The organism is Phyllobacterium sp. K27 (genome assembly GCF_054796155.1).
This window is the reverse complement of sequence record NZ_CM139240.1, coordinates 2,288,529-2,515,657: the sequence shown is the minus strand read 5'-3', so window position 1 is coordinate 2,515,657 and position 227,129 is coordinate 2,288,529. Positions and strand designations below refer to the sequence as shown.

Below are 227,129 nucleotides of genomic sequence, written 5' to 3'. Positions count from 1 at the left end.
CACATTTAAGAGTTTGTTACAATTGCCCGTCATTTTATTCTAATATTGTCAATAAAGGAACTGTTCCTTGAGAATTCGTTCATTCCACGAATGGTTTTTATCAAACAGAATGGTCGCCCGCAACTGAGAAGCTTCTTCGATCGTAACGGACAAGACCGACTTTACTTCCGTATGATCTGCGACTGCGTTGACTGGCCTTTTCTCCGGCTCAAGAATATCGAAGCGAACGGTCACTTTGTTTGGCAGCAACGCGCCGCGCCAGCGTCTGGGTCTGAAAGCCGATACCGGCGTGAGAGCAAGAAGGCGCGCATCAAGCGGCAGGATTGGGCCTTGGGCGGAGAGATTATAAGCTGTCGAGCCCGCAGGTGTCGCAACCATGACACCATCACAAATCAACTCTTCCAGCCGAATTTGATCGTCGACACTAATGCGAATCTTCGCAGCTTGGTATGATTGACGCAGCAGGGAGACTTCATTGAGAGCGAAGGCTGTGACAGTTCCTTCCTCTACCGATTCCGCTACCATCTTCAGCGGTCTGATCGTCTCGGACTGCGCGACCTCAATTCGATCTTTCAGGCCGGCGTTGCTGAACTCGTTCATCAGGAAGCCAACGGACCCACGATTCATGCCGTAGATCATCTTTCCTTGGTTCATATAATGCTGCAACGTCTGCAACATGAAACCATCGCCACCAAGAGCGACGATCACATCGGCATCTCGGGCATCGGACTGGCCGTAGATTTCGATGAGTTCCTGTGCGGCCTCATCCGAATCCGGTGTGCCGGAGGAAAGAAAAGCAAATGTTTCAATTTTCCGGGTCATGACGGCCTGCGAATGTGAAGAACAAGGCCTATCGCCTAGCACGCTAGGCTTGATCTGGCAAAACGCGAACGCGACATTGGTAAAGAAAATACTTGTCGCGACTCGGCTTCAGAGTGCCGATCGGTTGGGATATGCGGTTCATGACGAAGGCCGCTATGGGCTAAGACATGCACCTTACAGGAAGATCGCCAGCTTCCTCTGGCTCATAACGCGCAAATATTAGATGAAAAGGTGGTGCCCCCAGAGAGACTCGAACTCCCGACCCTCTGATTACAAATCAGATGCTCTACCAACTGAGCTATAAGGGCAGCGGCGTTCGATTAGCACAAAGCTCCCAAGTGTAAAACGGAAAAAGTGGTTTATACGAAATAATTTTGTAGAAAGCCCGAAAACAAAGCTGATGCTGCCAATTCAGGTATGATCAGAAGGGCAATCTATCCAGGGCGCGCCTCTCAAATCAATCGTTTGCCTCATAACGTTGACGTAAACGTTATCTGTAGTTCATGTTGTCCGGGGCGAGGAGGTTTCAACATGGCTTATGATGCGGATGCAATTGTCATCGGAGCGGGTCTGGCAGGACTTGTAGTAGCAACTGAGCTTGCGGATGCAGGCAAGAGGGTCATTATTGTCGACCAGGAACCCGAGCAGACCTTGGGTGGACAGGCATGGCGGTCTTTCGGTGGTCTGTTTTTTGTCAACAGTCCCGAACAGCGGCGCTTGCGAATCAAAGATTCGCACGAGTTGGCATGGCAAGACTGGATGGGCTCAGCTGGGTTTGACCGCGAGGAGGATCATTGGCCGCGCAAATGGGCTGAGGCCTATGTGGATTTTGCTGCGGGTGAGAAACGTTCGTGGCTCTATGCGCAGGGTATGCGCTGGTTTCCCATCGTTGGCTGGGCAGAACGTGGCGGTTCGCTGGCCACAGGTCACGGAAATTCCGTGCCACGTTTTCATATTACATGGGGAACCGGGCTGGGTGTTGTCGAGCCATTTGTCAGGCGGGCCCGTGAAGCCGAGCAAAAAGGTCTGCTAAGCTTCCGTTTTCGTCACAGGGTGACGTCGCTTGGCACAAATGGTGGCATCATCGACAGTGTTGAGGGCGAAGTGCTGGCGCCAAGCAATGTCAAACGCAGCGAGCCAAGCTCGCGCGTGGTCAGCGGTACTTTTGCCCTGCGTGCACAGGCAATCATTGTTTGTAGTGGAGGAATCGGAGCCAATCATGACCTTGTACGTAAAAACTGGCCCAAACGCTTGGGTGAGGCGCCGAAACGTCTAATTAGCGGAGTGCCGGATCACGTTGACGGGTTGATGCTAGGCATAGCTGAGCAAAGCGGCGCGCATCTGATCAATGGCGATCGCATGTGGCACTATGTCGAAGGTGTGCATAATTGGGACCCAATCTGGTCCAAACATGCTATCCGCATTTTACCAGGTCCATCATCTTTGTGGTTCGATGCGCATGGAAACCGTTTGCCGGCACCATGCCTTCCGGGTTTCGACACGTTGGCCACACTGAGCCACATCATGAAAACAGGACATGATTATTCCTGGTTCATACTGAACGAGACCATCGTAAAAAAAGAATTTACCCTGTCGGGTTCGGAACAGAATCCTGACTTCACAAGCAAGAGCTGGCGACAGGTATTGAAGCGTGCCATCGGAGGTATTCCCGCACCCGTCAAATCCTTCCTCGACAAGGGCGAAGACTTCATCGTTGAAAACAATTTGACTGACCTTGTGCGGCGAATGAACGCCCTGAGCGGGGATAATTTGATCGATGAGCAGAAGCTTCAGGCGCAAATTGCCGCGCGCGACCGGGAGGTGGACAATGCCTATACCAAGGACGCGCAAATCACTGCGATCAGGGGGGCACGCAATTATATCGGCGACAAGCTTGTTCGAGTCGTACCTCCACACAAGATTCTCGATCCCAAACATGGGCGTCTGATTGCCGTAAGGCTTAACATCCTGACGCGTAAGTCTTTGGGCGGCATTGAAACTGATCTGAGTGCGCGAGTGCTAAAACAAGGTGGAGAGCCGTTAACAGGTGTTTATGCGGCAGGCGAGGCGGCTGGCTTCGGCGGTGGAGGGGTTCACGGATACAATTCGCTTGAAGGAACTTTCCTTGGCGGTTGCATATTCTCCGGCCGGATTGCTGGTCGGGCTGCCGCCAAGGCTGTTTAGGTTAAGCGAGTGCCGGTCGTAGCGACTTCACCGCGTCAGATAGCGTTGCGCTGCATAAAGTGAGATTGCCGCAGCATTGGATACGTTCAATGACTTGATAGCGCCGGGCATATCAAGACGGGCGAGGTGGGTCACTGTCTCGCGTGTCTTTTGACGCAGACCCTTACCCTCTGCGCCGAGCACCAGCGCGATTCGTCCTGGCTTCATCGTTTTTTCGAGTTCCAGCGGACCTTCCGAATCAAGCCCTATCGTTGTGAAGCCAGTTTCGTGCAGCTCAGTGATGGCATCGGCAAGATTGCGGACTTCAATATGCGCAATGAGTTCAAGTGCGCCGGAAGCAGCCTTTGCAAGGACGCCTGATTCCTGCGGACTATGGCGTGCAGTCGTGATAACTGCGCCAGCACCGAAGGCAACTGCGGAACGCATGATAGCGCCGACATTGTGCGGATCTGTGACCTGATCGAGAATCAGCAACAGTTGACTGTCCTGAAGCGCTTTCAGAGATTGTGCTTTTAAAGGCTTTGCTTCGATCATTACGCCCTGATGGACAGCATCAGAGCCGGTTTCCTTGTCGATAGCGCGTGGCTCAACAATTTCAATGTCGAACGGCAGGGCATCCGGGTCGGCGATTTCCAGACGATCGAGCGCATTCTTCGTAACCAGCATGCGTTTGATCTGGCGAGCAGGATTGTCCAGCGCTGCACGGACTGTATGCAGGCCATAGAGCCGGATCAGGCCTTCGGGCGCTTGTGTGCCAGCTACTTGCGGGCGCGAAGCGCGGTCAGCCTGCTGTGGCGTTCCCCCGGCCTTCTGGTCGCGGAATTGACGACGCAGTGTCGCATAGTGTGAATCTTTTTGCGTATGGGTGGGTTTTTGTGTGCTCATGGCGCGACCATATACTCTTTCAACTGGTTCAGCGATACGACTAATCGTCGAATTTATTGGCTTGGAGAGAATGAATGGCCTAATTCGTCAGGCAATTTCCACAACTCATTCATTTTCTGCCAGTAAGTGTTGACACCACGTAACCTAGTCGGCATAAGGCCCTCCGCAAGCAACAGCCTGACGAACTGTCTGGCAGGTGTTTGCAAAGTGCCAAATGGCGCGGTTCCATCGGCAGTGACCGGAGGAGTGCCCGAGTGGTTAAAGGGGACGGACTGTAAATCCGTTAGCTTGGCTTACGTTGGTTCGAATCCAACCTCCTCCACCACTGCCGGAACCGCCCGCCTGGCGCATAACCCCAAGACAATTTGGTCTTGGCAGCCATGCGCCAATTAAGTGTTGTGCGGGTATAGCTCAGTGGTAGAGCAGCAGCCTTCCAAGCTGAATATGCGGGTTCGATTCCCGCTACCCGCTCCAGTTTCGATAGAGAGCACCGCGTACACGCGAGAGCGCGTATGGTGCTCTTCGATTTTGTCTTGAGCTTGTACGCCGCTCATGTGTCCCCATATGAACGAGCATAACCCAAGACAAACCCAACCTGGATCGGTCGTGTTTGGCCGGGCAGGTGACTGTGCTGACGGACGGCTCGCTGTCTCGTCTGACTACAAACATGGTACCGGCCTCTAGACCGGTTGTGATGACGAGAGAACGACGATTATGGCTAAGAGCAAGTTTGAACGTAACAAGCCGCACGTAAACATCGGCACGATTGGTCACGTTGACCATGGCAAGACGTCGTTGACGGCAGCGATTACGAAGTATTTCGGTGAATTCAAGGCGTATGACCAGATTGACGCTGCCCCGGAAGAAAAGGCACGCGGTATCACCATTTCGACGGCACACGTTGAGTATGAGACGCCTGCGCGTCACTATGCACACGTTGATTGCCCTGGCCACGCCGACTATGTGAAGAACATGATCACCGGTGCAGCGCAGATGGATGGCGCGATTCTGGTTGTGTCAGCCGCTGACGGCCCGATGCCCCAGACCCGCGAGCACATTCTGCTTGCCCGTCAGGTTGGCGTTCCGGCGATTGTCGTGTTCCTGAACAAGGTTGATCAGGTTGACGATGCTGAATTGCTTGAACTGGTTGAGCTTGAAGTTCGCGAGCTTCTTTCCAAGTATGATTTCCCTGGCGACGATGTACCGATCGTCAAGGGTTCGGCTTTGGCTGCACTTGAAGACAGCAACAAGGAAATCGGCGAAGACGCAGTTCGTGCGCTGATGGCTGAAGTTGACAAGTACATCCCAACGCCAGAGCGTCCGATTGACCAGCCCTTCCTGATGCCGATCGAAGACGTTTTCTCGATCTCCGGTCGTGGTACGGTTGTGACTGGCCGTGTTGAGCGCGGTATCGTCAAGGTTGGTGAAGAAGTTGAAATCATCGGCATCAAGCCGACATCGAAGACAACAGTTACCGGCGTTGAAATGTTCCGCAAGCTGCTCGATCAGGGCCAGGCTGGCGACAACATCGGTGCACTGGTTCGCGGTGTTGGCCGTGAAGACGTTGAGCGCGGTCAGATCCTTGCCAAGCCAGGTTCGGTCAAGCCGCACACCAAGTTCAAGGCAGAAGCCTATATTCTGACCAAGGACGAAGGTGGCCGTCATACGCCATTCTTCTCCAACTACCGTCCACAGTTCTACTTCCGCACGACAGACGTGACGGGTGTTGTGACTTTGCCGGAAGGTACGGAAATGGTCATGCCTGGCGACAACATCTCGGTTGATGTGACGCTGATCGTGCCAATCGCCATGGAAGAGAAGCTCCGCTTCGCTATCCGTGAAGGTGGCCGCACCGTCGGTGCTGGCATCGTCGCTTCTATCATTGAGTAAAACTGTCATCTGACAGCTCAAATCGAAAAGGGCGGTCCATTGGATCGCCCTTTTTGCTTAACGGCAGCCAAGCGTGATTCGGAACTGCGCGAAGCAAATCGCTATTGGCGGGAGTTCGGCAGACAATTTTGCCGCATGGCGTAAGAAGTCGCGTATTGGCTCTTGAAAAGGCCACGGCTTTGTGGAATGTACGCCTCGAAGATAGGGGAGTAGCTCAGTTGGTAGAGCGGCGGTCTCCAAAACCGTAGGTCGCAGGTTCGAATCCTGTCTCCCCTGCCATCATATAGTCTGCCCGTACACGATTGGATGGTGTAATTGGCAGATGTTGAGAAGGAATTGACTCTGGGGCCTTGTGTTTTACCGGAATCGGTTCTATGTAACATCAACAGACACGCGGTGCGTGGAGCTGAATAATCAGCTTTACGGGCCGTAATGGTGTGAACAGTCGGCATTTTATTATTAATGCAGTATGTTTGCAGTGAAATGACACGCACGAGCGGTAAATGGCATCCAAAACGAATCCAATAACTTTTTTTCAGCAAGTGCGCGCTGAAACCGCAAAGGTCACATGGCCTTCGCGTCGCGAAACGCTCATTTCCACTGCGATGGTGATGATAATGGCGTTCTTTGCTGCGATCTTTTTTTTCGCAGCTGATCAGTTGATGGCATACGGGATTGACCTCATTCTCGGTCTTGGTCGTTAACGCAGGCTGACAAGAAAATCGGGATTGGGAATTCAACAATGACCGCGCGCTGGTATATCGTTCACGCCTATTCGAATTTTGAGAAGAAGGTCGCCGAGTCGATCGAAGAAAAGGCACGACAGAAGGGTCTGTCGCATCTTTTTGAAAAGATCCTCGTTCCGACCGAAAAAGTGGTTGAAGTGCGCCGGGGCCGAAAGGTTGATGCCGAGCGCAAGTTCTTCCCGGGCTATGTCATGGTTCGTGCTGATTTGACGGATGATGCATATCATTTGATCAAGAACACGCCGAAAGTAACCGGTTTTTTGGGTTCGGATAATAAGCCGATCGCAATTTCCGACAAGGAAGCCGAGCGCATCTTGACTCAGGTTCAGGAGGGTGTTGAGCGTCCCAAGGCATCGATCTCGTTCGAGATTGGCGAGAGTGTTCGTGTTGCTGATGGTCCGTTTGCATCGTTCAACGGTACGGTACAGGAAGTTGATGAAGAGCGTTCACGCCTCAAGGTAGAGGTTTCGATCTTTGGTCGTGCGACTCCTGTCGATTTGGAATTTGGTCAGGTTGAAAAAGTCTGATTATTGGGGTGGCTCTTAGAGTTGTCCTGTCACTTCGGTGACGAAAAGGTGGGAGGTGAGAGGCCTTAGCCGGGTTTCCAAGCCGAACCACCAAACTGCAACCGCTGGTTTTCCAGCATAATGTAAAAGTGCCGGTTTATCCGGCATAACCATAAGGCAGAGTATAATGGCTAAGAAAATAGCAGGCCAGCTCAAGCTGCAGGTTTCGGCAGGATCGGCAACGCCATCCCCGCCAATCGGACCGGCACTTGGTCAGCGCGGCATTAACATCATGGAGTTCTGCAAGGCCTTCAATGCGGCTACGCAGGAAATGGAAAAGGGTTCGCCTGTTCCAGTCGTGATTACATATTATCAGGACAAGTCCTTCACTTTTGCAATGAAAACCGCTCCGGTTTCCTACTTCCTCAAGAAGGCCGCAAACCTGAAGTCCGGTTCGAAAGAGCCAGGTAAGATCGTTGCTGGTAAGGTTACGCGCGAGAAAGTCCGCGAAATCGCTGAAGCAAAGATGAAGGACCTGAATGCGGCAGACGTTGAGTCTGCAATGCGCATGGTCGAAGGTTCTGCCCGTTCGATGGGCCTGGAAGTGGTGGGCTGATCCAATGGCAAAAGTAGCAAAGCGCGTAGCGAAGGTTCGTGAAGGCATTGACCGCAACAAGCTCTATGATCTGACTTCGGCGATTGCCATGGTCAAGGAGCGCGCAGTCGCCAAGTTTGACGAAACTATCGAAGTTGCAATGAATCTTGGTGTTGATCCTCGCCATGCGGACCAGATGGTTCGCGGCGTTGTCAACCTGCCGAACGGCACTGGCCGTACAGTTCGTGTTGCCGTGTTTGCGCGCGGTGCCAAGGCTGATGAAGCCACGGCTGCCGGTGCAGATATTGTCGGTGCGGAAGATCTGTTTGAGATCGTCAATGGCGGCAAGATCGATTTCGATCGCTGCATTGCGACGCCGGACATGATGCCGCTCGTTGGACGTCTCGGTAAGGTTCTCGGACCTCGCGGCATGATGCCAAACCCGAAGGTTGGTACGGTTACCACGGACGTCACCGCTGCCGTCAAGGCTTCAAAGGGTGGCGCTGTTGAGTTCCGTGTTGAAAAGGCCGGTATCATTCATGCTGGCGTTGGCAAGGCTTCCTTTGATGCCAAGGCTCTTGAAGAGAACATCAAGGCTTTTGCCGATGCGGTAACCAAGGCAAAACCTGCTGGTTCCAAGGGCGAGTATGTCAAGCGCGTTGCGATTTCTTCGACGATGGGCGCTGGCGTAAAGATTGATCCTGCAACAGTTCGCATTGCGTAACTGTTGAGATTTCAAGCATAACTGCTTGATTGAAAAGAATTCCAGGCCTTTCGGGGCCTGGATAATTGGGCGAAAGTCCAGTTATCCTGTCCGAGATTGCGGGTGGTTCGCCTTAATTCACCAAGAACCCGCATGAGACGTGGAAAAACTTTGATTTGAGGGTTTTGCCCAAAGAACAAGGTTCGAACCGTAGTTGCCTTTCGCTTGCAGCCAATCCGGCGAAGCAGGGGGGACAGGATCCTCAACTGTTGTCTAGTTTCAGTTTTCGGACTGAAGGCTTGCAACAAAAGGCAACCCGGCAGGAATGCAATATCGCATTTCTGCCAAATGGAGAGAGACAGTGGAAAAAGCGGAAAAGCGCGAATTTGTCACTTGGCTGAATGGGGTCTTCAAGGATTCCGGTTCAGTTGTCGTGGCCCACTATACCGGTCTCACCGTTGCGCAGCTGAGCGATCTTCGCTCCAAGATGCGTGATGCTGGTGGTACTGTTAAAGTCGCGAAGAACCGCCTTGCCAAGATCGCTCTTCAAGGCACGGAATCGGAAGGCATCTCTGACCTGTTCGTAGGTCAGACACTTGTTGCCTATTCCAATGATCCGATTACGGCACCAAAGATCGCCATTGAATTTGCCAAGGGCAACGACAAGCTCGTTATCCTCGGCGGCTCAATGGGAGCAACAACTCTTGATGCAGATGGCGTGAAGGCACTTGCCGCACTTCCATCACTCGACGAGTTGCGCGCAAAGCTGGTTGGTATGATCCAGACACCAGCATCTCGCATCGCTCAGGTCGTAAACGCACCGGCAGCTCAGCTCGCCCGCGTTTTTGGCGCCTATGCCCGGAAGGACGAAGCGGCATAAGGCCGTTCTCGCTGTCAATATATATCGAACCTTGTAAAGGAATATCACAATGACTGATCTCGCAAAGATCGTAGAAGACCTGTCCAACCTTACAGTTCTTGAAGCTGCGGAACTTTCCAAGCTTCTTGAAGAGAAGTGGGGCGTTTCTGCTGCTGCTCCTGTTGCTGTTGCCGCTGCTGGCGGTGGTGCAGTTGCAGCTGCTGTTGAAGAAAAGACTGAATTCGACGTCGTTCTGACCGATGCCGGCGCTAACAAGATCAACGTGATCAAGGAAGTCCGCGCAATCACCGGTCTTGGCCTGAAAGAAGCCAAGGACCTCGTTGAAGCTGCTCCTAAGGCAGTTAAAGAAGGCGCAGCCAAGGACGAAGCTGACAAGATCAAAGCACAGCTCGAAGCAGCTGGCGCCAAGGTCGAACTCAAGTAATCCTTGCGTTATTGGCGGGCAGCGCAACCTGTCCGCCGACTACCCTCTCCGGAGGGCCCGGTACTCAACCCTTTTCCTGATGGCAAATTAGTGCTTTCAGGAAACGGGTTTTGTCCCGTTCACGGGGCCGCATACGCGGTTTTAAGAAACAGGCCAGTTTCTGGCATAAAGACGAGGAGCGACGATGGCTCAGACCCATTCTTTCAATGGTCGTAGGCGCGTACGCAAGTTTTTCGGTAAGATTCCGGAAGTCGCAGAGATGCCGAACCTCATTGAGGTTCAAAAGGCTTCCTACGATCAGTTTCTGATGGTGGAAGAGCCCAAGGGCGGACGTTTGGACGAAGGTTTGCAGGCTGTGTTCAAGTCTGTTTTCCCGATCCAGGATTTCTCTGGTGCTTCCATGCTCGAATTCGTCAAGTACGAGTTCGAAGCTCCAAAATTCGACGTTGACGAATGCCGTCAGCGCGATCTGACATACGCAGCGCCGCTCAAGGTGACGCTGCGCCTTATCGTGTTCGATATCGATGAAGATACCGGCGCGAAGTCGATCAAGGACATCAAGGAACAGGACGTTTACATGGGCGATATGCCGCTCATGACCGATAATGGTACGTTCATAGTAAACGGCACCGAGCGCGTGATCGTTTCGCAGATGCACCGTTCACCGGGCGTATTCTTCGATCACGACAAGGGCAAAACCCATTCGTCCGGCAAGCTTCTGTTTGCTGCGCGCGTCATTCCTTATCGCGGCTCATGGCTCGATATCGAATTCGATGCCAAGGATGTAGTGTACGCACGTATCGACCGCCGCCGTAAAATTCCGGCAACGTCTCTGTTGATGGCGCTTGGCATGGATCCAGAAGAGATCCTGTCAACATTCTATAACGCGCTCACATTCAACCGTGATGGCGATACATGGCGTATTCCGTTCTCCGTTGACCGTTTCCGCGGCTTCAAGGCGACCACAGACGTTATCGACGCTGATACTGGCGAGGTTATCCTCGAAACCGGTAAGAAGCTGACTGCACGCAGCGCCAAGCAGCTTGCTGAAAAAGGCTTGAAGTTCATCAAGGCGACTGAAGACGATCTGCTCGGCTCATATCTTGCCGAAGATATCGTCAACATGGAAACCGGTGAAGTTTATCTTGAAGCCGGCGATGAGCTTGATGAGAAGACACTTAAGGTTCTGCTCGACACAGGCGTTTCGGAAATCAACGTTCTCGATATCGATCACGTCAACATCGGACCATATATTCGCAATACGCTTGCTGTGGACAAGAACGAGAGCCGTCAGGATGCATTGTTCGATATCTATCGTGTGATGCGCCCTGGTGAGCCACCGACAATCGACTCGGCAGAAGCCATGTTCAAGTCGCTGTTCTTCGACAGCGAACGCTATGATCTGTCGGCTGTTGGCCGCGTGAAGATGAATATGCGCCTTGATCTGGATGCGGAAGACACTGTCCGTATCCTGCGCAAGGAAGACATTCTGGCTGTGGTCAAGATGCTGGTTGATCTGCGCGATGGTCGCGGTGAAATCGATGACATCGACAATCTCGGTAACCGCCGCGTTCGTTCTGTCGGCGAGTTGATGGAAAACCAGTACCGTGTTGGTCTGCTTCGCATGGAGCGCGCCATCAAGGAACGCATGTCGTCCATCGAAATCGACACTGTCATGCCGCAGGATCTGATCAATGCGAAGCCAGCAGCTGCTGCGGTTCGCGAGTTCTTCGGTTCCTCGCAGCTTTCACAGTTCATGGATCAGACCAACCCGCTGTCTGAGATCACGCACAAGCGTCGTCTTTCAGCTTTGGGACCTGGCGGTTTGACCCGCGAACGTGCAGGCTTCGAAGTTCGCGACGTTCATCCGACGCATTACGGCCGTATCTGCCCGATTGAAACGCCGGAAGGCCCGAATATCGGTCTGATCAACTCGCTCGCAACCTTTGCCCGGGTCAACAAGTACGGCTTCATCGAAAGCCCGTACCGCAAGATTATCGATGGCAAGGTGACAGACGACGTCGTTTATCTGTCGGCAATGGAAGAGGCCAAGTATCACGTGGCGCAGGCCAATGTGGAACTCGACGCTTCCGGTGCGTTTACAGACGAATTCGTTGTCTGCCGTCATGCGGGTGAAGTTCTGATGGCTCCACGCGAAAACGTGGACCTGATGGACGTTTCGCCAAAGCAGCTTGTTTCGGTTGCCGCAGCGCTTATTCCGTTCCTGGAAAACGACGACGCCAACCGCGCTCTGATGGGCTCGAATATGCAGCGTCAGGCCGTTCCTCTGGTTCGTGCTGAAGCGCCATTCGTCGGAACAGGTATGGAACCGGTTGTTGCTCGCGATTCCGGTGCTGCCATCGGTGCGCGCCGTACAGGTATTGTCGATCAGGTTGACGCTACTCGTATCGTTATTCGCGCTACGGAAGACCTCGTTCCGGGCAAGTCAGGCGTCGATATTTATCGCCTGATGAAGTTCCAGCGTTCGAACCAGAACACCTGCATCAATCAGCGTCCGTTGGTTCGTGTAGGCGACCGGATCGAAAAGGGTGACATCATCGCTGACGGTCCTTCAACGGACCTTGGTGATTTGGCGCTCGGCCGCAACGTGCTCGTCGCGTTCATGCCTTGGAACGGCTATAACTACGAAGATTCCATCCTGCTTTCTGAAAAGATCGTTTCGGATGACGTCTTCACCTCGATCCACATCGAGGAGTTTGAAGTCATGGCTCGCGACACGAAGCTTGGACCGGAAGAAATCACACGCGATATTCCGAATGTTTCGGAAGAAGCGCTGAAGAATCTGGACGAAGCCGGTATAGTCTACATCGGTGCGGAAGTTCAGCCGGGCGATATTCTCGTCGGTAAGATCACACCAAAGGGCGAAAGCCCGATGACACCGGAAGAAAAGCTTTTGCGCGCCATTTTTGGTGAAAAGGCTTCCGACGTTCGTGACACCTCGATGCGCATGCCGCCCGGGACTTACGGTACGGTTGTGGAAGTTCGCGTTTTCAATCGCCACGGCGTTGAAAAGGACGAACGTGCCATGGCAATCGAACGCGAGGAAATCGAGCGTTTGGCCAAGGACCGCGACGACGAGCAGGCTATCCTGGACCGCAACGTCTATGGCCGTCTCGCTGACGTTCTCAATGGCAAATCTGCTGTTGCTGGACCGAAAGCATTCAAGAAGGGCACAGTCGTTACGCAGGACGTTATGGGTGAATACCCGCGTTCGCAGTGGTGGCAGTTTGCTGTCGAAGACGAAAAGATCCAGGGCGAGATCGAAGCTCTGCGCAACCAGTATGACGACTCCAAGAAGTTGCTTGAACAGCGCTTCATGGATAAGGTCGAGAAGGTCCAGCGCGGCGACGAGATGCCTCCAGGGGTCATGAAGATGGTCAAGGTCTTTGTCGCTGTGAAGCGCAAGATCCAGCCAGGCGACAAGATGGCTGGCCGTCACGGCAATAAGGGTGTTGTTTCGCGTATTGCTGCTGTTGAGGATATGCCGTTCCTTGAAGATGGAACGCATGTTGACATCGTTCTCAATCCGCTTGGTGTGCCGAGCCGAATGAACGTCGGTCAGATCCTTGAGACGCATCTGGGCTGGGCATGCGCTGGAATGGGCAAGAAGATCGGGGAACTGATCGAAGCCTATAAGGCACAGCACGCACAGGGCGAGCAGGGCGACATTGCTCCGCTTCGGGCGACGATCGAGTCGATCATCCCGGACAATGACCGCAACGAACCGGTTCGCAATTACGACGATGAAAGCATCGTTCGTCTTGGCGAGCAGATGAAACGCGGTGTGTCGATTGCAACGCCAGTGTTTGATGGCGCGCATGAGCCAGACATCAATGTGATGCTGGAACAGGCAGGCCTCAAGTCTTCCGGTCAGTCGACACTGTACGACGGACGTACGGGTGAAACTTTTGATCGTCAGGTAACTGTCGGCTACATCTATATGTTGAAGCTGCACCATCTGGTCGATGACAAGATCCACGCCCGTTCGATCGGACCATATTCGCTCGTTACGCAGCAGCCTCTGGGTGGTAAGGCCCAGTTCGGCGGTCAGCGCTTCGGTGAAATGGAGGTCTGGGCACTGGAAGCATATGGTGCGGCTTACACGCTGCAGGAAATGCTCACGGTCAAGTCCGATGACGTCGCCGGTCGTACCAAGGTCTATGAAGCGATCGTCCGTGGCGATGATACGTTCGAAGCAGGCATTCCGGAGAGCTTCAACGTTCTCGTTAAGGAAATGCGTTCGCTCGGTCTGAATGTCGAGTTGGACGATACACGCCAGCAGGAACAGCAGCAGGCTTTGCCTGACGCTGCAGAATAAAAAAGGTCGGGGTGCGCGAGCAGTTTCGCGCACCCCAGACATTCGTTTCGAGCCGCTGAAGAAGCGGCATTTGATCTAGATGGACCGCGGTGGCGGATATTCATCGCAAGGAGAGGGCACTTTTTGCCCCATGGAGAAACGGCATGAACCAAGAGGTCATGAATCTTTTCAATCCTCAGGCGCCTGTGCAGGCATTCGATTCCATCAGGATTTCGATCGCCAGCCCTGAGAAGATTCTGTCCTGGTCATACGGTGAGATCAAGAAGCCGGAGACGATCAACTACCGCACCTTTAAACCGGAGCGGGATGGTCTTTTCTGTGCTCGGATCTTCGGGCCGATCAAGGACTATGAATGCTTGTGCGGCAAGTACAAGCGTATGAAGTACAAGGGCATCATCTGCGAAAAGTGCGGCGTAGAAGTCACGCTGTCACGTGTTCGCCGTGAGCGCATGGGCCATATCGAACTTGCTGCGCCAGTTGCGCATATCTGGTTCCTGAAGTCCCTGCCAAGCCGCATCGGTACATTGCTTGATATGACCCTCAAGGGTATCGAGCGCGTTCTCTATTTCGAGAACTACATTGTGACCGAGCCGGGCCTGACAGCACTGAAGGAGCACCAGCTTCTTTCGGAAGAAGAATACATGATTGCTGTCGATGAGTATGGTGAAGATTCCTTCACTGCGCTGATCGGTGCCGAAGCAATTCATGAGCTGCTCGCTTCCATGGATTTGGAAAAGATTGCTGGCGAGCTGCGTGAAGATCTGGCGACAACAACGTCCGATCTGAAGCAGAAGAAACTGATGAAGCGTTTGAAGATCGTCGAAAACTTCCTGGAATCGGGTAACCGTCCGGAATGGATGATCATGAAGATTGTTCCGGTTATTCCTCCGGATCTGCGTCCTCTGGTTCCATTGGACGGCGGACGTTTCGCCACGTCCGACCTTAACGATCTTTATCGTCGCGTCATCAATCGTAACAACCGTTTGAAGCGTCTGATCGAACTGCGCGCTCCTGGCATCATCATCCGCAACGAGAAGCGTATGCTTCAGGAATCGGTAGATGCGTTGTTCGATAATGGTCGTCGCGGCCGTGTTATTACTGGTGCCAACAAGCGTCCGCTAAAGTCGCTGTCCGATATGCTCAAGGGCAAGCAGGGCCGCTTCCGCCAGAACCTTCTCGGCAAGCGCGTCGATTATTCCGGTCGTTCGGTTATCGTGACCGGTCCTGAGCTGAAGCTTCACCAGTGCGGTTTGCCAAAGAAGATGGCGCTCGAACTGTTCAAGCCATTTATCTACGCTCGTCTTGATGCGAAGGGTTATTCCTCAACCGTCAAGCAGGCAAAGAAGCTGGTTGAAAAGGAAAAGCCCGAAGTCTGGGATATTCTGGACGAGGTCATCCGCGAGCATCCGGTTCTCTTGAACCGTGCGCCGACGCTTCACCGTCTTGGTATTCAGGCATTTGAACCCACCCTGATCGAAGGCAAGGCAATCCAGCTGCATCCGCTCGTATGTACCGCCTTCAACGCGGATTTCGACGGTGACCAGATGGCTGTACACGTGCCGCTGTCGCTGGAAGCGCAGCTTGAAGCGCGCGTTCTGATGATGTCGACGAACAACATCCTGCACCCTGCAAATGGTCTGCCGGTTATCGTTCCGTCGCAAGACATGGTTCTCGGCCTGTACTATCTGTCGATCGTTGCGGCGAAGGAACCGGGCGAAGGCATGGCTTTCGCCGATATGGGTGAACTTCACCACGCTATCGGTAGCGGTGCTGTAACCTTGCACACCAAAATCAAAGGCCGCTTCAAGAGCATTGACGCAGACGGAAAGCCGACTTCGAAGATTTTCGAAACGACGCCTGGCCGAATGATTATCGGTGAGCTTCTGCCCAAGCACCACAATGTGCCTTTTGATATCTGCAATCAGGAAATGACCAAGAAGAACATCTCCAAGATGATCGATACGGTCTATCGCCACTGCGGACAGAAAGAGACGGTCATTTTCTGCGATCGCATCATGCAGCTCGGCTTCAGCCATGCTTGCCGCGCCGGTATTTCGTTCGGCAAGGACGATATGGTTATTCCGGAAACCAAAGCGAAGCTGGTTGCTGAAACCGAAGCTTTGGCGACTGAATACGAACAGCAGTACAATGACGGCCTGATCACTCAGGGCGAGAAGTACAACAAGGTCGTTGACGCTTGGGGCAAGTGCACCGAGAAGGTCGCCGATGAAATGATGGCCCGCATTAAGGCTGTCGAGTTTGATCCTGTTACTGGCCGCCAGAAGCAGATGAACTCGATTTATATGATGTCGCACTCCGGCGCTCGTGGTTCTCCGAACCAGATGCGTCAGTTGGGCGGTATGCGCGGTCTGATGGCCAAGCCGTCGGGCGAAATCATCGAAACGCCGATCATTTCGAACTTCAAAGAAGGTCTGACCGTGAACGAGTACTTCAACTCGACCCACGGTGCCCGTAAGGGACTTGCAGATACTGCCTTGAAGACGGCTAACTCCGGTTATCTGACACGCCGTCTGGTTGACGTCGCTCAAGATTGCATCGTCATCTCGGTTGATTGCGGCACCACAACTGGCCTTACAATGCAGCCGATCGTTGATGCCGGTCAGGTCGTTGCGACGATTGGTCAGCGCGTTCTCGGTCGTACAGCGCTTGAAGATATTCTGCACCCGGTTTCAGGCGAAGTGCTTGTGACTGGTGGCAATATCATCGACGAGTTCGATATCGATGCCATTGAAAAGGCTGGTGTTCAGTCGATACGCATTCGTTCGGCTCTTACCTGTGAGACCCGTGGCGGTATCTGCGCCAAGTGCTACGGCCGTGATTTGGCCCGTGGTACGCCGGTCAACCAGGGCGAGGCAGTCGGTGTTATCGCTGCCCAGTCGATTGGTGAGCCAGGCACGCAGTTGACCATGCGTACGTTCCACCTTGGTGGTACAGCGCAGGTTGTCGATCAGTCGTTCCTCGAAGCCAGCTATGAAGGCACGGTGCAAATCCGCAACCGTAACGTTGTGCGTAACTCTGATGGTCATCTGGTTGTCATGGGCCGCAATATGGCGGTTGTCATCTTGGATGCAACGGGCAAGGAACGCGCGACACACCGCGTTACTTATGGTTCGCGCATTTATATCGATGACGGCGATACGGTTAAGCGTGGCCAGCGCGTTGCCGAGTGGGATCCTTATACCCGCCCGGTCATGACGGAAGTCGAAGGTCATGTCGAATTCGAAGACATGGTTGATGGTCTTTCGGTTACCGAAACCACGGACGAGTCCACCGGTATCACCAAGCGCGTGGTTATCGACTGGCGCTCGACACCGCGCGGTTCAGATCTGAAGCCGGCAATCGTGGTCAAAGACAAGGCAGGCAAGGTACTGAAACTGGCTAAGGGCGGCGACGCACGCTTCCAGCTATCGGTGGAATCCATCCTTTCGGTCGAGCCGGGCTCGCACGTTAAGGCTGGTGACGTTCTTGCGCGTATTCCGATGGAAAGCGCCAAGACCAAGGACATCACGGGTGGTCTTCCACGCGTTGCGGAACTGTTCGAAGCTCGTCGTCCAAAGGATCACGCTATCATCGCAGAGATTGATGGTACGGTTCGTTTTGGCCGCGATTACAAGAACAAGCGCCGCATCGTCATCGAACCGAATGATGAGACACTTGAGCCTGTTGAGTATCTGATCCCCAAGGGCAAGCCTTTCCATCTTCAGGATGGCGATGCTATCGAAAAGGGCGATTATATTCTCGATGGCAATCCGGCACCGCATGACATTCTGGCGATCAAGGGCGTGGAAGCTTTGGCTTCATACCTCGTCAATGAAATTCAGGAAGTCTATCGTTTGCAGGGCGTTCTGATCAACGACAAGCACATTGAAGTGATTGTTCGCCAGATGCTGCAGAAGGTCGAAATCACTGAGTCCGGTGACACAGGCTTCATTGCTGGTGATCATGTCGACCGGATCGAGCTGGACGAAATTAACGAACGTCTTGAAGAAGATGGCAAGAAGCCAGGCTACGGCACTCCGGTGCTGCTCGGCATCACCAAGGCTTCTTTGCAGACACCATCGTTCATCTCGGCTGCATCCTTCCAGGAAACAACACGCGTCCTCACGGAAGCTGCTGTTGCCGGCAAGATGGATGCTCTGCAGGGCCTGAAGGAGAACGTCATCGTTGGACGTTTGATCCCGGCAGGTACAGGTGGAACGGTCAAGCAGATCCGCCGCATTGCCGGAGCTCGCGACGAGTTGATCATCGACGAGCGCCGCAAGGAAGCTGGAGCAAGTGCCGCGAAAGCCGGCCCGATGCTGACAGACATGACAGGTCAGCCAGCCGAGTAAGCTGGTTAGCCAATCCAAACCAAAAGGCCGCCCCGGAGAAATCCCGGGCGGCCTTTTTCATTGGCGGTTTCAACCGAAGGCAACCAGACCGCTACTCATGATAGAGATTTTTCCGCAAGAATTGTTGTTTTTTCTGCAAGATCGCTCGGATTATCCGAACCCGCTGACGGGATTTCCAATGTTCATCAATGGCAATTGAACTTGCCTGGAAAGGGTAGGGAGCCGATTTGAAGGATTACCTTGGAATGTGATGTGGTTCGCAATCAAAAGGCGCGCCGGGTTGCACTTTTCGCCAGTATGAACATTATCAGGAACGTTGCGCACTTATCGCCCTGCACGACAGTTACTCATTAAACTCTATCATCGCTATCTGGCCGGTCAGGGCATTCTTATAGGCGGATAGGTGGGGCTCTTCCGTTGGCTCTTCTGTCAAGGTGCCGATCTCAAGCAGCTCTGCTTCATCATAACCTTCATTGGCGAGAATCTGCAGGGCGAAGTCGACCAACCCTTCAGAATCATCCCGCATGAGAAGAAGGTGAACCTGAAGCGGCTCTTCTTGCTTTGCTTTCCAGACATCAGCAACGACGAGATGAACGATTACTGGTTCCGGATTGTCAGTTGGCATTGGTGTGATTCCCGATTCTTCGATTTCTACCGTGAGAATAGACATAACGAGTCGGCCTGACACCCGAGTCGGTGTGAATCTCTGTGAAGAAAACGAAATTTAACTTGAATTAACGATTGTTCAGCGAAACTATCGGTCTTCAGGATGCAAAAGCGCCAGCAAATGCTGTGCGCATGAAGAATATTGGCGGTTCAGGCTTGACGAAAGGCCCAAACCCCAGTATCAGCAGCCCATCTGAGCCGATGTGAGATTGGCCATTTCGGAGCGACACGCTCTGGAGTTCATCTCAAACAGGGTTCGTTTTACGAACGAAATGCAATTTGCCGCTCGCATGAGGCCTTCAGGCTTCCTCTGCTTTTATTCGGGCAACCACCCTTGGGGTGGTTTAGTTGCCCGAATTCGTGCATGAGCATGGCGCTGAAACGGCCCTGACGGGCGAAGATACGAGATTTGTGCCGAAGCGCTAGCGCTTTGTTACGCATTACAAAGAGGGAAGGTTGAATGCCTACCGTAAACCAGTTGATCCGCAAGCCGCGCACTGCGCCGGTAAAGCGCAATAAAGTCCCTGCCTTGCAGGAAAACCCGCAAAAGCGCGGCGTTTGCACTCGCGTCTATACGACGACACCGAAGAAGCCGAACTCGGCTCTGCGTAAGGTCGCCAAGGTGCGTTTGACCAACGGCTTCGAAGTCATCGGATATATTCCGGGTGAGGGTCACAACCTTCAGGAGCACTCTGTCGTGATGATCCGCGGCGGTCGTGTAAAGGATTTGCCGGGTGTTCGTTACCACATCATCCGTGGTGTTCTGGATACTCAGGGCGTCAAGAATCGTAAGCAGCGCCGTTCCAAGTACGGTGCGAAGCGTCCGAAGTAAGATTTTCCGGGACTTTGGCCACCAGGTAGGTCAACCCGATGCAGATAAGAGACAAAGAATATGTCCAGACGCCATAGTGCAGAAAAGCGTGAGATCAACCCGGATCCAAAGTTCGGCGATCTCGTTCTGACGAAGTTCATGAATGCAGTCATGCATCATGGCAAGAAGTCGATTGCTGAACGTATCGTTTACGGTGCGCTTGAGTCGGTCGAAGCCAAGAGCAAGCAGGAGCCGGTTGCCCTGTTCCATCAGGCTCTCGACAATGTAGCGCCGCACGTAGAAGTGCGTTCACGCCGCGTTGGTGGCGCGACTTACCAGGTACCGGTCGATGTTCGTCCGGAGCGCCGTCAGGCTCTTGCAATCCGTTGGCTGATCAATGCAGCCCGTGGCCGCAATGAGACGACAATGGTCGATCGCCTGTCAGGTGAACTTCTCGACGCTGCAAACAACCGCGGCTCGGCTGTGAAGAAGCGTGAAGACACGCATCGCATGGCAGAAGCCAACCGCGCATTCTCGCATTACCGCTGGTAATCGTCGAAACCCTATTCTTAGAGGCACCAGATCATGGCCCGCGAATATAAAATCGAAGACTACCGTAACTTCGGTATCATGGCGCACATCGACGCCGGCAAGACAACGACGACCGAGCGTATTCTTTATTACACCGGCAAGTCGCACAAAATCGGTGAAGTCCATGACGGCGCCGCTACGATGGACTGGATGGAGCAGGAGCAGGAGCGTGGTATCACGATCACTTCCGCTGCAACCACAACTTATTGGACGGGCCGTGATGGCAAGAAGCGTCGCTTCAACATCATCGATACGCCTGGCCACGTTGACTTCACGATTGAAGTAGAGCGCTCACTGCGCGTTCTCGATGGCGCGATTGCGCTTCTCGATGCAAACGCCGGTGTTGAGCCGCAGACTGAAACCGTATGGCGTCAGGCTGAGAAGTATCACGTTCCACGCATGATTTTCGTCAACAAGATGGACAAGACCGGCGCCGATTTCTATCGCTGCGTTGATATGGTCAAGACACGTCTTGGTGCCAAGGCACTCGTCATGCAGCTGCCAATCGGCGCTGAGACAGAGTTCAAGGGTGTTATCGACCTGATCGAGATGAAGGCGCTTGTATGGCGTGACGAACAGCTCGGTGCTGAATGGGATATTGTTGAAATTCCAGCCGATCTTATGGATCGTGCAGAAGAATTCCGCGAAAAGCTCATTGAAACCGCTGTTGAAGTCGACGAGGCTGCTACCGAGGCTTATCTCGAAGGCAACATGCCTGACAATGACAAGCTGCGTGAACTGATCCGTACCGGTACATGCCGCGTTGAATTCCATCCGGTGTTCTGTGGTTCGGCATTCAAGAACAAGGGTGTTCAGCCTTTGCTCGACGGTGTTGTCGACTTCTTGCCATCGCCTATTGATGTTCCTGCGATCAAGGGTATCGACCCGAAGACCGATGCGGACACAGTTCGCAATTCGTCTGACGATGAACCGTTGTCAATGCTGGCGTTCAAGATCATGAACGATCCATTCGTTGGCTCGCTGACATTCTGCCGCATCTATTCCGGCAAGCTGACCAAGGGCATTTCGCTCGACAACACGGTCAAGCTGAAGCGTGAGCGTATCGGCCGTATGTTGCAGATGCACTCGAACTCACGTGAAGATATCGAAGAAGCTTTTGCTGGCGACATCGTTGCTCTTGCTGGCCTCAAGGAAACCACAACAGGCGATACACTTTGCGATCCTCTGAAGCCGGTTATTCTTGAACGCATGATCTTCCCTGATCCGGTTATCGAAATTTCGATCGAACCGAAGACCAAGGCCGACCAGGAAAAGATGGGTCTCGCGCTCAACCGTCTGGCAGCTGAAGATCCTTCATTCCGCGTCAAGACGGATGAAGAATCCGGTCAGACAATCATCGCCGGCATGGGCGAGCTTCATCTCGATATTCTCGTTGACCGTATGCGTCGTGAGTTCAAGGTTGAAGCAAACATTGGTAACCCACAGGTTGCTTACCGTGAATCGATCACCCGCAAAGCGGAAATCGACTACACACATAAGAAGCAGTCCGGTGGTTCGGGCCAGTTCGCTCGCATCAAGGTTATCTTCGAGCCGCATGAAGGTGATGATTTCATCTTCGAATCGAAGATTGTCGGTGGTGCTGTACCGAAGGAATACATTCCAGGCGTACAGAAGGGCATTGAAAGTGTCATGGGTGCGGGTCCGCTCGCTGGCTTCCCGATGCTCGGCGTGAAAGCCACGCTGATCGACGGTGCCTACCATGATGTCGACTCCTCGGTTCTCGCCTTCGAAATCGCAGCTCGCGCTGCATTCCGCGAAGGTGCGCAGAAGGCTGGTGCCCAGCTGCTCGAGCCGATCATGAAGGTCGAGGTTGTTACGCCTGAAGATTACGTCGGTGACGTAATTGGCGATCTGAATTCACGTCGTGGTCAGATCTCGGGTACCGAAGCGCGTGGTATTGCCACTGTTGTCAACGCAAACGTCCCACTGGCCAACATGTTTGGTTATGTGAGCAACCTGCGTTCGATGAGCCAGGGCCGTGCACAGTACACCATGCAGTTCGACCACTACGAACCTGTCCCGGCAGCAGTCGCGCAGGAAATTCAGAAGAAGTTTGCGTAACCATAAGGTTACGCGTGACAGTTGAAGTTAAGCCTGAGCAGGCGAACATATAACGGAGAGCTCAGATGGCTAAGAGCAAGTTTGAACGTAACAAGCCGCACGTAAACATCGGCACGATTGGTCACGTTGACCATGGCAAGACGTCGTTGACGGCAGCGATTACGAAGTATTTCGGTGAATTCAAGGCGTATGACCAGATTGACGCTGCCCCGGAAGAAAAGGCACGCGGTATCACCATTTCGACGGCACACGTTGAGTATGAGACGCCTGCGCGTCACTATGCACACGTTGATTGCCCTGGCCACGCCGACTATGTGAAGAACATGATCACCGGTGCAGCGCAGATGGATGGCGCGATTCTGGTTGTGTCAGCCGCTGACGGCCCGATGCCCCAGACCCGCGAGCACATTCTGCTTGCCCGTCAGGTTGGCGTTCCGGCGATTGTCGTGTTCCTGAACAAGGTTGATCAGGTTGACGATGCTGAATTGCTTGAACTGGTTGAGCTTGAAGTTCGCGAGCTTCTTTCCAAGTATGATTTCCCTGGCGACGATGTACCGATCGTCAAGGGTTCGGCTTTGGCTGCACTTGAAGACAGCAACAAGGAAATCGGCGAAGACGCAGTTCGTGCGCTGATGGCTGAAGTTGACAAGTACATCCCAACGCCAGAGCGTCCGATTGACCAGCCCTTCCTGATGCCGATCGAAGACGTTTTCTCGATCTCCGGTCGTGGTACGGTTGTGACTGGCCGTGTTGAGCGCGGTATCGTCAAGGTTGGTGAAGAAGTTGAAATCATCGGCATCAAGCCGACATCGAAGACAACAGTTACCGGCGTTGAAATGTTCCGCAAGCTGCTCGATCAGGGCCAGGCTGGCGACAACATCGGTGCACTGGTTCGCGGTGTTGGCCGTGAAGACGTTGAGCGCGGTCAGATCCTTGCCAAGCCAGGTTCGGTCAAGCCGCACACCAAGTTCAAGGCAGAAGCCTATATTCTGACCAAGGACGAAGGTGGCCGTCATACGCCATTCTTCTCCAACTACCGTCCACAGTTCTACTTCCGCACGACAGACGTGACGGGTGTTGTGACTTTGCCGGAAGGTACGGAAATGGTCATGCCTGGCGACAACATCTCGGTTGATGTGACGCTGATCGTGCCAATCGCCATGGAAGAGAAGCTCCGCTTCGCTATCCGTGAAGGTGGCCGCACCGTCGGTGCTGGCATCGTCGCTTCTATCATTGAGTAAATTAAGGTTTTATGCGGAAGACGCCTGTTATAGGGCGTCTCCGCTAAACAAGGAAAAGATGAAATGAACGGTCAAAACATCCGCATTCGCCTCAAGGCGTTTGATCATCGGATCCTTGACGATTCGACGCGGGAAATCGTGTCGACTGCCAAGCGTACCGGTGCCAATGTGCGCGGACCGATCCCGCTACCTACACGGATCGAGAAGTTCACGGTTAACCGCTCGCCGCACATCGACAAGAAGAGCCGCGAGCAGTTCGAGATGCGCACACATAAGCGTCTTCTCGATATCGTAGACCCGACCCCCCAGACTGTGGACGCGCTGATGAAGCTCGATCTGTCTGCTGGTGTTGATGTCGAGATCAAGCTGTAAGGCTTGAGGACGGAAGGATGAACCGATGCGTTCAGGTGTAATTGCACAGAAACTGGGTATGACTCGCGTCTACAACGACGCTGGCGAGCATGTGCCGGTAACAGTTCTTCGCATGGAGAACTGCCAGGTTGTGGCTCAGCGTACAGTCGAGAAGAATGGCTACACTGCCGTTCAGCTCGGTGTTGGTCTGGCCAAAGTAAAGAATACGACGAAGAGCTTGCGCGGTCATTTCGCGACAGCTTCGGTCGAACCAAAGGCGAAAGTAGCGGAATTCCGCGTCTCTGCTGACAATCTTCTAGATGTCGGCGTCGAGATCACCGCCGAACATTACGTTGCAGGCCAGAAGGTCGATGTGACTGGCACTTCAATCGGTAAAGGTTTTGCCGGTTCGATGAAGCGCCATAACTTCGGCGGTCACCGCGCAACACATGGTAACTCGGTTACTCACCGCGCTCACGGTTCTACCGGTCAGCGTCAGGATCCGGGTAAAGTGTTCAAGGGCAAGAAGATGGCCGGTCATATGGGTTCAACCCGTATCACCACCCAGAACATCGAAGTTGTTTCGACTGACCTGGATCGCGGCCTTATTCTGGTTCGTGGTGCTGTTCCTGGTTCGAAGGGTGCATGGATCCTCGTGCGTGATGCCGTCAAGGTAGCGCTGCCCGAGAATGCTCCGAAGCCAGCTGGCCTTCGCGCATTGATCGACGATGCCGCAAACGCCGCAGCAGCTGTGTCTGATGCAGAAGTAGCGCAGACAACTGAGGGGGCCGAATAATGGATCTCACGATTACAACACTTGAAGGCGCGGACGCCGGCAAGCTGAAACTCTCCGAAGAGATTTTTGGTCTTGAGCCACGCGACGACATCCTTCAGCGCATGGTCCGCTATCAGCTTGCTCGCAAGCAGCAGGGCACGCACAAGGCAAAGGGTCGTTCGGAAATCGCACGGACCGGCGCCAAGATGTACAAGCAGAAGGGTACGGGCCGCGCTCGTCACCATTCGGCACGTGCACCGCAGTTCCGCGGCGGTGGCAAGGCCCATGGACCGGTTGTTCACAGCCACGCCCATGACCTGCCAAAGAAGGTTCGCGCTCTTGCGCTTCGTCATGCCCTGTCCGCCAAGGTCAAGGCATCCGATCTGATCATCATTGATGATCTGCTCGCGACAGAAGCCAAGACAAAGACACTTGTTTCGCAGTTCGCCAAGCTTGGCTTGCAGAATGCGCTCCTTATCGGCGGTGCCGAGATCGATGCGAATTTTGCTCGCGCAGCTTCGAACATCCCGAACATCGATGTTCTGCCAATTCAGGGCATCAATGTTTATGACATTCTGCGTCGTGGCAAGCTCGTGCTTTCCAAGGCTGCAGTTGAAGCTCTCGAGGAGCGTTTCAAATGACCGATCTTCGCCATTATGACGTGATCGTCAGCCCGGTTATCACTGAAAAGTCGACCATGGTTTCTGAAAACAACCAGGTAGTCTTTAACGTAGCCAAGACGGCGACGAAGCCGGAAATCAAGGCCGCAGTCGAAGCGCTGTTTCGCGTGAAAGTTACTGCAGTCAATACTTCTGTGCGCAAAGGCAAGGTGAAGCGTTTTCGCGGCATCGTCGGACGCCAGAGTGATGTCAAGAAAGCAGTCGTGACGTTGGCCGAAGGCCAGTCAATCGACATTTCGACTGGTCTCTGAGGGGCCGTGGAGTAAAGACAATGGCACTCAAACATTATAATCCAACCACGCCAAGCCAGCGCCAGCTGGTCATCGTGGACCGTTCGGAGCTTTACAAGGGCAAGCCTGTCAAGGCCTTGACCGAAGGTTTGTCGTCGAAGGGTGGTCGTAACAACACTGGTCGCATTACCGTGCGTTTCCAGGGTGGCGGTCACAAGCGCACATACCGCTTCGTTGATTTCAAGCGCCGCAAGCACGACGTGGCTGCCAAGGTTGAACGGCTTGAATACGATCCGAACCGGACCGCATTCATTGCGCTCATCCGCTACGAAGATGGCGAGCTGAGCTACATCCTGGCTCCGCAGCGTCTGGCAGTTGGCGACAGTGTTATTGCCGGCGCACAGACAGACGTGAAGCCAGGCAATGCAATGCCATTGTCAGCCATGCCAGTTGGTACCATCATCCACAATGTGGAGATGAAGCCAGGCAAGGGCGGTCAGATCGCCCGCTCGGCAGGTACATATGCGCAGCTCGTTGGCCGCGACCAGGGAATGGCGATCCTTCGCCTGAACTCGGGCGAACAGCGTCTTGTACATGGTTCTTGCTTTGCAACGGTCGGTGCAGTATCGAACCCTGACCATGGCAACATCAACCTGGGTAAAGCAGGTCGTAGCCGTTGGCTCGGTCGCAAGCCTCACAATCGTGGTGTCACCATGAACCCTGTCGATCACCCCCATGGTGGTGGTGAAGGCCGGACATCAGGTGGACGTCATCCGGTTACTCCGTGGGGCAAGCCTACGAAGGGCAAGAAGACGCGCTCCAATAAGTCGACGGACAAGTTCATCGCTCGTTCGCGTCATCAGCGCAAGAAGTAAGAGAGGTAGTCTGAAATGGCTCGTTCAGTTTGGAAAGGCCCGTTCATCGATGGCTATCTTCTCAAGAAGGCTGAGAAGGTACGTGAGGGCGGTCGCAGTGAAGTTATCAAGATCTGGAGCCGGCGCTCCACGATCCTGCCACAGTTCGTCGGTCTGACCTTCGGTGTGTACAACGGTAACAAGCATGTGCCGGTTTCGGTCAATGAAGAGATGATCGGACACAAGTTTGGTGAATTCGCTCCGACGCGTACCTATTACGGTCATGGCGCGGACAAGAAAGCGAAGAGGAAATAACGATGGGCAAGGCTAAGGCTCCGCGCCAGCTAAAGGACAACGAGGCGAAAGCCGTTGCCCGCACGCTCCGCATCAGCCCTCAGAAGCTCAATCTGGTGGCTGCTTTGATCCGTGGCAAGAAGGTTAACGCCGCTCTTGCCGATCTGGAATTTTCGCGCAAGCGCATTGCAGGAACGGTGAAAAAGACTCTCGAATCAGCTATCGCCAACGCAGAGAACAACCATGATTTGGATGTTGATACTCTGGTTGTTGCTGAGGCCTATGTAGGCAAGTCAATCGTGATGAAGCGTTTCCACGTTCGTGGCCGCGGTCGTGCAAGCCGGATCGAGAAGCCATTCTCGCATCTGACGATCGTTGTTCGCGAAGCTGAGGAAAAAGGGGAGGCCGCATAATGGGCCAGAAGATTAATCCGATTGGTTTCCGCCTGGGCATCAATCGCACCTGGGACTCGCGTTGGTACGCGAACACAGGCGAATATGGCAAACTGCTGCATGAAGACCTGAAGATCCGCAAGTATCTGATGGACGAGTTGAAGCAGGCTGCCATTTCGAAGGTAGTTATCGAGCGTCCGCACAAGAAGTGCCGCGTCACGATCCACGCTGCACGTCCAGGTCTGATCATCGGCAAGAAGGGCGCCGATATCGAGAAGTTGCGCAAGAAGTTGTCAGAAATGACAAATGCAGACACAACGCTCAATATCGTCGAAGTCCGCAAGCCAGAGACAGACGCTGTTCTGGTTGCCCAGTCGATCGCGCAGCAGCTTGAACGCCGCGTCGCTTTCCGCCGTGCCATGAAGCGTGCCGTTCAGTCGGCAATGCGTCTTGGTGCAGAAGGTATTCGTATCAATTGCTCGGGCCGTCTTGGCGGTGCGGAAATTGCGCGTATGGAATGGTACCGTGAAGGCCGCGTGCCTTTGCATACCCTTCGTGCCGATATCGATTACGGAACTGCTGAAGCGCAGACTGCCTACGGCATTTGCGGCGTCAAGGTCTGGGTATTCAAGGGCGAAATCCTTGAGCACGACCCAATGGCTTCCGAACGCCGTGCTGTTGAAGGTGATGCCAGCCATCAGGGTTCAGGCCGTCGTCGCGAAAACGCTTAAAATAGCGTCTTTCGTAACTGAGAATTTTGGAGTAGAGAACAATGCTGCAGCCTAAGCGCACAAAGTTCCGCAAGCAGTTCAAGGGCCGTATCCACGGCGCATCGAAGGGCGGCACGGATCTGAATTTTGGTGCTTTCGGCCTGAAGGCCCTCGAGCCGAACCGCGTTACAGCGCGTGAGATCGAGGCCGCTCGCCGTGCAATTACCCGTCACATGAAACGTGCCGGTCGCGTGTGGATCCGGATTTTCCCGGATGTGCCAGTAACATCGAAGCCTACCGAAGTCCGCATGGGTAAAGGTAAGGGTTCGGTCGATTATTGGGCGTCCCGTGTCGCACCAGGCCGCATCATGTTCGAGCTCGACGGCGTTTCGGAAGAAATCGCTCGTGAGGCACTTCGCCTCGGAGCTGCGAAACTTTCGGTCAAGACGCGCTTTATTCAGCGCATCGCAGAATAAGGGGTGGATGTTATGAAATCCGCAGAAGTCCGGGCCTTGAGCCTTGATCAGTTGAATGAAGAACTTGGTTCGCTGAAGAAAGAGCAGTTTAACCTGCGCTTCCAGAAAGCAACCGGTCAGTTGGAAAAAACCGCTCGCGTCCGGCAGATCCGCCGTGATATTGCGCGCATCAAAACTGTCGCCCGCCAAAAAGCGGTCGAGAGCAAGGCTTAAGGAAGAAAACCATGCCTAAACGCATTCTGCAGGGCGTTGTCGTGAGCGACAAAAACGACAAGACCATTGTGGTCAAGGTCGAGCGGCGCTATTCGCACCCGCTCCTCCAGAAGACTGTGCGCCAGTCCAAGAAGTACAAGGCGCATGATGAGAGCAACCAGTTCAAGGTTGGCGACCGGGTTTCTATTGAGGAATCCAAGCCAATTTCGAAAGACAAGTGTTGGGTTGTCGTAGCTGACGCCCCGGCAAGTTAATATTAATATCTGTATGTAAGTACGCAACAATCGCGAGGGGCAAGGAAAGCCCAGTCCGGTTGAACAAGAAGAAGGCGGCTAGTCATGATTCAGATGCAAACAAACCTCGACGTGGCGGATAATTCCGGCGCACGTCGTGTCATGTGCATCAAGGTGCTGGGCGGCTCGAAGCGGAAATATGCTTCGGTCGGCGACATTATTGTCGTTTCGATCAAGGAAGCAATTCCGCGCGGCCGTGTTAAAAAGGGTGACGTGATGAAGGCTGTGGTTGTTCGTACAGCCAAAGACATCCGTCGCGCAGATGGTAGCGTAATTCGTTTCGACAAGAACGCTGCTGTTTTGATCGACAATAAGAAAGAGCCTATCGGCACGCGTATCTTCGGACCGGTTCCGCGCGAACTTCGCGCAAAGAGCCACATGAAGATCATCTCGCTGGCTCCAGAAGTTTTGTAAGGAGCAGACGATGCAGAAGATCCGTAAAGGCGACCGCGTTGTCGTTCTAGCTGGTAAGGACAAGGGTCGTACCGGCGAAGTAATCAAAGTTTTGCCGAAGGATGAGCAAGCGCTCGTTAGCGGCGTTAATCTTGTAAAGCGTCACCAGAAGCAGACACAGAGCCAGGAAGCCGGCATTATTTCGAAAGAAGCGCCGCTCCATCTGTCGAACATTGCTATTGCCGACAAGGATGGAAAGCCGACCCGCGTTGGTTTCAAAGTCCTCGAGGACGGCAAGAAGGTACGTGTAGCAAAGCGTTCAGGAGATCTGATCGATGGCTGATGCAAACATTACACCTCGTCTGAAGACACAGTACTTCGACGTGGTTCGTAAAGCTCTTCTCGAAGAGTTCAAATACGAAAACGAGATGCAGATCCCGCGCATCACCAAGGTTGTTCTCAACATGGGTGTGGGCGAAGCAACAGCTGACTCAAAGAAGCCAACTGTCGCAGCTGAAGATCTGGCATTGATTGCTGGCCAGAAGCCGGTTATTACCCGTGCGCGCAATTCGATCGCTACTTTCAAGGTACGTGAGAATATGCCGATCGGAACGAAGGTAACGCTTCGCAAAGAGCGCATGTACGAATTCATTGACCGTCTGATCACGATCGCGCTTCCACGCGTTCGAGATTTCCGCGGCCTGAATCCAAAGAGCTTTGACGGTCGTGGCAACTTTGCCATGGGCATCAAGGAACACATTGTGTTCCCGGAAATCAACTATGATAAGGTTGATCAGATCTGGGGCATGGACATCATCGTTTGCACGACTGCAAAAACGGATGATGAAGCCCGCGCTCTTCTGCGCGCCTTCAACTTCCCTTTCCGCCAGTAACGGCAAGCGTAGCGAGGTATTTGAAATGGCAAAGACGAGCGCAGTCGAAAAGAACAAGCGCCGCGGTCTTCTGGTAAAGCGTTTCGCTGCAAAGCGGGCGCGCCTGAAGGCTGTCGTGATGAATCAGTCGCTTCCTCTGGATGAGCGCTTCCGCGCCACCATCCAGCTGGCAGAACTGCCACGCAATTCCACCAAGGTTCGTATTCGCAATCGTTGCGAAGTATCGGGCCGTCCACGCGGTTATTACCGCAAGATTAAAATGTCGCGTATCGCATTGCGCCAGCTGGGTTCGCTCGGCCAGGTGCCTGGCATCGTGAAATCGAGCTGGTAAGGAGAGAACGCGATGTCTATGACAGATCCTCTCGGCGATATGCTGACACGTATCCGTAACGCAATCATGCGCAAGAAGGGCAAGGTTTCAACACCAGCCTCCAAGCTTCGCGCCCGCGTTCTGGATGTTCTTCAGTCCGAAGGCTATATCCGTGGATACAGCCAGGTTGACTTCGATAACGGCAAGTCCGAAATCGAAATCGAACTGAAGTATTTTGAGAATGTACCGGTAATTCGTGAGATTACCCGTATTTCGAAGCCCGGTCGCCGCGTTTACGTGTCGGCCAAGTCGATCCCGCAGGTTGCGAACGGTCTTGGTATTTCGATCCTGTCGACGCCGAAGGGCGTTATGGCAGACCACGAGGCACGTGAACAGAATGTCGGCGGCGAACTGCTCTGCCGTATATTCTAAGCACCGGCTTGAAAAGGTTTGAAAAATGTCTCGTATCGGTAAAAAACCAGTGGCAGTCCCGCAAGGCGTAACAGCCAGCGTAGACGGCCAGACCATCAAGGCCAAAGGCCCGAAGGGCGAATTGTCCTTCGTTGCCAATGACGACGTTGTGGTCAAGTTTGAAGACGGTGCTGTCAGCGTTAACCCGCGTGACAACTCCAAAGTCGCTCGTTCAAAGTGGGGCATGAGCCGCACTATGGTCGTCAACATCTTCACGGGTGTTAAGGACGGTTTTGAAAAGCGTCTCGAAATCAGCGGCGTTGGCTATCGCGCAGCCATGCAGGGCAAAAACCTGCAGCTGTCACTTGGCTTCAGCCACGAAGTTGTCTATCAGGTGCCGGAAGGCATCACAGTTGCAGTGCCAAAGCCGACGGAAATCGTCGTCACCGGCATCAATAAGCAGCAGGTAGGCCAGGTCGCAGCTGAGATTCGCGAATATCGTAGCCCGGAGCCTTACAAGGGCAAGGGCGTGAAATATGCGGGCGAGAAGATCGTTCGCAAAGAAGGTAAGAAGAAGTAAGGAACTCGTGTCATGGCATCGCCGAAAGAAATCATTCAGCGTCGCGCTTCGCGTGTTCGCCGCCAGCTCAAGGCGGTTGCCGGTGACCGTCCGCGGCTCAGCGTCCACCGTTCTTCAAAGAATATCTATGCGCAGATCATTGATGACGCGCATGGTCACACTATTGCATCCGCATCCACTCTCGAAGCTGACCTCAAGGGCAAGCTGAAGACTGGTGCAGATTCGGATGCAGCGGCATTGGTTGGCAAGCTCGTTGCAGAGCGCGCTGTCAAGGCCGGCATCAAGGAAGTTGTCTTCGATCGTGGTGCCTATATTTACCACGGCCGTGTAAAGGCACTTGCTGAAGCTGCCCGCGAAGCAGGTCTTAGTTTCTAAGATCGGACTTCAGGGTAAAGACTTTCGAAGTCCGGGACTGCAAGGGCTCGTCTCTTGTAAGCCGGACTTCGCGTACTAAAACTGTTACCGCGATCTATGTGGATCAATTCATATCCACGGCGCTGTAATGTCATTCGTGCTACCGGAAAAGAAAAAGGAATTAGGAGCATGGCACAGGAAAAGAGAGGCCGCGACGATCGTGGTGGCCGTAACGAAGAGCGCGATAGCGAATTCGTTGACAAGCTCGTACACATCAATCGCGTCGCCAAAGTTGTTAAGGGCGGACGTCGTTTCGGTTTTGCTGCTCTCGTCGTTGTCGGCGATCAGAAGGGCCGCGTTGGTTTCGGTCATGGCAAGGCGCGCGAAGTGCCGGAAGCGATCCGCAAGGCAACAGAAGCTGCCAAGCGCGAAATGATCTTCGTTCCGCTGCGTTCGGGCCGTACATTGCATCACGATGTGCATGGCCGTCACGGCGCTGGCAAGGTTTTGCTTCGTGCAGCTACAGCTGGTACTGGTATCATTGCCGGTGGTCCAATGCGCGCAGTCTTCGAGACTCTCGGCGTACAGGACGTTGTTGCCAAGTCGCTCGGTTCGTCGAACCCATACAACATGGTTCGCGCGACATTTGATGCTCTCAAGCATCAGATGCATCCGAAGGACATCGCTGCTCAGCGCGGTATCAAGTATTCGACACTGCAGGCTCGCCGCCGCGATGTGGTCGGTTCGGAAGAATAGGCCATAAAGTGGCGCAGCAGGGCAGGGCCTTTGGCTTTGCTCACTGTAGAGACTAAAGGACAAAGTCATGGTTGAGAAGAAGAAGGGTAAGACGGTTACGGTCGAACAGATCGGCAGCCCTATCCGCCGTCCGGCAGAACAGCGCGCAACGCTTGTTGGCCTGGGCCTCAATAAAATGCATCGTCGTCGCACACTTGAAGATACGCCTTCAATTCGCGGCATGATTGCCAAGGTTCAACATCTCGTCCGCGTCGTGGACGAGGCTTGATACCGGAGATTAGACAAATGAAACTCAATGATCTGAGTGAAAATCCAGGCGCAACCAAGGCCCGCAAGCGCGTTGGCCGCGGTATTGGTTCTGGTTCCGGCAAGACAGCCGGTCGTGGTGTCAAGGGTCAGAAGTCCCGTTCGGGTGTTGCCATCAACGGCTTCGAAGGCGGACAGATGCCAGTTTACCGTCGCTTGCCAAAGCGCGGTTTCACCAACATCTTCTCGAAGAACTTCAACACCGTTTCAGTCGGCCGCGTGCAGACTGCAATCGATGCCAAGAAGCTCGACCCGAAGGCTGCTGTCACCATTGAAACGCTCAAGGCTGCCGGCGTTATCCGCCGCGCCAAAGACGGCGTTCGTCTACTATCTGACGGCGAAATCACGACTGCGGTAACTTTCGAAGTTTCCGGTGCATCGAAGGCTGCGATCGAAAAGATCGAAAAGGCCGGCGGTACAGTCAAGCTGCCAGCTGCACCTGCTGCAGCAGAATAATACGGACAGGCAAGCGGCGATCTTTACGATCGCCGCTTGTACCTTTTCTTCTCAGATCATATCTGGGGTAAGACCGTCGATTCTCGATACCGGGTTTAGAACGGGGCTCTAACGCAATTTCAGGAAAAGTGGCTGCCGGTTTTCCGTTTGAAATTGCGAAAGAACAAAAGTTGGAGCGGGATACCGCTCTGACGGCACAGACCGGAGACTATAATGGCTTCAGCCGCTGAACAGCTCGCGTCAAATCTCAATTTCTCAGCTTTTTCAAAAGCCAGTGAGCTCAAGAAGCGTATCTGGTTTACACTTGGCGCATTGCTGGTTTACCGGCTTGGCACCTATATCCCGTTGCCGGGTATTAATCTCGGCGCATTCGCTCAGGCATTCAACAATCAGGCTCAAGGCATCCTCGGCATGTTCAACATGTTCGCGGGCGGTGCTGTTGAACGTATGGCGATCTTCGCGCTCGGTATCATGCCTTATATTTCGGCATCGATTATCGTCCAGCTCATGACTTCCGTCATTCCTACTCTCGAGCAGTTGAAGAAGGATGGCGAGCAGGGCCGAAAGGTCATCAATCAGTATACACGCTATGGCACCGTGCTTCTTGCTACGGTTCAGGCCTATGCGATTGCTGTTGGACTGCAAGGCAGCCAAGGCATTGTCACAGATCCGGGACCCTTCTTCCTGTTCTCGACAGTGATTACCCTTGTCGGTGGCACGATGTTCCTCATGTGGCTTGGCGAGCAGATCACCGCGCGCGGTATCGGCAACGGTATTTCGCTGATCATCTTCTCCGGCATTGTCGCCAACCTGCCACAGGCTATTTCCGGCACGCTGGAACTTGGCCGCACAGGCGCGCTCTCGACCGGTATCATTCTTGCGATTATCGTGCTGACAGTTGCTGTTATTGGCATAATCGTCTTCGTCGAACGCGCACAGCGCCGCCTTCTGATCCAGTATCCGAAGCGTCAGGTCGGCAACCGCATGTTCCAGGGTGACACGTCGCATCTGCCGTTGAAGCTGAACACTGCCGGTGTTATTCCGCCGATCTTCGCTTCCTCGCTGCTGCTTCTGCCAGCAACAGTTGCAGGCTTTGCGCAGAGCGAACAGATGCCTGCCTGGGCGACGAGCATCCTGTCTTCGCTTGGCCATGGCCAGCCTGCCTATATGTTCCTTTATGCTGCGATGATTGTTTTCTTTGCCTTCTTCTACACGGCGCTTGTGTTCAATCCCAAGGACACTGCCGATCAGCTGAAGAAGCATTCGGGTTTCATTCCCGGCATTCGTCCCGGTGAGCGCACAGCGGAATATATCGACTTTGTACTTACCCGTGTCACGGTCATCGGCGCTGCCTATCTGGTTCTGATCTGCATGCTGCCGGAATTCCTGATCTCCTGGGCCGGTGTTCCATTCTATCTCGGCGGTACATCGCTGCTGATTGTCGTGAGCGTCACGCTCGATACGGTTGCACAGATTCAGGGCCACCTGATCGCGCATCAATATGAGGGGCTTATCAAGAAGTCGAAGCTCCGTGGAGGGAAACGCAACAGATGAGATTAATACTTCTCGGACCACCGGGGGCAGGTAAGGGAACTCAATCTCAGCGCTTGGTCGAAAAGTTAGGCATACCGCAACTCTCCACGGGGGACATGTTGCGCGAAGCAGTCAATGCGGGAACCGATGTAGGCCTGAAGGCGAAAGCCGTCATGGATGCCGGCAATCTGGTTTCCGATGAGATCGTCAATGCGATCGTTTCTGAACGCATTGATCAGCCGGATGCAGCCAAGGGATTTATTCTCGATGGCTATCCGCGCACTCTGATTCAGGCCGATGCAGTGGAGCAGATGCTCGCTGACAAGGATCTGGAACTGGATTGCGTGATTGAGCTTGAAGTGGACGACAACGTTCTCGTTGAGCGTATATCGGGTCGCTATACCTGCGCCAAGTGCGGAACCGGCTATCACGATACCAATAAAAAGCCAAAAGTTGCGGGTGTCTGCGACAAGTGCGGCTCGACGGAATTCAAACGCCGTCCGGACGACAATGCTGAAACGGTGCGCACGCGCCTTGAGGCATACTACAAGCAGACTTCGCCGTTGATTGGCTACTACTATGCCAAGGGCAAGTTGAAGAAGGTTGATGGCATGGCCGACTTTGAAGAGGTCACGGCATCAATCGAAAAAATTCTGTCGGAACTTTAAATCGCATGATTTTTTCCGGAAAGTCATAATTGCTTCACAGCAGCTTTCCTGAATCATTCGCTGAACTGACATAATTTTCTTGGAGGAGTTGACTTTTCACAGCGATTCCTTCAAGTACGGCGCAAATTCGCTTGGATATAAAGCGGTCGGCGCCGATCCGGTAATAAAGGTTCGGGGCTGATCGTTTGTGTTTGTCCTCGAATATTAATTTTCATCCCGTCATCTGGCTGCCGTATCGGTGATCCAGCTCTGCCGGTTAACAAGGAGAACAGACGTGGCTCGTATCGCTGGCGTCAACATCCCGACGAATAAGCGCGTTGTTATTGCGCTTCAGTACATTCACGGGATTGGTCAAAAATTTGCACAGGAAATCGTCGCTAAAGTCGGCATTCCTGCGGAGCGTCGCGTCAATCAGTTGACCGATGCCGAAGTATTGCAGATCCGTGAAACAATCGATCGCGATTACCACGTTGAGGGTGATCTTCGTCGTGAAGTTTCCATGAACATCAAGCGTTTGATGGATCTGGGCTGCTACCGCGGTCTGCGTCATCGCCGCTCGCTTCCGGTCCGCGGTCAGCGCACGCATACAAATGCGCGCACCCGTAAGGGTCCTGCCAAGGCAATCGCCGGCAAGAAGAAGTAATATTGTCCGGCGCGGTTCGCTGCGCCGGTTCTGCCTTTCATGGCAGGCGTGCTGGTTTCGCACTTTAACTGAAACCACGGTGGAGCCTCTGGAAATACGGAGGCGTCGAGATCAATTGAAAGGACTACTATGGCCAAGGAAGCCACACGCGTTCGCCGCCGCGAGCGGAAGAACATTTCGTCGGGCGTTGCCCACGTTAATTCGACATTCAACAATACAATGATCACCATCACTGATGCGCAGGGCAATGCGATTGCTTGGTCGTCGGCTGGTGCGCAGGGCTTCAAGGGCTCGCGCAAGTCCACACCATTTGCTGCTCAGATGGCTGCTGAAGATTGTGCCAAGAAGGCACAGGAACACGGCATGCGTTCTTTGGAAGTTGAAGTTTGCGGACCTGGCTCCGGTCGTGAATCTGCTCTGCGCGCATTGCAGGCTGCTGGTTTCACAATCACATCGATCCGTGATGTGACACCGATCCCGCACAATGGCTGCCGCCCGCGCAAGCGTCGTCGCGTCTAGTCTTTTGCTCTAGGATTTGGCCGGTGTGTTGATTTTCAGCCCATCGGCTTCAAGCCCCTTATGGGGTTTCCACGCTTCAAGGCCACGATTGGATGGTGGCACTGGCAAGGATAAGGAAAACATAGATGATCCAGAAAAACTGGCAAGAATTGATCAAGCCGAACAAGGTTGAGTTTCAGACCTCCGGCTCGAAGACCAAGGCAACTGTCGTCGCTGAGCCGCTTGAACGCGGCTATGGCTTGACGCTGGGCAATGCCTTGCGCCGCGTTCTTCTGTCTTCGCTGCGCGGCGCTGCCGTGACTGCGGTGCAGATTGACGGCGTTCTGCATGAATTCTCGTCGATCCCGGGCGTTCGTGAAGATGTGACGGACATTGTGCTGAACATCAAGGAAATCGCTATCCACATGGAAAGTGATGGTCCAAAGCGTATGGTCGTTCGCAAGGAAGGCCCCGGCATTGTAACGGCCGGCGATATTCAGACTGTTGGCGATATCGAAATCCTGAACCCGGAACATGTTATCTGCACGCTCGATGAAGGCGCTGAAATCCGTATGGAATTCACTGTCAACACCGGCAAGGGTTATGTTCCTGCTGACCGCAACCGCGCTGAAGACGCTCCGATTGGTCTTATTCCAGTCGATAGCCTTTATTCGCCGGTCCGCAAGGTTTCCTACAAGATCGAGAACACCCGCGAAGGTCAGGTTCTCGATTATGACAAGCTGATCCTGCAGATCGAGACTGATGGTTCGATCTCCGGTGAAGATGCAGTTGCTTATGCAGCGCGTATTCTTCAGGACCAGCTGGCGATCTTCGTCAACTTTGACGAGCCGCAGAAAGAAGTTCAGCAGGAACAGGTTACTGAACTCGCGTTCAATCCTGCTCTGCTCAAGAAGGTCGATGAACTCGAACTTTCGGTTCGCTCGGCAAACTGCCTGAAGAATGATAATATCGTTTACATTGGCGACCTCATTCAGAAGACAGAAGCAGAAATGCTGCGCACACCGAACTTCGGTCGCAAGTCGTTGAACGAAATCAAGGAAGTTCTGGCTTCCATGGGCCTCCATCTTGGTATGGAAGTTCCAGCCTGGCCGCCAGAGAACATCGAAGATCTCGCAAAGCGTTACGAAGACCAGTACTAATCCGGGCTCTGCCCGACACATAAGCCCGGGCAATGAGCCCGAACTGAATAATTAGCCCGGGCAATGAGCCCGAAAAGAAAACTGAAGGAGAAGGCTCATGCGCCACGGTAATTCAGGCCGCAAGCTTAACCGGACTGCCAGCCATCGTAAGGCGATGTTTGCCAACATGGCTGCATCTTTGATCGAGCATGAGCAGATCGTGACAACGCTGCCCAAGGCCAAAGAAATTCGTCCAATCGTAGAAAAGCTTGTCACACTCGGCAAGCGCGGTGATCTGCACGCTCGTCGTCAGGCCATCTCGGCTATCCGCGATGCCAAGCTGGTTGCCAAGCTGTTCGATACGCTTGCACCACGCTATGGTCAGCGTAATGGCGGCTACATCCGCATCATGAAGGCAGGCTTCCGCACCGGTGACAATGCACCGCTCGCAGTTGTCGAATTCGTTGATCGTGATGTCAGCGCAAAAGGTTCGAAGGATTTGGCCCGCGTTGAAGAAGAACGCGCCAACGAAGCCGAAGCAGCGTAATCAACGCTTCGACGGACTAAAGTATAAAGGGAGCTTCGGCTCCCTTTTTCTGTTTGTATCTTCGGGACTATCCAACCAGCACAGGGTTGCGCATTGGCTCCTGTTCTAATTGCGCAGCCTTGAAACTACTCGCACTCAACGCTGCGTCAAAGCCAGTTTTATACCCAGTCCGACAAAGGCAGCGGCAAATGAACGGCGAATCCATGTAAGGACGGCGGGCCGGGAAATTACTTTGTCCCGAACGGAAGCTGCAAAAAGCCCATAACAAGCGAAGACGATGAAAGTCATCGCCATGAACACTGCGCTTAAACCAAGCATGCTCAGCACGGGCTGACTCTCTTCTGCGGTCACGAACTGCGGCAGGAAGGCGAGAAAGAAGATCGACAATTTCGGGTTCAGAATATTGATGAGGATCGCCGTCAGGGTGACTCGGCCAAGCGAGCTTTCGGTATTTGCCTGATCAACACGCAATGATCCGTTCTCGCGCAATGCATTCCACGCCATGAACAGCAGATAGATGACGCCGAGATATTTCAATGTCTGAAATGCAATAGCGCTCGTATGCATGATGGCTGCCAGTCCGCCTATAGCCGCCGCCATATGCGGAACTATTCCGATTGTACAACCCAGCGACGCGGCGATGCTTGCTCTGACGCCGCGTGTCAGTCCGGTTGCCAGCGTATAAACCACACCTGTGCCCGGCGATATGACGATAATCAGCGATGTGATTAGGAACTCCAAACTCATGAGCCATTCTCCTTGCTTTAATGAGAAGGACTAAAGCCGAGTTCGTACGTCCGGTCTTGGACAGGATTGCAGTTATTGCTTCACCCCAGTGATGCCGCATAGGAGCCGGGTGATAGCCCGAATTTTTGCGCGAAAATACGGTTCATGTGACTTTGATCGGCAAAGCCGCTCGCGGCTGCGGTTTGCGCAAGTGCCATGCCTTGCAGGATCAAGCGGCGAGCAATATCAGCGCGTCGCTGCATAAGATAGGCGTGGGGGGTAAATCCAGTTGCCGCCGCAAAGCCTCGCAGAACCTGAAAACGGCTGAGTCCGCTTACCTTTGCCAGATCAGTCAATGTGAATGACGTGGTCGGTTCGTCATCAAGATGCTGTTTCACGGTGTGTATGGCAGCAGAAACAACGTTAAGCATGGCGGGGCATTTGTGCGTTCGCGCAACCAGACTGATCAGCTTTTCCTCGTGAAGCAGCGGCTCGTAGATTCTAAGGGTCAGTGCGTGGAAGAGATCCTGAAATTGCCTGGCGAGGAGGGGACTGTCCATGGCCGGTTGAGTAAACTCGGTTGTGACAGAAGCACCCTCATTGATATCATCGAGCGCGTTTTCGATGATTGCAGGGTCAAAATAGATCATCCGCCAAGAGCGCCCGGCATCGCCGATGGGTACGCCGTCATGTATTTCGCCGGGATTAACCGTGATGACGTAACCGGGGCCTGCTTCCACTGTACCACGACCACTGAGCGATTTCTGCGCGCCTTGATGAATCACACCAATGCCGAACTGATCATGCATATGGCGCGCAAAGGAGTGGCTTGTGGCGGCCTCGACAATTTGCATGCCGGGGTTGCTACTCGGATAGATCCTGAATTGACCTCTTATCTTGCTCAATCGACCGTCGCCTGTTTCCCGGTACATACTATCCCAACGCCAATTACAGGGGAAGTCGCGGCAAAGGCTCCAATCCACATCAGGTGAAACGATATGTCTCAAATTTGCTTTGTTTAATGGCTGGTATCATCGCTCGGAATCACCACATTGGTCGAAGCGGTTTGACTGATTCATTAGCTATCGGAGATTAATATGGGTTCTGTTTTGCGAAGCTCGGCAATAGGCGCTTCCGCCCGGGCGGTTTTACTTGGCGCGGTTGTCTTTGCCGCAGCCGCTCTTCCGGTCTACGCGCAAACCGCCGACACCACAAAGCAAGTGCCGGAAAATCGCACAGAGGTGCAATTATCCTACGCGCCACTGGTCAAGCAGACGGCGGGCGCCGTGGTCAACGTCTATGCCGCCCATTCTGTGCAGCAGCGTTCGCCCTTCGCGGGTGATCCATTCTTTGAGCAGTTTTTCGGTGGACGGCAGTTTAGCGGTCCGCCCCGCGTTCAGTCGTCGCTTGGCTCCGGCGTGATTGTTGATGGTTCGGGCATTATCGTGACCAATAATCATGTGATCCGCGATGCAGATACCGTAAAAATCGCGCTGTCAGATGGCCGCGAGTTCGAATCAAAGGTACTGCTTAAAGACGAGTCGACAGATATCGCCATCTTGAAGATTGATGCTGGCGAACCGCTGCCATTCTTGAAACTTGCAGATTCCGACAAGGTTGAAGTGGGTGATCTGGTGCTGGCGATCGGCAATCCTTTCGGTGTCGGCCAGACTGTGACAAGTGGTATCGTTTCGGCGCAGGCGCGCACGCGGGTCGGTATCTCAGATTTCGACTTCTTCATTCAGACTGACGCAGCCATCAATCCCGGTAATTCCGGCGGTGCCTTGATTGGCATGGATGGAGAGCTGGTGGGCGTCAATACGGCTATCTTCTCCAAGTCCGGCGGTTCAGTCGGTATCGGTTTTGCCATACCGGCCAATATGGTGCGGGCAGTTGTTGATACAGCCAAGGGTGGTGCAGACACGTTTGAGCGGCCATACATTGGTGCTGCTTTTCAGAACGTCACTCCTGATGTTGCTGAAAGTCTGGGGATGAGACAGCCCTATGGCGCGCTCGTGACAGATGTTACCAAAGGTGGTCCAGCCGATAAAAGCGGATTGCGTGTCGGCGACGTGGTGCTGAATGTCGATGGTGTTCGCATTGAAAACCCCGATGGGCTTGGCTATCGCATGACAACAGCCGGTATTGGCAAAACGGTGAAGTTCGACATATTGAGCCGATCCAAGGAAAAGTCCGTCTCTGTGACTTTGCAAAAGCCTGATCCCGATTCTCCGGATAATAAATTGATGATTCAAGGCAAGAACCCGCTTTCGGGTGCACTTGTTCTCAAGCTCGGTCCCGCTAGCATCACGCGCCTGCGCTTACCCGAGGGTACGGATGGTGTCGCTGTTGACAAGGTTTATCCGAATTCTCCAGCTGCCCGCATTGGCTTGCAGCCCGGCGATATTATCCGTGGCATAAATGGTGCTAAAATCGACACTATTGCCGATCTTGGCAAGGCTATGTCAGCCAATCCCGTGCTTTGGCGCTTCGAGTTTGAGCGTGGCGGTGCCATAATCCGTCAGATCATTCGGTAGACGCGACAAGGCAGCAAGAGCATGGCGGATTTATTTTCAGTAGGCGGGGATCCTGCTTCGGACAGGAGCCGGCCGCTTGCTGACCGCCTGCGACCGCGCAACCTGAGCGAAGTCACCGGCCAGACACATCTGACCGGGCCGGAAGGCGCGCTGACACGGATGATTGATTCCGGGTCGCTAGGATCAATGATCTTCTGGGGGCCGCCGGGTACAGGCAAGACGACGGTCGCGCGACTGCTGGCCAACGAGACAAATCTCGCGTTTGAACAGATTTCTGCAATATTTTCCGGCGTGGCCGACCTCAAAAAGGTCTTTGAAATGGCGCGATCGCGCAAAATGTCTGGCCGCCAGACATTGCTTTTCGTGGACGAAATTCATCGCTTCAACCGCGCCCAGCAGGACTCCTTTTTGCCGGTTATGGAAGATGGCACAATTGTGCTGGTCGGCGCGACGACGGAAAACCCCTCCTTTGAACTCAATGCGGCCTTGCTGTCACGCGCGCGTGTTCTGGTGTTTCACCCTCATGATGAAACCAGTCTTGTGGCATTGCTCGAGCGGGCGGAAAGCCATGAGGGCAAAGCCCTGCCGCTGAATGATGAAGCGCGGGCAAGTCTGGTGCGCATGGCGGATGGTGATGGCCGGGCAATCCTGACTTTGGCTGAAGAAGTATGGCGCGCTGCTCGCGAAGGCGAGATTTTCGATGCCGAGCGCGTTCAACACATCGTGCAACGTCGCGCTCCTGTCTATGATAAGGGGCAGGATGGTCATTATAATCTGATCTCTGCTCTGCATAAATCCGTGCGCGGTTCCGATCCTGATGCGGCATTATATTATCTGTGCCGAATGTTTGATGCAGGCGAAGACCCGCTTTTCCTTGGACGACGGCTGGTGCGAATGGCAAGCGAAGATATCGGCCTTGCCGATCCGCAGGCTCTGGTCATCTGCAATGCTGCAAAAGACGCCTACGATTATCTCGGATCGCCTGAAGGTGAATTGGCGCTGGCGCAGGCCTGTGTCTATCTCGCCACGGCGCCGAAATCCAATGCGGTTTATACAGCCTACAAGGCAGCCATGGGAGCGGCCAAGGCCAATGGTTCGCTGCTTCCGCCCAAGCATATTCTCAATGCCCCAACCAAGCTGATGAAAGGCGAGGGCTATGGCAAGGGTTACGCCTATGATCACGATCAGCCCGACGCCTTTTCCGGACAGAACTATTTTCCCGAAGCGCTCGGACGGCAGAGTTTCTATGATCCGCCTGAACGGGGATTTGAGCGGAAAATCCGCAAACGCATGGATTATTGGCAAAAACTGCGTCAGGAGCGCGGGGAGGACTAACGTTAGTTGCACGATCGTTATGCGAACCACGCATAACGATCGTGCAGGCATTTATCCCAAAACCCTTTACCTCAACCCAATCTGCATTTAGAAGTCCGCGACCGGACAAGAATCCGGCTGTTTTAGAGAACCACCCGCAATCGTTGGCGGGACTGGATAGGAGAAGCCTTATGTCGCTAGCAGTTGCCAAAACTGTATCCATGCAATTCCCCGATGGCTCAAAGCGTGATTATGACGCCGCCATGACCGGTGCGGAACTTGCAGAATCCATTTCAAAATCGCTGGCCAAGAAAGCCGTTGCCTATGCTGTTGATGGCACGGTCCGCGATTTGTCCGATCCGCTTGGCGCTTCAGGCGCGATCGAAATATTGACCCGTGAGGACCCGCGCGCGCTCGAGCTCATCCGTCATGATTGCGCGCACGTCTTGGCAGAGGCGGTACAGGAGCTTTTCCCCGGAACGCAGGTCACGATCGGACCGGTCATCGAGAACGGTTTCTACTACGACTTTGCCAAGAACGAGCCGTTCACGCCGGAAGACCTTCCGCTGATCGAGAAAAAGATGCGGGAGATCATCGCCCGCAACAAGCCTTTCACCAAGGAAATCTGGTCGCGTGAAAAGGCCCGTCAGGTCTTTGCCGAAAAGGGCGAAGTTTATAAGGTTGAACTGGTGGACGCTATAGCCGAAGGGCAGGACCTGAAAATCTATGCTCAGGGCGACTGGTACGATCTGTGCCGTGGTCCGCATATGGCCTCAACTGGGCAGGTAGGAAACTCCTTCAAGTTGATGAAGGTTGCAGGTGCCTATTGGCGCGGTGACAGCAATAATCCGATGCTGAGCCGCATCTATGGTACGGCCTTTGCTAATGATAATGATCTCAATGCCTATCTTCATATGCTGGAAGAGGCCGAGAAGCGCGACCACCGCAAGCTTGGCCGTGAAATGGATCTGTTTCACTTCCAGGAAGAAGGCCCGGGCGTTGTGTTTTGGCATGCCAAGGGCTGGCGCATGTTCCAGTCTCTGGTCAGCTATATGCGCCGCAGGCTCGATGGCGTTTATCAGGAAGTGAACGCGCCGCAGGTGCTCGACAAATCGCTTTGGGAGACGTCCGGCCACTGGGGCTGGTATCGTGACAATATGTTCAAGGTAACAGTCGCGGGCGACGAGACCGATGACGAGCGCATCTTTGCACTCAAGCCGATGAACTGTCCGGGTCACGTGCAGATTTTCAAGCATGGCCTGAAGTCATATCGCGATCTGCCGGTACGCCTTGCAGAATTCGGCAATGTTCATCGCTACGAGCCGTCGGGTGCATTGCATGGGTTGATGCGTGTACGTGGCTTTACGCAGGATGACGCGCATGTGTTCTGCACCGATGAGCAGATGGCCGCAGAATGTCTGCGCATCAATGATCTTATCCTTTCAGTGTACAAGGATTTCGGGTTCGAAGGGATCACGATCAAGCTCTCGACCCGTCCTGAAAAACGCGTTGGTTCGGACGAATTGTGGGACCGTGCCGAGGCAGTCATGACGGGCGTGCTGGAGCAGATCCAGCAGCAGTCGAACGATATCAAGACCGGCATTTTGCCGGGCGAGGGTGCGTTCTACGGTCCCAAGTTTGAATATACGCTGAAGGATGCCATTGGCCGCGAGTGGCAATGCGGCACAACTCAGGTCGACTTCAATCTGCCGGAGCGCTTCGGAGCGTTCTATATCGACTCAACGTCTGAGAAGAAGCAGCCGGTTATGATCCACCGTGCCATTTGCGGCTCCATGGAGCGTTTTCTCGGCATATTGATCGAGAACTTTGCAGGTCACATTCCGCTGTGGTTTGCGCCGGTGCAGGTTGTTGTTGCCACAATTACGACGGAAGCCGATGATTATGGCCGTCAGGTCGCCAAAGAGCTGAAAGCGGCTGGACTTCAAGTCATCACCGATTTTCGTAATGAGAAGATCAACTACAAGGTGCGCGAGCATTCCTTGCAGAAGGTCCCTGTCATTATCGTATGCGGCATGCGTGAGGCAGAAGAGCGGACTGTAAATATGCGCCGTCTCGGTTCACAGAACCAGACATCTCTCTCGCTGGATGAGGCAGTCCAGCAATTGAAACACGAGGCAACGCCGCCGGACCTTCTGCGTCTGGCTGCCGAATGACATTGCTTTGACAGCGCGGTGATTTCATCGCGCTGTCACAAATATCCGGGATAATCCCCAAAATAACCTTCGGGGTTTCCTCACGGTGCAGTTTTCCGAGCTTTCCTACGCCAATGATACTCAGACGCGTCTCACGCAATGGTTGATCCGCTCGATTGAAGCGATCTCCGGCAGAAACCATTATGTCGGGCTGTATAATATATGGCGGACCGAGATCGTCCCGGCTGGGATTGATGTCTTCTGCCGCATGATGGAACTGATCAATATCAGGCTCGAGGGGCCGGATCAGTGGCCGCCGCAAAATCTACCCGATACGCCGCTGGTTCTGATAGCCAACCATCCATTCGGCATTGGTGATGGAATTGCTGCCCTTGCTCTTGCCGAGCAGCTAGGCCGGCCTTTCCGTGTTCTGATCAATAATGATCTTCTGAAAGTACCTGAAATCCGCCCTTATGCCTTGCCGGTATGTTTTGACGAGACGAAGGAAGCCATGGCGATGAACATGGCGACCCGTCATGAAGCTGTGCGTCTACTCAAAGAGGGCGTCACAATCGTTGTCTTTCCAGCGGGCGGCGTGGCAACAGCGCGCAAGGGTTTTGGCCGTGCGGAAGATCTGCCTTGGAAGATATTTCCTGCCAAGCTCATCAGGCAGGCGCAAGCTTCGGTCATTCCGGTCTACTTCGACGGGCAAAATGGCCGGTTGTTTCACCTCGCCAGCAAAATATCGATGACTTTGCGCATTTCGCTTTTGATCCGCGAATTCCGGCGTCTGTCGGGCAAATCCATCAATGTGCGGATCGGTAATATTATTAGCTGGGATGAGTTAAAGGCGCTGGAAGATCGCCAGACGCTGTTGCAATATCTCTATAATGCCGTTTTTTCGCTGCGGCCGAGTTCTGTTGAGCACCGAACTATCCGTCATCCTCGGGCACTTGACCCGAGGATCTAAATACTCTGTCACGCAACATCCTGTCCGTTAGCCTCGACCCCATAAGCAATGGATCCTCGGGTCAAGTGCCCGAGGATGACGAAGAGGGGTGTGGAATTGCTGGTCTCTTGTGCGTGGTGCGTCCTTCGACAGGCTCAGTATGAGGGAAGTGGTCTGATTGCAGAGTTTTTCTGCATTGCCTCCGAGTAAAGCTTGCTATTAGGCAGGTGGCGGGCAGCAAAACGTGCCGCAATGTTACGGAATAACGCCCCTGCCATTCCCATTTTCCTCATCCTGCGCTTTTATTCTGAGACGGTACGGGGGAGCTTTGCAATTCACCACTTTCCTCATGGTGAGCTTGTCGAACCACGCAAAACAGGCATGCTTATTGATCCGCGAGTTCCAGCGTCTTTCCGGTAATTCGGTTACAGAACAAGCCCTGCCATTTCCAACCTCCCTCATCCTGAGCTTGTCGAAGGGCGCAAAACAGATATGCAGCTTATCAATATTCGGTTTCAGTCCAGCGGCTCTTCGCCTTTCGCTGGCTGGTTGGCGCTTACCGCAGTGCTTGCGCCGTTGGCGGCGATTACCTCGACATCCTGGTTGCGCCCGGCCACAACCTTGAAGTCTCGCTGGTAGATCTTGTCCTTATTCTTGGCGATGATGACATACTCGCCCTCTGCAAGAACCATGGATGCAAAGGCGCCGACGCTTTCCCGAACAATATCGCCTGATGTGGTGAGCACAGACCAGGCTGTATCGGCAAGCGCTTCACCGCCAGCCTCACGGACCAGTTTCATCGTCATCAGCGCAGCGCGGTGTTCGACATTCGCTTCAGTGATTTTGCCTGCCTCCACGCGGATATCAGAGCGTATGACGGCATTCGCCGAGCCGTAATTTGAAACAATCTGGTAGGTACCCGTGTTCAGACGAACAACGCTATCCGGCTTGACATCGGGGATGATGAGGGCGCGTTCGCCATTGGTGTCTTCATGATCTTCGTAAATCGAAAACCGCAAACGATCGGGAGGAATGCGAGCACCGCCGGAAAGCACAGCGTTGAGCTTGATCCCGCCTGCATCGAGAATCATTGTCTCGCTGCGCTTGGCGCGGGTCATTGAGATGCGTTTGGTAGCACCAGCACGTCCAAAGGCGACGTGAATCAGATAACTCCCGGGCGCAAGGTTAAATGAGGTTGTACCGCCTTTGGCCGTAGCCAGGAGGCTCAGTTTGCCGTCTGGTCCAGGTTCGGGTGAAAATACCCGCCACACAAGACCACGGCCAATTGCCTCGCTCTCATCTGAAAGCTTCGCTGTAAGGACAAGCTCCGGTTCGTTGACCAGTGGATTGTTCTGCGGAGCTTTTGGATTGGCATATTCATTCAAGTTAGGAATTATCGGCATCTCGCCCTTGCCAGCAGGCGGCACAATATTGGGCAGCTCAAGTGGGGCGACTTCCGGTAAGTCCGACGTCAAGGATTGTGCAAATGCGGTTGGTCCCGACACCAAACAGGCAAATGCCATGATGGCAAACAAGGGTTTGCGGAAAATGCGGCCAACGGCAATTGTCTGGAATGCGCCCATGCAAGCTTTTGATCCGAAGCCGATGGCAATTTCAAGGCTTTTCTCGCTCTCATGTCTTTACTTGGCTGACAAAACGAAGCCATTGTCTGCGCAATAGAGCAACAGGGTCATTCTGATTATTCCATGAACACTTCCTCATCCAATCCAGTCCTTGATTTTCTGTCGACAAGAAGTTCCACCCCCATCTCAGCAATCAGCCCTCCAGCGCCATCTGACGAAGAGATTCGTACAATCATTACCATTGCATCGCGGGTGCCGGATCATGGCCGTCTGACGCCCTGGCGCTTTATTTTGTATCGGGGCGACGCACGTGTTGAGGTTGGAAAATATCTTGCCGAACTTTGCGAGGAGCGCGAAGGCCCGTTGACCGAACAGCGCCGCGAGCAGGAACTAAAGCGCTTTGCCCGTGCACCGCTGGTGATTGGCGTCGTGTTCTCCCCAGTTGAGCACCATATTCCCGAATGGGAACAATTTCTTTCCTCGGGTGCGGCGGCAATGAAGCTTTGCCTGGCAGCCAATGCATTGGGTTATGTGACGAACTGGATCAGCAATTGGTATTCTTCGGACGAGAAGGGTCGGGCGTTGCTCGGACTTGCCCCGCATGAGCGGGTGACGGGATTTGTGCATATCGGGAGCTGCCAGCAGAAAGTGCCGGAGCGGCCCCGCCCGGAAGTCGACGCAATATTGTCTGAATATTCCGGGCCTTGGAAAGGCTGAGAATACAGACAGCGCTAAAGCGACCGCGCTCTGGTGACAAGCCGCTCCGCCCGCTTCAGATGCGGGCGGTCGAACATTTTGCCATCAATGCCGATGACGCCGGCAGAGGGGTCAGCTGCAAAAGCCGCAATGATTCGCTGGGCCTGATCGACCGCTTCAGCCGAGGGCGTGAACACCTGATTGATGATTGCCACCTGTGCCGGATGAATTGCCAGCTTGGCCGTAAAACCATCGCGGGCGGCTTCGGTACATTCGCGGACAAGACCTTCTTCATTACGATAGTCGATATAGACTGTGTCGATGGCTGCAACGTCGGCGGCTGATGCGCCAAGAATCGTCAAGGCACGGGCCATGCGAAACACGTCCGTATAAAGACCTGCCTCGTTGCGCACTGCGGTTGCGCCGATAACTGCCGAAAGATCCTCTGCCCCCCAGCTAAGACCCGTTAATCGTTTGGATGAATCCGGATAGGTGGCAGCCGATAGGGTGCCGATAGCGGTTTCCGTGATGATCGCAATGATCTGCGTAACGCCTTCAGCAAGCCCAGTCTGCGCCTCATGCACGTTCAGCTTTACCGAGAGCCTCGTCACATCCTTACCGCTATTAGATTTTGGTAGAAGAATGCCAGCGGGCAAGGATGGCATAACGGCGGCAAGGTCACCATCGGCGAGACCGCTGGAGAGATCATTGATTCGCACAAACAGACGAGGCGAGGCGAGGCCGGCGTTCGACTTCAGAAAATCGGCGGTGATCTGCCGCGCATCAGCCTTGCGCTCTGCGCTTACCGAATCTTCAAGATCGATCAAAAGTATATCAGCTTCGCTGGTGAGTCCTTTTTTCAGCTTCTTTTCCGAATCGCCGGGAATAAACAGGAGCGAGCGCATCAGGCTGCACCCTTTGATTTCATCATTGCCTGCCGCGTGCATTTTGCGACCAGGACACCATGCTGGTTAAAAGCGCGATGCTCGAACTCGACAATGCCGCGATCCGGCTTGGATTTGGATGCGCGGGCTGAAATAACCTGTGTCTCAACGCGAACCGTATCTCCATGAAACAGAGGAGATGGAAAGGTTACGTCAGTCATGCCGAGATTGGCAATTGTTGTGCCTATCGTGGTGTCGTTGACAGAGATACCAATCATTAAACCCAGTGTAAACAAGGAGTTGACGAGAGGTTTTCCCCATTCTGTCTTGCTAGCAAAGTCAAAATCGATATGCAACGGCTGCGTATTCAATGTCATGACCGAAAACAGCATATTGTCGCTTTCAGTGATCGTCTTGCGAAGCGCATGATTGAAGACGTGTCCGACCTCAAACTCTTCCAGATATAAGCCAACCATGTGATGTCGAACCTCCGCAATGTTTTGCAGGAGATTATGACGGTGCTGTGCGGATCGCAACGGGGCAATGTCTTCATGGTGATTGGACAGGCTTCCCCTTGGTCGCATGGTACATTTCATTACAAAATTCAGGGGCTCTTTGAATGAAATAACCGGTGTGCCCCATGGGAACCGGCGTATCATTGCGTTTTTATTTGGGTAGATAGCCAGTTCTTTATTTTTGTTGGAATAAAAATTAAATTATTTCACACGCTTAAACATATATTCTAATGTAACACATTGATTATACCGTTTTGAAGCCACGAAACGGCCATTGCCGCCATGTCGGTCTTTTATGCTACTATGGACACAGGCATAATCGATTGGGAGGTCTGCATAATGTCGGACGATGGTAGTGTTGTTGACTTTGGCCCGCTAAGTCTGCACGTCCCTGAACCGGCCGTGCGTCCGGGTGGTGAACCGGATTTCTCCAACGTCACTTTTCCCGATGCAGGCTCTGTAAGGCGCCCCGATGTCGATTCAAATCCCGAAGAAATGCGCGACCTCGCATTCTCTATCATTCGTGTCCTTAATCCGGACGGTGAAGTCGTCGGACCTTGGGCAAATTTGCTGAGCGATGAGCAGCTGGTCGAAGGGCTGCGCCATATGATGACGCTGCGTACCTTCGATGCGCGTATGCAGATAGCGCAGCGGCAGGGCAAGACCTCGTTCTATATGCAGCACTTGGGCGAGGAGGCGGTTAGTTGCGCTTTCCGCAAGGCACTGGTGAAGGGCGATATGAATTTTCCGACTTATCGTCAGGCTGGGCTTTTGATCGCCGGTGAATATCCGATGGTCGAGATGATGTGCCAGATCTACTCCAATGAGCGTGATCCGCTAAAGGGTAGGCAGCTGCCCATCATGTATTCATCGAAAGAGCACGGCTTTTTCTCGATCTCCGGTAATCTGGCGACTCAATATATTCAGGCCGTTGGCTGGGCCATGGCATCCGCCATCAAGAAAGACAGCAAGATCGCTGCCGCGTGGATCGGGGATGGTTCCACGGCGGAGTCAGACTTCCATGCCGCGCTGGTTTTCGCTTCCACCTACAAGGCGCCTGTAGTGCTCAATATCGTCAATAATCAGTGGGCGATCTCGACTTTTCAAGGGATTGCGCGGGGCGGCTCCGGCACGTTCGCAGCGCGTGGCCTTGGTTTCGGTATTCCAGCGCTGCGCGTTGATGGCAATGATTACCTGGCGGTTTTTGCTGTGGCGCAATGGGCAACGGAGCGTGCTCGCCGCAACCTCGGGCCGACGCTGGTTGAGTATGTGACCTATCGCGCTGGTGCACACTCGACCTCGGATGATCCATCAGCTTACCGGCCCAAGATGGAGTCCGAGGCCTGGCCGCTGGGCGATCCCATCGTGCGGTTGAAAAACCATCTGATTGCACGGGGCGCATGGTCAGAGGAGCGCCATACACAAACAGAAGCTGAAATACTCGATACGGTGATTGCTGCGCAGAAAGAAGCCGAAAGCTTCGGAACGCTGCATGCAGGGGGCAAGCCATCTGCTCGCGATATGTTCGAGGGCGTCTATGAAGAAATGCCTCCGCATCTGCGCCGTCAACGCCAGCAGGCGGGGGTCTGATCGATGCCGCGTAAAACGATGATCGAATCCATTCGTGATGCAATGGATACAATGATGGAACGCGATGAGAATGTGGTCGTGTTCGGTGAGGATGTCGGTTTTTTCGGCGGTGTGTTTCGCTGCACGCAAGGTTTGCAAGCCAAATATGGCAAGACACGCTGTTTTGATGCCCCCATTAATGAAGCTGGTATTGTCGGCGCTGCAATTGGCATGGCGTCCTATGGACTCAAACCATGTGTCGAAATCCAGTTCGCTGATTATGTCTATCCGGCCTATGACCAGATTGTCTCCGAGGCTGCACGCCTGCGCTACCGTTCAAATGGGGATTTTACCTGCCCCATGGTTGTGCGCATGCCGGTCGGCGGCGGTATTTTCGGTGGACAGACCCACAGTCAGAGTCCGGAAGCGCTGTTTACCCATGTTTCCGGGCTGAAAGTTGTCGTTCCGTCAAACCCATATGATGCCAAAGGGCTGCTTATTGCAGCGATAGAAGATCCGGATCCGGTGATCTTCCTTGAATCGAAGCGCATTTATAATGGTCCGTTCGATGGACATCACGACCGGCCAGTCACGCCGTGGTCGAAGCACGATCTCGGTGAAGTGCCTGATGGTCACTATACGGTGCCTCTCGGCAAAGCCATCAAACGTCGTGAAGGGTCGCAGCTAACGATCCTAACTTATGGCACGATGGTCTATGTGGCTGAGGCTGCGGCTGCCGAACATAATATTGACGTGGAAATTATTGACCTGCGCACATTGCTGCCGCTTGATCTCGAAACAATTGTTGAATCCGTTTCCAAGACCGGGCGCTGCGTCGTTGTTCACGAGGCAACATTGACATCGGGCTTTGGCGCGGAACTTGCCGCGCTGGTGCAGGAACATTGTTTCTACAAGCTTGAAGCGCCGGTTGCTCGCGTTGCTGGCTGGGATACGCCTTATCCGCATGCGCAGGAGTGGGATTATTTTCCCGGTCCCTTGCGGGTTGGACGCGCGCTCGTAGAAACGCTGGAAGGATAGAGAGAGCCCTTTCCAACCATATTGACCTATTCTGACGGAGGAATGTTGTGACAAGATCAAGCAAAGACGGGAAGGCCCGCACTTTTCGTGCGGGCGAGTGGCTTTGCGCCGGGATTGGCGCAACAGGACCCGTCCCTTCGGGTTTCCGACTGGCGGCCAACCACTTTGTCAGGCGGCTTCGTCCGATGAACCACATCGACCTCGCCACCTTCCGCGTGGATTGTCTCGCCAGTCGAGAAACAGAATACGGCCAATATGGCTGGAAAGGGCTCTAAGATGGGTGAATATGTCATCAAACTGCCGGATGTCGGTGAAGGCGTTGCGGAAGCTGAACTCGTCGAATGGAATGTGAAGGTCGGTGATCTTGTGCGCGAAGACATGGTTCTCGCTGCGGTCATGACCGACAAGGCAACAGTGGAAATTCCTTCGCCGGTCGATGGGGAGATTATCTGGCTTGGCGGCGAAATTGGCGAGGTCATTCCAATCGGCTCGCCAATTATCCGGCTAAAGATTGAGGGTGAGGGGCATGCCGTCGCCACAGAGCCAGTCAAGTCTGCAAAGGTCGAAGCGCCTGCACCAGCAGAAAAGCTCGTTGAGACGGCCCCGCCCGAGAGCAAGCCGGCTACCACGACACAGGACTCAAAGCCGAGTGTGGCCAAAGCCTCGCCTGTTTTCAGCACGAGTGCGCCACGCAGCGAAGGCGAGAAACCTCTGGCCTCGCCAGCTGTACGCCAGCGGGCGCGTGACTCTGGTGTCGACCTGCGTCAGGTAAGCGGTACGGGACCGGCGGGCCGGATCACCCATGATGATCTGGATGCGTTCTTTGCGCGCGGTCCGCAAAAACCGGGGGTTGCGGCGCTCAGCCCGGACAATTCCGTCAAAGAAATCAAGGTTGTCGGTCTTCGGCGCAAGATTGCCGAGAAGATGGCGATTGCGAAATCACGCATCCCGCATATCACCTATGTGGAAGAAATTGACGTAACATCGCTGGAAGAATTGCGCGCTGCCCTCAACGCCAAGAAACGTCCGGATCAGGCCAAGCTGACAATATTGCCGTTCTTGATGCGTGCGATGGTCAAGGCTATCGCTGACCAGCCACAGATCAATGCGCTGTATGATGACGAGGCCAACATTATCCATCAGCATGGCGGCGTGCATATCGGCATCGCTGCGCAGACGCCCGGCGGACTTGTTGTGCCGGTGGTCAAGCATGCTGAAGCCAGAACGCTTTGGGATTGTGCTGCCGAAGTCAATCTTCTGGCAGATGCTGCAAAAACCGGCACGGCCACGCGCGAACAGCTCACTGGTTCGACTATCACCATTACTTCGCTGGGCAGCATGGGCGGCATTGTCACAACACCTGTGATCAATCACCCCGAAGTTGCAATTATTGGTGTTAACAAGATCATGGTTCGCCCCGTGTGGGACGGAACGAACTTTATACCGCGCAAGATGATGAACCTGTCGTCGAGCTTCGACCACCGCATTATAGACGGATGGAATGCCGCCGTGTTTATCCAGCGCATCAAGGCGCTGCTCGAAACGCCAGCCATGATATTTGTTGAGGACTGAGCCATGAAGGATATTTCCTGCAAATTACTGGTCATTGGCGCGGGGCCGGGCGGCTATATCTGCGCCATTCGTGCCGGTCAGCTCCACATTGACACTGTGATCGTCGAAGCGGCAAAGGTGGGAGGCACCTGCCTGATGGTTGGCTGCATACCCTCCAAAGCACTGATCCATGCGGCAGATGAGTTTGCAAAAGTTGCGCATTTTGCAGCGAAGCAGACGCCGCTCGGCATATCGGTCAGCGATCCGGCAATCGACTTCACGCAAACGATTGCCTGGAAAGACGGTATCGTCAGCCGTTTGAACAATGGTGTGGCTGGACTGTTGAAAAAGGCCAATGTCAAAATCGTGACGGGTAAGGCGAAGTTCCGCGACGGAAAAACTGTTGAAGTTGAAACCCTGACGGGCCAACAGATCATCCGGGCTGAAAACGTCGTGATCGCAACAGGCTCGGCACCGGTCGAAGTGCCTTCATTGCCATTTGGTGGCAATGTCATTTCATCCACCGAAGCTCTGTCACTTGAAACTGTACCTGAGAAACTCGTTGTTGTCGGCGGTGGTTATATTGGTCTCGAACTTGGCACCGCCTATGCCAAACTCGGCTCCAAGGTAACGGTGGTGGAAGCACAATCAAAAATACTGCCGCAGTATGATGCGGAGTTGACGCGGCCAATTGTTAAGAATCTCAATGGCTTGGGCGTAAAAATTCTTACAGGTGTTAAAGCAAAAGGCATGAGCACGAAGGGCGACGCGCTCCTTATCGAGACGGCTGACGGCAAGGACGACAAGATTGTTGCAGATAAAATACTGGTGACTGTTGGCCGCAAGCCCGTGACGACTGGCTGGGGCCTTGAGGAAGTTGATCTGGACATGGATGGCAAATTCGTTCGCATCGATGACAAGTGCCGCACCTCAATGCGCGGCCTCTATGCAATCGGTGATGTGACGGGTGAGCCGATGCTGGCACATCGCGCCATGGCACAAGGCGAGATGGTGGCAGAAATCGTCGCCGGACATAATCGCAGTTGGGACAAACGGGCGATTGCGGCAGTTTGCTTTACGGACCCGGAGATAGTGACTGTTGGCCTCTCGCCGGAAGAGGCAAAGCAGGCTGGCCACGAGGTCAAAATTGGTCTGTTCCCATTTGCTGCCAATGGCCGCGCCATGACGCAGGAAGGCGAAGAAGGGTTTGTCCGTGTCGTTGCCGCCGCAGACAATCACCTTGTGTTGGGCATTCAGGCTGTTGGAACCGGCGTTTCAGAACTGTCAGCAGCATTTGCGCTGGCTTTGGAAATGGGCGCGCGTCTGGAAGATATTGCAGGAACAATCCATGCCCATCCCACACAGAGCGAGGGCTTTCAGGAAGCCGCGCTTAAAGCACTCGGACACGCGCTGCATATTTAGAACGCTGGTTATCTCTCCCCTTGAGGGAGAGAAAGAATTTTCTTGGGTTTAGTTCTTGCTAAGCCCTTAGAAAATTCAAGAGAGGGGATATTCTTGCGGGGAGCGTTTTCCCCTCTCTTGTGATTTCTAGCACTTAGCAAGAGCTAAGCTGCTGAAATCACGTTCTCCCCCACAAGGGGGGAGATAGAGGCCTCAGCAACAGCAGGAAGGCCAAGCCATACACGGCAATCGGCAAGTGCGCGGGCGCTCATGGCACGCTTCTTGGCGTTGGTCTTTTCCTTGCCACGCAAACGCTTGCCCTCAGATACAGGCGCTTCAATCGGCGGGAACAGCCCGTAATTGACATTCATTGGCTGGAATGAGCGCTTGCCAGGTTCTTCATCTGAAACAATATGCCCGCCGGTAATGTGACCGAGCAGCGCGCCGAACGCCGTTGTGGCAGGAGGCGGTGTCACCGGCTGGCCGAGACGCTCGGCAATCATGAAGCGGCCGGCTAAAAGGCCGATGGCCGCGGATTCAACATAGCCTTCGCATCCGGTGATCTGTCCGGCAAACCGCAAGCCCTGCCGCGATTTCAACTGTAATGTTGGGTCGAGCAGAAGCGGGGAGTTCAGATAGGTGTTGCGATGCAGACCGCCCAAGCGGGCAAATTCCGCATTTTCAAGGCCGGGGATCATGCGGAAAATGTCAGTCTGAGCGCCATACTTCAGCTTGGTCTGGAAGCCCACCATATTATAGAGCGTGCCAAGCGCATTGTCCTGGCGCAGCTGTACCACTGCATAGGCCTTAACCGTCGGATTGTGGGCGTTGGTCAATCCCATCGGCTTCATGGGTCCATGACGCAATGTCTCGGAACCGCGCTCAGCCATGACTTCGATTGGCAGGCAGCCATCGAAATAGGGTGTGCCTTCCCATTCCTTGAATTCTGTCTTATCGCCTGCAATCAATGCTTGAATGAAGGCTTCATACTGCTCTTTCGACATGGGACAGTTGATATAGTCCTTGCCATTGCCGCCCGGGCCAACCTTGTCGTAGCGAGACTGGAACCAGCAAGTGTTCATGTCGATGGAATCGAAATGCACGATCGGTGCAATGGCGTCGAAAAAGGCGAGGGAATCGGCCCCTGTCTCATTGCCGATGGCTTCGGCCAGTGAAGGTGCGGTCAGCGGTCCGGTGGCGATGATAACCTTGTCCCACTCTGCAGGGGGTAGTCCGGTAATTTCTCCGCGTTCAATGGTAATAAGCGGATGAGCTTCAATTTTCGCCGTGACGGCCTGCGCAAAGCCATCGCGATCAACAGCAAGCGCACTGCCGGCAGGAACCTGATGGGCATCGGCGGAAGCAATAATGAGTGAATTGGCCAGACGCATTTCCGCATGGAGCACACCAACAGCATTGGTTTCGGCGTCATCGGAACGGAAGGAGTTGGAGCATACAAGCTCTGCAAGGTCCTGCGTTTTATGCGCATCTGTGCCGCGAACAGGGCGCATTTCGTGCAGGATTACCGGAATGCCAGCCTCTGCGAGCTGCCATGAGGCTTCGGAACCGGCGAGACCGCCGCCAATAATGTGTACGGGTTTGTGTGACATGGCGCACCAATAGTCTTTTTGATTGCTGGCTTCAATGGAAAAGCAGCTACAGTCTTGGCTAGGTCTCCAAGCGGAATCTTTTACAAACACAATTTCGTCAGGAGGTTGATAAACGATTGTGATGTATTCTCTTGTGATGAAATACGCTTTTCTTATTCTGCTTCCGATACTTGCATATACATCCTTGTCGGATGCCAATGCGCAAACTTTTCGCGTCTGCCATGGTTACGGCTGCACATTCAAAACGACTGTGACGCTCACTCCGGTCGAGCGCAGTAAAATTGCTTCGATAATGAATGGCGGACGTAAATCAGCGGCAGCCGAACGGGCAGCCGTGCGCCGGGCGGTGCAGATATTCGAGCGTCGCAGCACACAAGTCATCGGTGTGAGGGATCGCCCAAAGATGGATTTTGGCAAAGGGCGCGAAAAAGGGCAGATGGATTGCGTTGATGAGGCGGCTAATACGGGCAGCTTCCTGAGCTATTTGCTGCGCACAGGCCTCTTGCGCCACCACACAGTGGAAAATCGGGATTCGCGCGGGAGTTTCTTCGATGGCCGCTATCCACATTTTACCGCAGTGCTGCGGGACCGTTCCGGTACGTCCTGGGCTGTCGACTCCTGGTACGAGCCAGCAGGCGGGCCGCCCGATGTGATGCGAATATCGGAATGGAAAAATCGGGGGTATGACGGGCAGCGCTGATATCAGCGTACCTTTACAAACAACAACACCCACCGCGGGAGGAGGTGCGGTGGGTGTCGTTATATAAAGACCGGCTGGGAGGAGGAGTGCCGGGCTTTGATCGCGGGAGCTTTGGGAGGAGGTAAAGCCCCGGCGATATTCTTTTATGCGATTAGCGTACTGCGGACTTCTTGGCGACGAACGGAATGTCCGAACGGGCAATGCCCAGATCGCTAAGTTCACGGGTCGACAGACGGTTCAATTCAGTAACCGTGTCGCGGTAACGGCGCCAATTGCTGTAAGAGCGGATAAGGTTCATTTTAATCACCACTTCGGTTGTTGTTCGGTTGATCACTCTTGATCGTTGAACTGAAGATAGTGCACTCCGCCTGAAATTTGCAGAGACAAGATTGCAGATCAGCTATGCATATGCTGCATTGCACCATTAATCGATTTTAATTGCTGCGGCGCACAAATGATATAATTGCGATAATTCGCCAGAATGCAGGGGAATTGCGTTTTTCCCGTCGCTGGCGTTATTTGAAGTCACCCGAGACTCAGGAGCACTTCGTGGCAATTTCGATTGGCATCAAAAAGCACATTGCACGCTGGCAGCAAACCGGTCTGATCGATGAGGTGACAGCTGATCTCTTGCGCAAGGATGTGGAGAAAACCCGTTCCGGATTTGGCCTTGGCGGTATTCTTGCCGTGCTGGGAGCCGTTCTGCTCGGAGCCGCCATCATCTCGCTCGTCGCGGCAAATTGGGAAGCAATGCCGCGCCTTGTTCGCGTCGTGATGATCATCCTCGTATTATGGATCGGCTATGTTGGCGGCGCGTGGCGGGCAAGTCTTGGTGACAACCGTTTTAGTCAGGCGCTCTATCTGATTGCCGCAATCACCTTTGGAGCCGGTATCGCGCTTATCGGGCAGATGTATCATTTGTCAGGTGAGGCGACAGAAGCGGCGCTGCTTTGGACGGCGGGAACAATGGTTGCAGCGCTTTTACTGCGCTCGCCGGTGTTGGTTGCGACCGGGGTAGCGGTAACCGCGCTCTACCTTTTCATGGCTTTGGACGATGGCAGCAATGTGCAGACCTATGCTTGGCTTTTGCCCGTATTGCTTTTGATAAGCGCGGGGCTAGTCTGGTACACCAAGGCACAGGTCGCCCGCCATTTTATAGCGCTGGTTGTTATCGCCTATGTCTTTGCCATTTACGGCGATTTGGACCGTGAGTGGATATTGTGGTGGGCCGCTATGGTTGGCGGGGCGCTCTTTCTTGGCGATGCACTGTCGACCGGCGCGCTCCAACGGTTAACCGGCTGGAGCAAGGCAATAGGCGCTTACGGATTCCTGATGCTCCTTCTGGTCCTCAGTTATTTTCAGTTCGACCGCTACGATAGTGAGGTCAGCGATCAGGTCATTATCGGATTTGGCATATTGGCATGCACAATTGCCGGTCTTGTCCTCTCCGGCTATCGCAATCTGGCCATCAGATGGATGTCCTACACGGTATTCTCGCTGGAAGTGCTTTATCTAGCCTTTAAAACCATAGGCACGCTCATCGGTACGGCGAGCTTCTTTCTCAGCGCTGGCGTGCTGGTTCTACTGCTCGCAGCATTTGTCGTGCGCATGGAGCGGCGGCTTCAAAAGAAGATTGCGCAAGCGGAAGGAGCGGCATGATGTTCAAAGGCAAGCGCATCATCTGGCTGGGGATTATCGTCGCCTTGCTGCAATCCGGCGCTTTATACGCAATGGTCGAGCAGCGTGCATCCATCCTGCGGAGCGGCAAAGACGTGGTTTTGCTGAGCCAACCCGTAGATCCCCGTGATTTTTTGCGCGGAGACTATGTGACCCTTTCCTATGACATCTCCAATGTCAGCGCCGACGAGATTACTGGCGATCGACCAAAAGCAGGTGGCCTCGTCGATATCTACGTTACGCTGGTGAAGGGGGCAGATGAAAGATGGGTTTTTGCGGGTGCATCCTGGCAGGCGCGCACTGACCTCAGTCCCGAAGAAGTGCAAATTCGGGGACGCACGCCGAATTACGCCTATTTTGGCTCTGATAATACCTACCGCGTTCATTACGGCATTGAACGCTATTACGTTCCGGAAGGTCAGGGCCTGGCAATCGAAGAACAGCAGCGCGAGAAAAAAATAGATGTGGTTGTTGCGGTATCGGATGAGGGAAACACCCAAATACGTGCTTTAAGGCGCGATGGGAAGGTTCTCTACGAAGAGCCCCTGTATTAGAAGTATCGGTGAAATTCCGGGTTTAAAATAATACTGTCGATTAACTGGCTTTTTCCTTTGACCCTCAGAAAGACGGTGCTATAGAGACGCGCGCTTGAGGTTCGGCTACGCGCCTCGGATGCGGATATGGCGAAATTGGTAGACGCACCAGATTTAGGTTCTGGCGGGAGACCGTGGGGGTTCGAGTCCCTCTATCCGCACCACAAACTCTTCCAGCACAATTGAGAATACGGCACACATAGGTAAACTCACGCACATGTGGGGGAAGCCTGATCATGATTGAAACAAGCCGCCTTGTGTTACGTCCGCAGCGTATTGAGGATTTTGAAGCCTATAAGGCGATATGGGTGAACGATCCGAACATAGGTGAGGGGGTGCCTGTATTGCCCGGCCTTACCGAAGAGCAAATCTGGGACAGGCTTCTACGCTGGATCGGGCATTGGAAAGTCTTTGGCTATGGACCGCTGCTCGTCATCGACCGTCAAACCGGGGAGTTGATTGGTGAGACTGGAGTGGCAAGGTTTCACCGCGACAATGGCCCGTCTTTCGACGGTGTTCCCGAAGCGCTGTGGCGGATTACCTATACAAGGCATGGCCAAGGCCTGGCGGCTGAAGCCGCTCGTGCTGCCTTGGAATGGTTCGACAGCCAGCAAATATCCGAGCGAACTGTCTGCATGATCGATCATTGGAACCATGCTTCGTTAAAGCTGGCTGGCAAACTTGGATTCAATCAGTTTTCCCAGACCATCTACAAAGGCAATGATGTCTTGTTGCTTGATCGTATCGTCAAAGCTTAGCGTTGCATGAGCAGTCAATAATCCAGTCACGAAAGAATTTTACCTTGTTCGGCAATTGTCTGGCCTCAGGATAGACCAGATAGTAATTGGTGCCGGTTGAGGCTTCGATATCAAAAAGCTGTACCAGCGTGCCTGCTTGTATTTCATTCTGGAAGAAGGCTGAAGAAACCAGACCGACACCACCGCCGGACAATGCCAATCCGCCGATAATTTGCTGGGTTTCGATCGCGACGCCCGGTTTGGTCATGGTCAACGGTCCTTCGACGCCTGCTTGGCGAAACCAGACCGGCCACCAATTGTCGTCCGGGGTGATGAGATGACATTGCAGGAGGTCTGCCGGTGTTTGCGGTCTGCCATATCGCTCAAGATAGGCGGGACTGGCCAAGGGGGTGAAGCCGCCCGACAAAAGTCGATGCGAGGTTAGGCCCAGCCAATCTCCCTTACCCAGTCTGATGCCGCAGTCGATCCCTTCACTGGAAAAATCAACCAGACGAGAAGAAATGTCGAAGCGTACCGAAACCTCAGGATGCAGGTTCTGAAAATCGACAATGCGTGGTGTCAGCCAATTACTGGCAAAAGTATGGATGACTGAAATAACCAGCACGGAATTTTGTTCTTCGCGAATGGCGCGGAATGTCTCGCCCATATCAGCCAAAGCCCTGCGTATCACCGGCGCTATTATTTCACCCTTTGGCGTCAAGGCAACGCCGCGCGCCAGGCGCTGAAACAAAGGCGCGCCGGCAAAATCTTCCAGCAGCTTGATCTGATAGCTGACTGCCGATTGCGTCATGTTGAGCTCGTCGGCGGCTTTGGTGAAGTTTTGCAGCCGGGCAACGCTATCGAAAACCCGGATAGAACCAAGAGGAAGAGATGTCATATTGAGCCATTAAATCTATTGATGCCTGCGCGCTAATTTCGCGTTGGTAGGCTAATCAATAAGGTACTACATCTCTTCACACAACAGGATAATTAATAGCTTGATGGAGAGTGTCATGACCGAATTACGATTTTTCGGGCTGAGTTCGCTTGCGGTTTTTTTGCCGAGCTTTGGCAAGCGGGCTTCGGTGCCAGCTGGCGATCCAGCGGATCTGAGCGCTTATATGCTACGCGATATTAATCTGACGCCAAGCCAGCGCGCAGCATTCACATATGAGACGCGCGATACGCTTCCGTCAGCCTATCGATATCGTCTGCCATAGATATGGGGCCACTATAAAAGCGCGGGGCTGTTAACGGCCCCGCGCTTTTTTTAATGCACTGCGGCTTGCTCTGCCACAGGTTTTGGCTTGCGCCGGAATGATCGCAGCACGACGTAGAACACCGGTGTCAGGAACAGACCGAAGAACGTAACGCCAAGCATTCCGGAGAACACTGCTGTCCCAAGAGACTGACGCATTTCCGCGCCAGGTCCTGAAGCAATCATCAATGGCACAACGCCGAAGATGAAAGCAAAGGCCGTCATCAGGATCGGACGCAGACGCAAGCGGCTGGCTTCGATCGCTGCTTCAACCGGATTAGCGCCTTCCTCTTCATGTTGGCGAGCAAACTCCACAATAAGAATGGCATTTTTTGCCGCCAGACCTATGAGGACGACAAGCCCGATTTGCGTGAGGATATTATTGTCCATCCCGCGCAATGCCACGCCTATCAACGCCGCAAGGACGGCCAGCGGAACGATCAGGATGATCGCCAGTGGCAATACCCAACTTTCATACTGGGCTGAAAGAGCAAGAAAGACGAAGACAACCGACAGGGCGAAAATAAACACGGCGGTATTGCCCGTAGCACGTTCCTGAAACGCGAGTTCCGTCCAATTGAACGATGTGCCTTGCGGTAGCATTTTTTCTGCCAGCGCTTCCATCTGATCGAGAGCCGCCCCGGTCGATACGCCGGGAGCTGCATTACCCTGCAACGGCACGGACACATACATATTGTAGCGCTGTACGAGTGACGGGCCCGTCGTGTCTCTGATTTCAACAAGTGTGCCAAGCGGAACAAGGGCTCCGGTGGCGGATCGTACCTTCAGATTGAGAATATCCCGTCGGTCGAGGCGATATTGCTGATCTGCCTGCGCACGCACTTGATAAACACGTCCGAAAGCATTGAAATCATTGACATATGACGTTCCAAGGTTTGTCGAAAGTGTTTCGAATATACTTGGAATTGGTACATTCAGGGCTCGCGCCTTGTCCCGGTCCACTTCAAGGAAGTATTGCGGGCTGGAAGCGGAGAAGGTCGTAAACACGCCGGTTACACCCGGTGTCTGCGCTGCTTCGCCCATCATCTGATAGGCCAGAGCCAGCACGCGACGCATATCGGAGCTGTCACGGTCGAGCAACTGCATCTTGAAGCCGCCGGAATTGCCGATACCGCTGATCGCAGGAGGTGGCATGGCGATAATGAAGGCTTCCTGAATGCTCTGCAGACTCCCATAAAGCTGACCAATAATCTGGTTGGCGTTATGGCCTTCTTCCAGACGGTTTTCGAAGGAGTCGAAGGCGGCGAAAACCACGCCGGAATTCGACGCGTTGGTGAAGGTCGCGCCGTTGAAGCCAGAGAATGCCACGGCATTCTTTACGCCCGGCACGTCCCGAACGATCTTTGAAACCTTTTCAATGACCGCATCCGTTCGATTGAGCGACGCGCCGTCCGGCAACTGCACGACTACGATGGCATAGCCCTGATCCATGGTCGGGATAAAGCCGCGTGGAACAGATGTTGCCATGTACCAAGTTGCGACAAGCAAACCGACGAAGACCAGCAGGGAGGCTGTGATGCCAATGGCTGAACTGACGAGGTGGCGAATGATCCATGAATAGCCGGACGCCATCTTGTCAAAGCCCGTATTGAAACCATTGGCCAAGGTGCGGCCAAAACGGGCGATGGGGTTTTTCGATTCACTGTGGTTGTGCGGACGCAGGATAATCGCAGCCAATGCTGGCGAAAGTGTCAGCGAGTTGAGAGCCGAGATTGCCGTGGCGACCGCGATTGTGATGGCGAATTGCAGGTAGAACTGCCCTGTGATGCCGGGGATGAAAGCAGTCGGTACGAAGACGGCGATAAGCACCAGAGAGATAGCGATGACGGCGGTGCCCACCTCGTCCATGGTGACGTGTGAGGCTTCCTTGGGCGTCATGCCGGAGGCAAGATTTCGCTCGACGTTTTCGACAACCACAATGGCGTCGTCAACCACAATGCCGATGGCGAGCACCAATCCAAACAATGTGAGCATGTTGAGCGAGAAGCCGAAGGCAAGCAGCAATGCGAGTGTCCCGATAAGGGAGACCGGAATTGCAACAATCGGAATGATCGCGGTACGCCATGATTGCAGGAAGACAAGAACAACGAGCGCCACGAGGATGACGGCCTCAATGATTGTCTTGTATACCTCGTTGATCGATTCAGCGATGAACTCGGTGGGGTTATAAACGATGTCGTAGGTCAGTCCGTCAGGAAAATCCTTCTTGAGTTCTTCCATTGTGCTTCGGATTGAATCCGCAGCGGCAAGGGCATTGGTGCCCGGGCGGCTGAAAATACCCAAGGCCACCGCCGGATTGCCATTCAGATAGGAGTTGGTGACATAATCCTTTGCGCCAAGTTCGATGCGGGCCACGTCCTGCAACTGCACGAGGCGCCCGCTTTCCGTTGCTTTAACAATGACATAGCGGAATTGACGGGCATCGCTGAAACGGCCCTCCGTGGTGACGGTATACTGGAAAGCATTGGTACCGGATGTTGGTGGACCGCCAATGGAACCGCCGGAAACCTGCACGTTTTGATCACGCAGCGCTTGAACAACATCACTTGACGTCATGCCATAGGCAGAGAGTTTCTCTGGGTCGAGCCAGATACGCAGCGAGTATTCGCGCTCACCGAAGATGATCAGATCGCCGACACCATCCAGTCGCAGCAAGACGTCTCGAACGCGCGAGCGTGCATAATTGGAGGCGTAAAGCTGGTCATAGCGACCATTGGGCGAAAGAATGTGCACGACCATCATAAGGTCGGGCGAACTTTTGGTTGTGGTGATACCAAGACGTCTGACTTCTTCTGGAAGGCGTGGCTCTGCAATGGACACTCGGTTTTGTACGAGAACCTGCGCCTTATCGAGATCTGTTCCCAGCCTGAAGGTTACGGTCAAAGCCATGGAGCCATCAGCCGTGGAATAGGAGGACATATATAACATGCCCTCGACGCCGTTGATTTCCTGCTCAATGGGCGTTGCCACCGTATTGGCAATGGTTTCAGCGTCAGCACCCGGATAGGACGTGCGAATGACAATGGTGGGCGGAGCGATTTCGGGATACTGCGCAACTGGCAGCTGTGTGTAGGCTATGCCGCCGACAATCAGCAAAACGATCGAAAGAACGCTCGCAAAGATTGGCCGGTCGACGAAAAAATGCGCGAATCTCATTGCGCAGCCTCCGGCGCCTTTGTCGTCTCAGCCGTTGCGGCCTCCGGTGGCAGTACAACGAGTTGAGGGTTGACCTTCACACCTGGACGGATGCGCATCAGGCCATTGACCACAATGGTTTCGTCACCCGTCATGCCGGAGCGGATGACGCGGTAGCCATGCAGCTTCGGCCCAAGGCGAACCGGTTTCGGAGTTACAGTGCCATCTTCGCTAACCGTGAAGACGATGCGTTCATTCTGATCGGAGCCAATAGCCTCGTCCGGAATCAGAATTCCTTTATAGGTATTGGATGCCGCGACATCGACGCGGCCAAACAGGCCTGGCTGGAGAACAAAATCCGGATTGCTGAAACGCGCGCGCACACGCATGGTGCCCGTCTGTTCATCCAGACGGTTTTCCGCGAAATCGACCTTGCCCGTTACAGGCGGCTCGGCTGAATCGGTTAATCTGACAGTGACCTCAAGTCCAGAGCCACCTTCTTGCAGCGTGCTGCCATTCTTTCGGGCGGTGCGTGCATAAGACAGCAAGTTACGCTCATCGACATTGAAGTAGAAATCTATTGGGTCCAGTGAGACGATTGTCGTCAGGATCGTCTGGTCCGGCTGAACGAGATTGCCAACCGAGATCAGGCGGCGATCAATACGACCGCTCAAGGGAGCTGTGATCTTTGTATATTCAAGATCCAGCTGCGCGCGGGCAAGGGCGGCCTCTGCGCCGCGTACATTGGCCTCAGCGGAGATGAAGTCGCGCCGCCGGTCATCGAGTTGCGATGCGGAAAGCGTGCCGGTCGCAGCCAGTGACTCGGTGCGTTTGAACTGCGCTTCTGCATAGACAAGAGTTGTCTTTGCTACCTCAAGCGAGGCTTGGGCCTGCGACAGCGCTGTTTCAAACGGCCGCTGGTCGATTATAAAAAGCGGATCGCCTTTTTTAACGAGAGCGCCGTCGGTAAATTCGATCTTGTCGAGATATCCGGCAACGCGGGATCGCACAGATACTTCATCGACGGGTTCAAAACGGCCAATGAACTCGTCGCTGTCAACGACATCACGGACAACTGGCTTGGCGACCGACACCAGGGGCGGTGGCGGCGCTGCTGCCTCCTCCTGTGCCAATGCAGCACCCGAGGACAGGAGAGCGGCTGTCAAACCGAACTTGATTATGGTTAAAAGTGATCGTGACAAAGGGTAGGCCTCCATGACAGTAAGACGTCCCACGCGTGTCGCAAAGATGTGTCAGCGATGCTGAAATGTTATCAACTTTGACCAATCTTTGCGGACGATAAGGTCGAGTAGAGCGAAGTCACATAATGTCGGCGGGGAGCGTTTACGAGAGGGCCCTGCACAATTTTAACACAGTGCAGCCATAATTACCCTGTCCAGAAAATCCCCACCTGAACAGATTTGCATAGTTCCAATTTCTTGTCACCCTGCAATCTCCGGCTGCAACAGCGCTAAACAATGCTATTTTGCCAGCCTGCATGGCTGTGCCATTGATTTTTATACCCGAGCCGAGTAAAGGGAGCGACCAGTCGGTGAAGGTGCGATTTCTCACCCAACTTTGTGCCACAGTCTGTGATACAATGCGTGGCATAAATCGAGAGTTGAGTTGGAAATACGGCAATAGAAACAACGTGGATGACGAAGCCAAGGTTCGTTCATCCGCACCCGGAGCCACGTAGGCAACAGTTTTTCTCCCGCAATTTGGCGAACGAGCCGGCGACGGCGGGACGAATGTTAAAAAAGTGAAGGTTTGGACATGCAGGTTACTGAAACGCTCAATGAAGGGCTGAAGCGCGAGATCAAGGTCGTTGTTCCGGCCAAGGATCTGGAAGCAAAGCTTTCCGAACGCCTCCAGGGTGCCAGCGCAAAGGCGCGCATCAATGGTTTCCGTCCCGGCAAGGTGCCAATGAGCCACCTTCGCAAGATGTACGGCAAGTCGTTCATGGCTGAGGTTGTCAACGAAATCCTGAGCGATTCTTCACGCACCATTCTTTCGGATCGCAATGAAAAGTCGGCTACCCAGCCTGAAGTCGTCATGACCGAAGATGAAAAAGAAGCTGACAAGGTTCTTTCCGGCGAGGCAGATTTTGAATTCTCGCTGAACTATGAAGTTCTGCCAGCGATCGAAATCAAGGATACGTCGAAGATCAGCATTACCCGCGAGATCGTTGACGTTTCCGATGAGGAAGTCGAAGAGCAGGTCAAGCGCGTTGCAAGCTCTGCTCAAACCTTCGAAGCAAAGAAGGGTAAGGCCGAAAGCGGCGACCGCGTTACCATGGACTATCTCGGCAAGGTCGATGATGTTCCTTTCGATGGCGGTGCCGACAGCGACGCAACATTGGTTCTCGGCTCCGGCCAGTTCATTCCAGGGTTCGAAGATCAACTGATCGGCGTCAAGGCTGGTGATGAAAAGCAGATCAAGGTCACTTTCCCGGCGGAATACCAGGCGGCCCATCTTGCAGGTAAGGACGCTACGTTCGACATCACTGTCAAAGAAGTAGCAAAGCCAGGCGAACTCGAGATCAACGACGAAACGGCAAAGAAGCTCGGAATCGAGAGTGCTGATCGTCTGCGCCAGGTTATCCGCGAGCAGATCGAGAGCCAATACGGTTCATTCACACGCCAGAAGGTCAAGCGTCAGATTTTGGATGCGCTGGATGGCGAATACCAGTTTGAGTCACCGGAACGCCTGATCAATGCCGAGTTCAATAATATCTGGGCTCAGATCAGCCAGGATCTTGCACAGGCTGGTAAGACTTTTGAAGACGAAGACACAACGGAAGAAGAAGCGCGCGCTGAATATCGCAAGCTTGCTGAACGCCGCGTTCGTCTCGGTCTCGTTCTATCAGAAATCGGCAACAAGGCCGGTATTGAAGTGACCGAAGAAGAAATGCAGCGTGCCGTTTACGATCAGGTTCGGCAGTATCCCGGCCAGGAACAGCAGATTTATGAGTTCTTCCGCAAGACACCGGAAGCAATCAACAATCTTCGTGCTCCGATCTTCGAAGAGAAGGTTGTCGATCATCTGCTCGCCAACATCAACGTCACCGACAAGAAGGTGACGAAAGAAGAGCTGATGGCTGACGACGAGTCGGAAGAAAAGTCCGGCGAAGCCAAGAAGCCTGCCAAGAAGGCAGCGCCAAAGAAGGCAGCCAAGAAGAAGACTGAAGACGAAGCGTAAGCTCCATCGATAAATGGGCGTTATGTCCATGTAAATCAAAACGGCTCCGCAATGCGGGGCCGTTTTTCTTTACATATCAATGAGATAAGCAAGAGAACTGAGAGTTTAATCCAGAAAGTTCACATTGAAAAAATTTAGATTGGCCCCTGCAATTGGCTGCACGGCAGATTTGCACGATTTCATCATCGGCAACATGCGCATTCTGCCTGTTCCGTCAGTGCCGGAGATATCGCTTTATACTGCGCATCCGGCAAGCCGGTTGGGCAAGCTTGGCAATCAGGACATAAACGGCAATGATCATCCGCCTTACTGGGCCTATCGCTGGGCCGGCGGGACAGTGCTGGCTCGATATATCCTGGACCATCCGGAAACGGTTGCCGGCTTGCGTGTGCTCGATTTGGGGGCAGGGTCCGGAATCGTTGGAATTGCGGCGGCCAAAGCGGGAGCAACTACAGTGCTATGCGTTGATGTTGATCCTCACGCCGCTATTGTAAGCCGTCTGAACGCAGCCGTTAATGCGGTGAATATTGTTCCTGTTTGCAAAGACATCCTTGATGACGATCCACCAGAAACCGATATCATCACTGTAGGCGATTTATTCTACGATTCAGCTATTGCCGAGAGGGTTAGGGCCTATCTCGACAGGTGCATTGCCGCGAATATCACAATTATCGTTGGCGATCCCGGAAGAGCGTATCTGCCTCGTGATCGGTTGTATCTATTGTCGAAATACGCGGTTCCTGATTTTGGCGGTTCGGCGAGCACAAGCGCCGTTTATCACTACGAATAGACAAACCTAGAGCAAATTTTGTTTATATAGAGCCAGTTCTGTTTCTCGGATGACGAGACAGTCCACGCGGAAGGTAGCAAGGTCGATGTTTATCCATCGGACGAAGCTGCCTGACAAAGTGGTTGGCCGTCAGCCGGAAACCCAAAGGGCCGGGTGAATTCGGGCCAATTCCATCGGGCTTCAGTCTCGTCCGATGGATAAACATCGGCCTCACTAAATCCCTTGATCTTGTCCACGAATTCCCTCCGGCAGAATGACTCTATATAAACAAAACTTGCTCTAGAAAAGGCCGAGCCCTTTGAGGCTTGCATGACCGCGTTTGCCAATGATGATGTGATCGTGCACAACAATGCCCATCTGCGTTCCAATATTGGCGATTGTCTTGGTCATTTCAATGTCGGCTTTGGATGGGGTGGGATCGCCGGAAGGATGGTTATGCGCAAGGATTATGGCGCTGGCCGAGAGCTGCAAGGCGCGGGATATAACTTCGCGCGGGTAGACGGGTGTGTGATCGACAGTGCCAACCTGCTGAACCTCATCCGCGATGAGCGCGTTCTTTTTGTCCAAAAACAGGATACGAAATTGCTCCCGTGGTTCGTAAGCCATTGCTGCGATACAGTAATCCATGACCTTGGCCCATGAACCAAGCACGATCTTTTCGCGAATTTCACTGCGGATCATGCGGTGGGTCAGGGCAGACACGAATTTAAGATCGAACGCAATCGCCGGACCGCAACCCTTGACCTCACGCAAGAGATGCTCAGGTGCCCCGAGAACCTCGGCCAGAGAGCCGAAACGCGCAATAAGCGCCTTGGCCAAAGGTTTTGTGTCGCCCTGCCTGATGGAGCGATAGAGCAGCATTTCCAGCATTTCATAATCGGCAAAGCCAGCATGACCGACGCTTTGAAAGCGCTCTTTCATACGTTCGCGGTGTCCGAGGTAGTGCGGAACGGCCCCAGCTTCAGCCGATTGCGGCTGTGCGTTGCGCGGCGCCTTAGTTATATCAACGGCAGGTTGTTCTGAGGAGAGTTTTGCGGAGGTCTCGTTGAGGAAGAAAGTCTGGTTGGGCTTTTCTTCGCTCATACGGCTTCCACCTATCCGAGTTTCAAACCTGGGGCGAACAAACCGGCTGGCGATAGTGTGAAGACTTCGCAGCCATCCTTGGTAACGCCCACCGTGTGTTCGTATTGGGCCGTTAGGGAGCGGTCGCGGGTAACAGCTGTCCAGCCATCGGCAAGCACCTTCACATGCGGGCGGCCCAGATTGATCATAGGCTCTATGGTGAAGATCATGCCTTCCCGCATTTCCACGCCTTCATTCGGCGTGCCATAGTGCAGGATATTGGGTGCGTCATGGAATAACTGACCCACACCGTGGCCGCAGAAGTCACGCACAACAGAGCAGCGCTCAGCTTCGGCATATTTCTGGATCGCGGCACCAATCGCACCTGTGCGCGCGCCTGGGCGAACGGCGGCAATGCCCCGCATCAGGCTTTCATGTGTGACTTCCATGAGCCGCTCTGCAGCGCGTTTGATCTCGCCAACAGGATACATACGGCTTGAATCGCCATGCCAGCCATCAAGAATATAGGTGACGTCAATATTGACGATATCGCCTTCGCGTAGCGGCTTGTCATCAGGAATACCGTGGCAGACCACATGATTGATCGACGTGCAACTCGATTTAGTGTAGCCGCGATAGTTCAAGGTTGCGGGCAGGGCACCCTGATCGGCACCAAACTCGAAAACGAACCGGTCAATTGTATTGGTTGTCACACCGGGCGCTACGATCGAGGCGAGTTCATCCAGGCAGCGTGCCGTCAACTGACAGGCCTTGCGCATTGCTTCAAAACCTTCCGGGCCATGAAGCCGAATTTGCCCTGTGTTCTTCAGGGGTGCGCTTTGTGCGTCGAGATATGTGACCATTGAACTGACCGGCTGACGTTAATCTATAATAGGCATTGTACTGACCGCAGCGATACCTGCAGGCGTGATGTGGCATTTTATAGCATAAGCTTCAACCCCGCGTCGCATTGCCCGCTCAAAAGCCGCAGCGTAAACCGGATCCAAATCGCCGCATATCCTCAAATGATCGCAATCTCCCCGCTGAATCACATAGAGCATGACACCACGGTGACCAGTTTCCACCATGTTACCAAGCTCGTCCAGATGCTTTGCACCGCGAGCGGTCGGGGAATCGGGAAATTCTGCCAAGCTGGGTGTGCGCGAAAAGTGCACATTCTTCACTTCGACATAGGCGGTGGGACGGTCCGGCTCGGCAAGCAATATATCGATGCGTGAGTTGACCCCATAACGTTGTTCGCGCTTGAGGGTGGCATAACCGGCAAGTGATGGAATGAGTCCTGCAAGGATCGCTTCTTCTGCGATCCGGTTTGGCAGGCCGGTGTTGATACCGATAATATGCCCTGAAACTTCAACCATTTGCAGGGTGTGCGGGTATTTACGCTTGAGATCATCACTATGGGAAAGCCAAACTTTTATTCCGGGATCAGTCAGCCCCAGCATCGACCCGGTGTTGGGGACGGAGCTGGTAATAGCCTCGCCGCTATCCAGAATGATGTCTGCAAGAAAACGTTTATAGCGCTGCACCAACGTGCCGGTAATGAGTGGAGAACCAAAGATCATCCGGCAGGATTAGCGCAACCCGGCCATGAAATCGATAGCTTTAAATTTAGTGGTTTTACAAGACAGCATTTATCACATCTGCCAACGTCGTATCAGCCATCAGGACCATGGTCGCAGCTGCCAGTCCGGCTGCGAGAAATTTCAATGTCGTCTTGGTGCTGCTATTCATACCCGTGATTTCCTGCATGGTTTCATCCTAGCGGCAAACGAGCCTGCATTATGTTCCAATGAAGTTTCTTCATAGGCACTTTCCATACAAAAAACCTGCCTTTGGGAAAGGCAGGCAAATTTGCTCTGGGGTGGGAGAATCGGACTCGTTGGAGGTTAATCCGAGTCCTGCTGTCACGATCGGAATCATGACAACAATTTATGATATGTCAGCTCACCATTTCAGCCTCATAACTTTGTCTAACATGCCGTGACAAAGCTTGAAAAAACCGGGCTGTTCTAATTCTTCAGAGTGTCACATGCTGTTCGGGGCGGACAAAACGTTAGGAGGACATTGATGAAGTACAAGATTTTCCTGCCTCTCATGGCGGTTGCGGCATTCTCCCTTGCGGCGTGCGATAACAAGCCTGCACAGGACACAGGCACCCCGCCAGAAACCACCACGGAACCTACAACGCCACCGGCAGCACCAGAGCCCGCTCCAGCGCAACCTGCGCCAGCGAACTAATTCTATCCGAGATCGAACAACGGCCCGCTCACCCAGAGCTGGCCGTTTTTATATGCATAAGCGCAAGGGCAACTAAGGTTGCCGCACAAGTTGCTGATTTCTATCGTGAAAGACTGGTACGCCCAAGGGGAATCGAACCCCTGTTTGCGCCGTGAAAGGGCGCCGTCCTAACCGCTAGACGATGGGCGCCTCCGGTGAAGCGGCTTATAGTGAAACAGTATTTCCGCCGCAACCCCATAATGCATTCTTTTTTAGAAAAAGTTCAGTTTGTGTGAAATTTGTTGAATGCGGGATCGCATTGAAACCGTCAGATCCATGCTGGAAGTCAGTTCAAATCAGCTTTTTCTGCTCGAGCAGCGCCAGTTCCAGTCCCGGCGAGGCCCAATATCCACGTGCACTGATTCGGTATGACAGTAAGTTCCGACACCGCCACGACCTGTCATGGCGCGGGCAAAACGAGCCAATTCCCACTTGCTGATTCCAGGAACCTGAATGTCGGCAGCAGCGCAAGACATATGCAGAGATGCTTTGGCGCCGTTTACCTTGCGATTATAGGGTGGGCTGCGATAGCCAGAAGTAACAATGACGGACTTGCCATATTTCCGCTCAATCGACTTCAGAATGCCTACCAGTTGCGGTTTCAGACAAGCGACGTCAACACTTTCGCGCTGAACCTTCAAGCCATTCGGTGCAAGACGTGCAAGACCCGCAGCAGATGCTAAAATCACAGGAGCGCCCGCTGCTTCAATATCATCATCTTCATAAAGGCTGTCGCGCTGCATAATCTGAATGCCCGCATTTGGCCGCACACCGGGTAGGGACGCGAGATGCTCAGTCCGGCCTGCAAAAGAACTGGCAGACGGAAGTTCGCCTTCAGATGATCCAGCGGTCGCAGCCGGCTTTGATTTAGGCTCGATGACTGCAACAAGCCTCTGATTGGCAGGTTTGGAACGATTATTGGAAAAGAGCCGCAGAAGGGCGCCGTTGTTTTTTTGCGCTGTTGCCGCCGGTTTGGCTTCTTCCGTCGGCGGTGCTTCAGCCGATGCTGTAGCAGATGTTGCCTTGCTTTCAGGTTTTGCCGCATCGACCGTAGCTGTAGCCTCTGGTGCAGGTTCGGCTTTTTTCGTCATGATTCCAAAAAGAGAAGTTCTCACAGGAGGTTGCGCGACCACAGTTGCTGCACTCGCTACCTGTACTTCTTCTGTTTGTGTCTCCGCAGCTGCTGCCACATCGGTTTTTGCATCCGTCTGGGCTGATTCGGATTTATTATTGTCTGGATTCGTCGCGTTGTTGATCGCCAGCAGGGCATTTGTCTCTGTCGTTCCCGCTAAGGCCAGTGCCTCTGGGCTCACTTGCGCACTGCCACCGGAGGGCAGGGAAGCCTGGGTATCGTCTGCAGCAGTATCTTCGGTGACAACTGCCAATGCCGTTGTCACGCCCGGATTAGAGCTGGTAGACGTGCAGGAAGTTGCAATAAGAGCTGCAAGGCCCATAGCGCATACCACTGTGCTTGCCCGTAAGGCTGAAACGGAACGCGGCAGTGTTTTCAACGATTCCCCCGTCTGGACGTCCGGCACGATTCGATAATTCAATCCGGCCCGTTTATAAGGGCACTAAGCCCACGAAGTTCTATTGAGGCGCAAATACACCGGCAGAGAGCAACAATAACTAGTTGTTTTTACCCAACTGCACAAGACACGAACTATATACACAATGAGGCAAAAGCGTGATCTGACACTTTCTTGCCATGGTGATTAAATGAAACTTAACGTTGTGACTGCGCAATTTACACGCGTATTCTCACGTAAGTGCCAGGCGCATCTGCCAGTATCTGTACGTTATTTTCGCCCGGTATGCGCGGGGCAACACGCGTACTGTCCTGTTTTTGTATCCAGGCATGCCAGTGATTCCACCATGATCCGGGGTGCTCGACGCTCTTCTCCAGCCATGATTCGAACGGTCCGACAGGCGCGTCTCCGGTCCAGAATTGATACTTGTTCTTGGCAGGCGGATTGACCACCCCGGCTATGTGGCCGGAACCTGAAAGTACATAGGTGATGTCACCGCCAAAGTATTTGCATCCGGTGAACACCGACAATGCAGGAGCAATATGGTCTTCTTTTGCCGCAAGATTGTAGATGGGAATCTTGACATCAGCCAGCGACAGACCTTCACCTGCCAGCTTCATCATTCCACGCACAAGATTATTGTCGAGATAGCAATTGCGCAGATAATAGGAGTGATTGGCGGCGCTCATACGCGTTGCATCTGCATTCCAGTACAGCAAGTCAAATGGTACGGGATCGCGACCGCGCATGTAATTATTAACGACATACGGCCAGACAAGATCACCGGAGCGGAGCATGTTGAAAGCGGTCGCCATGCGGGTTCCATCAAGGTACCCTTCCGCAGACATCGCCTTTTCCAAAGCGCGGATCTGATCCTCGTCAACAAATACCTTCAGGTCACCGGCATGGGTGAAGTCTACCTGTGTTGTGAACAGTGTGGTGCTTTTGATTCGATCTTCGCCTTCCTTGGCGAAAAGGGCGAGGGCTGCGCTAAGCAATGTGCCACCTACACAATACCCGATTGCATTGACGGCCCGTTCGCCGGTAGCAGATTCAACAGCATCGAGGCCGAAGCGCAAACCTTCATTGATATAGGCAGTCCAATCCTTGTGAGCGTGTCGTTGATCGGGGTTGACCCAAGAGATGACAAAAACCGTGTGGCCGTGGTCTATCGCCCATTTAATGAATGATTTTTCAGGGTTCAGATCCAGAATATAGAACTTGTTGATCCAAGGCGGGCAAATCAGGAGAGGGCGCTTGAGCACATCCTTGGTGTTAGGCTCGTACTGGATAATTTCTGCGACGTCGCTTCTGGCGATGACCTTTCCAGGGGTCGTTGCCACGTTTTCTCCAAGTGTAAACTTTGTCAAATCCGATTGGCGCAAGCGAAGATCGCCACCACCGGCAATGATATCCTCTGCAAGCATTTTCATACCACGAACAAGGTTCTCGCCATTGCTGGCAACCGTTTCCTTGTAAAGTTCAGGATTGGTCAAAAGGAAATTGCTTGGTGAGGCTGCGGTTGTGATCTGTTTCACGTAAAAGGACGCCTTGTGGCGTGTATGTTCATCCAGTCCTTCGGCATTTTCAACCAGGTCACCAGCCCACTTCGCAGTGACCAGATAGGCCTGTTTCAAAAAGTCGAAGAATGCGTTGCGCGCCCAATCCTCATCGGTGAAACGCTTATCGCCTTTTTCGGGCGTGGCGACATCTTCAACGTTCTCGCCGCTTATGCGTCGGATGGAGTTTGACCAGATCGCCATGTAGCTGGAAAATAATTTTGTTTGGGCTTCAAGCGCCCGACTGGGTTCCGAGAGCCAATATTCGGAGACTTTTGACAGCGTTTTGACAATATCGGTGACGGGGTCGGCGAGCGTATCGCGCTTCAAGCCTTTCTCACGAGGCTCGACCCAGGCAGAAGCCGCTTTGCCGGCCTGTTCGATCATATGGGCGACATTGCGGGCAAAGGCCTCCGGATCCTTGACCACATAGTGATCCAGGTTGGATGTCTTTGTGCTTTTATCGCCTTGATTATCCATATAGTGGCATCCTCCCGCTAGCTCGCCGAACGCCCTTAGGGGCGCGAAAGAGCGATCTATCTTTCTGTTTTAGCATCGGATTATCCGAAAACCGGATTCCACTTTTCGGTCCGATGCTTTAGTTCTCCCGTTCAGCATTATTGACATGATAACATAAGTTGGTGCTATCCCTCCAAGGTGCATTTATTGTAGCCATGATAAATATCGTTTTTCTAAAGTCAGGACACACAATGGAAATCTCGCTCAAACTGCTCATGCGCTGCTCGGCAGGCGCCGTTATGATCGTAGGCTTGAGCGCGTGCGCCAATACAAGCCCTGCGCCAATGTCGAATTCGCCGATGACTGGACCGGTCAACACCGGAACCTATCCGCACTTTACGCCTGACCCGAAAGGTGAAACGACCCAGTTCACGCCGGAAGAGAAAGACGCTTTGCGCAACCGCACGACTGCGGCAAAGAACAGCCAAAGGGGACCATCGGCTGATCCATCGGCGGCTGCGCGTAAACAGGCCGAAATTCGTGCGCTGCGTCAACAGCAGGCGGAAGATCTCAAAGCTATTGAAAGCGGTCAGCAATAGGATTTGTCCTGATCTCTGTTGCCGTTCTGACTGCTTTTCCAATCACAGTCGGGTAAGCTATCCGATAACGCATTGCTGCATTGCACAAAAATGAGTTGTGTAGCCTTCACCGAATAGGCAGCATCGTGCTTTCTCTCATTTGCGGTTGCTCGCTATGCCTTTACCGATTCTTGCCCTGGCCATTGCTTCGTTTTGCATAGGCACCACTGAGTTCGTCATCATGGGACTGCTGCCGGAAGTTGCAGCAGATTTGAGCGTATCCATCCCTAGTGCCGGGCTTCTTGTCACGGGTTACGCACTCGGCGTTGTTATTGGCGCACCGATTATAGCAATCGCAACCGCTTCGCTGCCGAGAAAGCCCGTGCTTGTCGGTCTGGCCATGCTTTTTGTGGTTGGCAATCTCTTTTGCGCCATCGCTCCCAACTACTGGATGCTGATGATCGCCCGTGTTGTAACCGCCTTCGGTCATGGCGCATTCTTCGGCATTGGCTCGGTCGTGGCCGCAAATCTCGTGCCGCGCCATAAACGGGCAAGCGCAATTGCACTCATGTTTGCAGGCCTTACGCTCGCCAATATTCTCGGTGTTCCGGCTGGAACAGCCCTCGGTGAAGTTTACGGCTGGCGTGCTACGTTCTTTGCGGTCGTCGCTATTGGCATTGCAGCTGTGATTGCAATTATAACGCTGGTGCCGTCTTCCAACGGCGAAGCAAAGGGTGGCGGAATCCTTAGCGAGGTCAAGGTTTTGGGCAAGTTACAGGTCTGGCTCGCCATGGTAATTTCAGCGCTTGCCTCCGCCAGTCTTTTTGCAGTCTTCACCTATATCAAGCCGATCCTGACAGATGTTTCCGGCATTTCGACTTCGGCGGTAACGTGGGTCCTGCTTCTTTTCGGCGCGGGCATGACGGTCGGCAATGTTATCGGCGGTAAACTCGCCGACTGGAAGCTGATGCCGACTGTTATAGGAACTTTGATCGCGCTTGTGCTGACACATATCGTCTTGGCTGAGATCTCGGGTTTGCCGACGGCTGCCATCATTACCGTGTTTTTCTGGGGCGTTTTGACCTTTGTCATCGTTCCGCCGCTCCAGATGCGAGTCGTCGAATCGGCGGATGAGGCACCAAATCTGGCGGCTACGCTCAATCAGGGCGCTTTTAATATGGGTAATGCCTCAGGTGCCTGGATTGGTGGAGCAGCACTTACCCTGGGCGTGCCATACCAGTATTTGCCATTTGTTGGTGCTGCCCTAGCCGCCATGGGGCTGGCCGTTGCAGTATGGTCTGCCATGCTCGATCGCAAAGCTCACCAGGCGAAGATGATCTCCGAAGACGGGCAGCAATTCGGTCTTGAACCCCTTGCCGGTATTTAAACTTTTTCCGGTGCGTAAAGTCCATAAATCGGATGGAAGTCAAAAGGGCCATGCGATGCCCTTATGCATCTGCGCATTTAAGGCTAAATCGGTTATAGGACCGAATGTCGCAGTTGGGATTTGCCATGTCGGACGCCTGCAACCTGCAATCTACATTAATATCATTCTAAAAAGCTTTTTGCGGCCTTTTTCCACCAAAATGGGGGTAAAAATGCCGAAATAAGCCGATTTTTCCATTGCGGACACCCGTGTGGATGATAATAGGTGCGCAGCTTCGCGACGATTGTTGCACTTGCGTGCATGGCGCTAACGCGCTAACCCTCGGCCATCGAGCCAACTTCAAAAGACGGCGCGATCTGCCGTGCATTATCGGCAGTCATGTGTATGACATGGCATTCTTGTCAGCCTGAGTTCACAAGGCAGAAAAAGACGGATCATGAACGAGCTCTTAAGTTCCTACCTGCCCATCGTTATCTTTATCGGTGTGGCGCTGGTAATCGGTCTGGCACTGTTGATTGCGCCGTTTCTGGTTGCATACAGCGCGCCTGACCCTGAAAAATTGTCGGCCTATGAGTGCGGCTTTAACGCATTTGACGACGCCCGCATGAAGTTTGATGTGCGCTTCTACCTCGTCTCAATCCTCTTCATCATTTTTGATCTGGAAGTGGCTTTCCTTTTCCCCTGGGCGGTATCGTTCGGCGATGTGGGCTGGTTTGGCTTCTGGTCAATGATGGTATTCCTGGGCGTCCTCACGGTCGGCTTTATTTATGAGTGGAAAAAGGGAGCGCTGGAATGGGATTGACCAACAGCAACACCACCCTTGTGGCACCACAACCGAAGGGCATTCTTGACCCCCATACGGGCAAGCCAATTGGTTCTGACGATGCATTCTTCGGTGAGATCAACAATGAATTGGCCGACAAGGGATTTCTCGTCACTTCCGCCGATGCATTGGTAACGTGGGCCCGCACCGGCTCGTTGATGTGGATGACCTTCGGTCTTGCATGTTGCGCCGTTGAAATGATGCACACCTCGATGCCGCGCTATGACGGCGAACGTTTCGGTTTCGCGCCTCGCGCTTCACCGCGTCAGTCCGATGTGATGATTGTCGCAGGAACGCTGACCAACAAGATGGCCCCAGCGTTGCGCAAGGTCTATGACCAGATGCCGGAGCCTCGCTATGTTATTTCGATGGGCTCGTGCGCCAATGGCGGCGGATATTATCATTATTCCTATTCTGTTGTTCGCGGCTGTGATCGTGTCGTCCCCGTAGACATTTATGTTCCCGGATGCCCGCCAACCGCTGAAGCGCTCTTGTATGGCGTGTTGATGCTACAGAAGAAAATCCGCCGAACCGGCACGATTGAGCGATAAGGTGAGCGCGATGTTTGAAGAGGCATTGAATGAACTGGCCAGCTACCTGACAGAAAAGCCGGGTCTGTCATTAAACTCGGTCGGCATTGCCTATGGTGATCTGTCCGTAGAAGTTGATGCCGATGCGCTGCTCGCCACGCTGGCATTTCTTCGCGATGATGTGCAATGCCAGTTCATTTCATTGATTGACATTAGCGGTGTCGACTACCCATCGCGCGTGCATCGGTTCGATGTGGTTTATCACCTGCTTTCACCGCGCCAGAACCTGCGTATCCGGGTGAAGGTTTCAACGGATGAAGATACGCCTGTTCCCTCTGCTACGCCGGTTTATCCGGGTGCGGATTGGTATGAGCGCGAAACATATGATCTTTACGGTGTTCTCTTCTCCGGCCATCCGGATCTTCGCCGCATTCTCACCGATTATGGCTTTGAGGGCCACCCGCTCCGCAAGGATTTCCCGCTGACCGGATTTGTCGAGGTTCGCTACGACGATGAAGTAAAGCGTGTTGTCTATGAGCCGGTTGAGCTCAGGCAGGAATTCCGCAACTTCGACTTCCAGTCTCCTTGGGAAGGCACGGACTATGTGCTTCCGGGCGATGAGAAGGCCAAGGTGAATTGAGGTCCGCCCCTATGAGCGAGAACAGCAATCCATCCGCACAATGTCAGGAAGCCAACAATGGCTGAAACTCAAGTTCGCAATTTTAACATTAACTTTGGCCCGCAACATCCTGCGGCGCATGGCGTTTTGCGCCTCGTGCTGGAGCTGGACGGCGAAGTTGTAGCACGCGTCGACCCGCATATCGGACTGCTGCATCGTGGTACCGAAAAGTTGATGGAAGCCAAGACCTATCTTCAGGCTGTGCCTTATCTCGATCGCCTCGACTATGTGGCGCCGATGAATCAGGAACACGCCTTTGCGCTTGCTGTAGAGCGGTTGCTCAAGATCGAAGTGCCAAAGCGCGGCCAGTTGATCCGCGTTCTTTTCTCTGAAATCGGCCGTATCCTCTCGCATCTGCTGAATGTAACGACGCAGGCAATGGACGTCGGTGCGCTGACGCCACCGCTCTGGGGCTTCGAAGAGCGCGAAAAGCTGATGGTGTTCTATGAGCGCGCTTGCGGCGCACGTATGCATGCTGCTTATTTTCGTCCGGGTGGCGTGCATCAGGATCTACCAGACCAATTGATCGAAGATATTGGCAAATGGTGTGATCCATTCCTGCAGACTGTAAAAAATCTCGACGATTTGATTACTCCAAACCGTATTTTCAAACAGCGAAATGTCGATATCGGCGTCGTAACGCTTGAAGATGCCTGGGCTTGGGGCTTTTCGGGCGTCATGGTTCGTGGCTCAGGCGCTGCTTGGGATTTGCGCAAGTCGCAGCCTTACGAGTGTTACTCGGAAATGGAATTCGATGTTCCGATCGGCAAGAATGGCGATTGCTATGATCGTTATCTGATCCGCATGGAAGAGATGCGCCAGTCGGTTCGTATCATGCGCCAATGCGTTGATTTATTGCTGGGTAAGGAGCGGGTAGGGCCTGTTTCCAATACATCTGCAAAGATCGTTCCACCGAAGCGTGGTGAGATGAAGCGTTCCATGGAAGCGCTGATCCATCATTTTAAACTCTACACCGAAGGTTACCATGTGCCTGCCGGTGAGGTGTACGCTGCAGTCGAAGCGCCAAAGGGTGAATTTGGTGTGTTTCTGGTTTCCGACGGGTCGAACAAGCCTTATCGCGTCAAGCTGCGCGCACCGGGTTTTGCCCATCTTCAAGCCATGGATTTTCTGTGCCGTGGTCACATGCTAGCCGACGTTTCCGCCATTCTCGGCTCGCTTGATATCGTATTTGGTGAGGTTGATCGTTAATGTCAGTCCGTCGTCTAGCCGAAGATAATGTCCAGCCAGCGCAGTTCGCGTTTAATCGCGAAAACAGCGCCTGGGCGAAACTTGCAATCAAGAAATATCCCAAGGGCCGTGAGCAATCTGCTGTCATACCGCTTTTGATGCGGGCGCAGGAGCAGGATGGCTGGGTTACCAAAGCTGCCATTGAGCATGTTGCCGAAATGCTCGACATGCCGGTGATCCGCGTGCTCGAGGTTGCTACTTTCTATACGCAATTTCAGTTAAAGCCGGTTGGTACGCGGGCGCATATTCAGGTTTGCGGCACAACGCCTTGCATGCTTCGCGGTTCGGAAGACCTGAAAAAGGTCTGCCAGCACAAGATTCATCATGAGCAGTTTCATTTGAATGAATCTGGCACTTTGTCATGGGAAGAGGTCGAATGCCTGGGTGCGTGCGTCAATGCTCCCATGATCATGGTTTTCAAAGACACTTATGAAGATCTGACACCGGAACGCCTTGAAGAAATTATCGATGCGTTCGAAGCTGGGAAGGGCGCGTCCGTGCCTGTGGGCCCACAGATCGATCGCCATTTCTCGGCTCCGCAGGGCGGGCCAACATCGCTTAATGACAACGCTGGTTCCAAGTCCGGTCGCGACTCAAGGTCAGGCAATGACAAAGCGGCAGTGCCCCCATCAAATGCGAGCAAGCCGGTAACGCATGATGATGTGACTAATCCGGCGATAAAATCACCTTCCGCAGTGAAGGCTCCAAATGGCGGCGAGAAGGCGACATCCAAGCCGGCACCGCAAGCCAGTTCCGCTGCCCGGATGATCAAGAATCCGCCATTGGCAGAAGGTTCTCTGGGTGAGAAGCCCGACGTGCAAGCGATAAAGGCTCCGGCCACGACTGTCTCGCTCACAGACAATAACCGCCCGGTGGGTATCGAAAAGCCAGCGGCCATTGATGATTTGAAGTTGATTGCAGGTGTTGGCCCGAAGATCGAAGGCATTCTTCACGATCTTGGTATATTCACCTATGCGCAGGTTGCGGCATGGAAAAAAGCCGAACGTGAATGGGTCGATAATTACCTGAATTTCAAAGGACGTATCGAGCGCGACGATTGGGTCAAGCAAGCCAAGGCTTTGGCCAAGGGCGGCGAGGCGGAATATATCAAGGTTTTCGGCAAGAAGCCGAGATAAATTGGGTTGGCGGGTGCACGATACGCATTCGCAAGTATGGACGAAGAGAGTAGGACCGGTGCGAAATGCTTGCTGATAAGGACCGCATCTTCAATAATATTTATGGCCTTCACGACAAGTCGTTGAAGGGGGTGATGTCGCGCGGCCATTGGGATGGCACTGCGGGTATCATTGCCAAGGGCCGCGATTGGATCATCAACGAGATGAAAGCTTCGGGCCTTCGCGGACGCGGCGGCGCTGGCTTTCCGACGGGTCTGAAATGGTCCTTCATGCCGAAGGAAAGCGATGGCCGTCCGCATTATCTCGTTATCAATGCCGACGAATCCGAGCCGGGCACGTGCAAGGATCGCGATATTATGCGGCATGATCCGCATACGCTGATCGAGGGCTGTCTTATTGCCGGTTTCGCCATGGCTGCACATACATGCTATATCTATGTACGCGGCGAGTATATTCGTGAACGCGAAGCGCTCCAGCTTGCCATTGACGAATGCTACGATGCTGGGTTGCTCGGCAAGAATAACAAGAATGGCTGGGACTATGACATCTACGTTCATCATGGCGCAGGTGCCTATATTTGCGGCGAAGAAACCGCGCTGCTTGAAAGTCTTGAAGGCAAGAAAGGCCAGCCGCGCCTGAAGCCACCATTCCCGGCGAATATGGGTCTTTATGGCTGCCCGACGACTGTCAACAACGTTGAGTCAATTGCTGTTGCGCCAACAATCTTGCGTCGCGGCGCTGCTTGGTTCTCCAGCATTGGTCGTCCGAACAATGTCGGAACGAAGCTTTTCATGGTGTCCGGCCACGTTAACAATCCATGCACCGTTGAAGAAGAAATGGGCATTCCGTTTCGCGAGTTGATCGAACGTCATGCGGGCGGTATTCGCGGCGGTTGGGACAATCTGCTGGCTGTCATCCCGGGCGGTGCTTCGTGCCCCGTCGTTCCTGCGGCTGACATTATCGATTGCCCGATGGATTTTGATGGGCTGCGTGCCGTCAAATCATCGTTCGGTACGGCTGCGGTCATTGTCATGGACAAGTCCACGGACATCGTGCGTGCAATTGCCCGTCTTTCCTACTTCTTCAAGCATGAAAGCTGCGGTCAGTGTACTCCATGCCGCGAAGGCACCGGCTGGATGTGGCGCGTTATGGAGCGCATGGTGACCGGTAATGCGCAGAAGCGCGAAATCGACATGCTGCTTGACGTAACGAAACAGATCGAAGGTCACACGATTTGTGCTTTGGGTGATGCCGCCGCATGGCCGGTTCAGGGACTTATCCGTCATTTCCGTCCAGAAATTGAACGCCGGATCGATGAGTTTTCACGCAACGCAGATGCAAGCCGCCCCGTGCTTGTTGCAGCGGAATAAGGTTGAAGGGTTGATGTCCAACACCGGAAACAAACCACTGGGATCTGACTGGGCGGCTTTTCTGCCGAAACAGATGATGCCGGCTGCCAATCTTCTGGCACCTCAGCTTGAGGTAGCTGCGGCCGTTTCTGTTGCAAGCACTGAGATTGCCACGCGCATGTTCGGCATCTGGACAAATGCCATGCTCGGCTCGTTTGATTTGAAGACTGCAACCACCAGGCAGACAGAGAAGTCGGCTACCGCTGTCGATATTGCTGATCTTAAAGCGGTTATTCGTGAGAAGGCGGGTGAGGCAATAAAGCCTTCCGAACCGGCTCAGCCAGTCAAGCGTAATGCGGTTGCCGGTTCGTCGGCAGCAGCTGACGATCTTAAAAAGATTTCAGGGGTCGGGCCAAAGCTTGAACAGGTTCTCAATTCCATGGGCATTCGTTCTTATGCCCAGATCGCAGGATGGGCAGCGGACGATATTGCCAGGGTTGACAGGCAACTGAAGCTGAACGGACGAATTTCACGGGATGACTGGATAGGCCAGGCAAACCGTTTTGTAAGTGAAGTAAAATAAAGAGCATGCCGGTCGTACCGGCGGTATGAAATTATTGGCGGCCTGCTAGGCAGCCGGAAAAGAATGCGGAATGTTCCGCGAGGTTGGACAGACGATGGCGAAGATCAAAGTCGACGGTAATGAAATCGAGGTGCCGGATCACTACACGCTTCTGCAGGCAGCAGAAACGGCTGGTGCGGAAGTGCCACGTTTCTGTTTCCATGAGCGTTTGTCGATCGCGGGCAATTGCCGCATGTGCCTCATCGAGGTTAAGGGCGGACCGCCTAAGCCAGCGGCTTCTTGCGCCATGGGTGTCCGCGACCTGCGTCCCGGCCCGAATGGCGAGACCCCTGAGATTTTCACCAATACGCCGATGGTCAAGAAGGCCCGCGAAGGCGTGATGGAATTTTTGCTGATCAACCACCCGCTGGATTGCCCCATCTGCGATCAGGGCGGTGAGTGCGATCTTCAGGACCAGGCCATGGCCTTTGGTGTGGATTCATCGCGCTATAAGGAAAACAAGCGCGCCGTTGAAGACAAATATATCGGCCCACTGGTCAAGACGATCATGACACGCTGCATTCACTGCACGCGCTGCGTGCGTTTTACGACCGAAGTTGCCGGTATCTCCGAACTTGGTCTGATCGGTCGCGGCGAAGACGCCGAGATCACCACCTATCTCGAACATGCCATGACGTCCGAGCTGCAGGGTAATGTGATTGATCTTTGCCCGGTTGGCGCTTTGACATCCAAGCCTTATGCGTTTCAGGCTCGCCCATGGGAGCTAACGAAGACAGAATCTATCGACGTAATGGATGCCGTCGGTTCTGCGATCCGCGTTGATACGCGTGGCCGGGAAGTGATGCGTATTCTGCCGCGCGTCAATGAGCAGGTGAACGAGGAATGGATTTCCGACAAGACCCGGTTCATCTGGGACGGTTTACGTACACAGCGCCTTGACCGGCCTTATATCCGCAAGGATGGGCGCCTTGTCGCTGCAAGCTGGCCGGAAGCTTTTGAAGCGATCAAGGGTGCTGTCGCAAAGACGACTGGCGACAAGATCGGCGCGATTGCGGGGGATCTTGCCACCGTCGAAGAAATGTACGCGTTGAAGCTGCTGATGCAGTCCCTTGGTTCAGCAAATATCGACGCGCGTCAGGATGGTTCGGTGCTGAACACGGCCAATGGTCGCGCATCCTATATTTTCAACCCATCTATTGACGGGATTGAGCAGGCTGACGCTGTTCTTATCATTGGGTCGAATCCACGCTTTGAAGCTTCCTTGCTTAACGCACGTTTGCGCAAGCGCTGGCGGGCAGCCGGTATACCGATTGCGGTTATTGGCGAGCAGGCTGATATGCGCTTCAAGTATGAGTATCTTGGTGCGAGTGCTGAAACCTTGGCTGAACTGGCGGCAGGTTCGCTGAAGTTCCATAGCGTTCTAAAGAAGGCAAAGAACCCGATAATCCTTATCGGACAAGGTGCTCTTAACCGTGCTGACAGTGCGGCAGTGCTTGGTCTTGCAGCAAAGATAGCCGCTGATACTGGCGCACTTGGTGATGAATGGAATGGCTTTGGTGTCGTGCATACGGCTGCAAGCCGTGTCGGTGCGCTCGACATCGGCTTTGTACCGGGTGAGGGCGGCAAGACTGTTGCAGAAATGAATGGTGCACTGGATGTTATGTTCCTGCTCGGTGCTGACGAACTTCCGTGGTCGGACAAGAGCAACGCATTCACAGTCTATATTGGCACACATGGCGATCAGGGTGCGCATAATGCGGATGTTATCCTGCCGGGTGCTACTTATACTGAAAAGTCCGGAACTTATGTCAACACAGAAGGCCGGGTGCAGATGACCAACCGTGCCGGTTTCGCCCCGGGCAATGCCAAGGAAGATTGGGCCGTGCTGCGCGCTTTGTCCGATATTCTTGGTAAAAAACTGCCATTCGACTCTTTGGCAGCCTTGCGTTCGAAGCTTTATGCAGAGTATCCGCATCTGGCAGCAATCGATGCAATCGAATCTGGTGCTTCTGCCGATGTTGCAAAGCTGGCAAACGCATCCGGTTCAGTCGAGCGGACGGCTTTCGTTTCGCCGGTTACTGATTTTTATCTAACCAACCCGATAGCGCGGGCTTCTGCTGTCATGGCGGAGTGCTCAGCGCTTGCCAAGGGCGGCTTCAAGCAGGCAGCCGAGTAGGCGGGAAGAGACTGACATGGAAGACATATTCTACACGTACATCGTCCCGCTGCTGATTATCCTCGGAAAATCACTGCTGCTGCTGGTCGTGATGCTGGTCATCATCGCTTTCCTGCTGCTGGCAGATCGCAAAATCTGGGCGGCTGTGCAGTTGCGTCGTGGTCCAAACGTTGTCGGCCCCTTCGGTTTGTTGCAGTCCTTCGCCGATCTTCTGAAGTTCGTCGTGAAAGAGCCGATCATTCCATCGGGTGCAAACAAAGGCATTTTCCTTCTTGCACCTTTGGTTTCGTCGGTACTGGCCATGGCGGCATGGGCTGTTATCCCGGTCAATGAGGGTTGGGCTGTTGCCAACGTCAATGTCGGTATTCTTTATGTCTTGGCGATTTCGTCACTAGAGGTTTACGGCGTGATCATGGCGGGTTGGGCATCCAACTCGAAATATCCGTTTCTTGGCGCGCTTCGTTCTGCTGCACAGATGGTGTCTTATGAGGTTTCCATCGGCTTCGTGATTGTAACAGTCCTCCTTTGCGTCGGTTCCCTGAACCTGACGGATATTGTCATGTCGCAGAAAGATGGTCTCGGCACGATGGTGGGACTTCCAAGCTCATTCCTTGACTGGTACTGGCTCGGACTTTTCCCGATGTTCATCATCTTCTTCATTTCAGCATTGGCGGAAACCAATCGTCCTCCCTTTGATCTGGTTGAAGCTGAATCCGAACTCGTCGCCGGTCATATGATCGAATACTCATCGACGGCATTCCTGCTTTTCTTCCTCGGTGAATATGTTGCCATCACTTTGATGTGCGCATTGACGACCATCATGTTCCTCGGTGGATGGTTGCCGCCCGTTGATGTCTGGTTCCTGAACTGGGTGCCAGGTGTTGTCTGGTTCCTGCTTAAACTCTTTATGTGCTTCTTCATGTTCGCCATGGTGAAGGCATTTGTTCCGCGCTACCGCTACGATCAATTGATGCGTCTTGGCTGGAAAGTATTTCTGCCGATCTCGCTGTTCATGGTTGTCGCGACCGCAGCCTTTCTCAAAATTACGGGGCTTACACCATGAGTTCGCTCGCACAAGCTGCCAAATCGCTTCTCCTCCTGGAGTTCGTCAACGCGTTCTTTTTGTCAATGCGCCAGTTCTTTGCGCCCAAGGCAACGCTGAATTATCCCTTTGAAAAGGGACCGATCAGCCCACGCTTTCGCGGCGAACATGCGCTGCGGCGCTACCCGAATGGTGAAGAGCGCTGCATTGCCTGTAAGCTGTGCGAAGCCATTTGCCCGGCACAAGCAATTACGATCGAAGCCGGACCGCGCCGCAATGATGGAACACGCCGTACGGTTCGCTACGATATCGACATGGTGAAATGCATTTATTGCGGCTTCTGTCAGGAAGCTTGCCCGGTCGATGCGATTGTCGAAGGGCCGAATTTCGAGTTCGCCACGGAAACCCGTGAGGAGCTTTACTATGACAAGGAACGGTTGATCGCCAATGGCGATCGCTGGGAGCGGGAACTGGCGCGTAACATCGCCATGGATGCGCCTTACCGTTAATTGTTGACTGCGCGCTTGTGTCCATGTCCGGCCGCTTCAACCGGACAGGAACATGCGCTAAGACGCATGAAATTTGGAAGGATCGGTTGCCGATTGTGCAACCGATTCGTTGAAATGGCAGAACATTCTGCCGGAATGGAAATCGGGGGAACCCATGCTAACAGGTATAGCGGCGGCGTTTTTTTACCTCTTCGCCTTCATAACAATCGCCAGCGCTTTCATGGTGATTGCAGCCCGCAATCCAGTGCATTCCGTGCTGTTCCTTATCCTTGCCTTCTTCAACGCCGCAGGGCTTTTCTTGCTGACCGGCGCTGAATTCCTGGCGATGATCCTTCTTGTTGTCTATGTCGGCGCGGTGGCGGTTCTTTTCCTCTTCGTTGTCATGATGCTGGACGTGGATTTTGCCGAATTGAAAAGCGGCGCTCTGCAATATGCGCCGGTGGGTGCGCTTGTTGGTATCATTTTGGCGGTTGAACTTATCGTCGTTCTTGGCGGCTCTGTTTTCGCGCCAAATCTCGCGTCGGTTGTCGTTCAACCAACGCCCGACATCGCTACACGCTCCAACACGGCAGCGCTCGGCGACATTCTCTACACGGACTATGTTTATTTCTTCCAGATTGCGGGTCTTGTGCTTCTGGTTGCGATGATTGGTGCGATCGTCCTGACGCTGCGCCACAAGGAAGGCGTCAAGCGCCAGAACATATCGAAGCAAGTTGCGCGCACGCCTGAAACATCGGTGGAAATCAAACAAGTCGAAACAGGCAAAGGTATTTAATGATGGAAATCGGTATCGCTCATTATCTCACCGTCTCTGCCTTGTTGTTTACAATGGGAATCTTCGGCATTTTCCTCAACAGGAAGAACGTTATCATTATCCTGATGTCGGTCGAATTGATCCTTCTGGCAGTCAATTTGAATTTTGTGGCTTTTTCAGCTGCACTGGGTGATCTGGTTGGCCAGATCTTCGCATTGTTTGTTCTGACTGTCGCTGCTGCTGAAGCTGCGATTGGTCTTGCAATTCTCGTCGTGTTCTACCGCAATCGTGGGTCGATTGCCGTGGAAGACGTCAACATGATGAAAGGTTGACGGGGGCATGCTGTATCTGGCGATTGTCTTCCTGCCGCTGATCGGCTTTCTGATAGCGGGCCTGTTTGGCTCGTCTATCGGCGCCAAGGCGAGTGAGTATGTAACGACTGGTCTGCTGATCATTGTCGCCATCCTGTCTTGGGTGGCCTTTGCCAGCGTGGGTCTTGGTCATGGTGAAGCATTCAAGGTTCCGGTTCTGCATTGGGTCGAGTCCGGTTCGCTGAGCTTTGACTGGGCGCTCCGTATCGATACGCTAACGGTTGTCATGCTTGTTGTGGTCAATACGGTATCGGCTCTCGTGCATACTTATTCCATCGGCTATATGCACCACGATCCACACCGTCCGCGCTTCTTCGCCTATCTCTCGCTCTTTACCTTCGCAATGTTGATGCTGGTTACTGGCGACAACCTCGTCCAGATGTTCTTTGGCTGGGAAGGTGTTGGTCTTGCTTCCTATTTGCTTATTGGGTTCTGGTTCAAGAAACCTTCGGCAAATGCTGCCGCAATGAAAGCCTTTATCGTCAATCGCGTCGGTGACTTTGGCTTTCTGCTCGGCATTTTCTCGCTTTTCGTGCTTTTCGACACTGTTCAGTTCGATACATTGTTTAGTGCTGCTGCTACTTATCTTCCTGCTGAGGGCGCTACGGATGCAGGGAAGGTGGTCTTGAACTTCCTCGGCTATGAACTCGACAAGCAGGGTGCAATCACCATTGCTTGCCTCCTGCTGTTCATGGGGGCCATGGGTAAGTCTGCGCAGTTTCTGCTGCACACATGGCTGCCTGACGCCATGGAAGGCCCAACGCCTGTGTCGGCGCTGATCCATGCCGCAACCATGGTTACGGCCGGTGTTTTCATGGTGGCGCGTTTGTCGCCGATATTCGAGCTGTCGCACACTGCGTTGATTTTCGTTACAGTCGTTGGTGCAACGACTGCTTTCTTCGCGGCAACAGTGGGTCTCGTTCAGAACGACATCAAGCGCGTTATCGCCTATTCAACCTGTTCGCAGCTTGGCTATATGTTCGTGGCGCTTGGTCTGGGTGCTTATGGCGCCGGTGTGTTCCACCTGTTTACGCATGCCTTTTTCAAAGCCTTGCTTTTCCTTTGCGCCGGTTCGGTTATTCATGCCGTATCCGACGAACAGGACATGCGTCGCATGGGCGGTCTGCGCAAGCTCATCCCCAAGACCTATTGGATGATGATCATCGGCACAGTTGCGCTGACAGGGCTTGGCATTCCAGGCACGGCTATCGGGACCGCAGGCTTCTTTTCCAAGGATGCCATTATCGAATCCGCCTTTGCATCGCATAGTCCGGTTGCCGGATACGCTTTCGTCCTGCTGGTCGTTGCAGCTGTGTTCACCAGCTTCTATTCATGGCGCCTGATATTCATGACATTCCATGGCAAGCCGCGTGCGAGCCATGATGTCATGCACCACGTGCATGAATCGCCTTACATCATGCTTGTGCCGCTGTTCCTTCTGGCCATTGGTGCTCTGTTTGCCGGTGTCGCTTTCAAAGAATATTTCTTCGGCCACGAATATGCCGAGTTCTGGAAGGGCGCGCTGTTTACGGGGGCTGAGAACAATATTCTGGAAGAATATCATCATGTGCCGTTCATTGTCGCCATGTCGCCATTCCTGGCAATGGTGGCAGGCTTTATCGGTGCCTGGTACTTCTACATCCGCTCGCCGGAAACACCGCGCCGTTTGGCAGAACAGCATTCCGGACTGTACCAGTTCCTGTTGAATAAATGGTACTTTGACGAACTGTACGATTTCCTCTTCGTCCGTCCGGCAATGGCTCTGGGCAAGTTCCTTTGGAAACGCGGCGATGGCTGGCTGATCGACGGACATGGTCCTGACGGCATTTCCGCCCGTGTCGTTGATGTCACCAACCGCGTCGTGCGCCTGCAAACCGGTTACCTTTATCACTATGCGTTCGCGATGCTCATCGGGGTCGCCGCACTCGTCACGTGGATGATGCTCGGGAGCAACTTCTGATGACCGACTGGCCAATTCTTACCACCGTTACCTTTTTGCCATTGGTCGGTGCCTTTCTGATCCTGCTTATCCGGGATGACAGCGATGCTGCACGCCGCAACATTCGTAATGTTGCGCTGTGGACGACGATCATTACCTTCCTTCTGTCATTGCCGATCTGGTACTATTTTGACAATGCGGAGGCTGGTTTCCAGTTTGTGGAAAAGTCAGCCTGGCTCGATAGCGGTATTTCGTACCATATGGGCGTTGACGGCATTTCCATGCTGTTCGTCATCCTCACGACATTCCTTATGCCGCTGTGCATTCTGGCGAGCTGGGAAGCGATCCAGACACGTGTGAAGGAATATATGATCGCGTTTCTGGTTCTTGAAACGCTGATGATCGGCGTGTTCTGTGCACTCGATATCGTGCTGTTCTACGTCTTCTTTGAAGCTGTCCTGGTACCGATGTTCATCATCATCGGTGTCTGGGGCGGGAAGCGCCGTGTTTATGCCAGTTTCAAGTTCTTCCTCTACACGCTGCTCGGCTCGGTTCTGATGCTGCTCGCCATTATGGCAATGTATTGGCAGGCTGGCACGACTGATATTCCAACACTGCTTGCACATTCCTTCCCGGTCTCCATGCAGACATGGCTCTGGTTTGCCTTCTTCGCGTCGTTCGCAGTGAAAATGCCGATGTGGCCTGTTCATACTTGGTTGCCTGACGCCCACGTGGAGGCACCGACTGCTGCTTCTGCTATTCTGGCTGGTATCCTGTTGAAGCTTGGCGGCTATGGCTTCCTGCGTTTTTCGCTTCCGATGTTTCCAATTGCATCGGCAGATTTCGCCCCGATCATCTACACGCTTTCCGTTGTCGCCATCGTTTATACTTCCCTCGTCGCCCTCATGCAGGAAGACATCAAGAAGCTGATTGCTTACTCTTCGGTTGCACATATGGGCTATGTGACGATGGGTATTTTTGCGGCAAATGAACAGGGCATTCAGGGCGCGCTGTTCCAAATGCTTTCCCATGGCCTGGTTTCGGCAGCGCTGTTCCTGTGTGTCGGGATTGTCTATGACCGCACCCACACACGCGAAATCTCCGCCTATGGTGGTCTTGTCAATAATATGCCGAAATATGCGGTCGCATTCCTGATTTTTACCATGGCCAATGTCGGTTTGCCCGGCACCTCCGGTTTCATCGGTGAATTCCTGACCTTGATGGGTGTGTTCCGTGTCAACACGTGGGTTGCTCTCTTTGCAACCTCGGGTGTCATCTTCTCTGCAGCCTATGCGTTGTGGCTTTATCGCCGGGTTGTATTCGGCTCGCTAGACAAGGAAAGCCTTAAAGCGCTTCTGGATATGTCGCCGCGTGAGAAGGCAGTGATCTATCCGCTTCTGATCCTGACGATCTTCTATGGCGTCTATCCGATGCCGGTATTCGATGCGACGGCAAGCTCCGTCCATGCACTTATCAATCAATATAATAACGCGCTGTCCTCAGCGGCCACTTTGGCGTTGAAATAGCAGGAAGAGGCCAAGGCCGATGCAGACCGATATGATTGCCAACCTGACGCTCATGGCTCCCGAACTGCTTCTTGCAGTGGGAGCGATGGCTCTCCTGATGGTCGGAGCATTTTCCGGCGAGAAGTCGTACCAGCTGGTCAATGGTCTCAGCATTATGTTGCTGTTGCTGGCGCTGGTACTTGTCGCTGTGTTTCCGCAACAGGGAAGTGCTTTCGGTCGTGCCTTTATTAATGATTCCTTCTCAGGCTTCATGAAAGTGCTGACCCTGGCAGGTTCGGTCGTTACGCTGATCATGTCGTCCGGTTTTGCTAAAAGTGAGAAGTTCGACAAGTTTGAATTCCCGATCCTGATTCTTCTCGCAAATGTCGGCATGCTGCTGATGATTTCAGCCAATGACACGCTGTCTCTTTATTTAAGCCTCGAATTGCAGTCTCTCGCGCTTTACGTTGTAGCGGCCATCAACCGCGATAGCGTTCGCTCGACGGAAGCTGGTCTGAAATATTTCGTTCTCGGCGCGCTGTCGTCAGGCATGCTGCTCTATGGTATTTCGCTCATTTATGGCTTCACAGGCCATACAGGTTTTGAGGGAATCGCCCAGTCTCTCGCCAGTTCCGAACGCCAGCTGGGTGTTGTCTTCGGGTTGGTTTTCATCTTTGCCGGTCTTGCATTCAAGATTTCGGCAGTGCCGTTCCATATGTGGACGCCAGATGTTTACGAAGGCGCGCCGACACCGGTCACAGCCTTCTTTGCTACTGCGCCGAAGATGGCGGCGATGGCTTTGTTGACACGCGTATCGGTCGATACATTTCAGCCGATCACGCATGACTGGCAGCAAATCGTCGTCTTTATCGCTATTGCTTCGATGATCCTTGGCGCTTTTGCTGCTATCGGCCAGCGCAATATCAAGAGGCTGATGGCTTATTCATCGATCAGCCACATGGGTTATGCACTTGTTGGACTTGCTGCTGGCACGCAGGTTGGCGTCAAGGGCGTTGCCATTTACATGCTTATCTATCTGGTGACGACGCTCGGTACGTTTGCATTCATCTTGGCGATGCGCCGCAAGGACGGAAATGTCGAGCAGATCAGCGATCTTGCCGGTCTCTCGCGCACAAATCCGATTATGGCCACCATCCTGACCATCCTCATGTTCTCGCTTGCCGGCATTCCGCCGCTCGCCGGGTTCTGGGGGAAATGGTACACATTCCTTGCTGCGATGGAGGCCAATCTCTACGCGCTTGCCATTATTGGTATTGTCGCTTCGGTCGTTGGCGCATTCTACTATCTGCGTATCATCAAGATCATGTGGTTCGATGAACCGGTTGGCGGTTTTGTTCCGGTTGCTGGTGAGCTTCGACTTGTGCTTGGCGCATCCGGTCTGCTCGTTCTGCTCTATGTACTGATTGGCGGTCCGATCAGCACCTATGCGGAAGCTGCATCCAAATCATTCTTCTAGGCCAAGAATTTGACTGGATTCGCCCTATCGCCAATCGCCCAGCAGAACGGTTTTCGACTGGAGGCTTTCGAAACGATCGGTTCCACCAATGCTGTTGCTCTTGAGCGCGCGCAGTCCGGTGATCCTGGCAAGCTGTGGATCGTATCGAAGAAACAGGCAAGCGGGCGAGGGCGTCGTGGCCGCGCGTGGTCGTCTCCCGAGGGAAATCTGGCGGCTTCGCTCTTGCTCACAGGCAATCTTGAGCTGAAAAACGCGGCAACGCTTGGTTTTGTCGCGGGCCTTTCCCTTGCTGATGCGCTGAGCGCGGTTTGCCCAACAGCAAATTTTTCCGTGGGCATTGATGGTGCCAGTAATGCCGGAGCGGGAAAAGCACCGCTTCGCGTGGAACTTAAATGGCCAAATGATCTGCTCGCAGGCGGCGCAAAACTCGCCGGTATCCTGCTTGAATCGACCTTGATGCCGGATGGACATTTGGCAGTAGTTATCGGCATTGGCGTTAATGTTGTTGCCTATCCGCAGGATGTCCCTTATCCAGCTACTTCATTGGCTCGGCTTGGCGCGACTTGCGATGCCGAAACATTGTTTCTGGCTTTGTCAGATGCGTGGGAAGAGAACTATCGCATTTGGGCCAACGGGCGTGGATTGAGCGATATTCGCAAACGCTGGCTTTCGCAGGCTGCCGGAATTGGCAGTGAAGTCGCCGTTCGAATAGACGGTGCCGTACTGCGTGGTATATTCGAAACAATTGACGAAGATTGCCAATTCGTCATTCGTGACAATGACGGTGCACGGCAGAAAATTGCAGCCGGTGACGTCCATTTTGGAACAGTTGCATCGGCAAACGCTGAATGAGTTTCAGTTTTTAGGAGCGTAAATGGCAAATTCCGATCAAGCGGAACTTGTTTTCCTGCCTTTAGGCGGTGTTGGCGAAATCGGTATGAATCTGGCCCTTTACGGCTATGGCCCCGCGCGCAAGCGCGAATGGGTCGTGGTCGACATGGGCGTGAGCTTTGCTGGCCCAGACCTTCCAGGGGCCGACCTGATTCTTCCGGACATTCGTTTTTTGCAGGCCGAGCGGAACAACCTCAAGGGCATTGTTATCACCCATGCCCATGAGGATCACTACGGAGCGCTCCTCGATCTCTGGCCGTTGCTCAACGTTCCTGTATATGCAACACCATTCACTGCCGGATTGCTTGCCGCCAAGCGGCACTCGGAGCCCGGTGCCCCGGATATTCCAGTCACAATCTACCGTGCTGGCGAAACCTTCAATGTTGGCCCCTTCGAATTCGAAGCGCTGGCAGTGACCCATTCCATTCCAGAACCGGTGTCCCTGGCAATCAAGACGCCGCTTGGCACAGTCATTCATACGGGTGACTGGAAAATGGACCCGGAACCATCGATCGGGCCACTGATCAATGAAGCGCGATTCCGTGCCTTGGGGGACGAAGGTGTTCTTGCGTTGATGTGTGATTCGACCAACGCCTTGCGTGATGGGGAATCGCCTTCCGAGCAGGAAGTTGGCGAAAGCCTGCGGCAAATTATCGAAAGTGCGCGTGGACGCGTTGCGATCACTTCGTTCTCATCCAATGTTGGGCGCATCCGTTCGATTGCTCTGGCAGCACGGGACGCAGGCAGACAAACGCTTGTACTCGGCCGTTCGATGAAACGCATGATCGATGTTGCAACGGAGCTTGGCTATCTGGATGGCGTTCCAGAATTTCTTTCCGAAGATGATTACGGCTACATTCCACGGGAAAACATGGTCATCATATTGACCGGCAGCCAAGGCGAGCCTCGTGCGGCGCTCGCCAAACTGGCGCGCGACGAGATGCGCAGCGTGGCGCTTTCGCCAGGCGACACGGTGATCTACTCATCACGTGCTATCCCGGGTAATGAGAAAGCGATCAATGATACGAAGAACCTTCTAATAGAGCAGGGCGTCCAGATTATTTCCGATGGCGATCAATTGGTGCATGTGTCCGGACATCCGCGGCGCAACGAATTGAAGCGGATGTATGAGTGGGTTCGCCCGCGCATTCTGGTCCCGGTTCACGGTGAAGCTGCGCATCTTGTCGGGCAGGGATCGCTCGCTGCCATGGCAGGTATTCCTGAAGTGCCTCAGGTGCGCAATGGCGATATCTTGCGTCTTGCGCCAGGCAAGGCAGAGATTATCGGCGAGGCGCCGTTTGGACGTTTGATTAAAGATGGCAGGCTGATTGGCGATGAGGAAGAGGTTGGGATCGTTGATCGCCGAAAGCTTTCCTATGTCGGCCATGTTGCGGTGTCATTTATTCTCGATGCCAAGTACAATATCCTCGAAGATCCGGAACTAGTGCCTTTCGGTGTTCCCGAAGTCGACGACGAAGGCGAGCTACTGGAGGATTTGCTCTATGACGCGGCTGTTGGTGCGGTTCAAAGTATTCCGCGCGAGAAGCGTCGTGACCTTGCCATGGTGCGTGAAGCAATCCGCCGTGCGGTTCGCTCTGCTGCCAATGAAGCTTGGGGTAAGAAGCCGATCGTTACTGTCTTTGTCACCAAGATTTGAGGTAAGCAATGCTGGGGCGGCTCAACCATGTGGCGATTGCAGTTCCAAATATGGCGGCTGCATCTGCGATCTATAGAGACACGCTCGGAGCAAAACTGACAGAGCCGCAAGTGCTGCCTGAGCACGGTGTTACGGTTGTGTTCATCGACGTGGGAAACACCAAAATCGAACTGCTTGAGCCGCTTTCTCCGGAATCGCCCATTTCGGCTTTCCTTACAAAAAATCCATCAGGCGGCATTCATCATGTATGCTACGAAGTGCCCGATATACTGGCCGCGCGCGACCGGCTAAAAGAGCAGGGTGCCCGGGTTTTGGGTGATGGAGAGCCAAAGCTTGGTGCGCATGGCAAGCCCGTTCTGTTTCTCCATCCGAAGGATTTCAACGGAACGTTGATCGAACTGGAGCAAGAATAATGCCGATTGCAACCGCTATGGCTGTCTATTTTATATTCTGGTGGCTGACACTATTCACCATGCTCCCAATCGGCTTGCGCACTCAGTCCGACGAGAATGATATAACACTGGGCACAACACCGAGCGCACCGCACAAGCAGCGCATGGGCCGGGTGTTTCTGTGGACCACGATCGTATCCGCCATCATTTTCGCGATCTTCTACGTGGTCAATCAGAAGCTCGGTTATGGCATCGATGACTTGCCTATTTTCTTTCCGCAGTTGGACTGAGTTACAAGTTTAGGCACCTGTAACTGTCTGATAATGTGGGGAATGTATATTTGTGAACGCTTGCAGCATTCCTGTAATACTCCCCAAATATGCAGCGGCTTTTACAAGTGATTCACCGGGTGTTGCTGGAGCGATAAACAACAGAAGTGTCATTTTCAGAAGACGAGCCAAAATCGAGCCCGGTAAACGATACAATGTATATACTTTCCGTGTTGCCAATTTCGTTCTGGTTTCAATAGCGCAATGGTCGCGGCTTCTTTTGAACTGATAGGCCAGGGTCAGCCGTTCTTGCGGTATATGGTCGTGCACAATGGCTTTATGGGCCCAACCAGTATTTGCCCCGATCGTCTTTGCCTGACGATAAAGCCGCCAATCTTCGCCGCCATTGAGCGCAAGAGATTCGTCAAAACGTAGTCCAGTCGCACGAAAGAAATCGAGATTACTCATCCAGTTATTGGTTGCAATCCAGAGTTTGCCAGCCTGACCTTTTGCTTTGGTGGCGCAGGCATCGCGCTCACCTTTGTCCATCATGCTTTTCAAGGCATTCCAAATCATTTTCTTCCACAAGGAAACACCGTTTAGGGGAGCCAACCGCACTGGGCCACCGACAATATCCAGGTCCGAAGCATCCCGTTCCGCAAGAAGCTCGACCAACCAATCCGGTTGCACGGTTTCATCATCATCCGCAAAAGTAAGCAGGTCGTAGCCACTGGAAATCGCATTATCGAGCACGCGGTTGCGCACAAATGCAATTCCAAGACGAGGTTCGATTTCATATTGTACAGTGCAATTGGGAACAGACTTTCGAAAGCGCTCTATAATCTCAGCAAGAGTTGGAGCTGAATTGTTCTCAACGATCAAAAAATGCAGTTGCGTACCCGCTGGAACAGTCATTTCCGCATAGGAGGCGAGGAGTGCTTGCAACATGATCGGGCGATTGCGGGTAACTGTTCCCACGCAAATGGTGCGTAGCAATTTTGTCATAAAATAATCTGCCTGAAATGATTAAAATAATAGTTTGAATAAGAATGCTGGTCATAAGCTCATGGGTTCAAAACGAGCCCAAGAGCGCGATGAAATAAGTAGTGTGGTTTCTTTCAAGGTCGCAACTGCAACCGACTATTAAAACTCTTTTGACGTATCAGCTGTCGGGCACGAAAAATAACGTGTTAAATCTCTCATGAAAAATACAGGTCAAACTCATAAATAAAGACAAAAAAAATGCAAGGCTTTCACCTTGCATTTAAAGATCGCGTCTGACCCAATCCACTTGCGTGGCGGCTGCGGAAACCGCGCCCAGGGTCACATCCTCCCAAGACTTTGACCGCGTAGGAAAGCAGAAATATTCTTACTTTCTCCTTATGCTTAAAAAAATAGCGGACTGCCTTCGAAATGTCACGAAAAATATTCGTTCCTGTCATCTTTTGATTAGAAATCTTGCAGGAGAGTGAATCACCTCTCAACATCATCCTGTGTTATATGCGGTTGCGGGTTCCCAACCAGCCGTGAAGCCGATAAGAAATATCGACTTTGCACTTGGTTTTGCCTGATTCTTCAAGCACTCAGGCGTTGTTCAATTTTGGTGACCTTCAATGCGGCTTTCCCGTTACTTTCTGCCTATCCTTAAAGAGAATCCTAAAGAGGCTGAGATCGTCTCGCACAGGCTCATGCTGCGTGCTGGTCTGATTCGCCAAGAATCAGCAGGCATTTATGCTTGGTTGCCGGCGGGGCTGCGCATTCTCAACAAGGTGAGCAATATCATCCGTGAAGAACAGAATCGTTCGGGTGCAATTGAATTGTTGATGCCGACGATTCAGTCTGCCGATCTTTGGCGTGAGAGCGGTCGCTACGATGCTTATGGCGACGAGATGCTGCGCATCAAGGATCGCGGCGATCGGGAAATGCTTTTCGGTCCGACAAATGAGGAAATGATCACCGAGATTTTCCGCGCTTATGTTAAGTCTTACAAGGACTTGCCGCTTAATCTTTATCATATTCAGTGGAAGTTCCGCGATGAGCGCCGTCCTCGATTCGGCGTTATGCGCTCGCGCGAATTTCTCATGAAAGATGCCTATTCTTTCGATATGGATTTTGAAGGCGCCAAGGCAGCGTACAATCGTATGTTCGTTGCATATCTGCGCACATTCTCGCGTCTTGGTATCAAGGTTATTCCGATGCGCGCGGATACAGGTCCCATCGGTGGCGACTTGAGCCACGAGTTCATTATTCTTGCCGAAACCGGGGAAAGCCAGGTTTTCTGTGATCGCGCCTATCTCGATCTGCCAGTGCCCGGTGCCGATACGGACTTCGATGATAATCAGCAGATTGCCGATATCGTTACGCGCTGGACGACACCCTATGCGGCGACTGACGAAATGCACGATGAATCAGCTTGGTCCAAGGTGGAAAATTCCAACCAGATGGCGGCACGCGGTATCGAAGTCGGCCATATTTTCCACTTCGGTACAAAATATTCCGAACCGATGGGGGCCAAGGTGAGTGGTCCCGACGGAAAGGAACATATGGTCTCAATGGGATCTTATGGCATTGGACCTTCCCGCGTTATCGCTGCGATCATCGAAGCATCCCACGACGAAAATGGAATTATCTGGCCGAAGGCAGTTGCCCCGTTTGGCGCGGGTATCGTCAACATGAAGCCAGGTGATGATGCTTGTGATTCGGTTTCATTAAAGCTGTATGATGCCTTGACGAAGGCGGGTCTCGAACCGCTGCTGGATGATACCGATGACCGTCCGGGTGCAAAATTTGCCAAGATGGATCTGATCGGCTTGCCAACACAGGTGATCGTAGGGCCGCGTGGTGTGGCCGCTGGCGAAGTTGAAATCAAAGATCGTGCGACCGGCGAACGTGAAACTCTGACCATTGAAGCCGCAATCAACAAGTTGGCCGGACCTGCGGACTTTCAGGCGGGAACTCTATGACAGAAAAAGTGGCGACCGCTCCATCCGGCCCAAAGCCGTTTTCGGCCTTTGAGCGCATGATTGCCTGGCGCTATCTGCGCGCCCGGCGCAAGGAAACGTTTATCTCGGTTATCGCCGGGTTCTCGTTTACCGGCATTATGCTGGGAGTGGCGACCCTTATCATCGTCATGGCTGTGATGAATGGTTTCCGTGCCGAGTTATTGACTCGTATTTTAGGGATTAACGGCCACGTCATCATGCAGCCAATGGACCGTCCGCTGGATGATTTCGATGCGGTCATCAAACGTGTCGATGCCGTGCCCGGCGTATCGTTTGCTATCCCCGTCGTTGAAGGTCAGGTACTGGCTAAAGGCAATGTGGGCGCAGGATCAGGTGCGCTCGTTCGCGGTTTGCGCGAAGATGATATTGCCAAGCTGCAACTTGTAGCAAAGAACGTCCGGCAAGGCACATTTCAGGGCTTTAACACCGCAGGCGGCGTGGCAATAGGCACGCGTATGGCCGAAAACATGGGCTTGGGGCTTGGTGACCGGCTGACGCTGATTTCTCCCGATGGCGATGTAACGCCGCTTGGGATGGCGCCGCGAGTTAAATCCTATCCAGTGACAGCCATTTTCGAGATTGGCATGTCCGAATATGATGCTTCCATCGTGCTCATGCCGCTTGAGGAATCGCAGCTCTCTATTTCAATCAGGATAACAAAGTTCAATCGATCGAGATATTTGCGGACAGGCCGGATGATGTTGACGCGTTGAAGAAACCGATTGAAGAAGCGGCGCAACGCTCGGTCATGTTGACCGATTGGCGACAACGCAACCAGACATTTTTTTCTGCACTTCAAGTTGAACGCAATGTCATGTTCATGATCCTGACGCTAATCGTGCTTGTCGCGGCGCTGAATATCATATCGGGGCTGATTATGCTTGTGAAAGACAAGGGCCGCGATATCGCCATCCTTCGAACCATGGGCGCAACGCGAAATTCAATTCTGCGCATCTTCCTGATGACGGGTGCGGCCATTGGCGTTACCGGGACAATTGCGGGCGTGGTGCTCGGTGTTATCGTGTGTTTGAATGTCGAGCGGATCAGGGCGTTTTTCTCCTGGCTTTCCGGAACGACATTGTTCAATCCTGAACTCTATTTCCTGAGCACTCTTCCGGCCAAGATGGACTTCAACGAGACTTTTACCGTCATTCTCATGGCGCTTGTCCTATCCTTTCTGGCAACGCTTTTTCCCGCTTGGCGCGCAGCCAAACTCGATCCCGTTGAAGCTCTGAGGTACGAATAATATGGCTGGGCCTATTCTGCAGCTGACGAATGTCGGCCGCCGCTATGACGAAATCGGCCGGGAACTCATCATTCTTGATGATGCGAATTTTTCGTTGGGCAAGGGTGAGATGGTTGCGCTTGTTGCGCCTTCAGGCGCTGGCAAATCGACATTGCTGCATACTGCCGGCTTGCTTGAGCGACCGGATAGTGGCGATGTGATACTTGATGGACGCTCCTGCGGCGCATTGTCGGATGAAGAGCGGACGGCGATACGTCGCAACGACGTAGGGTTTGTGTATCAGTTCCATCATCTCCTGCCCGAATTTTCTGCTCTGGAAAACGTGATGATGCCGCAAATGATTCGCGGCATGAAGCCCGCTGTAGCATCGGAGCGTGCCCAGCAATTGCTCGATTACATGAAAGTTGGGGCGAGGGCATCTCACCGTCCGAGTGAACTTTCCGGTGGCGAGCAGCAACGCGTGGCAATTGCTCGTGCCGTTGCCAATGCGCCGCTTGTTCTGCTTGCTGACGAGCCCACGGGCAATCTTGATCCGGTTACGTCATCTTATGTGTTCGAGGCGCTGGAGGCACTCGTGCGCCAGTCCGGCCTGTCAGCCATGATTGCAACGCATAATCATGAGCTTGCCCGTCGCATGGATCGACGTGTTACGCTGAAAGACGGCAAGATCACCAATCTCTGATTGGCGATCCGTCCTCATCATTTCCCATTAGCAATTTGAAAACCATAGCGTTCATCACGCTATGGGAATGCTTGACATTAGAACAAAAATAGAACAAAACATAGACATAGAGCAAACGAAGAAGGGTTTTACCGATGAGCGAACTTTTCCAGGATGTTATGTCATTTGTAACGGTCAGTCTTTTCATTGCTACTCTCGCAATGTGGGTGAGCGTAATCTGAAAGAGTCCCCTCGGGGATGATTGAGCGCGCACAATATATCCACTGTTCACACAGCAGGGGCGTTCAATTTGAGTAGACACTTCATCGCGCATATCGGACTATGAATGCGCGGTGGAATCGGTTCTCCGTTCAGTAATCGGAGATAAAAAGTGGCAGATGGGCACGTCAGTATAAGCAATGCAGGCAAGCGCCCGTTGTGCTTTGTCCATCTGAGAGTTCATTCCGCATATTCTTTGCTGGAAGGGGCTTTACAGGTCCCAAAAGTGATCGACCTTGCAGTGGCCAGCCAAGCACCGGCCATTGCGATTACCGATACGAACAATCTTTTCGGCGCTCTCGAATTTGCACAGAAGGCTTCGAAAGCGGGTCTGCAGCCCATCATAGGCTGTCAGATGGATATTGCGTTTCATGATCAGACCGAAGAAAGCCGCAACGTAAACCGGCGTGAAGCACTTGGACTTGCGCCGTTGGTCCTGTTGGCTGCAACAGAGGAGGGCTATGCCAATCTCGTGCGGCTGGTTAGCCGTGCCTATCTAGAGACGCCGGCTGGTGATCCGGTCCATATTGCCTCCTCATGGTTGGCTGGAAAGACGGATGGCATAATCGTCTTGTCTGGCGGACCGGACGGTGCCATTGCCGCGGCAATCAAAGATGACCGGATCGACCGTGCGCGCCAACGGCTTCTAGTACTCAAATCGCTGTTCGGCGACCGGCTTTATGTCGAGTTGCAGCGCCATCGCGGTTATGACAAGTCGATAGAAGCGGCGCAGGTCGATCTTGCTTACGAGCTGGCACTGCCGCTCGTTGCAACCAATGACGTGTTCTTTTCCAAGAGTGCTGATTACGAAGCGCATGATGCCTTGCTGGCAATTGCATCGGGGTCACTGCTGTCTATTGATGACAGACGTCGCCTCAGTCCGGATCACTATCTCAAGAGCGAAGACGAGATGGTGCAGCTCTTTGCGGACTTGCCGGAAGCGATAGAAAACACTGTCGAAATCGCGATGCGCTGTTCTTACTATCCGAAGAATCGCGCTCCGATTCTGCCGCGCTTTACCGGGGAAAGTGACGATCCGGATGCAGCATTGGCGGCAGAAGCGGAAGAACTTGCCCGTCAAGCTCGAGAGGGCCTCGAACAACGGATTGCGACTGTGGGACTTGCGGGTGCTCATACGCGTGAGGAATATGCCGAGCGGCTCGAATATGAGATCTCCGTCATAACCCGTATGAAGTATCCGGGTTACTTCCTAATCGTTTCGGACTTCATCAAATGGGCAAAAGCCCATGATATTCCTGTGGGGCCGGGACGTGGTTCCGGTGCCGGTTCGCTTGTTGCCTATGCTCTGACGATTACGGATGTCGATCCGCTCCGGTTCTCGCTTCTGTTCGAACGCTTTCTCAATCCTGACCGCGTTTCCATGCCGGACTTTGACATTGATTTTTGTCAGGAGCGGCGTGATGAGGTCATCCGCTACGTTCAAGCAAAATATGGACGCGATCAGGTAGCGCAGATCATAACCTTCGGAACATTGCAGGCGCGCGCTGTCTTGCGTGATGTGGGCCGTGTTCTCGAAATGCCTTACGGGCAGGTGGATCGTCTGACCAAGATGGTGCCTGCTAATCCTGCCAATCCTGTAACGCTTTCGAAGGCTATCGAGGACGAACCCCGCCTGCGTGAAGAGCGTGACAAGGAGCCCGTCGTTGAGCGGTTGCTTGATATTGCATTGAAACTTGAGGGCCTTTATCGGCACGCATCGACGCATGCTGCCGGTATCGTCATCGGTGATCGGCCACTTTCCGAACTTGTCCCAATGTACCGCGATCCGCGCTCTGACATGCCGGTCACACAGTTCAACATGAAGATGGTGGAAGAGGCCGGGCTGGTCAAATTCGACTTTCTCGGTCTGAAAACGCTGACGGTTCTTCAAACTGCGGTGAACCTGGTTCGACGCCGTGATATAGTGGTTGATCTGTCAAATCTGCCTTTCGACGACAAGCCGACCTATGAGATGCTTTCACGCGGCGAGACTGTGGGCGTGTTTCAGGTGGAAAGTACCGGCATGCGCAAGGCGCTTATCGGCATGAAACCTGACCGGATCGAGGATATTATCGCACTTGTGGCGCTTTATCGCCCAGGTCCGATGGAGAATATCCCGACCTATAATGCGCGCAAGAATGGTGATGAGGAGATGGCGTCGATCCATCCGAAGATCGACCATCTCGTCAAGGAAACGCAGGGCGTCATCATCTACCAGGAACAGGTGATGCAGATCGCGCAGGAAATGTCCGGGTATACGCTGGGCGAAGCGGATCTTTTGCGGCGCGCCATGGGTAAGAAGATCCGTTCCGAAATGGATTTGCAGCGGGTTCGCTTTGTGGATGGAGCCGTTGAGCGCGGCGTGACCAAGCCACAGGCCAACTTTATTTTTGACCTTCTGGCCAAGTTTGCCGATTATGGTTTCAACAAATCGCACGCAGCTGCCTACGCGATCGTATCGTTCCAGACTGCCTATATGAAGGCGCATTACCCGGTTGAATTCCTTGCCGCGTCAATGACTTACGATATGTCGAACACGGACAAGCTCAATGATTTCCGCCGTGAAGCAGTGCGCCTTGGCATTGAGGTTGTCACACCTTCGGTGAATACATCATACCGACTTTTCGAAGTTGGCGAAAACCGTATCTATTATTCATTGGCAGCCATAAAGGGCGTTGGTGAAGCTGCTGTCGATCATATTGTAGAAAAACGCGGATCGACTCCTTACGCCAGCCTCGAGGATTTCTGCGAGCGTATCGATCCGCGCGTCGTCAACCGGCGGGTGTTTGAAAGCCTTATCAATGTCGGGGCATTTGATTGTTTCGGGCGCGAGCGGCCTGCACTTATCGCGGGTCTGGATCGTATTATTGGGCATGCGCAGCGCACACAAGAAGACAGTGTCAGTGGCCAAGCGGATATTTTTGGTGGGATGGCCGCAACTGCACAAACAATTCAACTTCCATCGGTAAGCCCTTGGCTTTCATCAGAAAAGCTGCGTCGTGAGTTTGAGGCAGCAGGCTTTTATCTGTCCGCGCATCCTCTGGATGAGTACCAACCCATCCTCGACAAGATGCGTGTTCAAACGTGGTCGGAATTCTCAGCGGCGGTAAAGCGCGGTGCCAATGCGGGGCGTCTGGCCGGTACGATTACGGCGAAGCAGGAGCGCCGCACCAAGACCGGCAACAAGATGGGCATCATCCAATTCTCTGATTCCTCAGGACAATTTGAAGCGATCCTGTTCTCGGAGGCGCTCGCGCAGTTCCGTGATCTGCTGGAGCCGGGTAGGTCGGTCGTCATCACCGTTGGTGCAGAAGACAGACCGGAAGGTATTAGTCTTCGCATACAGACGGCACACTCACTGGAAGATGAGGCGACGCGCATGCAGAAGGCGTTGCGGCTCTATATGCGCTCCAGCGAGCCTCTGGCGGCCATTACGCCCTATCTGACACCGCATAATGACGGGCAGGTTGTTAGTCTGATTCTGATCAAACAGAATGGTGCAAATGAGGTGGAAATCGAGTTGCCCAACCGCTATCGGGTAGGACCGCAGATTGCCAGCGCTATGAAGGCTATTCCGGGCATTGTCGAAGTCGAAATGGGCTGACTTCAACTAACAACAACCAGATTAAAACTGCTGATTGACTTTTTGCCGTAAGAATCGTCTGTTTTTCTCTCATTTTTTGGCACGAATGCCCGAATGAATGGATGTTTTCCGCTAGTCGATCTCATCCGGCGCTTCTTTTGCGCGTGATTTGACTTTGCCGAATGTGTATCCGGTTTCCACAGCTTGATTGCCAAATTTCCCGCGTAACTTGTCTATCGCGGTTTCGGCGACTGCGCGTTTCGTAGCCTGCACATCGACAAGATCATGGGGGTCGGCTCGGCCATCATCTCCAAGATCGCTCACCCCGATTCCAATCAGGCGAAACCGTGTTCCATCAATTTCCTTTTCGAGTAGCGAAACGCCAGTACGAAAAATTCTGTCGGCAAGTTGGGTCGGATCGGCAAGCTGGCGATTGCGTGTCCTCAATTTAAAATCGCGGGATTTCAATTTGAGGACGACAGTGCGCCCCGCAATATCCGCAGCCTTGAGGCGTCTTGCTACTTTTTCCGATAGCGCTCGTAAAATGGCAACCAGCTCTTCCTTTGACGAGATGTCTTCATTGAAAGTCGTCTCCGCAGACACACTTTTGCTTTCGCCTTCAGGATCAACCCGTCTGATATCCATGCCGCGGGACAATTGATAAAGCCGCTGGCCCATAGTGCCATAGGCGCGCATTAAGGGACCAAGTTCCATGGTTTGCAACTGACCGATGGTGCGGATGCCATCGCGCTCCAAGGTCGCCGCAAAGGCTTTGCCGACACCCCAGATCATTGTCACGGGCTTATCGTGCAAAAAGGTGGAGGCCTCTTCTTCTCCGATAACAGAAAACCCACGTGGCTTTTCAAAATCAGAGGCGATCTTGGCGAGAAACTTGCAATAGGAAAGGCCAACGGACACCGAGAGTCCCAGCTCGCGTTCGACGCGATTTGAAAATTGCGCCATCACCCGCGCTGGTGGATCGTGGTGCAGCCGTTCGGTGCCGGACAGATCGAGAAAAGCTTCGTCAATGGAGAGCGGTTCAACAAGGGGCGTCAGGTCACGCATCATCTGCCTGATCTCGCGGCCAACCCGGCCATATTTCTCCATGTCCGGTTTGATGACCACAGCGTGCGGACATGCCTCCAGCGCTTTGAACATAGGCATGGCAGACTTCACCCCATGGATGCGCGCAATGTAGCAAGCTGTTGAAACAACACCACGCTTCCCACCACCGATAATCACCGGTTTGTTGCGCAGTTCGGGGTTGTCGCGTTTCTCAACTGATGCATAGAAGGCGTCGCAATCCACGTGGGCGATACCTAAGCGATATAATTCCGCATGCCGAAGCAAGCGTGGGCTGCCGCATTGCTGGCAACGTTTGGCTTCGTGCGTCTGGCTTGCCAGACAGTCACGACAAAAACCAAAGTGCGGATCATTAACAATTGCCATGATGTCCGGAACATAAAAAGAACGTCTGGACCTTAGCGAACAGGAGAAGCCGTTGCAATAAGCCTCGGGGACTTACGGACTGTTTCAGTAGGCATCCTGACGCCCACCGGGCAACAAACTTAGTGCTTGCTGAAACAAGGCCGGATCGGTTTCTGTCTCGGTGCAATAACGCATCAGTGTTGGCTCGTGCGCGAGATAAAACTGTAACACGCCGGCGAGAAAGCCCGGCTCCTGTGCAGCCATGCGGATTTGATCGGCGGTAATGCCGGTCAGCGCCAAAAAGCGGGTGAACAATTCGCTATCTTGCGACATAAACACAAGTGAATTGATCGCAAGGTCATGTGCTCCATCCAGATCGATCTTTTGCATTTTAATGAATTCATCCGTAAGTCGTGTTTCCTGCAAACCACAGTAGAGCAAATTCGAAGCCTGTGTAGCGCCGGGACATTGAAAAATGTGGTTAATAGCAGTTGAACATATCCAAAAGAACATATTGAATAAATGCTTGGTTAAACATGATCAGCAGCATTTCTGAATTATGCGGCAGAGTTTTCTTTTCATCAATCATCACACGTTATTTGAGTAATCGACAAAGTTGGGATCATCTGCCTCGATTCGAGTCATCGAAATGCCAGGCTGTATCCTTCGAGAGTGGCGAACAGGAAATAGCCGATGGTAAAGAAAGTCATGATCGTCGAGGATAATGAGCTCAATATGAAGCTCTTCCGCGATCTTATTGAAGCCAGTGGTTATGAAACCATACGCACTCGCAACGGCTTGGAAGCTTTGGATCTGGCTCGCGAACATCGTCCGGACCTTATTCTCATGGACATACAACTGCCCGAGGTGTCGGGTCTGGAAGTAACGAAGTGGCTCAAGGCCGATGACGACCTTCATGTGATTCCCATTATTGCAGTGACCGCCTTTGCGATGAAAGGTGACGAAGAACGTATCCGGCAAGGTGGTTGTGAAGCCTACATTTCCAAACCAATCTCAGTTCCCAAATTCATCGAAACAATAAAGTCCTATCTTGGCGACGCTTGAACGTCGGGAGAATTGAACATGACGGCCCGTATTCTTGTCGTTGACGACGTTCCAGCCAATGTGAAGCTTCTGGAAGCCCGGCTTCGCGCCGAATATTATGAGGTTATCACAGCCACTGATGGCTATGAAGCACTCGAAATTTGCGAGAACAGCAATGTTGATGTCATCTTGCTTGACGTCATGATGCCCGGTCTTGATGGGTTCGAAGTATGCCGCCGATTGAAGTCGAGAGCAGCAACCGCTCATATTCCGGTCATCCTCGTTACCGCACTTGATCAGGACGAAAACCGGATTACCGGATTGAACTTCGGCGCTGATGATTTTCTGACCAAGCCGATCGATAATCTCCAGCTGCTGGCCAGAGTCAAAAGTCTTGTGCGGTTGAAAAACCTGACGGATGAGCTGCGCTTGCGTGTGGCGACGACGCGTGATGTTGGTCTGGAATCCATTCTGCGCTTGCCAGGCGTCCATGATGTGACGAAATTTGCGCGTATTCTGTTGATTGACGAGCGACCTGAAAGCATTGACAAAATTAAGCGCGTACTGGGCGAAGAGTGCTCGGTCGACGTGGAGACCGATCCGCAAACAGGTTTCTTCAAGGCCGTGCAAGGCAACCATGATTGCCTCATTATTTCATCAAGCTTCGCCCAGTTTGATCCTTTGCGAATTTGCGCGCAACTCCGCTCTCTGGACAATACACGGTCTCTGCCGATCATCCTCGTGGCGGACATGGGTGAAGAGCCGTTGATACGGCGTGCGTTGGAACTGGGCATCAACGATTATCTGGTGCGGCCGGTTAATCCCAACGAGCTACTGGCACGTCTGCGCACTCAACTGCGCCGCAAGGCCTATCATGACGGTCTGCGCGACAGCGTGGTTAAAACCTATGAGATGGCTGTGACTGACAGTCTCACGGGGCTGCACAACCGACTTTATCTTGAAACCCATCTGGCTACCCTTTTCAAGCGTGCGGTAGAGCGACGGCGTCCTCTATCGATTCTCATGACAGATATTGATCGCTTCAAGTTGATAAACGATACATATGGACATGATGGCGGGGATGAGGTTTTGCGCGAATTTGCCAGACGGCTGCGCCGCAATGTGCGTGGCAGTGATCTGGCCAGCCGCTATGGCGGCGAGGAATTTTTCATCGTTATGCCAGATACGGACCAGACGCTGGCCTCAATAGTCGCAGAGCGAATCCGTCGTGAAATGGCCTCGACACCTTTTCAGATCAACAATACGGGTATGGCTGTACCCGTGACAATCAGCATTGGTATCGCGAGCGTTCTGCCCGAGGGCGATACGGTACATAACCTGATGAAACGTGCTGATGATGCGCTTTACGCGGCAAAATCGTCGGGCCGCAATAAGGTGGTGTCTGCGGCAGCGTAATTTCGTATTCCAGAAAACAAAAAAGCCGCCCGAAGGCGGCTGATCTGTTTAACGAAAAACAAGATTACTTGATCTTGGTTTCCTTGAATTCAACGTGCTTGCGTGCGACCGGGTCGTACTTGCGGAAGGACATCTTTTCCGTTTTTGTACGGCTGTTCTTGCTCGTAACGTAAAAGAAACCGGTATCAGCGGTCGACAGAAGCTTGATCTTGATATTCGCAGCCTTAGCCATTTTAAAACTACCTGTTCTGAGTATGAAGGACCGCTATTCAAGTCCAGCAGTGTGGCATCAAGCGGAAAGTTGGTCGGACACATAAACCAACCTCGTTAAAAGTCAACCCTCGGCTGATGATCTGCTCATTTTAAAGCGTCACTAGGTGCATGGACAACCGGCGCGATGATTTGTGTCTGGCATATTCAACCCTGCGTTTGTTGTTCAGCACGAAGAACCACGTCATCAATGTCTGGCACTGGCTTATCTCCCCCGTTGTGGGGGAGAAAGGATTTCCTTGGATTTAACCCTTTTGTTAAATCCTTAGAAAATCCCAGAGAGGGGAAAATTCATTAGACAAAACATAAAACCGATAATCCGATCCTATGCTCGAACCATGAGGCGGGACCCAACTTTGGCGGAGAATCTGTTGTGGCAGGCGGTCAGAAACGGTCGCTTGGGCGGTCTGAAGTTCAAACGGCAAGTCCCGATTTTGGAGTATATCGTAGATTTTGCCTGCCTGCGATCACTGCTTATCGTTGAGCTCGATGGGGCGCAACATTCGGGATCAGTCGCAGATATCAAACGCGATCATGCATTGGATTTAGCGGGCTTCAAGACATTGCGATTCTGGAACGATGATGTTCTTGATAATCTCGATGGCGTCTGTTCTCAGATACTACATGAGGCGAACTTACGGCACACTTAGGCATTTTCCCCTCTCTTGCGATTTCTAGCACTTAGCAAGGGCTAAGATGCTGAAATCGCTTTCCCCCACAAAGGGGGGAGATAGAGCGTTTACCCCCTGCGAGTCAGAAGCCGCGAGCCAATCAGCAGCGCGTAAGCTGCGAAAAACAGCGCCAGCGCAACGGCGAAGCCACTTGGGCCCATCATATCCATACCAATGCCGATTGCCTGCGGGCCAACAAGCATGCCGACGGCATAGCAAAATACAAAAGCCGCATTGGCCGATGCGAGCTCACGTCCTTTCAATTGTGACCCGAGATGCGCCAAGCCGACAGTATAGAGCCCGGCGACAGCACCGCCCCACACAAACAAGAGGGCAGCAACGAGATACCAGCTATAATAAATGAATGGCAAAAGCCCCATGCCGAGGAGCCCGATCAAAGTGCAGGCGAGAAGAATCTTGCGGCGGTCCCTCACATGATCGCTGAGCAGACCTATCGGAATCTGCATCAAAACATTGCCAAGGCCTATTGTTGTCAGAAGCAGAGCCGCATTGGCTTCACTATAGCCGATACGCGCGCCGAAGACAGGGAACAAGGCAAAGCCACCAGTCTCCACCGCGCCGAAAACAAAGACTGCAGCGGTTGCAGTTGGCACTGCCCAGATGAAGGGTGCGAATGGAACATGCTCTTCTTCATGAAAGTCAGGGCTCTCTTTCCATGCAAACAGCACCGGCAGCATTGCTACGATAATAATACCGAAACCAACGGCGAAAGGGGTGATTCCTACGCTGCCGATTTGTGCAAAAAGCCACGGCCCAAGAGCAAAACCCATAGACAAAACTGTGCCGTAAATGCCGAGTACCAGTCCGCGCCGCTGGGGAGGAGCGGCGGCATTGATCCAGTACTCAGACAGAATAAAGAGCATGGTCAGCGCGAAATGTAAAAACACACGCAGGACGACCCACATCCAGAAATCGGTAAAAAAATGAAAGCCGAAAAAGGCGAGACCGCCCATTAGAAGCATTGCCAGCAAGGTGGGCACAACACCGAATCGCGCAGCGATTGGCGCTGCAAACGGAGCTGCCACGATGGAGGCAATGCCTGCAACGGCAGCATTCAGGCCGATCATCGTGGCTGAATGGCCGCGGTTTTCGAGGATCACACTGAGAAGTGGAATGCCAAGGCCGATGGCGACGCCAACGGCGCTGATGGTAGCGATGGCCGCAACCAGCGCGCGCCAAGACGACCCGACTTTTATCTGGTCAGAGTTCAGTGCATCCATTGATCAAATAACCTCGCGAACGAATCGCCCGTGCTTCAAACGGTAGCGGATCACAGGATTACCGGGGTCAAGGGATGGATCTGTCTCAAGCAAGCCCTGGGCTTCACGTATGATTACTCTGGTGATGTCCGGAATATCGAGTTCCAGAGCCTCGGTAAAGGAGAGCCATGCCAGCTCCTCAAGCTCTTGCGAGGGACCGGTCTGTTCGGGGAGCGAATCGGCAACGGCTTCGCGGAATGCCAGAAAGAATCGCGTATCGAAGCGGCGGGGCATGCCTGGCGGGGTGATCGCTCGCGCGAAATAACGAAGGGCGGAAAGATCCGGCATGACATTGCGTTCGGCAAATGCGGCCCAATCCGGATGGGAAACATTCGAAAACTCGGCTCTGCGACCAAGAAACAGTCCAGCCTCTTCATAGGTCTCGCGGATTGCCGAAAGAGCCAGCGCACGGCAACGCGTAATGCTCGATCGTCCGCTCATATTATCGAGAAGCTTGGTGCTGTCGTGTTCCGACAATTCGGCGATAGCGGTCATGCGCCCATCAGCCGCTTCCGTCCTTCCACCTGGAAAAACAAATTTCCCCGGCATGAAGACATGGCGCATGTGACGCTTGCCCATGAGAATGCGCAACTCGTCGCTGGAGCGGTCGACAATCAGAAGAGAAGCAGCATCGCGAGGGCGTATCCGCTTCTGTGGGGGAAGAATCGGGTTCCTCGGGTCATTCATGGGCATTAATATGTTATTCCGACAGTTTCGGATCGCTGCTGTCGCCAAACCCGTGCATGTAATTTGCCCATTGCAAGCCTATGATCGCGCCTTTTACCGGCTGAAGTAATGCGAGCGACATGATTATCGTCAGCGGTACCCATATTGCCAGATGCGCCCAGTTCGACAATATGACAAGTGTTTCCATTGCCAGAAAGCCACCAAGCACAATATGCCCGACAATTGTGATGGTTATATAGGCGGGAAAATCATCAGCCTGATGATGCGTATAATCTTCACCGCATACGGAACAATTATCGACTGATTTGACGAATGCACGGAAGAGCTTGCCTTGTCCACAATGCGGGCAGCGGCCCAGAAAGCCGCGCCACATGGCCTGACCGACAGGCCGGTGCGGTCTCGTCTGTACACTATTGTTTCCAATTACCTGTTCTGTCATCTTCGACCTCTCCGGCCTCCCGGCTTGCCGCGCGACCCGCCAGGAAAACGTTTCTGGCTGTTGCGTGCAGAGCGTGTCGCCTTGTGGTGCGAACGTACCCCGCTGGGAACCGGGTGTGGCTCTGTCAGCATTTCAAACCGCAATGCGCCAGCGACAGGCAAGGCTTCCACAAGCCGAACCTCGACATTGTCACCGAGGCGAAAACCCTTGCCGCTGCGTTCGCCGGACAACGCGTGATTGGTTTCGTCGTAATGATAATAGTCATCGCCAAGAGTTGAAATGGGGATGAAGCCGTCAGCGCCATATGTCGCAAGTGAGACAAAAAGACCAGCTTTGGTCACGCCCTGCACGCGGCCTTCGAAACTCGCCCCGATTTTATCAGCAAGATGATGCGCTATCAGCCGGTCGACTGTGGCCCGTTCGGCTGCCATGGCGCGGCGTTCGGAAGTGGAAATCAGCGCGGCAATCTCGGGCAGCGCAGCTTCCTCCTTGGGTGTAATACCATCAGGGCCAAGACCTAAAGCCGAAATAAGCGCGCGATGCACGATCAGATCGGCATAACGGCGGATCGGTGAGGTGAAATGCGCGTAGCGCATCAGGTTCAAGCCGAAATGCCCGATATTGGCCGGATTATATTCGGCTTGCGACTGCGAACGCAGCACGACTTGATTGACCATATCTTGCTGTTCTGAGCCATCAACACGCTTCAAGATATTGTTGAAGTGGTTTGGCCGCATATCTGCGCCGCGGGCGAGTGAGATGTCGAGCGTGCGCAGGAACTCGCGCAGGCTTTCCTGTTTTTGCAGTGATGGCGCATCATGGATACGGAAGATGAGCGGCTGTTTTTTGCGTTCCAGCGTTTCGGCAGCGGCAACATTTGCCTGGATCATGAATTCTTCAATGAGCTTGTGCGCATCAAGGCGCGGCGGGATGATCACCTTGTCGACACCGCCTTCAGGCGTCAGCAAAATCTTCTTTTCCGGCAGATCAAGCTCAAGCGGCTCACGCGCATCGCGGCCACGCTTCAGCGCCGCATAAGCGGCCCAAAGAGGTTTGAGGATCGATTCAAGGATGGGCGCTGTTTTCTCGTCCGTTGCGCCGTCGATCGCTGCCTGCGCCTGCGGATAAGACAGACGCGCATGGGAGCGCATCATGATGCGATGGAATGTATGAGAGATTTTACGGCCTTCGCTGTCGAATATCATACGAACGGCAAGGGCAGGGCGATCCACCAGTTCTTTGAGCGAACAAAGATCATTGGAGATTCGCTCAGGCAACATCGGCACGACCCGGTCAGGGAAATAGACCGAATTGCCGCGCTTCAACGCTTCGCGGTCGAGCTGCGAATCCGGTGTCACATAGGCTGCAACATCGGCAATGGCGACGGTTGCAATATATCCGCCGACATTCTTCTCGTCTGTATCGGGTTCCGCATACACAGCATCGTCATGATCTTTGGCATCGGCCGGATCAATCGTCACCAACGGTACTTTCCGCCAGTCCTCGCGATGCGCCATGGTTGCCGGCTTTGCCTTTTCAGCCTCCGCCATCACGCTGTCCGGAAAGACATGCGGTATCTCATGCTCATGAATAGCGATCATGGACAGTGCTTTTTCGCTGGCAACTGAACCGATGATCTGGGTGATACGGCCAAGCGCGAGGCCATAGCGATTGATTTTCGAAACCTCGACTTCAACCAGATCATTGACCTTGGCGTTGTCGAGTTGGGTAGGATCTATGGCAAGCTCCGCTTGGCGACGCTCGACTGGCTCAAGCCGCCATTCGCCATTGTCGAGTTTGCGCAGAACGCCAAGAACAGCATCCTTGCGGTGCTCGATCTTCTTGATGACACGGCCCGTATAGACAGGACCACTCGGATCGGCACCTTGAAAGATGCGGGCAAGCACACGGTCGCCTACGCCCACAGCCGGGCCCTTCTGACCACGCGATGCGCGAATGAAAACAACCGGCGGACGTTCCGTATGGGTTGCCTCCCATTCGGTGGGCTTGGCTATCAAGCCACCATCGCCATCGCGCCCGGTAATATCCAGAACTGCTACGCTCGGAAGGCTTCCAGGCACAGCGAGGCGCTTGGCCCGCTTTTCAACCAGGCCATCGCCGGCCAGATCACGCAGAATATCCTTCAAGGCTATGCGTGCATCGCCTTTCAGATTGAATGCCTTGGCGATATCCCTTTTGCCGGCAAGATCGGGATTCTCCTTGATGAACTGGAGAATTTCCTCGCGGCTGGGCATGCGGGCTTCACGCGCTGGCTTGATAAGGCCGGAGGAAGCAGAATGGGCAGGCCTTTTTTTTCCGCTGGGTGGAGAGATACGGCGTGCCAATTCGTGATCCTAACTTGCTTTTTTCGCTGCGGCTTTTTTAGGGGCCGCCTTTTTGGCTGCGGGCTTTTTTGCCGCTGTTTTTTTGGCTGGCGCTTTCTTTTTCGGCGCCGAACCGGCTTTTGCAACAATCAATGCGAGGGCTTCTTCAACGGTAACGCCAGCCGGGTCTTTACCTTTGGGTAGCGTCGCATTGACCTTTCCCCAATTAACATAAGGACCGTATTTGCCATCGCGAACTGTAATCGGGCCACCATCTGGATGTTCACCCAGGTCTTTCAGAGCCACTGGCGTGCCACGACCGCGTCCGGGACCTTTTGCCTGCTTTTCCGCAATGACAGTCACAGCCCGGTTGAGACCAATTGTAAAAACTTCATCGGCATTTTCAAGATTGGCATAGGTGCCATCATGGGTAAGATAGGGACCATAGCGACCGATACCCGCCGAAATCATCTTCTGCGTTTCAGGATGCTGTCCCACATCACGTGGCAGGGCGAGGAGTGCGAGCGCCTTCTCATGATCAAGCGCATCGAACGTCCAGCCCTTTGGCAGGCTGGCGCGCTTGGCTTCCTTGCCTTCACCGCGCTGCACATAAGGACCAAACCGGCCATTGCGGGCAGTAATGTCGTCATCCGTATAGGGGTCTTTGCCAAGCAGTTTCGGCTCATCGCCGCCATTGCCGTTCTCGCTTGCCGTCTCGCTGCCGCCAAGCTGCCGGGTAAATTTGCATTCCGGATAGTTTGAGCAACCAACGAAAGCGCCGTATTTGCCGAGCTTCAACGAAAGATTGCCCGTACCACAGACCTGACAGATGCGCGGATCGCTGCCATCTTCACGGGGTGGGAAGACAAGGGGCCCGAGGCGATCATTCAGTGCGTCAAGCACATTGGTTACGCGCAGCTCCTTGATTCCATCGACAGAGCCAAAGAAGTCTGTCCAGAAAGCACGCAGAACATCTTTCCACTTGAGCTTGCCGTCGGAAATCTCATCGAGCTTTTCTTCAAGATCAGCCGTAAAATCATATTCGACATAACGCTGGAAGAAGCTTTCAAGAAACGCGATGACCAAGCGACCTTTGGCTTCCGGAATGAGTTTCCGTTTTTCGATCGTAATATATTCGCGATCTCGCAATGTGGCGAGTGTCGAGGCATAGGTGGAGGGACGGCCAATGCCGAGTTCTTCCATCTTCTTGATCAGTGTTGCTTCCGAATAGCGCGGAGGCGGCTCGGTCGAATGCTGTGTGGCATTGATCTTTTCGCGGGCAAGAGCCTCGCCGGCGCGAATCTCGGGAAGACGTGCGCTGTCTTCATCGACATCTTCTTCTTCACGGTGATCCGTATAAGCGCCAAGGAAACCATCGAAACGCACAACAGAACCAGTTGCGCGAAGCTGGGCAATCCGCGCTCCATTGTTCGCATCGATTTCGACAGTGGTCCGCTCGATATCAGCAGATTGCATCTGACTGGCAATCGCACGTTTCCAGATCAATTCGTAAAGCTTGGCCTGATCCGCATCGAGGAACTTGCGCATATCCTTTGGATGCCGGTTGAAGTCTGTCGGACGGACAGCTTCGTGCGCTTCCTGCGCATTCTTGGCTTTGGACGAATAGAACCTCGGCTTTTCGGGAACATATTTTTCGCCAAACACCTTGCCGATGGTCTGACGCGCAGCCTGCACAGCCTCCGGAGCCATCTGCACACCATCGGTACGCATATAGGTAATCAGACCGGCAGTCTCATTGCCAAGATCCATACCTTCATAAAGCTTTTGAGCGACCTGCATGGTACGCGAAGCGGAAAAGCCAAGTTGACCTGATGCCGCTTGTTGCAGGCTGGATGTGGTGAAGGGCGGTCCGGGACTGCGCTTGATCGGCTTGGCTTCGACCGATGCGGCCTTGAAAGACGCGCCTTCAAGCATTGTGCGTATTTCACCGGCCTGCTCACCATTCTTTATGTCAAGCTTGCCAAGTTTCTTGCCGTCGAGCGAAACCAGACGCGCCTCAAAGCCATCATTGCGCGGTGTTTTGAGCAGCGCAGCGATATTCCAGTATTCTTCGCGTACGAAACGTTCAATTTCCGCTTCACGATCCGCGACAAGGCGCAGTGCAACCGACTGTACACGGCCAGCGGACCGGGCACCGGGCAATTTGCGCCAAAGTACAGGTGAAAGCGTGAAGCCGAAAAGATAATCCAGGGCGCGACGCGCCAGATAGGCGTCAACCAGCGGCATATCAATGTCACGCGGGTTCGCCATGGCTTCAAGCACGGCGCCCTTGGTAATTGCGTTGAAGACAACGCGCTTGACGGGCTTTTTGCCGATCGCTTTTTTCTGCTGCAAAACCTCCAGCACATGCCATGATATGGCTTCTCCCTCGCGATCCGGATCGGTTGCGAGAATGAGGCCGTCACTCTCTTTGAGCGCCTTTACAATATCGCCAAGACGTTTGGAGGAGGCTGAATCCACTTCCCAGGACATGGAAAAATCATCATCCGGACGAACAGACCCGTCCTTGGCTGGCAGATCGCGGACATGGCCAAACGAAGCCAGGACGGTATAACCCGAGCCGAGATATTTATTGATAGTTTTTGCCTTGGCAGGCGATTCGACGACAACAACGTTCATTGCAGAATTGAGCTTTCCTGCCCTTGTCAGATTACAAAAGCACTAATTTCAGTTCGGAATTGGCCTGTGAAATGAACAGGCTTAGACACAACGTCAAGGTCTGTAAGCGAAAAATCGTGAAATACAACCTTTGGTTGCTCGTCGGTCCTGTGCAATTAATGGTAATTTGTATTCGGGTTCAAGGGGAAAACTGATTCAGGGCAGCTGTTTTCAGGTTGCAGGGAAAAAGGATTAAAAACAGTAGCTTATATCGACTTCAAGTGAATGCTCTTTACCACGTATAACACATATTTTTGATATTTAATTGTATTTGAGGGTGATTTTTATGAGCGGTAATGAAATTAATGAAATTGAAAGTGCCAGATTTATTCAGCAAATGCTCGGTGAATTACGTGTGATGGCAAAAACCAAATAAGATGGACATGCTAAGCTACCTTATCGAGATCGCGTATATAGAAAGCAATGATCAGTTACGCAAGCAAATAGGCGTAAAGTCAGCTGCACGTAAGAGAAACGTGACCTCCTGAGTGGCGTTGAAGTCGCCCGGCCAGGTCCAGTTCCAGCAAAATCAGCATCACCACCGAAGGGTGCAATTGGCTGGTCCGGATCAGATCATCGATATCCACCGGCACCGGCCCGAGGAGATGAAATAACTGGTCTCTTTCGGTCTCATCCGGAGCCGCTGGCAAAGAAAAATCGTATGACGGAGCAGGAAAGCCGGTATTACCGGGCGCAGGGCGGTCAACGAGCGGCGCAACAGCGCTCATGATATCTTCGGCGCTCGTTGTTACAATTGCGCCGTTTTTCAAAAGCCCGTTGGTGCCTTTCGCTCTTGGATCGAGTGGCGATCCGGGTACTGCAAATACCAGTCTGCCAAGCTCACCAGCGAGACGGGCACTGATGAGCGAACCGGACCTCTCCGCCGCCTCCACAACAACCAGGCCGAGAGACAAAGCGGCGATAATTCTGTTACGACGTGGAAAATCCCTGGCGCGCGGCTCCCAACCGAATGGCATTTCGCTGATGACGGCTCCGCCATGTTCCGGAATGGCCTTATAGAGCGCAAGATTTTCCGGCGGGTAGGGATGGTCAAGGCCTCCCGCCATGGCGGCGACAGTTCCATGATGCAGGCTTGCTTCATGGGCAGCAGTATCGATACCCCTAGCAAGTCCGGAAATCGTAGCAAAACCTGCCTCACCAAGCTCGCGAGCGATGGTCCGCGCAAATTTGATGCCGACCAGTGATGCATTTCGTGCGCCGACAATTGCCACTGGCGGCAAAAAGAAAACATCAGAGTTTCCCTTTATTGCCACCAAGGGAGGTGGATTGTCGCTGTGCTGTAGGTAAGGTGGGTAACCCGGTTCGCCAATACCGATAAAGTAGGCGTCCATTTTGGCTGCGATATGGATTTCCCGTTCAGCGTCTTCTCTGCTGGCAATGCGGATTGGCTTTCCTCGTCCGCCGCGCCGAACGAGGTCGGGCAGCATCTCGATGGCATTGGATGCAGAGCCGCAATGGGTGATCAGCTCCCGAAATGTAGCCGGACCCACGTTCTCGCTACGGATGAGCCTGAGCCAACTCAACCTCTGCTCGTCAGAAAGGCGAATGCCTTTCCTCTCTTCGTTCATTTTTTAGAGCCGATTCTACCTTCGGTACCTGAAACAAGCCGCTGAATATTGGCGCGGTGTTTAAAGAATACGATGATTGTCAAAATGAAAAACAGGAATGCGATTTGATGAACACCAATAAAATATAATGCAATTGGAGTGACAATGGCTGCTAAGAGCGCAGCCAAAGAGGAATAGCGGGTAGCAAATGCGATCAAAAGCCAGACGGCAGCGAAGATAAGGGCCCCCTGCCAGAACAGCCCAAGCAAGACGCCAAGATAGGTAGCTACGCCTTTTCCGCCTTTAAATTTCAGCCAGACCGGGAAAATGTGACCAAGGAAAGCACCAAGACCCGCCGCGATTGCAGCCTCGGGGCCGATAATACCGGCAACCAGCACTGCTGCGGTTCCCTTCAGCATGTCGAGTATCAAGGTCGCTGCGGCGAGCTTTTTATTGCCCGTTCGAAGCACATTCGTCGCACCGATATTGCCAGAGCCAATGCTGCGCACATCGCCCAGACCGGCCATGCGTGTCAGGATCAGGCCAAACGGGATTGAACCCAGTATATAGCCGAAGACCAGGAAGAGGAGCAGGAGTGGAATTCCGACATTGAAGAAATCCGACATATGCCGTTCCCTTGGGTTTAGATGGAAAAGACTAATTTTCCAGCGACAAATGTCTGGACAACCCGGCCTTGAAAACGCGCGCCCTCAAAACAACTGTTCTTTGAGCGTGACGTTAAATCTTCTTCCCTGACAATCCATGGTTCGTCAAGATCGACTATGGTCATATCTGCGACTGAACCCGGTCGAAGCGAGCCGGCATCCAGGCCGAAAATGCGGGCAGGGGCGGTGGACAATGTTTCAATGATGCGAAGAAGCGGTACATCGCCATTGTGATACAGCCGCAATGCAGCGCCGAGCAGCGTTTCAAGGCCGATTGCACCCGCTGCTGCATCGGCAAAGGGCAGGCGCTTCGTGTCGACATCCTGCGGATCATGCGCCGACACGATAATGTCAATTGTTCCGTCTCGTAGACTTTCAACCATGGCGAGGCGGTCTTCTTCAAGACGCAGGGGAGGTTGCAGACGGAAGAATGTCCGGAATTCGCCAATATCATTCTCGTTAAGCGACAGATGATTGATGGACACCGCCGAGGTAACGTTCAAACCATTCTGCTTTGCCCGGCTAACGACTTCCGCCGACATGGCGGTGGAAATCTGTGCGGCGTGGTAGGCGCCCTTTGTCAAGGCGGCAAGACGCATGTCGCGCTCCAGCGGGATGACTTCAGCTTCACGCGGTGTGCCGGAAAGGCCAAGCCAGCTGGCATAAAGCCCCTCATTCATCACCCCGTTGACGCCAAGATGAGCATCCTGTGTTTCATGGGCGAGGACGATCCCGAAATCCCGCGCATAGGTGAGGGCGCGTCGCATCAGCTGCGTGTTGGCAATGGAGTGACGCCCTTCGGTGATCGCCACCGCACCAGCCTCACGTAGCAGGCCAATCTCGGTCATTTCCTCGCCGGACAGCCCCTTGGTGACAGCCGCCGCCGGATAAACATTAACGACCGCCGTATCGCGTGCCGTACGCTTGACGAATTCAACCAGCGCAACATTATCGATGACCGGATCGGTGTCCGGCATCATGATGATCGAGGTAACGCCACCTGCCGCAGCGGCATGGCTTGCCGATGCGATGGTTTCGCGGTGTTCACCGCCGGGTTCTCCGATGAAGACGCGCGCATCGACCAGACCCGGAAGCACAGCCTTGCCGCGGCAGTCAATGATTGTCGCGCCGTCTGGCGTGCCCTGATGGCGTGCATCGGCACCGCTGGCAACAATCTTGCCGTCTTGTATGATGAGTGTGCCGATTTCATCGAGATCGCGTGAGGGGTCCACAATGCGGGCATTATCAAGAACTGTGGTGTTCATCCGGCAACTCCTTCCGGATTACGACGTGGATCGAGCAGAGCTTCCATGACCGCCATACGAACGGCAACGCCCATTTCCACCTGTTCCTGAATGACACTTTGCGAGCCGTCGGCAACATCGGAAGCGATTTCGACGCCGCGATTCATCGGGCCCGGGTGCATGACCAGCGCGTCGGGTTTGGCGTATTTGAGCTTTTCGCGATCAAGCCCGTGATAGCGGAAATACTCGCGCACGGAGGGAACGAAGGAGCCGGCCATGCGCTCACGTTGCAAACGCAGCATCATGATGACATCCACATCCTTGAGGCCCTCTTCCATGCTGTGGAAGACTTCGGCGCCCATATGGGCGATGCCTGCCGGCAAGAGAGTGGAGGGTGCAATCACGCGGACGCGCGCGCCCAATGCATTGAGCAGGATGATATTCGAGCGTGCGACACGAGAATGAAGAACGTCACCGCAGATCGCGACAGTAAGTCTGGCAACTTTGCCCTTGGCGCGGCGGATGGTGAGTGCGTCAAGCAAGGCCTGTGTCGGATGCTCGTGGGCGCCATCTCCGGCATTAACCACCGAGCAACCCACCTTTTGCGCCAGAAGCGCTGCCGCACCGGCAGAAGCGTGGCGGATGATAAGAATGTCGGGGCGCATCGCATTGAGCGTCATCGCTGTATCAATCAGCGTTTCACCCTTTTTCACCGATGAGTTGCCGACCGACATATTCATGACGTCAGCGCCAAGCCGCTTGCCCGCGAGCTCGAAAGAGGATTGCGTCCGGGTGGATGCTTCGAAGAACAGGTTGATCTGTGTGCGGCCCCGCAGGACGCTCTTTTTCTTCTCCGATTGCCGTGAAACAGCAACTTCGCTGTCTGCGAGATCGAGAAGCTGGACAATATCTTGCGGGGAAAGGCCCTTGATGCCAAGCAAGTGGCGGTGAGGAAATAGCAAAGGAGATGTTTTTGATGTCATATCAAGTGTCCCCTATAAGCGCGATAGCCTAAGGCTGCAAGCGCTGCTGTGTGCCATAAGCCCCTCGCTCCCCAATTAATTATTTGAAAAGCCAAAATGGACTGCACAGGGGTATGATCAATATCGACTATCATCGAAGAGTCCATATATTAACCGCTTGTCAGAATGTTCGCTCCATATAGAAGAAAAGCGAATTCAAATCAGGACAGTTTCTTGAAAACCCACGACGTTCTTAACCAGACCCCACCAATGACCGGGCAAAACGCTTATCTGGGCGATCCGCTGCTCATGCAGATCACCAAGCGATTCCCGAAAAGCGGGCGCGACGAACTGGAACAGAGCGGCCGATTTGTGTTGTCGGCAGATGCGCTGGATCTGGCACGGCTTGCCAATATGGAAACACCGCGCCTGCGCACGCATGACCGGCAGGGCTTCAGGGCGGATGTGGTTGAATATCATCCAGCTTACCATGCGCTGATGCGCCGGTCTGTCGGGCAAGGACTGCATTCTTCGATATGGGAGGACAGCAAGGCGGAATCCGGTTTGCGGCATCAGTCGCGCGCAAGCCGTTTTTATCTGACGTCGCAACTGGAATGCGGGCATCTTTGTCCCTTGACCATGACCAGTGCATCGCTGGCAGCGCTAATGGCTGCGCCCAACCTTTACCGCGAATGGTCGCCGCTGATCCTGCCGCGCAAATATGACTCCAGCAATAAGTCGCCAGCGAAGAAAACGGGCCTGACCCTTGGCATGGGCATGACCGAAAAGCAGGGCGGCACGGACGTCAATATCAATACAACCAAGGCTGAGCCTGCTGGCAGCGGCTTTTATCGCCTGACCGGGCATAAATGGTTCATGTCGGCGCCGATGTCGGACGCATTTTTGGTGCTGGCACAGGCACGCGAAGGTCTGTCGTGTTTTCTGGTTCCGCGCATATTGCCTGATGGCTCCTCAAACGGTTTCCGTTTCCAGCGATTGAAGGACAAGCTCGGTAATCGCTCCAATGCCTCGTCGGAGGTGGAATTTGAGAATGCACTCGGCCAGATGGTCGGCAATCCTGGGGATGGCGTTAAGACCATCATTGATATGGTCACGCTGACCCGGCTTGATTGTTCGATTGCTTCGGCAGGTTTAATGCGCGCCGGCTTGGCCGAGGCAGTGCATCATGCCCGTCACCGCATTGTCTTCGGTGGGCCGTTGATCGACAAGCCGTTGATGCTGCGTGTTCTGGCAGACATGGCACTGGATTCGGCCGCCGCGACAGCGCTGACATTGCGTCTGGCGCGTGCATTCGACAATGCAGCCAGAGATCGTGGCGAGGCGGCCTTTGCCCGTGTTATGACCCCAGTTGTCAAATATTGGGTGGCAAAGATCGCCCCGGCAATGCTCTATGAGGCAATGGAATGCCTTGGCGGTAATGGCTACATTGAAGAGGGCAATCTGGCGCGCTTCTATCGTGAGGCCCCGGTCAACGCCATCTGGGAAGGTTCCGGCAATGTCATGGCGCTGGATGTCCTTCGCGTATTGAAGCGCGGACCCCAGCTTTTCGATGAAGTTTTAAACTGGATCGGCTCGCAGCTTGGACGCGGCGGGCAGGGGACAGTGGAAGTGCTCCGCGCGGCCATGCGCGTGGCTGAAAATGATGAAGGTGCTGCGCGCATTCTGACGGAGCAACTGGCATTGGCTGCAGCCGGGGCGGAGCTACGCTATCTCCAGTCGGAAGATATAGCCGACGCCTTTATTGAAACGCGCCTTGGCGGCCAATGGCGCACGACCTACGGCATGCTGGATGCGCGGCACAACGCCGCCAATATCGTCAATTCACTGTATCCATCGGTGGGCTGATTCGAGTCCCGGAAGCGGCTCGTCACGTGCTTATCCGCGGCTGCTTGAGTAGCAATTGAGTCAAATTTTTCTAAAACAAACGTAAAAATTTCTCGCAAGGGCTCGATAGGGCTCTCGCTAATTCCTTCAATTTGAATTAAATTTTCTTAAATTAACCTTAACAAACGGTTTACGTTGCGGCTAACGTCTTAACAGATATCACTCTGAGTCGAAAACACTCGTAAAAACCTAGGGTTAAGCCAATGAACCATGCAAGCCCTTCGAGGAGAATTGAATGCGTAGCTTCCTGATTTTCTGGGGTGGACCGCTGGTTTTCTTGTGGGGATGGTACTTCCTGTCCTATTATGATCTGAGCATGGGAATGCACTTTTTCAGCCGTGAGTTGCACGATCAGGTCTTCACGATCTACGGCAATATACTCGGAATAGCGCCTGAGAGCATTCCTCCACTGGTTGCCAGAGCATGCGTTTTTGATACAGGATTGGTTCTGTTGTTGATCGCGTTCCGGCGTCGGCGCAAGATCATTGCATGGATAAAAGCCTGGCGCGCTGAGCGTGCAGAACGTGCGCGTTATTCCGAAGAATTGCCAACTGTATCGGCTTCCTGACGCAGGCTTTGCAGGCGGTCCAATGCGCCCTGCAGAATGAATGCGGCGGCAGCGGAATCAATCCGCTCCGCCCTTTTTTGTCTGGAAACATCCATGCCGATAAGGGCGCGTTCTGCTGCGACTGTCGATAGACGCTCATCCCAATAGACAAAGGGTAAATCAGTAAGCTTTTCCATATTGCGAACGAAGGCACGGGTAGCCTGGACACGCGGCCCTTCGCTGCCATCCATATTGACCGGTAGGCCGATGATAATCGCCCCAACATTGTCGGCGGCCAGTGCTTTGAGCAGATCTTGCGCATCATGGGTGAACTTGCTGCGCCTTAGCACTGGACGCGGGTTGGCAAAGGAAAAACCGCGATCTGATATGGCGATGCCGATGGTTTTCGTGCCGAGATCGAGGCCAGCGACGGTTTTTCCATCTGCGACATGCTCTTCCAACTGCTCAATCGCCAAAATTGTCAAAGTCTCTGCTTCCTGCGGTTGTCTGATCGCTGATTGATCGGTTTAATCTGTCCACATAACTGTATTAGAGGCCTCTGGCGAGGTCAGACTCAAATTATAAGGATTGAGAACAATGAAAATTACCTGGCTGGGCCAATCCGGTTTCCGTATCGAAACTGCGAAGAATATTATTCTCATCGATCCATTTCTCAATGGAAATCCCGGTGCCAAGGGCGTGGATTTCAAGGAGGCAACCAAGGGCGTTAATCACATCATCCTCACACACGGCCACGGCGACCATGTGGGCGACACTGTGGAGATATCCAAGGATACGGGTGCGCTGGTGACAGGCAATGCTGATCTGGTGACATGGCTTGGCTCAAAAGGTGTGGCGCGCGTCGATCCGACAAACACCGGCGGAACGGTGTCTTATGACGGGTTTACAGTGACTTACGTCAATGCGTTGCATTCATCCGCCCAAATGACTGAGGATGGTGTGTCGCACTCCCTTGGCAATGCGAATGGCATTGTGCTGCATTTCGAGGACGAACCTACGCTCTATCATATGGGCGATACGGATATTTTTTCCGACATGGCTTTGATCAACGAATTGCACCAGCCGGAAATCGGCATTGTGCCAATTGGTGATCGTTTCACCATGGGCGGGGCGGTGGCAGCGCTTGCTTCGCGGCGTTACTTCAAGTTTGGCAAGGTCATACCCTGTCACTATGCTTCCTTCCCGATTATCGACCAAACCGCTGACAAATTTGTTGCTGGCATGGAAGGTGGCACCAGCGAAGTAATTGTCGCCGAACCAAATAAGCATTTTACTGTTTGATTTGAGTTTGTTAGAGCCATTTGTAAGGATGGCGGTCATCGCTAGATGACCGAGTTTTGGAGAATATATCTTGCGTAAATTGCTGCTGATTTCCTGTTCTCTGCTGGCGCTCACGCCTGCCAGCGCACAAACAGTCGATACCAATGGGGCAAAAGAACTGGCCGCGACTTTGTCGAAATATGTCGGCACGACAGCCCTGGAAAAGAACATTCTGAGCGTCAAGCCGGACGGAGACAGCTACAAAATTACCTTCAGCACGGCCAAGCTGCTTGAGGTTCTGCCGAAGCAGGAGTTCTTCAAAGGTGATTTCGGCGAATACAGCTTTTTGACAAAGCCACTGGCAGATGGGTCATGGGACGTTTCGTCGAAGTCCTCGCTCAACGGTTCCATCGAAATAGATGCCCCAACGGGCAAGGAAAGCACCAAATGGTCTATCGACAATATGGATTTCCGCGGCGTTTTTGACCCGAAGATCGCTACCTTCTCAACTGGAACAGCCACCTATGATGGCTTTAAGATGAGTTCTTCGGCGCCGCTACAGCAAATGGAAGCCACTGCCGGTAAGGCAAAGGCTGAACTGTCTGCAGTGGCTGGTGCATCAGGAGGAGTAGACTTCACACAAGTCCAAACAGTCGAGAGTTTCAAGGAAACGATTTCCTTTGCATCTGATCCTGTGGCTGACGAGACTACGACAGAAGGTGAGCCCAAGCCGGCAGAGCCTGCCGTAGCGGAAGAGTTGATGAAGGTGGGGATCAGCGCTGCCAACCTCGGCGTGGACGCAAAGGGCAGTGGTGTCAGAAATGTAGAACTTTTGGATCTTTGGGCATTTTTTGTTGCTCATTCCGACGACTTTGCAAAGACACCAGAAGAAAAGACGAAGCTTAGTGAGACTGATCAAGCTGAGTTGAAGGCAAAGCTGCTCGCCGCTTTGCCGCTTTGGGAAAAACTGACTGGTTCGTATCGTTTTTCAGACATGACTGTTGAAACGCCTATTGGTCCATTCATTACCAAGAACATTTCGCAGGAGCTTAATTTCGACGGAATTAGCAAAAGCGGTACCTATAACTACGCGGTGCGGACAAATGGGCTCCAATACCCGGCTTTGCCGATTCCGGACTGGACCGTTCCCTTCCTTCCAACCGATATAGAGCTTTCTTTCGGTGCCGCCGGACTTGATCTCGATACGGTAGTGCGTGGCGGGATCGAGGAAATGGATCTGAATAAGGAGAAGCCGATTTCAGATGCGTTTGCCGAGGAAATGGGCACCGCCTTCATGCTTAATCCGCCAAAGGTCACGATCTCAAAAAGCCTTGTGAAGACTGTAGATGCCGAACTTACCGTCGAAGGCGAGGTTACATTTGCCACGTTAAAACCGCAGAGCCGAACAACTTGGGAAATGGCAGGATTTGACAAGCTGGTTGACCGGTTGAACAAGGCATCGGAAGAAGAGCCTGAGATCAAGAACTATATTGTCTTCGCCAAGCTGGCCAAAGATTTTGGCAATGAACTGGCCGATGGCCGCATTCAATGGATCGTTGATCAGAAAAGCGACGGATCCATTCAGGTCAACGGCAATGCTGTCAAAGGTCCGGATGCGGCCGGAAAGCCTCTGTTCGACAGCTCCATCTTCGGGATTTCACCCGATGACGATACCACTGCGACAGATGATGGTGCCGCTGCATTGGATGATGACACAATGGACACCCAAGATGCTCCGCTCGATGGCGAGCAGGAGGAAGTCGCACCAGACGCGGCGCAGTAACGCGCATCTGCTGTTGTCCGTTGCGCTTGGGCGCAACGGACACTATAGCTGCAACATCAAAATCTGAATTCAGGAATCCCTATGTCCGTCGATACTGCCACTGTAAAACGCGTTGCGAATCTTGCCCGCATCGCGGTCACCGAGGATGATGTTTCCCGGATGACCGGCCAATTGAATGCGATCCTTGGTTTCGTGGAACAGTTGAATGAAGTGAATGTCGAAGGTGTCGAGCCGATGACGTCGGTAACGCCTATGGCAATGAAGAAGCGCCAGGATGTTGTCACCGATGGCAACAAGGTTGCCGATATCGTTGCCAATGCGCCAACAACTGAAGAAAACTTCTTTGTCGTGCCAAAGGTCGTGGAGTAAATTTAGCCATGGCTGTTTCCATTGCGATAGAAACACCTTTGCAGGACGATGTGCGCTCGCTGGTCAGCGATCTCAATGATCACCTTTTGCCGCTTTCGCCGCCCGAATTTCAGTTCAAGATGACTGTCGAACAGATGGCCGGTGAGGACACGACTGTTTTTGTCGCCCGCGATGAAACAGGACATGCGATCGGCTGTGGTGCGTTGAAAGATCATGGCGATGGCGTTGGCGAGGTGAAACGCATGTTCACGCGACCAACTGCGCGCGGTCAGCGCATCGGTTCTGCTTTGTTGGGGGCAATTACGTCGCTCGCCAATGAAAAGGGCATGGATCGACTTGTTTTGGAGACAGGAACCACGCCCGAATTCGAACCTGCCTGGCGGCTTTATGAACGTTCCGGTTTTACCCGCTGCGGTGTGTTGCTCGACTATCCGGATTCTGAACATAGTGCATTTTACGAAAAGCGGCTCGCTTTTACAGCAGCCCAATAAGGACTGAAGATGACCGATTTAACCGCTCTCACCATTGCCGAGGCGCGCGACCAGCTGAAAGCCAGGGCAATCACTGCCACGGAGCTTACTGGCGCCTATATTCAGGCAATCGAGAAGGCAAATGAGGCACTGAACGCCTATATCGTTACCACGCCTGAAAAGGCGCTGGAAATGGCGAAGGCATCCGATGCGCGGCTCGTGGCTGGCAATGGCGGTGCGCTGGAAGGCATTCCGCTTGGCATCAAGGATCTGTTTGGCACAGAAGGTGTCCATACACAGGCAGCATCGCATATTCTGGATGGTTTCAAGCCGCATTACGAATCCACTGTGACAGCAAATCTGTGGGCTGATGGCGCGGTCATGCTCGGTAAGCTCAACATGGACGAGTTCGCAATGGGCTCATCCAATGAGAGTTCCTATTACGGGCCTGTCAAAAATCCATGGCGTGCGAAAGGTTCCAATGTGGACCTCGTTCCGGGTGGATCATCAGGCGGCTCTGCTGCGGCTGTCGCTGCACGGCTTTGCGCCGGAGCCACCGCAACCGATACAGGCGGGTCGATCCGCCAGCCGGCAGCATTTACCGGCACTGTCGGAATCAAGCCAACCTATGGCCGCTGTTCGCGTTGGGGCATTGTTGCTTTCGCATCATCGCTGGATCAGGCGGGGCCAATTGCCCGCGATGTGCGTGACGCCGCGATCATGTTAAGGTCCATGGCTTCTGTCGATGCCAAGGATACAACTTCGGTTGATATCGCTGTGCCGGACTATGAAGCCGCAATTGGCAAGCCGCTTGCAGGCATAAAGATCGGCATTCCCAAGGAATACCGCGTTGAGGGCATGCCGGAGGAGATTGAAAAGCTTTGGCAGCAGGGTATCAGCTGGCTGAAGGATGCCGGTGCAACCATCGTTGATATTTCACTGCCGCACACGAAATATGCGCTTCCCGCCTATTATATCGTTGCGCCAGCCGAGGCTTCTTCAAATCTCGCACGCTATGACGGCGTTCGCTACGGCCTGCGCGTTCCCGGCAAGGATATTGTCGATATGTACGAGAACACCCGCGCCAAAGGATTTGGCGAAGAGGTGAAGCGCCGCATCATGATCGGCACCTATGTGCTTTCGGCTGGCTATTACGATGCCTATTATTTGCAGGCACAAAAGGTACGCACGCTGATCAAAAAGGATTTTGAGGACGTGTTCCATGCGGGTGTCGATGCAATCTTGACGCCAGCTACGCCTTCTGCTGCTTTTGGCATTGCCGATCAGGAAATGAATTCCGATCCGGTGAAAATGTATCTCAATGATATTTTCACTGTGACTGTCAACATGGCGGGCTTGCCGGGTATTGCCGTACCTGCCGGACTGGACAGCCGGGGTCTGCCACTTGGCCTACAACTCATCGGACGGCCATTCGACGAAGAAACCCTGTTCCAGACCGCTTATGTGATCGAACAGGCGGCAGGCAAGTTCAACGCACCGAAATGGTGGTAATCAGGCGCGCAACAGAAGCCGACATAACAGCAATCGCTGCTGTCGGCTCCAGTGCCTGGGCGTCCAACGTCTTTTCGTTTGAAGCTGAACTACCGGGCATGCGTATGCATGTTGAAAAAGCCTTCAAGGAATTCGCAGAAACTTCCTTCACCACAGTGCTAGTGGCTCAATTGGAGCAAACGATGCTTGGCTGGGGCGCGCGGGAAGAGAATAACGATTATATTTCTGATCTTTGGGTGGACCCTACCGTGCATGGCCAGGGCATAGGCTCGTCGCTGCTGCGTGAAATGATGGCAGCGATCCGATATGAAGGATATATGAAGGCGCGCATAAGCACACATGCCCGCAATATTGGCGCTATCAGGCTCTACCAGCGCGAAGGATTCAATATTGTCGAACAGGGGCCGGAGTGGTCGACAAGCCTTGAGCGTGAAATCGAGAAGGTGCAGATGCTGGCGGAGTTTAAATAGTGTTTTTTGTCCTTTCAAAGGTCTTCTGGTTTTTTGCTCAACCGCTAAACTTTGCGATTATCTTTATAGGGCTGACTTTCCTGCTGCTGGTCTGGCGCTGGCGGCGTTTGGCAATGACGACGGCTGCGGTCGCCTTTCTCGTGCTGGGACTTGGCGCTTGGACAACGCTTGGTGCCTTGATGATCAATCCGCTGGAGGATCGTTTTCAGCGCCCTGACACACTTCCGGCAAAGGTAGACGGCATCATCGTGCTTGGCGGTGGCTTTGAAGGCGGCGTCAATCTGGTGCGCGGCGGTTATGAACTCAATGCCAGCGGTGACCGCTTTGTCGAAGCCGCCATTCTGGCGCGCAAACATCCGGAAGCGAAGGTCGTCGTTACCGGCGGAACAGGCACATTGTTGCTGGACGGCGAGGCCGATGGCGTTACGGCGCCGCGTTTGTTGACGGCTCTTGGCGTTGAACCTGAGCGCCTTATTCTCGAAAGTCAGTCGCGCAATACCTATGAGAATGCAGTGTTCACCAAGCAGATGGTAGACGCAAAGCCCGGGGAAACCTGGCTGCTTGTCACATCCGCTTTCCACATGCCGCGTTCCATGGGGCTGTTCCGCAAGGCTGGATTTGGCGTGGTGCCATGGCCGGCGGACTATCGCGCATCTGGTGCCGAAACCATCGGTCTGGCCGAGGACAACCCGCAGGATTCCTTGCAAAACATGGCAATCGCGTCACGCGAGTGGGCGGGGCTGCTGGCTTACTGGCTGGCTGGTCGCACTGATCAATTGTTGCCCGCACCATGATCCCGCATGTCGACGTTCTCATTATAGGGGCTGGCGCCGCTGGCATGATGTGTGCCATTGAAGCAGGCAAGCGTGGGCGTTCCGTCCTGATTGTCGATCACGCTGCGACACCCGGCGACAAAATACGCATATCCGGTGGAGGCCGCTGCAACTTCACCAATATTAATGCAGCGCCGCAGAACTACATCAGCAAGAATCCGCATTTTTGCATTTCGGCGCTGCGTCGATACACGCAACGCGATTTTCTCGGCCTTGTGAACCGATACGGCATTGCCTGGCACGAAAAGACGCTCGGCCAGCTTTTCTGCGATGGCTCAGCCAAGCAGATTATCGACATGCTGGTGACGGAAATGAGCCAAGCGGGGGTGGAACTGCGCTTGCGCACCACAGTCGATTCCATTGTGCAGATAGATAATGGATATCTGGTCGATTTGGCTGGCGCTGCGGTAAAATGCACCTCGCTGGTCGTTGCTTGCGGCGGTAAATCCATCCCGAAAATGGGTGCAACCGGCTTCGGCTATGATATTGCGCGCCAGTTCGGGTTGATTGTTACAGAAACACGTCCGGCATTGGTGCCGCTGACATTCGACGAAAATACGCTCGCGCCGTTGAAACCGCTATCCGGTATCTCGGTCGATGCGGTGGTCAGTCACGGCAAGACGAAGTTCGCGGAGGCGATGCTCTTCACGCATCGCGGATTGAGCGGACCCTCCATATTGCAGATTTCCTCCTATTGGCGGGAAGGTGATACGATCAGTGTCGCCATGCTGCCCGGTGTGAAAGTTTTTGATGCGCTGCGCGCTGCGCGCGCCCGCAATGGCCGTCAGGCACTGCAAACAGCCTTGAGTGAGTTGCTACCCAAGCGCCTAGCCCAGCTGATTGCGGAAAACAGCGGCATTGATCGGCATTTGGCTGATCTTTCGGACAAGCAATTGCTGGCGGTCGAAAAATCTATCAATGAATGGCAGGTGAAACCAGCCGGATCAGAAGGCTACCGGACTGCTGAAGTAACACTTGGCGGTGTTGATACGGATGGATTAGACCAGAAGACTATGGAGGCAAAGGCAACAAAAAATCTTTACTTTATAGGTGAGGTTGTTGACGTAACTGGTTGGCTTGGCGGATATAATTTCCAATGGGCCTGGTCGTCAGGATGGGTGGCGGGGCAGGCCGTATAGGATTGAATCGTGGATGATGATCTAAATTGGCGGGTAGAAGATTCCTGTTTTAATGCTTGGCCGTCGCCAAGGCAGGTTCTACATGGCGGGTGGTTGATGCGATTTTCCGGCGGTAGCATTCGTCGGGCTAATTCAGTCAATCCGTTGGCTGGTCCTAGGGTCAAGCCTGCTGGAGTCATTGATGCCGCCGAGAAGTTGTACCATTCGCTTGGTCATGATTGTATTTTCCGCGTTCCCACCATCGCCAATGAAATGGAATTGCTCTTGGTGGAGCGCGATTATCATTTTGAAGGTGGAAGTACTGTGCTTCATTGTGATTTGGCTCAGTACAGGATGGGAAAAGCCTCGATGGCCAAGCTTTCCCGCCAGATGACACCGCATTGGTTGCAGGAGAGTACTCGTATCGCTGGTTGGTCTGGCAGAGAGCAAGCTATATTCGCTGCGATGATTGCCTCCATTGTTGTGCCTAAGGCATTTGCGTCAGTTAAGGTGGAGGATAAGATCGTTGCCAAGGCCTACGGAGCTATCAGTAGAGGTCTTCTCGTACTGGAGTCCGTGGCTACTGATCAAGAATACCGGAATCGTGGTTTTGGTCAGCAAACGGTAAGGGCCTTACTGGACTGGGCGAAGGGTGAGGGAGCTACGGGAGCGTGCCTGCAAGTTGTTACTGACAATCAGCCTGCACGAGCGCTTTATGCCTCGCTCGGATTCAGCCGAGAACTCTACAGTTATCACTACCGTAGGAAGGTGAATCCATAAACGCTCCTGACATAAGGTTGTCAGTGGATATCGTGTACCCACCAATGAAACATGTTGAGGGGTAAGAGTCATGACCATACTATCAAGTTGTCACTGTGGTGCAATCAAGCTTGAAATCAGCGAGACGCCGGAATCAGTAACAGTGTGCAGTTGCACTTTTTGCACCAAGCGCGGTGCGCTTTGGGCTTATTATACACCCGATCAGGTAAAGGTGTCGGCGGCACCGGAAGCCGATGCCATCTATTCGAAGAATGGTATGAACAAACATCACCATTGCAATATTTGCGGCTGTGGCACTTTTTCGAAAGCACCAAGCTGGGTGGATTTCAAGCCGGATTTTGACAATCCGCGCATCAGCGTGAATGTCCGGCTCTTCGATAATTTTGATATCGGCTCGCTAAGGGTAGATCACATTGACGGAAGGAATCTCTGGTAACTTATTGCTTGATTGATAGAATCCTGCTTCCTTGGGTGTATACAGGGAGGTATGGCCATGTGGATTAAGCTCACAGACGTCAATGGCGATCACATCACGTTAAATTTCGCCCATGTTGTTTCGTTCAATCCCTATGGGACCGGGACCCATATTGTGACGATTACGGAAGGACTTACCTTTTTCGTCAAAGAAACTGTCGAAGAGATTCAGAGCAAGGTCGGCATAAAAAGCAGCTAGTGTTCTTGTCGATTCTCCGACCAGATCTGTTTTAGAGCAGGCGGCAATTGCTCACCCGCAATCTTTGCATTATGCGGGTCGAGATGCTGGACGATAACGGCAAGCACGTCGCTGACAATGGTCTCGGGGGGGCTGTGGTGAGCTGTGAGATCATCATAGACTTCTTTCGCGAGCTGCGCTTCCGACTCCAAAGGGAGCGCAGGAGCAGGCCGCCAGCCTTCCAGAAAAAGGCCGCGCGGCAAAGGCGGCAGCGCGTCCCCGAATGTCAGTACCTCGTCTGTATTCATGTGTCGGCGTAGCCCATGCATAACGCCCCGCATACTCGCAAAGCTCTGATTGTGCGTAGCAAACATGGATTTGGCTTTCAAAGCTGTCAACCAGTCCTGAAATTGTTTCGAAGCCTGAACGATTTCTTGGGGTTGTGTCATGTGCTGCCTCACTTTCTTCAGAATGCATAAGCGAGTTGATTGTTATTTTTTGACATTTTTTTGGTTTCGCGCGGACGCTGACACCACAGCCTTTTTCTTGGCGTTTCGGAACCTTTTGGCTCCTGACTGGTTTATTCAAATACAAGTCAAAATTGGATATAAATAGTGATTTGTTAAATCGGTTTAGTTTCTCTAGAAGATCATCATACAACGGAATATAAACTGTATGCCGGTAGAGAGATTACTCTCGCGGAGAGTATTTTTAATGGAGGTATCGAAGAATGATAACAATAAATAAAGATACATCGTCAACAATTGGAACAAATGCACTTAAGATTGCACAAGTGGCCAAAGTTAAGCCTGCGCTCGTCAAAGCTGCAGCTAAACTGAGTGAGCCATGTGAAAAGCGTACAATTTCCCAGATTTTGCGGGATTCAAGCGGCGGTTTCAGCTTCCGCCGATAATTTGAAACTCTATATTAATATCGAAGGCTCCCTCGAGGGGGCCTTTTTAATGCCTGGACTTTGCTTGGCTCTATTATCAAAGCGGAATATTATCGTGCTTCTTCCAAGGGTTTTCGAGATCCTTGTTGCGCAGCATGCGCAATGCCCGTGAAATTCGCTTACGGGTGGAATGCGGCATGATCACCTCATCGACATAACCGCGCTCGGCGGCCACGAAAGGTGAGAGGAAGCGATCCTCGTAGCGCTTGGTGTGCTCCGCAATCTTCTCGGCATCACCAATATCTTTCCGGTAAATAATTTCGACAGCGCCTTTTGCGCCCATGACAGCAATCTGAGCGGAAGGCCAGGCATAATTGATATCGCCGCGCAGATGTTTCGAGGCCATCACATCATAGGCGCCGCCATAGGCCTTGCGGGTAATCAGCGTGATTTTGGGAACAGTTGCTTCCGCATAGGCAAACAGCAGCTTGGCACCATGCTTGATGAGCCCGCCATATTCCTGCGCGGTGCCCGGAAGAAAGCCCGGTACATCGACAAAGGTTACGATTGGAATGTTGAAACAGTCGCAGAAACGCACAAACCGTGCTGCCTTGCGCGAGGCATCGCTATCGAGAACGCCTGCCAGAACCATAGGCTGATTGCCAACAATGCCGACAGTACGACCTTCAATGCGACCGAAGCCGATAACAATGTTCTTGGCGAAGCTTTCCTGAATTTCAAAGAAATCGGCCTCATCGACGGTCTTGCGGACCAGCTCTTTGATGTCATAGGGCTTGTTCGCATTGTCCGGTACAAGACGATCCAGCGAGTAATCCATCTCGTCTGTCGGCTGATAGCATTCGATCTGGGGCAGTTCGGCCGTGTTTGAAGCGGGAAGAAAATCAATCAGGCGGCGCATTTGAAGAAGCGCGGCCACATCATTGTCATATGCACCATCTGCGATAGACGATCTGGTGGTGTGAATTGACGCTCCGCCTAGCTGTTCTGATGTCACCGTTTCATTGGTGACAGTTTTCACAACGTCCGGCCCTGTGACGAACATGTATGAGGTGTCACGAACCATGAAGATGAAATCGGTCATGGCTGGCGAATAAACATCGCCGCCGGCGCAGGGGCCCATGATCACAGAGATTTGAGGAATGACGCCGGAGGCGAGCACATTGCGCTGGAAAATTTCCGCATAACCGCCAAGCGCCGCGACACCTTCCTGAATACGCGCGCCGCCAGCATCATAAAGCCCAATGACCGGCGCGCGGTTGCGCAATGCCATGTCCTGGATTTTCTGAACTTTTTCCGCGTGCGCTTCGGAGAGCGAACCGCCGAACACCGTGAAGTCCTTGGCAAAGACAAAAACAGTCCGGCCATTGATGGTACCCCAGCCGGTAACAACGCCATCACCGGCAAATTTGGTGTCTTGCATGCCAAAATCTGTGGAGCGGTGTTCGACGAACGTGTCGAACTCTTCAAAGGAGCCTTCATCGAGGAAAATATCGATACGTTCGCGCGCAGTGAGTTTACCGCGCTTATGCTGCGCTTCGATACGAGCCTTGCCGCCACCTTCGCGCGCAATAGTCCTGCGACGCTCAAGCTCGATAAGCACATCCTTCATAGCAGTCCTCCACATTGGCCATTTCTGATAACAGGAGACGTTGAGCCATGGAAGATGCCGGAGATTGAATTTAGCCGGGTTGCGGCTTCTGCCTGCCCGGAAATGGCCGGGCAGGTAAGGTATGGCACTGCGTTACGGTTACCAGGTGCCGGTATTTGGCATGGATAGCCATGGTTCCTGCGGCGCCAGCGCAGAACCTTTCTGAATAAGCTCAATGGAGATGCCATCGGGTGAGCGGATGAAAGCCATATGGCCATCACGGGGCGGCCGGTTGATCACAACACCCTTGTCTGACAGGCCCTGGCAGGTTTTGTAAATGTCATCCACAACATAGGCGAGGTGACCGAAATTGCGCCCGCCCGTATATTCTTCCGGATCCCAATTATAGGTCAATTCAAGCTCAGGAGCGCGTTCGGCAGCAGACCGGCCTTCATCTTCGGATGCGGCGAGGAAAATCAGCGTGAACCGGCCCTTTTCATTTTCGGTGCGGCGAACTTCTTTCAGACCGAACTTGTTGCAGTAAAAATCAAGCGATTCATCAATGTCGCGAACGCGAACCATAGTGTGAAGATAGCGCATCTTTTGCCTTTGGGTTCTTTTCATGAGATTAAAATAGCAACGTCTGCTCGCCAGCAAGGGCAAGTGACTGGCACCATCGATAACATTATTTGCTTATGCAAACAAATCTGCACGCTCATTTGACGAGACTGATTGAGGATAAACACGGGTTTTGGTTATAGTTTGAAAGAAAACATCAAGATGATACTTGCTCTCAGCTATCGGACCAGTGTTATTCTTCATTAAGAGAATCAGTGTTTTCGTTTACGGGAGAGGAGGGGCTCGCTTCATGTCAGACAGAACAGTATCGACCCAGACCTCTCCTGATGGGCAAGGCGCAAGCGACAATCTTGATCTCGTCGAGATTTCAGGCTCGATCAAATGGTTCGATGTTGCCAAGGGCTATGGATTTATAGTCCCGGATAATTCTGATCTTCCTGACATTCTGCTCCATGTAACCTGCCTGCGCCGAGATGGCTTCCAGACTGCCCTGGAAGGTGCCCGTGTTGTTTGCGAGGTCAAGCAGGGTGAGCGGGGCATGCAGTGCTTCCACGTAAAGTCGATGGATAATTCAACTGCGGTCCATCCGACGGAATTGCCGCCGGTGCGTACCCACGTGACGGTGACGCCTTCGAGCGGGCTTGAGCGCGTTCTCGTCAAATGGTTCAATCGCACAAAAGGCTTCGGGTTTCTTACGCGTGGTGAGGGCACAGAAGACATTTTCGTTCATATGGAAACGCTCCGTCATTTCGGCCTCACCGAGCTGCGTCCTGGACAAGTCGTGCTCATTCGTTTCGGCAATGGCGAAAAAGGCCTCATGGCTTCGGAAATCCATCCTGATATCGGCACGCAGATGCCGGTTTCTCACTGAAAATCAGTTGATGAATCGCCTGAGATTATTTCTGGCCGCTGTCATACTCTCCATGATTTCCGCTTTCCCGGTACTGGCACAGCAAATTGCGCCCATGCATTTGCCCGTCGACCCTGTTGCTCTGACCATCAATACTGCCAAGGGCGATGTGCCTTTCAGCGTTGAAATTGCTGATAACGAGGAAGAGCGTCAGCGCGGATTGATGTTCCGTACTGACCTGAAAGACAACAGCGCGATGCTGTTCGTTTTCGATCAAGTCAGATTGATCTCCATGTGGATGGAGAACACACCATCGGCCTTGGATATGCTGTTTCTTGACCAAAATGGACGCATTGCGGCAATCCATCAAAACGCCGTTCCGTTTTCGCGCGATGTGATCTCTTCCGGCGGCCCGGTAAAATTTGTTGTTGAGGTAAAGGCTGGAACGGTACAGCGTCTCGGTTTAAGAGTTGGCGATAAGGTGCGGCATCCCGCAATTGAAGCCAAATAACGGACAGAAAAAATGCATTTTTTTGAAAATGACGGGTTAAAACTTGCCTATGTTGATGAGGGCGAGGGTGAGCCAGTCCTGCTTATCCACGGCTTTGCTTCTTCGTCATTGTACAACTGGATTCAGCCCGGCTGGATTTCCACATTGACGGCGGCGGGATACCGGACAATCGCTATAGACAATCGCGGTCATGGCGATTCTGACAAGCCACATGATAAATCGGTCTATACACCAACCCGCATGGCAGGAGACACCGCTGCACTGCTGGATCATCTGGGAATAAAATCGGCGCATGTGATGGGCTATTCCATGGGAGCACGCATCAGTGCGTTTCTTGCTCTGGAACATCCGGATCGTGTGCATGATCTCGTGTTTGGTGGACTTGGTATCGGTATGGTCGAAGGCGCGGGAGACTGGTCGCCCATAGCTGAGGCGCTTCTGGCAGACGACGCTGACGCGATTACACATCCGCGCGGCAAGATGTTTCGGATGTTCGCCGACAAGACCAGGAGCGACAAGATTGCGCTGGCAGCTTGCGTTATTACCTCGAAAGAAGAAATCAGTGCGGAAAACATGGCGCGCATCAAGCAGCCAACGCTTGTTGCTGTGGGCACCAAAGACGATATTGGTGGCAGTGCGCAGAAGCTTGCAGCGCTAATGCCGCACGGCGAAGCGATTGATATTCCAAATCGCGACCATATGCTGGCGGTCGGTGACAAGGTTTTCAAAGAGGCCGTGCTGGAGTTTTTGAAGCGTCATCCCATTGCTGGTTGATCTTGGAAACGATCTCCTTCCTTGAAGAAAATGGACCATGGGCCTAGCCATGATGTTTGCCGGTGATGGCGATCATCAGGCATTTAAATGCTTTCTTCAAATTTCTTGCGCTTTCGGCACTGGATTTTGAGGTGTCAAGAAACCACTTTTGCCTTATAATCCGTCGTAGAGTATAAAATTCGGCTGAATGCCTGGAGCTAGAAAATGTCAGCAAGTGTTCCGATGAAGATGGCTGGATCGATCAAGCAGATCGATCCGATCTGGCATGCTATCCGTGCTGAAGCAGAAGAGGTTGTCCGCAATGAGCCACTGCTCGCGACATTTCTTTACACCACTATCTTGAATCATCAGTCGCTGGAACAGGCGGTCATACATCGTATTTCCCAGCGGCTCGACCATCCGGATGTCGAGTCGGAACTGTTGCGCCAGACATTCACCGCCATGTTGGAAGCCAATCCATCATGGTCGCAGATTTTGCGAGTGGACATACAGGCAGTCTATGACCGTGATCCTGCATGCACGCGGTTTCTGGAGCCGATCCTTTATTTCAAGGGATTTCAGGCGATCCAGACTCATCGTCTCGCCCACTGGCTATGGCATGAGGGCCGTCATGATTTTGCGCTTTATTTACAAAGCCGCTCATCGTCTGTTTTCCAGACTGATATTCATCCGGCAGTTCCCATGGGGCAGGGCGTATTTTTCGACCATGCGACGGGCATTGTTGTTGGCATGACGGCTGTTATTGAAGACAATGTATCAATTCTGCAGGGTGTTACCCTTGGCGGTACTGGAAAAGAAACAGGCGACCGTCATCCAAAAATCCGAAATGGCGTTCTGATCGGCGCCGGAGCAAAAATTCTTGGCAATATCGAGATCGGTCATTGTTCAAAAGTGGCGTCCGGTTCGGTTGTTCTAAAACCTGTGCCGCACAATGTGACTGTGGCTGGCGTGCCTGCTCGTATTGTCGGAGAAGCCGGTTGCTCGGAGCCATCGCGTGCCATGGACCAACTCATTACTAACTTCGAATAAGTCGTTTCTTTATCACCAACGATTGAAGGCAGCCCTTTACAGGGCGCCATGCCACATGGCAAACCGCTCTGACTCGACGAATTGACAGGAGATTTTAGGTGAAACCCGAAGAACTGAAAAAACTGGACAGCTATTTCAAGCGGACGTTCCGCAATCCAGAGCTGACAGTGAAAGCCCGACCTCGGAAAGATGATTCCGCAGAGCTTTATCTGGGCGACGAGTTTCTCGGCCTAGTCTACAAGGATGAAGACGAGGGCGAATTGTCTTACAATTTCTCCATGGCGATCCTTGAGATGGATCTTTAACTTCGATTATTTGAGTGGCGCCTTGGCGTCACTCCGCACTTTTAATGTGCTCACGCGCAAACTCCGCAATTTTCTTCTCCAGAAGTTTCCAGTCTTCAAGCGTTTCCCGTGGAAACCGATAGGTTAGCTGCAAATCGTTTCCGACGAAAATGTCGCTTTGGCATGAGGCAAGATTATCCACCGATGACGGCGCATCGAGACAGCGCACGACAAAGGGGCTTTTTACGCCGTGCTCCGGTGAAACCAGCAATTCCTCATTAACGAACCCGCTGTCAGTTCTGAAGCGATAAACGGTCAGATTGGCTGGTCCCGATATTCCGGGGCCTTCCGTCAGTGGCGTATAGACCGGGCCATATCGTCCCGACATATCCTGCGACCCTTGTCTGGCTTCAAAGGTCAGGAAAAGCAGTCTTTTACCGCTTGTCACCCCGTTGAAATCATCTTTGAATTCGGGTGAATAGCCCAGCATTTCCGGCCAGCGCAGATAAAGATCAATGCGCTCTGCTATGCCATCGCGACGCTGCCTATCAAAACGGATCATGTTTGCTGGAATCTGGAGCACATCATTGCCGATGACAATTTCCTGCATGGAACCGTCTTCCGTATGACCGCCAAGCGAAATCACATGTCCGAGAAAAGAGCCGGCAATAGCCAGACATAGCGACGCGCCACCAAGTGCGGCCAAGCAATAAAGGGCCTTTCGCACGAGAAAGCTTACCGAAACTGCCTCAATCTTTTGTGTGGTTGCCTGCATGAGCTTGCCTGAAGGAGATTTCTCGCAGGCAATGTAACTGCTTATGTGCTGATTTATGGTTAATCGAATATCAATAAGCCCGAGCAGTTTTGATTCTGGAGGACTCCAATGCCGATCTATACCCTTAATGGCCATGCACCGCAGTTCGAAGACCGAAAATCAAACTGGATGGCGCCTGACGCAACGATTGTCGGCAAAGTGTTCCTGGGGGAAAATGCCGGAATCTGGTTCGGGGCGGTATTGCGCGGGGACAATGAACTCATTCACGTTGGTCGCAATACGAATGTGCAGGAGCACACGATCATGCATACCGATATGGGATATCCGCTGACGATCGGCGATGGATGCACCATAGGACATCGTGCCATGCTGCATGGCTGCACGATCGGAGAAAACACGCTCATTGGTATCGGAGCAATCATTCTTAATGGTGCCAAAATCGGCAAGAACTCGTTGGTGGGTGCAGGGGCTTTAGTCACCGAGCGTAAGGAGTTTCCAGACAATTCCCTGATTGTTGGCTCTCCAGCCAAAGTGGTCCGCACGCTGGATGAGGCTGCGGTAGAACAGTTAAAGCTTTCTGCCGCTCACTATGTCGAGAACGGCAGGCGCTTTGGAAGCGGTCTGAAGATGGAATAGGCGAGATGCCAGTTCTGCGACGGCATCCAGTAAAGCCTATTGCTCAATACTGCCGACCAAAACCTGACGGTCATCATTGATCGAAACCCATGCGCCGCTATTCCTGGTGGACTGGCGCTTGAGGTAGTCATAATTCGTTTCATTCCAAGGCTTTATGCGGGATTCGAGATTATCGAGGATGTAATCGCCCTGACTGGTACGCACGGTCAGTACGGCATGACCCTCGCCATTCATCTGACGAACGACTGTGATCAATAGATTGCTGAGAGGAATGCCGCTCTCATTGAGCAGCTTGCGCTTGAGCAAAACATAGTCTTCGCAGTCACCAACCGTCGCCGGATAGGACCAGACTTCAGCTTTGCCCCAGATATCCATGTCTGTCTCAGGTTTGACCTGAGCATTGACCTGACTATTGACCTGAACCATGAGGTTCCATGTTTTTGACGTCAGGCTGAGCGGCGTATCATTATTGCTTTTGATACTGCATTCGCTTCGATAGGTCTGACAGAATTCATAATGGCCGATCGGCTGCGAGGTGCGACCGCCGGTCTTCATGATCATGCCTGTCTCAGCATAGGCAGCGATGCACATTAAAAAGAATGCAGCGCCAAGTAGAATTGTCTTTTTTATCATTACCGTCGTCTCCCCGGTTGAGGCGACAATGGCAGAGAGAGTTTGATTGAGCGGAAATCTTGTGGAGTAAATCCAACGCAAATAAGTAGTAAAAAATAAAGGAATTGGACAATTACTATGTATTAATGATTATTATAACTCGGTTAAACAAAGTATTGTTTTGATTAGTTACGAGAATATTAGAATTAAATATCGGTTTATGCAAATAAGTCATTATTTCCATTGTCTTAACGCGAACAAGAAATTTGCCGGATAATTGCCGTGATCCCGTGGCAATCCCGACAAAAATATTTCAGCTCCATGAAGAAAAATGCAAACGGAAAGGTTGTTAGATCGCCGGGCGTCCTCATGGATTCATGATGGTGATCTATCCTTTGTTCAGGGACGGGGTATCGGTTTCGCGCGTGTTTTAATTGGAATTGAAGATTTTCCGCCGTCCAGCAATTGCAGATGGCCAGCATTGTTGCCGATAATTGTATGGATAGCGCCTTTCGCGCCTTGTGATAGCCGCGATCCTCCAGGGTGGTGACTTCGACTTGTATCCAACGTCGTTATTGATCGTATGCGGCTTTCGACAATAGAATCGGATTCAAGCCAGAATGGTTGTCCAAAGGCGACGATCATGCCGATCAGAAACCCGTCATGCACTTCGCTGGCCAGCGGCAACAGGGTGAACTCAAACAGCGCGGCGCGCTTGCGTGCACTTATGCCTTCGGCATTTATTGTCACAGGACTTTTCCGGGATATGGAGTTGGCAATCAAACGCGAAATGCTGCGACGATCCTGTGCCTGCCAAAGCAGTTCGAAAGATGAGTCTTTCAGTTCGCGGCCATGAATCGAGCAAATCCGGGTGCCAGCAAGCCGGAACTTTGCCTCCGCATCGCGGCTGGCTCGCAAAATGAATATGTCTGGCAGCTGGCGGGCAATAGCAGCCGGCGATATTTCGCTACGTTCAGGAGCGGCGCGGCTCCCGCGCAATTGCTCCCAATAAGCGATAAGCTCGTTTGATTTTCCATGCTGCATAAGGTTTGGTCTGTCTGTCCGATCAGGATGTGATGGACTGTGTCACCGACCGCATGGCAAGGCCATGTTTGATATGCTTATGTCCACCGCAGTGGGTTGTTAGGGTTAACAGGTAGTTTACGTTGAGGCGCATCAACGAATATGAGACAACGGCTTAGGAGATTTCATGCCTGACCTTAAATTTAAAGCCGCCCGCCACCGGGCGGCCTTTTTCTGTTTGAGGTGGCTGACTTATCCTTGGCGCAGTATTCGAAAGTCGTTAGCTTGCCGGAATGGAAATGAGGCCAATAGAATAATGACCGAACCAGAAAACACGCGGAACAGATCATCGGGAGGAGAGCCGATGTTCAACATTCCGGGTATCATCCTCACAGCCATCGGCATTTGTATCGCTTTATTCGTGTATCAGACCTACATTTTGAGTGGCGGACAAGCTGTCGAGTTTCTTTGGAACTACGCTTTTATTCCCGCACGCTTCTCACAGTTTGGAGGCGGGGGTTCCGTGCTGGCATGGTTCACCACGATCTCGTACTCATTCATGCATGGAAGTGTGGCCCATATCGCCTTGAACATGATCTGGCTTGCAGCATTCGGATCACCGCTGGCGGCACGTATCGGTCCTTTGCGCTCGGCACTCTTTTGGATTGCCACGTCCGTCGCTGCCGCGCTAACGCATTATGCGATTTACCCGGACAGCATGGCACCACTCGTTGGAGCATCAGGTGCTGTTTCCGGTATGATGGGTGCTGCCGCCCGGTTTGGCTTTCGCCGCTCGACATCACGCAATTCGGCAGCCTTTGTTGGTGAAATACTGCCTATCGCCGTCGCGTTGCGTATGCGCATGGTTCTCACATTTCTAGGAGTCTGGTTCGTCACCAATATTGCAACTGGACTTTTGTCGTTGGGGGTAGAAGGCTCGGCATCAATTGCCTGGGAGGCCCACATAGGCGGATTTGTCATCGGATTCTTCGGGATATCGCTATTCGACCGGCGCAATACCTGATATTATTAATCAGCGGGTGAAAATAAAATTTCTATTATAATCAATAATTAACGGTGATTTTTACAAAATCGAGATTAACAAATTTTCTTTTGCGAAGGTGGCCCTTCAAGTGCCGTACGCAATTGCAATGCACTTGTAATAGGTGCAACATATGAGCACGATGAGTTGGATTGCTGAAGGCATCTGGGAGATGTGGCAATCAAGCAGTCAAGGAGGATGCGCATGACAGTCAGATTGATTCTTGAACGCAAGGGTTATGACGTTTTCAGCACCACGCCTGATGTCTCACTAGCGGATGCAATCACGATTTTGACGAAGCATAAAATCGGTGCGCTTGTCGTTTGCGATGAGAACAAGGCTATCAAGGGTATCTTGTCCGAACGCGATGTGGTTCGCGCCATTGCGGCCGAGGGCGCCGATGCTTTGTGGAAGCCGATTTCAGAAACAATGACCATGAAGGTCAAAGTCTGCAGTGAAAGTCACACAATCAATCAGGTCATGGAAACGATGACTCAAGGCCGTTTCCGCCATTTGCCGGTTGAAAAGGATGGCCAACTGTATGGCATCGTATCGATTGGTGACGTCGTTAAACTGCGTATTGAAGAAGTTGAACGCGAGTCACAGGAAATTCGCAGCTATATAGCGACGGCTTAGAAAACCAGCTTTTGCATGCGCTCTAGCTCGCCGAGGCGGACCATCGTCTCTTCATAGCCGCTTCGGATCGCTTCATCTGCGCGATGAAACTCTGCGAGCCCGATATTGCCGACTTTTGGCAGCAATGCGATATCCGGCGGATCACCTGCCATGCGTGCACGTGAAATCCGGTCCTGAATGATATTGAATGATTCCATCATCACGCCTGTAATACCGAGACGCTTCGAATAGGCCGGTCGCCGTGAGCCGGGATTCTCGACATCACCCGCATGAGGGTGCGGCGCTTCAGCAGCATGTTTTATGACAGCAGCACGACCAAACTGATCATAATGCAGATTGACCGCCACGACCAATGGCTGTTCATAAGACCGGCACACGGCAACGGGAACTGGATTGACCAGAGCGCCATCAACCAGAAGGCGTCCATTGCATTCGACAGGCTCGAATACACCGGGCAGGGCGTAGGACGCCCGCATCGAGGTGATGAGGCTGCCACGGGTCAACCAGATCTCATGACCTGTATTGATTTCCGTACAGACTGCAATAAATCGCTTGGGCAGGTCTTCGATGGCTAGTTCTTCGAGATGGTCGCGCAACCGGCGGTCCAGCTTCATGCCGCCGAACAGCCCATTTCCGCCAAAACGCAGATCAAGCAGGCTGAAAATGCCGCGTTTGGTGAGGCTTCGAGCAAACTCCTCTAGCTGATCAAGTTTTCCGCCGAGATAACAGCCACCAACGAGCGCCCCAATTGAAGTTCCGGCAATCATCGATATTTCAATGCCCGCTTCATCGAGCGCACGAAGCACGCCAATATGCGCCCAACCGCGCGCCGCACCACCACCCAGAGCAAGCGCTATGGGTGTTTTGCTTTGAACGGGCCTTTCGGGTGCCGCGTTTTTCTCATCAGAACCATTGCTGATGCCGATCGATTCCGCCGCACGCGTCCGGCGCGATGCCCATTCGAGCATGGCTTGAACTCCTAGAGTCGTGGACTTGCATTCAAACTCGATTGTGGTAACCAAAACCTGAATATTGCATGAATAACAGTTCTTGGTTGACCAATGAAACTTGACTACTAACGTAGAAAACGGCGGATGCGAGGCATTGCGTTATCTACAACTTCATGACCAGCGACGGTTTTCCATCATGCGCAACAATGTTGCGATAAAAACATGACCTGCGGCCAGTGTGACATGTCGGTCCATCGCCTGCTACCTTGACCTTCAGCCACAGGGCATCCTGATCGCAATCGGTACCCAACTCGACAACAGTTTGCAGATTGCCAGAGGTTTCCCCCTTCTTCCACAGCGACTGGCGTGATCGCGACCAGTAATGGGCGATTCCCGTTTCAATCGTCAGTTGCAAAGCTTGCGCATTCATATGCGCGACCATCAGAAGTTCGCCGTCCCGCGCATCCGTTACAACAGCCGTTATCAACCCCGCAGCATCAAACCGCGGGGTGAATATATTGCCTTCTTCGACGTCATGATCATGAGTGGTGGGACGAGGCAAGGACGCTTCTGACATTTTTCCTCAACGGCCCCTGACCATGGTCATGAAACGAACCTGATCATTGACCTCATTCTTGAACGATCCAGTAAATGTCGTCGTGGTCGTCAATGAACCCGACTTGCGGATGCCGCGCATTGCCATACACATGTGCTCGGCCTCAATCATGACGGCAACACCGCGCGGGCGCAGAGAACTCTGTATCGCGCCGGCAATTTGGGCTGTCATGCTTTCCTGCGTTTGCAGGCGGTGCGCGAAAATATCAACAACGCGCGCAATCTTCGAAAGCCCGACAACTTTTTCACCATCAGGCAGATAGGCGATATGTGCCTTGCCAATGATGGGAACCATGTGGTGTTCGCAATGCGAAAAGAAGGGAATATCCTGGATGAGGACCATATCCTCGTAGCCGGCTATTTCTTCGAAAGTTCGTCCCAGCACGTCGGCCGGGTCGAGTGCGTAGCCTGAGAACAGTTCCCTGTATGATTTGACGACACGTTCAGGCGTATCAAGTAACCCTTCACGGTCGGGATTCTCACCAGCCCAGAGAAGCAGGGTACGCACCGCTGCTTCCGCTTCTTCCTGAGTTGGACGGCGAATATTATTCTGCTTTGCGGTTACCGACTGCAAATTCTTCACTACCGCATCCATCGCGATCTCCCGTAGTCGCCCTCAAAGGAGCGACGAGTTAAACGGCAATACACGATAATCGTTCCTTTTCAAGAAACGGACGATGTATTGGGGCATCAGTGGATCAATCATCCACCCGATAGGCATACATCTCCTCGCAAAATGAATCCATGCGACTTTATGAGTGCCTGCTCTCATACTATATAGGGAGTCTATTGGGAATTCATAGAGCATCAACGGCGCGTTGTGACGCCTTTGGGATGAACACTATGTCAAGATTGGCAAATCATGATCAATGACGTTTATAATACGCGAATTCTGGAGTTTGCTGGCAATATTCAACGTCTGGGGCGTCTGGATGCTCCTGATGCAACTGCCAAGGCTCATTCAAAGCTGTGCGGTTCAACTGTAATTGTCGATCTTAAAGTCAAAAACGGTGTTGTTTCCGATTTTGCTCATGATGTGAAAGCATGCGCTCTTGGACAAGCCTCGTCGTCCATCATGGCGCGGCACGTGATCGGTGCGAGCGCTGAAGAACTCCGTGCCTTGCGCTTGACAATGTTACGCATGCTCAAAGAAAACGGTGCACCTCCGGAAGGGCGTTTTGAGGACCTGAAATTTCTGGAACCGGTGCGCGACTATAAAGCGCGTCATAACTCCACAATGCTGACCTTCGATGCGGTCGTCGATTGCCTCGATCAGATTGACAGAAAAAACGCAGAAGCCGCTGCTTGACGGGATGTGCAGTGACCCAACACATAAGCATCCGGTAAAGTACTCCCGCAATTGGGGCGGGCCGTGGCGTAAAACACCAGGACGTTTGCTGGGAACGGGGCTCGTGCGGTTCTACCAATTAACCCTATCAGGATTTATCGGGAATTCCTGCCGACATTTACCGACATGCTCGGAATACGCCTATGAAGCGATTGCACGGCATGGGTTCTGGGCAGGTGGCTGGATGGGGCTATTTCGCTTTGCGCGTTGTGGTCCGGGCGGAACCAAGGGATTGGACCCGGTGCCCGTCGTGCTCAATGAGCATTTCGTCTGGTATCTGCCCTGGCGATACTGGAGCATAGCCGCCAAAGAAAAAGGCCGCCCGTGACGCATCGTTCATCGTTCTATTACTTAAATCATAGAGTTTAGTGCAGAAGGTTATCGCAGATAAGGACCTCGCTCAAAGCACAAGTTTCGCGGAGGCTAAATGGAAAGATCGCTTCATAGAGGAGGGTGGCTATATGGATTGCTATTTGGTCTTGCCCTTAATGGGTCGCTATTCTTTCCTCAGCCAAGTTTTGGTCAATCCAATACGTCAGAAGTCGGCCCAATAACCAAGCCAATTGGGATTCTTAAAATGCGGTACTGGCGTATTCCAGTTAACGGGAACAATACGGACAAACCAATATTTTTAGACGCCACTACTTTCCAGCCGGTTGGCGTGGGACCATTTCCTCTAGTAATAATTAATCATGGCGGAGCGGTCGATGCTCCCAGCAATGCCCCTTGGGATTATCGCCCAGAAGCGGCGATCAAATGGTTCGTTTCGAAAGGTTTTTCAGTCGCCATTCCTATTCGGCGAGGATATGGACGTTCGGAAGGAGCGCGTGTGAGTATTGGGAATTGCTCCTCTCCAGCCTATATTGACGGCGGAAAGGAAATTGCCAGGGATATAATCAGTGCGGTAGATTATTTTCGGCAACAGTCGTTCATCTTAGCAGATCGTATTGTTCTGATCGGTCATTCACTCGGTGGGGCTGGATCCCTTGCAGCGGCGAGCAGGCATCCTGAAGGCGTCAGAGGTGTGATAGCATTTGGACCGGGAGCTGGAAGAATGAGGCAGGGTAAGATTTGCCGGGCGGACTTACTAGAAAGCGCGTTCAGGGAGTTTGGCGCTACTAACGACCTACCGACCATCTGGATTTATGCCGAGAACGATAAATATTTTGGACCGAAACTCGCACAACACCTATTCAGGGCCTATGTTCAAAAGAAAACTCCCATACAAGAATTGGAAATTTTACCGCCCAGCGGGGATGACGGACACGATTTGTTTCTTCGTAACGACGGACCTGTTATATGGGCCCCGATCGTAGAAAAGTTTCTCAAACGCATTTTGCACTAATTGAACTTGGCCTTGGTTGTCATCGTCTCTGTACATCACAAGAATAAAAGGCCGCCCGTAAGCGACCTTTTATTCTTGTTGTCATGCCCTATCAGGCCGCTTCGGGCTTACGAGAAAACTGCGTTACATTGGCTGTATCGTCGTCGAGCTTCAAACCACCGGCTTTCAGCAGCGATGTGAAACGGCCATTCCGGCGTGCCAGATCATCAAAGCTACCAGATTCAACGACTTCGCCCTGATCCATAAACAATACGAGGTCGGCATCACGGACAGTCGAAAGGCGGTGCGCGATGATGAACGTTGTGCGGTTCTGACAAAGCTTGTCGACCGCGACCTTGACCCGGGCTTCTGTCTCTACGTCAAGAGCGCTTGTTGCTTCATCGAGAACAAGAATAGGCGCGTCCTTGAGAATAGCGCGAGCGATCGCTACACGCTGACGTTCACCGCCGGACAATTGCGAACCGCGCTCACCCACAACAGTGCCATAGCCAGCTGACTTCGACAGGATGAAATCGCTTGCATCGGCAGCTTCCGCAGCAGCGAAAACATCTTCATTGGTCGCTTTGGGACGACCAACGCGGATATTGTCCTCAATCGAGCGATTGAACATGCCCGCGTCTTGAAAGACGGTGGCGATGGCATTGCGCAACGAGCGGCGGCTGATCGTACGCGTGTCAATATCATCGACAAGGATACGGCCTTCCTTTGGATCGTAAACGCGCTGCAACAGATTGATCAGCGTTGTCTTACCTGCACCTGTCGGTCCGACAATAGCAATGGTTTCGCCGGCTTTTGCCTTGAAGCTTACATTTTTCAGGCCCTGCTTGGAGTTCGGGAATTCAAATGAAACATTCTCGAATTCCACATCACCTGTGACATTGTCGATATCATGCGCGGATTTCGACTCGACAGCATAGGCAGCCGATTCCTCCATCGCATAGAAATCTTCAAGCTTGGCGCGAGCAGCGAAAATCTGATTCACAAAGGCACTGAGCTGATCGAGGCGGCCAATAAGCAGGCCGGCAAACCCTGTGAAAGCAACAACCTGACCGACATTCATCTCATCGCGCATAACGAAGTAAGAACCCAATAGCAGGACAACGATCATGGAAATCGTGGACGCCATACGGTTGATGCCCGCAGCAAGCGCCCACCAGTTCAAGACCGGATACTGGGAGTCCAGCAGATTCTTTGTATAAGTCTGCAAAGCACGGGTTTCTTCTTCAACGCGATTATAGCTCTGCAATACCGAAATATTGCTCATCGAGTCGCTGACATGGCTGAATGCTGTGATGTGATGACGTTCAACCTGGGCCTGACCATCTTTGGTCTTGCTGGTAACAACACGCACAACCATCATGTAGACCACGCCGAGCACAACTAGCACAGAAGTCAAACGCCAATCCTGGCTGAGTGCGAGCGGGAAGAGCAACACCAAGCCAACCGCGGTGGCCAAATGCGTCCGCATAAACTCAAGCCACAGGCCGAACAGAGTTTCGACTGCACGCAGCAATGTGTGCAGCGCATTTGATGTGCCGCGCTGATGATGCCAGGCAAGCGGCATGCTGATAACGCGATTATAGGATTCGGTAAGCACGGCAAGCTTGCGGCGATGGGCCAGCCGATCGGCCTCGCGAGACACCAGAACATTGGCACCGATGTGGAACAAGCCTACTGCAGCCAGTTGGCTGAGCGGGGGAATGATGGCTGTTTTTGTTGCGATGGCCTGAATCACCCGACCGGCAAGCCATGGTTCTACGATCATGCTTGCAGCGAGTGCAATATTGGCGATGCATATAAACATCGTCGCACGCTTTTCAGCGCCGAGATATTGGAGCGATCTCCAATAAATGTTTAATAATGACACTTTGCCACTCCGATTGCTTGGTTCGCCACTTGCGCGTAGAAATGACACTGCATCAGACTCTTGTGCACCGCAATATTCAATGCTTTAAAGTCTTGATTGTTCCACGTCGTAGACAGGAACATTTTTCTACGGCTCGTAACGTCCCGTGATGAGTCAACTTACTGAGATCGCAAATTAATCCAGCCGAACTGAATGTAACATGAACGCAATATTACTGGTCGCAGCCGGAGGAGCCATTGGCTCGGTTCTAAGGTATCTCACCGGCCTTGCGATGACGCGTCTGCTCGGTGCAGCGTTTCCTTATGGCACATTGGCGGTGAATGTGATCGGCGGGTTGCTGATGGGTGTCTTCATAGAGGTGCTGGCACGGCGTTTTGAGGGATCGACTGAGCTTCGTTTATTCGTCGCAATCGGAATTCTGGGCGGCTTCACAACCTTTTCATCGTTTTCACTCGACGTGGTGATGCTTTGGCAGCGCGGCGAGACTGTGAATGCTGCATTTTACGTGCTGGCGAGTGTCATATTGAGTATTAGCGCCGTGTTTTTAGGATTATGGCTCGCAAGAACGGTCGCATAGTGCTAAGCGCTGCCGACAAGACCTTTATTCCTTATAAATAATCATTCGATGCGATTTTCCGCGTTTATACGCTTGAAGACACGCCGAATTTGAAGGTCTGAGATTAAAAGGCTTGAGCTGATGGCAGCGGTAGAACAAAAAACAGTTGATACGGGTGAGGCGGAGATGCGTCTCGACCGTTGGTTCAAAGTACATTATCCGGGGCTGGGCTTCGGGCATTTGCAGAAGTTGCTGCGTTCCGGTCAGATCCGTATTGATGGCTCGCGCGCGAAATCCGACACGCGCCTTCAGGCCGGGCAAACAGTGCGCATTCCGCCTTTGCCCGTTGATTCGAAAGCTGAAGGCCATCTAACCGGCAAAAGCATACGAGGCCGCGATGATGGCGATGTTCTCAAGCAGATGCTGCTTTATGAAGATCCGAAGGTTTATGTTTTCAACAAACCAGCGGGATTGGCCGTTCAGGGTGGCTCGGGTGTCAATCGTCACGTCGATGATATGCTGGAAGCATGGCGCAACAAAAGGGGTGAAAAACCCCGGCTGGTGCACCGGCTGGATCGCGATACCTCCGGCGTGCTGGTCGTTGCCCGGACACGCGGCGCCGCACAGGCATTGACTGCCGCATTCCGTGAACGAGAAACAAAGAAAACCTATTGGGCGCTGGTCAAGGGTATCCCACGCAAGCGCGAAGACAAAATCGCCACCTGGCTTGCCAAGGAAGCAACCGAAGATGGCGACCGCATGCGCGTTGTGCCCCATGGTGAACCGGATTCGGATCATGCAATATCCTATTACAGGGTTATTGAATCCGCAGGGCAGGTGCTGACCTGGCTTGAAATGGAACCTTATACAGGGCGCACGCATCAGCTTCGCGTTCATGCGGCCCATATTGGCTGTCCGATCATCGGTGATCCAAAGTACTTCGAAGCCGATACCAATTGGTCGTTTCCGGGCGGCATCCAGAACCGCCTGCACCTCCATGCAAGACGCATTCGCATACCAAACCCATCCGGCGGCATCATTGATGTAACCGCTCCACTGCCGCCCCATATGGTGCAGACATGGAACCTTTTGGGTCTGGATGAAAACGATGCAGATGAAGACAACTGAGAGCGGGGGCGACCTGCTGGCTGTAGAAACGGACTTTACCAATGCGTGATGAACTTTTCAGCATGGACACGAAACAGGAGCTTTCCGATCCTGATCCTGTTCGCCGTGCGCAGATAACGTCAAAACTGCCTCTGCCGAAGCGATTCTACAAAGAGGCCGCCATTGCCGAGCGGGATGGAAAGTTTGCAGTGGAACTGGATGGGCGCGCAGTAAAGACGCCCGCGCGGCAAAATCTGCTACTGCCGACGCGTGCCGCGGCACAGCTCATTGCTGATGAGTTTACAGCGCAGGAAAAGGAAATTGATCCGGCGCGGATGCCCACAACGCGTCTCGCCAACACCGCGATTGATGGGATCATCAATGATCCACAAGCAGTGTTGGAAGACGTTCTACGCTTTGCATCGTCAGATATGCTTTGCTATCGCGCTGGTTCCCCGGAACGTTTGGTGCAACGTCAGACGGACTCTTGGGACCCGATCATCGATTGGGCGGCCATGAGCCTGAATGCGCGCTTTGTGCTTGCGGAAGGCGTGATGCATGTCGAGCAACCTCGCGAAGCGCTTGGTGCATTTGGCGTTCACCTTGGCGCTTTCACCGATCCATTTGCGATTGCGGCGCTCCACACCATCACAACTCTGACAGGTTCGGCCATTTTGGCGTTGGCTGTTGCCAAAGGTGAAATCTCCGGCGATGAGGCATGGAAACTCGCTCATCTGGAAGAAGACTGGACGGCCGAGCAATGGGGCGAAGACGCAGAAGCCGCTGCCCGCCGGGATATCCGCGAGCGCGAAATGCAGGCCGCTGTGAAAATATTGCAAGCGGTTTCGGTATAGAATACTGGTTCGATTTTCCCTGGGCTTTAAAGCAGAAAACCCCGGCCAAGCCGGGGTTTTCGCATTTCTGAGGCTCGGATTATACCGAATAGTACATGTCATATTCGACCGGATGCGGGGTCATCTCATAACGCATCACTTCAGCCATCTTCAATTCAATGAACGAGTCGATCTGATCATCATCGAACACGCCGCCTGCCTTGAGGAAAGCACGATCCTTATCGAGGCTCTGGAGGGCTTCACGCAGCGAACCGCAGACAGTCGGAATCTTTTTAAGTTCCTTTGCAGGAAGATCATAGAGATCCTTGTCCATTGGTTGGCCAGGATGGATCTTGTTCTTGATACCATCAAGACCAGCCATCAGCATGGCAGCAAAGCCGAGATATGGATTTGCTGTTGGATCAGGGAAGCGGATTTCAACGCGCTTTGACTTCGGCGAGGAGCCAAACGGAATACGGCAGGATGCCGAACGGTTGCGTGCCGAGTATGCCAAGAGAACCGGAGCTTCATAACCTGGCACCAGGCGCTTGTAAGAGTTGGTCGACGGATTTGTGAAGGCATTGATTGCCTTGGCGTGCTTGATGATACCACCAATGAAGAACAGGCAGTTTTCCGACAGACCCGCATATTCATTGCCCGCAAATGTCGGCTTGCCATCTTTCCAGATCGACATGTGGACGTGCATGCCCGAGCCATTATCGCCAAACACCGGCTTTGGCATGAAGGTTGCAGTCTTGCCATAGGCATTGGCAACCTGATGCACGACATATTTGTAGATGAGCATCTTATCGGCATTACGTGTCAAATGATCGAACTTGATACCAAGCTCGTGCTGGGCAGCCGCGACTTCATGGTGGTGCTTTTCAACGCGCACGCCCATTTCCGTCAAGACTGTCAGCATTTCCGAGCGCATGTCCTGCGCGCTGTCAATCGGGGGAACCGGAAAATAACCACCCTTGACGCGAGGACGGTGACCAAGATTGCCGGTCTCATAATCCGTGTCATCATTGGAGGGTAGTTCAGTTGAATCCAGCTTGAAGCCTGTGTTGTACGGATCGGCTTTGTATTTCACATCGTCGAAGACAAAGAATTCGGCTTCTGGACCAACGAAAATTGTGTCGCCAACGCCCTCGGCCTTCATGTAGGCCTCAGCCTTCTTGGCCGTGCCGCGCGGATCACGATTGTAGGATTCGCCTGAAACCGGATCAAGGATATCACAAAGAATAACCATGGTGGACTGTGCAAAGAACGGGTCCATGTGGACCGTCTCAGTGTCAGGCATCAACACCATGTCCGATTCATTAATGGCTTTCCAGCCAGCGATGGACGAGCCGTCGAACATAACGCCATCGGCGAACATATCCTCGTCGACCTCAGCAACATCCATCGTCACGTGCTGCAGTTTGCCCTTGGGATCAGTGAAGCGAAGGTCAAGGAACTTTACGTCATTGTCTTTGATCTGCTTGAGAATATCATTTGCAGTCGTCATACCAATTTTCCTTATTAAGCGCGATGATTGGGTGCCGGATTCATCGCCCGGCAACAGTTGGATCAGATGGCGTCGATACCGGATTCACCGGTTCGAATGCGAACGACTTCCTCGATATTGGAGACGAAGATTTTCCCGTCGCCGATACGTCCAGTCTGAGCAGCCTTGCGAATTGCCTCTATTGCAGCTTCGACGGACTCATCACCAAGGACAATTTCCACTTTTACCTTCGGCAAAAAGTCGACGACATATTCTGCGCCACGATATAATTCCGTATGACCTTTTTGACGGCCAAAGCCCTTGGCTTCAGTGACCGTGATGCCTTGAAGCCCCACTTCCTGCAGTGCTTCTTTCACCTCGTCCAGCTTGAACGGTTTGATGATGGCTTCGATTTTCTTCATCAGAGATCGATCTCCCTATATAACCGGCGGGCCTATGCCCGCTTGCCCATCATAAAAGCATGAAGCGTGCCAATTCCATGGCTTTTGAAGAATAATCTTGAAACAGCTATTTAAAGCCGCTTTGACAGACGGTTTCTTATTCTCATCGGTCGAATTCAATCAGTGGTGCACAAATGAAAGGAATGTTCGGGCTAAAAATTAGGCATGTTGCAATTTTATTAGGCGATGCAGGTGCTGCGGCTTACTTAATTCGTTTTGCAAGTGCTTGTGCTGCCTGCGGAGCGCGCATTTTGCCTTCATGAATGAAATAAATGAATACGTCCCGCGCAAGCACTGCCGCTTTGTCATCCGGAGCAGCCAAGGGAAGATCGTCTGGGACGTTGCCTTCTGCCCAGAGCTTTGCCCGGTCTGCCCATTTATCCAGGGCCTCGGCTGTATAAGCCGTTTCAATAGTGTCATCACCCTTTTGAAGGCGTGCATAGATAAAATCCGATGTCACATCAGCAATTTCTGGATACTCAAAATGCTCCGCATAGACGACGGCCACGTCTTTCTTGCGCGCCAAGGCAATAAATTCAGGATCGATAAAAGATGGATTACGGACTTCGATAGCGTGACGCAGCGGCAAGCCCGCTTCTTTTCGGGGAAGGAGATCCAGAAAAGCGCCGAAATCGTCGGAGTCGAACTTCTTTGTCGGCGCAAACTGCCAAATGAGGGGTCCTAAACGGTCTCCAAGCTCCGCCAATCCTGATTTGATGAACCGTTCCATGGACTCGCCCGCATCCGCCAACACCTTGCGATTGGTGACAAAACGATTGCCCTTGACGGAGAAAATGAAACCATCTGGCACCTGGCCAGCCCATTTGGCAAAGGTTTCGGGCTTTTGTGTCCCATAATAGGTGCTGTTGATTTCTATTGTCTGGAGATGCTGCCCCGCATAGTTGAGCTCTTTGGCCTTTGACAGACCTTCCGGATAGAACGTCCCGCGCCATGGTTCGAAAATCCAGCCGCCAATGCCCGCCCGAATGGTTCCTGCAGTCATAGTTTCCTCCCTGACCATATCCAAACTAACGCAATGGCATCCTGAAAAGAAGTGCTCGACTATTCGGCCGCTGCTTGCACCCTATGTCCTGGACGACGGCGCAAAAGCTCCTTCAGAAACTGGCCTGTATAAGATCGTTCGGCATCGACAATATCCTCAGGGCGGCCAACCGCCACAATCTCACCGCCTCCGTCGCCACCTTCCGGCCCCAGGTCGATCACCCAATCGGCAGTCTTGATGACTTCCAGATTGTGCTCGATCACGACCACAGTATTGCCTTGATCCACTAGCTCATGCAAAACTTCAAGAAGCTTTGCTACGTCATGGAAATGTAAGCCTGTTGTTGGCTCATCAAGAATATAAAGGGTACGACCTGTAGCCTTGCGGGACAGTTCCTTCGCAAGCTTGATGCGCTGCGCCTCACCGCCGGAAAGTGTATTTGCCTGTTGGCCGACATGGATATAGCCGAGACCAACCTTCGCCAGGGTCTGCAACTTGTCACGAACAGCCGGAACCGCAGCGAAGAATTCTGCACCTTCTTCAACAGTCATATCAAGGACGTCGGCAATCGACTTGCCCTTGAACAGGACTTCCAGCGTTTCACGATTATAGCGCTTGCCATGGCATACGTCACAGGTGACATAGACATCGGGCAGGAAGTGCATTTCAATCTTGATAACACCATCACCCTGACAGGCTTCACAGCGCCCGCCTTTGACATTGAACGAAAAACGGCCCGGCTGATAGCCGCGCGCCTTGGCTTCCGGTAAACCGGCAAACCAGTCTCGGATGGGTGTAAACGCCCCCGTATAGGTGGCGGGATTGGATCGCGGGGTGCGTCCGATGGGTGACTGGTCGATATCGATGACCTTATCCAGGAACTCCAAACCCTCAATATGGTCGTGCTCTGCGGGATGTTCCCGCGAGCCCATGATCCGCCGCGATGCGGCTTTGAACAATGTCTCGATAAGGAATGTGGATTTTCCGCCACCCGATACGCCCGTTACAGCCGTGAAAGTGCCGAGCGGGATTTCCGCCGAGACATTTTTCAGGTTGTTGCCACGCGCACCGACAACTTTGATACGCTTCTTGTCGACCTTCCGACGTTCCGCTGGAACAGCCACTTCGACTTCGCCCGACAAATACTTGCCTGTCAAAGATTTCGGGCTGGCCATAATATCCGCTGGACTGCCTTTCGCAATAATCTGACCGCCATGAATACCGGCGGCAGGCCCGATATCGACCACATAGTCAGCGGTTAAAATCGCATCCTCGTCGTGCTCGACCACAATAACTGTATTTCCGAGATCCCGCAGGTGGCGCAAGGTCTTTAGCAATTGCTCGTTATCCCGCTGATGCAGGCCAATGGATGGCTCGTCCAGAACATAAAGAACGCCCGTAAGACCAGAGCCAATCTGCGATGCGAGCCGGATACGCTGACTTTCACCGCCGGAGAGGGTGCCTGAATTGCGTGAAAGCGCCAGATAGTCGAGGCCAACATCATTCAGGAAGCGCAGGCGCTCGCGGATTTCTTTAAGAATGCGCGCAGCAATTTCCGTCTGCTTCTCGTTGAAGCTCTTATCGATGTCACTGAACCAGGCATCCGCATGACGAATGGATTTTTCAGTGATCTGACCAATATGCAGGCCACCGATTTTAACGGCAAGAGCTTCGGGCTTCAAACGATAACCCTTGCAGGCCGGGCAGGGTGTGCCGGACATGAAACGTTCGATCTCCTCGCGCGACCATGCGGAGTCCGTCTCTTTCCACCGGCGCTCCAGATTAGGAATAACGCCTTCAAATGATTTGGTCGTACGGTAGGAACGCAAACCATCATCGTAGGAGAATGCGATTTCGCGGCTGCCGGTACCATAAAGTATGGCTTCGCGCGCATTATCATTCAGGTCGCGCCAACGCTCGCCAAGCTTGAAACCATAGGCTTCGCCCAATGCCTGCAATGTCTGGCTATAATAAGGAGAACTCGATTTCGCCCAGGGTGCAATTGCACCATTCTTCAATGTCAGGGACTCATCCGGAATGATCATTGTCGGATCAATGGCCTTTTGAGTGCCGAGACCATCGCAGGTCGGGCAGGCACCAAAAGGATTGTTGAACGAGAACAGGCGCGGTTCAATCTCTGAAATCGTGAAACCCGAGACAGGGCAGGCGAATTTTTCCGAAAACATGATGCGTTCATGTGTTTCGTTTTTGGATTTATTGGCAGATTCACTGGATGTCTCGTCGGCAGGCAGAGGCTTATCGGCAAATTCTGCCACAGCAATGCCGTCTGCGAGCTTCAGGCAAGTTTCCAGACTGTCCGCCAGACGCGCAGAAATATCCGGACGGACCACAATGCGGTCAACCACAACGTCAATATCGTGTTTGTATTTCTTATCCAGCGCTGGAACATCAGCAATCTCATAAAATATGCCGTCGACCTTCACACGCTGAAAACCGCGTTTCTGCAAATCGGCAAGCTCTTTGCGATATTCGCCCTTACGCCCGCGCACTATGGGTGCGAGAATGAACAGACGGGCGCCTTCCTCAAGCGCCATGACGCGATCCACCATCTGGCTGACAGTCTGGCTTTCAATAGGCAAACCTGTTGCGGGTGAATAAGGCACGCCGACACGCGCATAAAGCAGGCGCAAATAGTCATAAATCTCGGTGACGGTGCCAACCGTGGAGCGCGGATTGCGGCTGGTTGTCTTTTGTTCGATCGAGATTGCCGGAGACAAGCCATCAATCTGATCGACATCCGGCTTCTGCATCATTTCCAGAAACTGCCGTGCATAGGCCGACAGGCTTTCGACATAGCGCCTCTGGCCTTCCGCATAGATCGTATCAAAGGCGAGCGAGGACTTGCCCGAACCAGACAGGCCGGTCATGACAATCAACTTGTCGCGCGGCAGGTCGAGATCAATGTTCTTCAAATTATGTTCGCGCGCGCCGCGAATGGAAATGTACTTCTGATCGCTCATGTTGGTTCGCCTTTGAGAGGGCATGCTGTTGTGGGGAATTGTTCTCGGAGAGAAGGGTTCCCTTTATCTAGTGCATTATGGATAATTTGCGAGGCCGGACTTTGCCCAGCATCCTGAATCACCATAGCCATGTTGACATTATTAGAGCAAGTGTTAGAACAAAGAAAGAACAAATATTATTGATACCAGCTCTCGTTGCATTGGGATGTATCCGGCCACGAATTGATCGTAAATGAGCACTTTCAGCTGGTGTAGTCGGTTGTACAAACGAAAAATGTCTCCTGACAAATCTGGCAGGAGCGTGATTGCAGCAAGTGATAGGCGATGTTGGCAGGAGGTGTATATTGTGGATAGTGGCAATCAATTGCCCGCCACGCCCATGGCTTCTGTATGATAGGCAAAATTTAAAATTGGAATTTGTGGAGTTTTGAACATGGCAGGCAGTGTCAACAAGGTCATTTTGGTCGGAAATCTTGGCGCTGACCCCGAAGTCCGGCGGCTGGGATCGGGTGATCCCGTTGTGAATCTGCGTATCGCGACTTCGGAAAGCTGGCGCGACAAGAATAGCGGCGAACGCAAAGAAAAGACCGAATGGCACAGCGTTGTCATTTTCAATGACAATCTTGCAAAAGTTGCCGAGCAGTACTTGAAAAAGGGTATGAAAGTTTATCTGGAGGGCGCGCTTCAGACCCGTAAATGGCAGGACCAGACGGGCAATGATCGCTATTCAACGGAAGTTGTGCTGCAAAAATTCCGTGGTGAGTTACAGATGCTTGACTCCCGCGGTGAAGGTGCCGGATCTGGCGGGGGACGCTCTTTCGAGGGGAATTCAGGGCGCGGTCAGGTAAATGACGATCGTGGTGGTTCCGACTTCGGTCGGTCCAGTGCGGGGAGTTCTTCCAGCTCGAGCGGCGGTAATTTCTCACGCGATCTCGATGATGAAATTCCGTTCTGATCAAAATAGAACGCTGGTGTCAAATCTCAGTCAATTCAGGCATCGGGTGGTTCAAGGACTGCCCGATGTTTGTTTTGGAAAGCTAGACAATCAAGCTAGTTTTCCGGCTCTTTCGACCAGTGAAATGATGATCTCGTAGAGTTCCTCTTTTGCCTGTGCAGGAGAGATATCGTCATTGACTGCGGCATTCGATAAGCCTTCAGCAGCACCAAGCATCCCCCACAACCCGGCCGAAGAAACGCCCTGTGCGCCGGAGAACGCATTTAAAAGGTGTCTGCACTTTTCTATAAAGACTGTCTCAAAGTCGTGCTTTATCTTATCAAGTTCCGGTGACCCCTTCAGTGCAGCAGTGATTCCGGGAATTTCGCGCCCCTGTGTGAGAACACAATCAACATAGGATGAGGCGATCATCTTGGCGACGTCGATAAGATTAGCGGCGGCACGCTCAAGCGCCGCATCCATTATTGCAGTCTGACGCGCGTCGAACTCCTTAAAAAGGGCTGCGAGTAGTCCCGGCCGCGTGCCAAAATGATCATAGACGACGGGTTTTGTTACACCCGACAACTCGGCCAGTCTCCCGAGCGTCAACGCTTCTGTGCCTTCGTCGTGAATTAATTTCCATGAAACATCCAATAATTGTCGCTGGCGTGCTTCCCGTGAAAGACGCTGGCGCGGGACTGCTGGGGATGAGGAGTTTGAAGGTTTTGTGCTTGACATCGCTATATACCAAAAGTAACTTACTAAAAGTATATAAGGTTTTACGCAGTTGCACAATCTCTAATCATGGAGTCATCAAATGCACGCACTCATTGTCACCTCGCACCCCGAACCCAAATCGCTGACCAATAGCGTTGCTCTAAAGATCGGTGAGGGGCTGGTGCAATCCAGTTCGGACCATTCATTCGAAATCGCTGACCTTGCCGCAGAAGGTTTTGATCCGCGATTCACCGAAGCTGATCTTGCGACCCATCGCTTGCGGGTCACTACACCATCCGATATAGCAGCTGAACAAGCGCGAATAGACCGGGCAGACAGTTTGGTACTCGTATTTCCAGTCTACTGGTGGTCAATGCCTGGCCTGCTCAAGGGTTGGATCGATCGTGTTTTTTCGAATGGTTGGGCATATGACGACAATTTTGATGGGAAGTTACGCAAGAAGCTTGGCCATCTTCAAATCCACCTCGTCGGCATCGGAGGTGCAGATGCGAACACGTATGAAAAGCATGGATACGATATCGCCATGAAGACACAAATTGATCACGGAATCTTTGATTATTGTGGCGCTCCTGTGATGTCATCGACACGTTTGTTGGATTCAGACTCGCTAGATCCGCGCCAACAGTTTGATGCTGCGCGGAATATTGGTGCGGCCCTCTTCGATAAGCATATGCAGATCCGATCAACAGTGGCTGCCTGAACCGCCAATGGCTCCATCAATAACGCATTGCTGTTCGGCATCCGATGCAATTGTCGCAGGACAACTGGTCTGTTAGACCAGTTGGGCAAGTGCATCGGAGACCGATTATGACGCAAGTCGAAACACCAGTTGCACCCCGCCATCGTCTTGTTATCGTCGGCGCAGGCTTTGGCGGTCTGGTCACAGTTCAAAATCTGCGTGATGTCGATATTGATATAACGCTGATCGATCAACGCAATCACCATCTATTTCAGCCGCTGCTTTATCAAGTTGCTACATCGACACTGGCCACGTCCGAAATCGCTTGGCCAATCCGGCATCTTTTGCGCAAATTCAAGAATGTGAAGACGTTGCTGGGCACAGTTGACGGGGTTGATGCTGTCGCAAGGACGGTTTCCACGCTCGATGGCGAGGTAATTTCCTATGACACCCTCGTTCTGGCAACCGGTGCGCGACACGCATATTTCGGTCATGATGATTGGGAATCTTATGCGCCTGGCTTGAAGACGCTCGAGGATGCCACGATGATCCGTCGGCGCATTCTTACGGCATTCGAAAAAGCTGAACGCGAGCCTGATCCGGCAAAGCGCGCAGAACTGCTGACATTTGTGATTATTGGTGGCGGACCAACCGGCGTGGAAATCGCCGGAACTCTGGCTGACTTGTCACGCGACACATTGAAGGGTGATTTCCGGGTGATTGATCCGGCTGCGGCCCGTGTCGTGCTGATTGAAGGCGGTCCGCGTGTTCTGGGCGCATTCAACGAGGATCTTTCTGCCTATGCCAAGCGGGCGCTTGAGAAGCTTGGCGTTACTGTGCATGTCGGTAATCCGGTGACCGAATGCCACGCAGATGGCGTGGAATTTGCAGGCCATTCCTTACGGGCGAAAACAATCATCTGGGCAGCGGGTGTACAAGCTTCCCCGGCAGCAAAATGGTTGAACGCACCGGCTGACAGGGCAGGACGTCTGGTTGTTAATGCTGATCTTACAGTTCCAGACCATCCTGAAATTTTTGTCATTGGCGATACCGCAACGGTCGCAAACGGCGACAAAGGGACCGTTCCGGGCATAGCACCTGCCGCCAAGCAACAAGGCGCGCATGTTGCGAAAATCATTAAGGCGCGTCTCGCTGGTGATACTACATCAAAACCATTCCGATATCGACATTCAGGCGATCTGGCGACGATAGGCAAGCGAGCCGCCGTTACGGATTTCGGATTCATCAAGTTTAAAGGCTACACCGCCTGGTGGTTATGGGGATTGGCACATATCTACTTCTTGATCGGTGTGCGTAATCGACTTGCGGTTGCTCTAAGCTGGCTGTGGATATCGGTGACAGGCGCACGTAGCGCGCGCTTGATTACTCAGCGGGAGGCGGCAGAAGAAGACAGGCCACTATAGCAAGTAAGCGCCTCAAATCATCAAACCGTTATGAACGTCTTGATGCCATCCGCAACGAATTGCACCGCCAGCGCGGCAAGAATGACACCCAGCAGACGTGTCAGGATCGAGCGGCCTGTTTCACCCAGAAAGCGGTCAACGCGCTCTGCAACGAAAAACACCAGATAGGCCGCGAGTATGCACACGAGTATAACGCCAATCAAAGCAAGGCGTGAAGCTGGCGTTGACATTGTGCCTGCCAGAAGGATCGTCGCCGATATGGCTCCGGGGCCGGCGATGAGCGGAATTGCCAAGGGGAAAGCAGCAATATTGCGGATGTGATCCTTGGTGATCGCCACCGCGGCGCTCTTTTCCTTTCGATCCTGACGTTTTTCGAAAATCATCTCGAAGGCGATCCAGAAAAGAAGCAGGCCACCGGCAATGCGGAATGCCCCAAGCGTTATGCCGAACAGTGCCAATATTTGAGCGCCCGCAATTGCAAAGACAGTAAGCACGACGAATGCAGTGATGCTGGCGCGCAGCGCAACCTGGCCACGTTCCTTGCGGTTCATACCTTGCGTAAGGGCCAGGAAAAGCGGCGCGAGCCCCGGTGGATCAATCGTGACCATCAGAGTCACGAGCGCATTCAGAATTGTGTCATATAACGCCACGATTTTGCTTTTCTTTTCTGATTTATGTCACGCAAGCCCATGGCTGCCCCACCTTAACTTACCGGATTTGCCATCCAGCGTCGATAATGATGAGATTTATTAGGCAAGTTTTTCACCGCATGAGAAACTCCATTTTATGTCATTGATATTAAAAGGTTTTCATCTGTGCATTACCGGCGCGATAATTGGCATTTGGTTTGGAAAGCCGCTATAAGATCAAAGATTGATTCTATTCGAAAGATGAGTGCCTCGTGTCTGACTTAACTCCACCTCCTGGCCCAGAAGACGACAAGACCGGACCTGGTTCCGGTATTGAAGCCATTTCCATCATCGAGGAGATGCAGCGTTCCTATCTCGATTATGCGATGAGCGTGATTGTCAGCCGTGCGCTGCCCGATGTGCGCGATGGCTTGAAGCCGGTCCATCGCCGTATCCTTCATGCGATGAATGAAATGGGCCTTTCCTGGAACCGATCATATCGGAAGTCTGCCGGTGTCGTCGGTGAGGTTATGGGTAAATACCATCCCCATGGTGATGCTTCGATCTATGATGCGCTCGTACGTATGGCGCAGGATTGGTCGTTGCGCGACCCGCTCGTTGATGGGCAGGGAAATTTCGGTTCCATTGACGGTGATAGTCCTGCCGCCATGCGATATACGGAATGCCGTCTGGAAAAAGTCACCGAATCGCTGCTTGCCGATATCGACAAAGAAACCGTTGATTTCCAAGATAATTATGACGGTCGTGAGCAGGAGCCGACGGTCCTGCCAGCGCGATTCCCAAATCTTCTTGTCAATGGTTCCGGCGGTATTGCCGTTGGTATGGCGACCAATGTGCCGCCGCACAATCTGGCTGAAGTTATCAATGGTTGTGTTGCCCTGATCGACAATCCGGCAATCGAATTGCCGGAAATGATGGAATATATTCCGGGTCCGGATTTCCCGACTGGCGGTTTGATCCTTGGTCGCTCTGGCATCATGTCGGCTTACAGTACCGGTCGCGGCTCTATTTTGATGCGCGGCAAGGTTGCTATCGAAAGCATGCGCGGCGACCGTGAAGCCATCATCATTACTGAAGTGCCTTATCAGGTAAACAAGGCGACGATGATCGAGAAGATGGCCGATCTGGTTCGCGAAAAGCGGATCGAAGGCATCTCGGACATTCGCGATGAGTCTGACCGCGACGGTTATCGTGTTGTGGTCGAATTGAAGCGTGACGCGGTTGCTGATGTAATCGTGAACCAGCTTTACCGCTTTACCCCGCTGCAATCATCATTTGGCGCCAATATGGTGGCATTGAATGGTGGCAAGCCGGGTCTGTTGAATCTGCTTGATATTCTGCGGGCTTTCGTCAGTTTCCGTGAAGAAGTAGTCAGCCGTCGTACCAAGTTCCTGCTTCGCAAGGCTCGCGATCGCGCGCACGTCTTGGTTGGTCTTGCTATTGCTGTAGCGAACATCGACGAAATTATCGCCCTGATCCGAAAGGCTCCAGATCCGGCAACAGCTCGTGACCAGTTGATGGAACGCCGCTGGCCCGCCAATGATGTTGCGCCGTTGATCACATTGATCGCTGATCCGCGTCACACGCTTAACGACGATAATACCTACAATTTGTCCGAAGAGCAGGCCCGCGCCATTCTTGATCTGCGTTTGCAGAGACTGACTGCTCTCGGACGCGATGAAATCGCTGATGAATTGAACAAGATCGGCGTTGAAATCGCCGATTATCTTGAAATTCTCGCCTCGCGTACCCGCATTATGGGAATCGTCAAGGATGAGTTGATTGCAATTCGCGATGAGTTTGGTACGCCGCGTCGCTCTGTCCTGACGGAAGGCGGAGCCGATATGGACGATGAGGATCTCATTGCCCGCGAAGACATGGTGGTTACGGTTAGCCATGCCGGTTACATCAAGCGTGTACCGCTTGCGACCTATCGTGCGCAGCGCCGTGGCGGCAAAGGCCGCTCTGGTGTGTCGATGAAGGACGAGGATTTTGTAACACGGCTGTTCGTTGCCAATACGCATACGCCAATGCTGTTCTTCTCGTCACGCGGTATTGTCTATAAGGAAAAAGTCTGGCGCTTGCCGATTGGGACGCCGCAGTCACGCGGCAAGGCTTTGATCAACATGCTGCCGCTCGAACAGGGCGAACGCATTACCACGATCATGCCACTGCCTGAGGATGAGGCCAGCTGGGCAAATCTCGACGTCATGTTTGCGACAACACGCGGTACAGTCCGTCGCAACAAGTTGTCGGACTTCGTGCAGGTTAATCGCAACGGTAAAATTGCGATGAAGCTTGAGGAAGACGGTGACGAAATTCTCAGCGTTGATACATGTAATGAATTTGACGATGTGCTGCTAACCGCAGCAGGCGGTCAGTGCATACGCTTCCCCGTAACGGATGTGCGCGTGTTTGTCGGGCGTAATTCCATCGGCGTTCGCGGCATCAGCCTTGCCCCTGGCGACAAGATCATTTCAATGGCAATCCTTGGCCATGTTGACGCAAGTCCGGCAGAGCGTTCAGCTTATCTGAAACAGGCGGCGGCAGAGCGCAGGGCGCAGGGCGCTGATGATGTTGAGGAAATTGCGCTCGTTGGCGAGGAGGCGGCTGAATTGACGAGCCTTTCAGCTGAACGTTATGCAGAGCTCCGGGATCGGGAACAGACCGTCCTGACGGTCAGCGAGTTCGGATATGGCAAGCGCTCGTCATCTTACGAGTTCCGCGTGTCGGGCCGTGGGGGCAAGGGTATCCGCGCGACCGATACATCGAAGACTGATGAGATTGGCAAGCTGGTTGCGCTATTCCCGATCGCTGCAGCAGATCAAATTCTGCTGGTTTCTGATAGGGGGCAACTTATTCGCGTTCCGGTAAACGGAATTCGCATTGCTGGGCGGTCTACGAAGGGCGTAACCATCTTCAATACTGCTGATGGCGAAAAGGTTGTTTCGGTGGAGCGGATTTCTGAAACCGAGTCCGAAGACATTGAGGATGATGCAACGTCTGAAGAAGTGGTCACACCAGCTTCAGATGATGGTGCTGGCGAAGAATAGCACGCGACAGTCTTAGTTGTCGCGCGTATGATAAACACCAAATCGGGAAGTTCTTAAAGGGGCTTCCCGTTTCTTGTTTTCTTCCACAATCATAATGATAGCGGACACGATCATTGCAATCATCATGGCAATACTCAGAAGAATAAACATTGGTCGTTCCCTTCAGGATCATTGCTATTCATTTCATAGTTAATAACGCGGTAACTATGAAATGGTTTCACCATCGAGGTTCACACATAGTTGAGAGCGGATGAATACTTACTGATCTGCCTGTTCATCTACCATTCACGGTAATGGGTACGGGCCATTGAAACCCTTCGGTAAAACCGGTAGTAAGCGCTCATGACGATAGCAATCTATGCCGGATCATTCGATCCGATCACCAATGGCCATATGGATGTCTTGCAAGGATCGCTGAGACTTGCTGACGAAGTGTTCGTCGCCATCGGAATCCATCCGGGCAAAGCTCCTTTGTTCACATTTGAAGAGCGCGTGGACCTTATTAAGCGGGTTGCTCTGGATGTATTTGGCAAGGATGGTGCCAGGATCAAAGTTGTCGCATTTGATGGATTGCTCATTGATGCTGCCCGTAAACACCAAGCCTCTCTCATGGTACGCGGGTTGCGTGACGGTACCGATCTCGATTACGAAATGCAGATGGCTGGAATGAACGGCAAAATGGCACCTGAACTGCAAACAGTGTTTCTGCCTGCCGATCCATCCGTGCGCACAATTACTGCCACATTAGTTCGCCAGATTGCAGCTATGGGCGGTGACGTCCGGCACTTTGTTCCCGCGCTTGTCGCTGATGCGCTCAAGACTAAATTCAAATCCTGATCTGGAGACTTTCATGTCCGTATTCCGCACAGCATTGCTTGTTGCTGCCGTTTCGTCTCTGTCCTTTGTTACGCTAAGCTCGAGCTGGGCTGACGATGCCAACACAATGACGATCAAACTCAAGGATGGTGACGTCAAGGTCGAGTTGCTTCCAGACCTTGCGCCGAAGCATGTTGAACAGATCAAGGCGCTCGCCAAGGAAGGTGCTTATAATAATGTCGTGTTTCACCGTGTGATTCCCGGTTTCATGGCTCAAACCGGCGATGTCCAATACGGCAACACGGAAAAGGGCTATAATCAAAGCGCGGCAGGTACTGGCGGTTCAACTCGTCCCGATATTCCCGCCGAATTTTCCAAGGAGCCGTTTGTTCGCGGCGTGGTCGGTATGGCCCGTTCGCAGAACCCGAACTCGGCCAACTCACAGTTTTTCATCATGTTCACCGAATATCCTTCGTTGAATGGCCAGTACACGGTTGTCGGCAAGGTAACGAGCGGCATGGATGCCGTAGACAAAATCAAGAAGGGTTCTGAGGCGGATAATGGTGCTGTCGAAAACCCCGACAAGATGCTCAAGGTCACAGTTGGCCAATAATTACTAACAAGGAGATTGCCTCAAATGGCTTACAAAGACCCAGAAAATACAATCCTTCTCGAAACAACGAAGGGTAATGTTGTTATAGAACTTTATCCGGACCTCGCACCTGGCCATGTCGAGCGCATCAAGGAATTGGCGCGCGAAGGCGCATATGACGGCGTGGTATTCCACCGCGTCATCGACGGCTTCATGGCGCAGACCGGCGACGTCAAGTTTGGCAAGCAGGGCGGCAGCTCGTTCAATCCATCGCGCGCCGGTATGGGCGGTTCGGACAAGCCAGACCTGAAGGCTGAATTTTCCAACGCCAATCATGGCCGGGGTGCTTGCTCGATGGCCCGTTCGCAAAACCCGAACTCTGCCAATTCCCAGTTCTTCATCTGCTTCGACGATTCGGGTTTCCTCAATCGTCAATATACGGTTTGGGGTCAGGTCATTGAAGGCATGGACAATGTTGACAAAATTAAGCGTGGCGAGCCGGTGCAGGATCCTGATTCAATCGTTTCCATGCGCGTTGCAGCTGACGCTGAATAAGGCATTGTTTATCCATTATGCGTGTTGATCTTTTCGATTTCGACCTGCCGGAAGACAACATTGCATTGAGACCAGCAGAGCCGCGCGATTCAGCGCGGCTTTTGCTTGTGAAGAATGATGGTTCCGATTTTCAAGACAGTACAGTGCGTAATCTCGGATATTTTCTTCGGAAGGGTGATGCACTAGTATTCAATGATACCAAGGTGATACCGGCGCAGCTTGAAGGGTATCGTGAGCGCGAAGGCGTTAAAGCACAAATAAGCGCAACGCTGCACATGCGAGCCGGGCCTGATCGCTGGAAAGCCTTTCTGCGCCCGGCAAAACGGATCAAGCAGGGCGAGCGTATCGATTTCGGGCATGGCAATAATGCCTGCCTGCTCGGTTCATTGCAGGCGACTGTTGCCGAAAAGGGTGATGCTGGCGAGGCATTGCTCGTGTTTGATTTTAGTGGCCCCGATCTTGATCAAGCAATTGCAGCTGTCGGCCACATTCCATTGCCGCCCTATATCGCCTCCAAACGAGCAGAAGACGAACGCGATCAGTCGGATTATCAGACCGTCTATGCCCGTGAAGAAGGTGCCGTTGCTGCCCCGACCGCTGGCTTGCATTTTACTCCGGAATTGTTGGCCGATCTGAAAAAGCGCGGAATTGAAGAGCATTTCGTCACGCTGCATGTCGGCGCTGGAACCTTTCTGCCGGTTAAAGCCGATGACACGGCTGATCATAAGATGCATGCGGAGATCGGCACGGTCGATGCGGCTACCGCACAGGCATTGAATGCCGTAAGAGCGCGGGGCGGGCGCATTATATCTGTCGGCACAACATCGTTACGCTTGCTTGAAAGTGCGACGGATGCTGACGGAACCATAAAGGCTTGGTCCGGGCCGACCGACATATTCATTACCCCCGGCTATCAGTTTCGCGCTGTGGACATGTTGATGACCAATTTTCATTTGCCGCGCTCAACCCTGTTCATGCTCGTTTCGGCTTTTAGTGGTTTTGAGCGCATGCACGCCGCCTATGACTATGCGATCAAAAACCGCTATCGCTTCTATTCCTATGGTGACGCAAGCCTGTTATGGCGATCCGCATCATGACAAGCGAAAATTTTGAATTCAAACTGATAGCAACGGACGGCAAGGCGCGGCGCGGTAAAATTACCATGCCACGCGGCACTGTTCGCACACCAGCATTCATGCCGGTTGGCACGGCGGGCACTGTCAAAGCCATGTATATGGATCAGGTGCGCGATCTTGGGGCCGATATCATTCTTGGGAATACGTATCATTTGATGCTGCGGCCCGGTGCGGAACGCGTGGGCAAATTGGGTGGTCTGCATGATTTTGCCCGATGGCCCGGACCAATCCTGACCGACTCCGGTGGTTTTCAGGTTATGTCGCTGGCGCAATTGCGCAAGCTTGACGAGAAGGGCGTGACCTTCCGCTCTCATATTGATGGTCGCGCCTATGAAATGACCCCTGAACGTTCAATCGAACTTCAAGGGTTGCTGGATTCCGATATCCAGATGCAGTTGGATGAATGCGTCGCGCTGCCATCCACACCGAAAGACATTCAACGCGCTATGGAGCTTTCGCTGCGTTGGGCAGAGCGGTGCAAAATTGCGTTTGGCGCTCAACCTGGCAAGGCAATGTTTGGCATCGTGCAGGGAGGGGATATTCCAGATTTGCGTATCCGCTCGGCACAAGCGCTCAAAGCCATGGATTTGAAGGGCTATGCGGTAGGTGGGCTTGCGGTTGGCGAACCACAGGAAGTCATGCTCGATATGCTTGACGTGACTTGTCCGGAACTTCCAACGGAAAAACCCCGCTATCTGATGGGTGTTGGTACACCTGACGATATTCTGAAGTCAGTCGCACGCGGTATCGACATGTTCGATTGCGTGATGCCAACACGGGCAGGGCGGCATGGCTTGGCTTTCACCCGGCGAGGCAAGGTCAATCTGCGCAATGCGCGTCATGCGGAGGATCACCGTCCGCTTGACGAAGAGTCGACTTGCCCGGCGGCACGCGATTATAGCCGCGCCTACCTTCATCATCTCGTCAAATCAGGCGAGGCGCTTGGCGGAATGTTGCTGACTTGGAACAATCTGGCCTATTACCAGCAATTGATGCAGGGCGTGCGAAGCGCAATCGAAGCGACACGCTTTGATGATTTTATGAGTGAAACACAAACCGCATGGGCAACGGGCGACATTCCAGTTGTGTAATCAATCCGCCGATTCAAACAATAATTTCAAACGATCAATTGTTGCAATCTGTTCATCGCGGCTCAAACCTTCCATCTCGAACAGCTTCAAACTGCGCATGCCCTCAATGGTAAGAAACGCCATCAATGCAAGAGTCGGATCTTCGGAATTTTCGCGAATACGCTGCAATAACTGCTTGTTATAGCGGCGGATCGGATCGAGAAATGTAGGGTCATTGGCGATGGCGGCGAGTATGCCGGAAGGTTCCGGCTCATTGCAGAGAAACTCCGCCCTGAACACCGCGATACAAGCGAGAATAACGCTATTCTTGCTATGATTTCTGGCGGCCTCTTCCTTCTTCAGTGATTCGTCAAACTCCGCCATGTGATGTTCTACAAGCGCTTCCAGCAATTTTGCCTTGGTCGGGAAAGTATAAAGAAGTCCGCCCTTTGAAAGACCTGCTCTACGCGCCACCGCATCAAGCGAAAGATTGACAGGCCCCACTTCCATGGTGATTTCGGCTGCTGCCTGCAGGATTTTATCCTTGGTGGAGAGCGTGTCCGCTTTCATTCTAAAACTTTCGTTGTAATCAACTTGCCAACGGATATTGACAATACCGTCCAGACGGTACAGTACTTTGCATGTGGCAATCAAGTCCACATTGCGTTACTCTCATATGACAGGCTGGCAGAAGTTTTGCTGGCCATTGTTTTGTTCCGGAGCGATTTCCCCCATGATTAAGCGTTACATAGTCCCCGTGATCGTTCTGATCCTGGTCGTATTGCTCGGTGTTGGATTGGTAGGATTCAATCTGTTCCGGGAGAAAGCCATCAAAGATTTCTTCGCTACCATGCAGCAGCCAGCCGCTCCCGTATCAACTTACACGGTTGAGCCTGGCGTATGGACGCCAAACATTGAAGCAATCGGCACGGTCAATGCCATTCAGGGTGTCGAGCTTGCTGTCGAGGTTGCAGGAATTGTTAAGGACATTCCTTTCAAAGCCAATCAGATGATTGAACAGGGCGCGCCGCTGTTGCAGCTCGACGATGCCATCGAAAAGGCAGATATTGTTGCCGCAAAGGCACAGGATGTGCTGGCTGATCAAACCCTGGAACGCGCACGTACGCTGAATACACGTGGTGTTGGTGCAGTTTCCAGCGTGGATGAGGCGCAGTCGGCGTCCTTAGCCAAAAAGGCTGAAATCGCCAAACTGCAAGCTGTTCTGGATCAAAAGCTTATTAAGGCACCATTCAAGGGTACAGTCGGTATTCCGCGCATTGAACTTGGTCAGTATCTGTCGCCGGGCACAGTCGTTGTTTCGTTGCAGGATCTCGATACAATGCGCGTTGATTTTACAGTGCCAGAGCAATCACTTGATTCAATCAATATTGATCAGCCGATCAAGCTCAATCTGACAGATAATGATGAGAGCTTCGATGGAGTCATTACGGCTATTGAGCCACGGATTGATCCCTCGACACGTCTCGTTTCTGTACGCGCCAAAGTTGAAAACACCTCAGGTAAGCTTCGCCCCGGTCAATTTGCGCAGGTGCGCGTGACACTTCCCAAGGAAGAGAATGTTGTGACTTTGCCTCAGACGGCGCTCGTTTCCAGCTTGTATGGCGACTATGTATTTGTTGTTCGGCCTGCTCCCGAAGACAAGAAGCCAGCTGAAGGTGCCGCACCGGAAGATGCTGGAAAGCCTGACGACGCACAACCGGCAGATGCAGCAAAGCCGACTGACGGCGAAAAGAAAGAAGAAAAGCTCGTAGTAGCGCAAGTCTTCGTTACGCCCGGCCGTCGCTCCGGATTGTTGGTTGAAGTCACCAAGGGCCTGAAGAAGGGCGATATCGTTGTTACTGCTGGTCAAAATCGCCTGAGTCCAGGCGCTGCTGTCAAGATCGACAACTCCGTTAACCCCGCAAATACAACCGATGCAGGACTGCCAAAGAAATGAATTTTTCCGAGATATTCATTCGCCGTCCGGTTCTCTCGACGGTTGTAGCTTTGATGATCATTCTGCTTGGCGCTCAGGGCCTCGTGAACTTGTCTGTTCGCGAATATCCGAAGGTCGAGGAAACGGTTATCACCATTTCAACAGCCTATGCCGGCGCAAGCGCGGATCTGATGCAGGGCTTCATTTCGTCGCCTATCGCAAAAGCGGTAACGACGACTGAAAACATCGATTATGTGACATCTTCCTCGTCGCCATCGTCCAGTAAAGTTACTGTACAGATGAAGCTTGGTGCCGATCCCGATGCCGCATTGACCGAGGTTATCTCCAAGGTCAATCAGGTTCGTGGTGATCTGCCTGAAGAGTCCGACGATCCCATCATTACGAAGGGAACGGGTCAGGATTTCGCGACGATGTATCTCGCCGTGCAGAACCCCAATATGACCAGTGAGCAGATCACCGAATATCTCGAGCGCGTTATTCAACCGCGCATGTCGACGATTCAAGGTGTTGCTGACGCTCAGATTCTGGGTGGACAAGTATTCTCGATGCGTGTCTGGATCGACCCGATCAAGCTGGCTGCTCGCGGTACAACCGCAACGGAAATTCTGACAGCGATCAATCAGTCCAACTTTCTTTCCGCTCCAGGCAAGGTGAAAAATCTCTACGTTGCTTCGCCTATCACGCTAAAGACGACATTGCAGACGCCAGAAGCGTTCGGTGCTATGCCAATCAAATCCGAAGGCGATAATATCGTCCGCTTGCGTGACGTTGCTCGTGTCGAACTTGGTGCGGTAAGCAAAGACACTGTGGTTACCTTCAATGGTTCGAGCGGTACGTTTCTCGGCATTTTCCCGACACCGGCAGCTAACCCGATTGACATGACAGCTGCTGTTCGTGAAGAGCTTCCGTCTATTCAGGAATCGCTTCCTGAAGGCATGACTATGACCATGCTTTATGATGCGACCGAGCAGATCAGTTCGTCCATTGAAGAAGTGTTGAAGACTGTCATTGAAGCGGTATTGATCGTTGTTGCGGTTATTTTGCTGTTCCTTGGCTCATTCAGGTCAGTTATTATTCCGGTAGTAACAATCCCGATCTCGCTTATCGGTGTGTGCTTCTTCCTGTTCCTGCTTGGCTATTCGATCAATTTGCTGTCGCTTTTGGCGATGGTTCTGGCGATCGGGCTTGTGGTGGATGATGCGATTGTGGTGTTGGAGAATATCCATCGCCACATTGAAGAGGGGTTGAAGCCAATTGATGCCGCATTGCGCGGTATGAAGGAAATCACCGGTCCCATCATCGCCATGACTGTGACACTGGCTGCCGTTTTCGCCCCGCTGGGCTTCACAGGTGGTCTGACTGGTTCATTGTTCCGCGAGTTCGCATTCACACTCGCAGGTTCGGTTATCATTTCCGGCGTAGCAGCTTTGACTGTATCGCCAATGATGTGCGCCTTGCTGCTTCGCGGCGGTAATCACAGCCGGTTCCAACGGATCGTCGACGGTGCTTTTGGTTGGCTTGAAGGGGCATATGAACGGCGCGTTGCGGGCTCACTGGGGTTCCGCCCGGTTACTTTGTTCATTGTTATTGCACTGGTCGCCTTGACCGGTTTTCTGTTCACCAAGACGTCTTCTGAACTGGCTCCGGAAGAAGACTCCGGTGCATTGTTCTCGCTCGTGAATGCTCCACAATATGCTACATCTGCCTACACAAAGCTTTATGCAGATCAGATCGACAATCTGACCAAAGATTTGCCCGAACTGAAAGCCCGTTTTAATATTCTTGGACTGGGTACAACAAACTCTGCATTTGCAATCTGGGTGTTCAAAGATTGGTCTGAGCGCGACAAGTCACAGAAGCAATTGCAGGAAGAACTGCAAGCTCGCATTGCGCCGGTAGCCGGCGCTGAGGCATTCATTTTCTCGCCTCCAACATTGCCAGGTACAGGCGGTGGCTTGCCTATTTCGGTGATCATCCAATCTACCGGACCGGCTGACAAGGTGTTTGAGGTCGCAGAAGAGATCAAGAACAAGGCGCAGGCCTCTGGTCAGTTCATCATTGTGCAGAATTCGCTATCCTTCAATGCACCTCAGGTCACCATCACGATTGATCGTGACAGGGCTTCCGCTTTGGGCGTTCCTGTGAGTGAAATAGGTCAGACGCTTGGACTATTGGTGGGTGAGCCGAAGGTGTCGAAGTTCGATCGCGACTCAAACAGCTATGACATCTATCCGCAGGTGCCGCAGGATTTCCGCTCCAACCCACATAAGCTGGGGCAGTACTTCGTCAGGAGTGCGTCGGGGGAGATGGTTCCATTGTCCGCAGTTGTCAAGATCAGCGAGAATGCTTCGCCTGCTGCAATTGAGCAGTTCAATCAGCTGAATTCGGCAACAATTTCGGCTCTGCCCTTGCCGGGCGTGACAACGGGTCAAGGCCTGCAAACAGTTATCGATACTGCGCGACCATTGATGCCAGATGGATTCTTCCTGGATTATTCCGGTCAATCCCGTCTGGAAATCGAACAGGGAAGCACAATCCTGATCGCATTCGCTTTGGCTGTGGTCGTCATCTATCTTGTCCTTGCGGCGCAATTTGAGAGCTTCCGCGATCCGTTCATCATCATGATGTCGGTTCCGCTGTCGATCTTCGGTGCGATTGTACCGCTGAACCTCGGCTTGGGGACTCTAAACATCTATACCCAGGTCGGACTGATCACCCTTGTCGGGCTGATTACGAAGCACGGTATTTTGATGGTGGAGTTTGCCAATCAGCAGCGTGAGCTTCATGGCATTTCACGGCATGATGCGATCATTCTGGCGGCAAAGACTCGTCTTCGTCCGATCTTGATGACGACAGCAGCTATGGCCTTGGGCGTTATCCCTTTGATCACAGCAACCGGGGCAGGTGCTGCGGCGCGATACTCAATCGGATTGGTGATTTTCTCCGGTATTATTGTCGGAACGATCTTCACGCTCTTTGTGGTGCCGATGTTCTACACCTTCATTTCCAGAAAGGATTTGAAGTCCGAGGCTGGTCATGGTGAGCCTGCGGCCAATACCGCTCCCCAACCGGGCCACAGTTAGCAAAGAGGGCCGTTACAAACAAAAGCCTCCGCACCAACTCGGTGCGGAGGCTTTTGTTTTTTTGAAGTTAAGTAATCAGGCGCGTTTAACGGCGCGAATGATCACAAGTAGAATAATTGCGCCAATTGCTGCAGCTATAATCTGTCCGATTATCCCTGCACCCAATGAAACGCCGAGCCTTGGAAACAGGAAGCCTGCAATAAAAGCGCCGATCACGCCGACGACAAGATCGCCGACGAGGCCAAAGCCACCGCCGCGAACCAACATGCTGGCAAGCCAGCCAGCAATCAGTCCAACCAGTAGAAATACGAGAAGGCCTTCTCCGCCCATATCAAGTTCTCCATAAACCGATTTCACCACGATGGTTCGCAGGCCAGGATTCCTCAATCCCTATTCGGCAAGAGAATCATCAAGACGAAGTTTACGCCGAGCGAAGCGGTTTGGATAACGAAACTTGTTGAGGGCTATACCCGACCCAGTCGGCAAGTCGCCAGTTAATCAACTGTTCCAACAACCGCTACACAATCGCCCGGGTTAACCAAACCGGGAAAGTGTCGCGCTGCGAGAACGCCGGTTAGTCTGGCCCTTATCTCCGCAGGAGCAGTGCCAGTGCGACCAATAGGATAGATTTGAGCAATCAACTGCCCTTCCTGAACTGCATCGCCAAGGTCGATCATGGTTTCGATCAGGCCGGCATCTTCTGCAAATGAGAAGCAGTCACCAGATGGCATGTCAAGCCAACGGGTTTCGTGGTGCTCAATGTTGCCAGCGAGGATACCGCTGTGCCGCAAGAAGTTTGCTGTACCACGCTTTGCTATCTTGATCGTTTCGGCGCGAGCCGTGCCGCCGCCGCCAAGTTCAGTGGTGACAAATATCTTGCCCATTTCCTCAACGGTCGTGTCGTACATTCCAACTGCATCAATCTCCAGCATCCGCATGGACCATGGGGCGGAAAAGGCCTTAACGGCTTCAAACCCTTTGGCTTCCTGAGCTTTGTCAGGCAAAATGTGAGCAGCAGCAAAAGGCACGAAATCAAGCGTTTTTCCGCCTGAATGAAAGTCCAGCACCACATCGGCTCGCGGGAGCAATTCCCGCGTGAAGTAGTCTGCGATCTTCTGTGTCACTGTCCCATCCGGCTTTCCAGGATAGCTTCGGTTCATATTGCCTTTATCGATAGGCGATGTTCGCGTGCCTGCCTGAAATGCCGGATAATTCATCGCGGGGACAATAATGACGGTACCATTGACGGCGTTGATGTCGAGTGTCCGGGCAAGATCGAACAGTGCTATCGGGCCCTCATACTCGTCACCGTGATTGCCGCCTGTCAAAAGTGCTGTCGGTCCATCTCCATTACGCAAAACCGCTATAGGGATCATGACAGATCCCCACGCAGAGTCATCACGACTGTATGGCAATCTCAAAAACCCATGCTGCACGCCCTGTTTATCAAGATCAATAGTCGGCGAGACAGGCGAGGGCCTGAGGGTTACTGACTGCATTGATTGCCTCAATTCTTGACGATGAGTTTGCGCGGGAAGTTGGCGAGACATTCAACGCCTGTATCGGTGATCAAAATGCTTTCGGTAATTTCAAGACCCATGGTTTCGAGCCAAAGCCCGGTCATGAAATGGAATGTCATACCTGGTTCAAGCACTGTCTTGTCGCCGGGGCGGAGACTCATGGTGCGTTCGCCCCAATCCGGTGGATAGGAGATGCCGATTGGATAGCCGGTGCGATTGTCTTTCACGATGCCGTATTTCTTCAATACATCAAAGAAACCGTTTGCGATGTCTTCGCAGGTATTGCCAGGCTTTGCCGCCGCAAGACCTGCTTCCATACCTTCGAGCGTGGCTTTTTCTGCATCCAGGAATTCCTGTGTAGGTTTTCCGAGAAAGACAGTACGTGAAAGCGGTACATGATAACGGTTGTAGCAACCAGCGATCTCAAAGAATGTCCCTTCACCAAGTTTCATTGGTTTATCATCCCAGGTGAGGTGAGGTGCCGAAGCATCGGCACCGGAAGGAAGCAAGGGCACAATGGCAGGATAGTCGCCGCCAAACTCAGGCGTTCCACGAATTCCCGCATCGTAAATCTCTGCCACGAGATCGCATTTACGCATTCCGGGCTCGATCCTGTCGACAATGCGCTGATGCATGAGTTCAACGATACGTCCAGCCTTGCGCATATAGTCAATTTCCGTCGGACTCTTAACCGCGCGCTGCCAATTCACCAAAGCAGTTGCATCCACGAAACGTGCATTGGGCAGATGTTTTTGCAACGAGCCATAGGCGGCGGCGGAAAACCAGTAATTATCCATCTCGACGCCGATGGTGAGTTTGTCCCAGCCGCGCTCTGCGATGGTTTGCGAAAGGAAATCCATGGGATGGCGTTCAGTGGACTGCACGTAATGGTCCGCGTAGCCAATGATGTTGTCATGGTTCAGATAGGCAGTGCGTTTCGCGCCGTTCGCATCCTGTCCGCGACCATACCAGATGGGCTCTCCTTCAGGCGGCACGAGCACAGCTTGATGAACGTAGAACGACCAGCCATCATATCCGGTAAGCCACGCCATATTGGATGGGTCGCTGCAGATCAAAAGATCAATTCCCCGCTTTTGCATTGCGGCGCGGGTCTTCTTCAATCTTTCAGCAAATTCCTGCCTCGTGAACTTCAGGTTAGGTCCGGTCATTTCTATTTCCTCATGCTTGGGCAAAGGCCCCTATCAACTCTCGAAACTTGTTCCAGCATTTGCACGGGCTGCACGCTCCCGCGCCAGCGTGGCGATAGCTGTGTCCTGCACTCCCGTACCCGTTAGATCAGCCAACGTAATTTCTGATGGTGACGTCCGGCCTTTGGCGGAACCTGCAATCACTGCCCCGAGCTCGCCATAGGCTGCATCTGGACGGACTAACCCTGCTTCGATTGCGTGATGCAGTTCGCCCAGAACACGGGTCTGCTTGAGGCTGTCAGCAATGTAGAGGTCCGCTTTTGTTATGACGTCTGGTGCCAGCTCATTCTTATGCTCGGCATCCGAACCCATCGCGGTGATATGCTGCCCGGGCCGTAGCCACGCAGCTTGCAGAAGGGGTTGTGGTGAGGGCGTAGTCGTTACAATAATGTCTGCAAGAGCAGCAGCATGTTCCGGGTCGGCAATCGCTTTAACCGGGAAACCGAACTTCTTGCTTGCATTTTCTGCAGCCTGTTCGGCTTTGTCATGATCCCTAGCCCAAAAACAAGCCTTCTCGATAGGGCGAACAAGAGTGAGCGCTTTCAACTGCAATTGCGCCTGTACACCCGCACCGAAAATCGTCGCAACGCTCGAGTCGGGGCGCGACAAATGTTTGGCTGCTACTGCACCTGCTGCGGCGGTACGAACATCGGTCAAATAGCCATTATCGAGAAGCAATGCCTCAACCAGCCCGGTTTTGCTGCTGAGCAAAACCATCATTCCGTTGACGCTTGGCAAGCCAAGTTTCGGATTGTCGAAGAAGCCGGGGCTGATCTTTATGGCAAAACTGTCGATGTCCGGCACGTAGGCAGTTTTGACATCTACCTCACCCCGATGTTCCGGGATGTCGAGGCGCAGGACAGGTGGCATGGCCACTGCTTTGGTTGCGAGCGCCTCAAAGGCATTTTCAACGCAGGCCACTGCATCGAGATCTAGCCATACGATCTTCCGTAACTCTGTTTCGGTCAAGATGATCATGCGGGGCATGGCACAGCCTTTTCATTTACAGCATCAGTACAAACAACGCGCCTGTGCTGATCCATATCGACATTGCGACCGGATAGAATGACAATGATCGGTCCACGCGCCTGCACTTTGCCAGCGAGCAACGCTCCTATGCCGACCGCGGCAGCGCCTTCAATGATTTCGCGCTCATGTTGATAGGCATGGCTTATGCCAGCTGCGATTTCCCGCTCGGTCAATAAAATTACATCGTCAAGAAGGTCACGAGCCATGGCGAAGGTGAAGCGATTATTAAGGCCGATACCACCACCAAGAGAATCCGCCAGACTCTCACTTTCCTCTACGAGCACAGGCCTACCCGCATTGAGGCTTGCATGCATAGCGGCGCCATTTTGCATTGAAACGCCAATGGTTTTTGTATTCGGCTGTTTCGATTTGATCGCACAGGCGACGCCGGAGGCCAGCCCGCCACCGGACAAGGGAATCAGCACCGTATGAGCATCGGGAACATCTTCGATAATCTCAAGCCCGAGCGTTCCTTGCCCGGCAATGATGTGGGCATTGTCGAAAGGTGGCACCATCACCAACCCGTCCTGCCGGATCAAACGCTCAACTTCATCTTGTGCGTCATCTTGCGATTTACCGACAATATGAATTTCAGCACCAAGGCGCTGAATTTCATCGACTTTATTTTGGGGGACAAGCCGGGACATGCATATAACTGCCCGTATACCTTCCAGTTGAGCGGCGTAGGCAAGTGCGCGGCCATGGTTCCCAGTTGACGCCGCGACCACACCACGTTGCTTTTCAGCCTCGGAAAGCTGGCTCAATGCATTGGTCGCACCGCGCAGTTTGAAGCTTCCTGTCGTCTGCCGGTGTTCAAGCTTTAGCCAGACGGGAACACCCAGTTTTTGGGTAAGAAATGCGGACTGAACGATTGGCGTCCGCATGACTTTGCTCGCAATTGCATCACGTGCTTCTTCAATATCGGCTATGCTGACCAGATTTGCAGTCATGTTTACCAGCTCGCCATTGGCTGGGTCATGAGGCTGCCGCGCTCAGGCTGCGGCGCATGTTCACCGCAGATGCGCAAGGTTGCCCACGCTGTTGCAAGATTGCTCGTGACAACGGGTTTACCAATTGCCTGTTCGATCTCTGCTGCTACTATTGCTGCACGTACAGCGGTACAGGATATGAACAGCGCATCCGCGTCGTGGGCGATTGTTTCGCGCGCTGCCGTAATCAGCGACTTCGTGCTGATCCGTGCCATCTCCCGATCATCGACAAGCCCAAAACAGTTCAAGTTTGCAATCTCAAACCCCTTGGCGCTGAAATAGGTAGCCATTGGGGTGCTGGTCTCAATCGTATAGGGCGTGAGAATGCTGATCCTTTTTGCGTTAAATGCTTGCAATCCCTTAACAGCAGCGCGCGTTGGCGTCACAACTGGCACATTTGGTTTGGCCTGCCGAACGGCATGCTCAATTTCGTTGTCGCCAATAACGACAGAGGCTGACGTACAGGAATAGCAGACCGCATCCAGCTCTTCGTCAGGCAGGATCATCCATGTAGCTTCGCTCATCGGGCGAAGCATGCGCCGCAGATTTTCGGGCGTGGTTGGATTGGCATAGGGAATACGCGACGTATAGAGGCCAATATTGCTGCTCGCCACCATACGCTGGAAGTCCGGCTCGGTCGTGTGATCCGTTGCTAGAATGAGAAGGCCAACGCGCTTTGGCAAAGGCCGGTCATCAAAATCGAGTTGCAAGTCCGTCTGACGAATAGTCGCGAACGAATCCATCCTTGTGCTCCTCAATCAATCTTGCCATATCGGCGTTCCAGCCAACGCAATCCGACGACGGAAACGATGCTGATGACAAGGAAGAACGCACCGACCATCGTGATTGGTTCAATATATCGGTAGTTGTAGTTGGCGATGCTGCGCGCCTGATTCATAAGCTCAAGCACCGTGATTGCCGAAAGCAACGGCGTTTCCTTGAACATGGCGATGAAATAATTCGCCAGAGCCGGGATCATCGGAGGCAATGCCTGCGGCATGATAATCTGCGTCCATGTCTGGAGAGGACTAAGATTGCAGGCCTTTGCTGCCTCCCACTGACCGCGCGCTACATTGTCGATGCCCGCGCGATATACCTCAGCGGTGTAAGTGCCATAATGCAAGCCGAGGCCGATGACACCTGCAACGAGTGGCGAAAGCGTAATTCCAAGGTCCGGCAGCACATAGAAGATGAAATAGAGTTGCACCAGCAACGGTGTGCCGCGAATAAACTCTGCAACAAACCCCATAGGCATCGATATCAGCCGGTTGTTCGAGCGGCGCACGATGGCGATAACAAGTCCGACGATCGCGGCCAAGACTGATCCGAGGAGGGTGGCAATAATGGTAATCTTCACGCCTTCGATCAGCGTTGGAAGAATTTGAACGACGAAAGCCCAATCCCATTCCATTGTCGGCCTCCTATGACCTGATGCCGTCAAGGCCGCGCGTCAGGTAACGCTCGAGACCACGGATTGCGAGGGAGATGACACTGGCGATAAGAAAATACAGAACAAGGATTGTCAGAAACGGAACAAGTGTACTGCCCGTTTGCGCACGCACCACTTGGGCCTGAAATGTCATGTCGGAAAGCGATATGAGCGATACAACAGCCGAAGCTTTGAGAAGCTCAATGGCATTATTGCCGAACGTTGGAAGCATAAGGACAAATGCCTGCGGCAGAATGATTTTGCGAAGGCCCTGCCAGCGCGTCAAATTGAGCGCGATACAAGCTTCGTATTGTTCTTTGCCGATGGACTTAACTGCACCGCGGACCACTTCGGCACCATAGGCACCCACATTCAGACCCAAAGCAAGCACGCCCGCCTGCAAGGGCGTAAGCGAAAATCCGAAGAGCGGTAGAACGAAATAGGCCCAGAACAACTGTACAAAAATCGAGGTACCGCGGAAAAACTCGATATAAGCCGTCGCAAGCCAGCGAACCGGCGCGATGCGTGACAATCTCCCAAGCCCAGCAAGAAAGGCCATCACCAATGCCAATGCCGAGCCCATTAGCGTTAGCCGAATGGTTACGACTGCGCCGTCAAGGATAAGTTGCAGATAGCCGGCCCATTGGCCCATCGGTTTGCCACCTTTGTGAGAGTCCAGGAAAGGGCCGCTTTACCACGCAAGTAAAGCGGCACTGCTTGCGGCCGTTATTGGGCAGCGCAGAGCTTTTCGCGATTGGTCGAGATGGCTGCAGCCGCCGAAAAACCATACGGCTCGACGATCTTGGCAAATTCGCCAGACGTCTTCATCTCGGCAAGAACCTTGTCGAATTCGTCACGCAGCGCGGTGTCACCCTTGCGGAACGCTGCGCCATCGCAATAAACCGGAGCACCCTCGACTGGTGCTATGACCTCAAGGTTCGGGTCATTAGCCTTTTTGACCAGATCGTTGATTGAAAGAACGGGCAGGGAATATGTATCGATGCGTCCATCCTGCAGCATTTTCAGGCCACTCTGGCCGTCTGGGACAACAATGACGCGCTCACGTGGCACACCGGCTTCAAGGGCGAGGCGTTCTTCTGTACCGCCGCCAGGCGCACCGATTGTTGCTTTCTCATCCTTGGCAATATCCGCATAGCTCTTAAAGCCTTTGGGATTGCCCTTTTTAACAAGGAAAGCCTCCGCATCGCAGAGAATCGGTTCTGAATAAGATACTGCGTTGCAGCGCTCTGGCTTCATGAAAAGGCCAGCAGTAACAACATCATGGCGCCCGGCCTGAAGCCCGGGGATCATCGCACCATACTCGGAAATTGAAGCGACGACGTCGTTGACGCCGAGCTTTTTGAACACTGCGCGAGCGACATCAGGACCGGCACCCGATACGCTGCCATCGGCCTTAACGGCAGTGAATGGCGGTTCATTGGCAATAGCAATGCGGGCAAAGCCCTGTGCTTTCAACTTGTCGAGCGCTTCATCAGCTTTTGCGGGCATTGAAGAGACCAGAGCAGATAATGCCGCAGCTCCCAATAATGCACTGATCGTCTGTAATTTCATCATGTTCCCAACTCCTTTGGTTTTCTTTTTGTCGGATCGTGGAGGTTCCGGTTTTAAATGCGGTGACCTGCAGCGATGATCTTTTTCAGGAAGGCTTGTGTTCTTTCCTGCTTCGGATGTTTAAAAATTTCGCTTGGCTTGCCATCTTCGACAATGCGACCGCGATCAAAGAAAAGAACGCGATCTGCAAAATCATGGGCAAAACCCATCTCATGCGTAACGAGAAGCATCGTCATGTCTGTTTCGCGGCAAAGGCGCCACAGCACATTCAGCACTTCCTCGACAAGTTCCGGATCAAGCGCAGATGTAACTTCATCAAACAGCATAATCTTCGGTTTGAGAGCGAGGGCCCGAGCAATAGCAACACGTTGTTTTTGACCACCGGAGAGCTGCGACGGCATGGATTTTGCCTTGTCCGCAAGCCCGACCATATCCAGCAACTCCATCGCATGCTGCTCGGCGTCTTTCCTTGAAACGCCCTTTGTCAGCATTGGCGCCAAAGTCACATTATCCAGCACGCATTTGTGCGGAAACAGATTGAACAGTTGAAAGACCATACCGATCTTTTCACGCATTTTGTGGAGATGCGCTTCATCAGCCGGTTGCAACTTGCCGTTGCGCTCCATCTGATAAAGACTATCTCCGGCAACACGGATCGTTCCGGAATCTATTCCCTCAAGCGTCATCAGAATGCGCAGGATCGTTGTCTTGCCGGAGCCGGATGGTCCGATAAGAGCGAGCTTCTCGCCCGGTGCAACACTGAAGGACAGGTCGTTCAAAACTTTGAACGCACCGAAACTTTTACTGATGCCGTCAATCTCGATGATCGGTGCGGCGTTGGATGGCGGCATGCGTGTCCCCCTTCTGGTTGAGACAACCTCATGCGCTAACGATGGGAGACTTATGAAATCATGTCAATTGTTAAAATTAAATCATGACAATTTAACTGATCGTGATGAAAAACCAGGCAATCCGATCAGATGGCAAGGAGTAGATGCTCGAGGTCGCCACGAAGAAGGTTGGCCACAACACCGAGCCCGGACCGTAGTTCCTGCTCAGTGGTCGAGCCAAGCGAGATACGCACTGCCGGGTTCCACGGGTAATTGGAGACGCGGAAAGACGCACCGTGTGCGATGGCGACACCTTGCAACCTTGCATGTGCCACAAAGGCTTCTTCGGTTCGCTCGCCAGTCAAGGGTAACCATATATGCAGGCTCTGCGGGTGAGACAGGAAAGAAATGCCGGTCAATACCTCGGCGGCAACGTAATGCCTGACGCGCAAGGCCTCACGCTGCCAGTTAACCAATTCCATCGCCGTGCCGTCCGACACCCATCGGCTCGCAATTTCCGCAACAATCGGCGTTGCCATCCAGTTTGAGACAAGATGCCTATTGGCGACGGCTGCGACATAGCGATCAGGTGCAACCAGATAGCCAATCCGCAAACCTGGTACAACGATCTTGGTGAAACTGGTGAAATAGAGCGTTCGCTCTGGCGCAATCGATGCGATGGGGGGCGGGCGGTGCTCGACAAGCGGACCCAGCACATCGCTTTCGATTATTGCGATGTCATGTTTACGGGCAATGTCCACCAGAGCATTGCGTCGCTCCAAGCTCATCAGTGTTGCGGTCGGATTGATAACCGATGGTTGAACGAAAACTGCCTGGATACCGGTTACCCTGCAACACTCATCAAGCGATTCCGGGATAATGCCCTGATCGTCAATAGCGAGCCCTTCAAGAGTAAGGCCGAGATAGGAGGCAAGTGGCGTCAATGTATGATGCCCTATACCTTCCGTTGCAACTTTCGAGCCGGGCGGCGCGGCGCTCATCAACGCGACCGTCATGGCGGCGGTTGCGCCGTTTGTTACGCTGATATTCCCCGGTGATACCTCCAAGCCGCATGTACGCAACCAGTCGGCGGCAATGGCGCGATGACGCGGAAAAACGACATTGGGCCGGAAGGATAACGCAGAGCTTGGGGGCAGGGCTTCAGACAACCACGCCAGAGTCTTTTTCATGCGCTCCAGGTGCATTGGCTCGCATATCGGCTTCAAAATGGATAAATCAATGACCTCGCCAAGCCGCTCCGGTAGATAAGGAGGGTCTGGCTCGCGACTGTTTTGACAGACAAATGTACCGCGCCCGGTTTCACCCGAAATCAGATTGCGGCGAATCAATTCTTCATAAGCCCGGCTGACTGTCTGCACGGAAAGACCCAAATCATCTGCCATTCGTCGATGTGTTGGCAGACGGGCTCCACCTTCCAATTTGCCATCGGCGATAGCACGTGCAATCTGTTCCGCCAGCGACAGATAGGCTGGACGGCGAAGGCTTGTCGGATCTGGTTGCCACAATGTCATGATTTATAAGTGATCGAAGTCAGTGCAATTGACAATCAAAAAATCACAACGTCATGATTATAAAATGAATCCAACAGGCGTATCATGACCTCAATCAAGCTAGACCCAATCGATATACGCATCCTTGACGAAATCCAGCGGGAAGGCCGGATTACCAAGCTCGCACTGGCCGAGCGGGTGGGTATCTCACCCACACCATGCTGGACACGGCTGCGCCGACTGGAAAAAGCCGGTATCATTACGGGTTATCATGCCCGTATCGCATTGCGGCTTATTGCGCCGATTACAACTGTGCTCATGGAGGTCACCCTAGGGGCGCACAAGCAGGCCGATTTCGAACGGTTTGAACGCGCCATCAAAACGCTGCCAGAAGTGGTTACCTGTTGGTCCGTCGGAGGCGGTGTCGATTACGTGCTCAAAGTGATGGCACGCGATATTGATGCCTACCAGCGGCTTGTCGACGATCTTCTGCAACGGGAAGTCGGGATCGACCGGTATTTTACGTATATCGTGACCAAGACCGTCAAAGATGACGCAGTATTGCCTGTGGCTGAGCTGCTGTCTTAAGCGGACACCAATTAGTCAATCTCTCTTTCAGCCTTGGCAAATAAAGACGATCTCTCTTACCCCGGCGTTTCATACAGGCTGTCTCTCTTCTGATTTGTGTGATGCTTGCATTGAACAATTCCGGGAGAGTTGAATGTCCGCTCACTTTGCACGACCAGACCGCCATGCTGCCCTCGATCGCTTGACCGATCGGCGCATGCTGCGTGAACTGGCATATGTCGATGGCCATTGGACTGCAGGTGATGCCGGGCAAACTTTTGAAGTTTCGGACCCTGCGACCGGCGCTGCCATTGCCTGGGTATCCAAGCTCGATGCAGACCAGACTACGATTGCAATCGATGCTGCTTCGAGAGCTTTACCAGCTTGGCGAGCACTTCTTCCTCAGGAGCGCACGGCAAGATTACGAAAATGGTATGAGCTCATATTGGCTGCAAAAGACGATCTTGCTTTGATCATGACGCTCGAGCAGGGAAAACCTCTTGCTGAATCACGCGGCGAAATTGAGTATGCCGCATCCTTCATCGAGTGGTATGCCGAGGAGGCGAAACGTTTAAACGCCGAGAATGTCACAAGTCATCTTTCTGGTGCGGAAATGATCGTTCGCCGCGAGGCGATTGGTGTTGTCGGAATCGTCACGCCCTGGAATTTCCCCTCAGCCATGCTGACGCGAAAGGCCGCAGCCGCATTGGCAGCGGGTTGTACCATTATTGCCCATCCATCATCAGAAACACCGCTCTCAGCGCTAGCTCTGGCAGAGCTTGCTGATCGTGCAGGCATTCCTGGCGGGGTTTTCAATATTGTCACGGGCGATGCTGCAACAGTGGTTGGACGCATGTGCGAAGACTCGCGCGTTCGGGCATTGAGCTTCACCGGGTCGACAGAAATTGGGCGATTGATTGCGGCGCAATGTGCGCCAACCATGAAGAACCTCGTCATGGAATTGGGCGGCCATGCACCATTGATCATCTTTGCCGATGCCGACATTGACCGGGCAGTTGATATTGCCATTGACGCCAAGTTCGCTACGTCCGGGCAAGATTGCCTTGCCGCAAACCGGATCTATGTCGAACGCCCGATACACGACGCTTTTGCGGCAGCCTATGCGAAGCGTATTTCAGAGTTGAACGTTGCACCGGGTCTGGCTGAAGGCGTTGATATTGGTCCGCTGATGCATGAGCGCGCTGTTCAGAAGGTTGAAGAGCAGGTTGAAGACGCATTGGCGCGAGGTGCAAAATGCATTGTGGGCGGCAAACGTCATGACGCCGGTGCATTATTTTATGAGCCCACGCTTCTTTTGAGTGTACCTGAAGATGCGCTGATTATGCGCGAGGAGACATTCGGCCCTGTGGCTGCTCTTACCGTATTTGATACGGAGGAAGAGGTCGTCCAGCGTGCCAACGCTACAGAATATGGCTTGGTTGCCTATGCCGTAACCAAGGATGGCGCGCGAATGCTTCGTCTTGGCCGCAAGCTCGAATACGGAATGGTGGCGATAAACCGCGTGAAGATCACCGGTGCACCAATTCCATTTGGCGGAATCAAACAATCCGGGCTCGGCCGTGAAGGCTCGCGCCATGGGATCGAGGCTTTCACGGAACTCAAATACCTCTGCATCGACACTCACTGATTTTTGAAGAACAGGATAATATCATGCTTGAACGCTCGAACGAACTGAATGCCTGGGATCGGGATCACTTCTTTCATCCATCAACCCATATGGGTGCTCATGCGCGCGGTGAAACGCCAACGCGCATTATCAAAAGCGGTGAAGGGGTTCATATCACTGACAGCACTGGGCGGACCAGTATCGATGCATTTGCCGGACTTTACTGCGTCAATGTGGGCTATGGCCGGACCGAAATCGCCGATGCCATTGCAAAGCAGGCCCACGAGCTTGCCTATTATCATGCCTATGTTGGGCACGGCACGGACGCATCAATCACGCTTTCCAAGATGATCATCGATCGCGCACCGGAAGGAATGAGCCGTGTTTATTTCGGGCTTTCCGGTTCCGACGCCAATGAAACCAACATCAAGCTGATCTGGTACTATAATAACGTTTTGGGTCGCCCGGAAAAGAAGAAAATCATATCCCGTTGGCGTGGCTATCATGGCTCGGGAATCATGACTGGCAGCATGACAGGACTTGAGCTTTTCCATAACGCCTTTGATCTGCCGCGTGCGCCAATTCTCCACACGGAAGCACCATATTACTTCCGCCGCGAAGATCGTTCCATGAGCGAAGAGCAGTTTTCGCAGCATTGCGCCGACAAGCTGGAAGAAATGATCCTCGCGGAAGGACCGGAAACAATCGCTGCGTTCATCGGTGAACCAATTCTTGGGACTGGCGGCATTGTTCCACCGCCAGCAGCTTACTGGGAGAAGATCCAGGCTGTACTCAACAAGTATGACATTTTGCTTGTTGCGGACGAAGTGGTCACCGGGTTTGGTCGATTGGGCACCATGTTCGGATCGGATCATTATGGCATCAAGCCCGATCTGATCACCATAGCGAAGGGGCTGACCTCGGCATATGCACCACTTTCGGGGGTCATTGTTTCGGACAAGGTTTGGCAGGTCTTGGTTAAAGGGTCTGATATGCTCGGCGCAATCGGGCATGGTTGGACTTATTCGGCGCATCCGATTTGCACCGCTGCAGGCATCGCCAATCTCGAACTCATCGACAAGCTGGATCTCGTCACAAATGCCGGCCAAACCGGCGCTTATTTCCGCAAGCAATTGACTGCAGCTTTGGCAGAAAATGCCATTGTCGGCGAAGTGCGCGGTGACGGGATGCTCGCCGCCGTAGAATTCGTTGCTGACAAGGACGACCGGAAGTTTTTCGATCCGGCATTAAAGGTCGGGCCTCGGATAGCGGCAGCTCTGGCAGAACTTGGTGTGCTTGGACGCGCCATGCCGCAGGGCGATATTCTGGGCTTTGCGCCACCTTTGTGCCTGACCCGCGAAGAGGCCGACACTGTTGTCAATGCAGCGGCCAAAGCAGTTGAGTCGGTTGCAAAGAGTCTCTGAGATTTACCAATGAAAGACACAAATGTTCCACGGACCATGGCCGCTATGCAGCTTGTCGGCCATGGCGGACTCGACAAGCTCATTTATAATGAGAACGCGCCGGTAACTGAACCAGTAGCGGGTGAAATTCTTATTGAAATAACTGCATGCGGTATGAACAATACCGATGTCTGGGTGCGGGAAGGCGCCTATGGCACCGAGGAAAATGCTAGCGCCGTTTCAACCTGGCGCCGACAGGAGCCGACACTGACGTTTCCGCGCATTCAGGGAACAGATATAGTCGGGACGATTGCGGCAGTTGGCGAGGGCGTAGACAAGGAGCGTATCGGACAACGCGTGATGGTTGATTTCTCCATCTACAATCGCGATGACGATAGTCTTGCCGATATTGATTATATTGGTCATGGGCGGGATGGCGGTTATGCAGAGTATGTAACCGTGCCCGTCGAGAATGCCCATTACGTCAATACCAATCTAAGTGATATCGAGCTTGCCACATTTTGCTGCGCTTATTTAACCGGCGAACAGATGCTGGAACGTGCAGGATTGAAAGCTGGAGAGCGCGTGCTGGTTACCGGAGCATCAGGCGGTGTCGGCTCCGGTATCGTTCAACTTGCAAGAGCACGCGGAGCAATTCCCTATGCACTGGTAGGACCGGGTAAAGAGCAAGCATTGCTCGACATTGGTGCTGAAGCAGTAATCACGCGTGGGACCAAGGATTTGGTCACCGCTGTAAACGAGGCCACAGGTGGAAAGCCAATTGACGTCGTAGCCGATCTTGTTGGCGGTTCGATATTTAACGATTTGCTGCGCATTCTTAGGGCAGAAGGTCGCTACACCACTGCCGGAGCAATTGCTGGACCTGTTGTGCAGCTTGATCTGCGCACCATGTATCTCAAGCAATTGGCTTTGCATGGTTCATCGCAGGGCACGCGGGGAGATTTCCGCCGGATCGTTCGCTATATTGAAGAAGGCAAGATCAGGCCGCTTGTTGGTGGCGTATATCCGCTTTCTCAATTCCACCGGGCCCAGACGGATTTCATGGCTAAATCCTTTGTCGGAAAACTGGTTGTCGTGCCGGATGCCAAATTCAATAATGCCGCAACTAATGGAAATCCCTAGACTTTGGCATTATGCGAACATTTCTGGGATGACGCGCCTGCGCGTCTCCCTGGACAGCATGATTAACTTCGTCACTGCGTGATACGGGCAAAATTGCCCGCTGCTCTGAGAGGCGATAAAGATCGCCAGTTCGATCAGTAAGCTTTCTGGCAACGATGTGCACCACATTATCAGCGCTTTGAACTATTCCTTCGATCAGGATCAGTCGAGATCCCATGACTTCCTTGCGGTAAAGGTTGAGAAGCTTTTGCCAGATGACAATATTGGAAATGCCCGTTTCATCTTCGATGGTCATAAAGACGACGCCTTTTGCGGTTCCAGGTCTTTGACGGACTGTGACCACGCCAGCCAGTTTGACACGCTTATTATTTGCAAGACTATTTGCAAAATTGCATGTGGAAACGCCTGCAGACGCGAACATATCACGCAGAAACTGCATCGGATGCCCTTTGAGCGATAGCCTTGTCGATTCGTAATCGGCAATGACGTGCTCGGAGAGTTTCATTTGAGGAAGAACCGTTTTGACTTCCGTAGCCAGCTCATTTGTTTCAGCCGCTTGGAATAGAGGCAATGTCACGTTATCGGGGAAACGACGCACCGCCCAGAGCGCTTCTCGCCGGTCGATACCCAACGAGCGAAATGCGTCTCCATCGGCAAGCAAGATAAAGGCGCGTCTCTCAAGTTTTGTCAGGCGTCTTACCTCTTCAATATCAATATAGGGGCGTTTTCTTCTCTCGCAGATCAAGTCTGCCCAGTGTTTTGAGAAACCATCGACCTGACGAAAGCCGAGGCGGGTGCATAAAACACCATATTCGTTGGATTCCAGTGTGTTATCCCAATGACTGAAATTAATATCTACAGGACGGACTTCGACATCATGTTTGCGCGCATCGCGAATAATCTGGTCTGGCGGATAAAAACCCATGGGCTGTGAGTTCAACAATGCTGCCGCGAAAACAGCTGGATGGTGACATTTTATCCATGAGGAAATGTAGACGAGAATGGCAAAACTCGCAGCATGGCTTTCGGGGAAACCATATTCACCAAAACCCTTGATCTGATTGAAGCAGCTTTGCGCGAAATCTCTTTCGTAGCCTCGGCGAACCATGCCTTCCACCATCTTGTTTTCCAATGTGTGAATAGTTCCCACATGTCGGAATGTCGCCATGGCGCGGCGTAACTGATTGGCTTCATCGCCAGTAAAACCAGCAGCAACGATAGCAATGCTCATCGCTTGCTCCTGAAAGAGAGGAACTCCAAGAGTCCGCACAAGGACATCTTTCAATTCGTCTTTGTGCCCATGATCGGGCGAGGGTGAGGGATAAACAACAGAATCAGGATTATTGCGCCGCTTCAAATAGGGATGAACCATGTCGCCCTGAATGGGGCCGGGCCGGACAATGGCGACTTCGATAACCAGATCATAGAACGTCCTCGGACGAAGACGCGGCAGCATATTCATCTGTGCGCGGCTTTCCACTTGGAAAACCCCAAGTGAATCCGCTTTGCAGAGCATGTCGTAAACCTTTTTATCACCCAGCGGGATGTCTGCGAGTTCATAGCGACTGCCGCCATGCAGATGGATGAGATCAAAAGCTTTGCGGATACAGGTGAGCATGCCGAGTGAAAGAACATCAACCTTCATGATATTGAGCTCGTCAATATCATCCTTGTTCCATTCGATGAAAGTACGGTCTTTCATCGCCGCAGGTCCTATTGGAACAGTTTCGTCGAGACGTTTCTGCGTGAGAACGAAACCACCGACATGTTGAGAAAGGTGACGTGGGAAACCAAGCAGTTCCTTGGCAAGTTTTATGGTGCGGCGGATCATGATATTGTCAGGATCAAGCCCAGCCTGCTTTATTTCCTGCTTTTCAACGATTGATCCCCAACTGCCCCAAACCATATTGGCCAAAGCGGCAGTGACATCTTCTGTCAGGCCCAGCGCTTTCCCAACGTCACGGATTGCACTGCGCGATCGATAACTGATGACGGTTGCAATGATTGCAGCATGGTCGCGCCCATATCGCTTGAAAATCCATTGCATGACTTCTTCGCGGCGCTCATGCTCGAAATCCACGTCAATATCAGGTGGCTCTTTGCGTTCTTTTGAAAGAAACCGGTCAAAAAGCAGATTGCTGGTGGCAGGATCAACGGCCGTAATGCCCAAGCAATAACAGACAGCAGAATTGGCCGAGGAACCGCGCCCCTGACAAAGAATATTCTGTGAGCGGGCATAGGCAACAATGTCATAAACAGTCAGAAAGTAGGGCGCGTATTCCAACTCCCCGATCAGGGTCAGTTCTTTTTCCAGGATGATAGATACATTCTTGGGAATGCCATCCGGATAGCGTTTATGGGCGCCGACCCATGTTTCATCAATCAGATGTTGTTGGGGTGTTTTGCCGGGCGGAACAGGTTCATCAGGATATTGATAACGTAAATCATCAAGAGAAAAACTGATCGGTTTCACAAAACGCTGCGTTTCTTGCAATGCTTCGGGAAAATACCGAAAAAGATACTGCATATCGGTTGGCGATTTCAGATGCCGCTCTGCATTTTTCTCCAGCTTACGACCTGCTGTTTCTATCGTGACATGCTCCCGAATACAGGTCAGCACATCTTGAAGCGGTCGCCGGGCAGGGGTGTGATAAAGCACATCATTGACCGCTAAAAGCGGGAGGTTTGCCTCGGTTGCAATGCGCGCCAGTTTTTCACCATAACGCCTGTCGGCTCCTTGACGCAGCATCATCAGGCCAAGCCAGACGCAATCCGGTGCTGCTAAAGACAGTTTTTTAAGGAAAACCAAAAAACTTTTATCTAGATTTGCAGAAGGCATCACAGCTATCTGAAAATTGTCTGCCTTGAAAAGAAAATCTTCGAGAACAAGATGGCATTCACCTTTGATCTTGGCGCGATGCTTTCCCACACTCAAAATCTGGCATAGCTGACCATAGGCAGAGCGGTCTCGCGGATAAACAACAAGATCAGGTGTCCCATCAGTGAAGCTTAACCGACAGCCAATATAGAGATTTATGGAAAGACCTTGTTCTTTTTTGATTTCTTTTCGAGCGCTATGGGCCCGCACCACGCCAGCAAGTGTATTGCAATCAGCAATACCAATGCCTTTAAGAGCGAGAAGGGCTGCCGCCAACACCAGTTCCTGGGGTTGTGATGCACCCTTCAGGAAGGAGAAATTACTGGTGACGGCAAGCTCGGTATAATCCATCAGGCAAAAATCCCATGCAAATACCATCGGGGGTTGGGATCGCTGCGCTCATACAGCCCCTCGCGAAACACCCAAAAACGCTTTCCCTGATCATCTTCGACCCGGTAATAGTCGCGTGTGAGAGCACCTGCATGCTCACGCCACCATTCCGGTGCAATACGTTCGGGGCCTTCAGCAAAAACAATCATGTGCTGTACACGGCGCCACATAAACCGTGCAGGGGCACCGTCAGGAATTCCCGATGTTGTTTCAATGCGTTCTGGGGGATTAAACAGCCTGATCGGTCTCTCGAGAGGATTATCCGGCTGATATTCGGGTGACCACTGAACTGATTGATCTGTTCTACTCTGGGCCGCAGCCTCAAGCATGACAGCACGTTCAGGAATGTGCGTATCAACTGCAACAGGTCGCAAAACACGCGAATTACCCAGCCTTATAGAAAGCCTGTCAATGAGCGCATCGAATGCTTCTGTCTCTTGTCGCGTATTGTCGAGACTTTTCTGCAGCTCCTGTGTCTGTTCCGTTCGAACGGCAGAGAGACGAATAATATCAAAGCCATAACCTGCGTCCAAAGGGTCTGCCAAGGTTGACAGTCTCTCTTTGAGCAGCCGCATCAAGTTTTTTGTCTCGACAATCGGCCTTCCGGCTTCAATGCAAATCCGGCGCACATTGCCATCGACACGAAAAAAGCTCGCTTCGATTTCACGTGCACCTTGAACGCGAACTTGCAATTGCCTGAAAAGTTCATCCGCGAGAGATTGAAGCAAGAACTCGACGGAATCCATAACAACCAAAGGTTCGGCCATACGCCGCTCAACCATGCAGACAGGCACAATACGTCGTGGAGAAATTGGATGGTTTTGTCTGCCGAAAAGAGTATCCAAGCGACTGACCAGCTCTTTTCCGAAACGCGCCGCGAGAGCAGCGCGGGGCAGAACCTCAACTTCGCCAATATGCAGCAGACCTGCCCGCTTCAGACCGGCAAGATGTACTGCTTCTATTTCAAGACAGGCAAGATACAGTTTATGCAATCTCTTTTCTTCATCATCGCCTATAACACCACCGGACGAATAGCGCGCAAAGGCACGGGCAGAGGCCGGATTATTGGCGATGGCTGATTTGACGGCCACGCCTTGCTGGTTAAGGCGAGTATGAATATCCTTGAGCATAGTGTGCTCATCTCCAAAAAGATGAACGCAGCCTGTAATATCGAGGACAAGGCCATCCGGATCGTCAAAAGCTACCAGTGGCGTATATCGATCACACCAATCCGCCAGACGCTCCAAGAATGCAGAATCCTGACGAGGTGAGGCAAAAGCGATATCCAGCTTTTCAAACTGTGCACATGCATCAGCCAAAGTCATGCTTTTGTATAAACCCGCTTTTGCAGATCTCTGATCAACAGCTACCAGCCGTAAAACATTTGCAATCTTGTCAACAATAACGAGATACTGATCAGAACGATCGCGCTGCGGATTTTCGCGTTTGAGACGATCCGTAGGAAGATGTGGAAACCACAGGGCCAAAAATCGGCTCGATCCGTTGGAAAACATGATTTTCAATCTCCCATTGTAATAGCCATTGGCCTGTTTTTCCCTGTCTGTTGCGAATAAGTTGGACTTGAAAAACAGGGTTTCCGGGCGCGTTTGCACCCGGTGATTGTGAGGGTGCGGCGCGGACTAGCCATCGCGTGACAGCAGAATTTTCACCAGGAGTGGCACCTAACCTCAGTAGAAAGGCGGGCACATCAGCCTGTTGCGCGTTAAGCAGTAATTTCCGGGAGGCAGTCAGATCCAGACATTTGGGATTGCTCCATGGCACGATAATGACTGCACCCATGCCGCGAATGGCGAGACTGTCTGAAGCAGCTTTTTAAGACATTATGAGGCGATGAGCCCCGCACGAAAATCACTCGATCAGGATCAAGACCGAAATAATGCAAGCCGGGAGCATAAGGAAAGCCCTGTTCATTGCCTGTAAAATCTTCTTCAATCCAAAGAATAGGATTCTGATCAGATGATGCACGCAAGGCGAGAGCAATTACAAAGCCTGTAGCGGCCCCGGCATCCCCACTTTCCTCTGCAAAAACTTCATGAAGTGCGCCCCGCTGAAGGCCACCTCGAAATATGCTGTCTACATCCCGGCAACCAAGATCAAAGGCCGAGACAGGCGTACCTTGTGCGCCTTGCCTGCTCAAAGCCGCAATATTGCGTCTTAACGCCGTTAGATCGACGATTGCCACTGCATAACCCTTGTTTGTTCATGATATGTTCTATTATCAAGTTTAAGAAATGCAGTGTCAAGCGGCTCTGATTTCTGATTTGGTTTTTAACCACAAAAGAGCTTTTGAACGCAGCAGATTTTGTATCGGTCGATTTCATCGCCGTACGAGAACCCGACTTCTATGAGGCCAATGTCGATAGCGCGCTTGACGCTCTCGTGGAGCTTTATCTTACAAAGGACATGCCCGAACGGATGAAGCACCCGAACCAATGTTGCAACGGCTGCGCAACTTGCTCGAGGCGCATATGACCACAGACGGGGTACTCTTTAACTCCCGCGCATGGATAATTATCGCTCAAGAGGGCAGGGCAGTTTGTGAGCTGCAAACACGACTTCAACAATGCTTCAATGAAATTGCTCAGAAACAATGGTGAGCGCGCAGGGGTTCGAACCCTGGACCTACTGATTAAAAGTCAGTTGCTCTACCAGCTGAGCTACGCGCTCCCTTGAAAGCCGTAATTGGCCTCGGGAAGTGCGGCGGAACATAGGTGCGAGATGGCAATCGGTCAACAGCTATTGTGCATAGTTTCTGTGATAAAAAGCGTTGTTTTTGCAGCTTTCTACAAATTTCAGCGATCGAACCATCTTGCGATCCCGAAATTGATCGCAGGAATGGCGAAAAGGTGATTGGAAATCCGAAGAGATTCGGCTTATTCCGGCGCAAACGCGAATGACCGAGAAGGAGCGCATATGGCGCTTGATGTTTCCTATCTGACTGCAGCCGGTGCTGGTGCACTCTCATTTCTTTCACCTTGTGTACTGCCTCTCGTACCACCCTACCTGTGCTACATGGCCGGGGTGACAGTTGAAGATTTCCGAGCCGATGCATCCATCGCCAAAATCTCACCGGTCAGGCGAGCACTCCTGCTGTCATCCTTTAGTTTTGTTTTGGGATTTACCACAGTTTTTGTACTGCTTGGGGCAGGCGCATCAACGATCGGCGGGTTCCTGCGTATGTGGCAGCAGGAAATAGCTATCCTCGCGGGAATCGTCATTATTGTTATGGGATTGAATTTTCTGGGTGTGTTCAGGCTGGCATTCCTATCCCGCGAAGCCCGGTTCCAAAGCAAAGGAGCACCGGCCAATCCCTTTGCTGCCTATATTATGGGATTGGCATTCGCGTTTGGCTGGACGCCATGCATAGGACCGGTGCTTGGTCCAATATTGGCGCTGGCCGGCGCACGCGATACGGTTGCTGACGGGGCACTATTGCTTGCAATCTATTCCCTTGGACTCGGCATTCCCTTTATAATTGCTGCGTTGTTTTCTGGCGTGTTCATGCGGTTTCTTTCCCGGTTCCGCATGCATCTCGGCAAGGTCGAAAAAATCATGGGGGGCTTGCTGGTCATTACGGGCGTTCTCTTCTTAACCGGAGGATTACAGACATTTTCCTTCTGGCTGCTTGAAACATTTCCCATCCTTGGCCAACTCGGCTAAAGAGACGCAAGTTACCAAATTGCAACCAGCATTGTGCCATGCTGCAGTACGATAACGCTTTGACCAAATGATCTGAAAGTCCAAGCCATGACATCACGCACTTGTCTTACGGTTATTCTCGCTGCCGGAGAAGGCACGAGGATGAAGTCCTCATTGCCGAAAGTACTGCATGAAATAGCAGGATTGCCGATTGTGGGACACGTCGCCAAGGCAGTGCAGGGGGCTGGCGGCAGCGATATCGCCTTGGTTGTTGGCCGTGGTGCCGACAAGGTTGAAACTTCCGTGCGCTCGCTTGTGAAGAATCTCACTGTTCACGAGCAGGCGGAACGTCTTGGTACAGGACACGCCGTCCTTGCAGCACAATCTGCCATCAAAGCAGGTTACGATGATGTCATCGTGGTATTTGGTGATACGCCGCTTATCGAAACATCCGCTCTGGAAATGGCTCGTGAGAAATTGGCCAGTGGGTCGGACATTGTTGTTATGGGATTCCGGCCTGATAATCCGCATGGATATGGCCGCCTGATTGAACAAGACGGCCAATTGATCGCGATACGTGAAGAAAAGGATGCCAGCGAAACCGAGAAGAAAATCGGTTTTTGCAATGGCGGTCTGATGGCGTTGCGCGGTGATAGTGCTTTGGCATTGCTTCACATGATCAAAAATGAAAATGCGAAAGGCGAGTACTATCTGACCGACGTCGTAGAGATCGCCAATTCGCAAGGAAAGTCTGTTGTTGCGATCGAAATTTCTCCAGACAATGTGATTGGCATCAATACACGGCTGGAACTCGCGGAAGCGGAAACGATCTGGCAGAACCGTAAACGTCGCGAAATGATGCTGGCAGGTGTATCCATGCAAGCGCCGGAAACCGTATTTTTCTCTCATGACACATTGATTGAGGCGGATGTTACACTGGAGCCAAATATTGTTTTTGGTCCTGGCGTTTCTATTGCTTCCGGCACTGTGGTCCACGCATTTTCTCATCTTGAAGGCGCAAAGATCGGAGCTAATGCGAGCATTGGCCCATTTGCCCGCTTGCGCCCGGGCGCTGATCTTGCAGCAAAAGCAAAAGTGGGAAATTTTGTTGAAGTAAAGAACGCAACAATCGGGCAGGGCGCCAAACTCAATCATTTGAGCTACATCGGAGATGCTACGATTGGTGCTGACGCAAATATTGGCGCAGGCACGATCACGTGTAATTATGATGGTTACAACAAGTACCATACGGAAATTGGAACCAACACATTCGTAGGGTCCAACTCGTCTCTCGTAGCGCCAGTATCGATAGGCGATAATGCCTATGTCGCTTCCGGCAGCGTGATTACCGAAAATGTCCCGGCAGATGCGCTGGCTTTTGGGAGGGCGCGTCAAGAGATCAAGGAAGGGCGCGCTGTCCAATTGCGGGCGCGATATGCTGCGTTAAAACTGTCGAAAAAGGCAAAGTAGGCAGTCCCTTTAATTCATGCAAGATTGAGTAACAAAACTTGACTTTCTGTCATGGCGATTGCGCCATAGGCAGAGGTGGCAAATTGAGGCATCGGAGTTTTATATGTGCGGAATTGTAGGAATCATCGGGCGGGAACAGGTTGCTCCTCTTCTGGTCGATGCGCTCAAGCGGCTTGAATATCGTGGTTACGACTCCGCTGGTGTTGCAACGCTGGAAAACGGTTTGCTTGATCGCAGGCGCGCAGAAGGCAAGCTTATAAACCTCGATAACCTGCTGAAAGAAAATCCGCTTGGAGGAACAATCGGTATTGGCCACACGCGCTGGGCTACACACGGTGCACCGATTGTCCGCAATGCTCATCCCCACACAACGCCGCGCCTTGCTGTCATTCACAATGGTATCATCGAGAACTTTGCTGAGCTTCGCGCCATGCTGGAAGCGGACGGCTATGTTTTTGAGACCGAAACCGACACCGAGACGGTCGCCCATCTGGTAACGCGTGCTTTAGACCGCGGCCTTGCCCCGGTGGAGGCCGTTCGCGAAACATTGCCCCAGTTGCGCGGTGCTTTCGCAATCGCCATCATGTTCAAGGGCGAAGATGATTTACTGATAGCAGCGCGCAATGGACCACCGCTTGCGGTTGGTTATGGGCAAGGGGAGATGTATCTCGGCTCCGATGCGATAGCGCTTGCGCCCTTCACCGATAATTTATCCTATCTTGAGGATGGTGACTGGGCAGTTCTCACGCACAATGGCGTAACGATTTATGACGAGTCTGGTGCGACCGTACACAGGGCCATTCAAAAATCAGCTGGTTCAGCTTTTCTGGTAAGCAAAGGCAATCACAGGCATTTCATGGAAAAGGAAATCCATGAACAGCCGGAGGTTATTTCTCACACGCTGGCAAACTATCTGGATTTCGCCAACGGAACCATTCGGGCAGATGCTGCGCCGATTGATTTCGCTAGAGTTGACCGGATTGCAGCTTCCGCTTGTGGCACTGCTTTCTATGCGGGTCTCGTTGGTAAATACTGGTTTGAGCGTATCGCAAGGTTGCCGGTAGATATCGACGTTGCTTCTGAGTTTCGCTACCGCGAAATGCCGCTGTCGAAAGACAGTCTGGCTCTGTTTGTCTCCCAATCGGGCGAAACAGCTGACACTCTGGCCTCATTGCGTTATTGCAAGGAGCAGGGCCTCGCAGTTGGCACTGTCGTCAATGTCAGGGAATCGACGATGGCTCGTGAGTCCGACACAATTTTCCCGACTCTTGCCGGCCCTGAAGTGGGCGTCGCATCCACCAAGGCATTTACATGCCAGCTTTCCGTATTGGCATCCTTGGCAATAGCAGCCGGTAAAATGCGCGGGACGATCAGCGGACAGGAAGAACGCCAGCTTGTGCGTGAGCTTTCTGAGATTCCTCGTTATGCCACTCAAGCGTTGAAACTTGAGAGCCAAATCGAGGCGATCAGCCGCGACCTCAGTCAGGTCAAGCACGTTTTGTATCTGGGTCGTGGCACAAATTATCCATTGGCTCTTGAAGGCGCGTTGAAACTCAAGGAAATTTCCTACATTCACGCGGAGGGTTATGCCGCCGGAGAATTGAAGCACGGGCCGATTGCGCTGATCGACGAATCCATGCCGGTCATTGTCATCGCTCCACATGATCGCTGGTTTGAAAAAACCATATCAAACATGCAGGAAGCAGCGGCGCGTGGTGGCAAGATCATTCTTATAACGGATGAAAAGGGTGCAGCGGCCAATAGTTTGAAAACCTGGCATACGATTGTCCTGCCGGACATGCCGGAGATCATTACGCCGATCATTTATACATTGCCGATCCAGATGCTGGCTTATTACACCGCCGTCTTCATGGGCACGGACGTGGATCAGCCACGCAATCTCGCCAAGTCAGTTACAGTGGAATAATCAGCCAGCGCGAAGCAGCCTGACTGCTTCGTCTCGCTCGAAAAGATATAGCAGAACGCGTAGGGCCTCGCCGCGCGCGCTCTGTAATTCCGGATCTCGCGTCAGAATATAACGTGCATCCTTGCGGGCAACTTCCAAAAACTCCTGATGGGCTTCGATATTCGCAAGGCGAAACCCGGGAGTGCCGGATTGACGCGTACCAAGAAGCTCGCCTTCGCCGCGCAATTTCAAATCTTCCTCGGCAATACGGAAGCCATCTTCAGTCTCGCGCATGATCTTGAGGCGCGCTTGCGCGACTTCGCCAAGCGGACCTTTATAAATCAGCAGGCATGTCGAAGGCTTGTCGCCACGCCCCACGCGCCCGCGCAGCTGATGTAATTGCGCGAGGCCAAAGCGCTCTGCGTGCTCGATAACGATGATTGTTGCATCGGGAACATCAACGCCGACTTCAATGACCGTGGTGGCAACCAGCAAGCGCGTCTCGCCACTTTTGAAAGCAGCCATTGCCGCATCTTTTTCGGCGCCGCTCATTCGGCCATGAACAAGCCCAATGCGGTCTCCAAGCAAGGGCTGGAGCGATTGAAAACGCTCTTCCGCCGAGACGAGATCCACCAATTCGGACTCTTCCACCAAAGGACAAATCCAATAGATCTTCTGGCTGTCATTAATAGCGGTACGCATGCGATCCACAAGTTCGCTGAGTCGCTCCATCGGCAGGATAGCTGTGGTAATCGGGCGGCGGCCCGCGGGCTTTTCCGTCAGCTTTGACACATCCATATCGCCGAATGCGGTGAGTACCAGAGTGCGGGGGATGGGAGTCGCCGTCATGACCAGCATGTCAGGCGCCGTGCCTTTGGATGTCAAAAGCAGGCGCTGATGTACACCGAAACGATGCTGTTCATCGACAATCACCAATACCAGATCGTGATAATTGACCTTTTCCTGAAAAAGCGCATGCGTTCCAACGATAATATGGATTGCACCGGTTCTTAGCCCCTCAAGAATCTCTTCCCGTTCACGACCCTTTTCGCGCGCCGTCAACAATGCGACTCTCAAATCGGCCGTCTGCGCCAATGGTGCAATTGTTGCAAAGTGTTGCCGGGCAAGAACCTCTGTCGGCACCATAAGCGCCGACTGTCCACCAGCCTCGGCTGCATGAGCCATGGCAAGCAATCCGACAATGGTTTTCCCGGAGCCAACATCGCCTTGCAGGAGCCGCAGCATACGATCCGGCTCACGCAGATCGGCGATGATTTCCCCGATTGCCTGCCGCTGGCTATTGGTCAGCGAGTAAGGGAGGGCCGCGATAATCTTTGCCTTCAGGTGACCGTCACCTTCAAGCTTGCGACCGGAAAGCCGTCGGGTTTTCATGCGAACCAAGGCGAGTGCCAGTTGCCCGGCCAGAAACTCATCATAGGCCAATCGCTGTCTTGCCGGATGATCAAGCGCGATGTCTTTTGGATCTTGCGGATTATGCAGGGTTTGCAGAGCCTGACGATGAGAGGGCAGATTGTATTTTTCAAGAACAGGCGGATCGATCCATTCGGGCATATCCGGCATCTTGCCAAGCGCCTCCTGGACGCTTCGCGCAAGAACCTTGGGTGATAGTCCAGCGGTTAGTGGATAGACCGGCTCAACCAAGGGAAGTGAAGCCGCATCTTCAAGGCTGGCAATGTGGTCCGGGTGGACCATGGTCGGTCGTCCGTTGAACCATTCCATGGTACCGGACACAATGACGGTTTCTCCAACAGGCATCGCCTTTTCCAACCAAGCCTGTTTTGCATGAAAGAATGTCAGACCAATCTCGCCAGTATCGTCATGAGCATATACGCGATGAGGAACATTGCTGCGACCGCTTGGCGCTGGTTGGTGGCGATCAATACGCACCTCAAGGGTCACGATCGCACCTTCCGGCGCATAGGCAATGCCGGGACGATTGCGGCGATCAATGACACTGTGAGGCGGCAAGTACACAAGATTACCAACACGCGGTTCGGCTCCGGGCGGTTGTGTACCCAATAGTGTACCCAAAAGGGCCGATACCTTCGGGCCAATACCCGAAAGCGAACGGACGGAAGCAAATAGCGGATCAAGCAAGGAAGGACGCATATGTAACGTTTAACGCGTTCGATTTGCGTTGCAAGGCTGACAGACGCCACAAGGCAGGCTATACCCAGCCGCATCAATTGATCGGTGCCTTGATTTTTACTAACGGAGCTTGCTCATGACTGGAAGCAGTCGCACTACCGCTGACTTGCCGCCAAGACAAAGACGGATACTTTTCCGCTGTTGGCATCGCGGCATGCGCGAAATGGACTTGATTCTTGGCCAGTTTGCTGATGCTCACATTGATAGTTTGTCTGACGAAGAACTCGACCAATATGAGTCTCTTATGGAAGCGCTTGATCGCGACTTGCTGAAATGGGTCACGGGTGAGGCTGAAGTTCCTGCCGAATTCGACACGCCAATCTTTCACAAGGTTGTCGCCTCCCGCCATAATCTGAAATACTAGGTCACGCCACGGCGTGATCCTGAAATGAAATCCTGAAATCCAAATGACCGCTTTTACCAAACTCGGACTAAAACCGGATGCACGTGGACACATTGTTGTTGACGGCGTTGTTGATGGCTATGAGGCCTTTGCCCTAGCGAAAGTCGTTGCTGAAGCGGGAGCAGGTGGCCCGGTGCTTTTCATAGCGCGGGATGGTCAACGTATTTCGGATATCGAGCAGGTATTGGGATTTGTCTCGCCGGAATTGCCGGTGTTGCAACTCCCTGCGTGGGACTGTCTTCCCTATGATCGTGTTTCGCCGGGTGCAGATACTTCCGCGCGTCGCTTGAGTGCACTTGCCGGCCTTGCTGCCATGCGGCAGGGCAAGCATCCGGGTGTAATTCTGGCAACAGCCAATTCGGTCCTGCAGAAGCTCCCGCCACGCCAAATCCTTAGCCAACAGTTGTTTCTGGCAAAGCCCGGCAATAGAATCGATATGAACTCTCTTGTGCAACGCCTTGAAAGCAATGGGTTTGAGCGCGTTCCAACAGTTCGTGATGTTGGTGAATATGCGGTGCGCGGCGGCATATTGGATCTCTTTGCACCTGGCGCTGAGGAACCACTTCGCCTCGATTTTTTCGGCGATACGCTCGAAACAATCCGCACTTTTGACCCAGCTTCACAGCGCACATCCAGCCAGAAAACCGAGTTTTCGATGCAGCCGATGAGCGAAATTACGCTATCGCCTGAGATCATCAGCCATTTTCGCACGCAGTATGTTTTAAAGTTCGGCGCACCGTCACGTGATGATGCGCTCTATCAATCGATTTCCGAGGGTCGTCGTTTCGCCGGCATGGAGCATTGGCTCCCGCTATTCTACGACAAGCTTGAAACAGTTTTTGATCATGCAGGCGATATGCCCATTGTGTTCGATCATCTTGCCCATGAATCCATGGCTGAGCGCCATAAAATGGTGGTTGATCATTATGAAGCCCGCAAGCGACAGTCCGATGGTAAGGAGCCAGGCGACACAATTCCATATAAGCCTGTTGAACCGGCTTCGCTCTATTTGACACCGGAGCAGGTAGAAGCGGCGGCTCTTAGCTCGGGGTTGAAAATTGATTTTACACCCTTCGATGCGCCATTTGTAACCGGGCGCTCGACAATCCACGCTGGCGTACACCGCGGACGCACCTTTGTCGAAGAACGAACCGCCAAAGACACCAATGTCTTCGACAGCGTGGTCAAGCACATTTCCGATGAACGAGCCGCAGGCAAGAAAGTGCTTCTTGCGGCTTGGAGCGAGGGAACGCGCGACAGGCTCGTACAGGTTCTGGGAGAGCACGGGCTTGAGAAGATCGAGTTGGTCGAAAACTTGCGCACCGTCAAAGCGCTTGCTCGAGACAAGGTGACAGCAGGCATCCTTTCCCTTGAAACCGGATTTGATGCAGGTGAACTTGTTGTTGTTGCCGAACAGGACATTCTCGGTGACCGGCTCATTCGCCATTCCAAAAGGCGTAAGAGGGACAGGGACTTTATCAGTGAAGTTGCTGCGCTCAACGCGGGAGATATCGTCGTTCACGTTGATCACGGCATTGGTCGGTTTATCGGCCTACGTACAATTACCGCAGCTGGTGCACCCCATGACTGTCTCGAGCTGCATTATGCGGGCGATGACCGGCTTTTTCTGCCCGTGGAAAACATCGAGCTTCTGTCGCGATTTGGCTCCGAAACGTCAACGGCCATTCTGGACAAGCTCGGCGGTGGCGCGTGGCAAGCCCGCAAAGCCAAGCTCAAGAAGCGGTTGCTCGATATTGCTGGTCATTTGATCCGCATCGCGGCTGAACGCCAGATGCGCGGTGCGCCAGTCTTATTGCCGCCGGACGGTCTTTATGGTGAGTTCGCGGCTCGCTTCCCCTATGACGAAACCGAAGACCAGGATCGTGCGATTGATGCGGTGATTGATGATCTGTCCCTCGGCAAACCGATGGACCGCCTGATTTGCGGCGACGTAGGCTTCGGCAAAACAGAAGTGGCATTGCGCGCTGCCTTTGTGGCAGCGCTAAACGGCGTTCAGGTCGCTGTGGTCGTGCCTACGACATTGCTGTCCCGCCAGCATTTCAAGACCTTTACGTCGCGATTCCAAGGATTGCCTGTGAATGTCGTGCAAGCCTCGCGCCTGGTCGGTTCGAAAGAACTTGCCGAGAACAAAAAAGGCATCGCCGAAGGTCAGGTAGACATCGCAGTCGGTACGCATGCGCTGCTCGGACAGGGCATCAAATTCAAGAATCTGGGCCTTTTGATTATCGACGAAGAGCAGCATTTTGGCGTCAAACACAAGGAACGGCTGAAAGAACTGAAGTCCGATGTTCACGTGCTCACCTTGTCTGCAACGCCAATTCCGCGAACACTTCAGCTGGCTCTGACCGGCGTACGTGAACTTTCGCTTATCACGACACCGCCAGTAGATCGTATGGCAGTGCGCACATTTGTTTCGCCTTTCGATCCGCTCGTCATTCGCGAGACATTGCTACGGGAACGCTATCGTGGCGGACAGAGCTTCTACGTTTGCCCGCGCATTTCAGATCTGAACGAAATCAAGGAATTCCTGGATGCACAGGTGCCAGAGCTTAAAGTGGCCGTAGCTCACGGGCAAATGGCTCCGGGCGAACTCGATGACATTATGAACGCATTCTACGATGGTCAGTATGATGTACTGCTCTCGACGACGATTGTTGAGTCAGGACTTGATATTCCGACCGCCAACACTTTGATTATTCACCGCGCCGACATGTTTGGCCTATCACAGCTTTATCAGCTGCGTGGTCGCGTGGGACGGTCGAAACAGCGCGCCTATGCCTTGTTCACATTGCCTGCAAACAAGGTTCTCACACAGATGGCGGATCGCAGACTGAAAGTCCTGCAATCTCTTGATACGCTTGGCGCTGGTTTTCAGCTTGCAAGCCACGATATGGATATTCGTGGTGCCGGCAATCTGCTCGGTGAAGAACAATCCGGCCACATTCGCGAGGTCGGTTTCGAACTTTACCAGCAGATGCTTGAAGAGGCAGTCGCTGAGATCAAGGGAACAGGCGAGGTCGAAGACGGGCATTGGTCGCCGCAGATTGCTGTTGGCACTGCTGTCATGATACCGGAAGCCTATGTTCCGGATCTACAACTGCGCCTCGGTCTTTACCGCCGCTTGGCCGACCTTGAAGAACTTCAGGATATTGATGGCTTTGGTGCGGAGATGATCGACAGATTTGGCCCGCTGCCCGAAGAAGTCCAGCATCTGCTTAAGATTGTCTACATCAAGGCACTTTGCCGCCGGGCGAATGTGGAAAAGGTCGATGCCGGGCCAAAGGGTATTGTCATTCATTTCCGCAACAAGACATTTAACAATCCGACTGGACTGGTCAAAATGATTGGCGAGCAGGGTTCAATGGCTAAAATACGCCCGGACCAAAGCATATTCTTCGTCCGTGATTGGCCCACGGCAGACAAGCGCTTGAATGGAGCGGCGGTGGTGATGACCCAATTGGCGAAACTGGCTGAGGCGTCCTGATTAAACAGGACGTGGTTCGTATCCGTCTGCTGTCTGGCGAATGGCATCCGCCAGCGCGTCTGCCGACTGCGCGCCCATGACCGCATATTTCTGATCGAGAATGAAGCAGGGGACGCCGCGCACACCAACCTGATTGGCAGTATCAATTTCCTGCCGGACACCGACGGTATCAGCATCCGTGGCCAGCAGACTATCAACAATGGCAACGTCCATACCGGCTTCTTCGGCAGCCTCAAGCAGAACCTGACGATTACCGATATTCTTTCCCTGCTCGAAATAATACGAGAAGAGAATGCCCACCACGCTATCCTGGACATTGGGCGTGGCTTGTGATGCCCATCGGATCAGCCTATGGGCATCAAGTGTGTTCGGGCTGATTTCAATCGCTTCGAAATCAAACTCAATGCCTTCTTCCTTGCCAAGTTCCATCAACTGTTGATGGATCTCGAATATCTTGTCGGAACTGCCAAATTTCTCCTGCATATACCGATTACGATCCTTACCTTGACGCAGAATGGTTGGATCAAGTTGGAAGGGCCGCCAATTCACGGAGACCTCAATGTCGGGATTCATGGCCAGCGCGTTTTCGAGACGTTTTCTTCCCAGAAAGCACCAAGGGCAAACAACGTCCGACACTACATCTATTATGAATTTCTTTTCGGTCATCATCGGGCCTATTTTTTTTCTGACCACCAAGTGGGAAATTGATAGCCATTGAGAGAGGTTTGCTCCGGATGCTTGATATGGGTCCAGCGAGCAACCCATTGTGCCGGCTGGAAATAGATCGGAACGAAGTAGTTTCCGGACATTAACACGCGATCCAAAGCTCGGACTGTATCTACATATTCATCCTGTTTTCGGACCTCAAGCATTTTGCCTATTAATGCATCAACCGCAGGATCGGCCACCCCAGCATAATTGAAACTGCCGTTTACATCCCGGTATTGGCTGCTCCAGCGCCGGAACTGTTCAAAGCCGGGTGATAATGAGCCAGTATAGGCACCCAATATCACGTCATAATCAAATGTTTCGAGACGCTTTTGATATTGCGCATCGTCAACAGTACGAATTCTAACGCCAATGCCCAGCCGTTCAAGGGTACGTTTATACGCGAGACCGAGACGTTCTTCGGCTGCATAACGGGTCATAATCTCAAATGTGAGCGGCTTGCCTTGTGGGTCCAGCATCACCTCATCTTTAATGGCAAAACCTTTGCTCATCAGGATATCGAAAGCACGTTTCATTTCTTTGCGGTCGCGTCCGGACCCATCTGTTTTTGCAGGAACATATGTCCCGTCCATGACATCGGGTGTTACTGCCGCGGGGTAGGGTGCAAGCAATTCTCGTTCTCTTGCAGAGGCCGGAATGCCGAATGCAGATAGTTCCGACCCCTGCCAGAAACTGGCAAGGCGTTTATAACGATCCGCATAAAGATTTCGGTTCGTCCATTCAAAATCAAACATGATTCCCAATGCAGCGCGTACATCACGATCTGCGAATTTGGGCCGCCTCGTGTTGAAAACAAAGCCAAACATATTGGCCGGCGCTTTGGTCTCGAATGTCTCCTGGACGACGCGGCCTTCGTGAAAGGCGGGGAAATTATAGGACGATGCCCATTTGTTGGGATCGCCTTCCATAAAAACGTCGAACAGGCCCTTTTTGAAAGCCTCGAACTGTGACTGAGCATTACGAAAATACTCGACAGTGATCGTATCGAAATTATTGAATCCTCGTCTGCTCGGTATGTTGGCAGCCCAGTAATCAGGACTGCGCTTGTAAATAATTCGCTGCCCAGGCTGAACCTTGGATATGATATAGGGACCGCTGCCCACCGGGATACGCAATGGAGATTGGTCAAATTTCTCCGGATCGATGGCATGCTTCGGCAAAACCGGCATCAAACCAAGTATTAACGGAAACTCGCGATCAGCCTGGTCGTTGAAAGTGAACCTGATCCCGCGCTCACCGACCTTATCGATCTTTTCGATGCGATCCATGCGCTGTTTATATTGCGGCAGGCCCTTTTCGGCGAGAATCTCGAATGTGAAAATCACATCGTCAGTGGTTACAGGCTGTCCATCAGACCATCTCGCCTTTGGATTGAGTGTAAACTCAACCCATGTGCGCTCGTCATTGGTTTCAACTTTTTCTGCCAGTAGCCCGTAAAGCGTAAAAGGCTCATCAGCGCTCCGCTGCATCAGTGTTTCATAAACCAGGTTTCCAAATTGAGGATCGTTGAAAACGCCGCGCGCTGTGGTTCGCAAGCTCTTAACCAGAAAGGAATTCAGGCTATCAAATGTCCCAACGACACCATAGCTTATCGTTCCTTGTTTGGGCGCGTCGGGATTGGCGTAAGGGAAATGCGTGTAATCAGCTGGAAGAGCAGGCTCGCCACGCATTGCAAGGCCATAGCTCGGCTCGGCTGTTGCTGCGGCTACCGTCGCCAGATATGCAAAAGCCAACGCCAAACCTTTGAAACTTTGCCTGATCATTCTTTGGACCCTACGCGCTTTAGTCTGCGCTCTACCCGAGCGGTTTATTATGATTCGTGCCAAAGACTATCATTTGACGACAATTGTTGGGCGCAACCTCGCTTAACCCACGATTGAATCAACAACTGGAGCAAAAGGTGGCTGGATTTGCATGGTCTTGCAGTGTAACACGGCGTTCGATAACAAGGGGTCACTCTGTTGCCTTATTTGGCACTCAAAAGCCAGACAAGCAATTTTAAGTGATCAAGTCACACTTCGGATAAGTGCGCTGAAAGGAACCAGTTGACCATGTCCAGCCCTAAGATTTTCGCTGCAACCACATCTATCGCGGGTGCTATTGCATTGCTCGCCGCCGCTGCAGTCCCAGCATCAGCCCAGCAGCAAAAAGCACCGCAGGGCTGGTTCAAGGTTTGCTCCAAGCAGGAAGACAATGACATCTGCAATACGCAGAATATTGTAACTGCAGATAGCGGTCAGCTTTTGACAGCCGTCAATCTCATCGAGATCAAAGGCAAAGTTAACCGCAAGATTTTCCAGATCTCCGTCCCAACCGGACGCCTGATTGGTCCTGGCGTTGGCCTTCAGGTTAACGGCGCCAAGGCGGTCAAGGTCGATTACGCCATTTGCTTCCCGGATCGCTGCATTTCTGAGGTCGCTCTGTCCGATGAACTGCTTGCATCATTCAAGAAAGGCAGCCAGCTTACGCTGACTTCGGTTAATTTCCAGAACAAGCCAAACCCGATCAATGTTACTTTGACGGGCTTCACTCAAGCCTATGATGGCCCCGGCCTTCAGCAAAATGAACTCGAACAACGCCAAAAGACACTTCAGGACGAAGTGCAGAAGCGTCAGAAAGAGTTCCAAGAAAAGATGAAGGCTGAACAGGAAAAGGCGAAAACAGCAAATTGATTTTCGCGACAGCAAAAAGGGGCGCAAATGCGTCCCTTTTTTATTGGTGTTTGAACCAGTCAGTCAGTTGATGTGAGGACTTTTTACACGGTAGGTACCATCTTCGGACTTATCAAACATTACTGCGATCTGAGCATGCCTGAGCGGTATTCCTGTCGTATCAGCGACGAGATTTTGCTCTGAAACATATGCCACGTACTCACTCTCTGCGTTTTCAGCAAATAAATGATAGAATGGTTGATCACGGCGAGGGCGGATGTCTTCAGGAATCGATCGATACCATTCTTCCGTATTGCTGAATTCCGGATCAACATCGAAAATCAGGCCACGAAACGCAAAAATCCGATGACTGACCACTTGGCCGATCTGAAATTTTGCATGTCGTATCTGTGTCATTGTTCTCATTCGTTATAAATATCGGTTGCGATTAAAACATGCGAGCATAAATCATGGGTTCTTGCCCGCCACAACGATAAAAGCCCATCATGCTTAGCGTCTTCAATCTTGTATTGCCGTTCTTTGGACTGATTTTTCTCGGCTTTTTCGTGGCGCGAATCAATCGTCAGCCGCTTGAAGCGCTGGGATGGATGAACACCTTCATCGTGTATGTGGCGCTTCCTGCCATGTTTTTCCAGATATTGTCGCGCACACCAGTATCTGAATTGACGCAATGGGCTTTCATTATTGGCTGCACTGCGTCCACTTTCTGCATTTTCGCGATCATGTTCACAATCGGAATGGTACGAACCCGCAGGATTGACGAAAGTACTATTCAGGGGCTGGCCGCCGCATACGGCAATATCGGATATATGGGGCCTCCATTGGCAATACTGGCATTCGGCGCTCCCGCAGCCGTGCCGGTGGCACTAATCTTTTGTTTCGATAATATACTTCACTTTGTCATGTCGCCCCTGATGATGGCGATCTCCGGGAATGACAAGCGTTCAAAATCAGAGTTGATACTCGGTGTTTTAAAGAAGATTTTCTTCCATCCTTTTATTATTGCTACAATTTTGGGCGTTGGAGCTGCCGTTACCGGGTTAACGCCTCCATTGGCAATGACCAGAATGATCGACTTGTTGGCGGCAGCAGCAGCGCCATGCGCCTTATTTGCAATGGGTGCCACTCTCGCATTGCGGCCGCTGAAAAGAGTACCAAAGGAGCTATACCTTCTTGTACCGCTAAAGCTCTTGGTCCAACCGCTCATGATTTACGGCCTGCTGAGCCTGGTCGGAAATTTTCCACCAGTGTGGATTCATACGGCAATGCTCATGGCTGCACTACCTACAGCTACGAACGTATTTGTTATAGCTCAACAATATGGTGTTTGGGTCGAGCGCGCATCAAGCAGCATCCTTGCCACCACACTTTTCTCTATTCTGACCTTGACGCTTTGGCTCTACGCCATGACAAACGGACTTGTTCCGTAAAACTCATATTTCTCACGGCAACAAAATGGACAAATTTGGTTCCGCCGCACTGGCTTTCCACCTTTGCCATATTTATCGCGATCGTTATCGCTTTGCTGTCGCGAAAAATGCTCAGTGATCTCATGTCGGCTGATTATTGCCGGTCAGCATCGCTGGCGGAAAGACGAAAACCGCTCCCGGGGCGCAAGCCCTCGCGCATAACAAAGCTGCGCAATGGCGAAAAAGCCCGCAATAGCTCAAGGCCGCCGCTGCGAACCATCTGAACGGGCAGAAAATCCGAGAGCAGCGAGCGGTTTAATGCATCGACAGCGCCAGTTCGGGCGAGAATATCTGGACTGCGTTTGCGATTATAAGCCGAGATTACATTTGCATCGCCAAGATCCTCGCCATCTTCCGGCAGTATTTCAGTTAGTGCTTCGACATCGCGGATGCCCAGATTGAGACCTTGCGCACCGATTGGTGGAAATACATGGGCTGATTCTCCAGCCAGAAATATGCGATTACGGGCAAAGGACGTCGGCACGAGACCCGATAATGGCCAACTCTGAGGCGCGGCCTCAATGGTTACGGCGCCGAGCATGGACTGCATCCGCTCTTCCACGCGTCTTGCAAGCTCCTCATGGTCGATTGCAAGCAGTTCTGCTGCCACTTCCGGAGTTGTAACCCAGACGAGGCTGGAGCGCTGACCTTGCAACGGCACAATAGTAAAGGGCCCATACTCCGTATGAAATTCGGTCGATATATCGTGGTGGTCGCGGGTATGAGCAAAACTCAAAACCACCGCAGTCTGGTTGTAGCTCCATGTACGTGCGGCAATCCCGGCGGCGTCGCGGGCGAGCGAAGAGCGCCCATCGGCAGCTATGACGATATTTGCCGTCAATATTGAGCCATCGCGCGTTTCAACGGAAATGGCATCGCCAACATGATTATACTTCGCAATCACCATCGCCTTATGTTCCACAGTTGATCTTTTCAGAGAATCGCCGAGAACCGCAGTAAGCGTACTGTTTGGTATATTGTAGCCGAAGGCAGGCTCATCTATCTCGCTGGCCTTGAATGTGACTGAGGGGCTTCTGACCAGTCGTCTCGTGCCATCGAGGATTCGCATTGTGGTCATGGGGGCAGCAAACGGCTCAATGTCCTGCCAAAGATCAATGCTTTGGAGAAAACGGATGGCCGGCATCATCAAGGCAGTCGTCCGCTTGTCGCTTTGACCGGGTATTTCACCAAGGCTGACAACATTATGGCCAAAGCGTGCCAAAGAAAGCGCGGCGATCAATCCAACATGACCTGCGCCGGCGACGATAATCGGATCGGTTCTGATATCGGTCATGATTGTCTCCATTTCATAGCTTTCAACAGCTTATATAAGCTTCTTTGCTTGCACTTTTGACCGTTTTCAAGAAAAGCTTCTCATAAATTGCTCGTCTCGTCATAAGATAAGATAGTGAGCAGAAAATTATCATGCAGCAGATTGGCGCGGACAGTGAAAAAACCGACTTTACCCAAAGGCATAAAGCCCAAGAAGGTCACCGCACCGCAAGCAAAAGCATTTTCCGTCCATCTTCTCACAGCTTCGGGCTCTTTCCTGGCTTTCTTGTCCGTGGTTGCTGCCAGCGAAGAAAGTTGGACTGCGATGTTCTGGTGGTTGGGGCTGGCTCTTTTTGTTGATGGGATCGACGGGCCGATTGCCCGCAAGCTCGACGTCAAGTATGTCCTTCCAAATTGGTCTGGCGAGCTGCTCGACAATATTATCGACTACATGACCTATGTGCTCATTCCCGCCTTTGCGCTTTATCAGCGCGGCTTCATGGGCGAGGGGCTGTCATTTCTGGCCGCCGCCATTATCGTCGTTTCAAGTGCGATTTATTATGCCGATACGGCCATGAAAACCAAAGAAAACTTCTTCAAGGGCTTTCCTGTCGTTTGGAACATGGTCGTTTTCACACTGTTCATCGTTCGGCCAGGCGAATGGGCTGCGTTCGCAATCATACTGGTTGCCGCAATCGTTTCTTTCCTGCCAATCTATTTCCTTCACCCGGTGCGCGTTCAAAGGCTGCGCCCGCTTAATCTGGCGATATTCTTCGTCTGGTGCGCGCTTGGTGCACTGTCACTCTACCAGCAACTGGATTCGCCACTATGGGTGCGCGTCGGTATTTCGGTGACGAGTATTTATCTCTTCTGCATCGGCGCTGTGATGCAGATATTTCCCAATCTCGGACGGATGGAGAAGGCATGATGATCAAAGCTATTCGAGTTCATCACACTGGCGGACCTGAAGTTCTAACTTATGAGGATATATCGATATCCGCTCCCGCACCCGGCGAAGTTCATATCCGTCATGAAGCGATAGGCCTGAATTTCCTCGATGTTTATTTTCGCACCGGGCTCTATCCGACACCGAAAGGCCTGCCATTTGTTCCCGGTAATGAAGGTGCAGGTGTGGTTTTGTCCGTTGCCGCTGACGTCAAGTATTTTAAGCCGGGTGACCGCGTAGCTTACGCCGATCCGATGGGTTCCTATGCTGAAGAACGCCTGATTCCGGCAGCGCGGCTCGTCAAACTGCCTGACGCTATTGATTTTCAGCAGGCCGCCTCCATGATGCTCAAAGGAATGACCGCGCAATATCTTTTGCGGCAAACTTTTCCCGTAAAACAGGGCGACACAATCCTGTTTCATGCGGCTGCAGGAGGTGTAGGGTTGATTGCCGGGCAGTGGGCAAAGCACCTCGGGGCAAGGGTTATTGGCACTGCCGGCTCTGATGAAAAGGTCAAACTGGCACTGGAGCATGGTTACGACCATGTCATCAACTACCGAACAGAAAACTTTGTCGAGCGGGTAAGAGAATTGACCGGTGGCAAGGGCGTCGATGTCGTTTATGATTCTGTCGGTAAGGACACGTTTGAAGGATCGCTGGATTGTTTGAGGCCCTTGGGCATGCTGGTTTGCTTTGGACAATCTTCGGGGCCAGTTCCACCGTTCGATCTCGGCGTACTTGCGCGAAAAGGTTCTCTCTTTCTGTCACGTCCAACAATTGTAACTTATGTAGCCGGGCGAGAAGCGCTCGTGAAAGCATCAAGCGAACTGTTTGACCTCGTCACTAAAGGCATTATTCGCATCGAAGTTGGGCAAAGCTTTCCGCTCAAAGAGGCTGCCTTGGCACACAGCCAACTTGAATCGCGCAAAACGACCGGAACAACGGTGCTCATTCCTTAGTCTTTTTTTGCCGATGCACGAATAATGTGCGCAAATGGCCGCAACTTACAGTTTACGCTTCCCAAGCGGAATATGCCTGACATAGGATCAATATCGGTCTTGGCCGCGGGGAACGATGACAACGACAACAATAAAAGACGGCTCTGAAAATCCGCTACTGGAAGCAAACAAGCTCACCAAAATTTTCGGAACATTGAAGGCGTGTGACGGGATCGATTTGACAATCGGAACCGGTGAGATTCATGCCTTGCTCGGAGAGAATGGCGCGGGGAAATCAACGCTTGTAAAAATGCTGTTTGGCGCATTGCAGCCGGCGTCCGGCGAAATTTTCTGGAAAGGGCAGCCTGTAACGGTCTCTAGCCCTGCTGTGGGAAGATCGCTCGGTATAGGCATGGTTTTTCAGCATTTTTCGCTTTTCGATGCACTGACAGCAGCGGAAAACATTGCGCTTTCACTTGACGAGAAATCGCCGCTCGACAGCATTGCCGAACGCGCCAGACAGATTGGTCAAACCTACGGACTGCCAGTCGACCCGGATGCATTGGTCGGGGATCTTTCCGTTGGCGAGCGTCAACGGATCGAAATTATCCGCTGCCTTTTGCAAAATCCCGACCTGATCATTCTTGATGAGCCCACCTCGGTGCTCACGCCGCAAGAAGCCGATCTGCTGTTTCTCACACTTGAGCGGCTCCGTTCTGAAGGAAAATCGATCCTATATATCAGCCATCGGCTGGAGGAAGTGCGACGGCTTTGCGACCGGGCCACAGTATTGCGGCATGGCAAAGTGATCAGCCATTGCGACCCGCGCGGCGAAACAGCCTCCTCACTGGCGCGCATGATGGTTGGAAGTGACATTCACGTCATTGAGCGCCCAGTCGCGGAAAAATCAGATGCCAAGCCGACACCACTGCTGCAGATCAATGGCCTTTCACAGAAGCCGCGCGGGCCGTTTTCCGTCGCTCTGCATGACATCAACCTTGTCGTCAACGCCGGTCAAGTGCTCGGTATTGCTGGCGTTGCCGGTAATGGGCAGGGTGAGCTCTTCGACGTAATTTCCGGCGAGGTTCGACAGGAACAAGCCGGAAAAGTAACAATTCGCGGTACTGACGCCAGCCAGCTGGGCATTTCCGCACGCCGCAAGCTTGGTGCAGCATTCGTGCCGGAAGAACGGCTTGGACATGGAGCCGTGCCGGATATGGCATTGACACAGAATCTGCTCCTATCGCGCCATTCTACCGACAAGAAAGTATTTGTATCCGGTGGTTTGCTTAAGCTCGTTGCACAATCCAGCCTTGCAATGGCAGCCAAACGCATTGCGTCCCGGATGGATGTGCGCAAAAGCGCAGATAATCCCGACGCTTCGGCACTTTCGGGTGGTAACTTGCAAAAATTTCTTATTGGCAGGGAGCTTGATCGCAATCCGTCAGTGCTGGTCGTCAATCAGCCTACATGGGGTGTCGATGCGGGTGCCGCTGCGCTGATCCGGCAGGCCCTGGTGAATCTTGCCCGAAATGGCTCTGCTGTTGTCGTCATCAGTCAGGATCTTGATGAATTGTTTGAGATTTCCGACATGATGGCGGCTATGGTTCATGGGAGACTGTCCCGATCCATCGCGATTGAAGAAATGAATATGGAGCGCGCGGGATTGATGATGGGCGGGGCGGATACCTCATCCAACTCCTCCAAGGTGGGAGCAGTCTGATGCGCTTAGAACTTGTCAGACGCCCGCAGCACTCGGTTTTGTTCAGCGCTTTATCACCTTTCATCGCGCTGCTCCTGACGCTCATTGCAGGCGCAATCCTGTTTACAATACTTGGCAAAAACCCGTTTGCCGCGCTTTACTCCTATTTCATTGAGCCGTTGACCGAGGTCTGGTCCATTCATGAACTTCTGGTAAAAGCAGCCCCGCTAATCCTGATAGCGGTCGGTCTATCCGTTTGTTTTCTTTCGAATAACTGGAACATCGGCGCTGAAGGACAGTTCATTGCGGGGGGCATTGCAGGCTCGATTCTTCCCATTGTTTTTCCGGATTTTCAAGGTTGGTACGTTTTACCGATCATGCTTGTGCTTGGCATGGCAGGCGGTGCAGCCTATGCCTCAATCCCAGCTTTCCTGAAGGTGCGGTTCAACACCAATGAAATTCTCACCAGTCTAATGCTGGTTTATGTGGCGCAGCTGTTTCTTGATTGGCTGGTGCGCGGCCCATGGCGTAACCCGCAAGGGTATAATTTTCCCGAAACGGTGCAGTTCAATACGAGCGCGGTTTTGCCGGAAATCTGGAACGCATCGGGCAGGGCACATTGGGGATTCATATTGGCATTGATTGCTGCATTTGCCGTGTGGTTTACCCTATCGCGAACACTAAGTGGCTTTGAAATAAAAGTATTCGGGCGCAGCGCGCGGGCAGGCCATTTTGCCGGATTTAGTGCTGGACGCCTGACCTTTTTCGCGTTCCTGATCTCCGGCGCTTTAGCTGGACTTGCCGGGATAGCCGAAGTATCTGGAGCAGTCGGCCAGCTTCGCACCAGCATTTCACCGGGATATGGCTTCACGGCAATCATCGTCGCATTCCTCGGCCGGCTCAATCCGCTGGGGATAGTTGCCGCAGGACTGGTGCTCGCCCTGACCTATCTTGGCGGCGAGGCAGCACAGATTTCATTGGGAATTTCGGAAAAATCGGCGCGCATCTTTCAAGGGATAATGCTGTTTTTTATCCTCGCCAGTGACACCCTGATTTATTATCGCATCCGGATTGTGTCCCGTTTGGGCGACACAGCGGCGAAAGGCGCATGAAATGACGATGTTCGAGGCCATACTTCTGACGATTGCAACGGCTGCAACGCCGCTGCTGATCGCCGCCTTGGGCGAACTTGTCGTTGAACGTTCGGGTGTCCTCAACCTCGGTGTTGAGGGCATGATGATCATGGGGGCGGTTTCTGGCTTTGCCGCTGCGCAAATGACTGGCTCTGCATGGCTTGGCCTTGTGGCTGCGGTGCTTGCCGGTGCTGCCTTTTCATTGCTTTTCGGGTTTCTGACTTTGACGCTGGCCACCAATCAGGTTGCGACCGGACTGGCACTCACTCTGCTTGGTCTCGGGGCTTCGGCAATGATTGGCGAAAGTTTTGTCGGATTACCGGGCATACGCATGCAATCTGTTTATATTCAAGGACTTACAGACTTGCCCTATATTGGAAAGTTTCTCTTCGGACAGGACCCGATCTTCTACCTTTCCATTCTCCTGACCATTGGCGTAGCGTGGTTTCTGTTCAAAACCCGCGCTGGGCTGACCCTTCGCTCGGTCGGCGACAATCACACGTCGGCACATGCGTTGGGGGTGCCGGTGATCGGGATTCGCTATCTCGCCGTGCTGTTTGGCGGAGCGTGCGCCGGTCTTGCCGGCGCTCAGCTATCGTTGGTTTATGTGCCGCAATGGGTTGAAAATATGAGCTCCGGGCGGGGCTGGATTGCATTGGCCTTGGTGGTTTTCGCCTCCTGGCGGCCTTGGCGCATTCTGGCGGGTGCATATTTGTTCGGGGCGGTTACCATTGGCCAGCTTCACGCACAGGCTCTCGGCATCGGTGTGCCATCGCAGCTCATGTCAGCATTGCCGTACCTTGCAACGATCATCGTTCTGGTCTTGATTTCAAGGAACAAGCGTTTGACGCTGATGAATACGCCAACATCGCTTGGCAAGGCTTTTGTCCCGGATCGTTAAGCCGGAGCAGGACCAGAGAACGACGCATTATTCAACAGAGAGGTGAACTTCAATGAAAAAACTAATTATGGGGCTGACAATTGCTGCGACCCTCGGGGTTACCAGCTTTGCTGCAACAGGTGCTGCCTTTGCGGCTGAAAAACTGAAAGTTGGCTTTATCTATATCGGTCCGCCCGGTGATTTTGGCTGGACTTACCAGCACGATCAGGGACGCAAGGAGATGGAGAAGGCGCTCGGCGACCAAGTTGAGACGACATTTCTCGAAAGCGTTCCGGAAGGCGCCGATGCGGAGCGCTCAATTGAGCGTCTTGCCCGTGCTGGCAATAAGCTGATCTTTACAACATCCTTCGGATATATGGATCCGACAATCAAAGTCGCGCAGAAGTTTCCGGATGTGAAGTTTGAACACGCCACGGGTTATAAAACTGCTGAAAACGTTTCGGTCTATAATTCGCGCTTTTACGAAGGCCGTTATGTACAGGGCGTCATAGCTGCGAAAATGTCGAAGGCAGGCGTTGCCGGTTATATTGGCTCATTCCCGATCCCGGAAGTTGTACAGGGTATTAATGCATTCATGCTCGGCGCACAGTCCGTTAATCCAGATTTCAAGGTCAAAGTGATCTGGGCGAACTCCTGGTTTGACCCGGGCAAGGAGGCCGATGCAGCCAAGGCACTTGTCGATCAGGGCGTTGATATCATCACCCAGCATACGGATTCGACAGCCCCGATGCAGGTGGCGTCCGAGCGCAAGATCAAAGCCTTCGGTCAGGCATCCGACATGATCAAATTCGGTCCAGAAACCCAACTGACGTCAATTATCGACGATTGGGGACCATATTACATCGAACGTGCCAAGGCCGTCATTGATGGCAGTTGGAAGTCGCACAATGTCTTCAAGGGCATGAAGGAAGGCCTAGTCGTTATGGCGCCCTACACCAATATGCCGGACGACGTGAAGAAGCTCGCTGAAGAAACGCAGGCGAAGATTACTTCCGGCGAGTTGAAGCCATTTACGGGCCCGCTTAAAAAACAGGATGGTTCGGAATGGCTGAAGGCTGGTGAAACCGCTGACGACAAGACCATTTTGAGCATGAACTTTTACGTTGCAGGCGTGGACGACAAGCTGCCAAATTGATCAGATTCGACCGACAATATGGAAAAGGGCGCCAATGGCGCCCTTTTTAATGGGATTATGAAAGTCAGTTTCAACCAGCTTCGTCGGCCGAAGCGGCATTGAGCATGCCATAACGCTCGACCCCAATCGTGTTAAGCAGATCAAGCTGGGTTTCGAGGAAGTCGACATGACCTTCTTCGTCTTTGAGGAGTTCGTCAAAGAGTTCTTTGGAAACATAATCGCCCAGTTCCGAGCAGATCTCACGGGATTTCTTGTAGGACGCCACAGCATCCATCTCGCCTTGCAAATCTGCCTCAAGAACTTCCTTGATGTTCTGTCCGATACGCAGAGCACCGATAGATTGCAGATTTGGATGACCTTCAAGGAAGATAATGCGCTCGATAATGCGATCAGCGTGCTGCATTTCCTCAATAGATTCAGCGCGTTCCTTCTTGGCAAGCTTCTTGAAGCCCCAGTCGTCGAGAAGGCGGTAATGCAACCAATATTGATTGACGGCCCCCAGTTCGAGGAAAAGTGCCTCGTTAAGCCGCTCGATGACCCTTGGATCGCCCTTCATGTCGTGAACTCCCGTATTCGTGTCGTAATGACCGCACACGATCTATAAACGACACAGTATTGGAATCGTTCGGACCATGGCGGAGGTGATAATCTTCCGTCACCTTTATGATGGTTTCAACGACATTTGGGAAGCAGCCGCAGCAGCGACCGCGCTTCTTGAGGGCATGGTAAATTTTAGCAGGGACGAGCAGCTGCCAAGGATCAGCATCGAGAAACTCAATGATAGTATTCTCGATCTCTTTTTGCGTAATGATATTGCAATGGCAAACTAGCATCGTGTTTCGACACCGGATTGCAAAGTAGATAAGCTACTGGAAATGCTAGGTCTTTTCTGCAAAATACTCAAAATTAGCCGAGAACGAAGCTCGAGCTGGACTTTTGTACCTGCAAAGACGTTTCCGCAAGCGGATAATACTTCCGAACCAGACAATGGTTCCTCCAATCGCAAGGGTTCAAGGCCCAAACATTAAAGGTTGTGCATTTGTGTAATGCTGACGCTATAAAACGGATTTATGTGGCTTGTGTCAAACGGAGGAGCCAGATTGCACTATGATTTCAATAGCTTAGAATAGTTCTAAACTAGGAAAATAACATAACCATTTCAATCATGTTTGACAAAAATGGCTTGTAGACGGTTGCAAAATTAAGCGCGAGATGACGTGTGTCATAACGTCTCAACTGGTGAAAGCGATCCCAATTTCGCAGACCAATGCATGCGCTTTGCAACCGAGCGCAATCATTCCACCACTTCAGATAGAGATTTTTCAGGAAAAATCGTCATTCTTTGCGCAAAACTCACTCGATCTCTTCCGAATCGACTGACCCGCCTAATGGGCCGCTATGGAGTAGCGTATCCATCGCCAATGAACCGGGCGAGGGTACTCATCCCAGCCCGGTTAAATGTTTAATTCAACTGGCGGTAGCCAAACGCGGAGCAAGCGCATCTATTCCGAGCAAGGCACGGACATCGCGCTTGTCCACAATGTCCTCGATGGAATATTGGGCCAGCACTTCGAAGAATGCATTGAGCGCCTTGCGCAATGCAGAATTCAAACCGCAGCTATCGATGAGTGGGCAATCGGCGCCGTCAGCTTCAAAGCACTCGGCCATTGCAAAGTTCTCTTCGGTAACGCGAACAACATCGAACAACGTAATCTCCGCTGCTGGCTTGCCCAACTTCACACCGCCGTTACGACCGCGGACAGTTTCGATAAAACCGTTTTCAACGAGTGGCTGAAGGATTTTAAAAAGAAATAACTCCGAAACCGTATAGGCCTGCGCGATCTCGCCGATACGGCTGAGCTTGCCGTCATTTGCAGCGCAATACATCAGAATACGGATGGCATAGTTTGTTTGACGTGTAAGTCGCATGGGAATGTCTTTCTCAACCTGAAATTTCAGGTGCGTTCACTCTCTAAGCACTCTACTTTAGAATTATTCTGGATAAAGTAAATAATAATATGAAACTAACATTCATATTATATGCACGGCTCAATGAAGGGTCAAACGACCAGAACTACAATCGAACCTGCTATCAGAGCAATTGCAACAAGAAGCGAAAGGCCATAGAGCCGCGGCTTATCAAAAAGTACAGCAAATCCAGCTGCCCAGACCACAATTGCAGCGCCCAGAGCCAGAAGAAAACCCGCCTTGTGTAACGATGCTATATGGACAGCCATGAGGCCGCCAATGATCAGTGCGCCAAACACGACCATCAAAGCCAAGGCATAATTCTCAAACTTGTCCATGGCAGGTATAACTCACTCTCGAACTGGCTATTTGGAAAGGACACCACAATCGTCGGCGTGAAGCCGATGATTTGTGCAATACATAAACCGTCCGGCCCTGTGAAAGCAATATTGGCGATGCAAGTCGGTAAAATAGTGGCAAGTCCAGAATAAACAAAAAAAGGCCGGGGAAGACCCGACCTATTGGAGCATTTTTTGAAGCTGTTGGACGAATTGTATTCTCAATTTAGTCCGTAAGCGCCCTAGCGCCGATGTGCGCCCAAACCAATGAGTAAGCCAACTGCCGCGACCGCGGAGACAATAGCAACGGCCGTTAACGGATGCTCCTTGGCTTTTTCGGCTACGTATTGCGCCTCATCACCGACGAACCTCACAGCCTTACGACCACTTTGCTTCATACCGTCATATGTGGAACTGGCCTGATCATATAGATCGTATCCCTGGTCAGACAGCGATTTACTGATCGAGGAAAGCTCTTTGCGCAAAGAGGCAATCTGCGTTTCCAGATCGTCTTCAATTGTGTCGCGAACCTTCGTTGTATTCGTTGCCATTCCAAACATTCCTTTGTGATTTCTATCGTTTGGACAACGTCAAAGAATATGTTTGGTTCCGCACAAAGCTAAGAGCTATTTCCAGCAACCGTTGTTTTGTCCGTTCAGATTGTGCGAATCGATGTCGATACCGGCAGAAAAATCGTTCTTTGCCAGATAGACAGCTGTTTCTGCTTTAATTCTTATCTTGTTCCAACCCGCACAATTTGAGGTTCTCGGTGGGGTCTTATCGGCCCAACGCATTGCTCCGCATCCCGTCAGCGCCAGTATGCAAGGCAAAATCACAACCGTCGCAAGTATTCTCATCATCCCAGACTCTCAATATCGCCGCTCGCAAAGATCACGGGCTCCAATGAGCATGACATATATTGCGAAAGTTGCACCATGATACTTTCGTTGCAAAGGATCAAATCAATCGTCATTGCTGGCATTAAGTTCCTGTGGTCGTAATCCTTCAGCCGCAATTTTGCCGTCCACGGCCTGGGCAAGAATAAGCCTGCTGGACTTCAAAAGAGGTCCATTCCCCTCACGCAATCTGGCCATACGAGGATTGGATTCGTGGGCAGTTACGGCCGCCTCATTGGCATAAAGCTCATTGACCATGACCTTGTTGGGTATCGGTGTTCCATCGCGCTGAATCGGCTTGATGACTTCAAACCGCAAGCAGCCCGGTTCTTCTTCAAGCGTCTTTCTGGCATGTTCGCGAATGCGTGTCAGAAACTCCTCTTCCTTGCCTTCATTCGTTTCAAACTCAACAATAATGGTCAATGCAGTCATAAATTCTCCCTCCCGAAGCATTTCCGGCTCAACATAGCCACACAAAGCCTAACTCTTTGTTTTCTAACAGGAGAGGCCGCTTTAATCCAGACAAGCATTCACTGCCGACGGGTGAAAATCAACAAAAGCGCACCCATGATCATCGTGCACAGGCCGATGACCAGCCACCGCGTCTGCCCAACCATGAAACTGCCACCAATCAGGCTGAGCCCTTGTAATGTCCATATGCAACCCGCGATGATCAGCAAAGCTGCAACGACGCGCAGAATTGTTTTCATTCAGTCCTCCAACGCACCCACAGGCGCAATCAATCTGCTTAAAAATCTGGAACATCTCAAGATTCGAGACGTTAGATTTCTATCCGCGATACCAATGCGGCGCTCGCAACCTAACGGAAGGAAACTCCCAATGAAACTTGTCCAATATCCAAAGATAGAAGGTGGAGCGTAAAATGGTGGATGTCATGTTAAACCGTCAGACGTGGATCATTGTCGCAGACGGTGAAAAAGCTCTATTTCTGCGCAATGAGCGCGAGGTAAACAATGTCGAATTGCGCACAATCCATGAAATGAACCAATCCAACCCTGCAACGCGCGAGCAGGGCACGGACAAGCCGGGCCGCTTTCCAGACGGAATGAGCGCCCATAGGAGTGCCACCGAAGAAACAGATTGGCACGAAATTTCAAAGAAACGCTTTGCGAAGGAAATCGCCGATGAACTCTACAGTTTTGCCCATAGAGGAGATTTTGAGCGGCTCATAATTATCGCACCGCCAGTCATGCTCGGTGAAATGCGTCAGGAGTTTCACAAGGAGGTTTCAGAGAAAATCGTTAGCGAAATTCCCAAGACGCTGACTAACCATCCCATCAGCGACATTCAATCTATTCTTGCTGCATAAAGCAGTCAAACAAAACCCCTGGCCATGCGGTCAAGGGTTTTGTAAGTTGAGGCTTGATTCGGCTCTAACAAACTGGACTCTGGATAAATATATCGCGCATCGTTTCAGTGCGGCTCAGGCTCAAGACACCGCTACACTCAACTTATACGCATTTTAACACAATTGCCGACAGATTCAATAATCAGCTTAAGCACGTATTATTTCAATCGCGCTTTCAACTTTTCATTTTCTTCTTCCAATGCTTTAATTCTTTCTTCCAAAGCATTGATGGCCTTAAAAACTGCAACGCCCATACTTTTAAAGTCGCCACTGTGAATTGCAGCTTCAATTGCCTGTCTGGCGTTTTCGAGCGACATCTTCTCCTCCAAAATCACTGAAATTTGACCTGTGGGAACGTGTTCCCCACATTGCTCCTACTGTCCCCAAAAGAAAAGCCCAACCCTCAGGGGCGAGAGGATTGGGCTATTGGCTTGTGGGTTTAGCCAAAACTGGTTTGGGGAACCAGTATATGCAAAATGCATCCGCCGAAAATTCGTTCCAGCCTTGGCAAAAAATAACGAATGGGTTTTCACGCTGACGGCAAGAGATTGAAAATCACTGCCAAGTGAAAGACCACAGCACTGACGAACACGACAATCACGCCAAGACGATTCACGCGAATGAATTGTTGCCTTTTACCCGGGGGCGTTGCGCAGGAGGTGGTGTCGATTAGAGCCATGCAGCAGTCTCACGTTAAGATGGAGGCAATATGCAGCATTTGATACACGATTGAAACGATAGAGATTACTTAAGGCTCTGCATTATCGAACAAAATTTGCGATGAATGCCCGCGAGGCGAAAAAAATCACCAACGATCCGCATGTTTGGTTCTGATTGGTTTTGCAGGGCTTCAGGCAATCAATGTTCGCATGAGGTGCCTGTCACACTGTGCAAAAGCAGGGTCAGTCGTTAAGGCTGAGATACGAGCCTGCTCAGGTAACAATTTTCGTCACTGAACCGGCGATCATTACAAATGATATAAACAGGATCAGCCCGTAAAGCCGCGGGCGGTCAAAAATAACCGCAAAACCAAGGAAAAAAGCGCTGCAGGCAGCGGCAAGCGCAAAAATAAAGGCCGGCTTGTCACCGGTAGCAATAGCAAAAGCCATCAAACCGCCAATGATGAGCGCACCGAAGACAATAAATATCCACGTCGCGAAGGTTTCATAGCGGTCCATACTCTACTCCTGCAGTCCATGCGTAACCAATGGCGGCAATTACAACTGAATAAGCCCATACAGTCAAATCAGTTCGTGCTGACAAGGGGCTTTGCACGATAACTGCAATTGAATTCCACAACTTGGTCAAAATCAGGAATTGCCTACCCCAATTGTCTTAGAATTTAATCGACCCATCGTTCTGCTGTCATGAACCCATGCTTATACTGGCCGAAAATTGAATCGTGGACAGAAAGCGTAGTCAAGATGAACGGACGAGTCGTTCCAAGTGAAAATCCGGCGGTGGTCGGCGAAAAGCTT

Annotated in this window: 223 protein-coding genes, 7 tRNA genes and 1 pseudogene (1 of these 231 only partly in view); 147 read left to right on the top strand and 84 right to left on the bottom strand. The window is 52.7% G+C overall.

Features of this window, described 5'->3' with window-relative positions:
• Positions 1 to 48 precede the first annotated feature (48 nt).
• On the bottom strand, positions 49 to 822 hold the full coding sequence (locus tag ACYJL1_RS12295; RefSeq protein WP_460895650.1) for an NAD kinase: 774 nt from the start codon (positions 820 to 822) through the stop codon (positions 49 to 51).
• 232 nt (positions 823 to 1,054) lie between these two features.
• Positions 1,055 to 1,130 (bottom strand) — tRNA-Thr (locus ACYJL1_RS12290).
• 223 nt (positions 1,131 to 1,353) lie between these two features.
• Between ACYJL1_RS12290 and ACYJL1_RS12285 the strand changes: the two genes are divergently transcribed.
• Positions 1,354 to 3,006, top strand: coding sequence for an FAD-binding dehydrogenase (locus ACYJL1_RS12285; protein WP_460895649.1), 1,653 nt, complete (start codon positions 1,354 to 1,356; stop codon positions 3,004 to 3,006).
• A gap of 27 nt (positions 3,007 to 3,033) precedes the next feature.
• Here ACYJL1_RS12285 and rlmB read toward each other — a convergent pair whose 3' ends face one another.
• Positions 3,034 to 3,891 carry a 23S rRNA (guanosine(2251)-2'-O)-methyltransferase RlmB gene (rlmB, locus tag ACYJL1_RS12280; RefSeq protein WP_460895648.1) on the bottom strand — a complete coding sequence of 286 codons (858 nt, stop codon included), beginning with the start codon at positions 3,889 to 3,891 and terminating at the stop codon, positions 3,034 to 3,036.
• A gap of 240 nt (positions 3,892 to 4,131) precedes the next feature.
• Here rlmB and ACYJL1_RS12275 point away from each other — a divergent pair.
• The 12 genes from ACYJL1_RS12275 to rpoC all read left to right on the top strand — a co-directional run bounded on the left by ACYJL1_RS12275 (position 4,132) and on the right by rpoC (position 18,326).
• Positions 4,132 to 4,216 (top strand) — tRNA-Tyr (locus tag ACYJL1_RS12275).
• 75 nt (positions 4,217 to 4,291) lie between these two features.
• Positions 4,292 to 4,365: transfer RNA gene (locus tag ACYJL1_RS12270), tRNA-Gly, on the top strand.
• 240 nt (positions 4,366 to 4,605) lie between these two features.
• Positions 4,606 to 5,781, top strand: coding sequence for an elongation factor Tu (gene tuf, locus ACYJL1_RS12265; protein WP_460895641.1), 1,176 nt, complete (start codon positions 4,606 to 4,608; stop codon positions 5,779 to 5,781).
• Between the two features lie 203 nt (positions 5,782 to 5,984).
• Positions 5,985 to 6,060: transfer RNA gene (locus ACYJL1_RS12260), tRNA-Trp, on the top strand.
• A 224-nt stretch (positions 6,061 to 6,284) separates the two neighbouring features.
• On the top strand, positions 6,285 to 6,485 hold the full coding sequence (secE, locus tag ACYJL1_RS12255) for a preprotein translocase subunit SecE (RefSeq protein ID WP_008121726.1): 201 nt from the start codon (positions 6,285 to 6,287) through the stop codon (positions 6,483 to 6,485).
• A 38-nt stretch (positions 6,486 to 6,523) separates the two neighbouring features.
• Positions 6,524 to 7,054 carry a transcription termination/antitermination protein NusG gene (gene nusG / locus ACYJL1_RS12250; RefSeq protein WP_008121728.1) on the top strand — a complete coding sequence of 177 codons (531 nt, stop codon included), beginning with the start codon at positions 6,524 to 6,526 and terminating at the stop codon, positions 7,052 to 7,054.
• A gap of 166 nt (positions 7,055 to 7,220) precedes the next feature.
• Entirely contained in the window at positions 7,221 to 7,649 is a 429-nt protein-coding gene (gene rplK / locus ACYJL1_RS12245) for a 50S ribosomal protein L11 (protein WP_460895647.1), read from the top strand.
• Positions 7,650 to 7,653: 4 nt separating this feature from the next.
• Positions 7,654 to 8,352, top strand: coding sequence for a 50S ribosomal protein L1 (rplA, locus tag ACYJL1_RS12240; RefSeq protein WP_115055813.1), 699 nt, complete (start codon positions 7,654 to 7,656; stop codon positions 8,350 to 8,352).
• 340 nt (positions 8,353 to 8,692) lie between these two features.
• Entirely contained in the window at positions 8,693 to 9,211 is a 519-nt protein-coding gene (rplJ, locus tag ACYJL1_RS12235) for a 50S ribosomal protein L10 (protein ID WP_460895646.1), read from the top strand.
• A 49-nt stretch (positions 9,212 to 9,260) separates the two neighbouring features.
• Entirely contained in the window at positions 9,261 to 9,635 is a 375-nt protein-coding gene (gene rplL, locus ACYJL1_RS12230) for a 50S ribosomal protein L7/L12 (RefSeq protein WP_008121737.1), read from the top strand.
• A 184-nt stretch (positions 9,636 to 9,819) separates the two neighbouring features.
• Entirely contained in the window at positions 9,820 to 13,974 is a 4,155-nt protein-coding gene (gene rpoB, locus ACYJL1_RS12225; protein ID WP_460895645.1) for a DNA-directed RNA polymerase subunit beta, read from the top strand.
• 143 nt (positions 13,975 to 14,117) lie between these two features.
• Complete coding sequence (rpoC, locus tag ACYJL1_RS12220) at positions 14,118 to 18,326, top strand: DNA-directed RNA polymerase subunit beta' (RefSeq protein WP_460895644.1); 4,209 nt, start codon at positions 14,118 to 14,120, stop codon at positions 18,324 to 18,326.
• 343 nt (positions 18,327 to 18,669) lie between these two features.
• Here the strand turns inward: rpoC and ACYJL1_RS12215 are convergent, their stop codons facing one another.
• A complete protein-coding gene (locus ACYJL1_RS12215) occupies positions 18,670 to 18,996 on the bottom strand; it encodes a hypothetical protein (protein ID WP_460895643.1) in 327 nt (108 codons plus the stop codon).
• 456 nt (positions 18,997 to 19,452) lie between these two features.
• On the opposite strand from ACYJL1_RS12215, the gene rpsL reads away from it, so the two are divergent.
• From rpsL to rplQ, 31 genes are all read left to right on the top strand, one after another.
• On the top strand, positions 19,453 to 19,824 hold the full coding sequence (gene rpsL / locus ACYJL1_RS12210; protein ID WP_008121760.1) for a 30S ribosomal protein S12: 372 nt from the start codon (positions 19,453 to 19,455) through the stop codon (positions 19,822 to 19,824).
• A gap of 60 nt (positions 19,825 to 19,884) precedes the next feature.
• Positions 19,885 to 20,355 (top strand): 30S ribosomal protein S7, encoded by a 471-nt coding sequence (rpsG, locus tag ACYJL1_RS12205; protein ID WP_008121762.1) that lies wholly within the window; start codon positions 19,885 to 19,887, stop codon positions 20,353 to 20,355.
• 33 nt (positions 20,356 to 20,388) lie between these two features.
• Positions 20,389 to 22,476, top strand: coding sequence for an elongation factor G (gene fusA / locus ACYJL1_RS12200; RefSeq protein WP_460895642.1), 2,088 nt, complete (start codon positions 20,389 to 20,391; stop codon positions 22,474 to 22,476).
• Between the two features lie 65 nt (positions 22,477 to 22,541).
• Positions 22,542 to 23,717, top strand: a complete 1,176-nt coding sequence (gene tuf / locus ACYJL1_RS12195) for an elongation factor Tu (protein ID WP_460895641.1) — start codon at positions 22,542 to 22,544, stop codon at positions 23,715 to 23,717.
• A 63-nt stretch (positions 23,718 to 23,780) separates the two neighbouring features.
• Entirely contained in the window at positions 23,781 to 24,089 is a 309-nt protein-coding gene (rpsJ, locus tag ACYJL1_RS12190; RefSeq protein WP_008124902.1) for a 30S ribosomal protein S10, read from the top strand.
• Between the two features lie 25 nt (positions 24,090 to 24,114).
• Positions 24,115 to 24,864: a 50S ribosomal protein L3 gene (rplC, locus tag ACYJL1_RS12185; protein ID WP_115055397.1), complete on the top strand. Its 750-nt coding sequence runs from the start codon at positions 24,115 to 24,117 to the stop codon at positions 24,862 to 24,864.
• The gene (gene rplD / locus ACYJL1_RS12180) at positions 24,864 to 25,484 is read left to right on the top strand and encodes a 50S ribosomal protein L4 (RefSeq protein WP_460895640.1); all 621 of its coding nucleotides are present in this window, start codon (positions 24,864 to 24,866) and stop codon (positions 25,482 to 25,484) included. Before rplC ends, rplD begins: the two co-directional genes overlap by 1 nt.
• On the top strand, positions 25,481 to 25,774 hold the full coding sequence (locus ACYJL1_RS12175) for a 50S ribosomal protein L23 (RefSeq protein ID WP_460895639.1): 294 nt from the start codon (positions 25,481 to 25,483) through the stop codon (positions 25,772 to 25,774). Before rplD ends, ACYJL1_RS12175 begins: the two co-directional genes overlap by 4 nt.
• Positions 25,775 to 25,794: 20 nt before the next feature.
• Entirely contained in the window at positions 25,795 to 26,628 is an 834-nt protein-coding gene (gene rplB, locus ACYJL1_RS12170; protein WP_008124910.1) for a 50S ribosomal protein L2, read from the top strand.
• A gap of 15 nt (positions 26,629 to 26,643) precedes the next feature.
• Positions 26,644 to 26,922: a 30S ribosomal protein S19 gene (rpsS, locus tag ACYJL1_RS12165; protein ID WP_008124912.1), complete on the top strand. Its 279-nt coding sequence runs from the start codon at positions 26,644 to 26,646 to the stop codon at positions 26,920 to 26,922.
• Between the two features lie 2 nt (positions 26,923 to 26,924).
• Positions 26,925 to 27,314: a 50S ribosomal protein L22 gene (rplV, locus tag ACYJL1_RS12160; RefSeq protein ID WP_106716807.1), complete on the top strand. Its 390-nt coding sequence runs from the start codon at positions 26,925 to 26,927 to the stop codon at positions 27,312 to 27,314.
• Positions 27,314 to 28,024: a 30S ribosomal protein S3 gene (rpsC, locus tag ACYJL1_RS12155; RefSeq protein ID WP_348599985.1), complete on the top strand. Its 711-nt coding sequence runs from the start codon at positions 27,314 to 27,316 to the stop codon at positions 28,022 to 28,024. The genes rplV and rpsC overlap by 1 nt, the downstream gene beginning before the upstream one ends.
• Before the next feature lie 41 nt (positions 28,025 to 28,065).
• Positions 28,066 to 28,479 (top strand): 50S ribosomal protein L16, encoded by a 414-nt coding sequence (gene rplP, locus ACYJL1_RS12150; protein WP_008124918.1) that lies wholly within the window; start codon positions 28,066 to 28,068, stop codon positions 28,477 to 28,479.
• 12 nt (positions 28,480 to 28,491) lie between these two features.
• Positions 28,492 to 28,692, top strand: coding sequence for a 50S ribosomal protein L29 (gene rpmC, locus ACYJL1_RS12145; RefSeq protein WP_008124920.1), 201 nt, complete (start codon positions 28,492 to 28,494; stop codon positions 28,690 to 28,692).
• An 11-nt stretch (positions 28,693 to 28,703) separates the two neighbouring features.
• The gene (rpsQ, locus tag ACYJL1_RS12140; protein WP_460895638.1) at positions 28,704 to 28,946 is read left to right on the top strand and encodes a 30S ribosomal protein S17; all 243 of its coding nucleotides are present in this window, start codon (positions 28,704 to 28,706) and stop codon (positions 28,944 to 28,946) included.
• An 84-nt stretch (positions 28,947 to 29,030) separates the two neighbouring features.
• Positions 29,031 to 29,399: a 50S ribosomal protein L14 gene (rplN, locus tag ACYJL1_RS12135; protein WP_008124924.1), complete on the top strand. Its 369-nt coding sequence runs from the start codon at positions 29,031 to 29,033 to the stop codon at positions 29,397 to 29,399.
• Positions 29,400 to 29,409: 10 nt separating this feature from the next.
• Positions 29,410 to 29,721, top strand: coding sequence for a 50S ribosomal protein L24 (rplX, locus tag ACYJL1_RS12130; RefSeq protein WP_460895637.1), 312 nt, complete (start codon positions 29,410 to 29,412; stop codon positions 29,719 to 29,721).
• Positions 29,714 to 30,271: a 50S ribosomal protein L5 gene (rplE, locus tag ACYJL1_RS12125; RefSeq protein WP_115055386.1), complete on the top strand. Its 558-nt coding sequence runs from the start codon at positions 29,714 to 29,716 to the stop codon at positions 30,269 to 30,271. The genes rplX and rplE overlap by 8 nt, the downstream gene beginning before the upstream one ends.
• A gap of 25 nt (positions 30,272 to 30,296) precedes the next feature.
• On the top strand, positions 30,297 to 30,602 hold the full coding sequence (gene rpsN, locus ACYJL1_RS12120; RefSeq protein ID WP_008124931.1) for a 30S ribosomal protein S14: 306 nt from the start codon (positions 30,297 to 30,299) through the stop codon (positions 30,600 to 30,602).
• A gap of 12 nt (positions 30,603 to 30,614) precedes the next feature.
• Positions 30,615 to 31,013: a 30S ribosomal protein S8 gene (gene rpsH, locus ACYJL1_RS12115; RefSeq protein ID WP_460895636.1), complete on the top strand. Its 399-nt coding sequence runs from the start codon at positions 30,615 to 30,617 to the stop codon at positions 31,011 to 31,013.
• Between the two features lie 25 nt (positions 31,014 to 31,038).
• Entirely contained in the window at positions 31,039 to 31,572 is a 534-nt protein-coding gene (gene rplF, locus ACYJL1_RS12110; protein WP_460895635.1) for a 50S ribosomal protein L6, read from the top strand.
• 12 nt (positions 31,573 to 31,584) lie between these two features.
• The gene (gene rplR / locus ACYJL1_RS12105) at positions 31,585 to 31,947 is read left to right on the top strand and encodes a 50S ribosomal protein L18 (protein WP_008124937.1); all 363 of its coding nucleotides are present in this window, start codon (positions 31,585 to 31,587) and stop codon (positions 31,945 to 31,947) included.
• 168 nt (positions 31,948 to 32,115) lie between these two features.
• On the top strand, positions 32,116 to 32,682 hold the full coding sequence (gene rpsE, locus ACYJL1_RS12100; protein WP_008124939.1) for a 30S ribosomal protein S5: 567 nt from the start codon (positions 32,116 to 32,118) through the stop codon (positions 32,680 to 32,682).
• Positions 32,683 to 32,749: 67 nt separating this feature from the next.
• The gene (gene rpmD / locus ACYJL1_RS12095; RefSeq protein ID WP_008124941.1) at positions 32,750 to 32,950 is read left to right on the top strand and encodes a 50S ribosomal protein L30; all 201 of its coding nucleotides are present in this window, start codon (positions 32,750 to 32,752) and stop codon (positions 32,948 to 32,950) included.
• 17 nt (positions 32,951 to 32,967) lie between these two features.
• A complete protein-coding gene (rplO, locus tag ACYJL1_RS12090; RefSeq protein WP_115055382.1) occupies positions 32,968 to 33,444 on the top strand; it encodes a 50S ribosomal protein L15 in 477 nt (158 codons plus the stop codon).
• A 213-nt stretch (positions 33,445 to 33,657) separates the two neighbouring features.
• Positions 33,658 to 34,998 (top strand): preprotein translocase subunit SecY, encoded by a 1,341-nt coding sequence (gene secY, locus ACYJL1_RS12085; protein ID WP_460895634.1) that lies wholly within the window; start codon positions 33,658 to 33,660, stop codon positions 34,996 to 34,998.
• Positions 34,995 to 35,645, top strand: coding sequence for an adenylate kinase (locus ACYJL1_RS12080; protein WP_460895633.1), 651 nt, complete (start codon positions 34,995 to 34,997; stop codon positions 35,643 to 35,645). Before secY ends, ACYJL1_RS12080 begins: the two co-directional genes overlap by 4 nt.
• Before the next feature lie 274 nt (positions 35,646 to 35,919).
• Positions 35,920 to 36,288: a 30S ribosomal protein S13 gene (gene rpsM / locus ACYJL1_RS12075; RefSeq protein ID WP_091876975.1), complete on the top strand. Its 369-nt coding sequence runs from the start codon at positions 35,920 to 35,922 to the stop codon at positions 36,286 to 36,288.
• A 129-nt stretch (positions 36,289 to 36,417) separates the two neighbouring features.
• Entirely contained in the window at positions 36,418 to 36,807 is a 390-nt protein-coding gene (gene rpsK, locus ACYJL1_RS12070; protein WP_008124952.1) for a 30S ribosomal protein S11, read from the top strand.
• Positions 36,808 to 36,932: 125 nt separating this feature from the next.
• Positions 36,933 to 37,946: a DNA-directed RNA polymerase subunit alpha gene (locus tag ACYJL1_RS12065; protein ID WP_460895632.1), complete on the top strand. Its 1,014-nt coding sequence runs from the start codon at positions 36,933 to 36,935 to the stop codon at positions 37,944 to 37,946.
• 97 nt (positions 37,947 to 38,043) lie between these two features.
• Positions 38,044 to 38,472 carry a 50S ribosomal protein L17 gene (gene rplQ / locus ACYJL1_RS12060; protein ID WP_115055376.1) on the top strand — a complete coding sequence of 143 codons (429 nt, stop codon included), beginning with the start codon at positions 38,044 to 38,046 and terminating at the stop codon, positions 38,470 to 38,472.
• A gap of 135 nt (positions 38,473 to 38,607) precedes the next feature.
• Here rplQ and ACYJL1_RS12055 read toward each other — a convergent pair whose 3' ends face one another.
• Positions 38,608 to 39,219 carry a LysE family translocator gene (locus ACYJL1_RS12055; protein WP_460895631.1) on the bottom strand — a complete coding sequence of 204 codons (612 nt, stop codon included), beginning with the start codon at positions 39,217 to 39,219 and terminating at the stop codon, positions 38,608 to 38,610.
• An 80-nt stretch (positions 39,220 to 39,299) separates the two neighbouring features.
• Positions 39,300 to 40,052, bottom strand: a complete 753-nt coding sequence (locus ACYJL1_RS12050; RefSeq protein WP_460895630.1) for an AraC family transcriptional regulator — start codon at positions 40,050 to 40,052, stop codon at positions 39,300 to 39,302.
• A gap of 243 nt (positions 40,053 to 40,295) precedes the next feature.
• Here ACYJL1_RS12050 and ACYJL1_RS12045 point away from each other — a divergent pair, with 243 nt between their 5' ends.
• The 4 genes from ACYJL1_RS12045 to ACYJL1_RS12030 all read left to right on the top strand — a co-directional run bounded on the left by ACYJL1_RS12045 (position 40,296) and on the right by ACYJL1_RS12030 (position 46,172).
• Positions 40,296 to 41,735 (top strand): DegQ family serine endoprotease, encoded by a 1,440-nt coding sequence (locus ACYJL1_RS12045; protein WP_460895629.1) that lies wholly within the window; start codon positions 40,296 to 40,298, stop codon positions 41,733 to 41,735.
• A gap of 21 nt (positions 41,736 to 41,756) precedes the next feature.
• Entirely contained in the window at positions 41,757 to 43,070 is a 1,314-nt protein-coding gene (locus ACYJL1_RS12040) for a replication-associated recombination protein A (RefSeq protein WP_460895628.1), read from the top strand.
• A gap of 170 nt (positions 43,071 to 43,240) precedes the next feature.
• Complete coding sequence (thrS, locus tag ACYJL1_RS12035; protein WP_460895627.1) at positions 43,241 to 45,223, top strand: threonine--tRNA ligase; 1,983 nt, start codon at positions 43,241 to 43,243, stop codon at positions 45,221 to 45,223.
• A gap of 85 nt (positions 45,224 to 45,308) precedes the next feature.
• Positions 45,309 to 46,172 carry a lysophospholipid acyltransferase family protein gene (locus tag ACYJL1_RS12030; RefSeq protein ID WP_460895626.1) on the top strand — a complete coding sequence of 288 codons (864 nt, stop codon included), beginning with the start codon at positions 45,309 to 45,311 and terminating at the stop codon, positions 46,170 to 46,172.
• A gap of 494 nt (positions 46,173 to 46,666) precedes the next feature.
• Here ACYJL1_RS12030 and ACYJL1_RS12025 read toward each other — a convergent pair whose 3' ends face one another.
• Entirely contained in the window at positions 46,667 to 47,734 is a 1,068-nt protein-coding gene (locus tag ACYJL1_RS12025; protein ID WP_460895625.1) for a hypothetical protein, read from the bottom strand.
• Between the two features lie 123 nt (positions 47,735 to 47,857).
• On the opposite strand from ACYJL1_RS12025, the gene ACYJL1_RS12020 reads away from it, so the two are divergent.
• Positions 47,858 to 48,451 (top strand): nitroreductase family protein, encoded by a 594-nt coding sequence (locus tag ACYJL1_RS12020; protein WP_460895624.1) that lies wholly within the window; start codon positions 47,858 to 47,860, stop codon positions 48,449 to 48,451.
• A gap of 14 nt (positions 48,452 to 48,465) precedes the next feature.
• Here ACYJL1_RS12020 and ACYJL1_RS12015 read toward each other — a convergent pair whose 3' ends face one another.
• Positions 48,466 to 49,335, bottom strand: a complete 870-nt coding sequence (locus ACYJL1_RS12015) for an HpcH/HpaI aldolase/citrate lyase family protein (protein WP_460895623.1) — start codon at positions 49,333 to 49,335, stop codon at positions 48,466 to 48,468.
• Positions 49,335 to 49,790: a MaoC family dehydratase gene (locus ACYJL1_RS12010; RefSeq protein ID WP_460895622.1), complete on the bottom strand. Its 456-nt coding sequence runs from the start codon at positions 49,788 to 49,790 to the stop codon at positions 49,335 to 49,337. Before ACYJL1_RS12010 ends, ACYJL1_RS12015 begins: the two co-directional genes overlap by 1 nt.
• Positions 49,791 to 50,168: 378 nt before the next feature.
• On the opposite strand from ACYJL1_RS12010, the gene ACYJL1_RS12005 reads away from it, so the two are divergent.
• Positions 50,169 to 51,419, top strand: coding sequence for a thiamine pyrophosphate-dependent enzyme (locus tag ACYJL1_RS12005; protein WP_460895621.1), 1,251 nt, complete (start codon positions 50,169 to 50,171; stop codon positions 51,417 to 51,419).
• 3 nt (positions 51,420 to 51,422) lie between these two features.
• On the top strand, positions 51,423 to 52,436 hold the full coding sequence (locus ACYJL1_RS12000; RefSeq protein WP_460895620.1) for an alpha-ketoacid dehydrogenase subunit beta: 1,014 nt from the start codon (positions 51,423 to 51,425) through the stop codon (positions 52,434 to 52,436).
• 56 nt (positions 52,437 to 52,492) lie between these two features.
• Here ACYJL1_RS12000 and ACYJL1_RS11995 read toward each other — a convergent pair whose 3' ends face one another.
• A complete protein-coding gene (locus ACYJL1_RS11995; RefSeq protein WP_460895619.1) occupies positions 52,493 to 52,729 on the bottom strand; it encodes a hypothetical protein in 237 nt (78 codons plus the stop codon).
• Between ACYJL1_RS11995 and ACYJL1_RS11990 the strand changes: the two genes are divergently transcribed.
• Together ACYJL1_RS11990 and lpdA are read left to right on the top strand one after the other, a co-directional pair.
• Positions 52,713 to 54,008: a dihydrolipoamide acetyltransferase family protein gene (locus ACYJL1_RS11990; protein WP_460895618.1), complete on the top strand. Its 1,296-nt coding sequence runs from the start codon at positions 52,713 to 52,715 to the stop codon at positions 54,006 to 54,008. The two genes, ACYJL1_RS11995 and ACYJL1_RS11990, sit on opposite strands and share 17 nt — an antisense overlap.
• Positions 54,009 to 54,011: 3 nt before the next feature.
• Positions 54,012 to 55,409 carry a dihydrolipoyl dehydrogenase gene (gene lpdA, locus ACYJL1_RS11985; RefSeq protein ID WP_460895617.1) on the top strand — a complete coding sequence of 466 codons (1,398 nt, stop codon included), beginning with the start codon at positions 54,012 to 54,014 and terminating at the stop codon, positions 55,407 to 55,409.
• A 143-nt stretch (positions 55,410 to 55,552) separates the two neighbouring features.
• Here the strand turns inward: lpdA and trmFO are convergent, their stop codons facing one another.
• Positions 55,553 to 56,998 (bottom strand): methylenetetrahydrofolate--tRNA-(uracil(54)-C(5))-methyltransferase (FADH(2)-oxidizing) TrmFO, encoded by a 1,446-nt coding sequence (trmFO, locus tag ACYJL1_RS11980; protein WP_460895616.1) that lies wholly within the window; start codon positions 56,996 to 56,998, stop codon positions 55,553 to 55,555.
• 121 nt (positions 56,999 to 57,119) lie between these two features.
• Between trmFO and ACYJL1_RS11975 the strand changes: the two genes are divergently transcribed.
• A complete protein-coding gene (locus ACYJL1_RS11975) occupies positions 57,120 to 57,698 on the top strand; it encodes a hypothetical protein (RefSeq protein ID WP_460898026.1) in 579 nt (192 codons plus the stop codon).
• Positions 57,699 to 57,849: 151 nt separating this feature from the next.
• On the opposite strand, the gene ACYJL1_RS11970 is transcribed toward ACYJL1_RS11975, so the two are convergent.
• The gene (locus ACYJL1_RS11970) at positions 57,850 to 57,996 is read right to left on the bottom strand and encodes a DUF1127 domain-containing protein (protein ID WP_081497128.1); all 147 of its coding nucleotides are present in this window, start codon (positions 57,994 to 57,996) and stop codon (positions 57,850 to 57,852) included.
• 251 nt (positions 57,997 to 58,247) lie between these two features.
• On the opposite strand from ACYJL1_RS11970, the gene ACYJL1_RS11965 reads away from it, so the two are divergent.
• The 4 genes from ACYJL1_RS11965 to ACYJL1_RS11950 all read left to right on the top strand — a co-directional run bounded on the left by ACYJL1_RS11965 (position 58,248) and on the right by ACYJL1_RS11950 (position 60,726).
• A complete protein-coding gene (locus ACYJL1_RS11965; protein WP_460895615.1) occupies positions 58,248 to 59,357 on the top strand; it encodes a DUF2157 domain-containing protein in 1,110 nt (369 codons plus the stop codon).
• Positions 59,354 to 59,929 (top strand): GDYXXLXY domain-containing protein, encoded by a 576-nt coding sequence (locus ACYJL1_RS11960; RefSeq protein ID WP_460895614.1) that lies wholly within the window; start codon positions 59,354 to 59,356, stop codon positions 59,927 to 59,929. The genes ACYJL1_RS11965 and ACYJL1_RS11960 overlap by 4 nt, the downstream gene beginning before the upstream one ends.
• A gap of 120 nt (positions 59,930 to 60,049) precedes the next feature.
• Positions 60,050 to 60,132, top strand: a tRNA-Leu gene (locus tag ACYJL1_RS11955).
• 72 nt (positions 60,133 to 60,204) lie between these two features.
• Entirely contained in the window at positions 60,205 to 60,726 is a 522-nt protein-coding gene (locus ACYJL1_RS11950) for a GNAT family N-acetyltransferase (RefSeq protein ID WP_460895613.1), read from the top strand.
• On the opposite strand, the gene ACYJL1_RS11945 is transcribed toward ACYJL1_RS11950, so the two are convergent.
• Entirely contained in the window at positions 60,716 to 61,603 is an 888-nt protein-coding gene (locus ACYJL1_RS11945; protein ID WP_460895612.1) for a LysR substrate-binding domain-containing protein, read from the bottom strand. The genes ACYJL1_RS11950 and ACYJL1_RS11945 overlap by 11 nt on opposite strands.
• 115 nt (positions 61,604 to 61,718) lie before the next feature.
• Here ACYJL1_RS11945 and ACYJL1_RS11940 point away from each other — a divergent pair, with 115 nt between their 5' ends.
• Positions 61,719 to 61,925 carry a hypothetical protein gene (locus ACYJL1_RS11940; RefSeq protein ID WP_460895611.1) on the top strand — a complete coding sequence of 69 codons (207 nt, stop codon included), beginning with the start codon at positions 61,719 to 61,721 and terminating at the stop codon, positions 61,923 to 61,925.
• A gap of 50 nt (positions 61,926 to 61,975) precedes the next feature.
• On the opposite strand, the gene ACYJL1_RS11935 is transcribed toward ACYJL1_RS11940, so the two are convergent.
• Positions 61,976 to 65,140 (bottom strand): efflux RND transporter permease subunit, encoded by a 3,165-nt coding sequence (locus ACYJL1_RS11935; protein ID WP_460895610.1) that lies wholly within the window; start codon positions 65,138 to 65,140, stop codon positions 61,976 to 61,978.
• The gene (locus ACYJL1_RS11930) at positions 65,137 to 66,336 is read right to left on the bottom strand and encodes an efflux RND transporter periplasmic adaptor subunit (protein WP_460898025.1); all 1,200 of its coding nucleotides are present in this window, start codon (positions 66,334 to 66,336) and stop codon (positions 65,137 to 65,139) included. Before ACYJL1_RS11930 ends, ACYJL1_RS11935 begins: the two co-directional genes overlap by 4 nt.
• Before the next feature lie 559 nt (positions 66,337 to 66,895).
• On the opposite strand from ACYJL1_RS11930, the gene tig reads away from it, so the two are divergent.
• A complete protein-coding gene (tig, locus tag ACYJL1_RS11925) occupies positions 66,896 to 68,320 on the top strand; it encodes a trigger factor (protein WP_460895609.1) in 1,425 nt (474 codons plus the stop codon).
• A 124-nt stretch (positions 68,321 to 68,444) separates the two neighbouring features.
• Positions 68,445 to 69,110, top strand: a complete 666-nt coding sequence (locus ACYJL1_RS11920) for a class I SAM-dependent methyltransferase (RefSeq protein ID WP_460895608.1) — start codon at positions 68,445 to 68,447, stop codon at positions 69,108 to 69,110.
• Between the two features lie 89 nt (positions 69,111 to 69,199).
• Here ACYJL1_RS11920 and ACYJL1_RS11915 read toward each other — a convergent pair whose 3' ends face one another.
• From ACYJL1_RS11915 to ACYJL1_RS11895, 5 genes are read right to left on the bottom strand one after another with little or no spacing between them, the layout of a single operon-like run.
• Positions 69,200 to 69,346: a hypothetical protein gene (locus ACYJL1_RS11915; protein WP_460895607.1), complete on the bottom strand. Its 147-nt coding sequence runs from the start codon at positions 69,344 to 69,346 to the stop codon at positions 69,200 to 69,202.
• Positions 69,347 to 69,389: 43 nt separating this feature from the next.
• On the bottom strand, positions 69,390 to 70,193 hold the full coding sequence (radC, locus tag ACYJL1_RS11910) for a RadC family protein (protein ID WP_460895606.1): 804 nt from the start codon (positions 70,191 to 70,193) through the stop codon (positions 69,390 to 69,392).
• Positions 70,194 to 70,204: 11 nt separating this feature from the next.
• The gene (map, locus tag ACYJL1_RS11905; protein WP_460895605.1) at positions 70,205 to 71,035 is read right to left on the bottom strand and encodes a type I methionyl aminopeptidase; all 831 of its coding nucleotides are present in this window, start codon (positions 71,033 to 71,035) and stop codon (positions 70,205 to 70,207) included.
• Positions 71,036 to 71,053: 18 nt separating this feature from the next.
• A complete protein-coding gene (sfsA, locus tag ACYJL1_RS11900) occupies positions 71,054 to 71,755 on the bottom strand; it encodes a DNA/RNA nuclease SfsA (RefSeq protein WP_460895604.1) in 702 nt (233 codons plus the stop codon).
• Positions 71,756 to 71,810: 55 nt separating this feature from the next.
• The gene (locus tag ACYJL1_RS11895) at positions 71,811 to 71,942 is read right to left on the bottom strand and encodes a hypothetical protein (RefSeq protein ID WP_460895603.1); all 132 of its coding nucleotides are present in this window, start codon (positions 71,940 to 71,942) and stop codon (positions 71,811 to 71,813) included.
• 318 nt (positions 71,943 to 72,260) lie between these two features.
• On the opposite strand from ACYJL1_RS11895, the gene ACYJL1_RS11890 reads away from it, so the two are divergent.
• Positions 72,261 to 72,431 carry a hypothetical protein gene (locus tag ACYJL1_RS11890; RefSeq protein ID WP_460895602.1) on the top strand — a complete coding sequence of 57 codons (171 nt, stop codon included), beginning with the start codon at positions 72,261 to 72,263 and terminating at the stop codon, positions 72,429 to 72,431.
• A 114-nt stretch (positions 72,432 to 72,545) separates the two neighbouring features.
• Here the strand turns inward: ACYJL1_RS11890 and ACYJL1_RS11885 are convergent.
• From ACYJL1_RS11885 to ACYJL1_RS11875, 3 genes are all read right to left on the bottom strand, one after another.
• Positions 72,546 to 72,620 (bottom strand) — tRNA-Glu (locus ACYJL1_RS11885).
• 146 nt (positions 72,621 to 72,766) lie between these two features.
• Positions 72,767 to 73,981 carry a D-Ala-D-Ala carboxypeptidase family metallohydrolase gene (locus tag ACYJL1_RS11880; protein WP_460895601.1) on the bottom strand — a complete coding sequence of 405 codons (1,215 nt, stop codon included), beginning with the start codon at positions 73,979 to 73,981 and terminating at the stop codon, positions 72,767 to 72,769.
• Between the two features lie 236 nt (positions 73,982 to 74,217).
• A complete protein-coding gene (locus ACYJL1_RS11875; RefSeq protein ID WP_460895600.1) occupies positions 74,218 to 76,038 on the bottom strand; it encodes a PHA/PHB synthase family protein in 1,821 nt (606 codons plus the stop codon).
• Between the two features lie 230 nt (positions 76,039 to 76,268).
• Here ACYJL1_RS11875 and ACYJL1_RS11870 point away from each other — a divergent pair, with 230 nt between their 5' ends.
• The 21 genes from ACYJL1_RS11870 to ACYJL1_RS11770 all read left to right on the top strand — a co-directional run bounded on the left by ACYJL1_RS11870 (position 76,269) and on the right by ACYJL1_RS11770 (position 97,333).
• Positions 76,269 to 76,616 carry a hypothetical protein gene (locus ACYJL1_RS11870; protein ID WP_460895599.1) on the top strand — a complete coding sequence of 116 codons (348 nt, stop codon included), beginning with the start codon at positions 76,269 to 76,271 and terminating at the stop codon, positions 76,614 to 76,616.
• A gap of 154 nt (positions 76,617 to 76,770) precedes the next feature.
• Entirely contained in the window at positions 76,771 to 77,982 is a 1,212-nt protein-coding gene (locus ACYJL1_RS11865; RefSeq protein WP_460895598.1) for an MFS transporter, read from the top strand.
• A gap of 436 nt (positions 77,983 to 78,418) precedes the next feature.
• Positions 78,419 to 78,784, top strand: a complete 366-nt coding sequence (locus ACYJL1_RS11860; RefSeq protein ID WP_460895597.1) for an NADH-quinone oxidoreductase subunit A — start codon at positions 78,419 to 78,421, stop codon at positions 78,782 to 78,784.
• Positions 78,775 to 79,356, top strand: coding sequence for a NuoB/complex I 20 kDa subunit family protein (locus ACYJL1_RS11855; RefSeq protein ID WP_460895596.1), 582 nt, complete (start codon positions 78,775 to 78,777; stop codon positions 79,354 to 79,356). The genes ACYJL1_RS11860 and ACYJL1_RS11855 overlap by 10 nt, the downstream gene beginning before the upstream one ends.
• A gap of 10 nt (positions 79,357 to 79,366) precedes the next feature.
• On the top strand, positions 79,367 to 79,975 hold the full coding sequence (locus ACYJL1_RS11850) for an NADH-quinone oxidoreductase subunit C (protein WP_460895595.1): 609 nt from the start codon (positions 79,367 to 79,369) through the stop codon (positions 79,973 to 79,975).
• Positions 79,976 to 80,032: 57 nt separating this feature from the next.
• Positions 80,033 to 81,223 (top strand): NADH-quinone oxidoreductase subunit D, encoded by a 1,191-nt coding sequence (locus ACYJL1_RS11845; RefSeq protein WP_460895594.1) that lies wholly within the window; start codon positions 80,033 to 80,035, stop codon positions 81,221 to 81,223.
• Positions 81,223 to 82,398 carry an NADH-quinone oxidoreductase subunit E gene (locus ACYJL1_RS11840; RefSeq protein ID WP_460895593.1) on the top strand — a complete coding sequence of 392 codons (1,176 nt, stop codon included), beginning with the start codon at positions 81,223 to 81,225 and terminating at the stop codon, positions 82,396 to 82,398. Before ACYJL1_RS11845 ends, ACYJL1_RS11840 begins: the two co-directional genes overlap by 1 nt.
• A gap of 65 nt (positions 82,399 to 82,463) precedes the next feature.
• Positions 82,464 to 83,768 carry an NADH-quinone oxidoreductase subunit NuoF gene (gene nuoF / locus ACYJL1_RS11835; protein WP_115055306.1) on the top strand — a complete coding sequence of 435 codons (1,305 nt, stop codon included), beginning with the start codon at positions 82,464 to 82,466 and terminating at the stop codon, positions 83,766 to 83,768.
• A gap of 13 nt (positions 83,769 to 83,781) precedes the next feature.
• Positions 83,782 to 84,330: a hypothetical protein gene (locus ACYJL1_RS11830; protein ID WP_460895592.1), complete on the top strand. Its 549-nt coding sequence runs from the start codon at positions 83,782 to 83,784 to the stop codon at positions 84,328 to 84,330.
• A 94-nt stretch (positions 84,331 to 84,424) separates the two neighbouring features.
• Positions 84,425 to 86,506 (top strand): NADH-quinone oxidoreductase subunit NuoG, encoded by a 2,082-nt coding sequence (gene nuoG, locus ACYJL1_RS11825; protein WP_460895591.1) that lies wholly within the window; start codon positions 84,425 to 84,427, stop codon positions 86,504 to 86,506.
• Between the two features lie 16 nt (positions 86,507 to 86,522).
• Positions 86,523 to 87,569, top strand: coding sequence for an NADH-quinone oxidoreductase subunit NuoH (nuoH, locus tag ACYJL1_RS11820; RefSeq protein ID WP_460895590.1), 1,047 nt, complete (start codon positions 86,523 to 86,525; stop codon positions 87,567 to 87,569).
• Complete coding sequence (nuoI, locus tag ACYJL1_RS11815) at positions 87,566 to 88,057, top strand: NADH-quinone oxidoreductase subunit NuoI (protein WP_460895589.1); 492 nt, start codon at positions 87,566 to 87,568, stop codon at positions 88,055 to 88,057. The genes nuoH and nuoI overlap by 4 nt, the downstream gene beginning before the upstream one ends.
• A gap of 154 nt (positions 88,058 to 88,211) precedes the next feature.
• Complete coding sequence (locus ACYJL1_RS11810; protein ID WP_460895588.1) at positions 88,212 to 88,832, top strand: NADH-quinone oxidoreductase subunit J; 621 nt, start codon at positions 88,212 to 88,214, stop codon at positions 88,830 to 88,832.
• A gap of 2 nt (positions 88,833 to 88,834) precedes the next feature.
• Entirely contained in the window at positions 88,835 to 89,143 is a 309-nt protein-coding gene (gene nuoK, locus ACYJL1_RS11805) for an NADH-quinone oxidoreductase subunit NuoK (RefSeq protein ID WP_115055399.1), read from the top strand.
• Between the two features lie 7 nt (positions 89,144 to 89,150).
• A complete protein-coding gene (gene nuoL / locus ACYJL1_RS11800) occupies positions 89,151 to 91,142 on the top strand; it encodes an NADH-quinone oxidoreductase subunit L (RefSeq protein WP_460895587.1) in 1,992 nt (663 codons plus the stop codon).
• Positions 91,142 to 92,647: an NADH-quinone oxidoreductase subunit M gene (locus ACYJL1_RS11795; protein WP_460895586.1), complete on the top strand. Its 1,506-nt coding sequence runs from the start codon at positions 91,142 to 91,144 to the stop codon at positions 92,645 to 92,647. Before nuoL ends, ACYJL1_RS11795 begins: the two co-directional genes overlap by 1 nt.
• Before the next feature lie 19 nt (positions 92,648 to 92,666).
• The gene (gene nuoN, locus ACYJL1_RS11790; RefSeq protein ID WP_460895585.1) at positions 92,667 to 94,103 is read left to right on the top strand and encodes an NADH-quinone oxidoreductase subunit NuoN; all 1,437 of its coding nucleotides are present in this window, start codon (positions 92,667 to 92,669) and stop codon (positions 94,101 to 94,103) included.
• A 9-nt stretch (positions 94,104 to 94,112) separates the two neighbouring features.
• Positions 94,113 to 94,955, top strand: a complete 843-nt coding sequence (locus ACYJL1_RS11785) for a biotin--[acetyl-CoA-carboxylase] ligase (RefSeq protein WP_460895584.1) — start codon at positions 94,113 to 94,115, stop codon at positions 94,953 to 94,955.
• A gap of 22 nt (positions 94,956 to 94,977) precedes the next feature.
• A complete protein-coding gene (locus tag ACYJL1_RS11780; protein ID WP_460895583.1) occupies positions 94,978 to 96,651 on the top strand; it encodes a ribonuclease J in 1,674 nt (557 codons plus the stop codon).
• An 8-nt stretch (positions 96,652 to 96,659) separates the two neighbouring features.
• Positions 96,660 to 97,064 (top strand): methylmalonyl-CoA epimerase, encoded by a 405-nt coding sequence (gene mce, locus ACYJL1_RS11775; protein ID WP_460895582.1) that lies wholly within the window; start codon positions 96,660 to 96,662, stop codon positions 97,062 to 97,064.
• On the top strand, positions 97,064 to 97,333 hold the full coding sequence (locus ACYJL1_RS11770) for a DUF1467 family protein (RefSeq protein WP_460895581.1): 270 nt from the start codon (positions 97,064 to 97,066) through the stop codon (positions 97,331 to 97,333). The genes mce and ACYJL1_RS11770 overlap by 1 nt, the downstream gene beginning before the upstream one ends.
• A gap of 9 nt (positions 97,334 to 97,342) precedes the next feature.
• Here the strand turns inward: ACYJL1_RS11770 and ACYJL1_RS11765 are convergent, their stop codons facing one another.
• A complete protein-coding gene (locus ACYJL1_RS11765) occupies positions 97,343 to 98,317 on the bottom strand; it encodes a glycosyltransferase (protein WP_460895580.1) in 975 nt (324 codons plus the stop codon).
• Between the two features lie 608 nt (positions 98,318 to 98,925).
• Between ACYJL1_RS11765 and proS the strand changes: the two genes are divergently transcribed.
• The 4 genes and pseudogenes from proS to dnaE all read left to right on the top strand — a co-directional run bounded on the left by proS (position 98,926) and on the right by dnaE (position 106,104).
• Complete coding sequence (gene proS / locus ACYJL1_RS11760; RefSeq protein ID WP_460895579.1) at positions 98,926 to 100,275, top strand: proline--tRNA ligase; 1,350 nt, start codon at positions 98,926 to 98,928, stop codon at positions 100,273 to 100,275.
• Positions 100,272 to 101,560: pseudogene (locus tag ACYJL1_RS11755) on the top strand (lipoprotein-releasing ABC transporter permease subunit). Before proS ends, ACYJL1_RS11755 begins: the two are co-directional and overlap by 4 nt.
• 1 nt (position 101,561) lies before the next feature.
• Positions 101,562 to 102,242: an ABC transporter ATP-binding protein gene (locus ACYJL1_RS11750; protein WP_460895578.1), complete on the top strand. Its 681-nt coding sequence runs from the start codon at positions 101,562 to 101,564 to the stop codon at positions 102,240 to 102,242.
• A 370-nt stretch (positions 102,243 to 102,612) separates the two neighbouring features.
• Positions 102,613 to 106,104: a DNA polymerase III subunit alpha gene (gene dnaE, locus ACYJL1_RS11745; RefSeq protein WP_460895577.1), complete on the top strand. Its 3,492-nt coding sequence runs from the start codon at positions 102,613 to 102,615 to the stop codon at positions 106,102 to 106,104.
• A 111-nt stretch (positions 106,105 to 106,215) separates the two neighbouring features.
• Here the strand turns inward: dnaE and ACYJL1_RS11740 are convergent, their stop codons facing one another.
• Together ACYJL1_RS11740 and ACYJL1_RS11735 are read right to left on the bottom strand one after the other, a co-directional pair.
• A complete protein-coding gene (locus ACYJL1_RS11740) occupies positions 106,216 to 107,532 on the bottom strand; it encodes a DNA polymerase IV (RefSeq protein WP_460895576.1) in 1,317 nt (438 codons plus the stop codon).
• A gap of 84 nt (positions 107,533 to 107,616) precedes the next feature.
• Complete coding sequence (locus ACYJL1_RS11735) at positions 107,617 to 107,901, bottom strand: DUF3572 domain-containing protein (protein WP_460895575.1); 285 nt, start codon at positions 107,899 to 107,901, stop codon at positions 107,617 to 107,619.
• 303 nt (positions 107,902 to 108,204) lie between these two features.
• Between ACYJL1_RS11735 and ACYJL1_RS11730 the strand changes: the two genes are divergently transcribed.
• Both ACYJL1_RS11730 and ACYJL1_RS11725 read left to right on the top strand, forming a co-directional pair.
• On the top strand, positions 108,205 to 108,576 hold the full coding sequence (locus tag ACYJL1_RS11730) for a response regulator (protein WP_008122893.1): 372 nt from the start codon (positions 108,205 to 108,207) through the stop codon (positions 108,574 to 108,576).
• 18 nt (positions 108,577 to 108,594) lie between these two features.
• Entirely contained in the window at positions 108,595 to 109,971 is a 1,377-nt protein-coding gene (locus ACYJL1_RS11725) for a PleD family two-component system response regulator (RefSeq protein WP_460895574.1), read from the top strand.
• 64 nt (positions 109,972 to 110,035) lie between these two features.
• Here the strand turns inward: ACYJL1_RS11725 and rpmG are convergent, their stop codons facing one another.
• Positions 110,036 to 110,203: a 50S ribosomal protein L33 gene (gene rpmG, locus ACYJL1_RS11720; protein ID WP_008122896.1), complete on the bottom strand. Its 168-nt coding sequence runs from the start codon at positions 110,201 to 110,203 to the stop codon at positions 110,036 to 110,038.
• A 376-nt stretch (positions 110,204 to 110,579) separates the two neighbouring features.
• On the opposite strand from rpmG, the gene ACYJL1_RS11715 reads away from it, so the two are divergent.
• Complete coding sequence (locus ACYJL1_RS11715; RefSeq protein WP_460895573.1) at positions 110,580 to 110,891, top strand: endonuclease domain-containing protein; 312 nt, start codon at positions 110,580 to 110,582, stop codon at positions 110,889 to 110,891.
• An 89-nt stretch (positions 110,892 to 110,980) separates the two neighbouring features.
• Here the strand turns inward: ACYJL1_RS11715 and ACYJL1_RS11710 are convergent, their stop codons facing one another.
• From ACYJL1_RS11710 to ACYJL1_RS11670, 9 genes are all read right to left on the bottom strand, one after another.
• Entirely contained in the window at positions 110,981 to 112,153 is a 1,173-nt protein-coding gene (locus ACYJL1_RS11710; RefSeq protein ID WP_460895572.1) for an MFS transporter, read from the bottom strand.
• 3 nt (positions 112,154 to 112,156) lie between these two features.
• Positions 112,157 to 112,879 (bottom strand): NUDIX hydrolase, encoded by a 723-nt coding sequence (locus ACYJL1_RS11705; RefSeq protein ID WP_460898024.1) that lies wholly within the window; start codon positions 112,877 to 112,879, stop codon positions 112,157 to 112,159.
• A gap of 13 nt (positions 112,880 to 112,892) precedes the next feature.
• The gene (locus ACYJL1_RS11700) at positions 112,893 to 113,318 is read right to left on the bottom strand and encodes a DUF983 domain-containing protein (RefSeq protein WP_460895571.1); all 426 of its coding nucleotides are present in this window, start codon (positions 113,316 to 113,318) and stop codon (positions 112,893 to 112,895) included.
• Complete coding sequence (rnr, locus tag ACYJL1_RS11695; protein WP_460895570.1) at positions 113,315 to 115,663, bottom strand: ribonuclease R; 2,349 nt, start codon at positions 115,661 to 115,663, stop codon at positions 113,315 to 113,317. Before rnr ends, ACYJL1_RS11700 begins: the two co-directional genes overlap by 4 nt.
• A gap of 9 nt (positions 115,664 to 115,672) precedes the next feature.
• Complete coding sequence (topA, locus tag ACYJL1_RS11690) at positions 115,673 to 118,282, bottom strand: type I DNA topoisomerase (RefSeq protein ID WP_460895569.1); 2,610 nt, start codon at positions 118,280 to 118,282, stop codon at positions 115,673 to 115,675.
• Positions 118,283 to 118,776: 494 nt separating this feature from the next.
• Positions 118,777 to 119,910, bottom strand: a complete 1,134-nt coding sequence (gene dprA, locus ACYJL1_RS11685; RefSeq protein WP_460895568.1) for a DNA-processing protein DprA — start codon at positions 119,908 to 119,910, stop codon at positions 118,777 to 118,779.
• The gene (gene plsY / locus ACYJL1_RS11680) at positions 119,907 to 120,515 is read right to left on the bottom strand and encodes a glycerol-3-phosphate 1-O-acyltransferase PlsY (protein ID WP_460895567.1); all 609 of its coding nucleotides are present in this window, start codon (positions 120,513 to 120,515) and stop codon (positions 119,907 to 119,909) included. The genes dprA and plsY overlap by 4 nt, the downstream gene beginning before the upstream one ends.
• Positions 120,516 to 120,532: 17 nt before the next feature.
• Positions 120,533 to 121,819, bottom strand: coding sequence for a dihydroorotase (locus ACYJL1_RS11675; protein WP_460895566.1), 1,287 nt, complete (start codon positions 121,817 to 121,819; stop codon positions 120,533 to 120,535).
• Complete coding sequence (locus ACYJL1_RS11670) at positions 121,816 to 122,781, bottom strand: aspartate carbamoyltransferase catalytic subunit (RefSeq protein ID WP_460895565.1); 966 nt, start codon at positions 122,779 to 122,781, stop codon at positions 121,816 to 121,818. Before ACYJL1_RS11670 ends, ACYJL1_RS11675 begins: the two co-directional genes overlap by 4 nt.
• Before the next feature lie 213 nt (positions 122,782 to 122,994).
• Between ACYJL1_RS11670 and ACYJL1_RS11665 the strand changes: the two genes are divergently transcribed.
• Both ACYJL1_RS11665 and ACYJL1_RS11660 read left to right on the top strand, forming a co-directional pair.
• Positions 122,995 to 124,626: an acyl-CoA dehydrogenase family protein gene (locus ACYJL1_RS11665; protein ID WP_460895564.1), complete on the top strand. Its 1,632-nt coding sequence runs from the start codon at positions 122,995 to 122,997 to the stop codon at positions 124,624 to 124,626.
• Between the two features lie 274 nt (positions 124,627 to 124,900).
• Positions 124,901 to 125,233 carry a DUF6105 family protein gene (locus ACYJL1_RS11660; protein ID WP_460895563.1) on the top strand — a complete coding sequence of 111 codons (333 nt, stop codon included), beginning with the start codon at positions 124,901 to 124,903 and terminating at the stop codon, positions 125,231 to 125,233.
• Here ACYJL1_RS11660 and ruvX read toward each other — a convergent pair.
• Positions 125,197 to 125,697 carry a Holliday junction resolvase RuvX gene (gene ruvX, locus ACYJL1_RS11655; RefSeq protein WP_460895562.1) on the bottom strand — a complete coding sequence of 167 codons (501 nt, stop codon included), beginning with the start codon at positions 125,695 to 125,697 and terminating at the stop codon, positions 125,197 to 125,199. The genes ACYJL1_RS11660 and ruvX overlap by 37 nt on opposite strands.
• Positions 125,698 to 125,809: 112 nt before the next feature.
• On the opposite strand from ruvX, the gene ACYJL1_RS11650 reads away from it, so the two are divergent.
• From ACYJL1_RS11650 to ACYJL1_RS11600, 11 genes are all read left to right on the top strand, one after another.
• On the top strand, positions 125,810 to 126,514 hold the full coding sequence (locus ACYJL1_RS11650) for a metal-dependent hydrolase (protein WP_460895561.1): 705 nt from the start codon (positions 125,810 to 125,812) through the stop codon (positions 126,512 to 126,514).
• A gap of 70 nt (positions 126,515 to 126,584) precedes the next feature.
• The gene (locus ACYJL1_RS11645; RefSeq protein ID WP_460895560.1) at positions 126,585 to 128,276 is read left to right on the top strand and encodes a hypothetical protein; all 1,692 of its coding nucleotides are present in this window, start codon (positions 126,585 to 126,587) and stop codon (positions 128,274 to 128,276) included.
• Positions 128,277 to 128,357: 81 nt separating this feature from the next.
• Entirely contained in the window at positions 128,358 to 128,645 is a 288-nt protein-coding gene (gene gatC / locus ACYJL1_RS11640; protein WP_460895559.1) for an Asp-tRNA(Asn)/Glu-tRNA(Gln) amidotransferase subunit GatC, read from the top strand.
• An 8-nt stretch (positions 128,646 to 128,653) separates the two neighbouring features.
• A complete protein-coding gene (locus ACYJL1_RS11635; protein WP_460895558.1) occupies positions 128,654 to 129,136 on the top strand; it encodes a GNAT family N-acetyltransferase in 483 nt (160 codons plus the stop codon).
• Between the two features lie 9 nt (positions 129,137 to 129,145).
• Positions 129,146 to 130,627 (top strand): Asp-tRNA(Asn)/Glu-tRNA(Gln) amidotransferase subunit GatA, encoded by a 1,482-nt coding sequence (gatA, locus tag ACYJL1_RS11630; protein ID WP_460895557.1) that lies wholly within the window; start codon positions 129,146 to 129,148, stop codon positions 130,625 to 130,627.
• Positions 130,618 to 131,097 (top strand): GNAT family N-acetyltransferase, encoded by a 480-nt coding sequence (locus tag ACYJL1_RS11625; protein WP_460895556.1) that lies wholly within the window; start codon positions 130,618 to 130,620, stop codon positions 131,095 to 131,097. The genes gatA and ACYJL1_RS11625 overlap by 10 nt, the downstream gene beginning before the upstream one ends.
• Entirely contained in the window at positions 131,097 to 131,891 is a 795-nt protein-coding gene (locus ACYJL1_RS11620) for a YdcF family protein (protein WP_460895555.1), read from the top strand. Before ACYJL1_RS11625 ends, ACYJL1_RS11620 begins: the two co-directional genes overlap by 1 nt.
• The gene (locus tag ACYJL1_RS11615) at positions 131,891 to 133,069 is read left to right on the top strand and encodes a BaiN/RdsA family NAD(P)/FAD-dependent oxidoreductase (protein ID WP_460898023.1); all 1,179 of its coding nucleotides are present in this window, start codon (positions 131,891 to 131,893) and stop codon (positions 133,067 to 133,069) included. Before ACYJL1_RS11620 ends, ACYJL1_RS11615 begins: the two co-directional genes overlap by 1 nt.
• Before the next feature lie 9 nt (positions 133,070 to 133,078).
• Positions 133,079 to 133,828: a GNAT family N-acetyltransferase gene (locus ACYJL1_RS11610; RefSeq protein ID WP_460895554.1), complete on the top strand. Its 750-nt coding sequence runs from the start codon at positions 133,079 to 133,081 to the stop codon at positions 133,826 to 133,828.
• 70 nt (positions 133,829 to 133,898) lie between these two features.
• Positions 133,899 to 134,264 carry a GFA family protein gene (locus tag ACYJL1_RS11605; protein WP_460895553.1) on the top strand — a complete coding sequence of 122 codons (366 nt, stop codon included), beginning with the start codon at positions 133,899 to 133,901 and terminating at the stop codon, positions 134,262 to 134,264.
• 57 nt (positions 134,265 to 134,321) lie between these two features.
• Positions 134,322 to 134,501: a flagellar FlbD family protein gene (locus ACYJL1_RS11600; RefSeq protein ID WP_460895552.1), complete on the top strand. Its 180-nt coding sequence runs from the start codon at positions 134,322 to 134,324 to the stop codon at positions 134,499 to 134,501.
• Here ACYJL1_RS11600 and ACYJL1_RS11595 read toward each other — a convergent pair.
• The 3 genes from ACYJL1_RS11595 to gloA all read right to left on the bottom strand — a co-directional run bounded on the left by ACYJL1_RS11595 (position 134,498) and on the right by gloA (position 137,581).
• Positions 134,498 to 134,929 (bottom strand): DUF2267 domain-containing protein, encoded by a 432-nt coding sequence (locus ACYJL1_RS11595; protein ID WP_460895551.1) that lies wholly within the window; start codon positions 134,927 to 134,929, stop codon positions 134,498 to 134,500. The genes ACYJL1_RS11600 and ACYJL1_RS11595 overlap by 4 nt on opposite strands.
• 540 nt (positions 134,930 to 135,469) lie before the next feature.
• Positions 135,470 to 137,002, bottom strand: a complete 1,533-nt coding sequence (locus ACYJL1_RS11590; protein ID WP_460895550.1) for an acyl-CoA carboxylase subunit beta — start codon at positions 137,000 to 137,002, stop codon at positions 135,470 to 135,472.
• 138 nt (positions 137,003 to 137,140) lie between these two features.
• Complete coding sequence (gene gloA / locus ACYJL1_RS11585; protein WP_460895549.1) at positions 137,141 to 137,581, bottom strand: lactoylglutathione lyase; 441 nt, start codon at positions 137,579 to 137,581, stop codon at positions 137,141 to 137,143.
• A gap of 268 nt (positions 137,582 to 137,849) precedes the next feature.
• Between gloA and ACYJL1_RS11580 the strand changes: the two genes are divergently transcribed.
• The 5 genes from ACYJL1_RS11580 (at position 137,850) to ACYJL1_RS11560 (ending at position 141,029) form a co-directional block, all read left to right on the top strand.
• Positions 137,850 to 138,431, top strand: coding sequence for a cold-shock protein (locus ACYJL1_RS11580; RefSeq protein WP_460895548.1), 582 nt, complete (start codon positions 137,850 to 137,852; stop codon positions 138,429 to 138,431).
• A gap of 10 nt (positions 138,432 to 138,441) precedes the next feature.
• Complete coding sequence (locus ACYJL1_RS11575; protein ID WP_460895547.1) at positions 138,442 to 138,921, top strand: DUF192 domain-containing protein; 480 nt, start codon at positions 138,442 to 138,444, stop codon at positions 138,919 to 138,921.
• Positions 138,922 to 138,933: 12 nt separating this feature from the next.
• Entirely contained in the window at positions 138,934 to 139,695 is a 762-nt protein-coding gene (locus ACYJL1_RS11570) for an alpha/beta fold hydrolase (protein ID WP_460895546.1), read from the top strand.
• Between the two features lie 204 nt (positions 139,696 to 139,899).
• The gene (cysE, locus tag ACYJL1_RS11565) at positions 139,900 to 140,724 is read left to right on the top strand and encodes a serine O-acetyltransferase (RefSeq protein ID WP_460895545.1); all 825 of its coding nucleotides are present in this window, start codon (positions 139,900 to 139,902) and stop codon (positions 140,722 to 140,724) included.
• Between the two features lie 98 nt (positions 140,725 to 140,822).
• The gene (locus tag ACYJL1_RS11560; protein WP_460895544.1) at positions 140,823 to 141,029 is read left to right on the top strand and encodes a DUF3126 family protein; all 207 of its coding nucleotides are present in this window, start codon (positions 140,823 to 140,825) and stop codon (positions 141,027 to 141,029) included.
• A gap of 28 nt (positions 141,030 to 141,057) precedes the next feature.
• Here ACYJL1_RS11560 and ACYJL1_RS11555 read toward each other — a convergent pair whose 3' ends face one another.
• Positions 141,058 to 141,783: a hypothetical protein gene (locus ACYJL1_RS11555; RefSeq protein WP_460895543.1), complete on the bottom strand. Its 726-nt coding sequence runs from the start codon at positions 141,781 to 141,783 to the stop codon at positions 141,058 to 141,060.
• A gap of 108 nt (positions 141,784 to 141,891) precedes the next feature.
• On the opposite strand from ACYJL1_RS11555, the gene ACYJL1_RS11550 reads away from it, so the two are divergent.
• Positions 141,892 to 142,419: a gamma carbonic anhydrase family protein gene (locus ACYJL1_RS11550; protein WP_460895542.1), complete on the top strand. Its 528-nt coding sequence runs from the start codon at positions 141,892 to 141,894 to the stop codon at positions 142,417 to 142,419.
• Positions 142,420 to 142,455: 36 nt separating this feature from the next.
• Here ACYJL1_RS11550 and ACYJL1_RS11545 read toward each other — a convergent pair whose 3' ends face one another.
• Both ACYJL1_RS11545 and ACYJL1_RS11540 read right to left on the bottom strand, forming a co-directional pair.
• A complete protein-coding gene (locus tag ACYJL1_RS11545) occupies positions 142,456 to 143,052 on the bottom strand; it encodes a transglutaminase-like cysteine peptidase (protein ID WP_460895541.1) in 597 nt (198 codons plus the stop codon).
• A gap of 378 nt (positions 143,053 to 143,430) precedes the next feature.
• Entirely contained in the window at positions 143,431 to 144,075 is a 645-nt protein-coding gene (locus ACYJL1_RS11540; RefSeq protein ID WP_460895540.1) for a PAS domain-containing protein, read from the bottom strand.
• 295 nt (positions 144,076 to 144,370) lie between these two features.
• On the opposite strand from ACYJL1_RS11540, the gene ACYJL1_RS11535 reads away from it, so the two are divergent.
• Positions 144,371 to 145,078, top strand: coding sequence for a rhomboid family intramembrane serine protease (locus tag ACYJL1_RS11535; protein WP_460895539.1), 708 nt, complete (start codon positions 144,371 to 144,373; stop codon positions 145,076 to 145,078).
• Between the two features lie 222 nt (positions 145,079 to 145,300).
• The gene (locus ACYJL1_RS11530; RefSeq protein WP_460895538.1) at positions 145,301 to 145,732 is read left to right on the top strand and encodes a CBS domain-containing protein; all 432 of its coding nucleotides are present in this window, start codon (positions 145,301 to 145,303) and stop codon (positions 145,730 to 145,732) included.
• Here the strand turns inward: ACYJL1_RS11530 and ACYJL1_RS11525 are convergent.
• The 3 genes from ACYJL1_RS11525 to folE form a co-directional block, all read right to left on the bottom strand.
• Positions 145,729 to 146,700, bottom strand: a complete 972-nt coding sequence (locus tag ACYJL1_RS11525) for a patatin family protein (protein ID WP_460895537.1) — start codon at positions 146,698 to 146,700, stop codon at positions 145,729 to 145,731. The two genes, ACYJL1_RS11530 and ACYJL1_RS11525, sit on opposite strands and share 4 nt — an antisense overlap.
• Positions 146,701 to 146,845: 145 nt before the next feature.
• On the bottom strand, positions 146,846 to 147,259 hold the full coding sequence (gene hisI / locus ACYJL1_RS11520; RefSeq protein WP_460895536.1) for a phosphoribosyl-AMP cyclohydrolase: 414 nt from the start codon (positions 147,257 to 147,259) through the stop codon (positions 146,846 to 146,848).
• 6 nt (positions 147,260 to 147,265) lie between these two features.
• Positions 147,266 to 147,892, bottom strand: a complete 627-nt coding sequence (gene folE, locus ACYJL1_RS11515; RefSeq protein ID WP_460895535.1) for a GTP cyclohydrolase I FolE — start codon at positions 147,890 to 147,892, stop codon at positions 147,266 to 147,268.
• A gap of 267 nt (positions 147,893 to 148,159) precedes the next feature.
• On the opposite strand from folE, the gene ACYJL1_RS11510 reads away from it, so the two are divergent.
• From ACYJL1_RS11510 to ACYJL1_RS11500, 3 genes are all read left to right on the top strand, one after another.
• Positions 148,160 to 148,606, top strand: a complete 447-nt coding sequence (locus ACYJL1_RS11510) for an iron-sulfur cluster assembly scaffold protein (RefSeq protein ID WP_460895534.1) — start codon at positions 148,160 to 148,162, stop codon at positions 148,604 to 148,606.
• Positions 148,607 to 148,610: 4 nt separating this feature from the next.
• Entirely contained in the window at positions 148,611 to 148,973 is a 363-nt protein-coding gene (gene yidD, locus ACYJL1_RS11505; RefSeq protein ID WP_460898022.1) for a membrane protein insertion efficiency factor YidD, read from the top strand.
• A 99-nt stretch (positions 148,974 to 149,072) separates the two neighbouring features.
• Positions 149,073 to 149,990 carry an alpha/beta hydrolase family protein gene (locus ACYJL1_RS11500; protein WP_460895533.1) on the top strand — a complete coding sequence of 306 codons (918 nt, stop codon included), beginning with the start codon at positions 149,073 to 149,075 and terminating at the stop codon, positions 149,988 to 149,990.
• 91 nt (positions 149,991 to 150,081) lie between these two features.
• Here the strand turns inward: ACYJL1_RS11500 and ACYJL1_RS11495 are convergent, their stop codons facing one another.
• The gene (locus tag ACYJL1_RS11495) at positions 150,082 to 151,857 is read right to left on the bottom strand and encodes a glucan ABC transporter ATP-binding protein/ permease (RefSeq protein WP_460895532.1); all 1,776 of its coding nucleotides are present in this window, start codon (positions 151,855 to 151,857) and stop codon (positions 150,082 to 150,084) included.
• Positions 151,858 to 152,056: 199 nt separating this feature from the next.
• Between ACYJL1_RS11495 and crcB the strand changes: the two genes are divergently transcribed.
• From crcB to ACYJL1_RS11480, 3 genes are all read left to right on the top strand, one after another.
• Positions 152,057 to 152,434 carry a fluoride efflux transporter CrcB gene (gene crcB, locus ACYJL1_RS11490; protein ID WP_460895531.1) on the top strand — a complete coding sequence of 126 codons (378 nt, stop codon included), beginning with the start codon at positions 152,057 to 152,059 and terminating at the stop codon, positions 152,432 to 152,434.
• 120 nt (positions 152,435 to 152,554) lie between these two features.
• Positions 152,555 to 153,541 (top strand): RluA family pseudouridine synthase, encoded by a 987-nt coding sequence (locus tag ACYJL1_RS11485; RefSeq protein ID WP_115053156.1) that lies wholly within the window; start codon positions 152,555 to 152,557, stop codon positions 153,539 to 153,541.
• Between the two features lie 41 nt (positions 153,542 to 153,582).
• On the top strand, positions 153,583 to 154,374 hold the full coding sequence (locus ACYJL1_RS11480) for an ATP12 family chaperone protein (RefSeq protein WP_460895530.1): 792 nt from the start codon (positions 153,583 to 153,585) through the stop codon (positions 154,372 to 154,374).
• 79 nt (positions 154,375 to 154,453) lie between these two features.
• On the opposite strand, the gene glnA is transcribed toward ACYJL1_RS11480, so the two are convergent.
• The 4 genes from glnA to uvrA form a co-directional block, all read right to left on the bottom strand.
• Positions 154,454 to 155,863 carry a type I glutamate--ammonia ligase gene (gene glnA, locus ACYJL1_RS11475; protein WP_460895529.1) on the bottom strand — a complete coding sequence of 470 codons (1,410 nt, stop codon included), beginning with the start codon at positions 155,861 to 155,863 and terminating at the stop codon, positions 154,454 to 154,456.
• 62 nt (positions 155,864 to 155,925) lie between these two features.
• A complete protein-coding gene (locus ACYJL1_RS11470) occupies positions 155,926 to 156,264 on the bottom strand; it encodes a P-II family nitrogen regulator (RefSeq protein WP_008123000.1) in 339 nt (112 codons plus the stop codon).
• Between the two features lie 241 nt (positions 156,265 to 156,505).
• On the bottom strand, positions 156,506 to 157,306 hold the full coding sequence (locus tag ACYJL1_RS11465; protein ID WP_460895528.1) for a DUF72 domain-containing protein: 801 nt from the start codon (positions 157,304 to 157,306) through the stop codon (positions 156,506 to 156,508).
• Between the two features lie 59 nt (positions 157,307 to 157,365).
• Positions 157,366 to 160,287, bottom strand: coding sequence for an excinuclease ABC subunit UvrA (gene uvrA, locus ACYJL1_RS11460; RefSeq protein ID WP_460895527.1), 2,922 nt, complete (start codon positions 160,285 to 160,287; stop codon positions 157,366 to 157,368).
• 433 nt (positions 160,288 to 160,720) lie between these two features.
• Here uvrA and ACYJL1_RS11455 point away from each other — a divergent pair, with 433 nt between their 5' ends.
• Entirely contained in the window at positions 160,721 to 161,242 is a 522-nt protein-coding gene (locus ACYJL1_RS11455) for a single-stranded DNA-binding protein (protein ID WP_460895526.1), read from the top strand.
• A 90-nt stretch (positions 161,243 to 161,332) separates the two neighbouring features.
• On the opposite strand, the gene ACYJL1_RS11450 is transcribed toward ACYJL1_RS11455, so the two are convergent.
• Positions 161,333 to 161,959 (bottom strand): TetR/AcrR family transcriptional regulator, encoded by a 627-nt coding sequence (locus ACYJL1_RS11450; protein ID WP_460895525.1) that lies wholly within the window; start codon positions 161,957 to 161,959, stop codon positions 161,333 to 161,335.
• Positions 161,960 to 162,038: 79 nt separating this feature from the next.
• On the opposite strand from ACYJL1_RS11450, the gene ACYJL1_RS11445 reads away from it, so the two are divergent.
• Positions 162,039 to 162,659, top strand: coding sequence for an NAD(P)H-dependent oxidoreductase (locus ACYJL1_RS11445; protein WP_460895524.1), 621 nt, complete (start codon positions 162,039 to 162,041; stop codon positions 162,657 to 162,659).
• A gap of 107 nt (positions 162,660 to 162,766) precedes the next feature.
• Positions 162,767 to 164,062, top strand: coding sequence for an NAD(P)/FAD-dependent oxidoreductase (locus ACYJL1_RS11440; protein WP_460895523.1), 1,296 nt, complete (start codon positions 162,767 to 162,769; stop codon positions 164,060 to 164,062).
• 20 nt (positions 164,063 to 164,082) lie between these two features.
• Here the strand turns inward: ACYJL1_RS11440 and ACYJL1_RS11435 are convergent, their stop codons facing one another.
• Complete coding sequence (locus ACYJL1_RS11435) at positions 164,083 to 164,712, bottom strand: MarC family protein (RefSeq protein ID WP_460895522.1); 630 nt, start codon at positions 164,710 to 164,712, stop codon at positions 164,083 to 164,085.
• A gap of 338 nt (positions 164,713 to 165,050) precedes the next feature.
• Here ACYJL1_RS11435 and gyrA point away from each other — a divergent pair, with 338 nt between their 5' ends.
• The 6 genes from gyrA to tgt all read left to right on the top strand — a co-directional run bounded on the left by gyrA (position 165,051) and on the right by tgt (position 171,955).
• On the top strand, positions 165,051 to 167,765 hold the full coding sequence (gene gyrA, locus ACYJL1_RS11430; RefSeq protein ID WP_460898021.1) for a DNA gyrase subunit A: 2,715 nt from the start codon (positions 165,051 to 165,053) through the stop codon (positions 167,763 to 167,765).
• Between the two features lie 342 nt (positions 167,766 to 168,107).
• Positions 168,108 to 168,602: a pantetheine-phosphate adenylyltransferase gene (gene coaD / locus ACYJL1_RS11425; protein WP_460895521.1), complete on the top strand. Its 495-nt coding sequence runs from the start codon at positions 168,108 to 168,110 to the stop codon at positions 168,600 to 168,602.
• Between the two features lie 13 nt (positions 168,603 to 168,615).
• Complete coding sequence (locus tag ACYJL1_RS11420) at positions 168,616 to 169,194, top strand: peptidylprolyl isomerase (RefSeq protein ID WP_460895520.1); 579 nt, start codon at positions 168,616 to 168,618, stop codon at positions 169,192 to 169,194.
• 24 nt (positions 169,195 to 169,218) lie between these two features.
• Positions 169,219 to 169,728 carry a peptidylprolyl isomerase gene (locus ACYJL1_RS11415; protein WP_460895519.1) on the top strand — a complete coding sequence of 170 codons (510 nt, stop codon included), beginning with the start codon at positions 169,219 to 169,221 and terminating at the stop codon, positions 169,726 to 169,728.
• Between the two features lie 17 nt (positions 169,729 to 169,745).
• Positions 169,746 to 170,825, top strand: coding sequence for a tRNA preQ1(34) S-adenosylmethionine ribosyltransferase-isomerase QueA (gene queA / locus ACYJL1_RS11410; RefSeq protein WP_460895518.1), 1,080 nt, complete (start codon positions 169,746 to 169,748; stop codon positions 170,823 to 170,825).
• Positions 170,822 to 171,955 (top strand): tRNA guanosine(34) transglycosylase Tgt, encoded by a 1,134-nt coding sequence (gene tgt / locus ACYJL1_RS11405; protein ID WP_460895517.1) that lies wholly within the window; start codon positions 170,822 to 170,824, stop codon positions 171,953 to 171,955. The genes queA and tgt overlap by 4 nt, the downstream gene beginning before the upstream one ends.
• Here tgt and ACYJL1_RS11400 read toward each other — a convergent pair whose 3' ends face one another.
• Positions 171,956 to 172,504 carry a TetR/AcrR family transcriptional regulator gene (locus ACYJL1_RS11400; protein WP_460895516.1) on the bottom strand — a complete coding sequence of 183 codons (549 nt, stop codon included), beginning with the start codon at positions 172,502 to 172,504 and terminating at the stop codon, positions 171,956 to 171,958.
• A 163-nt stretch (positions 172,505 to 172,667) separates the two neighbouring features.
• Between ACYJL1_RS11400 and ACYJL1_RS11395 the strand changes: the two genes are divergently transcribed.
• Together ACYJL1_RS11395 and ACYJL1_RS11390 are read left to right on the top strand one after the other, a co-directional pair.
• Positions 172,668 to 173,891 carry an efflux RND transporter periplasmic adaptor subunit gene (locus ACYJL1_RS11395; protein ID WP_460895515.1) on the top strand — a complete coding sequence of 408 codons (1,224 nt, stop codon included), beginning with the start codon at positions 172,668 to 172,670 and terminating at the stop codon, positions 173,889 to 173,891.
• Positions 173,888 to 176,974: an efflux RND transporter permease subunit gene (locus ACYJL1_RS11390; protein WP_460895514.1), complete on the top strand. Its 3,087-nt coding sequence runs from the start codon at positions 173,888 to 173,890 to the stop codon at positions 176,972 to 176,974. The genes ACYJL1_RS11395 and ACYJL1_RS11390 overlap by 4 nt, the downstream gene beginning before the upstream one ends.
• Positions 176,975 to 177,049: 75 nt before the next feature.
• Here the strand turns inward: ACYJL1_RS11390 and ACYJL1_RS11385 are convergent, their stop codons facing one another.
• The 11 genes from ACYJL1_RS11385 to ehuR all read right to left on the bottom strand — a co-directional run bounded on the left by ACYJL1_RS11385 (position 177,050) and on the right by ehuR (position 187,083).
• Positions 177,050 to 177,304: a GlsB/YeaQ/YmgE family stress response membrane protein gene (locus ACYJL1_RS11385; protein ID WP_460895513.1), complete on the bottom strand. Its 255-nt coding sequence runs from the start codon at positions 177,302 to 177,304 to the stop codon at positions 177,050 to 177,052.
• Positions 177,305 to 177,468: 164 nt separating this feature from the next.
• The gene (gene doeB / locus ACYJL1_RS11380) at positions 177,469 to 178,473 is read right to left on the bottom strand and encodes a N(2)-acetyl-L-2,4-diaminobutanoate deacetylase DoeB (protein ID WP_460895512.1); all 1,005 of its coding nucleotides are present in this window, start codon (positions 178,471 to 178,473) and stop codon (positions 177,469 to 177,471) included.
• 8 nt (positions 178,474 to 178,481) lie between these two features.
• Entirely contained in the window at positions 178,482 to 179,663 is a 1,182-nt protein-coding gene (doeA, locus tag ACYJL1_RS11375) for an ectoine hydrolase DoeA (protein ID WP_460895511.1), read from the bottom strand.
• A gap of 33 nt (positions 179,664 to 179,696) precedes the next feature.
• Positions 179,697 to 180,689, bottom strand: a complete 993-nt coding sequence (gene eutC / locus ACYJL1_RS11370) for an ectoine utilization protein EutC (protein ID WP_460895510.1) — start codon at positions 180,687 to 180,689, stop codon at positions 179,697 to 179,699.
• The gene (eutB, locus tag ACYJL1_RS11365) at positions 180,677 to 181,681 is read right to left on the bottom strand and encodes a hydroxyectoine utilization dehydratase EutB (RefSeq protein ID WP_460895509.1); all 1,005 of its coding nucleotides are present in this window, start codon (positions 181,679 to 181,681) and stop codon (positions 180,677 to 180,679) included. Before eutB ends, eutC begins: the two co-directional genes overlap by 13 nt.
• 2 nt (positions 181,682 to 181,683) lie before the next feature.
• Positions 181,684 to 182,463, bottom strand: coding sequence for an ectoine utilization protein EutA (gene eutA, locus ACYJL1_RS11360; RefSeq protein ID WP_460895508.1), 780 nt, complete (start codon positions 182,461 to 182,463; stop codon positions 181,684 to 181,686).
• Positions 182,464 to 182,474: 11 nt separating this feature from the next.
• Positions 182,475 to 183,131 carry an ectoine/hydroxyectoine ABC transporter permease subunit EhuD gene (ehuD, locus tag ACYJL1_RS11355; protein WP_460895507.1) on the bottom strand — a complete coding sequence of 219 codons (657 nt, stop codon included), beginning with the start codon at positions 183,129 to 183,131 and terminating at the stop codon, positions 182,475 to 182,477.
• Positions 183,132 to 183,141: 10 nt separating this feature from the next.
• On the bottom strand, positions 183,142 to 183,801 hold the full coding sequence (gene ehuC / locus ACYJL1_RS11350; RefSeq protein WP_460895506.1) for an ectoine/hydroxyectoine ABC transporter permease subunit EhuC: 660 nt from the start codon (positions 183,799 to 183,801) through the stop codon (positions 183,142 to 183,144).
• A 74-nt stretch (positions 183,802 to 183,875) separates the two neighbouring features.
• A complete protein-coding gene (gene ehuB, locus ACYJL1_RS11345) occupies positions 183,876 to 184,724 on the bottom strand; it encodes an ectoine/hydroxyectoine ABC transporter substrate-binding protein EhuB (protein WP_460895505.1) in 849 nt (282 codons plus the stop codon).
• Positions 184,725 to 184,774: 50 nt separating this feature from the next.
• On the bottom strand, positions 184,775 to 185,572 hold the full coding sequence (gene ehuA / locus ACYJL1_RS11340; RefSeq protein WP_460895504.1) for an ectoine/hydroxyectoine ABC transporter ATP-binding protein EhuA: 798 nt from the start codon (positions 185,570 to 185,572) through the stop codon (positions 184,775 to 184,777).
• A gap of 125 nt (positions 185,573 to 185,697) precedes the next feature.
• Positions 185,698 to 187,083 (bottom strand): MocR-like ectoine utilization transcription factor EhuR, encoded by a 1,386-nt coding sequence (ehuR, locus tag ACYJL1_RS11335; protein ID WP_460895503.1) that lies wholly within the window; start codon positions 187,081 to 187,083, stop codon positions 185,698 to 185,700.
• A gap of 84 nt (positions 187,084 to 187,167) precedes the next feature.
• Here ehuR and ACYJL1_RS11330 point away from each other — a divergent pair, with 84 nt between their 5' ends.
• The 4 genes from ACYJL1_RS11330 to ACYJL1_RS11315 all read left to right on the top strand — a co-directional run bounded on the left by ACYJL1_RS11330 (position 187,168) and on the right by ACYJL1_RS11315 (position 191,802).
• On the top strand, positions 187,168 to 187,650 hold the full coding sequence (locus tag ACYJL1_RS11330) for an Lrp/AsnC family transcriptional regulator (protein ID WP_460895502.1): 483 nt from the start codon (positions 187,168 to 187,170) through the stop codon (positions 187,648 to 187,650).
• Between the two features lie 133 nt (positions 187,651 to 187,783).
• Positions 187,784 to 189,277 carry an NAD-dependent succinate-semialdehyde dehydrogenase gene (locus tag ACYJL1_RS11325; RefSeq protein ID WP_460895501.1) on the top strand — a complete coding sequence of 498 codons (1,494 nt, stop codon included), beginning with the start codon at positions 187,784 to 187,786 and terminating at the stop codon, positions 189,275 to 189,277.
• A gap of 23 nt (positions 189,278 to 189,300) precedes the next feature.
• Positions 189,301 to 190,680: an aminotransferase gene (locus ACYJL1_RS11320; RefSeq protein ID WP_460895500.1), complete on the top strand. Its 1,380-nt coding sequence runs from the start codon at positions 189,301 to 189,303 to the stop codon at positions 190,678 to 190,680.
• A 9-nt stretch (positions 190,681 to 190,689) separates the two neighbouring features.
• Positions 190,690 to 191,802 (top strand): alcohol dehydrogenase family protein, encoded by a 1,113-nt coding sequence (locus ACYJL1_RS11315; protein WP_460895499.1) that lies wholly within the window; start codon positions 190,690 to 190,692, stop codon positions 191,800 to 191,802.
• Here ACYJL1_RS11315 and ACYJL1_RS11310 read toward each other — a convergent pair.
• The 4 genes from ACYJL1_RS11310 to ACYJL1_RS11295 form a co-directional block, all read right to left on the bottom strand.
• Positions 191,786 to 195,034, bottom strand: coding sequence for an error-prone DNA polymerase (locus ACYJL1_RS11310; RefSeq protein ID WP_460898020.1), 3,249 nt, complete (start codon positions 195,032 to 195,034; stop codon positions 191,786 to 191,788). The two genes, ACYJL1_RS11315 and ACYJL1_RS11310, sit on opposite strands and share 17 nt — an antisense overlap.
• A complete protein-coding gene (locus ACYJL1_RS11305) occupies positions 195,031 to 196,473 on the bottom strand; it encodes a Y-family DNA polymerase (protein ID WP_460898019.1) in 1,443 nt (480 codons plus the stop codon). Before ACYJL1_RS11305 ends, ACYJL1_RS11310 begins: the two co-directional genes overlap by 4 nt.
• 320 nt (positions 196,474 to 196,793) lie before the next feature.
• Positions 196,794 to 197,273: an ImuA family protein gene (locus ACYJL1_RS11300; protein ID WP_460895498.1), complete on the bottom strand. Its 480-nt coding sequence runs from the start codon at positions 197,271 to 197,273 to the stop codon at positions 196,794 to 196,796.
• A gap of 409 nt (positions 197,274 to 197,682) precedes the next feature.
• Positions 197,683 to 197,758 (bottom strand) — tRNA-Lys (locus ACYJL1_RS11295).
• A 246-nt stretch (positions 197,759 to 198,004) separates the two neighbouring features.
• Between ACYJL1_RS11295 and ACYJL1_RS11290 the strand changes: the two genes are divergently transcribed.
• From ACYJL1_RS11290 to glmS, 3 genes are all read left to right on the top strand, one after another.
• Positions 198,005 to 198,751 carry a cytochrome c biogenesis CcdA family protein gene (locus tag ACYJL1_RS11290; RefSeq protein WP_460895497.1) on the top strand — a complete coding sequence of 249 codons (747 nt, stop codon included), beginning with the start codon at positions 198,005 to 198,007 and terminating at the stop codon, positions 198,749 to 198,751.
• Between the two features lie 87 nt (positions 198,752 to 198,838).
• Positions 198,839 to 200,200 carry a bifunctional UDP-N-acetylglucosamine diphosphorylase/glucosamine-1-phosphate N-acetyltransferase GlmU gene (gene glmU, locus ACYJL1_RS11285; RefSeq protein ID WP_460895496.1) on the top strand — a complete coding sequence of 454 codons (1,362 nt, stop codon included), beginning with the start codon at positions 198,839 to 198,841 and terminating at the stop codon, positions 200,198 to 200,200.
• 103 nt (positions 200,201 to 200,303) lie between these two features.
• Positions 200,304 to 202,127 (top strand): glutamine--fructose-6-phosphate transaminase (isomerizing), encoded by a 1,824-nt coding sequence (gene glmS, locus ACYJL1_RS11280; protein WP_460895495.1) that lies wholly within the window; start codon positions 200,304 to 200,306, stop codon positions 202,125 to 202,127.
• Here glmS and recG read toward each other — a convergent pair whose 3' ends face one another.
• Positions 202,128 to 204,236, bottom strand: coding sequence for an ATP-dependent DNA helicase RecG (gene recG / locus ACYJL1_RS11275; RefSeq protein WP_460895494.1), 2,109 nt, complete (start codon positions 204,234 to 204,236; stop codon positions 202,128 to 202,130).
• Between the two features lie 115 nt (positions 204,237 to 204,351).
• Here recG and ACYJL1_RS11270 point away from each other — a divergent pair, with 115 nt between their 5' ends.
• On the top strand, positions 204,352 to 204,639 hold the full coding sequence (locus ACYJL1_RS11270) for an FAD assembly factor SdhE (RefSeq protein WP_460895493.1): 288 nt from the start codon (positions 204,352 to 204,354) through the stop codon (positions 204,637 to 204,639).
• 43 nt (positions 204,640 to 204,682) lie between these two features.
• Positions 204,683 to 208,183, top strand: coding sequence for a transcription-repair coupling factor (gene mfd / locus ACYJL1_RS11265; RefSeq protein ID WP_460895492.1), 3,501 nt, complete (start codon positions 204,683 to 204,685; stop codon positions 208,181 to 208,183).
• Here the strand turns inward: mfd and ACYJL1_RS11260 are convergent, their stop codons facing one another.
• Both ACYJL1_RS11260 and ACYJL1_RS11255 read right to left on the bottom strand, forming a co-directional pair.
• Positions 208,184 to 208,849, bottom strand: a complete 666-nt coding sequence (locus tag ACYJL1_RS11260; RefSeq protein WP_460898018.1) for a DsbA family oxidoreductase — start codon at positions 208,847 to 208,849, stop codon at positions 208,184 to 208,186.
• Between the two features lie 8 nt (positions 208,850 to 208,857).
• Positions 208,858 to 210,675 carry an extracellular solute-binding protein gene (locus ACYJL1_RS11255; protein ID WP_460895491.1) on the bottom strand — a complete coding sequence of 606 codons (1,818 nt, stop codon included), beginning with the start codon at positions 210,673 to 210,675 and terminating at the stop codon, positions 208,858 to 208,860.
• Between the two features lie 288 nt (positions 210,676 to 210,963).
• Between ACYJL1_RS11255 and ACYJL1_RS11250 the strand changes: the two genes are divergently transcribed.
• Positions 210,964 to 211,584: an invasion associated locus B family protein gene (locus ACYJL1_RS11250; RefSeq protein WP_460895490.1), complete on the top strand. Its 621-nt coding sequence runs from the start codon at positions 210,964 to 210,966 to the stop codon at positions 211,582 to 211,584.
• Between the two features lie 63 nt (positions 211,585 to 211,647).
• Here the strand turns inward: ACYJL1_RS11250 and hspQ are convergent, their stop codons facing one another.
• On the bottom strand, positions 211,648 to 211,980 hold the full coding sequence (gene hspQ, locus ACYJL1_RS11245; protein WP_460895489.1) for a heat shock protein HspQ: 333 nt from the start codon (positions 211,978 to 211,980) through the stop codon (positions 211,648 to 211,650).
• 89 nt (positions 211,981 to 212,069) lie between these two features.
• Between hspQ and ACYJL1_RS11240 the strand changes: the two genes are divergently transcribed.
• Complete coding sequence (locus tag ACYJL1_RS11240; protein ID WP_460895488.1) at positions 212,070 to 213,014, top strand: AEC family transporter; 945 nt, start codon at positions 212,070 to 212,072, stop codon at positions 213,012 to 213,014.
• Positions 213,015 to 213,147: 133 nt separating this feature from the next.
• Here the strand turns inward: ACYJL1_RS11240 and ACYJL1_RS11235 are convergent, their stop codons facing one another.
• Entirely contained in the window at positions 213,148 to 214,347 is a 1,200-nt protein-coding gene (locus tag ACYJL1_RS11235) for a UbiH/UbiF family hydroxylase (RefSeq protein ID WP_460895487.1), read from the bottom strand.
• A 153-nt stretch (positions 214,348 to 214,500) separates the two neighbouring features.
• Between ACYJL1_RS11235 and pcsA the strand changes: the two genes are divergently transcribed.
• The 6 genes from pcsA (at position 214,501) to ACYJL1_RS11205 (ending at position 221,080) form a co-directional block, all read left to right on the top strand.
• Complete coding sequence (gene pcsA, locus ACYJL1_RS11230; protein ID WP_460895486.1) at positions 214,501 to 215,253, top strand: phosphatidylcholine synthase; 753 nt, start codon at positions 214,501 to 214,503, stop codon at positions 215,251 to 215,253.
• On the top strand, positions 215,253 to 216,230 hold the full coding sequence (locus tag ACYJL1_RS11225) for a quinone oxidoreductase family protein (RefSeq protein WP_460898017.1): 978 nt from the start codon (positions 215,253 to 215,255) through the stop codon (positions 216,228 to 216,230). The genes pcsA and ACYJL1_RS11225 overlap by 1 nt, the downstream gene beginning before the upstream one ends.
• A gap of 115 nt (positions 216,231 to 216,345) precedes the next feature.
• Entirely contained in the window at positions 216,346 to 217,932 is a 1,587-nt protein-coding gene (locus tag ACYJL1_RS11220) for an ABC transporter ATP-binding protein (protein ID WP_460895485.1), read from the top strand.
• On the top strand, positions 217,932 to 219,023 hold the full coding sequence (locus tag ACYJL1_RS11215; RefSeq protein WP_460895484.1) for an ABC transporter permease: 1,092 nt from the start codon (positions 217,932 to 217,934) through the stop codon (positions 219,021 to 219,023). The genes ACYJL1_RS11220 and ACYJL1_RS11215 overlap by 1 nt, the downstream gene beginning before the upstream one ends.
• A 1-nt stretch (position 219,024) precedes the next feature.
• Positions 219,025 to 219,945, top strand: a complete 921-nt coding sequence (locus tag ACYJL1_RS11210) for an ABC transporter permease (RefSeq protein WP_460895483.1) — start codon at positions 219,025 to 219,027, stop codon at positions 219,943 to 219,945.
• A gap of 52 nt (positions 219,946 to 219,997) precedes the next feature.
• Complete coding sequence (locus ACYJL1_RS11205) at positions 219,998 to 221,080, top strand: BMP family ABC transporter substrate-binding protein (protein ID WP_460895482.1); 1,083 nt, start codon at positions 219,998 to 220,000, stop codon at positions 221,078 to 221,080.
• Between the two features lie 70 nt (positions 221,081 to 221,150).
• Here ACYJL1_RS11205 and bfr read toward each other — a convergent pair whose 3' ends face one another.
• The 8 genes from bfr to ACYJL1_RS11165 all read right to left on the bottom strand — a co-directional run bounded on the left by bfr (position 221,151) and on the right by ACYJL1_RS11165 (position 224,992).
• The gene (gene bfr / locus ACYJL1_RS11200) at positions 221,151 to 221,636 is read right to left on the bottom strand and encodes a bacterioferritin (RefSeq protein WP_460895481.1); all 486 of its coding nucleotides are present in this window, start codon (positions 221,634 to 221,636) and stop codon (positions 221,151 to 221,153) included.
• Positions 221,602 to 221,913 (bottom strand): (2Fe-2S)-binding protein, encoded by a 312-nt coding sequence (locus tag ACYJL1_RS11195; protein ID WP_460895480.1) that lies wholly within the window; start codon positions 221,911 to 221,913, stop codon positions 221,602 to 221,604. The genes bfr and ACYJL1_RS11195 overlap by 35 nt, the downstream gene beginning before the upstream one ends.
• A 634-nt stretch (positions 221,914 to 222,547) precedes the next feature.
• Positions 222,548 to 223,009: an iron-responsive transcriptional regulator RirA gene (gene rirA / locus ACYJL1_RS11190; protein WP_460895479.1), complete on the bottom strand. Its 462-nt coding sequence runs from the start codon at positions 223,007 to 223,009 to the stop codon at positions 222,548 to 222,550.
• Between the two features lie 131 nt (positions 223,010 to 223,140).
• Positions 223,141 to 223,386, bottom strand: coding sequence for a hypothetical protein (locus tag ACYJL1_RS11185; protein ID WP_460895478.1), 246 nt, complete (start codon positions 223,384 to 223,386; stop codon positions 223,141 to 223,143).
• A gap of 242 nt (positions 223,387 to 223,628) precedes the next feature.
• On the bottom strand, positions 223,629 to 223,937 hold the full coding sequence (locus ACYJL1_RS11180; RefSeq protein ID WP_460895477.1) for a hypothetical protein: 309 nt from the start codon (positions 223,935 to 223,937) through the stop codon (positions 223,629 to 223,631).
• Between the two features lie 75 nt (positions 223,938 to 224,012).
• Entirely contained in the window at positions 224,013 to 224,246 is a 234-nt protein-coding gene (locus ACYJL1_RS11175; protein ID WP_460895476.1) for a hypothetical protein, read from the bottom strand.
• A 102-nt stretch (positions 224,247 to 224,348) separates the two neighbouring features.
• The gene (locus ACYJL1_RS11170; RefSeq protein WP_460895475.1) at positions 224,349 to 224,714 is read right to left on the bottom strand and encodes a putative quinol monooxygenase; all 366 of its coding nucleotides are present in this window, start codon (positions 224,712 to 224,714) and stop codon (positions 224,349 to 224,351) included.
• Between the two features lie 98 nt (positions 224,715 to 224,812).
• Entirely contained in the window at positions 224,813 to 224,992 is a 180-nt protein-coding gene (locus ACYJL1_RS11165; protein ID WP_460895474.1) for a hypothetical protein, read from the bottom strand.
• A 173-nt stretch (positions 224,993 to 225,165) separates the two neighbouring features.
• On the opposite strand from ACYJL1_RS11165, the gene ACYJL1_RS11160 reads away from it, so the two are divergent.
• A complete protein-coding gene (locus ACYJL1_RS11160; RefSeq protein ID WP_460895473.1) occupies positions 225,166 to 225,612 on the top strand; it encodes a host attachment family protein in 447 nt (148 codons plus the stop codon).
• Between the two features lie 197 nt (positions 225,613 to 225,809).
• On the opposite strand, the gene ACYJL1_RS11155 is transcribed toward ACYJL1_RS11160, so the two are convergent.
• Both ACYJL1_RS11155 and ACYJL1_RS11150 read right to left on the bottom strand, forming a co-directional pair.
• On the bottom strand, positions 225,810 to 225,968 hold the full coding sequence (locus ACYJL1_RS11155) for a hypothetical protein (protein ID WP_460895472.1): 159 nt from the start codon (positions 225,966 to 225,968) through the stop codon (positions 225,810 to 225,812).
• A gap of 615 nt (positions 225,969 to 226,583) precedes the next feature.
• Entirely contained in the window at positions 226,584 to 226,829 is a 246-nt protein-coding gene (locus ACYJL1_RS11150; protein ID WP_460895471.1) for a hypothetical protein, read from the bottom strand.
• Positions 226,830 to 227,075: 246 nt separating this feature from the next.
• On the opposite strand from ACYJL1_RS11150, the gene ACYJL1_RS11145 reads away from it, so the two are divergent.
• Positions 227,076 to 227,129, top strand: partial view of a hypothetical protein gene (locus ACYJL1_RS11145; RefSeq protein ID WP_460895470.1) — the 5' portion only. It continues 270 nt past the right edge of the window; the window shows 54 of its 324 coding nt (coding positions 1–54); its start codon is at positions 227,076 to 227,078; its stop codon lies beyond the right edge, outside the window.

Coding starts and splice junctions, on each gene's coding strand:
- ACYJL1_RS12295 (WP_460895650.1), bottom strand. CDS start 822: ATGACCCGGAAAATTGAAACATTTGCTTTTCTTTCCTCCGGCACACCG.
- ACYJL1_RS12285 (WP_460895649.1), top strand. CDS start 1,354: ATGGCTTATGATGCGGATGCAATTGTCATCGGAGCGGGTCTGGCAGGA.
- rlmB (WP_460895648.1), bottom strand. CDS start 3,891: ATGAGCACACAAAAACCCACCCATACGCAAAAAGATTCACACTATGCG.
- tuf (WP_460895641.1), top strand. CDS start 4,606: ATGGCTAAGAGCAAGTTTGAACGTAACAAGCCGCACGTAAACATCGGC.
- secE (WP_008121726.1), top strand. CDS start 6,285: ATGGCATCCAAAACGAATCCAATAACTTTTTTTCAGCAAGTGCGCGCT.
- nusG (WP_008121728.1), top strand. CDS start 6,524: ATGACCGCGCGCTGGTATATCGTTCACGCCTATTCGAATTTTGAGAAG.
- rplK (WP_460895647.1), top strand. CDS start 7,221: ATGGCTAAGAAAATAGCAGGCCAGCTCAAGCTGCAGGTTTCGGCAGGA.
- rplA (WP_115055813.1), top strand. CDS start 7,654: ATGGCAAAAGTAGCAAAGCGCGTAGCGAAGGTTCGTGAAGGCATTGAC.
- rplL (WP_008121737.1), top strand. CDS start 9,261: ATGACTGATCTCGCAAAGATCGTAGAAGACCTGTCCAACCTTACAGTT.
- rpoB (WP_460895645.1), top strand. CDS start 9,820: ATGGCTCAGACCCATTCTTTCAATGGTCGTAGGCGCGTACGCAAGTTT.
- rpoC (WP_460895644.1), top strand. CDS start 14,118: ATGAACCAAGAGGTCATGAATCTTTTCAATCCTCAGGCGCCTGTGCAG.
- ACYJL1_RS12215 (WP_460895643.1), bottom strand. CDS start 18,996: ATGTCTATTCTCACGGTAGAAATCGAAGAATCGGGAATCACACCAATG.
- rpsL (WP_008121760.1), top strand. CDS start 19,453: ATGCCTACCGTAAACCAGTTGATCCGCAAGCCGCGCACTGCGCCGGTA.
- rpsG (WP_008121762.1), top strand. CDS start 19,885: ATGTCCAGACGCCATAGTGCAGAAAAGCGTGAGATCAACCCGGATCCA.
- fusA (WP_460895642.1), top strand. CDS start 20,389: ATGGCCCGCGAATATAAAATCGAAGACTACCGTAACTTCGGTATCATG.
- tuf (WP_460895641.1), top strand. CDS start 22,542: ATGGCTAAGAGCAAGTTTGAACGTAACAAGCCGCACGTAAACATCGGC.
- rpsJ (WP_008124902.1), top strand. CDS start 23,781: ATGAACGGTCAAAACATCCGCATTCGCCTCAAGGCGTTTGATCATCGG.
- rplC (WP_115055397.1), top strand. CDS start 24,115: ATGCGTTCAGGTGTAATTGCACAGAAACTGGGTATGACTCGCGTCTAC.
- rplD (WP_460895640.1), top strand. CDS start 24,864: ATGGATCTCACGATTACAACACTTGAAGGCGCGGACGCCGGCAAGCTG.
- ACYJL1_RS12175 (WP_460895639.1), top strand. CDS start 25,481: ATGACCGATCTTCGCCATTATGACGTGATCGTCAGCCCGGTTATCACT.
- rplB (WP_008124910.1), top strand. CDS start 25,795: ATGGCACTCAAACATTATAATCCAACCACGCCAAGCCAGCGCCAGCTG.
- rpsS (WP_008124912.1), top strand. CDS start 26,644: ATGGCTCGTTCAGTTTGGAAAGGCCCGTTCATCGATGGCTATCTTCTC.
- rplV (WP_106716807.1), top strand. CDS start 26,925: ATGGGCAAGGCTAAGGCTCCGCGCCAGCTAAAGGACAACGAGGCGAAA.
- rpsC (WP_348599985.1), top strand. CDS start 27,314: ATGGGCCAGAAGATTAATCCGATTGGTTTCCGCCTGGGCATCAATCGC.
- rplP (WP_008124918.1), top strand. CDS start 28,066: ATGCTGCAGCCTAAGCGCACAAAGTTCCGCAAGCAGTTCAAGGGCCGT.
- rpmC (WP_008124920.1), top strand. CDS start 28,492: ATGAAATCCGCAGAAGTCCGGGCCTTGAGCCTTGATCAGTTGAATGAA.
- rpsQ (WP_460895638.1), top strand. CDS start 28,704: ATGCCTAAACGCATTCTGCAGGGCGTTGTCGTGAGCGACAAAAACGAC.
- rplN (WP_008124924.1), top strand. CDS start 29,031: ATGATTCAGATGCAAACAAACCTCGACGTGGCGGATAATTCCGGCGCA.
- rplX (WP_460895637.1), top strand. CDS start 29,410: ATGCAGAAGATCCGTAAAGGCGACCGCGTTGTCGTTCTAGCTGGTAAG.
- rplE (WP_115055386.1), top strand. CDS start 29,714: ATGGCTGATGCAAACATTACACCTCGTCTGAAGACACAGTACTTCGAC.
- rpsN (WP_008124931.1), top strand. CDS start 30,297: ATGGCAAAGACGAGCGCAGTCGAAAAGAACAAGCGCCGCGGTCTTCTG.
- rpsH (WP_460895636.1), top strand. CDS start 30,615: ATGTCTATGACAGATCCTCTCGGCGATATGCTGACACGTATCCGTAAC.
- rplF (WP_460895635.1), top strand. CDS start 31,039: ATGTCTCGTATCGGTAAAAAACCAGTGGCAGTCCCGCAAGGCGTAACA.
- rplR (WP_008124937.1), top strand. CDS start 31,585: ATGGCATCGCCGAAAGAAATCATTCAGCGTCGCGCTTCGCGTGTTCGC.
- rpsE (WP_008124939.1), top strand. CDS start 32,116: ATGGCACAGGAAAAGAGAGGCCGCGACGATCGTGGTGGCCGTAACGAA.
- rpmD (WP_008124941.1), top strand. CDS start 32,750: ATGGTTGAGAAGAAGAAGGGTAAGACGGTTACGGTCGAACAGATCGGC.
- rplO (WP_115055382.1), top strand. CDS start 32,968: ATGAAACTCAATGATCTGAGTGAAAATCCAGGCGCAACCAAGGCCCGC.
- secY (WP_460895634.1), top strand. CDS start 33,658: ATGGCTTCAGCCGCTGAACAGCTCGCGTCAAATCTCAATTTCTCAGCT.
- ACYJL1_RS12080 (WP_460895633.1), top strand. CDS start 34,995: ATGAGATTAATACTTCTCGGACCACCGGGGGCAGGTAAGGGAACTCAA.
- rpsK (WP_008124952.1), top strand. CDS start 36,418: ATGGCCAAGGAAGCCACACGCGTTCGCCGCCGCGAGCGGAAGAACATT.
- ACYJL1_RS12065 (WP_460895632.1), top strand. CDS start 36,933: ATGATCCAGAAAAACTGGCAAGAATTGATCAAGCCGAACAAGGTTGAG.
- rplQ (WP_115055376.1), top strand. CDS start 38,044: ATGCGCCACGGTAATTCAGGCCGCAAGCTTAACCGGACTGCCAGCCAT.
- ACYJL1_RS12055 (WP_460895631.1), bottom strand. CDS start 39,219: ATGAGTTTGGAGTTCCTAATCACATCGCTGATTATCGTCATATCGCCG.
- ACYJL1_RS12050 (WP_460895630.1), bottom strand. CDS start 40,052: ATGCAAATTGTCGAGGCCGCCACAAGCCACTCCTTTGCGCGCCATATG.
- ACYJL1_RS12045 (WP_460895629.1), top strand. CDS start 40,296: ATGGGTTCTGTTTTGCGAAGCTCGGCAATAGGCGCTTCCGCCCGGGCG.
- ACYJL1_RS12040 (WP_460895628.1), top strand. CDS start 41,757: ATGGCGGATTTATTTTCAGTAGGCGGGGATCCTGCTTCGGACAGGAGC.
- thrS (WP_460895627.1), top strand. CDS start 43,241: ATGTCGCTAGCAGTTGCCAAAACTGTATCCATGCAATTCCCCGATGGC.
- ACYJL1_RS12025 (WP_460895625.1), bottom strand. CDS start 47,734: ATGGGCGCATTCCAGACAATTGCCGTTGGCCGCATTTTCCGCAAACCC.
- ACYJL1_RS12020 (WP_460895624.1), top strand. CDS start 47,858: ATGAACACTTCCTCATCCAATCCAGTCCTTGATTTTCTGTCGACAAGA.
- ACYJL1_RS12015 (WP_460895623.1), bottom strand. CDS start 49,335: ATGCGCTCGCTCCTGTTTATTCCCGGCGATTCGGAAAAGAAGCTGAAA.
- ACYJL1_RS12010 (WP_460895622.1), bottom strand. CDS start 49,790: ATGGTTGGCTTATATCTGGAAGAGTTTGAGGTCGGACACGTCTTCAAT.
- ACYJL1_RS12005 (WP_460895621.1), top strand. CDS start 50,169: ATGTCGGACGATGGTAGTGTTGTTGACTTTGGCCCGCTAAGTCTGCAC.
- ACYJL1_RS12000 (WP_460895620.1), top strand. CDS start 51,423: ATGCCGCGTAAAACGATGATCGAATCCATTCGTGATGCAATGGATACA.
- ACYJL1_RS11990 (WP_460895618.1), top strand. CDS start 52,713: ATGGGTGAATATGTCATCAAACTGCCGGATGTCGGTGAAGGCGTTGCG.
- ACYJL1_RS11995 (WP_460895619.1), bottom strand. CDS start 52,729: ATGACATATTCACCCATCTTAGAGCCCTTTCCAGCCATATTGGCCGTA.
- lpdA (WP_460895617.1), top strand. CDS start 54,012: ATGAAGGATATTTCCTGCAAATTACTGGTCATTGGCGCGGGGCCGGGC.
- trmFO (WP_460895616.1), bottom strand. CDS start 56,998: ATGTCACACAAACCCGTACACATTATTGGCGGCGGTCTCGCCGGTTCC.
- ACYJL1_RS11975 (WP_460898026.1), top strand. CDS start 57,120: ATGTATTCTCTTGTGATGAAATACGCTTTTCTTATTCTGCTTCCGATA.
- ACYJL1_RS11970 (WP_081497128.1), bottom strand. CDS start 57,996: ATGAACCTTATCCGCTCTTACAGCAATTGGCGCCGTTACCGCGACACG.
- ACYJL1_RS11960 (WP_460895614.1), top strand. CDS start 59,354: ATGATGTTCAAAGGCAAGCGCATCATCTGGCTGGGGATTATCGTCGCC.
- ACYJL1_RS11950 (WP_460895613.1), top strand. CDS start 60,205: ATGATTGAAACAAGCCGCCTTGTGTTACGTCCGCAGCGTATTGAGGAT.
- ACYJL1_RS11945 (WP_460895612.1), bottom strand. CDS start 61,603: ATGACATCTCTTCCTCTTGGTTCTATCCGGGTTTTCGATAGCGTTGCC.
- ACYJL1_RS11940 (WP_460895611.1), top strand. CDS start 61,719: ATGACCGAATTACGATTTTTCGGGCTGAGTTCGCTTGCGGTTTTTTTG.
- ACYJL1_RS11935 (WP_460895610.1), bottom strand. CDS start 65,140: ATGAGATTCGCGCATTTTTTCGTCGACCGGCCAATCTTTGCGAGCGTT.
- ACYJL1_RS11930 (WP_460898025.1), bottom strand. CDS start 66,336: ATGGAGGCCTACCCTTTGTCACGATCACTTTTAACCATAATCAAGTTC.
- tig (WP_460895609.1), top strand. CDS start 66,896: ATGCAGGTTACTGAAACGCTCAATGAAGGGCTGAAGCGCGAGATCAAG.
- radC (WP_460895606.1), bottom strand. CDS start 70,193: ATGAGCGAAGAAAAGCCCAACCAGACTTTCTTCCTCAACGAGACCTCC.
- map (WP_460895605.1), bottom strand. CDS start 71,035: ATGGTCACATATCTCGACGCACAAAGCGCACCCCTGAAGAACACAGGG.
- sfsA (WP_460895604.1), bottom strand. CDS start 71,755: ATGATCTTTGGTTCTCCACTCATTACCGGCACGTTGGTGCAGCGCTAT.
- ACYJL1_RS11895 (WP_460895603.1), bottom strand. CDS start 71,942: ATGCAGGAAATCACGGGTATGAATAGCAGCACCAAGACGACATTGAAA.
- ACYJL1_RS11890 (WP_460895602.1), top strand. CDS start 72,261: ATGAAGTACAAGATTTTCCTGCCTCTCATGGCGGTTGCGGCATTCTCC.
- ACYJL1_RS11875 (WP_460895600.1), bottom strand. CDS start 76,038: ATGGATAATCAAGGCGATAAAAGCACAAAGACATCCAACCTGGATCAC.
- ACYJL1_RS11870 (WP_460895599.1), top strand. CDS start 76,269: ATGGAAATCTCGCTCAAACTGCTCATGCGCTGCTCGGCAGGCGCCGTT.
- ACYJL1_RS11865 (WP_460895598.1), top strand. CDS start 76,771: ATGCCTTTACCGATTCTTGCCCTGGCCATTGCTTCGTTTTGCATAGGC.
- ACYJL1_RS11860 (WP_460895597.1), top strand. CDS start 78,419: ATGAACGAGCTCTTAAGTTCCTACCTGCCCATCGTTATCTTTATCGGT.
- ACYJL1_RS11855 (WP_460895596.1), top strand. CDS start 78,775: ATGGGATTGACCAACAGCAACACCACCCTTGTGGCACCACAACCGAAG.
- ACYJL1_RS11850 (WP_460895595.1), top strand. CDS start 79,367: ATGTTTGAAGAGGCATTGAATGAACTGGCCAGCTACCTGACAGAAAAG.
- ACYJL1_RS11845 (WP_460895594.1), top strand. CDS start 80,033: ATGGCTGAAACTCAAGTTCGCAATTTTAACATTAACTTTGGCCCGCAA.
- ACYJL1_RS11840 (WP_460895593.1), top strand. CDS start 81,223: ATGTCAGTCCGTCGTCTAGCCGAAGATAATGTCCAGCCAGCGCAGTTC.
- nuoF (WP_115055306.1), top strand. CDS start 82,464: ATGCTTGCTGATAAGGACCGCATCTTCAATAATATTTATGGCCTTCAC.
- ACYJL1_RS11830 (WP_460895592.1), top strand. CDS start 83,782: ATGTCCAACACCGGAAACAAACCACTGGGATCTGACTGGGCGGCTTTT.
- nuoG (WP_460895591.1), top strand. CDS start 84,425: ATGGCGAAGATCAAAGTCGACGGTAATGAAATCGAGGTGCCGGATCAC.
- nuoH (WP_460895590.1), top strand. CDS start 86,523: ATGGAAGACATATTCTACACGTACATCGTCCCGCTGCTGATTATCCTC.
- nuoI (WP_460895589.1), top strand. CDS start 87,566: ATGAGTTCGCTCGCACAAGCTGCCAAATCGCTTCTCCTCCTGGAGTTC.
- ACYJL1_RS11810 (WP_460895588.1), top strand. CDS start 88,212: ATGCTAACAGGTATAGCGGCGGCGTTTTTTTACCTCTTCGCCTTCATA.
- nuoK (WP_115055399.1), top strand. CDS start 88,835: ATGGAAATCGGTATCGCTCATTATCTCACCGTCTCTGCCTTGTTGTTT.
- nuoL (WP_460895587.1), top strand. CDS start 89,151: ATGCTGTATCTGGCGATTGTCTTCCTGCCGCTGATCGGCTTTCTGATA.
- ACYJL1_RS11795 (WP_460895586.1), top strand. CDS start 91,142: ATGACCGACTGGCCAATTCTTACCACCGTTACCTTTTTGCCATTGGTC.
- nuoN (WP_460895585.1), top strand. CDS start 92,667: ATGCAGACCGATATGATTGCCAACCTGACGCTCATGGCTCCCGAACTG.
- ACYJL1_RS11780 (WP_460895583.1), top strand. CDS start 94,978: ATGGCAAATTCCGATCAAGCGGAACTTGTTTTCCTGCCTTTAGGCGGT.
- mce (WP_460895582.1), top strand. CDS start 96,660: ATGCTGGGGCGGCTCAACCATGTGGCGATTGCAGTTCCAAATATGGCG.
- ACYJL1_RS11770 (WP_460895581.1), top strand. CDS start 97,064: ATGCCGATTGCAACCGCTATGGCTGTCTATTTTATATTCTGGTGGCTG.
- ACYJL1_RS11765 (WP_460895580.1), bottom strand. CDS start 98,317: ATGACAAAATTGCTACGCACCATTTGCGTGGGAACAGTTACCCGCAAT.
- proS (WP_460895579.1), top strand. CDS start 98,926: ATGCGGCTTTCCCGTTACTTTCTGCCTATCCTTAAAGAGAATCCTAAA.
- ACYJL1_RS11750 (WP_460895578.1), top strand. CDS start 101,562: ATGGCTGGGCCTATTCTGCAGCTGACGAATGTCGGCCGCCGCTATGAC.
- ACYJL1_RS11740 (WP_460895576.1), bottom strand. CDS start 107,532: ATGGCAATTGTTAATGATCCGCACTTTGGTTTTTGTCGTGACTGTCTG.
- ACYJL1_RS11735 (WP_460895575.1), bottom strand. CDS start 107,901: ATGCAAAAGATCGATCTGGATGGAGCACATGACCTTGCGATCAATTCA.
- ACYJL1_RS11730 (WP_008122893.1), top strand. CDS start 108,205: ATGGTAAAGAAAGTCATGATCGTCGAGGATAATGAGCTCAATATGAAG.
- ACYJL1_RS11725 (WP_460895574.1), top strand. CDS start 108,595: ATGACGGCCCGTATTCTTGTCGTTGACGACGTTCCAGCCAATGTGAAG.
- rpmG (WP_008122896.1), bottom strand. CDS start 110,203: ATGGCTAAGGCTGCGAATATCAAGATCAAGCTTCTGTCGACCGCTGAT.
- ACYJL1_RS11715 (WP_460895573.1), top strand. CDS start 110,580: ATGAGGCGGGACCCAACTTTGGCGGAGAATCTGTTGTGGCAGGCGGTC.
- ACYJL1_RS11710 (WP_460895572.1), bottom strand. CDS start 112,153: ATGGATGCACTGAACTCTGACCAGATAAAAGTCGGGTCGTCTTGGCGC.
- ACYJL1_RS11705 (WP_460898024.1), bottom strand. CDS start 112,879: ATGAATGACCCGAGGAACCCGATTCTTCCCCCACAGAAGCGGATACGC.
- ACYJL1_RS11700 (WP_460895571.1), bottom strand. CDS start 113,318: ATGACAGAACAGGTAATTGGAAACAATAGTGTACAGACGAGACCGCAC.
- topA (WP_460895569.1), bottom strand. CDS start 118,282: ATGAACGTTGTTGTCGTCGAATCGCCTGCCAAGGCAAAAACTATCAAT.
- dprA (WP_460895568.1), bottom strand. CDS start 119,910: ATGAACGAAGAGAGGAAAGGCATTCGCCTTTCTGACGAGCAGAGGTTG.
- plsY (WP_460895567.1), bottom strand. CDS start 120,515: ATGTCGGATTTCTTCAATGTCGGAATTCCACTCCTGCTCCTCTTCCTG.
- ACYJL1_RS11675 (WP_460895566.1), bottom strand. CDS start 121,819: ATGAACACCACAGTTCTTGATAATGCCCGCATTGTGGACCCCTCACGC.
- ACYJL1_RS11670 (WP_460895565.1), bottom strand. CDS start 122,781: ATGACATCAAAAACATCTCCTTTGCTATTTCCTCACCGCCACTTGCTT.
- ACYJL1_RS11660 (WP_460895563.1), top strand. CDS start 124,901: ATGCGTAGCTTCCTGATTTTCTGGGGTGGACCGCTGGTTTTCTTGTGG.
- ACYJL1_RS11650 (WP_460895561.1), top strand. CDS start 125,810: ATGAAAATTACCTGGCTGGGCCAATCCGGTTTCCGTATCGAAACTGCG.
- gatC (WP_460895559.1), top strand. CDS start 128,358: ATGTCCGTCGATACTGCCACTGTAAAACGCGTTGCGAATCTTGCCCGC.
- ACYJL1_RS11635 (WP_460895558.1), top strand. CDS start 128,654: ATGGCTGTTTCCATTGCGATAGAAACACCTTTGCAGGACGATGTGCGC.
- gatA (WP_460895557.1), top strand. CDS start 129,146: ATGACCGATTTAACCGCTCTCACCATTGCCGAGGCGCGCGACCAGCTG.
- ACYJL1_RS11625 (WP_460895556.1), top strand. CDS start 130,618: ATGGTGGTAATCAGGCGCGCAACAGAAGCCGACATAACAGCAATCGCT.
- ACYJL1_RS11605 (WP_460895553.1), top strand. CDS start 133,899: ATGACCATACTATCAAGTTGTCACTGTGGTGCAATCAAGCTTGAAATC.
- ACYJL1_RS11600 (WP_460895552.1), top strand. CDS start 134,322: ATGTGGATTAAGCTCACAGACGTCAATGGCGATCACATCACGTTAAAT.
- ACYJL1_RS11595 (WP_460895551.1), bottom strand. CDS start 134,929: ATGACACAACCCCAAGAAATCGTTCAGGCTTCGAAACAATTTCAGGAC.
- ACYJL1_RS11590 (WP_460895550.1), bottom strand. CDS start 137,002: ATGAAGGATGTGCTTATCGAGCTTGAGCGTCGCAGGACTATTGCGCGC.
- gloA (WP_460895549.1), bottom strand. CDS start 137,581: ATGCGCTATCTTCACACTATGGTTCGCGTTCGCGACATTGATGAATCG.
- ACYJL1_RS11580 (WP_460895548.1), top strand. CDS start 137,850: ATGTCAGACAGAACAGTATCGACCCAGACCTCTCCTGATGGGCAAGGC.
- ACYJL1_RS11575 (WP_460895547.1), top strand. CDS start 138,442: ATGAATCGCCTGAGATTATTTCTGGCCGCTGTCATACTCTCCATGATT.
- ACYJL1_RS11570 (WP_460895546.1), top strand. CDS start 138,934: ATGCATTTTTTTGAAAATGACGGGTTAAAACTTGCCTATGTTGATGAG.
- cysE (WP_460895545.1), top strand. CDS start 139,900: ATGTCAGCAAGTGTTCCGATGAAGATGGCTGGATCGATCAAGCAGATC.
- ACYJL1_RS11555 (WP_460895543.1), bottom strand. CDS start 141,783: ATGCAGGCAACCACACAAAAGATTGAGGCAGTTTCGGTAAGCTTTCTC.
- ACYJL1_RS11550 (WP_460895542.1), top strand. CDS start 141,892: ATGCCGATCTATACCCTTAATGGCCATGCACCGCAGTTCGAAGACCGA.
- ACYJL1_RS11545 (WP_460895541.1), bottom strand. CDS start 143,052: ATGATAAAAAAGACAATTCTACTTGGCGCTGCATTCTTTTTAATGTGC.
- ACYJL1_RS11540 (WP_460895540.1), bottom strand. CDS start 144,075: ATGCAGCATGGAAAATCAAACGAGCTTATCGCTTATTGGGAGCAATTG.
- ACYJL1_RS11535 (WP_460895539.1), top strand. CDS start 144,371: ATGACCGAACCAGAAAACACGCGGAACAGATCATCGGGAGGAGAGCCG.
- ACYJL1_RS11530 (WP_460895538.1), top strand. CDS start 145,301: ATGACAGTCAGATTGATTCTTGAACGCAAGGGTTATGACGTTTTCAGC.
- ACYJL1_RS11525 (WP_460895537.1), bottom strand. CDS start 146,700: ATGCTCGAATGGGCATCGCGCCGGACGCGTGCGGCGGAATCGATCGGC.
- hisI (WP_460895536.1), bottom strand. CDS start 147,259: ATGTCAGAAGCGTCCTTGCCTCGTCCCACCACTCATGATCATGACGTC.
- folE (WP_460895535.1), bottom strand. CDS start 147,892: ATGGATGCGGTAGTGAAGAATTTGCAGTCGGTAACCGCAAAGCAGAAT.
- ACYJL1_RS11510 (WP_460895534.1), top strand. CDS start 148,160: ATGATCAATGACGTTTATAATACGCGAATTCTGGAGTTTGCTGGCAAT.
- yidD (WP_460898022.1), top strand. CDS start 148,611: ATGTGCAGTGACCCAACACATAAGCATCCGGTAAAGTACTCCCGCAAT.
- ACYJL1_RS11500 (WP_460895533.1), top strand. CDS start 149,073: ATGGAAAGATCGCTTCATAGAGGAGGGTGGCTATATGGATTGCTATTT.
- crcB (WP_460895531.1), top strand. CDS start 152,057: ATGAACGCAATATTACTGGTCGCAGCCGGAGGAGCCATTGGCTCGGTT.
- ACYJL1_RS11485 (WP_115053156.1), top strand. CDS start 152,555: ATGGCAGCGGTAGAACAAAAAACAGTTGATACGGGTGAGGCGGAGATG.
- ACYJL1_RS11480 (WP_460895530.1), top strand. CDS start 153,583: ATGCGTGATGAACTTTTCAGCATGGACACGAAACAGGAGCTTTCCGAT.
- glnA (WP_460895529.1), bottom strand. CDS start 155,863: ATGACGACTGCAAATGATATTCTCAAGCAGATCAAAGACAATGACGTA.
- ACYJL1_RS11470 (WP_008123000.1), bottom strand. CDS start 156,264: ATGAAGAAAATCGAAGCCATCATCAAACCGTTCAAGCTGGACGAGGTG.
- ACYJL1_RS11465 (WP_460895528.1), bottom strand. CDS start 157,306: ATGACTGCAGGAACCATTCGGGCGGGCATTGGCGGCTGGATTTTCGAA.
- uvrA (WP_460895527.1), bottom strand. CDS start 160,287: ATGAGCGATCAGAAGTACATTTCCATTCGCGGCGCGCGCGAACATAAT.
- ACYJL1_RS11455 (WP_460895526.1), top strand. CDS start 160,721: ATGGCAGGCAGTGTCAACAAGGTCATTTTGGTCGGAAATCTTGGCGCT.
- ACYJL1_RS11450 (WP_460895525.1), bottom strand. CDS start 161,959: ATGTCAAGCACAAAACCTTCAAACTCCTCATCCCCAGCAGTCCCGCGC.
- ACYJL1_RS11445 (WP_460895524.1), top strand. CDS start 162,039: ATGCACGCACTCATTGTCACCTCGCACCCCGAACCCAAATCGCTGACC.
- ACYJL1_RS11440 (WP_460895523.1), top strand. CDS start 162,767: ATGACGCAAGTCGAAACACCAGTTGCACCCCGCCATCGTCTTGTTATC.
- gyrA (WP_460898021.1), top strand. CDS start 165,051: ATGCAGCGTTCCTATCTCGATTATGCGATGAGCGTGATTGTCAGCCGT.
- coaD (WP_460895521.1), top strand. CDS start 168,108: ATGACGATAGCAATCTATGCCGGATCATTCGATCCGATCACCAATGGC.
- ACYJL1_RS11420 (WP_460895520.1), top strand. CDS start 168,616: ATGTCCGTATTCCGCACAGCATTGCTTGTTGCTGCCGTTTCGTCTCTG.
- ACYJL1_RS11415 (WP_460895519.1), top strand. CDS start 169,219: ATGGCTTACAAAGACCCAGAAAATACAATCCTTCTCGAAACAACGAAG.
- queA (WP_460895518.1), top strand. CDS start 169,746: ATGCGTGTTGATCTTTTCGATTTCGACCTGCCGGAAGACAACATTGCA.
- tgt (WP_460895517.1), top strand. CDS start 170,822: ATGACAAGCGAAAATTTTGAATTCAAACTGATAGCAACGGACGGCAAG.
- ACYJL1_RS11400 (WP_460895516.1), bottom strand. CDS start 172,504: ATGAAAGCGGACACGCTCTCCACCAAGGATAAAATCCTGCAGGCAGCA.
- ACYJL1_RS11395 (WP_460895515.1), top strand. CDS start 172,668: ATGATTAAGCGTTACATAGTCCCCGTGATCGTTCTGATCCTGGTCGTA.
- ACYJL1_RS11390 (WP_460895514.1), top strand. CDS start 173,888: ATGAATTTTTCCGAGATATTCATTCGCCGTCCGGTTCTCTCGACGGTT.
- ACYJL1_RS11385 (WP_460895513.1), bottom strand. CDS start 177,304: ATGGGCGGAGAAGGCCTTCTCGTATTTCTACTGGTTGGACTGATTGCT.
- doeB (WP_460895512.1), bottom strand. CDS start 178,473: ATGCAGTCAGTAACCCTCAGGCCCTCGCCTGTCTCGCCGACTATTGAT.
- doeA (WP_460895511.1), bottom strand. CDS start 179,663: ATGACCGGACCTAACCTGAAGTTCACGAGGCAGGAATTTGCTGAAAGA.
- eutC (WP_460895510.1), bottom strand. CDS start 180,689: ATGCCCCGCATGATCATCTTGACCGAAACAGAGTTACGGAAGATCGTA.
- eutB (WP_460895509.1), bottom strand. CDS start 181,681: ATGACTGCAAATCTGGTCAGCATAGCCGATATTGAAGAAGCACGTGAT.
- eutA (WP_460895508.1), bottom strand. CDS start 182,463: ATGGATTCGTTCGCGACTATTCGTCAGACGGACTTGCAACTCGATTTT.
- ehuD (WP_460895507.1), bottom strand. CDS start 183,131: ATGGAATGGGATTGGGCTTTCGTCGTTCAAATTCTTCCAACGCTGATC.
- ehuC (WP_460895506.1), bottom strand. CDS start 183,801: ATGGGCCAATGGGCCGGCTATCTGCAACTTATCCTTGACGGCGCAGTC.
- ehuB (WP_460895505.1), bottom strand. CDS start 184,724: ATGATGAAATTACAGACGATCAGTGCATTATTGGGAGCTGCGGCATTA.
- ehuA (WP_460895504.1), bottom strand. CDS start 185,572: ATGCCGCCATCCAACGCCGCACCGATCATCGAGATTGACGGCATCAGT.
- ehuR (WP_460895503.1), bottom strand. CDS start 187,083: ATGACATTGTGGCAACCAGATCCGACAAGCCTTCGCCGTCCAGCCTAT.
- ACYJL1_RS11330 (WP_460895502.1), top strand. CDS start 187,168: ATGACCTCAATCAAGCTAGACCCAATCGATATACGCATCCTTGACGAA.
- ACYJL1_RS11325 (WP_460895501.1), top strand. CDS start 187,784: ATGTCCGCTCACTTTGCACGACCAGACCGCCATGCTGCCCTCGATCGC.
- ACYJL1_RS11320 (WP_460895500.1), top strand. CDS start 189,301: ATGCTTGAACGCTCGAACGAACTGAATGCCTGGGATCGGGATCACTTC.
- ACYJL1_RS11315 (WP_460895499.1), top strand. CDS start 190,690: ATGAAAGACACAAATGTTCCACGGACCATGGCCGCTATGCAGCTTGTC.
- ACYJL1_RS11290 (WP_460895497.1), top strand. CDS start 198,005: ATGGCGCTTGATGTTTCCTATCTGACTGCAGCCGGTGCTGGTGCACTC.
- glmU (WP_460895496.1), top strand. CDS start 198,839: ATGACATCACGCACTTGTCTTACGGTTATTCTCGCTGCCGGAGAAGGC.
- glmS (WP_460895495.1), top strand. CDS start 200,304: ATGTGCGGAATTGTAGGAATCATCGGGCGGGAACAGGTTGCTCCTCTT.
- recG (WP_460895494.1), bottom strand. CDS start 204,236: ATGCGTCCTTCCTTGCTTGATCCGCTATTTGCTTCCGTCCGTTCGCTT.
- ACYJL1_RS11270 (WP_460895493.1), top strand. CDS start 204,352: ATGACTGGAAGCAGTCGCACTACCGCTGACTTGCCGCCAAGACAAAGA.
- mfd (WP_460895492.1), top strand. CDS start 204,683: ATGACCGCTTTTACCAAACTCGGACTAAAACCGGATGCACGTGGACAC.
- ACYJL1_RS11260 (WP_460898018.1), bottom strand. CDS start 208,849: ATGACCGAAAAGAAATTCATAATAGATGTAGTGTCGGACGTTGTTTGC.
- ACYJL1_RS11255 (WP_460895491.1), bottom strand. CDS start 210,675: ATGATCAGGCAAAGTTTCAAAGGTTTGGCGTTGGCTTTTGCATATCTG.
- ACYJL1_RS11250 (WP_460895490.1), top strand. CDS start 210,964: ATGTCCAGCCCTAAGATTTTCGCTGCAACCACATCTATCGCGGGTGCT.
- hspQ (WP_460895489.1), bottom strand. CDS start 211,980: ATGACACAGATACGACATGCAAAATTTCAGATCGGCCAAGTGGTCAGT.
- ACYJL1_RS11240 (WP_460895488.1), top strand. CDS start 212,070: ATGCTTAGCGTCTTCAATCTTGTATTGCCGTTCTTTGGACTGATTTTT.
- ACYJL1_RS11235 (WP_460895487.1), bottom strand. CDS start 214,347: ATGACCGATATCAGAACCGATCCGATTATCGTCGCCGGCGCAGGTCAT.
- ACYJL1_RS11225 (WP_460898017.1), top strand. CDS start 215,253: ATGATCAAAGCTATTCGAGTTCATCACACTGGCGGACCTGAAGTTCTA.
- ACYJL1_RS11220 (WP_460895485.1), top strand. CDS start 216,346: ATGACAACGACAACAATAAAAGACGGCTCTGAAAATCCGCTACTGGAA.
- ACYJL1_RS11215 (WP_460895484.1), top strand. CDS start 217,932: ATGCGCTTAGAACTTGTCAGACGCCCGCAGCACTCGGTTTTGTTCAGC.
- ACYJL1_RS11210 (WP_460895483.1), top strand. CDS start 219,025: ATGACGATGTTCGAGGCCATACTTCTGACGATTGCAACGGCTGCAACG.
- ACYJL1_RS11205 (WP_460895482.1), top strand. CDS start 219,998: ATGAAAAAACTAATTATGGGGCTGACAATTGCTGCGACCCTCGGGGTT.
- bfr (WP_460895481.1), bottom strand. CDS start 221,636: ATGAAGGGCGATCCAAGGGTCATCGAGCGGCTTAACGAGGCACTTTTC.
- ACYJL1_RS11195 (WP_460895480.1), bottom strand. CDS start 221,913: ATGCTAGTTTGCCATTGCAATATCATTACGCAAAAAGAGATCGAGAAT.
- rirA (WP_460895479.1), bottom strand. CDS start 223,009: ATGCGACTTACACGTCAAACAAACTATGCCATCCGTATTCTGATGTAT.
- ACYJL1_RS11185 (WP_460895478.1), bottom strand. CDS start 223,386: ATGGACAAGTTTGAGAATTATGCCTTGGCTTTGATGGTCGTGTTTGGC.
- ACYJL1_RS11180 (WP_460895477.1), bottom strand. CDS start 223,937: ATGGCAACGAATACAACGAAGGTTCGCGACACAATTGAAGACGATCTG.
- ACYJL1_RS11175 (WP_460895476.1), bottom strand. CDS start 224,246: ATGATGAGAATACTTGCGACGGTTGTGATTTTGCCTTGCATACTGGCG.
- ACYJL1_RS11170 (WP_460895475.1), bottom strand. CDS start 224,714: ATGACTGCATTGACCATTATTGTTGAGTTTGAAACGAATGAAGGCAAG.
- ACYJL1_RS11165 (WP_460895474.1), bottom strand. CDS start 224,992: ATGAAAACAATTCTGCGCGTCGTTGCAGCTTTGCTGATCATCGCGGGT.
- ACYJL1_RS11160 (WP_460895473.1), top strand. CDS start 225,166: ATGGTGGATGTCATGTTAAACCGTCAGACGTGGATCATTGTCGCAGAC.
- ACYJL1_RS11155 (WP_460895472.1), bottom strand. CDS start 225,968: ATGTCGCTCGAAAACGCCAGACAGGCAATTGAAGCTGCAATTCACAGT.
- ACYJL1_RS11150 (WP_460895471.1), bottom strand. CDS start 226,829: ATGGACCGCTATGAAACCTTCGCGACGTGGATATTTATTGTCTTCGGT.